This is a genomic window from Streptomyces sp. NPDC043996 (assembly GCF_056435225.1).
Window position 1 is genome coordinate 173,015 of sequence record NZ_JBWKEY010000006.1, and the last position, 230,686, is coordinate 403,700.

A 230,686-nucleotide genomic window follows, 5' to 3' on the forward strand; every position below is an offset into this window, starting at 1 on the left:
CCCATGGAGGCCATCCGGCGGCAGTTCACGGAGCTGAGCACCCACCGCCTCGACCAGCGCGTCCCCGTACCGCGGCGGAACAACGAGATCAGCCGACTGGCCGTGACCATGAACAACACGCTGGAGCGGCTGCAGAGTTCAGTGGAACAGCAGCGACGCTTCACCGCGAACGCCTCCCACGAACTGCGCACCCCCCTCGCGGCCCTGCGGGCAGAACTGGAGATCTCCCTGGCCCAGCCCCAGAGCGCCGACTGGCCGCGGGTCGTCGAACGAGCGCTGGGAGACGCGCACCGCCTGCAGCAGCTCATGGACGACCTGCTGATGCTCGCGCGCCTTGATCCGCGCGCGACGCTGTACGACTCCGGGCAGCCGCTGGACCTGGCACTTCTGGTACGGCAGGAATGCGCCCGCCGCAGCCTTCCCCGCCACCTCACCCTGACGGCCACCGGAGGCCAGGGCCCCGTGCCGGTCCGGGGGCACGCCTCTCTGCTGGCGCGGGTCCTTGGCAACCTGCTCGACAACGCCGAGCGCTATGCCGCCGCGCACATCATCGTGTCCCTCACCCACGACGCGGGTGCGGGAACGGTCCTGCTGGACGTCGGTGACGACGGGCCCGGCATCCCGGCCGAGGACCGGGCCCGCGTCCTTGGCTACTTCACGCGCCTCGACGAAGCACGCAGCCACCACACCGGCGGCGCCGGCCTCGGCCTGGCCATCGCCCAACACGTCGCCACCCTCCACCACGGCACACTCACCATCGGCGACAGCGACCACGGCACCCGCGTCCTCCTCACCCTCCCCACATCCGGCATGAGAGAGGGCTGAGCCGGGCTCAGGCACTGCCGGGGGCTTGGTCAGTGATCGGCACTGGTCACCCACCCGCACAGGGACCACACCGACGCGCCCGCGCCCGCGGACGTCCTGGCTCCGGGGCGCCGGTGCCGCGACCGGCGCCCGGTCACGGTGACGACGTGGACAAGGTGACGACGCTCCTGGCCGAGCGCGAGTTGGCCCAGCACCAGCTGGCCGCCGAGACCGTGGAGGCCTGGTCCACCCGCGACGTCGGGCCGTTCCGCGTCACCGCGGTTCCCGCCGTCGACGGTCTCGGCGATCCGCAGGTGAACTGGGTGGTGCAGGCCGACGGGCAGAGCGTCTTCCACGGCGGCGACACGATGTTCCACGGCTACTGGTGGCTCGTCGCGCGCCGGTTCAGCCCCTTCGACGCGGTGTTCCCGCCCGCCAACGGCGCGGTGGTCGACGCGCCGCACCTGCGGCCGCCGAGCCCGCTGCCCGCCGCGATGGACCCGAGGCAGGCCGCCCCCCCCGGTACGCGGTGCCCATGCACTACGAGACGGAGCAGCCGGACAAGATCGCGGGCTACGTCGAGGTCACTGACCCGGAGAGCGAGTTCCGCGCGCACGCGTGCTGGCCGTCGGGGAATGGCTCGACCTGGCCACATGAGCGGGAAGCCCGCCGCGCCAACGGACCCGGATGCGGCCGCGAGGGCGCGACCTTAGCATCGCCGTGTACGCCCCGAGGCCAGGGAGCCCACGCCCATGGAACCGTCGACGCCATCCGCCGGACCCGCGGCACGAGGAACCGGGCACGCCGGGTCCGGCCTGGGCGCCGCCGAGCGGGCCGAGGCGGAGACCGCCCCCGAGCGGAGGCCCACCGAGGCCGAGATGCTGGCGTCGGCACTCGTAGCGGGCCCGTGAACCAGGAACCGCCGACGGCACCCCACGCGCCGTCACCCGGGGCCGCCTGGTGGCGAACGGCGTGGCACGCCACCCTGCCCGGAGCCTGGGGCGCACTGCTCCTGGGGTGTCTCTCCTTCACCCCCTCGCTCCTCCCGCGCGGCGGAGTCCTGCAAGGGGTGATCACCGGGATCCTCGCGTCGATCGGGTACGGGCTCGGGGTGACCGCCGCGTGGATCTGGCGGGCCTTCGCCGATCGCCAGGACCCGCTCCCCGCGCGGCGCGGGTCCTGGCGGGCGTTCCTCGTCGCGGGGCCCGTCCTGCTCGGCGGCGCGTTCGCGCTCGGCCAGTACTGGCAGCACCGGATCCGCCGGTTGCTGGACGTGACGGACTACAGCCCGCTCCAGACGATCCTCTTGCCCTTGGTCGCGTTCGTGTTCTTCTGGATCATCCTGATGGCCGCCAGGGGAGTGCGTCGGGCCTACCGCTGGGTGGCTCGCCTCCTTCGGCGGTGGATCGGGGAGCGGGCGGCGAAGGCGGTCGGTGTGATCCTCGTGGCCGTCGCGTCCGTCCTCGTCCTCAGCGGTCTGCTCATCGACGGTGTGGTCGCCGCGGCGAACCAGGCCTTCTCGCTGCGCGACACGCAGACCGAGGAAGGGGTACGCCGACCGGTGTCCGGCCTGCGCTCGGGCGGCCCCGGTTCGGTCGTGCCGTGGGACTCGCTGGGCAGGAACGGGCGCACGTTCACGGCCGGAGGCCCTTCGGCCGTCGAGATCGAGCGGTTCACCCGCCGGCCCGCACGAGAGCCCGTCCGCTCCTACGCCGGGCTCGAGACCGCGGACGACACCGAGTCCCGGGCCGCCCGGGCGGTCGCCGACCTGCGCCGCGCCGGGGGATTCCAGCGCCACAGCCTCCTCGTCATGACGACGACCGGCAGCGGCTGGGTCGATCCCGCCGCGGTGGACAGCTTCGAGTACCTCACCGGCGGCGACTGCGCGAGCGTGGCGCTCCAGTACTCCTACCTGCCGTCGTGGATGTCGTACCTCGTCGACCAGTCCAAGGCCCGCGAGGCGGGCCGCGAGCTCTTCGACGCCGTCTACGACGCCTGGTCGAAACTGCCCCCCGACGCCCGCCCACGGCTGTACGTGGCGGGCGAGAGCCTCGGGTCCTTCGGCGCCGAGACCGCGTTCAGCGGGGAGTACGACCTGCGCAACCGCACCGCGGGCGCGCTCTTCGCGGGCCCGCCCCACTTCAACACGCTCTTCCGGCGGTTCAGCGACGAGCGGGAGGCGGGCAGCCCCGAGATCCGCCCCGTCTACGAGCGGGGGCGCACCGTCCGCTTCGCCACCGACCCGGAAGCCGACATCCCGCCGCCGGACGCGCCGTGGGCGGGTCCGCGCGTGCTGTACCTCCTGCACGCCTCCGACCCGATCGTCTGGTGGGGCCCGCACCTGATGTACGACGAGCCGGACTGGATCGGCGAAGCGCCCGGCGACGATGTCCTCGAAACCATGTTCTGGGTCCCGTTCGTGACGTTCTGGCAGGTCACGGCCGACCTCCCGTTCGCCACCGGGGTGCCCGACGGGCACGGCCACACCTACCGGGCCGGGTACGTGGACGGCTGGCACGCCGTCCTGCGGCCCTCCGGCGTCACCGACCGGGACCTGGCCCGCCTCCGGGACATCGTGACGCGAGGGTGAACGGGCTGGCGGGCACCGCGACCGGGCGTCCCGCCACAGCCAACCGCGCCCGCCTGCCCCTGCCGATCCCCGGGCGCTACGAAGTGGTGCAACTGGCAGGGCGCGGGTTCAGCCGACGGTGCTGGCCGAGAAGGATGACGTCCGAGTAGAGGTTCGAGTAGCCCATGCCGAGGGCGACGATGTCAGGGGACATCAGCGCCCGGTAGAAGGAGTTGGTCGGCGCGTTGTCGGTGGCCATGTCCGCGAAGTAGCCGTTGTGCTTGTAGCCGTTGAACATGAACTCCGCGATGTTCGAGGAGTAGAGGGCGGCGTCGTTGAGGCGGTCGCGCAGGGTGCGACCGTCACTCCCCACACTGGTGAGCCTCTTCATCCTGAACATGTCCTCGGCATGGCGGTTGGCCACACCCGAAGCCCGGTCGGAGATGGCGAGGGGGGCCAGGCCGTTCACCGCGCGTTCCTTGTTCACCTCACACACGATGAAATCCACGTCCGGGAAGTCCCCGGCCTTCTCCACCGCGGCCGTGTCGGCCGCCGCGGCCGACACGGTGGTCGCGGGTGCGGCGGTAGCGAGCGGAGCGATGGAGGCGAGCACGGTCGTCAGGGCACACGCGGCGAGGGCGACGCGCGCGGCGTGTCGCCCGTGGAGCGAAGGTGTCATATCCCGCCAACGGCAGGGATGTCACAAGGTTGCTCCGAGTCACCCGTCGAGCCGAACCGAGCCCGCGCCGACTGCCGCGCAGGCCGGTGTCCACCCGTAGCGGCGCGAGCACGTCGCGCACGTATGCCTCCCGATTGGTGACGGAAGCGGCAATCCGCCGCCCGCCGAGCCCAGCCAGGTGCCGCCGCGCTCTTTCCACTTCCACCTTCTTCTCCGGATGTCCGGCAGCATGGTGACGGGGACTTGATCGCCTGCGGGTAGGTTCGGGTCATGACTGACGGCTGGCGGACGGACCGGATCGGGGCTGCTCTGCGGGGTGAGAACCCCACGGTGCTGCGGCGGCTGGAGTCCGGCTTCGCGGTGATCGGCGACGTTCAGTTCCTGCCTGGGTACCGGTTCGAGTGGGAACCGGCCGACTTGGTGGGCGAGCCGGTGTGGGGCTATCCGCGGGATCGGTGGAGTGAGGAGCGGTTCAGGCTCGGCCCGCAGCACGATGTGCTGCGAGATGCCATCGGCGGCGAACTGGACCGGTTGCGTGCGAGGATCTCAGGGCAGTGAGGCCGGTGCGGCGGGATGATGCGTGACGGGTAGTGGGCCATGCGGAGCCCGGCGCGGTGGGGCGAGGCAGGGGGCGGGTTCCCGGGGCCGCCGGAAGCACGCCGTAGAGGTGGCGCAAGTCCGGCCCCGAAGACACCTGGTGCCGCCGCCACGGCATCACGCAAGCTGGCCCGCATGGTTTGGTTACCCCTGCTCTCTACCCTGGCCGGTGCCGCGATCGGCATCGTCGCCCCGCTCATCGCGGACCGAAACCGGTGGAAGCGCGAAGCCGCCCAAGAAGCCCTTCGGCTGCGGCTCGACATCTACACGCAGTACACCACCACCGTGAAGACCCTCGGTGAGACCCTGCGGGCCTTGGCCGGGCGCGAGCACCCTTCCCGCGACGAGCGCGCGCTCGCCCTGCGCGAAGCCTTCCGGGAATCGGGCATCGCCAGCGCTTCCGAGAGGATGTGGCTCATCGCGCCGGAGCCCGTCGTCGCGGCCTCCGACGGTGTGTTCCACTGCCTGCGACGCATCCGCGACAGCTACATCGACGGCACTGCTGTCAGCAGCCCGGAGGACCACGCGCTCTGGGAGGCGCGCGCCCGAGCAGCCGCCGAGATGCGCGAGCTGATGCGCGCGGACCTCGGCGTTGCCCCACTCGCCGAACGCCCGAGCACCTAGGCCTGTTCGGGCGGCTCACGGACGGTGCGTCAGCTGGCTGGTACGGGGCACGCCGTGACGAGCGGGCCCGCCGCCGGCGCCGGGTGCGGCGGGCGGCGGGCCCGGCCTTCTTCATGCGGCCGATGAGCACCTTCCGGGTTCCCAGGTCGAGCTTCTCGGCGAGGCCGTCGCCGTTGTCGGGGACGTTGCGGGGGCTCACGCCGTGCCAGGCGCCCTTGCTGTAGATGCTGACGCCGAGTTTGGACGGGACACACCACAGGGCGTGCGGTGTGATGTCCCGGCCGGGCTGCCGCCCGGCGCGGGGTCAGGCCCGGTCTTGCTGGAAGGCCCAGAAGGCGTCGTCGGAGCCGCGGTGCGCGACCAGGACGCGGTTGTCGTGGAACCTGGCCGGGACGGGCAGTCCGGGGAGGTTGCCGCCGATGCGGTCGACCTGGGTGAAGGTGTCCTCGTTGGGCCGCTGCTGCTCGGTGACGTAGAGAGCGCGGTCGTTGGCGATGACGAAGACCTCCAGGCGGCCGTCCATCGCGAGGATCGCGGTCGGCGTCTCGACGATCTTCCCCGACAGCGGCTGCGGCGACTGCCAGGTGCTGTATCCGGCCTGCTGGGCCGCGTGATAGCCGGTGGTGCCCGCGCGCCAGAACACCCGGACGCGCTGGTCCGCGTCGGTGACGGCGAACGGACTCCCGGTGATCCCGGCGTTGCGCGCCGAGACGATGAAGTACGAGGTCCAGCTGGTGGTGGCGTCGGCGGCCTTCTGCGCGATGCCCCACACCTCGTCGGCGTGCCCGTGGACGAAGACCTCCAGGCGTCCCTCGCCGTTGCGGGCCACGGTGGGGGCCAGCTTGTTGTGGGCGCCAGTGCCCCCGCCGAGACTGTCGGGCTGGTTGAAGCCCGCGTAGTCCACCTGGAGTTGGTCGACGTGCCACAGGGTGGCGTCGGTGCCGTTGTAGAAGACGGAGATCCGCCCGTCCGCGTTCAGCGCGGCCGCCGGGTCGCTGGCCGCTCCTGAGGCGATCCTCTCGGGGGCGGCCCAGCCGCCGTTGATGACCTGCTGGCGCAGGTGCCAGATGCTGTTGTCCGGGCCGCGCCAGAAGACGTGCACGCGCCCGCTGGGGCCGCGCAGAGCGACGGGGCTGCCGTCGACCGTGCCCGCCGTGTTGGGGTACGGATACCAGTCCTTCGACCAAGTCCAGTCCGCGACCTGCCACTTGGTGTAGAGGTCGCTGCCGCCGCCCCGGACGAAGACCTGAAGGCGGTCGTCGGCGTTGGGCGCCACGGCGGGGTCGTCGACGATGCCTCCGCCGAGGCCGAAGCCGTCCTTCCAGGCATAGCCAGGCGTTGTCGAAGGTGCCACGGGAACCTCCCTGCTCGATGCGGGATGGAACGTGCCGCCCAGGACAGTAGCCACCGCGCCTCGCCTATGGATCCCCGTGCGCCCGAGAATGTCTGAGAAGTGCTTTCAGTCCGGAAAGGGACTCTTGCGCCCCGTGTGCGGGCGCGGCCCGCGAGGATCGCGTCCGGCCACGGGAGGCGAGCCTGCGGTGAGCGCCATGGCGACGACCGGGGCGCGGACGTGCCGCGTCCTCGGCCTGTCACATTCTCGGGCGCTGGCGCGTCAGACCCATGACGGCGACGCCAGCGACGCTGGCGGGCCGTCACCGCAAGCACCTGATCCTCCGGACCCGTACCGGTCCGGCTGTCCCTGAGGAGTCCCCATGTCCGCCACCGCTGTCGTCGTCACCGTGCTCACCGCCGCCTGGGTCGGCTTCTCCGGCTTCTCGCTGCTGCGCAAGGCCGCGTTCGTCACGGAGCCGCTGGCCCAGTACGGCGTTCCGCGGTCGTGGTGGACCCTGCTCGGCCTGGCCAAGGCCGCCGGAGCGGTCGGTCTCCTCGTCGGCCTGGCGGTGCCCGCGATCGGCGTGGCGGCCGGGATCGGCCTGGTGCTGTACTTCGGCGGCGCGGTCATCACGGTGCTGCGGGCCCGCTCGTACAAGACCGTCGCCTTCCCGGTGCTGTACCTGGCGCCGGTCGTGGCCACCCTCGCGCTCGGCTACGCCGCCTGAGCACGGGTCAAGCCTCGCCGCGCTCGGCTGTGTGGCTGCCGAGCGCGACGAGGCCGGACAAGGTTCAGCGGGATACACCCCCGTGCCACCCCGCTGAGCGCTGCCGCTTCAGGCTCGGATCAGTTCGGTGGGGCGTAGGTCCCCACCTTCATGTGGGCGCCCCGTGTCAGCGTGCCGGAGCCGTGGTCGACGTTGCGTAGTCCCACCCCGAGCAGGTCACCGCCGGGGAGGCCGCTTGGGTCGGCGTTGCCGCCAGGGCGCTCAGGCCGGAGGCCAGACTGCCCACGGCGGCCGGGGCCGCGGCGTTCCGCTTGAGTCGTGTCATGGAGGGGATCCTTCCGGGTCGCGTCCGCCGAGTGGATCCCGGCAGACTCTGGAGGGGAGCCGAAGGAGGAGGTTCATCCGGCTACGCGGTCGTACACGTAGCGGAACCACTTCATCCGGCGGTCGGCGCCCCGCGGTCGGCGCGATGTTCCGTTCAGCAGGCCGTGGTCGGCGGCACGGCATCGAGTTCAGCGGCCGTCGCGTTGTTGCACAGCCCCCTTCCGTGGTGTGAATCAAGCCGGGCTGTGGCCGAAAGGGCCCAGCGTCTGGCCGGGCCGCTGATTGTTGCCGCGCGAGGGGCGTTCATAGGCTGTCGCTGATCAGCGTGTGGGTGTCGGGGGGCGGTATGGGGCGCAAGGAGAAGCCGGTTGATCCCTCAGTGGGGCCGGTCGAGCGCTTCGCGTTCGCGTTGCGCGCGTTGCGCCAGGAGGCGGGCGGGATCCCGTACCGGGACATGGCGCTCAAGGCCGGGTTCTCCGCGGCGATGCTGTCGCGGGCCGCGTCGGGGCAGAAGCTGCCGTCCTTGCCGCTGGCCCTGGCGTACGTCCGCGCGTTGGGCGGCGACGAGCGGGAGTGGGAGCAGCGCTGGCAGACCGCCGCCGGGGAGCAGGCCGCGCAGGCGCCCGACCCGCGCGGCGACGACTCGCGGGCGCCCTATCGCGGGCTGTCCCGGTACGACGTGGACGACGCGGAATTGTTCTTCGGACGCGAAGCGCTGACCGGGCATCTGATGGCCAAGGCGGCGAAGCATCGCCTCATGGTGGTGGTGGGCCCCTCCGGCAGCGGCAAGTCGTCGCTGTTGCGGGCCGGGCTCATCCCACGGCTGCGCGATGGCGAAGGCGGGACGCGCCCGGCGGCCATCCGGATCCTCACGCCGGGCGCGTCCCCGGCCCGCACCCATGCGAAGGCTTGCGTTCCGGCCTCCGGCGAGGGCGACACCTGGCTGGTCGTCGACCAGCTCGAGGAGGTCTTCACGCTCTGCCAGGACGCGCGGGAGCGAGCCGCCTTCTTGGATCTGCTGCTGACGGCGACCGAGCCCGACAGCCGGTTGCGCGTCGTCCTCGGCGTACGTGCCGACTTCTACGCGCACTGCCTGGCACACCCCGACCTTGCCACGGCCATACGGGAGTCGAGCCTTCCGGTCGGGCCCATGGGCCCTGGCGAACTGCGCGCGGCGATCGTCAAGCCCGCCCAGGGGGAGGGCTTGATCGTGGAACGCGTTCTGACCGCCCGCCTCATCGCGGAGGTCGAGGGCGAGCCCGGGAGCCTGCCGCTGCTCTCGCACGCCCTGCTGGAAACCTGGCGCCGCCGCCACGGCCGTACCCTGACGGTGGAGGCGTACGAACAATCGGGCGGCATCCGGGGCGCCATCGCCCAGACGGCCGAGGACCTGTACACGCGGATGACCTCCGACCAGGCCGCGCACGCGCGCCGCGTCCTCTTGCGGCTGATCGCCCCCGGCGATGGCACCCAGGACACCCGACGCCCCGTCGACCGCGCGGAGCTTGACCTCACCGGCCCCGATGGTGCCGCCCTCGTGCTGGCCGACCTCGCGGCCGCGCGGCTGATCACCCTCGACGGCGACACCGTCGACCTGGCGCACGAGGCGCTCATCACCGCATGGCCCAGGCTGCGGGGCTGGATCGAGGAGGAACGCGAGCGGCTGCGGACCCAACGGCGCCTGACCGAAGCGGCGCGCGCCTGGGACGAGTCGGCGCGGGACCCGGGCGCCCTGTACCGCGGCACGCGCCTGGCCGCGGCGGCGGAACTCCTGGCCGACCCGGACCAACTCACCGGACTAGAGCGATCGTTCGTGACCGTCAGCCGTAGCGCCCACACCCGCGAACACCGTCGGCGCCGTCGGCTGCTCAGCGCCCTGGCCACCCTGCTGGTCCTGGCCCTGGCGGCCGGTGCCATCGCCTGGCAGCAGAACCGCGTCAGCGGCCGTCAGCACCGGGAAGCGGAGGCCCGCCGCATCGCCGCCGTCGCCACCAGCATGCGTGCCTCCGACCCCGTCAAGGCCATGCGGCTGAGCGTGGCCGCCTGGAAACTCGCGGACACCAGGGAGACTCGGGCCGCGCTCTTGGGGGCCATGGCGCAGAAGGAGCAGGATGTGTTCCGCATCCCGCCGCCCGGCCCCGTGCGGCCGGACCACCATCTGACCGCGGCCGGTCGTCGGCTCGTGTCCGTCGCGAGCGGGCGGATCCGGGTGTGGGATGTCGCTACTGGCCGCCTGGCCCACACCTATCGCGGCATGGGGAAACAGGGCACGCTCGACGAAGGACGTCTCAGCGCTGACGGCCGCACCCTGGCCATGAGCGTCGGGGACGGTGTGCGGCTGTGGGATGTCCGAGCCGGACGCGTCAGGGGCACTCTGCCCGGCGTCGAGCCGTCGACGTGGGACTTCAGCCCGTCCGGACACCTACTGGTGACTGCCGACGGCGCCACCGCGGGCGCGGTGGCCGCCGATGCGAGCGGGACAGAGCCCGAAGGGACGGCTGGCGACGCCGTCACGCGGGTGTGGGACGTCCGCAGCCGCCGTACGCTCCTGCGCCTGACCGACCGTGACGGCCAAGCGCCTCTGCTGAACATGGCCCTCAGCCCGGACGACAGCCGACTGGCCATCTGCCGGGAGCAACGCCAACCAGAGATGTGGGACATCCGCACGCAGCGCAGGCTCCGTATGAGAATCAAGGCCACGTGCGGTGACGGACACGTCGCGTTCACCCCCGACGGCCGCAAGATGATCTTGTCCACACGCGCCGGCGTTCGGCTGTGGGACCTGGCCTCCGGCAGACCGCTCGCCCGGATCAAGACCCCTCTCACCAAGGCCCTGCGCATCAGCGTGGACGGCGAGTTCGTCGCTACCGTGGCCGACGACGAGATCCGCTTGTGGCGCTTCTCGGCACCCGGCACCCCGGTCTTCCGCTATCCACTGGTCAACGAACAGCCCAGGCAACTGACGCTCGACATCGCGAGCCGCTCCATCCGGTACGTCGACGGTGGGGGGACCCTCGTCCGTACGCTCAGCCTGGGGCAGGCGGTCAGTGGTGATTGGCGGCAACGGCCGCTCATGAAAGCCCGGTTGAGCCCGGATGGACGCACCCTGGCCGCCGTCCGGAAACACGGCGGCACTCTGGTCCTCGACTTGGCCGACGTGCGCTCTGGTCGCAGCCGCGGCCCAGGCATCGGCAACCCTTGCCCGAAACGGTCCTCAGACTGCCACGACCATGTCGTGTTCAGCCAGGACAGCCGCTATGCCGCCCACCTCCAGCTCCCGGAGGAGCCGCTGGGTTCTGACGTTCCGCCCGCACGGATCACCGTCGGGGACGCCCGGACGGGCCGCGCGCAGGCCCGTCTGAACGTACCCGCTGAGGATCTGAGCTGGATGACGTTCTCCGCCGACAGCCGCACCTTGATCGTATTTCGCACTCGCGCGGAGCCCTCCCTGGAGTTCTGGGACATCGGGACGGGGAAGCGGCTGAAGACGCTCACGCTGTCAGGCGACTACTCCGACAGTCGGCTCACGGCGCGAGGCGACGGGAAGAAGCTGATATCCGAGGGAGGCGACATCGTTGAACTGCCCTCGGGGCGAGTGACACGACAGGACCTGGCCGCCAACGAGTCGGCCGCGCTCGCCTTCAGCCCCGACGGAACCTTCCTGGCCGTGGGTGATGTGAGGGGCGGCGTCACCTTGTGGGACAGCGACGCACGCAAGCAGCTCGGCGTACTGCCCGGCCTCTCCTCCACGCCCAGGAACGGCAGCCACGAAACGCTGACCGCCCTGGCCTTCTCCGCCGACAGCCAGCTGCTCGCGGTCGCCGGTGACGCCGGCACCCTCCACCTCTGGGACGTACCGTCACGGCAGCTGCTCGGCACCTCCCTTCCCACCCCCGGTGACGGCATCACCTCCTTGGCCTTCACCCCTGACGGCCACACGCTGTACGCCACCGGACGGCATGTGCGCCTCCAACGGCACGACATCAACCCCGAGACCGTGGCCAAGACGGTGTGCCGACGTGCCGGATCCGGCCTGTCTCGGGCTGACTGGGCCACCTATCTGCAAGACGTCCGTTACCGCGACACCTGCTGAACCGCCGCTAGCGCCCCGGCAACCGTCCGCTGATCACTCGCCGCGAACACCGGGCCCGCGCGGGGCTGCGGTGGAGGGGCTCAGTCCGGTTCACTCGTACCGCAGGCGCAGCGACTCCCGCTCGATCTCCTCGATCTGCTCGACCGTCAGGCCCGGCAGGTTCAGCTGGGCCAGCGTCACCTCGGCGCTGGCGGGCTGCGCGTCGGCGGGCACCCACTCCTCCGGCTGCCACGCATGGGCGCGCATCAGGGATTTGGGGCAGTGGGGGTAGACCTGGTCGACGCTCACGACCAGCGCGGATACCGGCGGCTTGCCGACGGGCGTGAGCTGCGCAAGGAGCTCCGGGCGGGCTGAGACGCAGGCGCGGCCGTTGACACGCAGTGTGGTCGGGCGGCCGGGTATGAGGAAGAGCAGGCCGACCTGTCCGGTCCGCAGCACGTTGTGCAGGGTGTCGAGTCGCTTGTTGCCGGTCGCGTCCGGTATCACCAGGGTCCGCTCGTCCAGCACGGACACGAAGCCGGGCGGGCCGCCGCGCGGCGTCACGTCCGCCCTGCCCTCGGCGTCGGCGCTGCCGATGAACACCAGGGAGGAGCAGCCGATCAGCGCGCGCGTCTGTTCTGTCAGGTGGTCGATCTCCTTGCGGAGCGCGTTCGCGTTCGGCTGCGCATAGAGCTCGCGCAGCTGATCCGGGCTGGTGAGGGCGTCTGCCCGGAGGGCGTCGAAGAGTGGGCTGGTGGTCTCCGTATCGATCATCATGAGGACGACCCTAGAAGACGGCCCTAGAAGACGACCCCCGGACCTGCATGACAGCGGTGAACCAGCGACGCGGGAGGTCTCGCCGCATGCGCGACGACGTCCTCCGTCGGCCCCACGGGGCCCCCTTGACCCCACAAGGCCATCGCGGTTCCATGCATGTGGTCCTCCAGCGGGGAACTGGGGGAGAGGCTGTGTCCTAACTGGGGGGAATATGCGGGGAAACACGAACCGGAGCGCCATCAGACGGGTGCGGGCCGCCCTGGGCGTGGCGGTCGCGGTCTGCGCGGTCACGGCGGTGCTGCCGGGAGTCGCCTCGGCAGAGACCATGGCCTCGGCGGGCGGGGAGGACGCCCGTGGTGCCGGTGTCGAGAGGATCAGTGTCGCGGCCGACGGCACCCAGGCCGACGACAAGTCCGCCGGTGCCTCGATCACACCTGACGGCCGCCACGTCGTCTTCTCGTCGTCGGCGAACAACCTCATACCTGACGGCACGGAGGCGGGCGACAGGGTGTACGTCCGCGACCAGCAGACGCGGCACATCAAGCGGATGGGGGCCCTGACTCCGCTCCAGCCCCCGGCGATCAGCGGTGACGGGGCGTACATCGCCTATCCGGTGCAGTGGGTGCGCAACGTGCGGATCCGCCAGTATCAGGTGAGTACGGGAGCGACGGCCTCCGTCAACTGCTCGTCTCACAGCTGCAACCAGCCGTCGCTGAGCGCGGACGGCCGCTACACCGCCCATGCCACCCTCTTCAACCCGCCGCTGACCGGCCAGCGCGTCGAGGTCCAGGACTGGAACACCGGCGCCAAGCAGATCGTCGCCGACCTCGGCCACACCCAGTCGTCCAGGCCGTCCATCAGCGGCGACGGCCGCTATGTCGCCTACCAGGACGGCAAGGCGGAGGACGTCTTCGTGTGGGACCGGACCAGCGGCACCGCCTCCGGCCCGATCGAGGGCCCTGCCAAGGCGGCCGCACTCGTCCAGCTCAGCGACGACGGCAGCAAGGCCGTCTACCTCTCGGGCTCCGACACCTACGTCCACGACGTCAGCTCCGGCGACGCCCAACTGGTGCCGGACGTAAAGGGCGTGGCCATCGACCCCACCGGCCGCTATCTGCTGTACACGCCGAACGACACGAGCGGCCCGTCGCTCGTCCTGCGCGACCTCCAGACGGGCGCCGACGAGACCGTCTCCGACCAGCCCGCCACGGCCGGGGTCGACTCGGTCAGCGCGGGCGGGCGCGACGTGGTCTTCCAGTCCACGGCCGACGACATCGTCCCCGGCGACACCAACGGCAAGCCCGATGTGTTCGCCCGCCACTTCCTCTGACCGCCCCAGCACCCGCAACGGAGCAGGCGTACTGCCCACCGATCGTGGATCGCACTTCCGGTCCGGGAAAGCCGGGTCAGTGTGGGGTGATGGGATGGCACGTTCTGTACGACCGCGGCGGGTTCCGCGGTCGCTGCTAGCCTGCCGTTCATGCTCAAGGGCAGCCTGGCGGGCCGAATACGCCGGATGGCGGGGGTCAGCGGGCCGGAGCGCGCGCTGATCGCCGCCAGCTTCGTGAACAGGGTGGGCAACGGTCTGTTCAATGCGGCGTCGGCGCTGTATTTCACCCTCATCGTGGGCCTGCCTGCGGGGCAGGTCGGCGCCGCGCTCACCATCGCCGGAGTGATCGGCCTGTGCGCGAGGGTGCCCGGAGGGCATCTCGCCGACCGGCGCGGGGCGCGGATGATCATGATGCTGGCCCTCGCGGTCCAGGCGATGTCGATGGCGGCCCTCGTCCTCGTCGAGAGCTGGGCCGCGCTCACGATCGTCGCGACGGTCGACCAGATCGCCGCGGCGGTCGGCGGGGCGGCCTGGGGCGCTCTGGTGGTCCGGGTCGGGGATGAGCACCCGGCCCTGTTCCGGGCGAAGTTGCGCACCTTCGTCAATCTGGGCGTCATCCTCGGAACGGTGGGTGCCGGGCTGGCGCTGGCCGTGAACACCCGTGGCGCCTATGTCGCGCTGATCCTCGGCAACGCGGCGAGCTTCGCCCTGTGCGCGGTCCTTCTGCTCCTGCTGCCCCGCTATCCGGTGCTGGCGGCACCGCCGCGGCAGCGTCGCTGGCTCGCCTTCGCGGACCGCCCGTTCCTGACGTTCACCGTCCTCTACGGGGCCATGGGACTGCAGTATCCGGTGGTCTCCCTGCTCCTGCCGATCTGGATCTCCGAACACGCCGATACGCCGCGCTGGACGGTGGCCGCGCTGTTCGCCGTCAACGCCGCCTTCTGCGTACTGACGCAGACCAAGATCGGCTCCCGTATCGAAACCCCGCACGACGGCGGCAGGGCCTTCCGCGCCGCGGGGCTGCTCTTCCTCGTCAGCTGCCCGATGATGGCGCTGGCGGCGCACACCCCCGTCTGGGCGGCAGCGGGACTGCTCCTGGCAGCGATCTTCGTCCACAGCCTGGCAGAGGTCTGGGAGTCCTCGGCGGCCTTCGCCCTGGGCTTCGGTCTCGCTCCCGACCACGCCCAGGGCCAGTACCAAGGTCTCCTCGGCCTCGGCTTCAGCGCGGGCCAGGCTCTCGCGCCCGCGCTCCTCACCACGGTCGTGCTCGGCCTCGGCACAGTGGGCTGGCTGCTGCTGGCGGGGTTCTTCGCGGCGCTGGGCGCCGCGGGCCCGGCTCTCGCCCGCTGGGGCGTGCGGACCCGGCCGCAGCCGGGCGTCGCCGCGGAAGTGACGGGATGACCAAGGCCGTGAGGCAACCGACACGGATGCCGGAGCGCTCTACCTCTTCGCGTCGCACGATCGATGGGAGAGCACGGAAATGAGCCCACAGGGAGAAAAGGGACATGGACGGCGGTACGCGGCCGCGGCCGCCGTCGTGACCGCGGGAATGCTGGCCGTCTCGGCGTGCGGGACCGACAGCACACCGCGGCCAGCAGACAGACGTGCCTCCAACTCGCCTGCGCCACACGGCGAGAAGGCCCCTGGCCACGAGCGGGACTACGCCGCTGGTTACGAGGCGGGCCGTAAGGTCTACGACGAGGGAGGCAAGGGCGCGGCGGTACGGGAAGTCGTACATGGTGGTTGTGCACGCCGGGCCCTGGAGACCGACGCCCGCGCTGACGGGGACCGCGGATCCTGGGTGAAGGGCTGCCAGGATGGGGTGACGGGCGCGCCGAAGGAACCTCCGGCTCACCCGATGAGCAAGCGGGAAGGAAACCCCGCCCTTCTCAAGGACTTTCGCGCGTGGGCGCGCGGCGAGGGGGACGAGGCCCTGGCCCGGCACGCTGACCAACTCTTCACCGTCAAGCTCACCGGGCCTGACTACGACGTCGAAGTGCGCACCGACTACGCCTCGGGGCATCAGGCCAAGAAGTTCGCCAGGACTTTCGTGGACTGGTGGGACGGAGACGACGGCCGCGGCGTCGCGAGGAGCGTCGTCGTTCTCGACGCGCACGACCGGCGCATCGCCACGCAGGCGCTATGAAGGAGCTCGGGTCCCAGGAACTCGGCTGACGCAGGGGCAGGGGCAGCGGTTTGTGATGTACGGCCCACGCGCGGCGGCGTTCAGTCGTTGAGCGCCGCGCGGGCCGCCGGGACGACCTCGTGGGCGAAGCGGAGCAGTTGCCGGTCGTGGTCGGCGTGCGGCCAGTACGCGAAGGCGTTCATGCCGAAGTCCCGCACCAGGCCGACGATTTGGTCGGTCCACTGGGTGGGTGAGCCCTGGAACGGCTCGGCGGACTCGGGGCCGATGATGCCGTTGAGGTTGTAGACCTTGCGGATCGTGGCCGGATCGCGCCCGGCCGACTCGGCTCCGGCGTTCACCCGGGCCACCGCCTCAGGCAGGCGGTCCAGGCCGACGAAGCCGAGCGAGGGCATCCAGCCGTCCGCCAGGGCCCCGGTCATCCGCAGCGTGCGCGGTCCCACCGCGCCCAGCCAGATGCCGAGCCCGGCCGTCGGGGCCGGGCCCGGGTGCACTCCGGCCAGGGTGTAGTGCTGACCGGTGAAGCGCACCGACCGCTGCCCGCTTCACATCAGCCGCACGACGGCGATGGCCTCCTCGAGCGCGTCCGCCGCCGCCTTGGCGCCGCGTCGCGGCCCGCCCATCGCCGCAATGACGTCCCAGAAGGCGCCCGCGCCCAGGCCGAGTTGGAGGCGGCCACCGCCGGTGAGGACGTCCAGGCTGGCGGCGGCCTTGGCGAGCATGGCCGGTGGGCGCAGCGGCAGGTTGGCCACCGTGGGCACGAGGGTGATGCGCTGGGTGCGGGCCGCTAGATGGCTGATGAGGGTCCAGGTGTCGTAGACGGCGAGCCGTTACGGTGGTGTGGGGGGACGCCCGCGGCTTCTATGCGTGCGCCGGTGGTGTGCCGCCGCTCGACCGGCACCGCCCCGGTCTCCGCCGGGAGGCGTTCCTTCCGCGGTGCTGGACACCTGGCCCGGCACCACACGCGCCGGAAGGAGTCGCGGATGAGCATCCCGTACCTGGCCCAGCCCGATCAGCAGCAGAGACTCGAATGGCTGGCCGGTAGCACCTTCACGATCCTGCTGGACTCCGCGGCCACTGACGGGCAGCTCACCGTCGGCCGGTTCGACGTCGCCAAGGGAGAGGCGCCGCCCTTCCACATGCACACCCGTGAGGACGAGGTGTTCATGCTGATCAAAGGGACCGCCCTGCTGTGGGCCGGGGATGAGGAGATGGAGATGCGGGAGGGAGGCATCGTCTACCTGCCCAGGAACATCCCGCACGGCTACCGCATCACCTCCGACACCGCCGACCTGCTGCTCATCGCCACACCCGGCGGACTGGAGGGCATGTTCCGCCAGGCCGGTCGCGATCTGTCCACCCCCAGGCCGGACGACTTCGAAATCTCCAGGGAAGCGCTCGCGGCCGCGGCCGATGCCTACGGACAGGTCGTCATCGGCCCGCCGCGGTGACCTCGTGTCTGGGACGTGCCCGCCGGTGACCGGCGACCGCACGATACGCGCGGCCGCAGACCACATCCGCTGCGGGTGAGGGGTCCGTGGACGGCCAGACGTGCGCGTAACTTCGTACGTCCGGAGGCGCGTCCGGAGGCACGTCCGGAGGTGCGGCCGTCCACGAATCGTCGCCGCTACAGGGTGCGCGCCGCCTTGGCGATGTCCTTGGCGAAGGTGGACACCTCGGTGTACACGCCCGGCTTGCCGGGGCGGGCGCAGCCATCGCCCCAGCTGACGATGCCGACCTGCAGTCGGCGACCCTTGTTGTCGTTGCGGAACATCGGGCCGCCGGAGTCGCCTTGGCAGGTGTCGACGCCGCCGGTCTCGACATAGCCCGCGCAGATCTCCTCCTGGGGGGTGAACCCCCTGGGGTAGGCGGTCTTGCAGGTGGCGTCGGAGACGAACGGCACCTTGGCCTTGCGCAGATGGCGCGGAATCTGGGTCGCGCTCTCACGGGTGGCGCCCCACCCGGCCACGGTGAACACACCCTTGTCGTACTTCTTGTCGGTGGCGATGGGCAGCAGCTCGACCTTGCCCTTCTGTAGCTTCACGGGTTTGGCGAGCTTGAGCAGCGCCCAGTCCTTGCCCTTGCCGATGCCGGCCCAGCCGGGAGCCTGGACGACCTTGGTGGCCTTGATCCTGATGGCCCGCGGGTCCTTGCGGTCGGTGGCGCCCGCGGTGACGGTGACGTTGCGCACCGGTCCGGAGGCCTCGAAACAGTGGGCGGCGGTCAGGACGATGTCCTTCGCGTACAGCGTGCCTCCGCAGCCCATGTTCAGCCACACGATGAAGGGGAACTCGCCCTTCTTGGCCAGCTCGCCACCGACGACCTGCGCCGTCGGGTCAGGCGGCGGATCCGACGCGTCCGTGGCGTGGGCCGAGTACACCGAGAGGCTCAGGGCCGTGAGGCCAGCGGCACTTACTAGGGCGAGCCTTGTGGCGGCGGCGGACGATGTCACTGTTCTGCGCATGGGTGTCCTCCCGTGAGAGCCCGGGTTTGAGAAGGAACCCGGGCAGGCGAGAATCAGATTCGCAGCATCTGTTCACAGCCATACGGGAGTTGAGTCACGCGGCCGTAACGGGGCGGGCGGGCAGCGCCACGCGAAGCGCTGCCGTGGTGCGCCCGGCGCTCTGACGTTGCGTCACCATCCTGTGGCGCAGGGGGCGGCAGCCGGTGAGCGGGGTCCAGGGGGTGCGGTGTCAGTCCTTGCGGCCGACGCCGCACAGCACCGCGACGTCGGTGGTGTGCGGCGAGGTCGGTTCGGGGCGCCATAGTGAGGTGGGAACCACGCCGGGCTCCACGAGGGCCAGGCCGTTGAAGTAGGCGGCGATCTGCTCGGGGCTGCGGTTGGTGTAGGGGTGGGGGCTGCCGCTGTTCTCGTTGTACTGGCGGACGGCCTCGTTGCGTTCCGCGTTGGTGGTCGTGCCGTCGTTGACCGCGAGATAGCTGCCGGAGGGCAGGGCGTCCAGCAGGCGTTTCAGTGCCGCCAGCGCGTCGTCGTAGTCGGGGACGTTGCCCAGGATCCCCAGCATCATCAGGGCGACGGGGCGGCTGAAGTCGAGGGTCTTGGCGGCTCCCGCCAGGATGCGGTCCGAGGCTCGCACATCGGCGTCGATGTAGTCGCAGGCTCCCTCGGGGCGGCTGGTCAGCAGGGCCTGGGCGTGCACGAGTACCAGGGGATCGTTGTCGACGTAGACGATCCGCGACTCCGGTGCCACCCGCTGGGCGACTTCGTGGGTGTTGTCGGCGGTCGGCAGGCCCGTGCCGATGTCGAGGAACTGCCGGATGCCCTCCTCCTCCGCGAGGTAGCGGACGGCCCGCGCCAGGAACGCCCGGGAGTGACGGGCGTCGTCGACGATGCCCGGGAACACCTCCCGCACCTGGTCCGCGGCCGCGCGGTCGACCTCGTAGTTGTCCTTGCCTCCCACCCAGTGGTTCCAGATCCGCGCCGAATGCGGCACCGAGGTGTCGATCTTGGCTAGTGCCCGCTGTGCCGGATCGCCGTCCCTCACGGAGAACACCCCTCTGGCCTGCGTCCAATGGTTCTCACACAACATACTGTCAACCAGCCGGATATGTACGTGAGTTCATGTGCGGATGCGTGTCGGGTCGCGTGGGCCTCGGGGTGGGCCGCCGGTGGCGGAGGAGCGCGGTCACAGCCACCGGACCGTCCGCGTCACCCGCGTCACGACGGCCGCGTAGCCGACGCCGACCACGAGCGAGGTGAACAGGGCGGTGAGGGGGAAGTCCTCCTGGAGGTAGGGGTAGACCTGGTAGTGCGTCAGATAGATGTACAGGGAACTGCTCGCCAGGACGCCCGCGAGCGTGTTGAGCGGGCCGAGGCTGGGCAGGGCCGGTACCCAGATCAGCAGCCCGAACCCGACGATCACGAGGGTCGTGCGCAGGGGCTGGTCCTCGAAGAGGCCGGGCACGGTGAGCAGTAGCACCGCCGTCAGCAGCGCACGGTGCCGCACGGTGCCGGCCCGCGCGGCCGCCCACCCGAGTGTGAACAGCCAGAAGACCACCGCGGGGTCCAGGTGCGGATGGACGGACGCCGGGCCCAGCAGGTCGTAGCGGCCGACCAGGGCGACGGCCGTGAGCGCCAGCGGCACGCCGAACGCGTACCGCCGCTCAAGGCGGTCCAGGAGCGGCACGGCCATGAGGGCGGCGAGGGCGACGAGGAAGTAGACCAGGGCCTCCACGAACCAGTAGGCCCACTCGAACCGTTCGGTGCCCTGGTCGAGCAGGCTGTTGAGCAGCACGGCGTTGGCCGGGTCGTAGAAGTCGGTCAGGAGCACCGCGCCGGTGATCCACACCATGCTCGGGACCGCGATGCGGGCGATGCTGCGCCACAGGTGGCGTACGCGCTCGTGGCGTGCGGCGTCGGTGAGCTGGAAGCGGGCGAAGTTGTAGCCCGCGACACCAATGAGGATGTGGGCGAAGCCCCTGATGCTGAAGACCTGGACGTGCGTGCCGACGATCAGGACGATCCCGACGGCGCGCAGGGCGATGCCGGTCTCCAGCGTGCGGCGCGTCCGCCAGGACGCCGGAGCCGTCCAGGAGCGCGGCGCCTTCGGGAGCCCTCGGGCCGCGGACCTGGGCCCTCGCGGCTCCGGACGGCCATGTCCTTGGGGCCCGCGCGCCCCCGTGGAGCGCAGTTCGCGGATCGTCCTCGTGTGCCAGTCGGCGGGCAGCTGGCCGAGGGTCTCCTCAAGGCGCAGGGAGATCTCGACGTAGCACAGTGAGTCCCCGCCCAGGCTGACGAAGCTGCTGTCCTCGGTGACGTCGGCGCGGTCGAGGACCTCCGCGTAGAGGCGGCGGAGGCTCTCGCCGGGATCGGGGGCCCGTGGCGCGGGGCGCGTCAGTCGCCGTACGGCCTCGTAGTCGGGCTTGCCGGTGGCCAGGCGGGGGAGTCGGTCGAGGACCTGGACCCGTACGGCGCGTGGCGGCAGCCCGCACCCCGCCACTATCAGTTGGCGGATCCGCCTCCGCTCGCCGGTGCTCGCGAGCGCGGCCACCGCGAGGGCCTCGCCGTCCCCTACGCAGTACGCGGTGACGTCGTGCTCCGCCAGCAGGGACTCGACGCGCTGAGGGTCGATCCGCAGTCCGAGGATCTTCACGAAGCGGCCGCGGCGGCCCACGATCTCGTACAGGCCGTCGGCCGCGCGCCGGGCGAGGTCACCGGTGTGCAGTTCCTGCACGGTCCGGCCGAGGGCGAGGTCGGCCGGGCTCCGGGCGTATCCGAGCATCACGTTCGGCCCCGTGTAGACCAGTTCCCCGACGTCCGGGCCGTGGCCGTCGACCGGCCTGAGGCGGAAGGAGCCGCCGGGTATCGGCACCCCGACGGCCTCCGGGCGCTCGGCGGCGAGCCGCGGCGGGAGGTAGGCCATGCGGGCCGTGGCCTCGGTCTGGCCGTACATCACGAACAGCTGCCAGCCCGAGCGGCGCCCCAACGCGGCGTAACGGGCGACGCGTTCCGGCGCGAGGCGGCCCCCGGCCTGGGTGACGCGGCGCAGGTGCGGCAGGGCCATGTCCGCGAAGCCGACCTGGTCGAGCAGGTCGAAGGTGTACGGCACTCCCGCCAGCGAGGTGCCGCGGGCGGCGCGGAACTCCTCCCAGAAGGCCGCCTCGGACACCGACCGCTCAGTGAGCAAAAGACCGGCTCCGCACAGCAGATGGCTGTGGAGGACGGACAGGCCGTAGCAGTAGTGCATGGGCAGTGTGGTGGCCGCCCGGTCGGAGTCGCAGATGCCGAGGTAGGCGGCGATGGACTCGGCGTTGGCCTGGAGGTTCTCGTGGGAGAGCCGCACCAGCTTGGGCGAGCCGGTGGAGCCGGAGGTGCTCAGGAGCAGGGCGAGGTCCGGGTGGAGGGTGTGGGCGCTGGTGCGGTGCCGCTCGTCGAAGGTCCACGCCCCGCGGGCATCCGGGCGGGCCACGACGTCGGGGGAGTAGGCCTGGGTCAGCGAACGGATCGTGCTCTCGCTGTCGCCGGGGACGAGCAGTACGGGGTGACCGGCGGACAGGGCGGCCAAGTGCGTGACGATCGCGTCGGCCCGGTTGGCTCCGGCGAGGAGCACCAACCGGCGTACGGGGCCGAGGAGTTCGACGGTAGCGGCGACCCGCTCGGCCAGCTCGCGGTACGGGAGTTGCCCTTGCGGCGTGATGAGAGCGACGCGGTCGCCGTATGCCGCGATTCGGCGCGCGAACGGCACGCCGTTGGGCGGCAGCGGGGGCACTGGGGGCGGTAGGGGCGGGGCGGGGAGCGACTGGGAGGCGTGACGCATGGGGCGCGCCCTTTCTGCGGCAACGTCCGCATTAGCACAGACCCTTGACGGTTAGGTAAGTGTTACCTAATTTATGGCATGGTCGCAATTGAGCCACAGCGCAGCCACAGGATCGCTTCCCCCTCGCTTCCTCGTCGCGGTTCACCGACATCACCGGCGGCGTGAAGGCGAGCCTCGCAGGAAGGCACACGCCATGCGACGCTCCCCGGTTCGACGGATGACTGTGCTGGTCGCAGCCGGTCTGCTGCTCACCCCTCTCGCGGCGTGCGGCGCTGACGGCGAGGACGGTGGTGGCGGTGACGGCTCATCTCTCGTCATCTACTCCGGTCGCAACGAGAAGCTGATCCAGCCACTTCTGGACAAGTTGGAGCAGGCCATCGGCGCCGATGTGGAGGTGCGGTACGGCGACAGCGCCGAACTCGCCGCCCAGATCCTGGAGGAGGGCGGCCGCACCAAGGCCGGCCTCTTCTTCTCCCAGGACGCCGGAGCGCTGGGCGCCCTGTCCAAGGAGGGCAGGCTGCGGAAGCTGACACCGGCCACCCTCGACAAGGTCGACGAGGCCTACCGGGGCTCCGGCGGCGACTGGGTCGGCCTGTCGGGACGCGTCCGCGTCCTCGCGTACAACCCGGACCAGGTCAGCGAGGACGACGTCCCCACCAGCGTCTTCGACGTCGTCGAGCCCCAGTGGAAGGGCAAGGTCGGCTTCGCGCCCACCAACGCCTCCTTCCAGGCCTTCGTCACCGGGATGCGGGTGCTGAAGGGCGACGAGGTCACGCGCGAATGGCTGCGGGACCTGAAGGGGAACGGCGCCAAGGCGTACGCGCACAACCTCGCCACCCTGGACGCCGTCGAGTCCGGTGAGGTCTCCCTCGGCCTGGTCAACCACTACTACTGGTACGAGCGTGTCGCCGAGCGGGGTCAGGGCAAGGTCGGCTCCAAGCTGCGCTTCCTGCCCGGCAAGGACCCCGGCGCGCTGATCAACGTCGCTGGCGCGGGCATCCTCAAGGACAGCGGGCAGGGCGAGACCGCGCGGAAGGCCGTGGACTACCTCCTCTCGAAGGAGGCGCAGACCTATTTCGCGGACGAGACCAAGGAGTACCCGCTCGCTGCGGGCGTCACCAGCACCGTGAAGGGCCTGCCCCCGTTCGCGTCGCTGCAGTCTCCCGACATCGACCTCGGCGAACTGGACTCCCTCCAGGAGACGTTGGCCATGCTTCAGGACGTCGGACTGGTCTGACCGCCGTGCGCACCTCGCCCTCCACTGCGCGCGCGCCGGGCAGGACGCGTGCATCGCGCAGGACGCGTACGCCGCGCGGGCCGTGTATGTCGCGCGGGCCTCGTACGCCCCGAAGGCCGCGTACGGAACGAAGGCCGCGTACGTCCCACCCGAGGCCACCCCTGATCCTGCTCGTCCCCGCCTGCGCGGCCGTCCTCATCGCGCTGCTGCCCCTCGGCTACCTCGCCGTCCGCGCCCTGGAACGCGGCCCGGCCTTCGCCTGGGACGTCGTGGCCGACGAACGCACCCTGGACCTCCTCGGCCGCAGCCTCTGCCTGAGCGCCGTGGTCGTGGCGGGCTGCCTGGTCCTCGGCGTGTCCCTGGCCTGGCTGACCGTGCGCACCGCCTTGCCCGGAGCCCGCGCCTGGTCGGTCATCGCCGCGCTGCCGCTGGCCGTGCCCAGCTACGTCGCCGCGTTCGCCTGGCTGTCGGCCGAGCCGGGCCTCGCCGGGTTCGGCGGCGCCGCGCTCGCCCTGACGCTGGTCAGTTACCCGTACGTCTACCTGCCGGTCGCCGCCGCGCTGCGGGGCGTCGACCCGGCGCAGGAGGAGGCCGCGCGCTCCCTCGGGCACGGGCCGCTGCGGACGTTCGTCAGGGTCACGCTCCCGCAGCTACGGCCCGCGGCCGCGGGCGGGGCACTGCTCGTCGCGCTGTACGTGCTCTCCGACTTCGGCGCCGTGTCCCTGATGCGGTACGACACCTTCACCCGGGCCATCCACACCTCCTACCGCGCCTCCTTTGACCGGACACCGGCCGCCGCCCTCAGTGTGGTGCTCGTCGTGATGACGATCGCGCTGGTGGCCGCCGAGGCCCGCACGCGCGGACGCGCCGGACACGCCAGGACCGGCACGGGCGCCGCCCGCCCGGCGGTCCCGGTCGCCCTCGGCCGCTGGCGGCCGCTCGCCCTGCTGTGGTGCTCGGCGGTCGCGGCCGCCGCCACCGCCTTCCCGCTGTGCACGCTCGGGTACTGGCTGGCCGTCGGCACCTCGGCCACCTGGGACCTCGACGGGCTCATGGCGACAGCCTGGACGGCGCTCGGAGTCGCGGCGGCGGGCGCGGGCCTCACCACGGCCCTCGCCCTGCCGATCGGCGTCATCGCCGCCCGCCACCGGGGACGCGGCGCCCGGCTGCTTGAGCAGGCGGCGTACGCGGGGCACGCCCTGCCCGGCATCACCGTCGCGCTCTCCCTGGTGTTCTTCGCCGTCCGCTACGCCTACCCGCTCTACCAGGAACTCCCGCTGCTGGTCTGTGCCTACGCCGTGCTGTTCCTGCCCGTCGCGGTGGCCGCCACGCGCGCGGCCGCGCTCCAGGCACCGCCCGTCCTGGAAGACGTGGCCCGCTCGCTGGGGCGACGACCCTGGCAGGTCCTGCGCGAGATCACCGTGCCCCTGGCCGCGCCCGGCGTGGCCGCGGGGGCCGCGCTCACCTTCGTGGTCTGCATGAAGGAGCTGCCCGCCACCCTGCTCCTGCGCCCCACCGGCATGGACACCCTCGCCACCCGGCTGTGGACCGAGACCGGTGCCGGATCCTTCGCGGCCGCCGCCCCCTACGCCGCCGCACTGATCCTGCTGGCCGCCGTCCCCTCGTACCTCCTAGGCAGGCACCGGACATGAACGGACTGCGCGTCGACGGCCTCACCAAGTCCTACGGAACGGGGGAGCCGGTCCTGCGCGGGCTCGACCTCGCCGTCCCCGCGGGCGCGCTGGCGGCCGTGCTCGGCCCCTCCGGCTGCGGCAAGACCACCGCGCTGCGGGTCGTCGCCGGATTCCTGCGCGCCGACGCGGGCACCGTCGGGCTCGGCGACCGGATCCTGGCGAGGCCCGGTGTCCACCTCCCGCCGGAGCGGCGCCACATCGGCATCGTCCCCCAAGAGGGCGCGCTCTTCCCGCACCTGCGCGTGGCCCGCAACGTCGCCTTCGGGCTGACGGGAGTCGACAGAGCCGAACGCCGCCGCCGCACCGAGGAGATGCTGGATCTTGTCGGCCTCGCCGGATACGGCAGCCGCATGCCGCACGAGCTGTCCGGCGGCCAGCAGCAGCGCGTCGCCCTGGCCCGCGCGCTCGCCCCACGCCCCCAACTCGTCCTGCTCGACGAGCCGTTCAACGCCCTGGACAGCGCACTGCGGGCGGGAGTGCGCTCCGACGTGCGGGCGGCGCTGCGGGCCACCGGCGCCACGGCCGTCCTCGTCACCCACGACCAGCAAGAGGCCCTGTCCACGGCCGACCTCGTCGCCGTCGTACGCGACGGCCGGGTCGCCCAGTGCGACACCCCGCAGGACCTCTACCAACACCCCGCCGACCCCTGGACCGCGGCGTTCGTCGGCGACGCCGTCCTGCTCCCCGCCACGGTCCTCGACGGCACGGCCCTCACCGCCCTGGGCACCGTACCCCTCACCGCCACCCCGCCCGACGTCCGCGGCACCGGCACGCTGGTGCTCCGCCCGGAACAACTCCTCTTGACCGCCCCGGACTCCGAGGGCTCGGTCAGAGGCACGGTGACCGACGTCGCGTACTACGGCCATGACGCGATGGTCACGGTCGCCGTCCGGGGCCATGACACGCCGGTCGACATCCGGATCGCGGGTTCCGTGCCTCTGCGCCCTGGGGAGGAGACGGGCGTGCGCGTGATGGGCACAGCCAGCCTCCACCCGTGATCATGGCGATCGCCTGGCCCGGGTTCGAACCCCAAAGGGGCCGTGGTGGCCGCAGGCGAGGAGCGGTCCGCGAGGAATCCGTCCAAGCCCGTCGGCCACTGGCTGACTCCATCGCGGCAGTCGTCGAACAAGGGCCCATGCCCGGCTTCGCTATGCCACAGCGTTCACCCGGCACCGGCCGCGAAGAGCCCGAGCGCCTCCGCGAGGCCGTAGTCGTCGGCGAAGAACCAGGCCTCGGTGACCTTCCCGTTCGCCAGGCGCCAGATGCCCAGTTCCAGTACGGCGACGCGGCGGGCCGTGGCCTCGATGCCGAACAGGGGGCCGGTGTGGGTGCCTTGGAGCGTCCAGATCGCCCAGACGCGGTCACCCTTGGCGATGATGTCCTCGATCCGGTCCACGCGGTCGGCGAAGGAGGCCGCGGTGTAGCCGGTGCCGGGGGCGAAGCCGCCACGGGAGGCCAAGTGGGCCATGCCATGGCGGTGGACGCGGCAATCCGGCGCGAGGAACGCGCCGCGGCCTTCGACGCCCGCGTGCCGCAGGGCGAGGATCGTCTCCAGGTTGCGTCGCTCCTCGGGGGTGTGGGGCAGCGGGGGTCTGGGGCCGACGAGGGATGGGAGGGATGGGATGGTGGCGGCCGGGTCAGAGGAGGACCTGTCGGACGGGTTGGATGGTGGCTGGGGCATGGGTCGGCTACCTTCCCGTCGCGTAGAAGCCGGACACGTCGATGGGCTTGTCGGCAAGGCCGTACTCGCGCATGGCCGCGGCCACGCGTGATACCAACGGCCGTACTGTGGCGGGGTCTTGTTTCTCTAGGTAGCGGTTGATGACGACCTCCGCCGCCACGTCCGCGTCCGTGCCGGTGAAGCCCGGCAGGAGCGCGCGTACCTCTTCGGGGTGGTCGTTGGCGTACCGCGTGGCTCGTTCCATCGCCTTGCGGAATCCGGTGATCTCCTTGGGGTGGGCCTTGGCGAAGGCGGACGTGACGAGGTAGCCGCCCACCGGCGAGCCCTTCAGCGTGCCGCTCTCGGTGTCGAAGACGGAGCGGGCGCCGAGTTCGCGCACCATCTGGGTGCGGAACGGGTCGCTGGTGCACGTCGCCGCGACCTCACCGGAGGACAGGACGTTGGCGTGCTCGGGCGGTGACACCGGTGTGAACGCGATGGCGTCGGTGGGCAGGCCCCGCGCCTTGAGCGCCGAGCGGATGTTGAGGATGCAGATCGTCGTCGGCGCGAGGACCGCGACCTTGCGGCCCTTGAGGTCGGCGAGGCCCCGGGCGCGCGAGCCCTTCTCGACCAGGACCTGCAGGCTGCCCCGGCGCGCGAGGTCGGTGATCGCGACCAGCTTGATGTCGATGCCTTTGCCGTACGCGGTGAGCTGGCCGACCGTGTTCGCCCAGGCCATGTCCACCTGACCGCCGACGACCGCCTCGACCGTGCTGCCGGAGCCGAGGTCCGCCTCGGGCTTGACGGTCAGGCCCTCGCGCTTGAAGTAGCCCTTGTCGCGGGCGATGTGGAGCGGGACGTTGCTGACGTTCGTGGGGTAGGTGACACGGATGACGGTCCGCCCTTCGGCGTCCTTGGCGGCCTTCGCCGGGGCGCCGGACCCGCCGCACGCGGCGAGCAGCGCGAGCGCCGACGCGGCGGCGGCGCCGGAGAGGAGAGGTGCGGTACGGAGGGTGCGCGGGGGCATGACGATCCCTTCGGAGGAGGGGGCGGCTGTGGGCGCGCGGTCAGTTGGGGACGGCTGTCCGACGCGGGGGCCCGGCGGGATCGCCCTCGCCGGGTGCCGCGTCGCTCTCGGCGGCCGTGTCCTGGGCACCGGAGGCCGTCCGGATGTGCCGCGCCACCAGGCTCCGCTGCCGTACGAACTCCGGCAGCGACTTCGTCGTGATCTGGTCGCGTACGTCCGGCAGGTCGACGTCCATCTCGGTGAGGACGCCGCCGGGGGAGCGGCGAAGGACCAGGACGCGGTCCGCGAGGTACACCGACTCGTCGATGTCATGGGTGACGAAGAGGATCGTCATCCCCGCCTCGCGGTGCACGCGCCGGGTCAGGTCCTCCAGGCCCGCCCGGGTCTGCGCGTCGACGGACGCGAACGGCTCGTCCATCAGCAGGACCCGGGGCCGGTAGGCGAGCGCCCGGGCGATCGCCACGCGCTGCTGCATGCCGCCCGAAAGCTGCCACGGATAGCGGTCGGCCTTGTCCGCGAGCCCCACCGAGGCCAGGGCGCGCGCCACCCGCTCGCGCCGCTCGGCGCGGCCGAGGCCCAGCGAGCGCAGCGGGAAGCCGACGTTGCGCCCGACCCGCATCCAGGGGAACAGCGACCGGCTGTAGTCCTGGAAGACGACGGCGAGTCCGTCCGGTACGCCGTCGGCGCGCTGGCCGAGCACCCACGCACCGCCGGAGGTGGCGGGCAGCAGCCCGGCGACACACTTCAGGAGCGTGGTCTTGCCGCAGCCGGACGGGCCGACCACGGAGAGCAGTTCGCCCTCGGCCACGGCGAAGGACACGTCGCGCAGCGCGGTGTGCGCCGCGGCCCCCTTGCCGTACGTCTTGGTGAGGTCCCTGACCTCCACTGCGCTCACGATCGTCCTTTCGTGGTGGGCGTGGTGGGCGTGGTGAACCGGCACGGGTGGGGCTCAGCCGCGCGCCGACAGCTGCCGGTGCCAGCGCAGCACCCGCTTCTCGACCGCCATGAACAGCAGGTTGAGCAGATAGCCGAGGAGGCCGAGCAGCACGATCGCGGCCCACATGTCGAGGATCTCGAAGGTGCGCTGGGCGGTGATGAGGAAGTGTCCGAGCCCGCTGTCGGCGAGCAGCCACTCGGACAGGACCATCAGGATCAAGGAGAGGGACAGGGTGATGCGCAGTCCCGCCGTGGTCTTCGGCAGCGCGGCGGGGATCACGATGCGGAGCAGGCGGGTGCGCACCGGGATGTGGAAGGCGCGGGCCGTGTCCACCTGTACGGGGTCGACGGCGCGTACCCCTTGCATGGTGTTGAGCAGCACCGGCCAGGTGCAGCCGAACGCGATGAGTCCCACGCGCATCACGTCACCGGCGCCGAAGACCAGCAGGAACACCGGGACGATGGCAGGTTTGGGCAGCGAGCGCAGAAAGGTGACGGGCGGGTCGATGTACCCGGCGGCCCGCCGCCACTGCCCGGCCACCAGGCCGAGGACGATGCCCGCCGCGCCGCCGAGCGCCCAGCCGCCGAGGGCGCGCAGCACGCTGGGCCCGGCGTCCCGCCAGAACCGGTCGGTGAGCACGCCGTCGGCGAGCGGCGCGGAGAACCACAGGTCGCGCACGCGCGCGGCGATGTCGGCCGGGGTGGGGTAGTACGGGGAGTGCTCGGTGGCGGCCGCCCACTGCCACAGCAGGACGGCGACGAGGGCGGGCACGACCCGGATCAGGGTGCCGCCCACGAGGGCGCGCAGACGGCGGCCGGGGGTCCGGCGACGCGCGGGTGTCCCTCCGGTGGCGGGGGCGGGCGAGGGGGCGAGGGTCGTCGTCATGACGCCTCACCGGTGCTCCAGGCCGTCACCCGGCGGGAGACCGCGTCGGTGAGGGAGTTGAGCAGGAAGCCCAGGATCCCGGCGACGGTGACGGCGGCGAACACCACGTCCGCGTGGAAGCCCGCGTGGCTGGAGGCGAGGATGACGTGCCCGATGCCGTGCTGGGTGCCTACGGCGATCTCGGCGGCGACCGCGACGGTCAGGCCGGTGGACAGGGCCACGCGCAGGCCGGTGAGGATGAGCGGCAGCGCGCCGGGCAGCACGACGCGCCACCAGGTGGTGAGCGTGCCGACGCGGAAGCTGCGCGCGGTCTCCACGGCCACGCGGTCCGCGCCGCGCACCCCGTACATGGTGTTGAAGAGCAGCGGCCAGGTGGTCACGAACGCCACGAGGGTCGCCTCCATGCGTGCGCCCTGGCCAAGGACGAGCACGAGGAGCGGGATGATCGCGATGCCGGGCACGGACCGCAGTGACTCGATGAGGGGTGTCAGTGCCTTGGTGAGCAGCGCGTACGAGCCGAGCAGCACGCCGACCGGCACGGCCACCGCGCAGGCGATGCCGATGCCGGTGAGCATGGCCCGCAGCGTGTGGCCGACCTCGCCGAGGAACTCCGCGTCGAGAAGCAGGCGCGCCGTCTCCGGCAGGATCACGCTGGACGGCGGCAGGAGCCGACGGTCCATCAGGCCAAGGCGGGCGAAGACCTCGAAGGCGAGCGCGAGCGCGGCGGCCCCCACGAACCCGCGCCACAGCGGCGCGAGCCGCCGCCGCACCGCGATGACGCGCTCGGCCGCCGTGCTCGGGGGCGCGGGCGCGGTGCCCGCCGCGGGCTTCCCGCGTCCGGCGGCGCCCCCACCGCCGCCGGACGCACGGCTCGCCGAGACGCACACCCCGGCGAGCACCCCGGCCGCCACCGACACCCATCCCCACGGCCCGAACTCACCGCGCACACCAGCGAGTTCGTCGAGCGACCAGGCGCCGGGCCCCGCCAGGGCGACACAGCAGGTGCCCGCGAGGAGCACCAGCTCGTACTCGAAGCCGCCCCGCCCGCGTGAAAGACCGTTGCGGACGTGCAGCAGCAGGATGTTCACGAACGTCCCGACGAGGACCGCCGTGGCGAGCGGAGTGAGGGCGCCGAGCGCGAGGAGGACGCCGCCCGACGTCTCCGACACTCCCGCCACCGCCGCCATGACGCGCGGCGGCCGGTAGCCGACGCGCGCGAAGAACGCGGCCGTGCCGTCCAGACCCTCCGCTCCCCACCAGCCGAACAGCTTCTCCGTGCCGTGATACGTGATGATCACGGCCACGGCGAGGCGCAGCGCGAACAGTCCCGCGTCGACGGCGGCCGGGACGTCGATGGCGTATGAGGCTTCCATGGCGGCTCCACGGGGGTGAGGGCGAGCGGACGCGGGCGGCTCAGTGCGGGGCGGTGAACGCGGGCAGCACCTCGTCGAGGAACAGGCGCAGGGAGCGGTCGGAGGCCGCGGCGTCCATGAACCCGTAGTGGAACACCAGCGCCATGTGCCGGATGCCCGCGTCCTGATAGGCGCGCAGCTCCTCGCGCACCGTCGACGGATCCCCGACGACCATGGCGTGGCCGAGGAAGGAGTCCGGGTCCTGCGGGGAGACGCCGACCACGCTCTTGAGGTGTTCGGCGTCGCGCAGGTCCCGGACCGCGCCGAAGCTGCGGCGCTGGCTCTCACCGAGCAGGACCAGGCGGGCACGGGTCTCGCGCTCGGCCTGCTCGCGCGAGTCGGCGACGTACACCTGCTTCTGCACCATGCTCCAGTCCAGACGCTCCTGGACCTCGTCCTCGGACAGCCTGGCCGCGCCCGTACGCAGTGCCTGCTCGTACGTGCGCCAGCGGGCGGCCAGGCGGTCCGGCTTCTCGCGGGCGGTGAACAGGTACCAGCCCTTGGCGCCGGTCCAGCGCGCGCCGTCGTCGCTCTGGGTGGCGCGGGCGAAGGGCGGCGCGGGGCGGTGGAAGGCCGACGGCATGATCCGCGTGTGCAGGGTGCCGTGCTCGAAGGCGGTCTTCCACTCCAGGGGCGGGTCGTCGGGCCGCTTGGCCAGGGCCGCCTCCATGACGTCCAGGTTGTGCGCCAGCTGCGCGTGCCGCTGGGCCGGGTCGCGCCCCAGGCCCGCGTACTCCAGCGGCGAGCCGCCCGCGGCGAAGCCGACGATCAGCTCGCCGCGGGTGAGGACGTCGAGCAGGTTGCACCGCTGGGCCAGGCGCATCGGGTTGTGCAGCGGCGGCACGGCCACCGCGAGGCAGAACTTGACACCCGCGCGCACCTGGGGCGCCAGGTGCGCGGCGAACATGAAGTTGTCGCCGTAGGTGTTGTAGCCGGAGAAGTGGTGCTCGGTGAGGGCGACCCCGGCGAAGCCCGCGTCGGTGGCCTCCACCGCCTGGCGGGCCAGGGTCTCGATGATGCCCACGTCCTCGTGCGGGCCGCGGGTCTGGGCGTTGAGGTAGATCGAGAAGCGCATGCGGGGCTCCCTCGGAGCGGTCGGGCCGCCTGCCCGGCTCGCGCGGCGGTCCTGGCGGGACCTGCCGGTGGTCGAGGAGTGTGCTGAGGCCGGTGGGCGGCGGTCAACGCGGTTGTGGAGTTCGTCACGTGCGGGCCCGCGGGCTGGTGGCGGGGCGGGACGGTGGCCGGGGTGACGACGAGAGCGGGGCGCGATGACGGACGCGCGCGTCTGCGAACAGGCGGCTTGAGCAGGGGAGTTGGAGGTGTGTACGCTGCCGGGCTGCCGGGCTGCCGGGCTGCCGGGCTGCCGGGCTGCCGTCGGCCGTCTCGCGGTGGCTGGCGGCCGCGCGCCCGCGGTCCGCGCGGCGCCCACACCGCCACCGGGCCCTTGCTGGCCCCGGACGCAACTACGGCGAGAACCCCGCGTACCGCCTGCGGTGATACAGCAGCGGTACCGACTCCGGCCGGTGCTCGCCCTCCACGGCCAGGCCGATGACGACGGTGTGGTCGCCGCCGTCCACGGTCCGCAGCACCTCGCAGGACACATACGCGACCGTGCCTTCGGTGAGGACGGGCGTGCCGTTGTGGGCGGGCCGCCAGCCGACCCCGGCGAACTTGTCCGCCTGCTGCGGCGGCTGCCCGGCGAAGCGCCGGGACAGCGCGGCGGCGTCGGCCGCGAGGACGTTCACGCAGAACGCGCCGTGACCGAGGACGGCGGCCAGCGTGCGGGACTCGTGCCCCATGCACACCAGCATCAGCGGGGGTTCACGCGACAGCGAGCACACCGCCCCCGACGTCATGCCCGCCGGAGCCCCCGACACAGCAAGGCTCGTGACGACGCACACGCCCGTGGGCAGCGAGGCCGCGAGCGGCAGGAACAGATCGGGGGCGAGGCCCTGATGAGGGTGGACGGGCTGAGCGGGCACGTACGCCACGAAGGCCTCCAGCCGGGGGAGCGCGGGTGGTGAGCGGATGGCTCACCCTCAGCGTGGCGGGTGCGTTCGCGGGTGACGGCGGCTTGTGGAATACCGCACAAGGGGCCAGCTGGTCCGCACGGCGACCCGGCTGCGCCCCTGCCCCCCCGGGGCTCCGTCGCCGCGCAGGGCGGCGACGTGACCCCGAGGGCAGGGATCTGTTCCGTCGGTGCTATCAGGTGCTATCGGCGGATGACCGAGCGGATCCAGGAGAGCTGCTGGGAGACCTCCCCGGCCTCGGCGCTCTTCTCCCGGTCGGAGCCGTTGAAGACGCCGATGAGCGTCTCGGTGCCGCGCGGGCCGACGGTCATCACCGGGCCTCCGGAGTCGCCCCCGGCGGGAATCCCGGACACCTTCTTCATGCAGAAGTCGGGGCCGCCCGGTGTGGTGGACCTCGCGCACAGGGGGTCGTTGGGCCGGACGACCTTCAGCTTGGACTGCTTGAGGACGGGGGACTGGCAGGAGCTCTCGTCGGTGGTGCAGGTGGCGCCCCACCCGTACTGGCGCACGAGCTGGCCGCGCTTGACGCCGACCGTGGACAGGCGCGCCGTGCGGACCTTCGTCGGCATCGGCGTGACCTTGATGAGCATCATGTCGGCGTGCGCGCTGCCCACACGCTTGCGGGGTATGGGGCGGACCGTCGTGCCCTTGCGCATGTCGAGATGGCCCACCCGGAAGGAGATCCGCTTGTCGGCGACCGGCTGCGCCTGCTCGTAGAAGCAGTGCGAGGCGGTGAGGATCCACTGGCGGGAGACGGCCGTGCCGGTGCACGCCGGTTTGCCGTCCACGAGCATGCGCACCGCCCAGGGACCGTACGTGCTCTTCGACCCGCCGATGACGGCGGAGGCCGGAGCGGACGACATCACCGTACTCGCGACCAGCGCCAGGGCGGTCAGCAGCAGGACACGAACGCGACGAACCATGCGGAACAACTCCTTTCAGAGGGGGTACAGCTGTACGGGTAGTGAGAGACCCCGCTGAGCAAAAGCGTTCCGTATGAGCCTGACAACCTGTCGAGGCCGGTCAGGGCGTGTCGCGCACCCGGCTGAAGAGCCGGCCGCCGATGTCGATGCCCGTGACGGTGCCGTCGGAGTCGCGCGAGAAAAAGCCGCGTTCCCCCTTGAGGCCGCCGTCCAGGACGAGGTACTCGTCGCCGTCGCCGGGGAGGAAGCCGATGGTCGCGGGCGGGTAGCCGGGCGGCATCTCCTCGTCCGAGGCCTCCCGGATCTCCGGCTTGATCTCCACGGCCACGGTGAGGCGGGTGCCGTCGGTGGTGACGTCGACGGTCATGGCGTCGATGTCGTAGCGGCCGGTGACCTGCCGGGCCAGCGACTCGTCGTACGGGACCGGTTCGAGGTCCCTCTCGACGACGCCGAGGTAGTGCTCCAGCGCCCACTTCACCACGGACTGGTTGCAGGTGTAGCCGTCGGGGCCGACGTTCGACAGGGCGACCACCGCGAAGTTCCGCTCCGGCACGATGAGCAGTTCGGCGAACTGCCCGGTGCCCGAGCCGCCGTGCCCGATCCCCTGGACGCCGTCGAAGTCGTGCAGGAACCAGCAGATGCCGAAGCCGTCACCGAGCGAGCTGGAGCGCAGCTCGACCGTCCGCTCCCGCATGCGGTGCAGAGCCCGCGCGGGCAGCACGCCCTCGCCGTCGCCGAGCTGGAACCGCGCCCAGCGCAGCAGGTCGCTCGCCGACGAGGCGAGGCCGCCGCCGGGATTGTCGGCACGGCCGCCCTCCCGGAAGGCCCCCCACGGGCGGGCGGGCCGCAACGCGCCGTCGTCGTCGCGGTTGTAGCCCACCGCGAACTTGCGGACCATCACCTCGGCCAGGCCGTACACGGTGTCCGTGAGGCCCACGGGCTCCAGGACCAGCGAGGCCACGGCCTGCTCGAAGGGCAGGTCCGTGACCTTCTCGATGATCCGCCCGACCAGGTTGTACCCGGCCTGGCTGTACGAGGCGCGGGCGCCGGGCGGCGCGATCAGCGGCAGCGCGTGCAGCTTGGCCACGAGCCCGGCCAGGGAGCGGTCGCCGTGGCCGTCGTCGATGAGGTTCCAGTCAAGCCCCGCGGTGTGGTTGAGCAGGTTCAGGACGGTGATCCGCGCCGCGGCGTCCTCCTCGGCGAGCCTCAGCTCGGGGACGTAGCGGCTCACCGGCGCGTCCAGGTCGACCTTGCCCTCGGCGACCAGGCGCATCAGCGCGGTCGCGGTGAACGTCTTGGACACCGACGCCAGATGGAACAGCGTCTTCTCGTCGACCGGCGTCGGGTCGCTGAGGCTCGTCACGCCGTGCGACGCGAAGACCTCCTGGCCGTCCATCAGGATCCCGACGGACATGCCGGGAACCCCGAACTCCGTGGCCCGCGCCTGGACCGCTTCCGCCAGCTTCTCCTGCGACTGCGACTGCGACTGCGACTGCGGCATCGCTTCCCCTTCACGTTCTTGAACTAAGTGCGAGTGAGCGTAGACCCCGACTCGAACTAAGTGCAAGACCCCGCGTGAACTAAGTTCAAGTAGGGTGGTGACCATGCCGCGAGACACGCTTACCGCAGACCGGATCGTCCGTGCGGCCATCGAGCTGCTGGACGAAGAGGGCCTGGACGGCCTGAACATGCGCAGCCTTGCCAAACGGCTCGGCTCGGCCGCCACCGCCGTCTACTGGCACATCAAGACCAAGGACGAACTCGTCCGGCTCGCCAGCGACATGATCTGGCTCGAGGTCGAGCAGCCCGACCTCGACGCCATGGACTGGCGCGCGGCCGCCACCGCCCAGGCCACCGGCATGCACGCGATGCTCACCCGGCACCCCTGGCTCGGCCAGGCGTTCGGCAGCCATCTCATGTACGGCCCGGGCAAGGCGCGCTGCGACGACCTCAGCCTCGGCGTCTACGAGAAGGCGGGCTTCGCCCCCGCCGACGCGGACCGGGCCGCCGCCACGGTGTTCATCTTCGTCCTCGGCAGCGCGCTCGGGCCCGCCGCGGAGGTCTCCCTGAAGCGCCGCCTCGGCAAGAACGGTGCGGACGCCGAGCAGTTGATGACCGACGCCGTGACCCGGGCCGCCGAGGCCGCCACCCCCTACCCACGGCTGCGCGCACGCCTCGGCACGCTCTCCGCCGAGCAGTACGCCGCCGCGCCCGACGACAGCTTCGCGTTCGGCCTGCGGGCCATCCTCGACGGCTTCGAGTCCCGGCTAGCCTGTGCGGCTGACCGGTGAGCGGCCCTGGGCACGCGCTGCGCGGGGGTGGCGGAGCGGGGCAAGGAGTCCCGCAAAGCGGCCAGTCTGGGTCGGCCGGTGGCTCTGACGTCTGCTTCCGCCTGTAGGTAGGCGTGCCTGGTGGTGTCGTGGACGTGGACTGGCTGGTGTGCGCGGCGAACATACCGAAGCCGGATGCCTGGTACTGGGCGAGCTTGCGGGGGTTCGCAGCGAGACGGTCCTTGCTCGTACACGCTGGACTCGGCACGGCCCCCGTCAACTCGACGGCCCGCCACGGGAGAAGGCGCGAACGCGGCGTCGTCGACGCGCGGCCCCACGCACCCAGCCGCTCGCCGCCAGGCACCGCGTCGTTGCGGTGTCCGGCGACGAGCGGCGCGAGCTGGAACCGCTCAGCGTTCCTTCGCTAGCTGCTCAGTGGTGTTCCGGCGTCCCGCCGGTCGGCTTCGCGGTCGGGGTCCACTTCTTGGCCGCCTTGCCGTTGAGGTCCCAGACCACCTCGCCGCCGCGGACGGTGAGCTCCGTGTTCAGCTTCTGGGTGCCGTCGAGGCGGAAGCCGAAGCTGTCCACGTACCCGAACGTGCCGGTCTGCTTGGCGAAGACCGCGATGTCGGCGGGCGCGCCCACCGAGAGGTTCCCCAGGTCGGGTCGCTTGATCGACTGTGCGGGCTTCCAGGTCGAGGCGTTGATGACGTCCTTCAGCGGCATGCCGAGGGCGAGGAACTTCGACATCAGGTTGGACATGTCCTTCATGCCCGAGTTCATGCTGGTGATGTGCAGGTCGGTGGAGATGGCGTCGGGGGTGAAGCCCTCCTTCAGCGCCGGTACCGCGACGCGCCAGCCGAAGCTGCCGCCGCCGTGGCCGACGTCGTAGAGGACGCCGCGGTCGCGTCCTTGCTGCATCGCCGGGTTGAGCTTGCCGTCCGCGCCCAGCTCGCCGCGGTTTCCGGAGTAGGCGTGTGAGTAGATGTCACCGGGGCGCAGCTTCTCGGTGAGCAGCGTCTTGAGGGGGCGTTCGGGGCGGGGCTCGCCGAAGTCGACCAGCACCGGGATGTTGGCGTCCTTGCCTGCCTGGATGGAGTTGTCGACCGGCGTCCATTCCGGTCCCTCGTAGTGCGCTGTCTTGATGCCGACGATCGTGTCCGGATTCTGGCGGGCCTTCTCGGCGGCCGGGCCCGGCTTCATGTCGCTGAGGTCCTGCTCCGCCGGGTTGCCCGCCATTCCCTTGCCGACGATGTTGAGGAAGGCGAGCACGCGGGTCTTGGAGCGGTCGATGGTGTTCTTCTTGAAGAGGTCGAAGTTGGCGGCTCCCGCGGATCCGGCGTCCACCGCGGTGGTGACGCCGGAGCGGAAGGTGAACCCGTCGGGCGCGACGCCGTTCTTGCCGTTCGCGTAGGCGTTCTCCGGACCGGAGAACAGGTGCGCGTGCAGGTCGATCAGGCCTGGCGTGACGTACTCGCCCTCCGCGTCGACGGTCTGCTTCGTGGCCGAAGTGTCAATGTTCGCCGCGACCTTGGCTATTTTTCCGTCCTTCACGGCGACGTCGCGCACGTCATCGATGCCGTTCTTGGGATCGATGACGTGGCCGCGCCGGATGACGAGGTCGTACGCCTCCGCGGCGCCGGTGTTCGTTCCAGCGGGTGCCCCGGTGGAGGGGGTGGCGCCCAGTGTGGCGCCGAGGACCAGGGCGAGCCCTGTGGGCAGGAGGAATCGGTGGAGCCGGTCTCTTGTGGGCATGCGGGTTCCCATTTCAGACGACGGCAGTGCGGTCTAGACAACTTGTGTCCGGTGGGGCGCTTTTCAATCATTGGGGCGGCCACGTATTTCTTGGATCACGCTGAAGAGCGATCAGATCAGGCCATGTTGCAACGGATCCGTGCGAGTTCGACCCGCCGGGGCGTAAGGGGCGGCTGCGTCGGCATCCGGCCATGAGCATGACGGATTCCGTGGTGTCGCTGGGGTGGAAGTTTCCGCAGGCTTGCCTGATCGGCGAGGCCTTCGTGGCCGTAGCCATCGACAGCAGGAGGGGCCATGCGATTCAGACAGGTGCATCCCGTACTCAGCCGCCTTACCACCGGCACCGCCGCGCTCGCGCTCGTCGCGACCTCGGCGCTGGTCAGCGTGACGACCCTCGCGAGCCCCGCGGCCGCGGCGGCGGACCCGAAGGCGGGTGAGGCGTGTACGTCCGCTGACCTGGGCAAGCGGTACCCGTTCATCAAGAGCGTCAAGGCCGAGCCGACCATCACGCACTTCAAGGGCTACTTCGTCACGGCGGGCTCCACGGGCAGCCAGTCGGTCAAGCTCAGCACGCAGACGCAGGTCACGGTCGAGGTCGGCACGTCCACCACCATCACCACCGGGTTCGCCTTCAAGGTGCTGGTGAAAGCCGAGACCGCGGTGAACCGGACCGTCAAGAAGACGACCGCCACCACCAGCTCCGAGGAACAGACCATCACCTGGAACTTCACGCAGCCCGGCTACTACGGCCTGTACCAGGGCACGCGCAAGGTCACCGGCGAGTACGCCAGCCTGAACTGTGACCGGGTCGACCGCGGTGACGGCACGTACGCCACTCAGTGGACGGAGCGCCCCGGCGGGCAGTACACGACCTTCTCCACGATCGAGGAGGGCGCGATCCGCTGCGAGGACCAGGTGCCCGCCGGGACCATCATGAAGAAGGCTCAGGAGATCCTCGGCTGCGACGGCGCGGCGGCGAAGAAGCGCGCCACCGAGGCTCCCGCACCGGGCAAGGCGCACAAGGGCCAGGGCAAGGGTCCGGAGGCGTCCGTGAACAGCGAGCGCGGGGCCCAAGGGGCGCCCCCCGGATTCACCTGCCTGCCGGGCAAGTACCGCATCGGAACCCCGGACAGCAAGCTGTTCTGGGTGACGTACGGCGCTGGTGACTACTTCCGGCTGCGGCCCGGGCCGCGCCTGCCCGAAGGCGGCACGTGGAGCATGTGCGAAGGACCGCAGAGCAACGGCAAGACCGAGTACGCCCTGGTCAACAGCTACAAGGGCCGATGCGCCACGATGACGGACCACAGCGAAGCCGAAGGCGCGATGTTCCGCATGGACCCCTGCCGCACCGTCGATGACTACCAGCGCTTCTACCTCTACCGCGACGTCCCCGGCAGCGACCTGATCGGCCTCCAGCTCAAGGCCAACGGATACATGGTCGGGCAGGAACGCGTGGTGGACGACACGGCCATGCGCCAGTACAGCGAAGGCAAGACCGACGGCACGGGAACGTACGTGCTGCAAAAGATCTGACCCGCCGCCAGGTACGGGCCACAGGCGACACCCCTCGTTCACACGCTGCCCCGCCGCGCTCAGGGCGGGGCAGCGTGCCGCGACGAGCGCGCCGTCACGGCCCGCGCGGCGCCGAAGCGCTGCCGCGCGGGTGCGGTGCGGTCAGCCAGTCAAGCACCGCCCGCGAGATGGCGCCGTCGGCGCGGACGTCGTACCCCTCGTAACAAGGCAGGGAGTTGGCCTCCAGGAAGTACCAGTCGCCGGTGCTTTCCTCGACCTTGAAGTCCACGCCGAGGAACGGGACGCCCGTGTCGGCGACCAGGCGCCCGCAGCCCTCCCGGATGGCGGGCGGCAGGGTGAGGGGGCTGTAGTGGTTGGCGCCGTGGACGGTGCGGTAGTCGACCGCTGGTGAGCGGATCGACTCGGCGAAGGCCTGGTCGGCGACGACATGGATGCGTACGTCGGGCCCGGTGACGCGCTCCTGGAAGAGGGCGGGGGAGTGGCGGAGCCGGGAAAGGAGCCGCTCGTGCTCGCCTCCGACGAGCGTGGCCCAGGTCTTCACCGCACCGGCGCCCTTGACGATCGCACCCCGGGGGCAGGACCGGACGAACGCGCGGGCGGTGGCGGGATCGTTGGTGACACAGGACCGGGGGACCCGCCAGCCCGCGACGGGCGCGAGGGTCACGGCGTGCAGCAGCTTCGCGGAGTTGGTCGCCTCCCGCCAGGGCGGGTTGAGGACCGGCAGCTCGACGGCCTCCAGCACGCGGCACAGCGCCTGGTACTGACCGTCCGCCCGTTGCGCCGCACCGGGACCGGGGGCGGCGGCCGAGACGTTGAGGGGCCTGCACCACACGGCGGAGACCTCGCCGAGGACCACGTCCGCCCCGCCGTCGCCGGTGCGGACGACGGTGGCGCGCAGGTCGTCCAGGGGGACGGTGAGGTCGCCGTACAGGGCGAGGGTGGGCAGGTCGACCACGGTGAAGGGGAGGGCCGCGGCGGCGAGGGCGCGCAGCCCGTGCACGAAGGTGGGATCGGCGGCCAGGCCGACGCACAGAATCATGCCGCGATGCCCAGCCACTGTTCCAGGCTCATGTCGCCACGCCCAGCAGCCGGTCCAGGAGCGCCTGGAACACCTGTCGGCGGACGGGCGTGAACTGGTGGTGCGTCGGCAGGCCGGAGACATCCAGGAGACGGAACGGCCCGTGCGGATCCTTCGCCCGCTCGAGCACCAGCAGGCAGAACTCCGCACCGCATGAGCGCAGCCGTCGCAGCAGCGGAGCGAGGGCAGCGCGGGTCGCGGCGGCGGGCACTCCGTCGGCCTCGGTCGGGTCGAACACCTCGTTCCCGGCGAGCAGGACGCAGCGGACGCGGTCGGGGTCGAACCGGGTGAAGCGCAGGACCTCGTCCGGGACGACGGCCTGAGGGCCCAGGCCGAGGAACACACCGTCCCGCTCGCGGTGCACGTTGACGCGCTCGGCGGGCGGCGCCGCGCCGCGCGGGGGCTGGCCGAGCGAGGATCGCGGGAGCGCGATCCCGGCCACGCCGCGGGCCAGGACGAGGGGATCGAGGGGCGGCAGGAAGCCCTGGCGGGTCGCGCGGTTGACCACGGGCCCGTCCCAGAGGGCGAGCGCCGTCCACCAGACGGCCAGCGCCTCGGCGTGCGCGAACGCCGCGTCGCCGTCGTCGCCCACCGGCGCCCCGATGCCGCGGTGCAGCACGCCGCGCACCTGTTCGCCGTCCACCCGAAGATCCACGTGGTACGACGCGTCCCGCGCGGACGTCACCGTGACGCGGACCTCGTCGAAGCCCCGGGGCATCACCGCCCTGTGCCCGTGTTCCGTCGCGAACTCACAGAACATCGAGGCCGTCTCGTCATCGGGCGGGGCGAGCACCAGCAACGTCACCCTGCTCCTCCGGCTGCCTTGGGAAGCCGTGTCCGGCATCAGCCCTGAGTGCGCGCAACGCCAGCGCGAGCTGCCACGCCCGCCGCGCGAGGTCGCTCGTCACATCGGGACGCGCGGCGGCCGGCAGGAAGAGCCCGGACACCACGCAGTCGCGGACGTCCCAGCCGCGTATGCCGTCACTCACGGCCGGTCGGTGACACGACGAGTCCCCATTCGTCACGTGACACCGAAGAAGAAGGAGACGGGGCATACGCGCCGTACGGGTCACACGCGCTGTACGTGCCGTAGGCGCTCGGAGTGCTCCGCTCGCCGAATTCGCTTCCCTCGCTGAATTCGCTGCGCTCGGAACTCTCGCTGTTCTCGCTCGTTTCGCTGGTCTCGCTTCCCTCGCTGCCCTCTTTCATCCGAGTGAGCCCAGGTACCTGAGTGGGCCCTGGCGCCCGAGTGCGCCCCAGCGCCGGAGAGAGGCCTGGCGTTTCCCCTTCTCGCAGGCCACCCGTCTGCAGGTCGGCGAACCTCCGGGCGGCTTCCCGCACCTCGGCGGGAAAGGATGCGAAGGCGGGAAGGGCTGCTGTGTCGCTCATGGTTTCCCCCAGAACTACGAAACGCGGCCGATTCCACGGTATCCCGACCGTAAAATCATCACAGGGGGCGCGCGAAGCACCCGTAAAGACCCGGCAAGCGCCCTCGCACGCCGCGGCAGCGGCCGGTTCCCCACGACGGCGGATCACCCACTTCTGGAACCCGCCGCGTACCGCTCCACCACGAGCCGCCCGCACGCGCGCCCGCGTTGCCCCCACGCCCGGCGACGAAGCCCCGCGCGGCGCACCCGGGTCCCACTGTCCCGCGCCGACCCGTGGCCGTCGACGGCGCGTGGCCGCGGACGATCGGGGAAGAGGAACGAACCGCCGGGCCGACAGGTCAGCTCTTCAGGCCGAAGAAGTGGATAGGGGAGTTCGGCCTGAAGCCGATGCGGGGGTACACGGGTGCCCCCGCCACGGTCGCGTGCAGCGTGGCGCGGGTCAGGCCGGTGGCCAGGGCACCCTCGTACAGGGCCTTGCGCGTCACCGCCTCACCGTAGCCCCGGCGCTCCCACGCCGGATCCGTGGCGACGAGAAGGACGAACAGCCGCCCGTCGGCCGCCACTGCCGCGGCGCAGGTCACCGGCGCTCCGTCCCTGAGGCCGAGGTAGGCGTGCACGTCGCTCTTCCACAGGGTGGATCCGACGAGACCCGCGCGACCGGCCTCCAGCGGGAATCCGTACGCTCGGGAATTGAGGTCCGCGTACGCGCTCAGCTGTTCGTCCGTCGTCACGCGTACGAACGTCAGCTCGGGGTGGGACGGCTCGGGGATGGGGAGGAAGTCTCCGGCCATGCCGGTGCCGGGGAAGACGTCATCGAGGCCCGCCCGCTCAGCCGCTGCGGGCAGGCCCGTGCGTGCCTCGTCGCTGAGCAGGCCCTCGAAGAGCCACAGCAATCCCGGCTGCTCCTTGGCCCGCATGATGTCCGCCGCCTGGCTGAGGCGCTGCCCGATGAGCGCCGCGTCCGCGTCGACCTCGGTCAACGTGAGGCAGTTCCAGAACGCGAACTGGCTGTCGGCCCAGCGGACGGCGATGCCCGGCAGGTCCCGTACATCGGCGTCAGGCTTGTGGTCGAGCACCATGGCGCGCCAGACCGTGGCGAGCTGCTCCATCGATTCGACCGACTCCGTACGATCCGTCATCGCGACCCCTTGAGTGGTGGAGCCTCAAGCATGCCCGCCCGGCGGGCGGCACTATGCCGGGTCTGAGGGATGTGTACGGGTCTCTGGCACGGGTCACAGCCTGGAGGCTGCCGGTTGGTGGGTGTCACGCAGCGCCTGGGTGACGAGTGGATGATGCCAGTGCGCGGCGACGCGGACGAGGTGGGCCCGCTCTTCGCCGGCGGGGACGTCGATGCCGGGCAGTGCGCGCAGGCGGAGCTCTTCGGGAGGCGGTGTGTTGGCGAGCCGTCGCCGGATGGCGTCGCGGAGGGTGGCGGCCGCCTGGGCGGCTACGAGGTCGAAGTCGCCGTGCGGCGTGCCGGGGGCGGTTCTGGCCAGCTGGCCGACGGTGTGAGCGGGCGCGGCACTGGCCCACGGGGTCAGCCGACGGGTGCCGTCGCCGATTTCGGTGATGCGACGTGAAAGGCGGATGCGGGTGGCCCATCCGCCCCAGAGGCCGGGGGCCAGGACGAGGTCGGGGGTGACGACCTCGTCCCACAGGCCGCGCAGTTGGCTGAGGTCGCGTCGCTCGTCCCGCCGGGAGCTGAGCACGAGACGGACCAGACCGTAGGTGGCGGCGAGCCCGCTGGCGATGGTGGCGATCCACGCGAGGTCGGCCAGGATGTCGAGGTCGTGCTGGCCGGTGGCGGCGCGCAGGGTGGCGATGAGGTATCCGGCCAGGTTGGCCAGGTCCAGGGCCAGGGCGATGACGAACCACCGCAGGCAGGCGGTGATGGCGTAGGCGAGCTCTGGCTTCTGCGGCAGGGTGAGGCCGCGGCACTGCAGGGCGGAGGCGGTGACGGTGACCACCATGGCGGTTGTGTACACGCACTGGAAGGCGACGACCGCGGGGATGTGTGCGTAGGCCGGTGTGAAGTGGAGGGGGCGGGAGGGGCCGTCGGCGTCGGCCACGAGGTAGAGCGTCACCAGAGTGATCATGGCGCCGAGGTAGAACGGTGCCCAGCGGGCGAGCATGCGGCGCAGCGCGGGGCGGTGCCGTCGTCGCGCGTGCCAGAGCTGGGTCATCAGGTGGGCGTGCCCCACGCAGGCGAGGGTGAGGGTGTAGACCAGCAGAGCGCAGACGTTGGGGGAGCGCAGCAGCGATCCCACGGCTGCGTAGACCACCGGTGTGTTGATCAGGAAGATGACCGCCGCGTGCAGGAGGACGGAGGCGGTGAGCTTGAGCGTGAGGTCGGGGTCACGACGGGCGGCCACGGCCTTGGCGGTGCCGGCCACGGTCATGGCGGCGCAGATGGTCAGGTTGATGACGGTGAGAAGGGTGTGCCACATCAGAGGCCCCGGTTCGCGAAGCTGTATCCCAGGCCCCGTTCCGCGGCACCGCTCTGGTCGAATGCCAGCAGGTCGAGGGCTACCGTCGCGAAAACCTCCGCGGCCCATTCCTCGAACTCCTCGTAACCAGTGCGCTGTTGCGCGGGCTGGGAGAGCATCTCCTCCGCCAGGCCCGGGGGCAGGGAGGGGAGCTGCTCGCTCAGGGTGTCGGTGTCGATGAGGTCGTGCCCGGTGATGACGTATCCGCAGTCGTCGGGAGGTGCCCCGTTGAGCAGGTGGTACAGCTCGTGCAGGAGAATGTGCAGTGCCTGCCGCTCGCTCGTGTGGGCGGACACGCAGATGGTCTCGTGATCGCCGCCGCTGACGCAGAAGCCGCTCACGTCGGGCGGCAGCTCCACCCTCGCGATGTGGATGGGGTGCCCGCGGCGGAGCTCGATGGCGGCGACGAGGTCCGGCAGCCCCTGTCCGGGGCGCAGGCCGAGGTCTTCGCGTATGAGGTGCACCGCCGCACGCCGTTCGCGAGACCACGCGCGGTGCTTGAGGAGGGCCGTCCTGCCTCGCAGGAGCCAGGCCAGGGGCACGGGTCAGTCCTCCTCGGCCAGGCGGGAGGCCTGGGGGCGAGGTCTGCCGGTGCCCTTCATCGCGCCGTTCACGATCCCCCTGGGACACAGACTGTCGCTGCTGTTGTACGCGGAGACACTATAAGCCAGGGGGTTAACGGCCTCCTCATCCGTATGGCGGGCACCGGCCCGGTGTGGCGGTTCGGGTCCGCCTGTGGTGGCTCAAGTCCGTGCGCGGGCGCTGAGGTTGACGGGCAGGGCCTGGAGCGAGTGGGAGGCGTAGGAGGGCAAGGGCCGCAGGGTGTCCGGGGCGGGGCAGGTGGCGTCGAACCGGGTGAAGAAGGTCTTGAGCGCGGTGGTCGCCATCATCCGGGCCAAAGGGGCGCCGAGGCAGTGGTGCACTCCGCGGGAGAAGGCCAGATGGTGGGTGGCGGTGGCGCGGGTGAGGTCGAAGGCTTCGGCGTCGTGACCGAACTTCTCCGGATCACGCCCCGTGCCGGCCAGGCACAAGACGACCGGCTCGCCGCGCCGGACGGTGACGTCCGTGCCGGGCACGGTGATGTCGGCCTCGGCGTAGCGGAACATCACCGTGTTCACGGGACTGTCGTGGCGCAGCGTCTCCTCGACCGCCGCTCGCCAGGTGGAGGCCTTGCGGGCAAGGTCCAGTTGGCCCGGGTGTTCGATGAGTCGCCGGGCGCCGTTGGTGATCAGGTTCTGGGTGGTCTCGTGCCCGGCGAAGAGGAACAGTACGAGGGTTTCGCTCAGTTCCCGGTCGCTGAGGCGCCCCTGGTCGGTGTCGTGGGCGCTGATCAGAGCGGAGGTGAGATCTTCCGTGGTGTGTTCGCGCTTGGTCTCGATGAGGTCGCGGATCGCGGCCTCGACACCCTCGTTCGCTTCGTGGAGCCGGGCGGGAGTGGTGCGGCTGTCGTGGAGGGCGGCGTAGTCGTCGGCGAGCTGGGCCCGGCGGGCGTGACCGAGGCCGAAGAGTTCACAGATGACCGCCATCGGCAGCGGGAAGGCGTACGCGGCCCGCAGGTCGACGAGATCACCGGGAGCGGCGAGCGAGAGACGGCCGCTCAGTTCGTCGGCGATGTGCTGGATACGGGGCCGCAGGGCCTCCATCCGGCGTGGCGTGAACGCCTTGCTGACCAGCGACCGAAGACGCCGGTGGTCGTCGCCGTCGCGGTTGAGCATGCTGTCGATGGTGATCAGGCGGAGGATGGGCCAGTCGGCGGGTACCTCGCCGTTCTGGTACGCCGCCCAGTGGAGGGGGTCCTTGCGGAAGCCGGGGTGGATGAGGACCTGGTGGGCGACGGCGTGGTGGCCGGTGGCCCAGGCCTTCACCTCTCCGGCGAGGCTCACCGGCACCAGGGGCCCGTGGGCGCGGACACGGCGGCCTTCGCCCGGTACGTCGGTGGCGTACGGGTCCAGGCTGGTCACTGGACGGTTCAGGCTCAAGCTCATCGGTGCGCTCCTGTGCGGGCGGGGGTGAGGTGCGCGTACCGGCCCGTGACCAGCGTGGGCCTTCCTGTACGGGGCGTGGGGGTGCCCCGGAGCATCTCGGTGCCCGCACGTGGCCAGGCACTGCGAGGGGAGGGGAACCGGGGAGGCGGTAACGCGGTGTCGGCGAGGAGGCGGGGAGAAGCGGACATGGGCACCGATTCCGTGCGGAGGAAGGGGGGTTGGCGTGCCGGAGGCTTGCCGAGGGCGCCGGGAGCCGAGCAAGATCGCGTGAGATCCTGATGCACCCTGACCACTGGTGTCAATTATCTGAGACAGTCTGGCCGGGAGTAGCCGCTGCTGGCTACGCTCTAGGCGACCCGTTCCGTGGCGATGTGGAGATCCGCAGGTGAACCCAGTCGACGCCGTTGACGCGACACCCGAGCGCGAACTCGCGCGCCTCCTGGAGGACGTCACCGCCTACGCCGTGCGCTTCAAGAAGCCGCGCGATCGCCTCCTGGACGTGCCGCATATCTCGTATCAGACGGGCATCACTCCCGAGAGGGTGCGCGATCTGCTCGCAGGGGCACGCTTCGAGCGGGAGCCGGCCGGAGCCAAAGAGCGAGAGGCCTTCCGCAAAGGGCTGGTCGTGCAACGGCTGCAATTCCTGCGCCGGACACGCCTCAAGGAGGTAGCAGGTCGGAACGGCGAGCTCAAGAAGCGCGAGTACAGCCTGAGGGAGATCGAGAAGAGCACGCTGATCACGTATCAGCACGTGGCCAAGGTCATCAAAGGCGAGAGCGGGGCGAGCGCGGATCACCTCGGCCGCCTGGAGCTGTTCTTCGGTGTCGACCCGGGGTTCTGCTCGAAGACCGAAGGAACCGCTCTCATCGGTCTCTTGCGGCAGATGGTCCAGTCCGACCTGCCCAAGCTCGCGACCCAGGTCCTGCTGAAGGGGCAGCGGGTCGCGCTGAGGAACCCGGGTGGCAGTGGAATCGATCCGCTGCGCGACCTGTTGCCCCTCCTGGACAAAATCATGCAGAAGCGGGACGAGAACCGCCCTTAGCCAGCCCCTGCCTGAATTCAATGCGGCCGGAAACGCGTGCCCAGGCGGCGATTCGCCCCTCCCTCGGAGACAAGTGGGCCTCCTCGCCTCGTCAGTGAAGGGCGAGCCAGCCGAACGCGCAAGGTGTCTCAGATTGTTGACACCTTGGATGGCGTCGATGAAGATCTGGGACACGTCCGTTGCGGCCACGCGCCGTCGCGAGCGGTACACACGCCTGCTCGGGTCGTGGCGGCCGTCCGGTGCCGCGGTTCTCGGGGGAGTCGAGCATGCGGCCGCGTGTACGGAGGTGACCGGGAGGCAGTGGAGCGCTGGCCCGCGCGACACGGCACCGACCTCCGTACGCGCTGTGCCATGGAGCAGAGGAGGGGGAGATGGGGACCGCTGAGCACGACCCGCGGCGAACCACCGGTGACCACAGACCGCGAAAGACGACGGGGCTGGACATGCCCCACACGACCACCGTTGTCGGGGCCGCACTGTCCTGGCAACGGCTCGACCCGCAGGACGCCGCGCACATCGCATCAACGCGCGGCCCCTCAAGCCGGGGCACCGCGCAGGCAGGCACCCGCTCGGACGCACCTGAAGCAGCCGACCCTGCCGCAGGGGCGCCACCCGGCAGTCGCCGCACCTGGACGAAGGCGGCCGAGGCCAACGGGGCAGTGAAGTCGGTGCCGCGGACAGAGGGGGACGATGACGTGCTGACGCTGGGCGCCTTGGTCGGCGAGCCCGGTCTCGAGCTGGCGTTCGCCGAGGGAACCTCCCCGGCCACCTACGCCGCTGTCCCGGTCACGGCACTGATGATCCTGTCCCTGGAGCAACTCGTCGAGGGCCTCCCTCAAAGGCACCTGGAGCCCGGCTCCCTCGTCCTGGTCACGGGGATGCCCGCGCAGATCCGTGGCCGTGCCGAGATCGCCCTGGAGACGCTGTTGGAGCAGCTGTCCTTGGACGGTTGCGTCGGCCTCGCCGTCGCTCCCACGGGCGCCCACCCGGCCTTTCCGCGGGTGATCCGTGAACTTGCTCAGGTGTACGCCCTGCCCCTGCTGGTCACCACCGCGCCGCTGCCTCAGTGGGACGCCGCGCACCGGCGTCTTGAGGAGGGCCGGGTAGCGGTAGCCGAGCGCCAGGCCGTCCGGCTCGACACGCTCATCAGCACGTTGCCCGCCCAGTTCACCGACGCCCGGGCGGCACAGCGGATCGCCGACGGCCTCGCTCAGGACCTTGGCGCGCACGTCCTGGTGAGCGAGGCCGACCGCGTCCTGGTGGCCTCCCCGCCCGACGCGGTCGCGTACCTGGAACGCGCCATCATCCACGGAGCTCTGGAGACCACAGGACCCGAAGGCGCCACGGTACCCCACACGCGGTTCCTCCCCCTGCCCACGTCCAGCGGGACGGACGCGGTGCTCGCCGCCGCGCGCCCCGTGCCGTTCGGCGAGTCCGACGTCCGGTTACTGCGTCACGCGGCCAAGCTCCTAGGGCTCTTGGACCAGGGCCGTCGCGAGTACGGTGCGGCGCGCGCGGCCTGTGAGGCGGCCAAAGCGGCCGCGCTGGAACTGCTCTTGGACGCCGAGGTGGCCAAGGCGCGCCGGGTCATGGCTCCCCTGGCGCCGGGCCTCCTCGACGGGGAGACGATCCGGGTCTACGCCCTGGGATCTGCTCCTGCTCGCCGTGACGCGGTGGCACGACGCTGCGAAGCCGTCCTCGCCCATCGGGCCCTGGTGGTCGCCGACCCTGGTGACGAGAGCCGCGTGCTGGTCATCCGCCCGGCCGGGCCAGAGCGAAGGGATGACGATATCGCTGCCGAACTCGCCCGCGTGGTCGCCTCCTTGGGGCCTGGGGTATCCCTCGGCGGCAGCGGTGACTACCCGATCGCGCTGCTCGCCGACGCTCTGCGCGAGGCATGCGTCGCGCAAGGCTTCGCCCGCCATCGGTCCGACGCCGTTGTCCTGTCGGCCCGCCGCGCGGACCTCATCACGCTGCTGCCCCCGCTCGAGGCGCGACGCTGGGCCCACCACGTCCTCCAGCCTCTGCTCCAGGCCGAGGAGCCATGGGAAGAGCTGCGCGAGACGCTGCTGGGCATGGACTTCGACGGCGCCGCCAGCCGGGCAGCGGTCTGCCTGGCCCTCGACCTGATGACCCATCACGGTGTGCCCGAGGAACCGGAGGAACCGGAGGAGGCCGACGGCGCGCCGCCGACCTTGCCTTCCCTGCTCTCCGCACCCCAGGTCACCCTGTGGGCCGAAGCACTGCTGGCCCCGGCGCGCAAGGACCGCCGTGACCTTCTGGGCACCGCCACGGCCTGGCTGACCCACAACGCCTGCGTCGAGTCGACGGCGCGGGCCCTGAAGGTGACGGTCGTGACCGTGCGGTCCCACCTCCAGGCCTTGGGGTCCTCCATGGACCGGGATCTGATGACCTCCCCGAGCGGGCAGCGTGACCTTCTGTACGCGCTGAACGCCCTCACCGGCCAGCCCGACATCAGCTTCAGCGTCACCAGGCGGTGATGAGAACGAGGCGGTCATGAGAACGAGGCGGTCATGAGAACCAGGCCGTGATGAGAACCAGGCCGTGATGAGGACCAGGCGACCGTCCGCGGTCGCCTGGTTTCCCTCGGGTGCCCAGCCAGGTTCCCCGCACCCGTACGCCGCGTGGCCGTAGGGAGACGGCGGGCGGAACGGCAGCCGCCAGACCGTTGCCGATGCGAGCCCGTTCGTAGGGAACTTGATCGAACCTGTGACGCGGGCACGCTTGTGTGAGAGTCTCGTGACGGTCCGCACAGGTGCGCTGACGCACGCCGCACGCGCGAGCACACCTGGTAAGATCATCGTAACTTTGCGGCAGGCTGACGGCGTGTCATAACGCAAACGGGGGACAGTCTCCAAGGCTCCATCGCTAAGGAGTTCAACCTTGATCCACCAGTAGGTCCGCAGGCGTTGAGGCGTAAGTGCCTCCGACCGGGCCGGTGAACTCCCCCTGCTCCCCTCGCGATGCGACGTGAAGAGAGTCCTATGACGCCATTGATCCAGGATCCAGTGCTGTGGATCCTGCTGGTAGTGCTGTTCGGTGCGGTGATCGTGATCTCACGGGCACGACGGACCAACATGGCACTGCGTACCACCCGCAACGACCTGAAGGTCGAGCGGGACAACCTCCACAACCAACTCATAGCGGTACAAGGCACCCTGATGGCCCTGCGCGCCGGGCACGAACAGGAGCTGGACGAGGTGCGCGCCGACGCCAAGTCCGACACCACGGCGGTGCTGAAGTCCGCCATGGGAACCCTGCAGCTCCTCTCGGAGGAGCAACAGCTCCTGCTGGACCGCCTGTTGAAGCAGTACGGCAACGACACCGACGTACTGGCCGACCTCATGGCGATCGACCACGCGGGCAGCCAGATCGGCCGCCGGGCCAAGGGCATCTCCGTGCTCTGCGGCGGCTGGCTCGGGCGCCGCAACGCCCCGGCCACCGCCTACGACGTCGCCCGCAGCGCCCAGGGCCGGATCGAGGCCTTCGACCGCGTCAGCGTGCACTCGCAGCTCAGCGTGTCCATCGGCAGCCAGGCCGTCGAACCGGTCGCGGTCGTCCTGGCCGAACTGCTTGACAACGCGACCAACTACAGCGCGCCCAGCACGCCGGTCGAGGTCAACATCAACAGCGTGCCCACCGGCCTGTGCTTCATCGTGGACGACGCCGGTCTCGGTATGGACCAGGAGACCAAGGACCGGGCGGCCCTGCTCCTGGGGGGCGACGGCAGCGTCGACATCACCGGCCTGGGTGATCCACCGCGGTTCGGGTTCGCCGTGTGCGGCATGCTCGCCGCGCGCTACGGCTTCACCGTCTCCGTCGGCTCGGTGTCCCCCTACGGCGGAGTGCGCGCGGTCATCCGCGTGCCGGAGAACCTCCTCTCCGACGAGGGCCCCGGCACCGCGGGCGACGTGCAGGACGCGGCCGGCGCGGAGGAGTCCGCGCCCCGGCGCCCGGCCCCGGTCGCCGTCGGCTCCGCGCACGTGGTGGGCACCACGGAGGGCGGTCTGCCCAAGCGGCGGCGACGCCAGGGCCCGATCGCGGTCGTACCGCCAGCCGCGTCGGCCGACGACGGCGAACGACACGGCGAACGACACGGCGAACCGAACAGCGAACCGGACAGCGAAACGACGGCCTCGCGCCTTGGAGCCTTCGCACGCGGAACACAGGCCGGGCGGACCTCGAACACGGAAGGGACTGACCATCAGTGAAGACGGACCTGTCGTGGGTGCTGGACGACGTGCTGAAGGTACGTGGAGCGCGGCACGCGATCCTCGTCTCGGCTGACGGCCTGCTCCTGCAGCGCTCCGACAGCATCGGACGCGACGACGCGGAGCGCAACGCCGCCGCGCTGAGCACCATGCAGTCCCTGAGCCGCGCCGTCGCCAGCTACGTCGGCCAGGGGCACGGCAGATGGCGGCAGACCCTCCAGGAGTACGACGGTGGCTGGATCCTGCTCACCGCCGCGGGCGAAGACACCTACCTGGCCGTCGCGGCCGCCCCGGACGTCGACATGGAGGCCCTGTCCTTCCGGATGCAGAAGACCACGGCCGCACTCAGAGAGGCGATGGGAGTAGCGCCGCGCTCGGACAGCGGCGCCAGCGCATGACAAGGCCCGGGCAGCAGAACCCGGTCACCAGCCGCTTCGTCCGCCCGTACGTCATCACGGGCGGCCGGAGCCTGCCGGCCTCGGACGAACTGGTGCTGCACACGCTGGTCACCCTGGCGCCCGACCGCACCCTTCCCCTGGGCGCCAGCCCCGAGACCAGGGCGATCTGGGGCCTGTGCTCCGGCGGCTATCTCTCGGTCGCCGAAGTGGCCGGGCACGTGGGCCTGCCGGTCGGGGTGGCCCGGCTGCTGCTGAGCGACTTATCCGAGCAAGGACACCTCTTGCGCCGCGCCGAGCCGCCACAGGCCCAAAACGTTGACCGAGCGATCCTGGAGAAGGTGCTGCATGGACTCCAATCCCTCATCGGCTGAGACGACGGGCGGCGGCTCCATCTACGTCTCCAGCGCGGTGACCAACGCCGCCAAGATCCTCGTCGTGGGACACTTCGCCGTCGGCAAGACGACCTTCATCGGCTCGCTGTCGGAGATCACGCCGCTGCGCACCGAGGAGACGATGACGCAGGCGTCGGTGTACGTGGACGATCTGCGGGGCGTGCGGGACAAGAGCACCACCACGGTGGCCCTGGACTTCGGACGGCTGACGCTCAGCGACGACCTGGTGCTTTATCTCTTCGGGACACCGGGCCAGCAACGCTTCATGCAGCTGTGGGAGGACATGGCCCGCGGCGCCCTGGGCGCGCTCCTCCTGGTCGACCCCGGACGCCTCGAGGAGACCTTCCCCGTCATCGACCTGGTCGAAGGCTACGGCCTCGAATACGCCATCGCCGTGAACACCTTCGAGCCGGAGCGCACCTACGCCGAGGACGAGGTCCGCGAGGCGCTCGACCTGCTCCCGGACACGCCGGTGGTGTACTGCGACGCCCGCGACCGGCGCTCCTCCGGCCAGGCACTGATCGCACTCGTGCACCACCTGCTCGCCCGCGCGGCCTGAGTCCCCACCCCCTGGGCCCACGGCCCGTCCAGCAGAAGGATCCCCCCTTGACCCACCCACCCGCCTCCACCAGCGCCAGATGCCCCATGCACGACGCCGCGTTCGCCGCCGACCCCCAGCGGCTCTACGACCAGCTGCGCGCCCAGGCCCCGGCCGGGCCGGTCGAGCTCGCACCGGGCGTCGACGCCACGCTGGTCGTCGGCCACCAGCTGGCCGTGCAGGTACTGCAGAACACCACCCTCTTCGCCCGGGACGCCCGCCGCTGGCAAGCCCTGAACGACGGCCGCGTCAGCCTGGACAGCCCGGTCCTGCCGATGATGGCCTACCGGCCCAACTGCCTGTTCACCGACGGCGTGGTGCACCTGAGGCTGCGCAAGGCCGTCACCGACAGCCTCGACCGGCTCAACCTCACCCGGATCCGCCGGGACGTCGAACCGATCGCCGACTACCTGATCGACCGGTTCAGCGAGCAGGGCCGCGCCGACCTCCTCAACGACTACGCGAAGCTCCTGCCGCTGCTGCTCTTCAACAGGCTCTTCGGCTGCCCCGCGAAGATCGGTGACACCCTCACCAGCTCCATGTCGGCGATCTTCGACGGCAAGGACGCGCTGCGGGCCAACGAGGAACTCACCGCCTGCCTCATGGAACTGATCGTCCTCAAGCGCCGCCAGCCCGGCGACGACGTGACCACCTGGCTGATCCAGCACCCGGCGGGCCTCACCGACGAGGAGCTGATCAACCAGCTCGTCATGCTCATGGGCGCCGGTGTGGAGCCCGAGCGCAATCTGATCGGCAGCGGCCTGCTCCGGCTCATCTCGAAGCACGAGGACGGCCGCCAGGCCGGGGTGCTGATCGGCGAGGCGCTCGACCACGTGCTGTGGAAGCAGACCCCCATCGCCAACTACGCCACCCACTATCCCGTCCAGGACGTCGACCTGGGCGGCTACATCGCCGAGGCCAACACCCCGGTCATGATCAGCTTCGCCGCGGCCAACAGCGACCCCGAATTCGCCGCCGCGGACCAGGGCCACGGCAAGGGCGCCCACCTGGCGTGGGGGGCCGGTCCGCACTCCTGCCCCGCCAAGGACCCGGCACGCGTCATCGCGAGCACCGCGATCGAGCGGCTCCTCAACGCGCTGCCCGACATCACCCTGGCGGTACGGGAAGAGGAACTGCAGTGGCGGCCGGGCCCCTTCCACCGCGCGCTGGTCGCGCTCCCCGTGGAGTTCACCCCGTCACCCGCGACACGCATGGCCGCCGCCATGACGCACCACCGCATGACGTCCACGGAGGCACAGCCCCAGGCGCCGGCGCCCGCCGCCGCGCCTGAGCGGCGGCAGTCGGGCAAGAAGGGCTTCTGGAGCAACTTCCTGGATCTCTTCCGGGTGTGACGCGGGGCGGGTCCGGGCCCGAGCGAGGCGGAGAGCGGCCACGTCCGCCGCCTCGGGCGTCCGCTGGAACCGTGTCGCGAGTGCACCTCTGTGGCAGATGCATCCATGTGACAGGAGGAACACTCAGGCGCGCATGAGGGGAGAGGGGGAAGGGTAGGTTCCGGCGGTATCGGCGCCCAGTTCCAAGGAGTCCGCGTGACCGCCGTCGGCGACATACGTGGCATCACCGACCGCCGCACCGTCATTCGCCTTCTGCGCAGTCTGCGTTCGCCAACGGGACAGGCCGATCCCGTACCGATCTGGGAGCGGTTACGGGCGCTGGGTGACGTGGTGCCCGCGCCCTGGGGAGGCTTCTTCGTCACCGGATTCGACGCCTGCAGCGAGGTCCTGCGCCACCGGACCTGGCTGGTGCCCGACTTCGCCTGGCAGGAACGCCAAGGCGACCTGGACCGCTGGCACGATCCGGGCATCCGGGAGATGACCCGGACCCTGCCCCGCCTCAACGCGCCCGCACACACCGTCCAGCGGCGCGCCCTGGGCAACCTCTTCGACCGCGGCACCCTCGCAGCGATGCGTCCTGGCATCTCCGCCGCGGCCTCCCGGCTCCTGGACCACCTCGACGCCGAGCTGCGCACGCACGGCGTCGCCGACTTCGTCACCACGGTCGGCGACCAGCTCCCCGTCCACACCGTGGGCAGCCTCCTCGGCATACCTCCCGAGCACTACGCCCACGTCCTGGACTTCACCCATCGCCAGGTCCATGCCGTGGAGCTGGCGCCCTCCAAGAGCGAACTGGCCATCTCCGCGCAGGCCACCTCGGACATGCGGGCCTTCTTCACCACCCTGATCCAGCAGCGGCGCACCCACCTCGGCGATGACCTCCTCAGCGACTGGATCCGCCACTGGGACGCCCGCTGCCCCGACTCCCGCGTGGACGCGGACCAGGCGCTCTACGACCTGACGATGTTCCTCACCATCGCCTCCCTGGAGACCACGGCCACCCTGCTCACCAACCTCGTGTGGTTCCTGACCCGAGACCCCGAGCTGGCGGCCTGGCTACGGCGCCACCCCGAACATTTCGACGGCGCCGTCGAAGAGGCGCTGCGCTACGACCCGCCGGTGCACCTCAACTCCCGTGTCGCCGCCGCCGACACCGTCCTCGCGGACGTGCCCATCGCCAAGGACACCGTCGTCCACGTGCTGTACGGGGCCGCCAACCACGACCCCCGCCGCAACGAGAACCCCCACGTCTTCGACGTCCGCAGGAACGGCGCCCACCTCGCCTTCGGCGGTGGCGCCCACTACTGCCTGGGAGCGGCCCTGGCCCGGCTGGAGGCCAGGGAACTGCTGAGCCAGCTCCTGCCCCGCTTCCCCGCACTGCGGCCCGTCGCACCCCCCACGTACGCGCCCCGCATGGTCTTCCGCCGCTCGACCTCCCTGAAAGTGACGTCATGACCGCCCAGTCGCTCACGGCCCAGCCCGCCGACCAGATCCTCAAGACCCTGCGCGCCTACCAGCGCGGCGCCGTCCTCACCCTGGAACTCCACGTCCCCGAGCAGGGCAACACCGTCACCGACACCATGCTGGACGACCTTCTGACGTGCCTGGACGCCCAGGACCCGATGGTCAGGGTTGTGGTCCTCAGCGCGGCGGGCGACGACTTCTGCCTCGGCGGGGACCGCGGTGAGTTCGCCGAGCACCTCGCCGACGATCCGACCGGAGGCGAGATCCGTGCCTCCGCCGCCAAGGCCCGCCGGGTGTGCGACGCCCTCGTGGCCAACCCGGCCGTGACCATCGCCCGCGTCCAGGGCAGGGCCATCGGGGCCGGGCTCGCCCTCGCGCTCGCCTGCGATCTGCGGGTCGGGGCCGAGTCCGCGAGCTTCCGGCTTCCTGAGCTGGCCCTCGGCCTGCCCACCGCGTGGGGCGGGCTGCTGCCCCGCCTCATCGCCGAGGCCGGAGCCGCCCGGGTACGCGAACTCATCCTCACCGGGCGGGCCTTCACCGCGGCCGAGGCCCAGTCGCTGTCCGTCCTGCAGAAGACCGTGCCCGAACACGCCCTCGACGACGCCGTCGCCGCCTGGACCAAGCCGATCCTGCGCCGCCCGGCCGCGCCCCTGCGCGTCACGAAGACGCTCCTGAACTCGCTGTCCGCCCCCGCCCGCCTCGCGGACGTCTCGCTGCTGGACCCCGAACTGATGGCCGCGGTCGTCGCCGAGCGGCACCGGGAGCGCAGGCCGTGAGGCCGTGAGCCACGCCCCGGGGCCGCGAGCGGTGGACGCGAGCACCCAGGGCGTGGCCGTGGCCCGTCAGTCGGTGGCGAAGACTCTTCCCGGAGAACGGACGGGCAGCCGAACGCGGGACCTAGCTCCTACAGGGTGTAGCGCTCCTACAGGGTGTAGAAGTGGATGGGCGAGTTCGGCGTGAAGCCGATGCGCGGGTAGACGGGGGCCCCGGCTTCGGTCGCGTGCAGCGTGGCGCGGGTCAGCCCGGTGGCCAGGCCGCCCTCGTGCAGCGCCTTGCGCGTGACCGCCTCGCCGTAGCCCCTGCGCTGCCACTGCGGGTCGGTGGCGACGTACGCGACGAACAGGCGTCCCTGCGCTTCGACCGTGGCGGCGCACGCCACCGGAACGTCGCCGCGCATGGCCAGGTAGGCGTACATCTCGCTCTTCCAGCGCGCGCACCCGGCCAGGCCCTCGCGGGCGTCCTCCAGGGGGAACCCGTAAGCGCGTGCCTGCAGGTCCGCGTAGGCCCGCAGATGCTCGTCGGTGCGCACCCGCACGAACGTCAGGTCGGGGTGGACCGGGTCGGGGACGGGCAGCAGGTCTCCGGCCATGCCCCGACCGGGGAAGGCGTACTGCAGCCCTGCCTGTGCGGCCGCCGTCTCCAGCGCGGTGCGGGCCTCGTCGTCGAGGAGGCCCTCGAAGAGCCACAAGTAGCCCGGGTGCTTCTTCCCGCGCATGATGTCCACCGCCTGGCCCAGGCGTTGCCTGAGGAGATCCGCTCCCGCACCGGCGTCGGTGAGGGTGACGCAGTTCCAGAACGCGAAGGGGCTGTCGGCCCAGCGGACGGCGATGCCGGGGAGGTCGCTCACATCCGCGTGCGCGTCGCGGTCGAGCACCATGGCACGCCAGGCCACGGCGAGCTGCTCCGCCGATTCGATGGACTCCGTGAGGTCAGTCACCGTACTCCCATGGATCGTTGGGTTGTTACGGCCCCGGAGCCCGCAGCGGACGACGCGGGTACCCCGGGGCCGGTGGGAACCGCTGTCGCGGCTCGCGATGCCGCTGCCATCAGATGATGCCCTCGAACTGCTTGTCCTCGGTGGAGGAGTTGGAGCGAGGAACGTGGTACGAGCGGCGTCCGACGCGTCGCCACAGGGCGGCTATGAGCAGCGCCACCACGACGGCGACGGGGGTGTAGTTGAAGGTGGAGGCGGTGATCGGGCTGCTCTGCGGCAGCAGGAAGAGGACCGAGACGCCGGCCGCCCACAGCACCGCCACCCAGCCGATCGGCCCGCTCCAGCGGCCCAGGTTCCAGGGCCCTGGGGTGAACCGGTCGCGGTGGATAAGGCGCAGCAGCACCGGGATGGCGTAGGCCGAGGTGAATCCCACGGCCGAGATGGCGGTCACCGCCGTGAACGCCGTGTTGGAGTACAAGGACGGCAGCGCGAGGAGGAACGCCACGGCGACCGCGAGCCAGACGGCGTTGGCGGGGATGGCCGTACGGCGGCTGACCTTCTTCCAGTGCGCCGATCCGGGCAGGGCCCCGTCCCGGGCGAAGGCGTAGATCATGCGGCTGGTGCTTGCGGTCACGGTGTAGCCGCACAGGAACTGCGCCACGATGATCACAAGGAGCAGGGCCTTGGCCGCCGCCATGCCGAGTGCGTCGAGAAGGATCTGCGCCACTGGTACGCCGGAGGGGCTGTCCAGGGTCGTGGCGTAGTCCTGGATGGCGAACAGCAGCGTGGTCAGCAGGATGCCGCCCGCGATCCAGGACACCGCCACCGACCGGAAGACCCCGCGGGCCGCGGCGACGGAGGCGTGGTTGGTCTCCTCGCTGAGGTGGGCCGAGGTGTCGTACCCGGCCAGGGCGAAGACCGGGAGCAGCATGCCCAGCAGGATCACATACGCCGGGGCGCCCCAGCCGGTGTTGTTGGTGAACTCGGAGAAGACGAAGCCGGCCGACTTGTGGTCGGAGGGAACGAGCGCCAGGGAGCCGATGATGACGATGGCCCCGGCCAGGTGCCACCACGCGCTCAGCGACGTCAGGATGTTCATCAGCCGCGTGCCGAAGAGGTTCAGGACCGCGTGCAGCGCGAGGATGACCGCGTACAGGACCAGGAGGGAGCCAGGGGTCGGCGTGTAGTCGAACTGCAGGTTCATCCACGCGGCGGTGAACGTCGCGATGCCGTAGTCCTGGGCGGCGATTCCGCCGAGCAGGCCCAGGAGGTTGAGCCAGCCGGTGTACCAGCTCCACCGCTCACCCCCGAGCTGGCGGGCCATGTAGTACAGGCCGCCGCTGGTGGGGTAGCGGGAGGTGATCTCCGCCAGGGACGCGGCCAGGCACAGCACCAGCGGGCCTATCGCGAGCCATCCCCACGTGATCACCGCGGGGCCGCCCGAGTTCAGGCCGTAGCCGAAGAGGAGCAGGGTCCCTGACATGATGGAGATGACCGAAAGGGAGGCGGAGAAATTGCCGAACGCCCCCATGCGGCGGTGCAGTTGCTGGGTGTAGCCCAGCGACTGGAGGATGCGTGCGTCCTCCCCGTCGGCATGGACCGGGTTCGGCTGCTCGTGCCGTGCTCTTACCGAAGTCATGGGTTCTCCGCACAGGAAAGCTGAAAGAGGGGGGAAGGCGGGGGCTAGCGGGGGGTGTCGGGGCCCGCGCGTGGGGCCTGGTGGGCGCTCATGTGCGCCTTCCGTCAGGCCGCGGGCGGGACCTCAGGCAGGCGTAGCGGTCCTCCTCGAACGCCTTCCGCCACTGGTCCCTCGGGTAGCGGGCGTCGAACTGCCACGGGGCAGGGGTGGCGAAGTCGCCGATGGCGTCGAACACTTCGGAGGCCCACTGCGGGAAGCCGCCTCTCGTCAGGGCGTACGCGAGGTAGTTCAGGTCCAGCTGTGAACTGGTGGCCGGATCGCACTTCTGGAACCAGCCCTCGAAGGCCTGGGTGACGGCCCGGGTGGTGTCCTCCCTGGTCCACAGCAGGTTCAGCGTGACCTCGGGGCCCTTGTCCCGCCGCTCCCGGTGCTCCTGCACACGGGCGTAGAGGGGCAGCACCAGCAGGGGCGAGTCGGGCGGCGCGAAGGAGACCGTCCAGCGGGCGAAGTCCATCGCGACCGCCTGGCGGCCCGCTGGACCCGGGCGGGCCTGGAGCGCCTGGGACATGCGGTGCCACGCCTCGCGGTTGAACGGATCCCGCCGGTGCACTTCCCCCAGCAGTCCCCAGGGCCCGCGGGGCAGCAGGTACTCATGCGGTGGGGGAGGCGCGGAGTGCTCCGGGTAGCGGTGCGCCGTGTCCGTCTCGGCCAGGGCCAGGCAGCAGATCCAGGGCACCGCGTCATCGGGGTTCCCCGCGCCCGCCTCCTGACAGGCCTGCCAGGCCCGGTCCGCCAGCTTCTCCAGGTCACGTGCCTGCTGGAGGTCAGGCGCCGCGTGCCTGCGGTGGGCTTGCAGCACCCGTTCGGTGGCGACTCTGGCGTACATCACCCGGGCGGCGAGGCTCGCCGGTTCCTCTTCGAGCCACAACTCCACCACGTTGGTCTCGGCCGCGACCACGCCGAGGACCTGAGTACGGGATGTCCACTGCGGCCAGTTGCCCGTCTGGGCAAGGACCTGCCGCATCTGCATCCAGTAACCGGCCTGGATGTCCTGCACCGCCGCGTAGAGGTCCGTGTCACGGCCAGCCGGGTTCGAACTCGACATCAGCGCCCGCCCCGGCAGGCCGGACACACGGTGGGCCGCGGAGCCTTGAGCCGCCCGACGTGCAGCGCCAGCTGGTACTCCCGCGCGCGGTGCGACGGCGCGGGACGTACGCCGCAGTGGGCCGTCTCCTGGCCGTTGCCGTCAGCGCTGGGGGACGCCGGGGGGTGTGAAGAGCGCACCGAGCGGTGTGCGCTGGCGGCCATAGGTGGGGGGTCCTTCGGGCAGTTGGGACGAGGTGGCGCGGTCCTACGAGGGGCATCGGCGTGGGGCCGACGAGCGGGGCCGGGACGGCTGCGCGTCACCCGGCCGACAGTCGCCACCCTGGGGTGGTGGCGCGTGCCTGACAGTTACTTAAGTGCCTGGAGAGGCGCATGACCAGTGAATCCCACGATTGATCGGTAGCTCAGCTACAGGTTTCGGCCACGCCGCAGGAGAGTGTCGCCCTCCGTGACCGGGCCTGTTGGACGTGGCGATCGGACGTGTACCGCCACGCCTCGAACGTTCACAGCCACGCGCTCACGGCACGCCGAACCGGGCCACCGATCCGAGCGGAAGCGGACAAACCCCGGATGACCTCGGCATACGCCGCGCTCGGCGTACGGCGTGACCACCCGCGCCGCGCACCAGGGGCGGCGCGGGTCAGCTCGTGCCAAGCGCCGATGGTTGAGCACGTATCAGACCGGCCGTGCCGTCCGACGACGGAGCGCACGACGCTCAATACGGGCGCGTCCAGCGCGAAGCGGACCCGCCGAGAGAGGCTGGAAAGAGCTTCCTCGTGACTGATGGTGGTCGCCGTGGTGCAGCGAGTTCACGCATCGGCACTGTCATGTCGGCGGGCCGTGGTGAGGCGTTCTCCTTCGCTCTCGGCGCGACCGCGGCGTCCCGCAATACGTCATGTGACGCATTGACCTCACAAAGCCGTCACGGGTTGCATCCCTGTGGGCCTCCAGTGGAGAACTGGGGCCGAAGCCATGCCTGGGAGGAATAGGTGAAGAGAAGTCCGAACCGGCGCACTTCCAGACGCGCGAGAGCCGCTCTGAGCGCGGCGGTCGTCGTCTGCGCGGTCACGGCTGTGACGCCTACAGCCGCGACAGCCGCCACGGCCGCGACAGCGGGGCCGACGGTCGCCACGGATGGTTTCAGCGTAGGTGTCGAGAGGATCAGCGTCGCGACCGACGAAGGCTACGGCGCCGCCTCGATCACCCCCGACGGCCGCAGCATCGTCTTCAAGTCGCTGAAGAACGGCCCGTCACAAGGCGGCAACGCGGTGTACGTCCGCGACCGACAGGCGGGGCAGACCAGGACGGAGCCCATGGTCGAGGGCTGGACTCCGGCGATCAGCGGCGACGGGAGGCAGGTCGCCGCCAATGTTCCGGCCCAGGGGATGAGCGCTCCGCGGATCCAACAGCATTCCTTGGACCTGGGCGTGCTTCCCTTCACCTGCGGCCGCTGCAACCAGCCGTCGCTGAACGCGGACGGCCGCTACCTCGCCTTCGGCGTCCTGGACTACATCTCACGGATCCGTCGGGTCACGGTCGCGGACCGCGACGGCGGTTACGAGACCATCGCTTCCCTCGGCAGCGGGGCTGACGCTCGTCCGTCCATCAGCGGCGACGGCCGCTATGTCGCCTACCAAGACCTCGCGTATCAGAAGGAGGGCGTCTACCTGTGGGACCGGACCGCCGGTGCCGCTTCAGGGCCGCTTGAGGGCCCAGGCAAGTACGCGTCGCTCGTCCAGCTCAGCGACGACGGCAGCAAGGTCGTCTACCTCTCGGGCTCCGACACCTACGTCCACGACGTCGGCTCCGGCGAGGCCCAACTGGTGCCGGACGTAAAGGGCGTGGCCATCGACCCGACCGGCCGCTACCTGCTGTACACCCGAAGCAACCCGAGCGGACCCTCACTCGTCCTGCGCGACCTCCAGACGGGCGCCGACGAGACCGTCTCCGACCAGCCCGCCACAGCCGAGGCCGACTCGGTCAGCGCGGGCGGACGCGACGTGGTCTTCCAGTCCACGGCCGACGACATCGTCCCCGGCGACACCAACGGCAAGTCCGACGTGTTCGTCCGCCGTCTCTTCTGATCGTCCGGCCTGCTGTCCCTTCCAGTTCCGATCGTCGGGGCTGCCGAGCCTCCCGGCCGCTGACCCGCCCCACTGCCGCACCCACCGGTGCCGCGTCGCCCCAGCAGCGGGACCGGCGCGGCACGGGGTGGCGGGACGCCGTAGCCGCCCTCCTGCTCTGCGGGCTTGAGGTGAGCACCGGCAGGTGCGGCCTCGCAGGGTGACACGAGGGTTCTGGATGATGGGGCGGTGCAGCTCCCTTACGTCTATCGCGTGACCAAGTACGATCCCGCCGACCGTGACGAACACGGGTATTACACCGGCAGCGAGGACACTGTCAGCGATCACGGCGAGGTCGAGGCGTCCTACCTTCAGGCGGTCGCCGCCTTCGCCCAGGCCACCGGCGTCGGTCACCTGGCCGTACGCGAACCACATATCCCGTCCCTCGTGCACTTCGGTGCGGAGCCCGCGGTGGACGGCTTCGGGCTGGACGGGCTCTTCGCCGCAGGCCCGGCCGGATTTCACGACGGGGCGGAAGTACCGCTCGAGACCGGGCTGCGGCTGGTGCGCGCGATGCTGCGCGACAACGGCGCCTGGTGCCGACTGGAGGTGGAAGGCGCGTTCGCGGTCCATGTGGGATGGGACCAGTACCTTTACCTCAGCAGCAGTCGGCCGTGCGAGGCAGCGCTGGCCCGCACCCGGGAGCTCGGGCTGTTCCCGGAACGCCTGGACGCCTCCCCGTACGCCTTCGAGGCCGACGACGAAGAGCGGCAGGTCATCCAGCGCCCCGGCGATGACGCATTCTGGGCCGACCTGTACGGGGAAGTCGTCAGCGGTCGTGCGGGAATCCTGGAAGAGGCGTATCTCGAAGGCGCCTCCCGATGGCACCACCTCACCAGCGACACCATCGATCCCGTTCGCGCTGGACTGGCTCCCCGGGCCCGCATCGCCATCTGGCCGCCCCTCTCCACCGACATCGACGCCGTCCTGCGATCCCTGCCCGCTGACGGCCTCGTCGAGGGTGTGTGGCAGGACGACGACGGCACCATCCGCAGCGCCATCGCCGATGAGGACGACTTTCCCGAACTGACCGCCCGGATCTCCCGCGCTCGTGCCGCCGTGCTCCTGTCGACAAACGCGGGTGAAGATACGCCTCTGCGCACCGCTGTCATGCCCGACACCGACGGAGTCCTACGGGCTCGTTGGCGAACCGAGCCGACGCCGAGCGACCTCGACTGGGAACTTCGCCAGCCCCAAGGGTGAACGCTTCGACCGGCCTGTCTCAGGTCGGGATGCGGGCAGGCGGGTGTCGGTGTGCGCGATTAGCGTGGGTCCATGGCGTTTGACGAGGTGTTGGCGGAGCGGATCAGGGAGCGTCTTGAGCCGGAGGGGGTGACCGCGAAGAAGATGTTCGGCGGGATCACATTCCTGCTGCAGGGCAATGCGCTGGCCAATCTGTACGAGGAAGGCCTGATGGTCCGAGTCGGGCCTGACGGGATGGACGAGGCGCTTGCCCGCCCCGGCACGAAGCAGATGATGTTTCGCGGCAAGGAGCAGAACGGCTGGGTGGTCCTTGCGGAGGAGACCCTCGACGACGAGGTCTTGGACGACTGGTTGAAGTGGGCCATTGAGGTCACGGCGGAGCTTCCGCCCAAGTAGTCCGGCGCGCCACCGCCTGCGGCGCCGGGGATCAGCTCCCATCGCTCTGCGGCGCCGCAGTTGTCGTACGCGTTCCGGATGGCGACGGCCTCCTTGTCGTCCAGGAGCAGGGGCGGCGCTTCGGTGCCGACAGCCGGGCGGTAGCCGCCGACCTGGCCGGTGGTGCCCTCGACGGGATGACCCAGCGCGCGCGGCCCTTCGACGGCGCAGCGGACGGTGCGCAGAGTGACGCACGGCCGGTCGATGAGCCCGGCGCCGGACCAGGTGCGGCGGGCCTGGATCAGGGAGAGCATCCGCAGCATCCGGGCGGCCAGCCCCTCGGTCATCGCCAAGCCGCGGGCGCGGCACGGCAGCCGCCGGGAGCAGGCGCAACCCGCCACCACGTACAGTGATTCACCGATCACGGCAGTAGGGGGCGGCCGCCGCGTCGCCAGGGCGGGAGGACAGCAGTCCCATGGGCGAAACCGAAGACCGCGCGGCACCTCAGGCCAGCGACATGGACGCGGAGAAGACCGTGCTCCGGGCGGTCCTGATCTCCGCCAAGGCCCTCGCGGAGATCGCGGAAACCCTGCACGGCCACGACTTCTCCCGTGCGGCCCATGGCCTGATCTACGACGCGGCCCGGGAGATCTACGCCAGCGGCCAAGACCCGGACCCGGCTGTCGTGAGCGCCGCCCTGGCCGCCGACAACCGTCTCGATGACGTCGGCGGCGAGGACTACCTCACCTCCCTGTCCGCACACCGCACGGGAACAGGCTGGCGACGCGCGGCAGAACGGGTCCAAGCGCTCGCCGTCCTGCGGCGCACCAAGGAAGCCGCCGCCCATGTGGAGAACCTGGCGACAGAAGCCGACGTGAATGACATCGACCGCATCGTCGATGGCGCCCAGGCGGAGATCCTCGCCGCCACCGTGCGCCGCCGCGGCGGCCTACCGCCCGCCTACTCGCTGTGCGAGGTCATGCATGACGCGCTCGACGAAGTAGAAGCCGTCGACAGCGGTCACCGGCTGGCCGGTCTGTCCACCGGCTTCACCGACCTCGATGCCCTGACCGGGGGTCTGTACCCAGGACACCTGGTGGTCATCGCGGCCCGCCCGGCCATGGGCTCCTCAACACTCGCCATGAACCTGCTGCGCACCGCGGCCATCCGGCACCAGATCCCCGCCGTGCTGTTCACCCTCGAGGCCACCCGTGTGGAGGTCGCCAAGCGCATCACCGCCGCAGAGTCGCGCGTCGCCCTGCACCACATCCGCACCGGTGGTCTGCGGGACGAGGACCGGACCCGGATGGCGCGGCGGATGCCCGACATCTCGACAGCCCCGCTCTACATCCAGGACGGCTCCTGGCCCGTCTTCACCGACCTGCGTGCCCAGTGTCGACGCTTGGCCAGCCAGCGCCATATCAAGCTCATCGTGATCGACGACCTGCAGCTGCTGACCTACGGCATCCGCTCTCTGTCCTCCCGGTACGAGGAGGTCTCCGAGATCGCCCGGTGCCTCAAGCTGCTGGCCAAGGAACTACACGTCCCCATCGTCGCCGTCTCCAAGCTCAACCGCGGCCCCGAGCAACGAATGGACAAGAAGCCACAGATCATCGATCTGAGGAACTCCGATGCCCTGGAGGACAACGCCGATCTCGTGATCCTGCTCCACCGGGAAGACGTCACCGAGAAGGAGTCACCGCGCGCTGGCGAGGCCGACCTGATCGTCGCCAAGCACCGCAACGGCCCTACGGCCACCATCACCGTCGCCTTCCAGGGCCATTACGCCCGGTTCGTCGACATAGCGCAGTAGCCCGAGCGTGTCCGGTGTCGCACCGGACCGCCTTGGCACTGCCGTGGGTCTGGCGGTGTCTGTGTGGTCGACGACCGTCGCGGCATCAGAGTTCAGCCGGAGGCAGGCCGAGGTGGTCATGCCATGCCCGGCGGCCGACGGGCGTCGCGAGGAGGGCGTGGCTGGTGCCGATGCGCGTCATCCATCCGGTGGCGAGTGCGTGGGCGCACAGGGCGGCGCCCACGGCGCCGGCCAGATGGGGACGGCGCTCGGTCCAGTCAAGGCATGCGCGCACCGGCGGGCGGCGGGATCCGGCCGGTACCGTGATGCCGGTCGCGGCCAGCCAGAGGGTGCCCTTGCCGGTCAGACCCGGCTCGGGCCCCCACTCCAGCAGTCCGCGCTCGACCATCGCGTCGGTGATGGCCAGCGCGACGGCTCCAGCCAGGTGGTCGTAGCACAGCCGGGCACGGGCCAGGGCCTGCTGTCGGCCGGAGGCCGCCAGCGAACGTGGTCGGGTGCTGTGCTGCGGGGTCAGCGCGGCAAGACTCGATCAGTTCGACCACCCTGCGGTCGGCCACCCGTACGTAGCGATGGCGTCCGTGCCGCTCCTCGACGAGGAGTCCGCCGCTGACGAGCAGGTTCAGGTGTGAAGTCGCGGTGGACGGTGCGACCCTGGCGTAACGGGCGAGCTCGGTCGCCGTCCATGCCCGGCCGTCGAGCAGCGCGAGGCAGAAGGCGGCCCGGGTGCCGTCGGCCAACAGCCTGGCCACGCCCGCCAGGTCCACACCCACATCTTGACCCGCACGCCGAATGTCCACGTTGCTCATTGTCGCGGACGTCCCTTCGACGTTCATCGAAGCGTCTCCGTCATAGCGTGGGCAACGTGCGCACGATTGTGGGCCCCGCACCCGCACCCGCACCCGTACCCGCCCGTGAGGCCGTGCCGCTTCCGCCTACGCACCGGAGCAACCATGACCGCGTCCGACACGACTCTCGCCGCCTCCCCCCATCCCGACTCCCGGACGGGCCTCGTGGTCACCGACGCCCCCGTACCGGCGGACATCGCGGTGATCTCCGAGGCTCTGGACCGCTTCAACATCGAGCACACGGGAATCGCGGACCGCAGACCGCTCGCCGTCCTGGTTCGTGATCCCGAGACACGCCTGGTGATCGGCGGACTGACCGGGCGCACCTCGCTGGGGCTGTTCTTCCTCGACCTCTTCTACCTGCCGCCCCGGCTGCGCGGCAGCGGGCTGGGAACAGAGATCCTTCAGCAGGCAGAGAACGAGGCGCACGCCCGTGGCTGCCGCACCGCGGTGCTCTACACGATCACTTTCCAGGCTCCCGGCTTCTACCAGAAGCAAGGGTGGATGCGTCTGGGAGAGGTGCCTTGCGACCCGGCGGGCACCAGCCGCGTCTTCATGACCAAAGAACTCACCGCACCGACCGCCCAACCAGTTCGGTCCCGGTAAGGTCCCTGTGCTTGTTGCGCCATCGTCATCCGAGCGAGGTGTGGTTCCGGCTGGCGAGCGGTAGTGAGTGCTGCGGCGCGTGCCGGGCGCTGCTTCCCGCCGCCGAGGCGTGTGTGCGGGCTCGGGCTGAAGGTGCGCGCGGCACCCCGGTGGGGTACCGCGCGCGGATGCCGCCGTGGCTATGCCCTTGATTCCGCTATCCGAGGGAGTGGGGGGAGACGAGGCGTTGTTCGGTGCCGATGCGGCTGGGGCGGGTGCCGGTGTAGAGAGTGGTCTCACCGTCGGCCCAGCGGACGATGACATCGTCGGTGCGGCCGTTGCCGGTGTAGTCACCCGTGGTCATGGCCCGGGCGTAGGTCCAGGTGCCGTTCCTGCCCCAGAAGCGGGCCTCGCTACCGAGTCCGGCCGGGGAGGTGTGGGTGTAGCTGTCGAGCTCACCGTCCTTCCAGCGCACCATCAGGTCCCAGCCGCCGGTGTCGGCGTACTGGCCGCTGGTGATCTGACGGGGGTAGTGCCACCAGTTGGGTTCCCGCTTCTTCACCAGGGTGTGCTCGTTGCCGAAGCCCTTGGGGCCGGTGCTGGTGTACAGGCTGGTCTCGCCGTCCTTCCAGCGCACGGTGAGGTCGGTGATGTACTTCGTGGCCTTGAACCGGCCCGCGGTGAGCTGCCGGGCGTATTGCCAGGTGGACTTGGGCGGCGCCATCTGGATCTCGGTCCCGCCGCTGAGGCCGTTGGTGCGCACGTCCGGGTAGAGGGTGACCTCGCCATCGGTCCAAAGCACCATCAGGTCCGGCTCGGCTCGGTCGGCGAAGTCCCCGGAAGTGATGCTGCGGGCGTGGGTCCAGGTGCCGTTCTTGGCCTTCAGCCGACTTTCCTCGAAGCGACCCTTGTTGTTCTTGTAGAGGGTGACTTCACCGTCGGTCCACACCACGGTCAGGTCGTCGCCGCTGCCGCGGCCGGTGTGGTGGCCGGAGGCCAGCAGCTTGGCGTGGGTCCAGGTGCCGGCGTTGCCAGGCAGGCCGGGGCTGTCGTTGGCCGGACTGTATTTTCCGGGCCTGCTGGGCTTGCGACCGGCCATGGCATCGTCGTACAGGGCCCGCAGCTCACGGCCGTGGACCGGTGAGTAGATGAGCCAGTCGACGTTCTGGTCGTTGCCGCCGCCGTTGTAGCCGCCCGTGTTCCCGATGATGGTGCCGGTGCCGGTCTCGGGGTTGAAGTCGGTGATCCATGGCCCGCCCGAGACGCCTCCGTAGTAGCCGCCGCAGACGAACTCCATCTGCCGGAAGCGTGGCAGGCGGGTCGTGTTCGCGGTGCACCTCAACGGCTTCTGGTCGTCGTTGCCCGCTGCCTGGCTGGCGGGGTAGCCGATGACCGTGACGTTCTTGTGCTCGTAGCCGCCGGTCGGGGTGAGCTTGAGGGCGGCGCCGGTGGCGTCCTCGAGCTTCTGCCCCTTGCTGTTGGGGCCGACGCGGGCGAAGCCGAAGTCCAGATCTGACACGCTCCCCTTGGTGTTCCTCACGTACCGCGGGTCCTTGAACGCCTTCTTGACCGGGAAGATGCCGAATTCCTGCCGGGCACCGCCCTGGCCGCGCTGGTACTTCGGCACGAAGACCTGGTGTGTCTTGCCCAGGCTGAAGGAGCAGTGTCCGGCCGTGAGGATGAGGTCACGTGTCTTGCTGTGCACCACGCTCGCGGTGCAGTAGGTGTCCCCGCCCTTGCTTCCGACGGCGTCCTGGCTGCTGAAGAACGTTCCGACGGTCGGTGTCCCGCCAAAGTATGTGCCCTGACGCCTTGCCGGGGCGGCCAACGAGTACTTTCCGGCCGGGGCCTTGGCCCTGGTCTCGGCGGACTCGCCGACAGGAGCGGTGCCGCGATCCGCATCCGCGGCGACGGCGGAGGCCATGCGCTCCGCCGTCCAGTACGCCTCCTCGCGCTTGGCCTCGTGCCCGCTGTCGTCTTCGTTGCCGTCCTTCCGCTCGACCTCAACGGCAGGACCAGCGGAGTGCTCCGGCGTGGTGCCGGAAGAAGCCGAGGGTGACGGGGACATCGAAGGGGACGGGGGAGGGGATGTGGTCGGAGTAGGTGAAGAGGAGCCGGATATAGGGCCGTTCGGGCTGCGTGAAGGGGCGGCGGTCGCCGCGGTGCCAGCAGTGGTCAGGACGCCGAGACAGACGCCGACTGCCAAGGCCTGAGGCCATCGGAAACGAAGCACGATATCTTTCTGATCTAGTGTACTTAGTTACAAAACACCCTCTGTCGCGCGCCCCAGGACGCACGTAAAGGTGGATGTACCAAACGTAAGGCCCGCACAGACAACCACATGTGGGCATACCGCATCTGACGGTCTGGCAGGACATCCGATGAAGAAGTGGAAGAACGAAGAACGATGGGTCGCCCGATATCGCTCGCCCGAGCCGCAGCAGGGCTCGCCGCCCTTGGCTGCGCCCTGACCGCCGCCCCGGTGGCCGCGGCTGACGACATCTCGGACGCCCCTTGGCCGCAGTCCGCCAAGGACATTCGCTCCGTCCACCGCGGGGGCCACGTCACGCCCTCCGCCTCGGACGGCGAGGCCGTGGACGGGAAGACAAAGGCCTCTTCCCCGGCGTTCACTCACCCCGTCACGCTTCGGGGAGACAAAGCCGTCCTGGAGGCGACGGCGACCATCCGCTGTGACATCAAACCCGGGGTCTACCCCGTGTACCTGCACAGCCCGATGCTGGAACCGGGTGAGGTGTGGGGGCGCCTGAGGGTCGAACCCGACGGGGACATGTCCCCCAAGGCCTGTCGCGACCGGCAGCAGGCTGCCGCCACATCCCCTTCAGGGAACGACGAGGGGAGCAGGCAGGCCCTGATCATCGGTGGCGGGGCCGCCGGTGTGGCGGCAGCGGGGGCAGGCGGCTTCCTTCTCGTCAAACGGCGCCGACTGCGGAGTGCTGAGGCAGCCTGACTCAACGGTGGTTATCGCCACGATCTGCACAAGGGCCAAGACCCCGTGCGGGCGCACGCGTTCGGTGGCCGCCAGTATCAGGTCGTCCTCTTATGGGTCGCCGCGCTCAGCTGGGACGTGGGTCGAAGGTACCGGCAGGCGGGGCTGGCGGTGGGGCTGCGAGGATGCGGTCATGGAGCGGATAGTGAGTCGGCAGGAAGCGTCGGAGGCGGTTCAGGATCACGGGTGGCGCTACGTGCTGGGCGCCTTGCAGACGTCGGTTCTGGTGGGGACCTTGGCTCAAGCGATCAGCGTGGCAGCGGACGCTGTCGCCATGTGTGGCGACGATGCCGACCTCCATCTCCAGGTGGATGTCCGCCCCGGTCTGGCGGTCTTCACTCTGCAGTCGCTGGATCACGCGGCGGTTACTACCCGGGACATCGAACTCGCGCGTCGGATCTCTGCCTCCGTTGGTGAGTCCGGTTTCCTCCCGGAGCCCGGGCTCGGAGCGGAGGCGCCGCGGGCGGTCCAGGTGGTGGAGATCGCCATCGACGCCCTGGACATCTCCGCGATTCGGCCGTTCTGGAAGGCGGTGCTGGGCTACGCCGATGAGGCGGGCGCCGACGGGCCGGAGGATCCGCTCGTCGACCCGGTCAGGCAGGGTCCGGCCATCTGGTTCCAGCACATGGACCGCGCACGTCCGCAGCGCAATCGCCTCCACATCGACGTCAGTGTTCCGCATGACGAGGCGCCTCGGCGGATCGAAGCCGCGCTGGCGGCCGGGGGCCGACTCGTGTCCGCGAGCCGCGCCCCCGCCTTCTGGGTGCTCGCCGACCAGGAGGGGAACGAAGCCTGCGTCACCACCTGGCAAGGCCGAGACAGCTGAGACAACGTGCTGGTCACAGTCGCCTGCTGCCCGGAGGGGCGGGCCGGACCGAACACGGCCCGCCCCGCCCCTTCGGGGCGTGCGTGCGCTACGGAAGGCCGTGCACCTTCGGGCCGACGGCGTTCGACCACGCGTGGCCCGCCGTCGCGTCCCAGTTCGTCGACCACGTCATGGCGCCACGCAGCGACGGGTACGTCTTCGACGGCTTGAAGGAACCGCAGCCGGTGCCGCGGGTCAGGCAGTCGAGGGCGTTGTTCACGATGGACGGGGCCACGTAACCGCTGCCCGCGCCGCGCGTCGACGCCGGGACGCCGATCCCGACCTGCGACGGGTCGAGGCCGCCCTCCAGCTGGATGCAGGCGAGCGCGGTCAGGAAGTCTACGCTGCCCTGGCTGTAGACCTTGCCGTCACAGCCGAGCATCGAACCGCTGTTGTAGTACTGCATGTTGACGACCGTGAGGATGTCCTTGACGTTCAGCGCCGTCTGGAAGTACCCGCCGGACGTGGACTGCATGTCGATGGTCTGCGGTGCCATCGTGAGGACCATCTTGGGGCCCGCCTTCGCCGAGAGCTGGCGCAGCGCCTTCGACATGTAGGTGGGGTTGATGCCGTTCTCCAGGTCGATGTCGACGCCGTTGAACCCGTACTCCTGCATCAGCGCGTAGGCGCTGTTGGCGAACGCCGTCGCGGAGGCGTCGCTGTTGACGGAGATGGTGCCCTTCTCGCCGCCGACCGAGAGGATCACGGACTTGCCCGCGGCCTTCTTCGCGGCGATGTCCGCCTTGAAGTCGGCGGTGGAGGCGTAGCCGACGGCCGGGTCCAGGTTGAAGGTGATCTGCCCCGGGGTGGTGGTGGCGTCGGCGAACGACACGGCGATGATGTCGTACTGCGAGGACACGTCCCGCAGCTTCTGCACGGTCGCGCCGTTGTTGAAGTTCTGCCAGTAGCCGGTCACCGCGTGCCGGGGCACGGTGCCGTCGCCGCCGCCGTCGCCCTTGGGGGTCGTCACGGACACCGCCGTCGACTTCGCCGACTCGCCCGCCGCGTTCGAGGCGCTCACCTGGAAGCTGTACGTGGTCTCCGGCGTGAGGCCGGTGACGGTCGTGGAGGCGCCGCTGGCCGAGGCGACCTTCGTGCCGTCGCGGTAGACGGTGTAGCCCGTCGCCGTGGACGAGGGCGTCCAGGACAGGTCCACTGACGTGGGCGTCGCCGTGCCCGCCGCGAGGCCGGCCGGGACGGGCGGTATCTCGACCGGGTCGGGGCCGCCGCCCCCGTCGGGTCCGAAGACGCTCACGTCGTCCACGTAGTACGCGCTCTGCCCGTACCAGCCGTGTGTGTACACGGTGACCGAGGTGGTGTTCGCGCCGGTGGTGAAGCTGGTGGAGAGCTGCTGCCAGGAGGAGGCGGACGGCGTCCACGTCGACACGTCGGTGGTGCCGGTGCCGCGGGCGCCGAGGTAGGCGTAGCTGCCCTGCACCCAACTGCTCAGCTTGTACGTCGAGTTCGGCTTGACCGCGACGATCTGGGAGCACTCGGCGGTGCCCTGGCCGGACGGGGTGGCCTTGAGCGCCTTCGCGCCGCCGTGCACGGGGGACGTGACGGCCACGCCGCTGTTCGCGGCGCAGGTCCAGTTGCTCAGGTCCGCCTCGAACCCGGCGTTCTTGGCGACGTTGACGTCCGCCGCCTTGATGCTCGCGGCCTTGGTACCGGCCGCTTCGGTGTCCGCCGACTGCGCGGGCGCGGCGAGCGCGGTCACGGCGAGCGCGGCGGCCGCACCGACGGCCAGTGCCGCGCTGATTCTCCGGCGAACTCCGGGTCTGTCCTGGCGTACACGGTCCACGGGTGCCTCCTGGGAGAGGTGAAGCACGTAAGCGACGACGGTGGTCACCACTGTTGCGCGCAAAGTTGGTCCAGACCAATAGAGTTGTCAAGACCTCGGGAGCGGAGAACCTGCGGCGAGGCACTGGACGGCCGTGGTCAAGGGGCGGAGGGGAACACATCCCCTCCGCCCCTCGATGTTCAGGCTCGGATCAGAACGGTCAGCGCAGCGGCGTGCCGAACTTCGCCGCGGTGTACGGGGCGCCGAGGTCCTTCGGGCCGAACGCGACGGACTTCTTCGCGGTGACGCCCGTGGACGTGCCGGGCAGGGACCACAGGGCGCCCGCGGCGGCGTTCTCGCCGGTGGCGGAGGCCGCGAGGTCGGGGCGGCCGTCGCCGTTCACGTCGGCGAGGGCCACGTCGGCACCGAACAGGTCGCCCTTCTCGGCGGCCCCGGGGACCCCGGCCGTGTTCTGGTGGAACACCTGGGAGCCGGTGCCGGTCACGCCGGAGGCGCTGCCGCGGACGACGACGACCGAGCCCGCGGACTTGAGGCTGCCGACGTTCTCGCCGGGGGCGCCGACCGCGATCTCGGCGTAGCCGTCGCCGTCGATGTCGGCGACGGCCAGGGCGGCGCCGAATCCGTCGCCGAACTCCTGGGCACCGGGGATGCCGGGAAAGTCCTGGTCGAAGCGCTGGGTGTGGTCCGTCAGGCCGTCCTTAGAGCCGTACGACACCACGACACGCTCGTTCTCCTCGCTGCCTTGGCCGATGACGAGGTCGTCGTAGCGGTCGCCGTTGATGTCGCCGACGGCGAGCTGCCCGCCCGATCCCGAGGTTCGGTCCCCCCGCTTGAAGCCGGTGGGGCTGCCGTACATGACGGTGTTGCCGGCCTCGCCGTCACCGGCGTAGTAGCTGGTGGCCATGTCGTCGCGGCCGTCACCGTTGATGTCGCCGACAGCCTGGGGCCAGGTCGGTCCCGACACGGACCGGGGGCCGTCGACGCAGCTCTGCGGCAGGCCGGGCTCCGGCGAGCAGTCCGAGCCCTCGCCGTATCCCCACCACTGCGACTTGTCCATGAAGTCAAGGACGGCGGTCGGCTTGCCGGCGCGGGAGATCGGGCCCTTCCAGAGGTTGGCGGGCTGGTCGACGGGGTCGTCGCCGTGGGTGGCGACAGCGCCGAGCAGGGCCAGATCGGCGGTGCCGTCGCCGTCGAAGTCACCGATCCGCGGGGCGCTCCCCAGCTTGTCGATCTTCGTCGCGCCCGTCAGGCCCTGCTTGGAGCCCCACAGGATCACCGCGCCGTCACCGGCCTTGCCCGAGCCGATGACGAGGTCGCTGTAGCCGTCCTTGTCCAGGTCGCCCTTGGAGAAGTCGTTGCCGAAGCGCTGCTTGGTGGTGGCCGAGCCGGGGACGCCGCTGGTCGAGCGGCTGATGAGCTTCTTGTTCGCGGGGGACAGGCCGTTCTTGGAGCCGTAGGTGACCGCCACGTACCCGGCCTGCTTCTTGCCGGAGACGGTGGCCTCCGGGGCGCCGACGGCGAGGTCGGCGTAGCCGTCGCCGTTGAAGTCGTCGCCCGCCTTGACGGCGGCCTTCGCGGCGGCGGGGGCGGCGGCCTCGGCCTGGCCCTGCCCGAGGGACCAGATCGTGAGTCCGCCCGTCAGGAGGGACATGGCGATCAGGGGCGTGGTGAGCCTGGCTCGGCGGCGTGCTCGTGTCATAGGGCTTCCCATAGTTCCTTCGCTAAGAGGTCGGCCGGGTGGACGCTCGGCGTCCGGCAGGAATTCACGGCCGGTTCACGCGGATTGACCCACGACGAAGATCAAAGGTTGTACGACATCTCGCGGGACGTCCTGGTCACTCGCCCGCGCGAGCGGGCAGGCGGCCCGCTCTGCGCAGCCCGGCATCCGGTCAGGTGGCGAGGGTGAGGACCAGAAGGGCGGTGGCGGCGAGGGCGGTGATGGCGGCGGGGGCGACGGCCTGTACGGAGTCACGGGCCTTGAGGTGAGAGCCCGCGGCGCCGAGCATGAGCAGGCAGATGGCGGCCGCGGTCACGGTGGCGAGGGGCGTGATCAGGATGCCGGCGAGCAGGCCGATGACGGCGGCGAGTTCGGCGATGCCGATGAGTCGGCTCAGCGGCGTGCTGATGCCCAGGTGCGTGGCGTTCTTGCGGGCCGTGGCGGTGTTCAGCGCCTTGGTGGTTCCGGTGAGCGTGAACAGGACGGCCAGCAGGACGGTCAGGGTGATGAGGGTGGCGTGCATGAGGTGTTCCTAGGTGGTGGGTCGTGGGGTTCGTGGGGTTCGTGGGGTTCGCCGAGCATGGAGATCCAGGGGACCGACCGCGGCGAAGTCGGCGAGGTCGGCCGGGACAGGGCGGTCAGTCGTCGGCTGGGACGGGAGGGGTGGTGTCGCTGAGCATCGCGCGGACTTGTACGTCGGAGGCGGTGGCGAGTACCTGGTAGACCTCGTCGGGGAAGTTGAGATGCGGTTTGCCGCGGTCGAGGGCGGGCTGGGCCACCGGTTCGCCGGGCCGCTGGTAGGGCGCTGGGGCGCGGTAGCGGGCGAGTTCGTGCGGTGTGATGCCGGCCAGGGCTACGACTTCCGGGTCGATCCAGGCCTGGTCGTCGATGGCCTCGCCGGTGGTGAGTTCCAGGGCGAGTCCTTCGGGTCCGCCGAAGTAGAGGGACTGGCAGAAGCCGTGGTCGACGGGGCCGAGGACCATGATGCCGCGGCTGCGGATCCGGTCCCGCAGGAGCAGGAGGTCCTCGACGCTGTCCAGGTCGAGGGCGACATGCTGGATGGCGCCCGCGGCGACCGGTCCGGTGGGGGTGCCGGAGTGGGTCAGCCCCCACGTCAGCGTGTCCGGGTTGTCGGGGTGCTGGACGAAGGCGATGTAGGAGTGCGGGTTGAGTTCCAAGAACGCGTGCCAGGCGCCTTCGGCACCGTGCATCCAGTACAGGGCCTTGAGCTCGCAGCCGAGGACGTCGGTGAAGAAGTCGATCTGCGTTTTGATGTCGCGGGTGGCGATGGCCAGATGGTTGACGCCGCGCGGGTGGACGGTCATGTCGTGGCCTCCTTGGGCGGGGCGGAGAGGGTCGTGCGGCACCACGCGCTGACCACGCTGGCGTAGTCGGCGGTGTGGAAGAGCATCAGCTGGTGGACGCCGCCGGGGTGGACGTACAGCTCCACCGGCCCGGCCGTGGCGGCGACGGTGGAGCGGGCGATCTCGGGGGTGAAGACCGGGTCCTTCTCGCCGACGGTGAACAGCAGGGGCTTGGTGTTGGCCGCGAGCGGGACGGCGGGGTCGTAGCGCATCAGCGATCCCACGGAGGCCAGGTCATAGGACCAGGTGTTCAGCGGGTCCTGGCGCTTTTGCCGGTCGGCGCCGGCGTAGCCGTAGTCGGTGTCGAAGTCGTAGAAGCGGCCGATGTCGAACTGCAGAGCATCCCCGAACTGCTCGGTCATGCGCTCGAAGGCGCGCGTGCGGAACGGGTTGTCGGCGGGGATCAGCGGCGCGGACGGGATCATGTAGCCCATCAGCACCGCCCCGGTGAAGACATCGCTGGCGGCGTGGGCGCAGTAGGCGGCCGCCGCCCCGAGTGAGGATCCCTTGACGAACACCGGCAGACCGGTCCGGGCCGATATGTGCTCACCGGCCTCGATGGCCGCGGCCACCCACTCGTGCAGGGTGAACCGGCCCGCCGGACGCTTCATGCGGGACTGCCCGTGGCCGGGCGCGTCCATGCACCACACCTCGGCGCCGAGGTCGGCGTAGGCGGCGGCGAAGGTGTCGTAGATCCCGCCGTGGCCGCCGATGCCGTGCTGGACGAGGAGTACGTGGTCGGCTCGTGGATGAGCGAACCGGTAGGCGGAGGTCTCGCCGATCACATGGTTCTCGCGTCTCATGACGTCCTCCGACTGGCTGCCTCCGACGGTGGGTCGGCTGCCTCCGACGGTGGGCTGGCTACCTCCGACGGGGAGCCGACTACCTCCGGCGGTGGGCCGGTGCACCACCAATGATGTTGATGACTATCAATTAAAAATGGATGACTGTCAACATCATGCTAAGGTGGGCCCATGAGCACGGAGACGACCCGCCCCGCCAGACGCGGGCGCCCCGCCGCGCAGCTCGCCCCCGCCACGCTGGAGCAGATCCTCGGCGCCGCGCTGCGGATGTTCGCCGACAAGGGCTACGACGGGGCCTCGATCGCGGCGCTCAACCGGGAGCTGGGAGTCAGCCACAACCTCCTCCACCAGCGCTTCGGCTCCAAGGAGAAGCTCTGGTACGCAACCGTCGACTGGGCCTTCTCCGGCATCGGCGCGCAGCTGGCACCGGAGCTGAAGGACACCGCCGGGGGGCCGCTGGAGCAGACCCGGCGCATCATCCGCCGTTTCGTCCTCGTGCACGCCGACCATCCCGAAGTGCTCCGCCTGGTCAACATCGAAGGAGTCGCGGACACCCCCAGGCTGGCTTACCTGTACGAGCATCACGTCGAGCCGATGCTCTCCGCGCTCACCGCGCCCTTGCGTCAGCTGATCGACCAAGGGCAGATCGCCCCGGTGCCCCTGCGCACGCTGCACTTCCTCCTAGCGCACGGCGCGAGTGCCCCCTTCAGCCTGCTCGGCCTGGCCCGCCGCATCGGCCCCGGCGATCCGCTCGACCCGCAGGCCGTCATCGAGCACGCCGACGCGGTCGCCGACCTGTTCCTGGCCGGGCTCACCCACCGCACACCCCCCGCCGAGGGCACGGTGTGAAAGTCACGCTGTCCCTCGACGGCGGCCCGACCGCCCCCGCCACCAGGTGGGGTTATCCCCAGCTCGGGCGGGGTGGAGACCGCAGTGACCGGGCCGCTGCCGCTGGTGGAGGGTGTGAGCAGGCCCGCGTGGCCGTTCACCTGTCCGGGCGGGACCGGTCGTGACACGACGAGGGCCGCCACCGTGCACTGCCCCTCACTCGGAGCGTCCGTGAAGAACAGCACCGTCCGGCTCGGCACGTTACGCCACTGGCACCGCCCGCTGACCGTGAACGCCGCGCTCATGCTGGCTGTGGCCGTGTTCTCGGCAGTGGGCATGGTGGTCGACGACCGGCAGATCCTGGATGAGTCCATCTGGACGAAACCGGCGAAGTTCGGCTTCAGCTTCGCCGTCTACGGGCTCACTCTCGCCTGGCTGTTAAGCAGGCTGACCAGAGCGAGACGCGTCGGCTGGTGGACGGGGACCGCCTTCGCCGTCGCGGGCCTCATCGATGTCGGCGCCGTGGCCTACGCCGCCGCCCACGGCACGTTCAGCCACTTCAACGACAGCACCAGCGACGTCGCCGACACCGTGCACATGGCCTTCGGGATCGGCGTCATGCCGCTCCTGGCCACCACGCTCATCGTCGCGATACTGATCCTGACCCAGCCCACCGACGACCGGGCCCTCAAGGTCGCCCTGACGACCGGGCTCGCCCTGGCGGTTGCCAGCATGGCCGTCGCGGCCTGGCTCAGCGGCATCGGGGAGCCGCGCACCGTCGCCGACGCCGACGGCGCCCCCGTCCCGCTCAGCGGCGGCCACGGGATCGGCGACCCGGACGGGCGGGGCATGCCGCTCACCCACTGGAGCCTGACCGGCGGAGACCTGAGGGTCCCTCACTTCGTGGGCCTGCACGCCGTACACGTACTGCTGCTCGTCTTCGCCGTCATCCGGCTCTCCGAGATCCGCCGGGGCCGCCCCTTCGACAGCGGCACCAGGACCCGGGTCATCGCTCTGAGCGCGTTCTGGTACGCGGGAGTGTTCGCGGTACTCACCTGGCAGGCACGGCGCGGACAATCCGTTGCCCACCCCGACCTCTCCACCCTCGGTGCCCTGGCCGGCGTATCGCTGCTCGCACTCGCCGCGGCCGGCTACCTGCGGCGCACCTCTGGCACCGCCCGGCCGGACTCACCTGGTCCACGCCCCAAGTCCCCGGATCACACCGCGGCCCCTGCGACGGAGGACGGATGCGAGTCCACAGCACTGCTCACGGGGAGGCCGGAATGAAGCGCGTACATCGGGTGCTGGCGACGGTGACGACCGCGCTGGCGGTACTCGCGGCGCCCACCGGCGCCGCTGCCACGCCGAAGGCAGCGGATCGCGCCGGGCTGCAAAGAGGGCTGGACGGGATCACCGCCAAGAGCGCCGTGGGCGCGCTCATGGAGGTACGTGACGAAGACGGCGCGTGGCGCGGCACCAGCGGGGTCACCGAGCTGGGCACGACACGGCCGGTACCGGCGCACGGCCGCTTCCGGATGGGCAGCATCACGAAGACGTTCCTGGCGACCGTCGTCCTGCAACTCGTGGCCAAGGACCGCTTACGGTTGGACGACAAGGTCGAAGCGTGGCTGCCCGGCGTGGTGCCCAACGGGCACGAAATCACCGTACGGCAGCTGCTCAACCACACGAGTGGCGTGCCGGACTACCGACGCACGCTGCCGATGCCGCCCGCCCCGGAGTTCCTGGACAACCGGCTGCGGACCTGGTCCACCACCGAGCTGGTGCGGCGCGCGGTGACCAACCCGCCGACGTTCGACCCCCCGGGCTCCGACTACGCGTACTCCAACACCGGCTACCTCGTGCTCGGCCAGATCATCGAGAAGGTGACCGGCCGCCCGTACGGCGCGGAGATCGAACGCCGGATCATCCGGCCGCTGCGGTTGCGCGGCACCTCGGTGCCGGGGACGGACCCGCGCATCCGAGGACCGCACCCACACGGCTATGTGCCGATACGGCAGGCCACCGGAGAGTCCCTCGTCGACCTCACCGTGATGAATCCGTCGCTCTTTGGCGCGGGAGGCGAGATGATCTCCACGACGAGTGACCTCAACCGTTTCCTGGCCGCGCTGCTCGGCGGCCGCCTCCTGCCGGGTCATCTGCTCGACGAGATGAAGACACCAGGTGTCAAGAACAGGAAGTACGGTCTCGGGCTGCGATGGCAGGAGACCGCGTGCGGGGTTCGTGTGTACGGCAACGACGGTGATGCCCTGGCGTACCAGGCCTGGTCGTTCTCCACGCAGGACGGGCGCCGTCAGGCCACGGTCGCGCTCACGCCCGACTTCCGCGGCGACCCGGACGACGCCGTCGAGGCACTCCTGGACAAGGCGTTCTGCGACTGACCTCACCTCGGCGGCTCGCGGAGAGGACCGGTGTGTGCGCCGCGGCCGTGGCGGCGCATCCGTCCCAGCTGGGCGGGCCCCAGGCCCGCGAGGTAGCTGATGAAGGGCTCCCGGTTGAGCAGGGGCGAGTGGACGAGCCCCTGCCCCAGCAGATACTCCGGTACTGGGGTCATCGCCACGGCGCGGTGCGGGCCGCGTACCCAGGCGTCGTCGAACCGCGCGCCGGTCGCGCGCTCGACAGCCGCCAGCCCCGGAGACCAGGATCAGGCCCTCGGCGTCGTGTTCGCGCAGGTCCTCCAGGGACATGGCGCGGGCCTGTGCGGGGTCGCCGCCGAAGAGCCGGATCACGGCGTCCTCGTCGGCTCCGCGCACGGCCGTGAACGTGGCCGCTTCCTCAAGTCCCAAGTCGGACAGCAGGTCGTTGAGGCGCTGGGGTGAGGTCATACGGGGATTGTCGCCGCCGCCACTGACAACCGGGCCCTGGCCCGCCCACCACGCCGTTGAAGCGGTCCTCCAGGCCCTGGAACCGGCAGCCGCGCTGGACCGAGCCGTCCGGTGGCGGCGCACCGGGGAGGCCTGTACGGAGGCCAGCTGAACCCGGAGGGCTACTTCTCCCAGCCCACCGTCTCCGGCAGCGGGCTGTGGAAGATGGTCGCGCCCACGTTGGCCAGGCCCTTCTTGACGCTGTACGTGGACGGGCCGCTGTACAGCGGGAGCAGGGCGTAGTTCTGGAGGGCCTTCCGCTCGACCTTGTTCGCCGCCGTGGCCTGTTCGTCGAGGTCGGAGATGTCGGCCGTGGCGCGGATCTCCTTGTCCAGGGCCGGGGACCCGGCGCCGGTGAGGTTGGAGTCACGGTCCGAGCAGTAGAACTCGCACAGGGCGCGGGCGCCGAAGGGGTCCATGGAGCGGTTGCCCGAGATGAGCAGGTCGAACTTCCGCTCGTTGAGGACGCTGGCGAAGTCCGCGTCGGCGGCCTTCTTGATGGTGAGGCGCACACCGACCGGCTTCAGCATCGCGGCGAGGGCACCGGCGGTGGCCTTGCCCAGCGGATCGTCGCCCACCAGCGTGTAGCCGATCTCGAGGCGCTTGCCGCCCTTCTCCCGGATGCCGTCGCTCCCGGGCTTCCAGCCCGCCGCGTCGAGGTCCTTCTTCGCCTGGTCGGGGCTGTACTTCAGGACGGCCGCGACGTTGTCCTCGTAGCCCTTCTGGAAGCTGTAGAACAAGGCCGAGCCGGGCAGCGGTTCCTTGTAGTCCAGGCCCTGGAACTGGATCTTCGCGATCTGGCCGCGGTCGATGCTCTCCTGGATGGCCTTGCGCACGGCCTTGTCCCCGAGGACGGACGACTTGGTGTTGAAGCGGAGCGAGTACTCGAACGGGCTGCCGCCGCTGCGGATCTCGGTGCCCTTCAGCCCCTTCACCTGCTTCAGGCTCTCAGCGTCGACCGCCGACACGTAGTCGAGCTGGCCGTTCTTGAAGGCGTTGATCGCCGCGGTCGACTCCAGGTTCACATAGACGCGCTTGTCGAGCCTGCCCTTCTTGCCCCACCACTTCGCGTTGCGGACGAAGGTGATGTTGCCCGAGTGCGTGTCCCATTTGCCGACCGTGTAGGGGCCCGCTCCCCACTCGGGGTGCGCCTTCTTCACGTACGCCTTGTTGAAGTTGTCGGCCTTCGCCGCCTTCGGGTGCAGGAACGTGGAGAACAGGGTCGGCCAGGAGGCGTAGACGCCCTTGAAGGTGATGACGGCCTGCTTGTCGTCCTTGCCCCGTGTGACGCTGGTGATCTGGTCGTAGCCCTCCGTGGTCGAGGCCGCGTACGCCTTGTCGGAACCGTTGTTGGCCTTCCACGTGGCCTTGATCGCCGTCCAGTCGATCGGTGTGCCGTCGTTGAACGCGGCCTTCTTGTTGATCGTCAGGATGACCTTCTGGTCGCCGCCCTTGGCGGACACCTTCACCTCGCTGAAGTAGTCCGGGTTGTACCGGACCTCACCGGTCGGCGAGAACGTGATCGCGTTCGCGTTGTACCAGCTCCACACCCGGGACGCCGTCAGCGTGGAATTGACGTTGAACGGGTTGCCCTGGTCGTCGAACGTCCCCGCCGTCGTGTAGGTGCCGCCGTCCTTGAGCTTGTCGTACGACGTCGGGTTGTAGTCCGCGGCTCCCGACGCGGAGGACGGGGCGTTCCCTGAGGCTGAGTCGGCGGCGCTGTCACCGGATGAGGACTGGCACGCGGTGGCGGTGACGGAGAGGGCAGCCAGCAGGGCGAAAGGGAGAACCAGTTTGGTGCGCATGGGAGACGGATCCTTGGGTTGGTGAAAGGTGTGGCTGGGAGGGGAGAGGGAGGGGGTGGTCGGGCGGCAGGGGGACCGGACCGTGGGCGCCTTACGCGGCGTGGCAGGCGTACGTGTGGCCTGACTGCCCCGGCACCGGCCTGGGCGCGGGGCGCTCCGTGCGGCAGCGCTCCCGGATGCTGTCCTCGGCCAGGCGGTACAGCGGGCAGCGGTCGATGAACACGCAGCCGCGCGGCAGGTCCGTGGCGGCCGGCTGCTCGCCCTTGAGGACGATCCGTTCGCGGGAGCGTTCGCGCTCGGGGTCGGGGATGGGGATCGCCGAGAGGAGCGCCTGGGTGTAGGGGTGCTTCGGGTGGGAGAAGAGCGTCTCCGTATCGCCGGTCTCGACGATGTGGCCCAGGTACATGACGGCGACGCGGTCGCAGACGTAGCGGACCACGGCGAGGTCGTGGGCGACCATGAGGTAGGCGAGTCCCAGCTCGCGCTTGAGCCGGGCGAGCAGGTTGATGACACCGGCCTGTACCGATACGTCCAGGGCGGAGAGCGGCTCGTCAAGGGCGAGCAGTTTCGGGTCCGTGGCCAGGGCGCGGGCGATGCCGACGCGTTGGCGCTGGCCTCCCGAGAGCGCGGCCGGGAAACGGTCGCTCACCGAGGCGTCGAGGCCGACGAGCGTGAGGAGTTCCAGGACGCGCGAGCGGATCGCGTCGCGGTCGCGGCCGACGGCCCGCAGGGGTTCGGCGAGCAGTTGGTGGACGGGCAGGCGCGGGTCCAGGGCGCCCATCGGGTCCTGCATGACGATCTGCACGTCGTGCCGGAGGGTGCGTCCGCGCCCGCCAGTACCGGAGGGCGTGTCGTGGGCGGTGGTGGGGCGGGTGCTCGCCGTCGCCCCGACCGGCCTGCCCGCGATCTCGATGCGGCCGCCCTCCGGTCGTCTGAGCCGCAGGATCTCCATCAGCGTCGTCGTCTTGCCGCTGCCCGACTCGCCGACCAGGCCAAGTGTCTCTCCGGACCGCAGCTCGAAGCTGACCTGGTTGACCGCGTGCAGGGTGCCGACCCGGCGTTTGATGAACGAGCCCTTGGTGACGGGGAAGGTCTTGACGAGGTCCTCGACGCGCAGCACCACATCGCCGTTCTCGGCGCGAGGCGTGTCCGCCTTCCGGTCGACGGGCGCGATGCCCGCCGACCCTGCCGCGGGGTTCAGCGTCCCCGCGGCTATCTCGGCCGCGCGCAGGCAGGCCACGTCCCCGTGCCCCGTGACGTGGCGCAGTTCCGGTTCCTCGGCGCGGCACGCGTCGAGCGCGACGGCGCACCGGCTCGCGAAGGGGCAGCCGTCCGGCAGGGCCGACAGGGCGGGCGGCTCTCCGTCGATCGGGACGAGAGGGCGGCGTACCCCGCTGTCCAGGGTCGGTACGGCGGCCAGGAGCCGCGCGGTGTAGGGCATGGTCGGCCGTCGGAACAGCGCGTGCACGTCCGTCTTCTCCACGAAGCGGCCCGCGTACATGACCGCTACGTCGTCCGCGTGCCCGGCCACGACGCCGAGGTCATGGGTGATCAGGACGAGCCCGGCGCCGGTCTCCCGCTGCGCGAGGCGCAGGACGTCGAGGATCTGGGCCTGCACGGTGACGTCGAGCGCGGTGGTGGGTTCGTCTGCCACGAGGACGCTCGGCCGGTTGGCGATCGCCAGGGCGATGACCACGCGCTGGCGCATGCCGCCGGAGAACTCATAGGGGAAGGCCGAGGCCCGGTTGCGGGGGTCGGGGATGCCGACGAGGTCGAGCAGGGCGACGGCCTGCTCCCACGCCGCCTTCTTGGACAGGTCCTGGTGGACGCGCAGCGCGTCGGAGAGCAGGCGGCCCACGGAGAAGATGGGGGTGAGGGCGGAGAGGGGGTCCTGGAAGACCATGCCGATGGTGTCGCCCCGTACCCGGGACAGCGCACGGTCGTCCAGGCCGACCAGGTCCTGACCGCCGAGCAGGACCTGCCCGTGCAGGGTGGCGGTGGGCGGCAGCAGGCCCATGACACCCATCGCGGTGGCCGACTTGCCCGAGCCGGACTCGCCGACGATGGCGAGGGTCCTGCCCGGCAGCAAGTCGAAGCTGACGCCGCGCACCGCTTCGACGGGACCGGCCTCGGAGGGGAAGGAGATCCGCAGGTCCCGTACGGAGAGCGCGGGGGTGGTGCCGGTGGGGGAGAGCCCGTCGCGCAGGGGGGTGGTGAGTGTCATCGTCGGCCTCCCGCCGCGCCGGTCACAGAGGTGGGGTCGAGGGCGTCGCGCAGCCCGTCGCCGATGAAGGTCATCGACACGGTCAGCAGGACGACGAGGCCCGCGGGGTAGGCGAAGAGCCACGGGGCGCTGGTGACGGTCGCCGCCCCGTCGGCGAGCATCGTGCCGAGGGAGACGTCCGGGGTCTGGACGCCGAAGCCGAGGAACGAAAGGGCGGTCTCGCTGAGTACGGTCGTCACGACGCCGAGCGTCAGGTTGACGATGAGCAGGGAGCCGAGGTTGGGGATGATGTGGCGCAGGATGATGCGCAGCGGGCGGACGCCCATGAACTCTGCCGCCGTCACGTAGTCCCGTTCGCGCAGCGAGGTGGAGACGGACCAGACGACCCGGGCGGTGGACATCCAGCCGAACACGGTGAGCACGACGACGAGGACGCGCCAGTCACCGGCCAGGCGGTTGGAGACCAGGGCGAGGATGAGGAACGAGGGGACGATCAGCAGGAAGTGGATGGCGGCGAGCGTCAGCCTTTCCAGCCGGCCGCCGAAGTACGCGGCGCTCGATCCGATGACCGCGGCGACCACGATCGTCAGGACGGACACGCTCACGGCGATCACCAGTGAGCGCCGCAGCCCGTGCACCGTACTGGCGTAGATGTCGTTGCCGCCCTGGTTGGTGCCGAACCAGTGCGCGTCGCTCGGTGGCTGGGTGAGGGCGGTGAAGTCGGCGTCGGTGTGCGTGTAGGACGTGAACAGGCCGCCGAAGGCGCTGAACAGCACGAGCAGCGCGAAGATCACGACTCCGGCCACGGCGAGGCGGTTGCGCAGGAAGCGGCGCAGGTAGAGACGGCCGCGGCCGAGTCCGAGGCCTGTGGGCGACTTGACGTCGTCGATTGCTATCGCCATGTCAGTTGACCCGCACTCTCGGGTCGAGGAAGACCGTGGCGATGTCGGCGAGGATCGCGCCGATCGCGGTGAGCACCGCGGCGAACGCGGCTATCGCGACCGTGCCGTGTACGTCGTTCTTGCTGATGGTCTGGATGAAGTAGCGGCCCATGCCGTTCCAGCCGAAGATCGTCTCGGTGATGATGGCTCCGGTGAAGATGGCGGGCACGCTGAACGCCACGGAGGTCGCCGTCGGGATCAGGGCCGTGCGCAGGGCGTGCCTGCGGACGGCCTGGGCGCGGGTGAGGCCGGTGGCCTGGGCCGTGCGCACGTAGTCGGCGTGGATCGTGTCGAGCAGCAGCGAACGCTGCGTGAGGTGGTAGCCCACGTAGCCCATCAGCGTCAGGGTGAGCGTCGGCAGGATCAGATGGAGGAGGCGGTCGCCGATCGTCGGGAGCAGCCCCTCGACGTTGGGGGAGCTCTCCCCTGCGACGTAGAGGAAGCCGAGCCCGGCGTGCTGGTTGAGCCAGATGGCCACGAAGACCACGGCGAGCGCGGCCACGGACGCCGGGACGTTGAGGACGGCGATGGATATGGCCTGCGAGACCCGGTCGGCCACGCCGTACTGGCGTGAAGCGGTGTAGACGGCGAGCGCGACGCCGATCACGACGGACAGGATGGTGGCGGTGACGACCAGCTCGGCGCTGACGAGGGCGCGGTAGCCCACCTCGCCGTTGACGGAGACACCGGTGGGGGACTTGCCCCAGTCGAAGTCGAGGGCCACCGAGGTGAGCCAGTTCCACCACCGCTGTACCAGCGGCGTTCCGGGGTCGAGGTTGTACGGGGCGAGGGCCCGGGCCATCTGTCCCTCGCTGGGCGCGGGCCGCAGCTCCCTGAAGTTCGACCGCGGGTCCATGAACCAACTGGCCAGGAAATACGTGGCGTTGGTCGCGACCACGATCATCAGGAGCCATCCGCCCGCCTTGCGCGTCACATAGCGCATGGTGTGGACCGCCCCCTCCCCACCCGCGTGGGGCGCGCCGGGACGGCGCCTGACAGACAGAACGAGTACATGTGCGGTGGAGCTTTCTCACGGGCGTACAGGTGACGGTGCCACGAAGGGGCGAAGATCAGCTTGGTCCGCGTCAGGTGGCCGCGCCAGGTTTTGGCTGATTGCGCCATGAGGCCGCAATGTTGCCGCAAAGACTGCAATGTCGCCGTAGCGGAATACTCACTCGCGGGGCGCGCATCGGGCTTATGGCTTCTTCGGGGGGTGTTGGTGTGGTGCTGGGAGGGCTCTGCGCTGAGCGGGTGAGCGGGTGAGCGGGTGAGCGGGTGAGCGGGGGTGCGGGGGTGCCTTGAAGGACGTCTTGTGCGACAGCTCATCGGCCGAAATCTTCGCGGCGCTGCGCGGTAGCCCGGCTTTTGATGATCTCGCTGATGCTCAGGAGCTCTGGCTCATCTCGACAGAGGTGACCAACGTCCGTGCCCTCTATTGGGGTCGGCTCCGCCACGCAGCGGCGGGGATCCTGGCCAAGATACTCGCGCGCGAAGGCCAGGACTGCACCGTGGAAGATCTTGTGAGGCAGGAGCGCTTCTGATCGCCGGTGGGTCTTCACACCGGGCGGCAGTGGGGGTTGGTGTGTGGTTACTGGTTACGTCGGACGGGCCTCGGCGGGCAGGCCCTCGTGGGCGCCCTGGACGGTGCGTTCGCGGAGCGAATCCTCCGCGGTAGCGACCAACTCCCGCGACGTATACAGCCCTGGGTTCGCATCCTCGCGGGGATCGGCCTCGTCAACCTGCGCATCCTCGGCTGCCAGGCCGGCGAGCTGATCGCCTCACTCTTCGGATATCCCAACCCAGCGACACCGAGCTGGTACCAGCGCCCCACGCTCTGAACACGGCGACCCGCTGCCGCCGCGGAACCGCGCGGGGAGGAGTTGTGAAGCTCCCACCGTCCGCCGCTAGGGCCGTACGGCATGGTGGTGGCATGGCCCCATGACGGACACGGCTGCGACCGCTCGGGTCGCCACGTACCGCGCTCCCGGCCTGCTGCGGGCGATGCTGCTGCTCTTCGCCCTGGGCGGGGTACAGCTCCTGATCGGCATCTACTCGATTGACGGCATTCCGACGCTGGCCTACCTCAGCTTGACGGCCCTGCTGCTCCCGCTCTTCCTCCTCCTTGCCTGGGTAAGCCGTATCGGGACGGTGGTGTACGAGGACCGGCTGGTGGTACGAGGAATGTTGCGTACGGCGCGAGTACGGTGGCCGGATGTGGCGGCCATCGGCCCCGAGCCCACACCCTCGCCCTCCCGCATGGCAGCCCTGACCCGGGACGCCCAGATGCTCCCGCTGCCGTACGCGGGCGTCGAGCCAGCCGTGTCGCGGCTGCTGACCAGAGTCTGGGAGCGGAACCGCGGTGACGGCTGGATGCCGCCCGCCGACGAGCTGATGTGGCTCGCGGCCAGGCGGCACCAGGTCCGTACGAACGCGACGGTCGCGGCCATCGGCGGGTGCGGTCTGTCACTCCTGCTTTTCATGGGAGCGATCACCTTCGCCGATGCCTTTCTCACGATCGGCGATGACGTGCCGCTGGTGTTCCAGGCATACGGGTTCGTTCCCCTACTGGCGGCCTGGGCGGGGCATCGCCTCACCCACCACCGCGGCCTGCGGGCTGTGGACGCCGAGGCACGAACCCGAGGCATCACGCCACCGGACACGAGAAGCTGACCGCCGATCTCTCATCGGGCCTGCCAAGGCGGCCCCGCGCAGCGGCCCCTCGCGGTCGGTGTGGCGGGCGGCCCAACTGGCTTATGTCCTGGTGGATTTCATGGTCCATCCGCGCTGGTGGCCGACCGGGCGGGGGGCAGTGCCCGAATGTTATGACGAGGTGTTAGTAGGCACGGGGTGTCCGGGTCAGTAGCTTCGATGAGTGACGGGCGGTGCGGGCGCCCGTCCGCGCGATCCCCCCACAACCGCTTCGAGACGAGGTCCTCGTGAGCCGTAGCCCATTCCCCCGTCTGCTGACCGCATCCGTCGTCCTGGCCCTCGGCGCCGGGGCCTTGGCCACTTCCGGCCCCGCCGCGGCCGCCGACCCCTCCGCCAACGGCACCGCACACGGTCGCGCCGCCGAACCGTACTGCTATGACGAACCGTCGCAGCCGAACGCCGACGTGAGCGATCTCAAGGCGTCCTTCAACTCCTCGAACTGGATGCGCACCCTCCAGGCCATGTACAAGCGGCGCTGGCCCAGCGGTGAGGCGCTGGCGATCGCCCAGGCCAAAGACAAGTACTGGGACCAGTTCGTGAACAAGCAGAGCTTCGAGGGATTCACCGAGTCGATGATGGTGGCGATCCACGAGGAGACCCACATGTGGGACCTCGACCCGTCCCGGACCAGGTGGGACGTCCACATCGCGGCCTGGATCAACGCCGGTCAGCAGGCTCTGACCGTACCCGTGCACGGCGGCTTCCCCCGCAAGGAGATCCTGCCCCTGATCAAGGACAGCCTCAGCTCCTCCATGGACAACATCTACCTGCGGGACAGGACCCAGGGCGAGTACCGCCTCCAGGGCGTGCTCGCGGAGCAGAACGCCGGTCTCACCGGACTGCCCGCGGTGACGGTCGTCCAGGAGTACATCAAGGGCGTCGGCGCCAGCAACGCCCGGGACATCGCCGCCACCAACCTGCGCTACCTGCTGCTCTATCTGCGCGTCGCCAAGGACAAGCACCCCGACTACTGGGCCAAGATCAAGGCTGAGCCGAAGCTGCGCGACCTGGTCCTGACGCAGTTCCTGCGCACGGCGTACTGGCTGGAGAAGTCCGCGCCGTACACCGGCAAGCTCGGCAGCCGCGACGCCGACAAGATCACCGCGACGAACTACGCCCCGGAGAACATCGCCGTCCTGGAGGAGTTCACCGGCCGGAAGGTACGTGTCGACGCGCAGAAGCACTGCACCGCCTGAGCCCGGGCGCGCGGGTTCCTCACACCGGGCGGCAGCGCGGCCGCCCTCCTGCTGCCACCGCCACCAGCGAGGAGGGCGGCATCGCGGGGCGCCTGCTACCCGGCGCTGACGGAGGCGAGGAGCTGGGCGGTGGCTTCGGGCGACTCGACGGGGAAGTGATGGGTTCCGAGGTCGACGAGGACGATGTCGAGACGGCCTCGGTAGCGGTCGATGGCCTGCTGGCTGGTGAGGTCGCGAACGGCGAACACGGTGATCGGCTGCCTGGTCTCGCGCAGTGCCGCATCCATGTCCCAGCGGACCAGGCCCTCCATGGAACGCAGCCCCGCTGGCTGGCGCACACTCGACATCTTCGCCGTGTAGCGCTCGGTCAGCGCCGGGTCGGTGCCCTGCGGTGTCCCGCCCTCGACCAGGCTCCGTACCGCCCGGGGGAAGTCCTCACGGAACGCCCGCAGCACCCGCTGCGCCCGGGCCTCTTCCTGGGCGGGGAACAGCGCGAGATAGTGCAGCGCTTCGAGCGCGACCACACGCGAGACCCGCTCCGGCAGGATGCGCCCGACCTCGACGGCGACCGCCGCGCCCATCGAGTGCCCGGCCACCACGGCCGAGCCGACCGACTCGGCCTCCAGCACCGCCACCACGTCGCGGGCGAACTCCTCCATGGTCCACACCGCCCGCGTGGACCGCGACTCGCCGTGCTCGGCCAGGTCCACCGCCAGGACCCGGTAGTCCTGGGGCAGATGGCGGGTCACGGCGTCGAAGTCGCCGCGGTCGCAGGCCCAGCCGTGGATGAGGACCAGGGCCGGCCCGTGGGCCGGGCCGCTGGCCGTGTACCGGATCGTCGTGTCGCCCCCACGCTGCACCTCGCGGTGCGCGGTGGCCCTGGACACAGCCGTCATCTCGGAACGTCCTTTCGCTCGTGTCACTGTCATCGTCAACTCTGCGGGCGGCGGCTGCGGAGTCACAGCGCGCGCCCGATCATTACCGCGTCGGCCCGGACGCTCGCCACGAGGTCACCGGCCAGTGACAGGCCCCGATCTGTCCGACGGGGGCTACCGCGAGCCCTGAAGTCGTCATGAGGGCGTGTGCGAACTCGACGTGGACCGCTTCCCGTACCGGCGTGCGGGCCCTGGTGTCGCGCACCACGAGACCGGCGGAGACGTCGAGGAGGTCGATGCCCACGGCCGCCAGTTCCTTGGCGAACGTGGCCTGGGCGGATCGACGACCGCCACAACCGCCGCGGACTCGTCGAGGGTGAGGCCGCCGTCGATCCAGTCCGTGGCGGTGATGCGGAAGAAGAAGGGCTTGTCCGCGGGGAGCGCCTCCCTGACGGCCCGGGCCACCCGCAGGGGCATGCGCATGCGGTTGCCCGGGCTCCCGCCGTACTGGTCCGTCCGCTGGTTGGCCAGTGGGGAGAGGAACTCGTGGACCAGATAGCCGTGCGCGCCTTGGATCTCGACGGCGGGGTCGGTGCCGTGCGCGGCGAGGAAGGAGGTCAAACGCCGGTGCGCGGCGGCCTGTTCCTCGTTCCACGGCCTGAGGTCCGCCGATGTGGTGCGGTGCGACGGTCCCACGGCGGTGGCCTCGACCATGATCATCCCTACCCCGCCGACGGCCCGGGATCCGTAGCGCACCAGGTGTCAGTCAGTCGGCTTTCCGTCCGCTCCCGCGGCGTACTGGGCCATCGGGGACATCCACACGCGGCTGGGCCGACGAGGGCGGCGACCAGCTGACGCTCCCCGTGATCGCCGCCCGTGCCGGGGTGCACGCCACCACGGTCTACCGCCGGTGGGGTTCCGTCGCGGACCTGCTCGCCGACGTCGCCTCGAGCCGCTTCTCCGGCGACTTCGTGGTGCCGGACACCGGAAGCCTCCGCGGCGACCTGGAACGCTACGCCTGCGACCTCGCCAAGGACCTCGGCGACCCGGACACCCTCGCCCTGGTGCGCGCCACCATCGGCACGTCCGGACCGTGCCCTTCGCCCCTCCGTCCAAGCTGGCCGCGGCGGCTCACCATTACCGGGGGCCGTCGGGCCGTCGGGCCGTCGGGCCGTCAGCGTCCGAGTCCGCAGCAAGCTGCCATCGGGGCATGCGAGGTATGTCTGTGCGAGCTCTCATGCTGAAGTAGCCGTTGCCTACCTGGGATTGATCGCGTTCTCTATCGTGGACGGGTCACGAGAGATGCTTCGGGGGTGTCATGCGGGTTCAGGTCAGTATCGACGCGGATGACGGTGCTACGGCGCTGACCGATCTGTACCGCTGGTTTCGGCAGGACGACGTGCTGCGACGCCATGCTCAGGTCCACCTGCGACCAGTGCGGCACGTCGGCGGTTTCATGGGAGCCGCCGAGGTGGTCGAACTGGTCGTCGGCCAGGGCATCGCGGTGGCCAACCTGGCCGTCGCGTACGCCACGTGGCGCCAGGCCCGCGCGTCTCGGGCTCCGGTGACGATCACGGTCGGCGGCATGTCCGTCACGGTTCAGGACGGCTCGGAGGAATCGGTGCGGCGGATCATCGAGCTGCTGAGGTCCGGCCCCGATTCTGGAGCCGGTGACGCGGGGGACGGCGCGAGCGGTCCCGGGAGCAGTTGATGGAGCTGCCCGATCCCGCGAGATCCCGTGCGGTCCTCATAGGAGTAGACCGCTACCGCCACCTGGCAGACCTGCCCGCGGTACGCAATAACGTGCGCCGTCTCGCCGAGCTGCTGACGGATCGCGACCTGTGGGGCCTGCCCCAGGAGAACTGTGTGGTGCTGCACAACCCCTCGTCCGCCGAAGCGGTATTGGATGCCGTCCACGAGGCGGCGAGCGCCGCGACAGGCGCTTTCGTGCTGTACTTCGCAGGCCACGGCCTGCTGTCGCCGACCGCGAAGGCCGACTTACTCCTAGCCCTGCCCGACTCGGATCGCATGCGGCACTACCGAGCCATCCCCTATGACGCACTCCGACATGAACTGATCGACACATGCACGGCGCCTGCCAGGGTGGCCCTCCTGGACTGCTGCTACAGCGGTATGCCACTGGGATACATGAGCTCGTCCGAGCTGGCGGAACTGGCCGCGGTCGACGGCACGTATGTGATGACCGCGACATCGAAGACCCAGCTGGCCCTAGCCCCAGAGGGCGAGGAATTCACCTCATTCTCGGGTGAGTTGCTGAAAGCGCTCGCCGAGGGTATCCCCGACGCCGCCGACCCGCTGGAGATGGGCGACCTCTACCGCCACGTGCGTCGGCGACTCCTCGCCAAGGGGCACCCCGAACCCCAGCAGCAGGCCCATAACGCCGGCCACGTCATCGCCCTGACTCGTAACCGCTGGCGGGAGGGCGGTCCCGCTGAAGTCGCACCACTGGTCAGGCCCCCTCGCCCGGAGCGGGCCCGCGCTCCGGAGCCTCCTCCGAGTCCGGAGCGTGCCCCCGACCAGCGGGCCGATGCCTTCGAACAGGCCTGGTCCGGCGAGAACCGGATTGCCGACTGCCCGACCAGGGGCCCAGTCCGCGCATGGACAGTGGCCGCTGTCCTCCTATTCGTCCTGGTGGTGATCGTCGTGCTGCCGCGCGTGAGTGCAGACGGCAGCCAGCCCGGAATCGGCGGAGGCGGAGAAGCCATCGTCATCGTCAGCGCAGGCATCGGCGTTGTGGTCGCAGGGCGCTCCACGGCTCGCCACCGTCGCCTCTCTGCCGAACGCCAAGAGGTCTCACGCGCTGGCTGGACTCTGCGCATCGACCAGGACGGCATCACCGCCACCGACACCAGGACGGCATCCAGCGGGAGCCGCACACTCGCCTGGAAGCACCTCCGCATGGTGACGTTGGAGAACGTGCGGCACACTCGTGGCTGCCAACACAGCGCACTGCACGTCCGCTTCGCCAGTGACGTCCGGCACGTCGATCACCCCGCGGGCTGGGCGCACTCCACGGCCCTGCCGCTGCGCATGGACGGCAGCATCCCCGTATGCGTTGTCGGCCCGCTGACCACCCCTCAGAAACGACACCTCACTGAGGCTTTGCGTCGCCATGCGGGCTCCCGTTGGCACCCAGAGATCGGCCGCCTCGGCTAGGGCTGGGTGACAGAGGGTTCCCGGAAGGCTCTTCACCAGGCCGCTGGCGGCTATGGCCAGACTCATCAGCGCCCATATGGATGACGCGTCGGCCCCCTCCCTGAAGGTGTCTCCGCCGACGCCCCGCCATCCGGAGATGTCCGGCCCCGTCGACGGGCGCGTCGTACGGGCGATTCGGCGTACGGCGAACGTCTGATTGCCCCGGCCTGGCTCGTGCTGTTGTCTCCGGGCGAGGCCCCGGCACAGGGCCGGGGCAGGTGTTGTCTGGGGGGGAACATGCACGTACGCAGACGCAGGGGAGTCCGGGGCACAGCAGTGGCCGCGGTGGCGGTAACGGCGGCGGCGACGCTGGTCGGTGCGCCCCTCGCGGTGGCGGCCGAGCCCGGCCCCAAGTCGCGGATCGAGCGGGTGAGCGTCACAGCCGATGGCCAGCAGGGGCAGGGCGCTTCCACCGGCGGTGACCTCAGCGCCGATGGCAGCGTGGTCAGCTTCTACTCCAAGGCGGAGAACTTCGGCCCTCTCGCGCGTAAGGACAAGTACGAGCTGTACGTCAAGGACGTGGGGAACGGAAAGCTGGTCCAAGTGCACGCCCGAGGGGCGGGCGCGCCGAAGGACTCGTGGACGGGAGAGTCGTCACTCAGCGCGGACGGCACCCGGCTGGCCTTCGCCGCCGTCAGTGAGGTCGACGGGGGGCACGGCGTCAAGAGGGAGGTCGGCGAGAAGGAGGGGGTCACACAACGGGTGAGTATTGCCCCGCCGGACTACCGGCAGGCCAAGTCGCCCATCATCAGCGCGGACGGCGGCGTGGTGGCCTATGAGATGCACGTCGGAGGCCACAGCGGGCCGCCGTACCGCGACCTGTACGTCATCGACCGTACGACCGGGCGGACCGAGAAGGTCAACGTCCCGCATCACGGGCTTCCGGTGAGCGTTTCCTATCTCACCGACATCAGCCCCGACGGTGACAGCGTCGTCTTCCACACCTCGGCGGACAACGTCGTCCCTGACGACACGAACCGCAAGGCGGATGTGTTCGTGCGTGAGTGGCGTGAGCAGCGGACCTGGCGGCAGGTGGCGACGGCCGCCGGGCAGACGGCGACCGGCGGCAGGTTCAGCGCTGATGGCCAGCACCTGCTCTTCTACGACGGCTTGGACGTCAGCGTGCGCGATGTGCGCACGGGAGAGGTGCGCACGGTGCTGACGGAGGCCAGGAGTTTCAGTCCCGACGCGGACGCCCGCCGCATCTCGTTCACCTCCTCCAGGAGCGATCTGGTGCCGGGCGATACGAACGAGGCGTGGGACGTGTTCCTGCTGCGGCGATAGGGCCCTGGCGCGACCGCACCGGGGCAGGCCCCTCGCTTGCCGCCCCGGTGTGTGTGCCGCACACCGCGTCCAAGCCGATGCCGCTCCTGGGCGCCCGTCGCCTGGCCGGACGAGGCGCCTGCGGGGCACGCCGTCGTCGGGCGGGGGCGAGGGCGAGCGGCTCGAGGAAAGGGACGCTCGCCCGCGGGGGCGTGCTGGGGTCAGTGGCTGAGGAGCCAGGTGATCCGGTCGTAGGCGAGTATCTGGTAGACGACCATCACCACCAGGAGCCAGCGGGCGGCACGGCGCAGGTCCGCGTAGTGCAGCGCGGCCACCGCGCCGAGGAACACGGTGAGTTCGAGCAGCAGGCGAACCGGCCCTGCTGTGTCGACGGAGCCGGTATCGCCGCGGGACGGGTCATCCGGCACGGTGAAGGTGCCCCAGGCCCAGCCCACGGCGACCGGTAGCGCGACGACGAGCGGCCAGCGCCAGGGGGCCGGGGTCCGGCGCCATGCCCAGATCCCGGCGCAGGCCAGAGAGGTCAGTTCCAGGAGGAAGCGGACGGTGAGCAGGGCGTCGTGGTGGGCGAGTGCCAGCGTGGAGTTCACCGGGCGGCCTCCGTGTGGGCTGCTTCGGCCGTCGTCTTGAGCGCGCCGAGCCGCTGGCGCAGCACCGTACACGGTTCGTCGCTCGGGAAGTACGGGGGCGATGAACGGGCCGTCGATGGTCTTCTCGGACATCATGTGCCGAGAACGGAGCCGTGCTCGCCTTGGCGCACGGACGCCACGCCCGGCGCCCGTGACTCCATGCCCGGCAGGTCGTGGAGTCACTGGCGCGGGGTGGTGACGAGCGCCGTCCGGCTCGAGATCCGTCCTGACGTCGGCGTCGCACGCTTCTGACTCTTCGGCTCCTTGGCGGCGGAGGGGCAGAAGCCGCTACGGGAGCGTTTCGCCTCGTCGGGGTCACGGCGATGACCCGAGCCCGCGCTTCGCCCTGGTACGTGTCCTCGACGGCGATCGTTCCGCCGCTATGCGGAGCGCACGACGACGTCCCGCACCGCCCCAACGGGGTTGTGCGGGAGGCTGGTTCACGCGCGTCCCCGACGCGTCGACCGGGGACGGTGTCAGTGGGCTGGCCTCACACCGCCTGGAGGAGGTAGCTGTAGCCGGATCCGATGGTGGAACAGTCCCGGGTGCTCCTCGCTTGGGTGTAGGTGAAACCCGGCGGGACGGTGCAGGCCCACAGGCCCGTTCTGGGCCTCGTCACGTCGTAGTAGGGGCGAGTGCCGATGTCGGAGCAGGAGTTGGTTTGTATCACCTTGGTGTAGGTGTAGCCCGGCGGGACCGAGCAGGCCCAGTAGGTGGGGGCCTCGCTCCCCGTGGCCGGAGCCGGGGCTTCGGTCGTCGTGGCCGATGCCTGGGTGGTGCCCAGCACGGCGGCCGCGGTGACCAAGCCGAGGAGTAGAGGCCGGAGTGTCGATCGGAACATGGGATTGCTCTCCTGGTTGGTCGTCCTTGTGACAGAACCGATCAGTGGGGCACGGCCGGGCTCCGGTCCGTGCCTTGCAGAGCGCACGTTCGGAGTTTCACAGCGCGCTCGCGGACCGGCAAGCGATCCGTGTGCCGCACCGCGCGGAACCGGCCGTGCCGCTCGCGGTCGCCGACCGCCCGGAGCGTGCTGGTGCCCGCCCGGTCGCCCCACCTCGGACAGAACGGCCCGGTCGCGAAGGCTGCTTCCTCGTTCGCCACGTGGCTCGCCATCTACGCCACCAGTGACGCCCCCTCCTCCGCTGTCCCGTACCGGGACTGGACCGAGGCCGGAGTCTGTCTCCACCGAGGGCAGCAGCCGCCCAGCAGTTGCACCGGGACGTGATGGCCAGAGCGTGGGTGAAGGCGCGGGAGTGGCGGGGGCAGTACTGGGCGAGGCAGGCGGCCGCAGCTCAGGCTGGTGCCAAAATCACGCTGATCGAGGACGGCTCCCAGCCGCCTTGGTGGCCCCGGTCGTGCTCTCCACGCTCCCCCCGGTCGTAGTCGCGGCGGGCCCCGCACGTAGTCCATGTGTGGGCCGCTTCCTCCAGCATGATCTGGGAGAGCGATCACCTCGAGCACGGGCAGATCTCCCAGGCGTGCGCGCCGAGCGACCGCCCGCCTCAGTACGTGCGGAGTGGCCACACGCGAAGCCCTCGTTTACCGGGCTGCAGAAGGAGCATGGAAGGGCGTGCGCCCGGCTGTGGAAGACGTTGCGGGGACATGGGACATGTACTCCTGATGGTGTACACGTCGCGCGCCTCGGCTCCATATCGTTCGGAACGTGCCCTCTTCCTCCTCCGTTCTCCCTCGTCCGCGCCGTGTCTCCCGGCCCCTGCCCCCGCCGCTGGCGGACCTGGCGGTGGCGGCGCTGGTGGCCGTGCTCACCGGTGCGGACGCGGCGGTGAACGACCCTTCCCACCGGCAGGCCGACTGGCGGACCTGGCTGCTGTACGGCGCCTGCGTGGCGGCGCTGCTCGTGCGCGGCCGGTGGCCGGTGGCCGTCACGCTCGTCACGGGCGCGGCCTGCGCGGGCCGGGCGCTGCACGGCCACGTCGGGGAACTGCTGAACCTGCCGGTCATGGTGGCGCTGTACACGCTCGCGGTGCGGGGTGATCGGCAGCGGACCCTGCACACCGCCGTGCTCGCCGCCCTGGCCTCGGGTGCGGTCTCTGCGATGGTGGGCATCGATGTCACGCAGCCGCAGGGTGCGCCGCTGCTGGAGATACTCTGGCCGCTGGTGCCGCTCCTCCTGGGAGAAGTGGTGCGCGGGCGACGGGAGTTGATGAAGGAGTACGCGGACCGGGCGGTGCGCGCGGAGGGCGAGCGGGAGCGGGAGGGGCGGCGCAGGGTGCAGGAGGAGCGGGTGCGGATCGCTCGGGAGCTGCACGACGTGGTGGCGCACACCGTGTCGGCGATGACCGTGCAGGCGGGGGTGGCGCTCGACGCGCTGGACAAGCGGCCGGATCTGGCACGGGAGGCGATGCGGCAGGTGCGGGCCTCGGGAAAGGAAGCGGTGCGGGAGCTGCGGGCGACCGTCGGTGTGCTGCGGCAGGGACAGGAGGGCGAGCGGGAACCCGCACCTGGCCTGGAGCGCCTTGGCGAGCTGGCCGAGCGGGTGCGCGGGACGGGGCTGCGGGTGTCCCTGCACGTGGACACCGGTGGGCGTCCGCTGTCGCCAGTGGTGGAGCTGGCGGCGTACCGCATCGTCCAGGAGGCGCTGACCAACGTGATGAAGCACGCGCGGGCGCGGCACGTGGCCGTCTCCGTCGCGCCGACCGGGGATGCGCTTGTGGCGGAAATAAGCGATGACGGCCCGCCCAGGGCGCCTGGGGCCACTCCCGGGGGGTACGGCCTGATCGGCATGCGGGAGCGGGCCGCGTCCGTGGCCGGGTGTCTGGAGGCGGGGCCGGTGCCGGGCGGCGGCTGGCGGGTCCGGGCCTGGCTGCCCCTGGAGGCGGCGTGATCCGGGTCCTGCTCGCCGACGACCAGACCGTCGTCCGGGCGGGGTTCCGTGCCCTCCTCGACCTCACCGACGACCTGGCGGTGGTCGCCGAGGCCGCCGACGGCGCGCACGCTGTCGAACTGGCGCGCACCACGCGGCCCGACGTGGTGCTCATGGACATCCGCATGCCCGGTGTCGACGGCCTGGAGGCCACCCGGCGGATCGTCGCCGACCCGGGCCTGGACGCCGTCCGCGTCCTGGTCCTGACGACCTACGAGGCGGACGAGTACGTCTTCGAGGCCTTGCGCTCCGGAGCGGCGGGCTTCCTGCTCAAGGACGTGGAGCCGGACGGCCTGCGTGAGGCCATCCGCACGGTGGCCGCCGGGCGGTCCCTGCTCGCCCCGGCGGTGACCCGGCGCGTGATCGAGGAGTTCGCCCGGCTCAAGGCGCCCCAGGAGCAGGCGCGGCGGCGACTGGCGCCGTTGACCGGACGGGAGCGCGAGGTGCTCGCCCTGGTCGGCCGCGGCCTGTCCAACGAGGAGGTCGGCACCCGTCTGACCATGTCGCCGCTCACCGCGAAGACCCACGTCAGCCGGGTGCTGGCCAAGCTGGGCGCACGGGACCGCGCCCAGCTCGTGGTCATCGCCTACGAGACCGGTCTGGTGCGGCCCGGCGAGGCATGAGGCCCGTTGCGTACTCCTGTGGGCGTAGTCGTCGACTCCCTGCGGCCGATGCCCGGGCGCGGCGCCGTCCGTAGCGTCGGCGACATGATCGAAGCAAAGGAACTGACCAAGCGGTACGGCGAGCGGACCGCGGTCAACCAACTGACCTTCACGGTACGGCCGGGCCTGGTGACCGGCTTCCTCGGCCCCAACGGCGCCGGCAAGACCACCACCATGCGCATGATCCTCGGCCTGGACACACCCAGCGCGGGCGCCGTCACCGTCGGCGGCCGCCGCTACGACCGCCTCGCCGCGCCCCTGCGCGAGGTCGGCTCGCTCCTGGACGCCCGAGCGGTGCACGGTGGCCGCAGTGTGCGCCACCACCTGCTCGGCCTGGCCCGCTCCAACGCCATCGCCTCCCGCAGGGTGGACGAGGTCCTTGACCTGGCCGGACTCAGCGATGTCGCCGGTCAGCGAGCCAAAGGCCTCTCCCTCGGCATGAGCCAACGGCTCGGCATCGCCGCCGCCCTGCTCGGTGACCCGGAGGTACTGCTCCTGGACGAGCCGGTCAACGGGCTCGACACCGACGGCATCCGCTGGATCCGCTCCCTGCTCAACTGCCAGGCGGTGCAAGGCCGTACGGTCTTCCTCTCCAGTCATCTGATGAGCGAGATGGAGCTGATCGCCGACCGGCTGATCGTCATCGGCAGGGGGCAACTGCTCGCCGATACCGGGATGCGGGAGTTCATCGAGGCGAACTCGCAGGGCGTCACCCGCGTGCGGACACCGGATGCCGAGGCGCACCGCATGCGGGCGGCCCTTGAGGAGCGAGGAGCGTCGGTACGCCTGGACGCGGAGGGCGGCTGGCGGGTCGCCGGTCTCACGCCCGCCGAGATCGGCGAGCTGGCCCGCGCCCACCGCCTGGCCGTCCACGAGCTGACACCGGTCTTCTCTTCCCTGGAGGAGGTCTACACGGCCATGACCCGTTCCACGGTGGAGTACCGGGGCAGCGGCGCACACGACGTGATGGAGGGAGCGACCGGATGAACCCGCTGCTCACGGACGGCACTTCCGCCGCCCCCGGCTTCCGGCACCACCTGGCCTTCGAGTGGACCAAGTTCGCCAGCCTCCGCTCGACTCGCTTCACGGCCTTCGCGACGGGCCTGGTGACGGTGGTCGGCGCGGTCTTCGTCGGAGTCAGCGGCAGCCTGCAGGACGACGACACGGTCCTCGGCGGCAGCCTGACCCTCAGCGTGGTCTCACTGATGATCGCCGGGGTGGTGGGAGCCCTGACGGTGTGCGGGGAGTACGCCAGCGGCACCATCGCCGCCACGCTCGCCGCCGTGCCCCGCCGTGGCCACGTCCTCGCCGCGAAGGCCGTCCTGCTCGCCGTGCTGCTGTACATGGTCGCGCTGTTCTCCTGCACGGTGGCCTACCTGCTGGGGGACGCGGTTCTGGAGGAGGGCCGATACGCTCGCGGCGAGCCGCTGCCCGCACTGTTCGGGATCGCCGCGCTCTTCGCCGCCGTGGGCGTCCTGGGCCTGGCGATCGGCGTCCTGCTGCGGCACTCCGCCGGGGCCGTGACCGCCGTGGTCGCCGTGATGCTGCTGCCCTCCCTGTTCGGTCCGCTCTTCGGCGACCTCCAGCGGTGGATCGCGGGCGCGTCCCCGACGGCCGCCCTGGAGAAGCTGACACAGACCTCCGACGCGGGCCCGGAAGCGGTCGGCTCCCTCGGCCCGTGGCCCTCCCTGGCGCTGGTGGCTGCCTATAGCGCGCTGGCGCTCTGCCTCGCGGGGTGGTGGCTGCGGCGCCGCGACGCCTGAGATCGGGGCCGGATCCGCGTAACTGCTCGTGCGCACCCGGCACTTGAGCCGCTCGCCGACCGGTGACCGACCGGTGACTGGTCGGTGCGGACCCGGTCTACCGGTTCGCGGCTTCGCGAGAGGCGATCCGGTTCGTGCGACTGACCGCGCGACCGACCGCGCGGCCCACCGCGTTGCGCACCGCGAGGCCCGGCCCGGTCCGGGGCACCATGAGCCTGGAGAGCGGACCGACGCGTCGCTGTCGCGGACCCAGCTCACGGCGGAGCCGCGACTCGTAGGCGGCGAAGGCGCGGGCGTGACCAGCGGGATGGGCGGCGAGCTCTTCCGCGAGGGCGTACGCGCCCGCCATCGCCATGCTGGACCCGTCACCCAGCAGGGCTGTCGCCGTCGCCGCGTCCCCGAGCAGGACGACCCGTCCGCGGGACCACGAGGGCACCCGGACAGTGGTCAGGGGGTCGAAGAACGGAGCCGGGTGGTCGAGGTACGCCGCCACGAGCTCCGGTGCCCGCCACCGCACGTCGGCGTAGGCGTCGGCCACGGTCTGCTTGTGCAGGGCGGTGTTCCTGCGGTCGTGGGGCGCCGACTGGGCGGCCCGGAAAGTGAAGATGGCGAGCGGAGTGGCCCGCGAGGGGTGGACGACCAACATCCGGTTCGGCACGGTCAGCATCGTCAGCTCGCTCGGGTCCTCGATGGCGTCGGGTTCCAGCGGGACGGTCGCGCCGTACAGACCCAGGTCGCTCGCGAACTGCCGCTCGGGTCCGAAGACCAGGCGCCGTACGGTGGAGTGCGTCCCGTCGGCACCGACGACCAAGTCGAAGCGCCGTGGCGCGGACCGCCGGAAGGTGACGTCGACCCCGCCTGTGTCCTGGTCGAGAGCGGTGACCGTGTCGTCGAACAAGAACTCGGCCTCGGTCCGCGCCGACCGGTGGAGCACCTCGGACAGGTCGGCCCGGGTCACCTCGACCGTCGGCGCCTTGTCCGAGGTGAGCGGGAGCCGCAGGATTCGCCTGCCGCCGGGGTCGAGCAGGGTCAGTGTCCGATTGCGGGTGGCGAGCCCGCGGAGCCGCGGGAGGACGCCCATGCGGTCAGCGACCGGGATCGCGGGCCCCTTCACGACGATGGCGCTGCCACCGGAGCGTAACCGCCGGGCGTGTTCGACGACCGTCGGCCGGTAGCCATTCCGGGAGAGCCAGTACGCGAGTGCGGGCCCTGCGATTCCGGCACCGACTATCAGCACCTCGGGCTTCTTCATGACGATGGCCTCTCGGAGTGTCGATGACCAGGCCCCCGGTGAGCGCCGGGGCCGGGTCTCAGGGCGCGGCGGCACGGGGCAGCGCGACCCGGAAGCAAGGTACGAAGGATCTCGTACCTCAGTGGAGCACATCCTTCAGGTACGATTCAAGTCGTACCTGAAGGGGGTGTCGCGTGACCGGGAAGAACCTGGTCGGCCCGGAGGCCGACGCGCTCGATCTGGGTGTGGTGTTTCGTGCCCTCGCCGACGAGCACCGTCGTTCGGTGGTGACGCAGTTGGCCGCCGACCGCAGCGACAACGAGCGGGGCTGCAACTCGTTCGACCTTCCGATCTCGAAGCAGACCCAGACCCATCACTTCCGCGTCCTGCGCGAGGCAGGGCTCATTGACGAGATCGACTACGGCAACCGCAAGGGCGTCCGTCTGCGACGCGCGGACATCGAGAAGAGATTCCCCGGGCTGCTCGCCCTCCTGGGAACAGAGCCTCCGGGCGATACCGGTCCTCGCTAAGCACCGCTGACGTGACCGGGCCGGATGCGAACCGCTCGCGCTGGGGCCGCCCTGAGGCCCCGCGGGCTCGCTGGCCCAGGGAGAGGCCGCACACCGTCGTCAGGCGACGAACTCGACCTCTGGGTAGCGCGGCGACGGCCAGTCGAGCAGATCGGTCCGCCGATGGCGCAGGTATCGGTCGAAGTAGGCGTTGACGTAGACGCGTCCCTTCCACGGTCCTGCTCGTTCCTGCCGAACAGCAGCAGCGGACGGTCGGAACCCGCGACGGCGGCGGGCGTCCACAGGGTTCCGTCGAGGTCGATCCCGGCGGCGAGGCGGCAGTCGTCGTGCAGGGCCGCCGCGGTGGTGGTGCCCCCGTCCGAGTGCCCGAACATCCCGGTGTGCGCGAGGTCGAACGCGCCACGCAGACCACGCGGCAGCGGCAGCGGCAGCGGCCGCTGTCCGGCGTCCCGGTCGTGTCCGCAGTTGATCGCGGCGAGCTGGTCGAGGACGAACCGGGCGTCAGCCACCCGGGCGTCGACCGCCTTGGTGGTCAGTTCGACCTCGTTGTCGTCGGTGAGTTCGGGGATGGCAGAGGTCTCCAGGTGCCCGTCGGGGAACTCGACGGCAAGTGCGTCGTGGGTGTGGTCGATGGAGACGACGACGTAGCCGTGGCTGGCGAGGTCCTCGACAAGGGCGGCGGCCTCGGTTCGCCATCCCCGCAGGCCGTGGGAGTAGAGCAGCACGGGCCTGCCGCCCCGGCGGCGCAGCACCGGGGCACCCCGGTGCGCGTGGGTCGTCGGCCAGGGCAGGGCGGGCAGACGGTTCGCTTGTTCGTACGCGCGCGCGATGGCGGGCGTCATCCACGGTGTGCTCGGAGAGCCGTGGACGGTGGCGGCCGGGTACCAGAGCTGGATCATGAGCTGTCGGACCGGCTGATTGGGCACCCATGGGTCGGGGCGGGACCGGTCGACGAGGCGCAGCGACACCGTGCCGACGCGCTGCTGCCCGGTTGGGGCGGGCAGCGTGAACTGCGCCTTTGATGAGAGCGCGGGCGAGGAATGGGGCGGTGGGGCCACAGGCACGGGTGAGGCCGCAGGCAGGGGCGAGGCCGCAGGCAGGGGCGAGGCCGCTGGCACGGGTGTGGCCACGGCCCTCCGCAACGCCGGGACCAGCGCGGCACCGGCCAGCAGCACCGCCCTGCGCGGCGGCCGAAAAAGCCGCCGGTACGGTGACCGGGACACAGCACTGCCTGCCATGAAGATCTCCTTCGGGAACAGTACGGTTGCCAACGGGCGCCAGCCGCTCACGGGAGGCACCCTCATCCATGCAACCCTCGGCACGCGGCGGAGACGCTGGGGCAGACCCGCCTCTTGCCGGTAGGGGCAGCCCCACTGAGCAGACCTTGTGCGACCGGTCGCGCCACTCGGCGCAATTGGTCATCGTTGTTGGCGACCCCTTTGAGCTGCTCGCAAAAGCCTCGCAGGCCGGGACGCTGGTCAGCTGACCTTCTGACCAGTCGCGGGGGTAGCGATGAGTTTGCCCGGCCCGGGGAGTCTCACCACTGTCATCGCCCCAAACACAGCCACGGTCATCGCCCCAAAACACAGGAGGAACGCATGGCTCAGCTATTGAGAGTCCAGAACTTCAACGTCTCAAGCGACGGCATCGGTGCCGGTGAGGATCAGACCCTCGAGAGGCCGTTCGGGCATGTCGAGCCCGAGCGGCTGTTCGCCTGGGCGGGCGCCACGGCGAGCTGGCCCATGCGCACCGCCCCCGGAGGGAGCCGGGGCCTGGACGACTACCTCACGCGGGACTACGCGCGCAATATCGGCGCCGAGATCATGGGCCGCAATAAGTTCGGGCCCCAGCGCGGGCCCTGGCAGGACCATGAGTGGCAGGGCTGGTGGGGCGACGAGCCCCCTTTCCGTACCCCGGTGTTCGTCATGACCCACCACAAGCGTCCTTCGTTCACGCTGTCCGACACCACGTTCCACTTCGTCGACGGCGACCCCGCCGCGGTCCTCGAGCAGGCCCGCGAGGCGGCGCAGGGCAAGGACGTCCGGCTCGGCGGCGGGGCCACCACCATCCGGCAGTTCCTCGACGCGGACCTCGTCGACACCCTGCACGTGGCGGTCTCGCCGATGAAGCTCGGGTCGGGCGTACGGCTCTGGGAGTCACCCGATGAGCTGCTCGACCGCTTCCACCTGGACGTCGTACCCAGCCCGAGCGGAGTGACGCACCACCTGTTCTGGCGAAAGTGACCGGTCCTCAGGGGGCGGATCCTCTGGAGTGATGGTCGAGATCAGGAGCGGAGTCGGTCACTCCGCAGGTCGGGCTTGACCTGAACCTTGGTTGATGTACGAGAGTCGTGTCATCGAACAGCGAGACGAGGAGACTCCGATGACACAGCCCAGGATCCTGGTGACCGGCGCGACGGGAAAGGTCGGCGGCGCGGTGGTGGCCCAACTCCACGCGGCGGGCGTGCCTGTGCGGGCGCTGGTGCGAGGCGAGGCGGCCTTCCCGGAGGGGGTGCAGGCGGTACGCGGTGATCTCGGTGACCCCGCGTCGCTGGAGGCGGCGCTGGAGGGCGTCGACGCGGTCTTCCTGGTGTGGCCGTTCCTGAGCGCCGAGGGCGCGTCGGACGTGATCGACACGATCGGTAAGCACGCCCGGCGGGTGGTGTACCTGTCATCCGCCGGGGTCGGCGGCGAGGAGGAGAAGCCGGGCGAGGCGATCACCATGTTCCACACGGAGCTGGAGCGGCTGATCGAGGCGTCGGGCCTGGAGTGGACGGCGTTGCGGCCCACCGGCTTCGCGAGCAACACGCTGGGCTGGGCGCGGGAGGTCCGCACGACCGGTGCGGTACGAGCGCCGTTGGCGAAGCTGGCCCGCCCGCTGATCCACGAGGCGGACATGGCGGCGGTCGCCGTCCAGGCCCTGACGACCGACGCTCTGCTCGGCGCCCGCCCCCTGATCACCGGCCCCGAACTGATCACCCAGGAACGGCAGGTAGCGCTGATCGGCGAGGCGATCGGACGGCCGCTGCGGTTCGAGGAGGTCACGCTGGACGAGGCCATCGAGCAGATGAAGGCCGCGGGCTACCCGCCGGAGTTGGTGGAGGCCGTGTTGCCGGCCCAGGCGCAGATGCTCGAGAACCCGGAGCCGGTCAACGACGAGGTGGAGCGCATCACGGGCACCCCTGCCCGGTCCTTCCGGCAGTGGGCGGTGGACCACGCTGCGGACTTCCGCTGACAGGGACGTCCGTACACGTTGACACGGACCAGGCATCAACAGCAGCAGCCAGACGGTCGGCTGTGCAACCTCTGTGCCGTGTGACGAGTCACCTTGGATGACGGGACTGGTGTGCCATCGGCGGGGGGATCATGGGGAACGCACAGGGCGCGGGCCGGGTGGTGCTTCGGCAGCTGGGGTGGGGGGCAGAGGAAGACGTTTCGCGGACGCGGTGGCTGGTAGAGGCCGGCTTGCTGAGTCAGGCCTGGCTGACCTACACGATGGAGATCATAGCCAGCTGGTACGCGCTTACCGTGGCCTGCCTGTTGTCGGTGATCTACGGCGTCTCATGGGCGTCGAGGTTCCAGTACAAGGTCCGGCGCTTGCAGGGCAGAGGCGTACATCGAGCGACTGCCGACTGACTGTGACCTTCTCCGGCGACTGACTGTGACCTTCTCCGGGCGGCGACTGCCCCTCAACTACGCCGCACCTGCGTGGAGTGAGCATCCTGATTCATCCGGAGGCGGGATGGGTTCGTTGAGAAGCTGGAGCCGAGCCTCGAACGCCTTCCGGGCATCCGGAATGAGGGTGGCCAGTGCCACCAGGGTCGTCACGCGCGTCTGATGACAAGGTCAGCGGGTCAGCTGCAGTGTGGCGATCAGGTCCTCGTGCAGTTCGAACCAGACCCGGTGGCACGAGTCCCGGTCCGTGCCCGTGATCCACTTCGGTTCGGTGCTCGCTCGGTGCAACGCGGCGGTGAAGCGGTGGTGGTATCCGGCGAACCGGGGCAGGTGGGCAGTCAGGCGGGTCTCCAGTTGGGCCAGTGCGCGGGCGGGCCGCGTGAGCGCGTCGACCGTGGCGGTGAGGGTGACCGGCTGCGGGCCGATGGACATCTCGGTGAGCTGCCAGGCCGTGCAGGCCGCGGCCACCAGGTCGTTGGTGGGCAGGAAGTCCTGGTAGACCTCCTCCACCGCGGTACGGGCGCCCGCGGCGTCGAGTTCGGCGGCCAGGAGTTGCTCTCCGTGCCGTGTGCCGGCCTCGGTCAGGGACCAGCCGCCCTCGTCGGCGAAGCTGGAGTGGGTTGCCCATCCGCGGGACTGCGCGTCCAGCAGGTGCTCCACGGTTTCGGCCTGGGGGAGCCCGGCCCGTTCGGCCAGGCGCGCGGCGGTGGCGTAGCCGAGGGTGCGCGTGGCCTGCAGGACCAACAGGTCCCCTGGAGTGGTCCGGTTCATGGTTGTGTCCGTTCGTCTGCGGCGGTGACGGTGCCCCGGGTGCCGTCCACGGTCACGGGCTGCCCGTGGGTGAGTACGGTCATGGCGCTCTCGGCGGCGAGGACGGCGGGGACGGCGAACTCGCGGGCCACGATCGCGGCGTGAGCGAGCAGGCCCCCGGTCTCGGTGACCACTGCGGCCGCCTGGGCCAGCAGCGGTGTCCAGACCGGCGAGGTGGTGCGGCAGACCAGCACGCCGCCGGGCGTGAACCGGTCGAAGTGGTCGGGGCCGGTGATCACCCGCACTGGACCGGACGCGGTGCCGGGGCTGGCCGCGGTTCCGGCCACCAGCAGCTGCCCGGCCGGTGCGGCCGTTCGTGCCGCGGTTCGGGGGGCGGCGGTGATGGGGCGGGCCTGCAGCACCCAGACCCGGCCTCCAGCGACGGCCCACTCGATGTCCTGCGGGCAGCCGAACAGGTCCTCGATCCGCCGGGCTACCCGGGCCAGATCGTGTGCCCGCCTGGCCGTGAGGGCACCACCGCCGTGAGGACCGGTGCTCGTCTCGCCATCGAGGATCCAGCGCTGCGGGGTGACGGCGCCGGACACGAGCCTGTCGCCAAGGCCCGCGGTCGCCTCGATCACCACCTCATCGGCCCCGGTGACCGGATGCCGGGTGAACACCACCCCGGCGGCCTCGGCAGCGACCATCACCTGCACGATCACGCTCGGCTCCGACGCCAGGTGACCGGTCCTGGCGGCGTAGGCGGCCGCCTGCCCGCTACCGGCCGAGCGCGAGGACCGGCGCACCGCCTCGGCGACCTCGGCCGGGCCGGTCGCGTTGAGGGTGGTGTGCAGCTGGCCCGCGAACGACGCCGCTGCCCCGTCCTCACCCAGTGCGGAGGACCGCACGGCGAACGGCCCACGGCCCAACGCCCGCAGGGCAGGAGCAAGTTCGCGCTCCCAGCCGCGGACACTAGGGTCGGTGATCACGAAACCGTCCGGCACCGCGAAGCCCGCGCGCAGCAGACGAGCGAGGTGGGCGGCCTTGGTCCCGCATCGCGCGGAGGCGCCGGACAGGGCGACGAACACGGGTCAGGCCTTCTCGGCCTGGCCGGTGACGCGGGCCTGGAGCCGGTTCAGGCGCTGCTGGGCCGCCTGCGGTGAGTCCAGGCCGAACGCGCCCGCGATCTGCGGCCACGTCATCCCCGCTCCCCGGGCCGCGAACAGCAGCCCGGCCTCGATCTGTTCGAGCTCGGAGCGTGCCGACGCCAGCAGCCGCAGCCCTGCCGCAAGCACCTGGGGCTCGACGTCGGGTGCGCGCGCGACCCAGGCGGCGAAGCGTACGAGCTCGGCGTCGGCGGCCGGACATCCCGGGGGCTGCCACGGCCTGCGCTCCAACTCTGCCGCTCCGGCGGCGTTCAGGACCTCACGGGCCCGGTCGAGTTCGGCGGCGCTGTCCCGCTCAGTGCTGGCCATGTGCCCATTCCAGGGCATCAACATCACGTTGTCAACGTGATGTTGATGCCCTGGATGAGACTTCAGGTGCCAGGGCGGGAGGAGCGACGGCCCCGGCCCGGGCGCCTGGCACATTCACAGGACCCGCGCGTGCTCGTCAGCGTCCCTTGCGGCGTCGCGGTCGTCGTCCCTGAGAAGGCCGTCTGCCTCGCCCTCGGTGAGCTCGCGCGTCTCGTCCATGCGTATCGGCGTGCATGAAGGTCGGCTTGACGCCTGCGATGATGTGGATGGCCTCCCATATGTGCGGATCTGTTCCAGGTGCCCGACGTCGCCGCGGATGGTGCCGTCCGCCAGGCCCGCCAAGCCCGCGCGAGGGCGAAGCCGGACCGTATGCCGGTCTCGAACCGCTCCAGTTCCTCCGGCGACGGAGGGAAGGCTGAGCCTTACTCACTTGCCCGCGGCGAGGCCCTTCTTCAGGTCGTCGTAGTTCATGACGGGCAGCAGCTCCACATCGGCTTCCATCTGAAGGAGGAGCGGCTCCAGCGTGGCGGGTATCTGCGACGGGTCCTCCAGGTCGAAGACGAGCGTGCAGGTGCGGCCGCCGTCCATGGGGCCGAAATAGGCGGTTTCGGGCTGGATGCGGTCCATCAGGTCCTGCACGAACTTCGGCAGCTCGCCGCGCTTGTAGGCCTCGTTCGAGGCGTGGGTGTCCAGCCGGGCTCTGAGCATCATGCGCATGGCTCATCGTCCCCTCAGGGCGGTCCGCCGCGCCCGGCGCTCTGGCTCCGCGCTCACTGAGGCGCGGATGCGCCCACCTTCAGCGTCTCTCCGGCCCTGGCCGGTCGCAACCGCAGGCGCGGCGGGGTCAGCCGCACCGCAGCACGGCCGCCGAGGCGGGCGGCTGCTCGACGACGGGCCGCTGGCCACCTTGGCCGCTCCGTCACGGTGCTACCCGCGACGTGCTGGCCCGCTGGTTCGGGGTCGCACGTCAACGAGCCCGCGACGTCCGGTCATTCGGTGGGCTCCGCGGCGAAGCCGGCGTAGACGCGCGGTCGTCTGCGGTGCAGCCACCAGGCGAGGGGGAAACCGGCGGCGAAGGCGGCCGGTGCGGTCAGGACGAGAACTATGTTCACGCCCGTCGAGGCGCCGGTGAACAGCTCGATGTGGTCCACGACCAGGACGATCGCCGTGGCCAGCAGGGCGGTCGCGGTGAGCGGGGCGAGGACCGTACGCAGGATTCCTTCCCGGTGGTTCATGTGCCGGAAGTAGCAGGGCACGGCGAGCGAAGCGAGCAGTTGGAGGAGTAACAGGGCGATCATTCCTGGGGTGTTGACCCAGAGCAGCAACTGCCGGTACGGGTCGGCGCCCGCTCCCCAGAAGGCGAGGACCACGATGGCGCTGAGCGCGGTCTGAGCGATACCCGCGAGGTACGGGGAGCGATGGCGGGGATGGACGCTGCCCAGGCGGCCGGGCAGCACGCCCTCCTGGGCGAGGGCGAGGACGTAGCGGTTGATGGCGTTGTGGAAGGCCAGGAGGGTGGCGAGGCCGCTGGTGACGATGAGTACGTGCATCAGGTCGGCCGCCCAGTCGCCCACGTACACGGTGGTCGCGGCGAAGAACAGGCCATCGGGGTCCTTGGCGGCGGCCCGCACGACCTCCCCGTCACCGAATGCCTGGATGGCGATCCAGACGGTGAACGCGTAGAAGAGGCCGAGGAAACCGACGGCGATGTAGGTGGCGCGCGGGACGGTGCGCTCGGGATCGCGGGCCTCGCGGCGGTAGATGACGGTCGACTCGAAGCCGGTGAACGCGGCGAAGGCGAAGGCGAGGACGGCTGCCGTGCCGGGGACGAAGACGTGGTCGGGGTGGAGGAAGGCGGCGGACAGGCCGTGGGCGCCGCCGTCGGCGAGGACGCCGCCTGCGAGGAGCAGGAGGATCCCGGTCTCGGCGACGAGCAGGACGCCGAGGACCTTGGCGCCGAACTCGATCGAGCGGTAGCCGCCGTAGCCGACGAGCAGCAGACCGGCCAGCGAGATCGGCAGCCAAGGGAGGTCGGTGCCGAGGAGGGCGCGGACCGTGTCCTGGGTGGTGGTGGCGAGGACGCCGTAGACGCCGATCTGAAGGCCGTTGTAACCCACCAGCGCGAGCAGAGCGGCACCGATGCCGACCGGTCGTCCCAGACCGCGGGCGACGAACGCGTAGAAGGCGCCACGGCTGCGGACGTGTCGGCTCATCGTGGTGAAGCCGACAGCGAAGACGGCCAGGGTGATCCCGGCCAGGAGATAGCCGACCGGGGCACCGATACCGCCGAGCAGGATCGCCAGCGGGGCGACGCCGGCCATCACGGTCAGGGGCGCGGCGGCGGCGATGACGAAGACGGAGATATCGGCGGTGCGCAGGGAGCCGGAGCGCAGGGCCGCCGTAGCGGATGGCGCTCCCTTCTCCGAGGGCTCGTTGGCGGCCACGGACATGCGACGTCCTTTGAGCGGGGGAGGACAGGGGAGGGGAGCGGGCCCCGGGAATCCGGGACGACAGCGGCAGCGTCAGCGCGCCACAGGGGGGCGTACTCCGGGGCGCGCGTATCCAAAGGCTTGCGGTTCCGCGGCGAACCCTTCCATTGGGCATCGGAGAAGACCTCAGCGCGAGCACGGGCGGCGGGCAGGTGGCGCCCCCTGCCGTGCCTCGATCGCGAACACATCACCACCGGGGGCGTGTAACTGGCCAGGGAATGAGGGGACTTCAGCGTCTCATGGATCGCCCGGCCGGGTGGGGGCTCCCGTAGGGTGCGGCGCCGGAGGCTTGGCCGCGCTTGCACCGGACCGGGTTCGCTGGGCGGTCGGCGTGGTGGCCTCGGAGGCGAGGGCAAGAGGTCCCAACGGAGGCGTCGGACGTGTCTGTAGGTGATGGGGCAGGTCGCGTCGATGAGGACCTGGCCGGAGACGCCCATGCCGCTGTAGGGGGAGGTGCAGTGCGGGGCGTCCCCGGCCAGGACTATGTAGCCAGTGCCGGGTGGGGCACGCGTCGTTGACGTCGATGGGCGCGCCGCCGGGCTTGTCGCCGCCGTCGGGGAGGTAGGCGGTGTGCCCCGCGCACCCTCATCACCGAGCTGCCGCGCAGCGGGCTGCGGGCCTGCGGGCCTACGTGCCTAAGAAGCCCTCCCACTCGCCATCAGCACCTGCGCGGCTTCATGCCCAACGCAGCGCCGACAACCCACCGTAACCACGCACGGCAGTGCTCACCGAGGGAATTGCTCATGATCAAACGACGGGCCACGCAGCCACGAGTGCTCACCTCGGTAACACGTGCGTTCCGTGGCCCCACCCGCGGCAGTGCACCGCGAGTGGACGGACCTCGTCGGGACCGGTTCTGGGAACAGGCTCAGCCGGGCTGGCAGTCGGTGGGCCGAACGCTCTGTACCGCGTCCAACCTGTTCCGCCACTCCCAGTTGGTGCTCCGGTCGCCCGTCCAGATGGTTCGGTAGAGGCACTCACCCGGCCTGACCCAGTCAATGGCGTAGACAGTGACGTCGGCGTTCGACTCGAAGGAGGCGGCGTTGTCGTGCAGCGGTGCCGGTACGTCCGCGTAGCCGGGCGGTCGGTAGCACCAACTCGCCCCGGCGTAGCCGGGTTGGGTGTAGAAGCAGACGTCTCCCGGAGACCGCTCCGCGGCGGGCATGGCCGAGGCTGGGACAGCAGGTAGGAAAGCGGCGGCGATCACGAAGGCGAGAGCAGTGGTTCGGCGAGACATGTCCGTGGATCCTCCAGGTGCGGTGGCTGACGGTGCACGCAACGTCTCCCCACAGGTCATCTCGGCTATGCGACGTGTCCCTCGCACGGGTGGCAAGTCATACCGCGGCCGTCGCGGTGCTCGCCCAGGAGGGGCTGGACTTGGTGAACGGCCGAGGGTGCTGCAGGTGCCTCCCAGGGGCGAAGCAGCTTGGCGAGAGGTGGCGAGAACGAAGACCTGGGGTAGCCCGGACGCGGTTCGGTGGTGATGGTGGTGGGGGCGGCCGCTCGGAACTAGTCATCGCTGAGAGGGCGGTTCTGCGGACAATGAGTAGTGCACGCCGGTCAGTTGTTCCGAGAGCGTCCACAACTGGTGGGCCGTAGAGGTGTCCTGGATGGCGCGTTCCCGGCTGCGGAGGACGGGTTCGCCACGGAGCTGGAACGGCCCGTCGGGCACGATGTAGCTTCCCCCGGGCAGGTCGGGGGCGGTCGCGGCGTACAGGGAGGTCTTGGCGCCGTCTGGTGTGGGGCGGAACGCGATGCGCAAGAGCAGGCGCGTGAGGATTCGGTACGCGCGCCCCCGGGCGCTGTTGGCGCCTCCGGTGAGCACGTTGGAGCGGGTGAGCCCGGGAGCGACGGCCATGCTGCGCAGCCTCAGCCCGGCGATGTCGGCCCTGCGCTGCAGTTCCACGGCGAAGTACAGATTGGCCCGCTTGGACTGCACGTAGGCGAACGCGGCTCGGTAGCGGTGCTCGGCATTGAGGTTGGCCATGTCGAATCGGGCGAAGCGCTGACCCTCGCTGCTGACCGTGACCACGCGCGGGTGGGCGGCGGCCAGCAGATGAGGCATGAGCAGGCCGGTGAGGGCGAACGCGCCGAGGTGGTTGATGCCGAACTGGGACTCGAAGCCGTCGGTGGTCCGGGAGAACGGCACCATGGCGACGCCGGCGTTGTTGACCAGGAGATCGAGCCGGTCATGGCTCAATGCCGCGGCGAAACCGCGGACGGACATCATGTCAGCGAGGTCGAGCAGGCGCAGTTCGGCGCGGGCGCCGGGGACTTCGGCGCGCAGCCGCTCCACTGCCTCCCGCCCGCGCTCGTAGCTGCGGCAGGCCAGGACGACATGGGCACCACGGCGGGCGAGTTCACGAGCGGTGACGTACCCGATGCCGCTGTTGGCGCCGGTGACTACGGCCAGTCGCCCTGACTGGTCAGGGATGGAATCCGGCGTCCAGCTCTCGCGCGGAACCGTTTGCGACACCGCGTTCGCGGAGTGATGGCCGAGCGGGCGAGGGTCGTACTGAACGCGGCACGCGGCTGTGTCGCCTGGGTCGGGCACTGAGCTGCGGGTGGCTGCCTGGGAGTCACGGGGCATGAAGGCCTCAATCCGTGGGTCAGTAGTGTCTGCGGCCCGAAAAGGGCGGCCGCATTGCAACTCTAAGTTGCGTTACTCTGATCCTGTCGCATGTTCCGTCATCAACGCAACCAGGAGTTGCAATGGAGTCTGCTGAGTCGCCCTCAGGGCGTGCTCCCGCTGTCGGGCGAGGCAACAAGATGCGTGCCGCCGTGCTGGAGGCAGCCATCACCGAGCTCACGGAGACCGGGTATGCGGCACTGACCGTCGAGGGCGTCGCCCAACGGGCCGGCGTACACAAGACGACGATCTACCGGAACTGGAAAGACTCTGACGGCCTTGTCGCCGACGCGCTGGCCAGCCATTTCGCCGTGGACGTCCCGATCCCCGACACCGGGGCGGTGGAGAGTGACCTGCGCGCGCTGGCTTGCTCCCTCGTAGCCACCATGACCACGCGAGCAGGCCGGGCCTTGCTCACTGCCGTCCTCTCGGACGCCGTACGCCTCCCTCGGCTCGCCGAAGTCAAGCACGCGCTTTTCGACGACCGGTTCCGGCGGGCGGAACCGGTCGTCACGCGGGCCATTGAGCGCGGCGAACTACCCGCGGAGACCGACCCCGTGGAACTCCTCAAGGCCCTTGCCGCGCCGATCTACTTCCGGCTTGTGTTCACTGGCGAGCCGGTCGACGAGGCGACCGCGGACCGGGCGGTGCGCGTTGCACTGGCCGCCGCGCACGCCCGGGTGCTGCCAGCGGTCTGAGCGTGGACCTGGTCTCGCGACGCTGACCCGTCATCGCTGCACCGACCCGGCCGGGGGGGGCGCCTGGATGGCTGGGCGTGCGCGAGTGCGTCCCGCACCCGCCCGTACACGCTCGTGGCGGTGAACTCGGGCTACTCGGCCGTGCCGGAGGCTGTGCGGGCACCGCGGGCCGGTCGTTGGTCACCGCCCTCTTCTCCGTGGGCCGTTCGCCCGTCGGTGCGTCTGCAACGCCCTCGACAAGTGAGAGCCTGATGAGTTTCTGATCAACATGCTCTTGAAGCCCGCTACGTGACGCACTTTCTCTCTAGCGTGACTGTTCACAGGAATCCGAGTTCCTTACCGGCACTGTCGGCAGGTGCCGCCCCTTTGCCCACTGAGCAGGAGATCGCTGTGCTTTCACGGAGACGTTTCACCCAACTAGGTCTTGTCTCGACTCCACTGCTGTCCCTTCCGGCTCCCAACGCGTCCGCGGATGAATCGAGTGTGCTGCCGAGCCCTGGTCTTACCGTCGAGCACTACGACATTGATCTCGCCTACCAGCCCGATTCCGGCGTCCTGACCGGCTTGACCCGTATACGGGGTGTCGCGGTCGGAAAGTTACCGACGTTGCGCCTGCGGTTCCGGCTGCGGGTGTCCTCGGTCCGTGTGAATGGCGAGCCCGCGGCGTTCACCTCCGGCAACGGCATCCTCGCCATCACTCCGAGAACCCTCGCGAGCGCCGGTGACGAACTGCTCGTGGTGGTTCGCTACCGCGACACTCCCGCCAAGTATCCGGCGGGCGACGGTGGGTGGGGCTGGATACGCACGCCGTGCGGCGCGGTGGCGGTGGCCAGTGCCGCCTGGTGGCATCCCGCGGCCCATTCCCCGGCCGCCAGGGCGTCCAAGTCCGTGTCCGTGCTCGTCCCCACAGGCCTGACAGCCATGTCCAACGGCATTCTGCGTCACGGCAGCCCTGCTGCCACGTCCCAAGGCGACCGGTGGTCCTGGTACAGCAAGACCCCGCTGCCGACTGAAACGGCGCTGCTCGCCATCGGCGACTACAGCCTCACGACGTCCCGCGGATCGGATGGGACACCCATGTTCAACGCGTACGGCAAGGACCTCGGCGCGCTGGACGCCCCGGCCCGTGCCTCGCTTGAACGTACGGCCGAAGCCACTCAGACGCTGTCACGATGGTTCGGCCCCTATCCGTACGAAGCTGTGGGCGGTGTGGTCGACAAGGCCTTCCACAACGTGGTCGCGACCGCGACCCGACCGATCTACGGCGGCAGCTACTTCGCGGACGGTGCGAATCTCTCCATGGTCGCGCACGAGACCGCGCACCACTGGTACGGAAACGCGGTCCTGCCCGCTGAGGACGCCCCGTGGCTGTCCGAAGGATTCGCGACGTACGCGGAATTCCTGTGGTCGGAGCACGTAGGGCTGGGCACCGCGGCGGAATTGGCGCAGCACGCATATGACCAACATCCCGAAGACGACCCCGCATGGAAAGAGGCGCCTGCCACCCCGAACCCGGACAGCTTCCTCGCGTTCCCTCTGTACACCCGCGGCGCACTCACCCTGCAGGCACTGCGTACCGAAGTCGGCGACGGCACCTTCTTCCGCATCCTGCGCGGGTGGGTCACGGCACAGAATCCGGATACGGAAGCGACCACGGCCGCTTTCACCGCGTACGCCGAACACCTCGCCGCACGCCCCCTGGACGACGTCTTCCGGCCGTGGCTCTACGGCACTGCTCGCCCACCGGTCGGCCCAGGCGGCCAAAGCCGCCGCAAGCCCGGCCCTGAACCCGCCTCCTACCGCACCATCGCCCGCGACAGCGAACGTCTCGCCGCCGCACGCCACCGCGATCGACGCTCGTGTGCGTGACCGTCCACTGTGGCCGCTCAGCCAGAGCGGGCGTCGGCCCTCAGATGCGGCCGACGGAACGGCAGCGGCTTGCGGCGGGGGCTGTCCTGGGGAGCGGCGGCGTTGTCGTCGGGCGAGTGGTCGGGGGAGGGCGAGGTGTCGTCGGCGGGTGAGGCGGAAGGGGTCGCCGTGGCGGCCTCTTCGTTGACGAGCTTCGTCAGCCGCTGGGGGGTGAGGGGATGCTTGTCATCCTGGATGAGGTCTTCGCCCTTGAAGAAGACGGCGGGGGTGGACCGCACTTCGCTCTGCTTGTCGAAGTCGAGCTGGGCTTCGGAGACCCAGGTGTCGTGGGTGCCCTCCTCGACGGCCGTGAGGAACCGCGTCGTGGTCAGGCCCCGGACTCCTTTCGCCAAGTCGATCAGGACGTGCTTGTCGCCGAAGGCATCGCTGCCCTCGTCGGGTGCGTGGGCGTACAGCGCGTCGTGGAACTCGCGGAACCTCCCCTCGTTTTGGGCGGCGGCCAGTGCGCTGGCCGCGTAGCGCGATCCGTGGCCGGGGACGATGCGGTCGACGAACGACAGAAGGTGGTACTCCACGCGCAGTTTGCCCTCGTCCTGAAGCTTGTTGACGGTCTTGTGGAGCACCTTCTCGATCTCCGCGCACCCCGGGCAGCGGAGGTCTTCGTAGACCTCCAGGGTGGCGGGGGCGTCGTCTCGGCCCACGGGGATGACGAAGCCGTCCTTGCCGATGGCCCCCGTCGGCGCGATGACCGGTCGGCTGTCGTCCGTCCGGTGTGACTGAACGGCGATGGACTCCGCGACGACGGCGACGAGGGAGGCCAGGACGGCTGCGGTCAGGGCGCCACGGCGTACGCGCCGTGCCCGCACCGCGTCGCTGTCGTCACGGCTGCGGGGCTGACGGGGCCGGCCGGTGGATCGGTGGTAACGCATGCTGCCTCTCGGAGTAGGGGCGCTGGGCAGAGGGCGTGGGGGTGGAGTGGGGGGGAGCGTCAGTGCAGACGGTTGTCGAGCGCGTACCGGCTGGACGGGCGGTGGACCAGCCACAGGCTCAGGGGCAGAAGGGCGAGTCGCGTGCTGAGCCCGAGGAGCAGCAAGGCGGCGAGGGCCAGTTCGAGGGCGGGCAGGCCGTATCCGACGGTGGTGAGCAGGTGCTCGGGCAGGATCCGGTAGGCGCGTACCGCGTGTACGGACGCTTCGTGCTCCTGCACCTTCGTCCACCCCGCCCAGCCCCACACCGCCGCCAGGACCACGCGCGGGACGACAGGGAGCCAGGGTCGTGGAGGGCGTTCCGCGCCGGGGGCGCGGACCTGGCGTGTGCCGGTTGACGAGGGACGCGGACACCTGGAGGGCGCGGCTCGGGGCCTGGCTCGGGGCGTGCGCGCCCGGTCGCGCTCACGGGCGCGGCGTGGAGCGGCAGGCGATCGCGTACAGCTCCCGGGCGGCGCCCACTAGGCGCTGGCCGGTGGGCCACACCGCCCGCAGCGACCTGGGTGGCTCGAAGCCCTGGACCGTCACCGCTGTCAGTGACCCGGCGGCCAGTTCCCGGCGGACCGCCAGGGAGCTCAGCACCGCCGTGCGCGGGCCCGCGCACAGGTACGCGCAAGGGCTACTGACCGGTCATGCTGACACAGGATCACCGCCGTGAACAGGGAACTCTCGTGGCGTGCAAACGCAAAGCGACGATGGGGAACCCATGCTCCATACGGCCTTGTAACGTTCGGCGCTTGCGTCTTAACGTGACGACTCGTTCTGGGAACGCTATGGACATCGGGTGTCCTGTCGACAGGACGACGATGATCGGTGAACCTGACGCCGGTGCCGTTCTGGCACTCGGCCTGGCGATTTGCCCTTTCGAGTCACTTCGTGACGGCTAAGGACGGTGGCAGTTGAGTACGAACCCCTTCGACGACGAAGACGGCCGTTTCTACGTTGTGGTCAACGACGAGGAACAGCACTCCCTGTGGCCGGTGTTCGCTGAGGTACCCGCGGGTTGGCGGGTGGTCTTCGGTGAGGCGGCCAGGTCCGAGTGCCTGGAGTACGTCGAGCGGAACTGGACCGACCTGCGTCCCAAGAGCCTGCGGGAGGCCATGGCGGCGGGCTGAGCACCGGCCGTTCTCCGGGGGAGGGCGGCGGCACCGGCGCGGCACAGGACACCGGACACAACACGGGGGCGAACACTCTGATGAGGAGAAGAGGATGGTGACGGGGCGTCTTGTGAAGACCGCGAGCAGGCACGAATCGGGGCCGCCGGGAACTGGCGGTGAGCTCGCGCAGCGCGATGCGGTGCTGTCCTTCGTGGGCAAGCAGGCGACGGTGCGGAAGTCCGGGATGATCCTGCCACGGGACCTGCCGGAGCGGGCTTGGGAGCGGATCGGGTCCAGCCTGCGTGAGCTCACCGACTCCTCGGCGTGGTGGCTGGGCGACTGGCTGATCTTCGGCGAGACCACCTACGGGTGGCGGCGGTACCGGGAAGCCATCGACAGGACGGGGCTCGACTACCAGACGCTGCGCAACTACGCGTGGGTGGCGCGGCGGTTCGAGCGCGACCGCAGACGGGGCAGCCTCAGCTTCGCCCACCACGCCGAGGTGGCCCGTTTGTCGCCGCCGGAGCAGGACTACTGGCTGCGCGAAGCCGAACAGCAGAAGTGGTCGCGCAACGAACTCCGCAGGGTGGTGCGCGCCAGCCTCGCCGAGCAGAGCGACAAGGCCGACATCACCCCGATCGGCCGCGACGGCGAGCGGCAAGGGGTGCCCCAGCTGGCCGCGGCTGCCGCCGACAAGCGCCAGCGGCAGGCCGCCACGCTCACCATCGAGCTGTCCGTCGGCCAGCTGGACCACTACGCGAAGGTGGCGGCCGGGCACGGCCTGTCCGTCGACAAGTGGGTGACGCAGGTGCTCGACGCGGCTGATGACCGTCACGCCACCGAGCGGCGCACGGCCTAGAGACGCCGGACCAGCTTCCGCTCCCCGTCGGTGGTGGCGGATCACGCACGCGGGGCTGAACGCGGAGGCGAATCGTTTCGCGCGCTTCCTCGCCGCGCGCGGACACAGCCGGGGCACGACCGGATCGGCGAGAACGGCGAGAACGGCGAGAACGGCGAGAACGGCGAGAACGATGAGAACGACGAGAGCGACGAGAGCGACGTGCGCACCCGCCTCCTGAAGACACTGCCGCGGAACATGGTTCCGGCCGGATGCGTCAGCAGCCCCCGGATTCCGTTGAGCCCCGCACGGAGAAGTGGACCGCGTGGCGCTCGTCGACGCGTGCCGGAACGAGCGTGCCGAGAGCGGCACGACGGCATGGTCGAAAGACCTTCGCCGGTCGCGGGCCGCACCCATGACCCCGTTGTCCTTCGCTCGGCGTCGGCTGTGGTTCCGCCCCCGTCTGGCAGGCCCGTCCGCGACGTACCACACCGCGTAGTTGCACCCGTTCTTGTAAGTAACCGTTGGGGGAGGCCCTGATGCAGGATGTCGACAAGCTTCGGACCGATGTGCGTGCCGTCGGCGATGCGCAGGAGCCGAGCCGGCCGGTGCGCGAGCCGGAAGGGTCCGCTCACGAGCGCCGGGAGGGCCTCGCTCGCGAGCGCATCGCCGTCGTAGGCGTGTCCTGCCGCCTGCCCGAGGCCGGTAACCCCCTCGCGTTCTGGGAACTGCTGCGCGACGGCAGAAGCGGCATCACCGACGTGCCGGCCGACCGCTGGGACGCGCAGCGGCTGCTCGACTCCGACGTCACGGCCCCCGGCAAGGTCGCCACCACGCGCGGCGGCTTCCTGGGCGACATCGGCGGTTTCGACGCCGACTTCTTCGGAGTCGCCCCGAACGAAGCCGCGATGATGGATCCCCAGCAGCGTCTGATGCTGGAACTCGGCTGGGAGGCGCTGGAGGACGCCGGCATCGTCCCCACGGACCTCGCGGGTACACGTACGGGCGTCTTCGTGGGCGCCATCTGGGACGACTACGCGACCCGGCTCTACAAGCACGGCGCCCAGCACATCAACCGCCACTCCGTGACCGGGCTCCACCGCAGCATCATCGCCAACCGCCTCTCCTACACGCTCGGCCTCAACGGGCCCAGCCTCGCCGTCGACGCGGCCCAGTCCTCGGGTCTCGTGTCGGTGCACCTGGCGGCCGAGAGCCTCCGCGCCGGTGAGTGCACGCTCGCGCTCGCGGGCGGCGTCAACCTCGCCCTCATCCCGGAAAGCACCATCGGCTCGACCAAGTTCGGCGGCCTGTCACCGGACGGCCTCTGCAAGACCTTCGACGCCCGCGCCAACGGCTACGTCCGCGGTGAAGGCGGCGTCTACCTGGCCCTCAAGACCCTGTCCCAGGCGGTGGCCGACGGCGACCGGATCTACTGCGTCATCGAGGGCAGCGCCGTCAACAACGACGGAGCCACCCCCGGCCTCACGGTGCCCAGCGCACACGCCCAGGAAGACGTCATCCGCCGTGCGCACGACCACGCGGGCACGCGTCCCCAGGACGTCCAGTACGTCGAGCTGCACGGCACCGGCACGCGTGTGGGCGACCCCATCGAGGCGGCCGCGCTCGGCGCCGCGCTCGGCACCGGACGCCCCGCGGACTCCCCGCTGCGCGTGGGGTCCGCGAAGACCAACGTCGGCCATCTGGAGGGCGCGGCGGGCGTCGTCGGCCTGCTCAAGACGGTCCTCAGCATCTGGCACCGCCAGCTGCCGCCCAGCCTCAACTTCGAGACGCCCAACCCCGACATCGACTTCGACGGCCTGCGGCTGCGCGTCCAGCAGGACCTCGCCCCCTGGCCCCACCCCGACCGCCCCCTGATCGCGGGCACCAGCTCCTTCGGCATGGGCGGCACCAACTGCCACGTCGTGCTGGGCGAATGGACGGAAACCGAGAGCGCCGCCGGTGACGTGCCGGAGCCGGTGGTGGTGACGGACGGGACGTTGCCGTGGCTGGTGTCGGCGAAGTCGGACGCGGCGCTGGCGGAGCAGGCCGGGCGGTTGCTGGAGTTCTTGGAGCGTCACCCGGGGGTGACGGCGGCGGAGGTCGGTCACGCGCTGGTGGCGGGGCGGTCGGTGTTCGACCATCGTGCCGTGGTGGTCGGGCGTGAACTGGTGGAATTCCAGGGCGCGTTGGCGGCGCTTGCCGCTGGTGAGCCGTCTTCTCATGTAGTGACGGGGACGGCGGCGGTGCGGCCGGGCAGGACGGTGTTCGTCTTTCCTGGGCAGGGTTCGCAGTGGGCGGGTATGGGTGTGGAGCTGATGCGCACCTCGCCGGTCTTCGCCGAGCACCTGACCGCCTGCGCGGCAGCCCTTGAGCCGTACACCGGCTGGAACCTCATCGACGTCCTCACCCAGGCGGAAGGCGCCCCCGCCCTCGAAGGCGACGACGTCATTCAGCCCGCGTTGTGGGCGGTGATGATCTCCCTGGCACGGCTGTGGGAGCACCTGGGGATCGTTCCGGACGCGGTGGTGGGTCACTCCCAGGGTGAGATCGCCGCCGCGCATGTGGCCGGTGTGCTGTCCCTGGAGGACTCCGCGCGCATCGTCGCGCTGCGCTCTCAGGCCCTCGCCGGACTCGCGGGCCACGGCGCCATGGTCTCCCTGCCGCTGCCCCTGGCCGACGCCTCCGAGCTGATCGAACGGTGGGAGGGGCGGCTGACCGTCGCCACCGTCAACGGCCCCACCGCCACCGTCGTGGCCGGTGACACCGACGCGGTCGAGGAACTCCTGTCGCACTGCCAGGGCGCGGACATCCGCGCCCGCCGCGTCCCCATCGACTACGCCTCCCACACGTCCCACGTCCACACCCTCCACGACGAGTTGCTCGAACTCCTGGCGCCCGTCGAGGCGCGGCCCGCCACCGTCGCGTTCTACTCCACCGTCGCCGGTCACCTCGGCGGGCCGATGGCCGACACCACGGTGATGAACGCCCAGTACTGGTACGACAACCTGGCCACCGCCGTTCACTTCCAGGCCGCCACCAGCGCCCTGCTGGACGACGGATACACCCTGTTCGTCGAGGCCAGCCCCCACCCGGTGCTCACCCACCCCCTCCAGGAAACCGTCGCGGACCACCCGGAGGGCGGGCAGGCCCAGGTCACCGGCACCCTGCGCCGCGACGACGGCACCTGGCAGCGCGTACTGACCTCCCTGGCCGCCGCGCACACCCACGCCGACGCCGACTGGGCGGGCTTCTTCCCCGCCACCCGGCCCGCCCCCCTCGACCTGCCCACCTACCCCTTCCAGCGGCAGCGGCACTGGATCGACCTGCCGACGGACGGTCGCATCGACGTCGACTCCGGCCCGGCCACCGCCGTGGCCACCGAGCGGCCCGAGGGCACCGCACCCGCCGAGACCCGCTCGTCGTCGCCGCTCCTCGACCGCCTCACGAAGGCGTCCCGGACCCAGCAGGAACAGATCCTCACCGACCGGATCCGCGCCGAGGTCGCGGCGATCACCGGACGCGTCACCTCGGAGACAGTGGACGTCGACCGCACGTTCAAGGACTTCGGCTTCGACTCCTTCGCGTCCGTCGAGCTGCGCAACCGGCTGAGCACCCTCACGGGCCTGAAGCTGCCGTCGACCCTGCTCTTCAACCACCCGACCCCCACCGCGGTCGCCCGCTACCTGAGGACCGAACTGCTGGGTGCCGAGGACTCCGGCAGCACGAGCCAGGGATCCCCGCTCTCCGTCAGCGCGGACGAACCGATCGCGATCGTGGGCATGGCCTGCCGCTATCCCGGAGACGTCCGCGCCCCCGAGGACCTGTGGCGCCTCGTCAGCGACGGCGTCGATGCCATCAGCGACTTCCCCACCGACCGCGGCTGGGACACCGACAAGCTTCTCGACCCCGACCCGGATCACCCCGGCACCTCCTATGTCGCCAAGGGGGGATTCCTCTTCGACGCGGCGGAGTTCGACCCCGCGTTCTTCGGGATCAGCCCGCGCGAGGCGACGGCGATGGACCCGCAGCAGCGACTGCTCCTGGAGACCTCCTGGGAGGCCATCGAGCGGGCGGGCGTCGACCCGACCGCGCTGCGCGGCAGCCAGACCGGCGTCTTCGTCGGCGCCATGACCCAGGAGTACGGCCCTCAACTGCATGACGGCGCAGCCGGGTTCGACGGATACCTGCTGACCGGCAACACCGCGAGCGTCGCCTCGGGCCGCATCTCGTACACCCTCGGTCTGCAGGGCCCGGCCGTGACGGTGGACACCGCGTGCTCGTCCTCGCTGGTCTCGATGCACATGGCGGCCCAGGCGCTGCGCAACGGCGAGTGCGATCTCGCCCTGGCCGGAGGCGCCGCCGTCATGGCGTCGCCCGGCATGTTCGTGGAGTTCAGCAGGCAGCGCGGCCTGTCACCTGACGGCCGCTGCAAGGCGTTCTCCGAGGCGGCGGACGGTACGGGCTGGGCGGAGGGTGTGGGTCTGCTGCTGCTTGAGCGGCTTTCCGACGCGCGGAGGCACGGTCATGAGGTGTTGGCGGTCGTCCGTGGTTCGGCGGTGAACCAGGACGGTGCTTCCAACGGTCTGACCGCGCCCAACGGCCCCTCCCAGGAACGCGTCATCCGTCAGGCTCTTGCTAGTGCGGGGCTGTCGGCGCAGGAGGTCGACGCGGTCGAGGCGCACGGTACGGGCACGACGCTGGGCGACCCCATCGAGGCACAGGCACTCCTCGCCACCTACGGCAAGGAGCGGCCGGGGGAGCGGCCGTTGTGGCTGGGTTCGTTGAAGTCGAACATCGGCCACTCCCAGGCCGCTGCGGGTGTCGGTGGTGTCATCAAGATGGTCATGGCGATGCGCCACGGCACCCTGCCCAAGACCCTCCACGTCGACCAGCCGTCCTCGCACGTGGACTGGTCCGAAGGCGCGGTGGAACTCCTCACCGAGAACCGTGCCTGGCCGGAGACCGGTCGTGCGTGGCGCGCAGGCATCTCGTCGTTCGGTGTCAGCGGTACGAACGCCCATGTCATCGTCGAGCAGGCCCCGGAGCCCGAGAGTGTCGCGGGTGATGTGCCGGAGCCGGTGGTGGTGACGGATGGAACGCTGCCGTGGCTGGTGTCGGCGAAGTCGGACGCGGCGCTGGCGGAGCAGGCGCGGCTGCTCCTTGAGCACCTGGACCGCTCTTCGGGTGTGACGGCGGCGGAGGTCGGTCACGCGTTGGTGGCGGGTCGGTCGGTGTTCGATCACCGTGCGGTGGTGGTCGGGCGTGAACTGGCGGAGTTCCGGGGTGCGTTGGCGGCGCTGGCCGCTGGAGAGCCCTCGTCGCATGTGGTGACGGGGATGGCGTCTGCTCAGCAGGGCAGGACGGTGTTTGTCTTCCCTGGGCAGGGTTCGCAGTGGGCGGGTATGGGTGTGGAGTTGATGCGCACCTCGCCGGTCTTCGCCGAGCATCTGACCGCCTGCGCGGCAGCTCTTGAGCCGTTCACGGGCTGGAACCTGATCGATGTCCTCACTGAGGTGGAAGGTGCTCCTGGTCTGGAGCGGGTGGATGTCGTCCAGCCCGCGTTGTGGGCGGTGATGATTTCCCTGGCGCGGCTGTGGGAGCACCTGGGGATCGTTCCGGATGCGGTGGTGGGTCACTCTCAGGGTGAGATCGCGGCTGCGCATGTGGCCGGTGTGCTGTCTCTGGAGGACTCGGCACGCATTGTGGCGTTGCGGTCTCAGGCGATCAGGCACATCGCGGGCCGTGGCGGCATGGTCTCGCTGCCTCTCCCCGTGGCGGATGCTGCAGAGCTGATTGCCCGGTGGGAGCGGCGGGTGTTCGTGGCCACGGTCAACGGCCCGTCGGCCACCGTGATCGCCGGTGACGCCGACGCGCTGGCCGAAGTCCTCGCGTACTGCGAGAGCGCGGACATCCGCGCCCGGAAGATCCCGGTCGACTACGCCTCCCACACCCCGCACGTCCACACCCTCCACGACGAACTCCTCGAACTCCTGGCGCCTGTCCAGGCGCGGCCCGCCACTGTCGCGTTCTACTCCACCGTCGCCGGTCACCTCGGCGGGCCGATGGCCGACACCACGGTGATGAACGCCCAGTACTGGTACGACAACCTGGCCACCACCGTCGACTTCCAGGCCGCCACCCGGTCGCTGCTGGACGACGGGCACAGCCTGTTCGTCGAGGCGAGCCCCCACCCGGTGCTCATCCACCCCCTCCAGGAGACCGTCGAGACCTACGAGGGCGGTGGCGAGGTCGCCGTCACCGGCACCCTGCGCCGCGACGAAGGCGACTGGCCGCGCGTGCTGACCTCCCTGGCCGCCGCGCACACCCACGCCGACGCCGACTGGGCGGGCTTCTTCCCCGCCACCCGGCCCGCCCCCCTCGACCTGCCCACCTACCCCTTCCAACGACAGCACTACTGGATCCAGCGCGCCACCACCGCCACCGATCCCCACTCCCTCGGCCTGCACGCCGCCGACCACGGCCTGCTCGGTGCCGCCGTCGCTCTCGCGGACGGCGACGGCCACCTGTTCTCCGGGCGCCTGTCGTTGCGCAGCCACCCGTGGCTGGCCGACCACGCCGTCCACGACACCCCCCTGCTGCCCGGCACCGCGTTCATCGAACTCGCCCTCCACGCCGGTGAGGCCACCGAAACCCCCCACCTGGAGGACCTCACCCTCGAAGCCCCCCTCACCCTCCCGGCCACCGGCGGCGTCCAGCTGCAGATGCACGTGGAAGCGGCCGACCGCGACGGCCGCCGGGCCCTGACCATCCACTCCCGGCCCGACGACGCCACCCCCGACCGGCCCTGGACCCGCCATGCCACCGGCACCCTCGCCCCCCAGGCGCCCACCGCGCCGGACCCGGCCGAGTGGGCGCGGGCCTGGCCGCCGGCCGGCGCCGCCCCCTTGCCCGCCGACACCTTCTACGGCCACCTCGCCGACCGCGGCTACCGCTACGGCCCCACCTTCCAGGGCCTGACCGCCGCCTGGCGCGACGGCGACACCCTCTACGCCGAGGTCACCCTCCCCGCCGACGACACCGCGGGCGCCGACCGCTTCGGCATCCACCCCGCGCTCCTCGACGCCGCGCTCCACCCGATCGTCGCCTCCGCTCCCGAGCGGGACGCGGACCAAGTGCTGCTGCCGTTCGGCTGGTCGGACGTCCAGCTGCACGCCACGGGCGCCCGCGCGCTGCGCGTCCAGATCACCCCCGCTGACGCCGGGGCACTGCGCCTGAGGCTCGCCGACCCCGCCGGGCAGCCGGTCGCCGAGGTGGCGTCGCTCGCCCTGCGGCCGATCACCACCGAGCAGCTGGCGAAGGCCGTCGCGACGGGAGGAGACGAGCACCTGTTCCGCCTGGCGTGGACCCCCATGCCCGTCACGGAGACCCTCAAGGCCGACCGGGTGGCGTTCCTCGGCTCCGTCGTGCCCGAGGCGCTGGTCACATCGCTGCCCGAGAACGTCGCCGTCGTGCGTCACCCGGAGCTGGCGCCCCTCCTCGCGGACGCCGGTGCTCCGCTCCCGGACCTGGTCATCGCCACCGGCCTGCTGGGGCGTTCCGGCCCGGCCGAGGACGTCCCCGGCTCCGTACGCGAGGCCGTTCGGTACACCCTGGACCTGCTCCAGTCGTGGCTGGCCGAGGAGCGCCTCGCCGACAGCCGCCTCGCGATCGTCACCCGGCGGGCCGTCGCGGTCGACGCCGACACCGAGTCGGCGAACCCCGTGGACGCCGCCGTCTGGGGTCTGATCCGTACGGCCGAGACCGAGAACCCGGGCCGCTTCACCGTGATCGACCTGGCGGACGAGAACGCCGTCCCCGCCGAGGCGTTCCGCGCGGCGCTGGGCGGCGGCGAGCCGCAGGCGGCCGTCCGCGACGACGACAAGCAGCTGTACGTCCCGCGGCTCGTACGGGAGATCCCGCCCGCCGACGCCGCCGCGCCGGAGCCCGCCGCGGGCGGCACGGTCCTGATCACCGGCGGCACGGGCACCCTCGGGACGCTGTTCGCCCGCCGTTACGCGGCGGCCGGGCAGGCCGGGCATCTGCTGCTGACCAGCCGCCGCGGCCAGGACGCGCCCGGCGCCTCCGAACTCGCCGCCGAACTGACCGACCTGGGCGTGCGGGTCACCATCGCCGCCTGCGACACCGCCGACCGCGACGCCCTGGCCGCGCTCCTCGCGGACATTCCCGAGGAGCACCCCCTCACCGCCGTCGTGCACACCGCCGGTGTCCTCGACGACGGCACCATCACCTCCCTGACGGCCGACAGCGTCGAGCGGGTGTTCCGCCCCAAGGTCGACACCGCCTGGCACCTGCACGAGCTCACCCGCGAGACGGATCTCGCCGAGTTCGTCCTCTTCTCCTCCGTGGCGGGCGTCCTGGGCACCCCGGGCCAGGGCAACTACGCCGCCGCGAACGTCTTCCTCGACGCGCTGGCCCAGCACCGTCGCGCCGCAGGCCTGCCCGCCACCTCCCTGGCCTGGGGACTGTGGTCCGACAGCAGCGGCATGACAGGACACCTGGACGAGGTGGATCTGACCCGCATGGCCCGCCTCGGGATCAAACCCCTCACGGCGGCGGAGGGCGAGGCGCTGTACGAGACCGCCCGCGCCACCGGCACCGCCTGCCCGGTCCCGGCCAAGATCGCCCCCGCCCTGCTCCGTCCGCACCTGGAGACCGGCACTCTTCCCGCCGTCCTCCAGGGCCTGGTGCGCGTTCCCGTCCGCAGGGCCACCGCGGCCACGGCCACCGGCGCCGCCAGCCTCGGCGACCGGCTTGCCCGCCTGTCCCCCGAGGAGGCGAAGGACGCCGTCGCCGCCCTCGTCCGCACCCACGTCGCCCTCGTCCTCGGCCACGCCACACCCGACACCATCAACCTCGGCCAGGCGTTCAAGGACCTCGGCTTCGACTCGTTGACCGCGGTGGATCTCCGTAACCGCCTCAACGCCGCCACCGGCCTTCGCCTGCCCGCCAGCCTCATCTTCGACTACCCCACCCCGAACCGCCTGGTCGGCCACCTCTACGACAACCTGGCCCCGGCCGCCCACGCACCCGCCGCGGCCCCGGCCGCGACGGCCGCCGCCGCCACCGACGAGCCCATCGCCATCGTGGCCATCGGCTGCCGCTACCCGGGCGGCGTGCGCTCCGCGGACGACCTGTGGAGCCTGGTGGCGAGCGGGACCGACGCCATCGCCGAGTTCCCGACCACTCGTGGCTGGGACATCGAGACGCTGTACGACCCCGAGCCGGGAAAGCCGGGCAAGACCTACGCGCGCCACGGCGCGTTCCTCTACGACGCCGACGCCTTCGACCCCGCCTTCTTCGGCATCAGCCCCCGTGAGGCCCTCGCCACGGACCCCCAGCAGCGCCTGCTGCTTGAGGTCGCCTGGGAGACCATCGAACGCGCTGGCATCGACCCCGCCACCCTGGAGGCCACCTCCACCGGCGTCTTCGCCGGTGTCATGTACGGCGACTACGGCAGCCGCCTCGGCTCCGTCCCCGAGGACCTGGAGGGCTACCTGCTCAACGGCAGCGCGGGCAGCGTCGCCTCCGGCCGCGTCGCCTACACCTTCGGGTTCGAGGGCCCTGCGGTGACGGTCGACACCGCCTGCTCCTCCTCTCTGGTGGCCATCCACCTGGCCGCACAGGCGCTGCGCACCGGCGAGTGCTCCCTGGCCCTGGCCGGTGGCGTCACCGTCATGGCGACGCCCGAGGTCTTCACCGAGTTCAGCAAGCAGCGCGGCCTGTCCGCCGACGGCCGCTGCAAGTCCTTCGCCGCCGCCGCGGATGGTACGGGCTGGGCGGAGGGTGTGGGTCTGCTGCTGCTTGAGCGGCTTTCCGACGCGCGGAGGAACGGTCATGAGGTGTTGGCGGTCGTCCGTGGTTCGGCGGTGAACCAGGATGGTGCTTCCAATGGTCTGACCGCCCCCAACGGCCCCTCCCAGCAGCGCGTGATCCGTCAGGCTCTGGCTAGTGCGGGGCTGTCGGCGCAGGAGGTCGACGCGGTCGAGGCGCACGGTACGGGCACGACGTTGGGTGACCCGATCGAGGCGCAGGCGCTGCTTGCCACGTATGGGCAGGACCGGCCGGGGGAGCGGCCGTTGTGGCTGGGTTCGTTGAAGTCGAACATCGGCCACTCCCAGGCCGCTGCGGGTGTCGGTGGTGTCATCAAGATGGTCATGGCGATGCGCCACGGCACCCTGCCCAAGACCCTCCACGTCGACGCCCCCTCCCCGCACATCGACTGGGAGTCCGGCGCCGTCGAGCTCCTGACGGAAGCACGGACCTGGCCGGAGACCGGCCGCCCGCGACGCGGTGGAGTATCAGCGTTCGGTGTCAGTGGCACGAACGCCCATGTCATCGTCGAGCAGGCCCCGGAGCCCGAGAGTGTCGCGGGTGATGTGCCGGAGCCGGTGGTGGTGACGGACGGGACGCTGCCGTGGCTGGTGTCGGCGAAGTCGGATGCCGCTTTGGCGGAGCAGGCCGGGCGGTTGCTGGAGTTCTTGGACCGCTCTTCGGGCGTGACGGCTGCGGAAGTTGGTCACGCGTTGGTGGCGGGTCGGTCGGTGTTCGATCACCGTGCGGTGGTGGTTGGGCGTGAACTGCCTGAGTTCCGAGGTGCGTTGGCCTCCCTGGCTGCCGGTGAACCGTCTCCTCATGTGGTGTCGGGTGTGGCGGCGGCGCAGCCGGGCAGGACGGTGTTCGTCTTCCCGGGGCAGGGTTCGCAGTGGGCGGGTATGGGTGTGGAGCTGATGCGCACCTCGCCGGTCTTCGCCGGGCACTTGGAGGCCTGTGCGGCGGCGTTGGAGCCGTTCACGGGCTGGAACCTGATCGATGTCCTCACTGAGGTGGAAGGTGCTCCTGGTCTGGAGCGGGTGGATGTCGTCCAGCCTGCTCTGTGGGCGGTGATGATTTCCCTGGCGCGGCTGTGGGAGCACCTGGGGATCACCCCGGACGCGGTGGTGGGTCACTCGCAGGGTGAGATCGCTGCCGCGCATGTGGCCGGTGTGCTGTCCCTGGAGGACTCGGCGCGCATCGTCGCGCTGCGGTCTCAGGCGATCAGGCACATCGCGGGCCGTGGCGGCATGGTCTCGCTGCCGCTCGCGGTGGCGGATGCTGCAGAGCTGATTGCCCGGTGGGCGGGGCGGGTGTTCGTGGCCACGGTCAACGGTCCGTCGTCCACTGTGGTCGCTGGTGATGCCGACGCGCTGGCGGAGGTCCTTGAGTACTGCGAGGGCCGGGAGATCCGCGCCCGGAAGATCCCGGTCGACTACGCCTCCCACACCCCGCACGTCGAGGCACTCCACGACGAACTCCTCCAACTCCTGGCTCCGGTACGCCCGCAGGAGGCAGAGGTCGCGTTCTACTCCACCGTGGGCGACCACGCCAAGGGCGCGATGAGCGATACGACGGCGATGGGCGTGGCGTACTGGTACGAGAACCTGCGCACCACCGTGGCCTTCGAGGCGACCACCCGGTCGCTGCTGGACGACGGGCACACCTTGTTCGTCGAGGTGAGCCCCCACCCGGTGCTCATCCACCCCCTTCAGGAGACCGCTGAGACCCACGAGGGCAGTGGCGAGGTCGCCGTCACCGGCACTCTGCGCCGTGACGAGGGCGACTGGCCGCGCGTGCTGACCTCCCTGGCCGCCGCGCACACCCACGCCGACGCCGACTGGGCGGGCTTCTTCCCCGCCACCCGGCCCGCGCCCCTCGACCTGCCCACCTACCCCTTCCAGCACGAGCACTTCTGGCTCCTCGACGACGGCCAGGACAACGCCGACCGCGCGGTCGGCACGGCGGCGGACCCGGCCGAGGCCGAGTTCTGGGACGCGGTCGAACGCGAGGACCTGGACGGGCTGATCAGCACGCTGGGACTCGGCGACACGGACGGCGAGCGCGACGCCGTGCACTCCGCCCTGCCAGCCGTACTGTCCGCCATGTCGTCGTGGCGGCGCCGCCGCCTCGACCGGTCACTCCTGGAGAGCTGGCGCTACCGCGCGACGTGGAAGCCGCTGCCCGGCATCGGGACCGGGGCGACACAGGGCCTCGCGGAGAGCGCCTGGCTGGTGGCCGTCCCCGAGGCGGCCGCCGCCGACCCCGCGGTGGAGACCGTGCTCGACGCGCTGCGGCAACGCCGCGCCCAGGTCATCCGCTGGGACATCGCACCGGCCGACCTGCGAGACCGCGCCGCACTCGGCCAACGCCTCACCGCCACCCTCGCCGAGAACTCGGCCCCGGACCGCCTCACCGGCGTCCTGTCCCTCGCCGCGCTCGTCGACGACGGCCTGGACACCGCGCACGAACCGGCCTCCGACGGCCTCGCTGGCACGGTCGCCCTGGCCCAGGCGCTCCAGGACACGGGCGTCAAGGCCCGCCTGTGGTGCCTGACGCGCGCGGCGATGACCACGGGCAACGCCGACGCCGTCACCAACCCGCTGCAGGCCCAGATCTGGGGCCTGGGCCGGGTCCTCGCCCTGGAAACGCCGGAGCGGTGGGGCGGGCTCGTGGACCTGCCCGCCCAGCTGGACGGGCGCGCCACGGACCTGCTGTGCGCGGTCCTCGCGGGCGCCGCCCAAGCGGACGGCGAGGACCAGGTGGCGGTGCGCGCCTCCGGAGCGTTCGGCCAGCGCCTGACGCGGGCACCACTGGGTGACGCGCCGACGCGGGACTGGATCCCGCGCGGCACCGTGCTCGTCACGGGCGGCGCGGGCGCCGTCGGCACACACGTCTGCCGCTGGCTGGCCCGGGCCGGAGCACCGCACCTGCTGCTGGTCGGCAGGCGCGGCAAGGACACCCCCGGCATCACGGACCTTCAGGCGGAGCTGACGGAACTCGGCGCGCGCGTGACCGTGGCCGCGGTCGACGTCGCCGACCGGGACGCGCTGCGAAAGCTGCTGGCGTCGATTCCCGAGGAGCACCCGCTGACCGCGGTGATCCACGGCGCCGGAGTGCTCGCGGACGGCCTGGTGGAATCCCTCACGGCACCGCAGCTGGAGCGGGTGCTCCGGCCCAAGGTGGCCGCCGCCACGGCGCTGCACGAGCTCACCGCCGACCTGGACCTCGACGCGTTCGTGCTGTTCTCCTCGGCCGCCGGAGTCTGGGGCAACGGCGGGCAAGGCGCGTACGCCGCGGCGAACGCCTACCTCGACGCGCTGGCCCAGGCACGGCGGTCGGCCGGGCTGCCCGCGACCGCCGTGGCCTGGGGGTCATGGGGCGGCGGCGGCATGGTGACCGGCGAGGTGGAAGAGCGCCTGCGCCGACAGGGAGTGCCGCCGATGGCGCCCGAGACGGCGGTGGCGGCGCTCGCCGCCTCGCTGGCCCGGGACGAGACACAGGTGACGGTGGCCCAGGTGGAGTGGGCGGACTTCGCGCCCGCCCTCACCGCGACCCGCCCCAGCAGACTCATCGCCGACCTTCCCGACGTCACCGCACTCACGGCGGCGCGCTCCGCGGGCACGCACGCCGCAGGGGAGCAGGAGGGCGACCTGGTGACCCGGCTGCGGAAGCTGCCGGACGACGAGCTGGACGACGCCCTGCTGGAGACCGTCCGTGCGCACGCCGCGGCGGTCCTCGGCATGAAGGGGCCCGACGCGATCGACGACGAGAAGGCGTTCAACGCGGCCGGATTCGACTCGCTGACCGCTGTGGAACTGCGGAACCGGCTGCGGGGCGTGACCGGGTTGCAGCTGCCCAGCACGCTGCTGTTCGACTATCCGACGCCGGTCGCCGCGGCACGGTACCTGCGCGAGGAGCTGTTCCCCGACCGGACGTCCGGTGGCGGTGCCCCCGGCGGGGCGGAAGCCGACGCGGACGACGCCGGGGTGCACCAGCTGCTCCTTTCGATTCCGCCAGCGCGGCTGCGCGAGACGGGGCTGCTGGATTCGCTGCGGAGCCTGGCGGGCCAGCCGGCGGACGGCGGCACCGAGGCGAACGAGGGCAACGGCGCGGAGCACGCGCCGGACAACGGCGACGGCCTGTCGCTGGACGACATGAGCGCGGCTGATTTGGTGCGCATGGCGATGAAGAACGACGTTCCAGACGAGATGCGGAGGTCATGATGACCGATTCGAATGATGCCGTGGTTGAGGCGTTGCGGTCATCCCTCAAGGAGACGGAACGCCTGCGCCGACTGAACGCCGAGCTGTCCGACGCGGCGCACGAGCCGATCGCCATCGTCGGCATGAGCTGCCGCTTCCCGGGCGGTGTGCGCTCGCCGGAGGACCTGTGGGACCTGGTCGTCACCGAGCGGGACGCCATCTCCGGCTTCCCGGAGAACCGCGGCTGGGACCTCGACGGTCTTTACGATCCGCAGCCGGGCACCTACGGCAAGTCGTATGTGCGCGAGGGCGGTTTCCTGCACGACGCGGATGAATTCGACCCCGGCTTCTTCGAGATCAGCCCGCGCGAGGCGACGGCGATCGACCCGCAGCAGCGGCTGTTGCTGCAGACCTCGTGGGAGGCGTTCGAGCGGGCGGGCATCGACCCGACGACGCTGCGCGGCAGCCGCACGGGCGTCTTCGTGGGCATGGCCCACCAGGACTACGGCCCGCCGCTGCACAAGTCGCCGGAAGGGCTCGACGGCTACCTGCTGACGGGCAAGTCCCCCGCCGTCGCCTCCGGTCGCCTCTCCTACGTGTGGGGTCTCGAAGGGCCAGCCGTCACCATCGACACGGCGTGCTCGTCGTCCCTGGTCACACTGCACATGGCAAGCCAGGCGCTGCGCCGCGGCGAGTGCTCCCTCGCCTTGGCGGGCGGCGTGTCGGTCATGGTGATGCCCGGCGTGTTCATCGAGTTCAGCCGCCAGCGCGGGCTCGCCCCCGACGGCCGGTGCAAGCCGTTCGCGTCCGCCGCGGACGGCACGTCCTGGGGCGAGGGCGTGGGCATGCTGCTCCTGGAACGCCTCAGCGACGCGCGGAAGAACGGCCACCAGGTCCTCGCGGTCGTACGCGGCTCGGCCGTGAACCAGGACGGCGCCTCCAACGGCCTGACCGCCCCCAACGGCCCGTCCCAGCAGCGCGTCATCCACCAGGCCCTGGCGGACGCGCGGCTGAGCGCCGACCAGGTGGACGCCGTCGAGGCGCACGGCACCGGCACGACCCTGGGCGACCCGATCGAGGCACAGGCCCTCCTCGCCACCTACGGCAAGGACCGGCCCGCGGACCGGCCGCTGTGGCTGGGCTCGGTGAAGTCCAACATCGGCCACCCGCAGTGCGCGGCGGGCGCGGCGGGCGTCATCAAGATGGTCATGGCCATGCGCCACGGCATCCTGCCGAGGACCCTGCACGTGGACGAGCCGACGCCGCACGTGAACTGGTCGGCGGGCGCGGTGGAACTCCTCGCGAAGACGCGGGTGTGGCCGGAGACCGACGGGCGGCCGCGGCGGGCCGGAGTGTCGGGGTTCGGCGTGAGCGGCACCAACGGACACCTGATCCTCGAGCAGGCGCCCGAGGACGAGCCGACGCCCGACACCGCCGACGCGGACGCGGGCGGCGTTGGCGGGCTCGTGCCGTGGGTCGTGTCGGCGCGCTCGGAGCAGGCGCTGCGGGCGCAGGCGGAGAAGCTGCGCGACTTCGCCGCCGCCGACGCGGGCCTGGACCTGGCCGCCACGGGCTGGTCCCTGCTGTCGAGCCGGGCCCGGCTCGAACACCGCGCGGTGATCGTCGGACGCGACCGGGACGAAATCCTGAACTCTCTGACGTCGCTCCACGACGGCACGGAGTCCGCCGCACTGGTGCGGGGCGTCGCCGGAAAGCTCGGCGGCTCCGCCTTCATGTTCCCGGGGCAGGGGTCGCGGTGGGCCGGTGTGGCACGGCAGCTGTACGACGCCTTCCCCGCCTTCGCGCGGAGCCTCGATGAGATCTGCGCGCGCTTCGACGCGCACCTTCCCTTCGCCCTGAAGCCCCTGCTGCTCGCCGACGAGCCCACGGGGGCCACAGGGGCCACGGAGGGCGAGCGGACGGACATCGCGCAGCCAGCGCTGTTCGCCCTGCAGGTCGCGCTGTACCGGCTCCTGACGCGCTACTGCCCGCAGCCGAAGTACCTGATCGGTCACTCCGTCGGCGAGATCGCCGCCGCCCATGTGTCCGGAGTGCTCGACCTGGACGGTGCGACCCGGCTCGTGGCCGCTCGCGGACGGGTCATGCAGACGGTGAGCGAGCGCGGCGCCATGCTGGCGGTCCGCGCCCCGGAAGCCGAAGTGAGGGCACTGCTCGAGACGTACGACCGCGTCGGCGTCGCCGCTGTCAACGGCCCGGAGTCGGTCGTGGTCTCGGGCCTGCGCGAGGAGGTCCACGCACTGCGTGAACAGCTCGTCGCCAGCGGCACGTCGGCGAAGCTGCTCAAGGTCGACCACGCCTTCCACTCCCCGCTCATGGAGCCGATCCTGGACGAGTTCGCGGGCTCGGTCGGTGAGCTGCCCGCGGGCGAGACGGCGATCCCGGTCATCTCGACCCGGCTCGGCCGCGAGGCCACGCTCCAGGAGCTGACGTCCGTCGAGCACTGGGTGCGCCACGTCCGCGAACCCGTTCTCTTCTTCGACGCGGTGGAGCGGGCCCGTGCCGCCGGTGCGCGCGTCTTCCTCGAAGTGGGCCCGGGATCGACGCTCGCGAGCCTCACCAAGGAGGCCTTCGACGCCCAGAACGTGCCCGACGCGGTGGTCCTGTCGTCCTCGCGGCGGGACCGCGACGCGGTGGAGGCACTGGTCGGCGCCCTTGCCGAGCTGCACGTGCGGGGCGGGGCCGTGGCCTGGGACGCCCTGTTCGCCACGCGCCGACGGGTGGACCTGCCGACGTACGCGTTCCAGCAGCAGCGGTACTGGCTGGACGCCACGTCCGGGGCGGGCGCGGCGGACGTGACCTCCGCGGGCCTCGCCGCGGCGGAGCACCCGCTGCTGGGCGCCGCGGTGGAGCACCCCGGCACCGACGAGGTGGTCTTCACCGACCTGTGGTCCCTGCGCACCCACGGCTGGCTGGCCGACCACGCCGTGTTCGGCACGGTCGTCGTCCCGGCGACGGCCTATCTGGACCTGGCGCTGTGGGTGGGCGACCACGTCGGGTGCCCGGCGATCGGGGAACTCTCCCTGGAAGCCCCGCTGACCCTTCCCGACGCGGGCGGCATGCGGGTGCGGGTCGTCGTCGGCGCGGTGGACGAGACGGGACACCGCTCCCTGGACGTGTACTCGCGCGCCGATGACGACGGCCGTACGGCGGGCGGCTGGACCCGGCACGCGACGGGCAGCCTGGCACCGGACGCGCCGCGGACGGCCGAGCGGACCGAGGCCGGGCGCTCGCTCGGCGTGTGGCCGCCGGACGGGGCGCGGCGACTGGACATCGACGGTCTCTACGACTCCCTCGCCGACATGGGCTTCGACTACGGTCCGGCCTTCCGCGGACTGCGCGAAGTGTGGAAGCACGGCGACGACGTCTTCGTTCTCGCCACGCTGCCGGAGACCGCGGAGGTCCTGGCCGGCGGCGGGTTCGGACTGCATCCGGCGCTGATCGACGCGACGCTGCACGCGGTGGGCGTCGGCGGCGTCCTGGAAGTGACGCACGACCAGGGCTGGATGCCCTTCTCCTGGTCCGGCGTCGAGCTGACCGGGGAGTGCGGCCCGAGCGTGAGGGTCCGCATCACTCCGACCGGCGACGGCGTCGTGTCCCTGACGATCGCCGACGAGCACGGCCACGCCGTCGCGTCCGTCGCGGCGCTGACGTTCCGGCGTGCCAGCGCCGAGCAACTGCGCGCGGCGCGCGGCGGGCAGGAGCAGTCGCTGTACGCACTGCGCTGGCAGCCGCTCAAGGAGGGCGAGCGGGAGTCCCACCGCGGGCGGTGGGGCGTCGTCGGCGCCGAGAACGGCCTGGCCTCCCGGCTCACCGCGGCGGGCGGCGACAGCGTCGGGCACTACGCGTCCCTGGACGACGCCTTGACGGGCGAGGCGCCCCGGCACCTCGTCCTGTGCCTGGACGACTTCCTCACCGGCGACCCCGACCAGCTCGCCGCGGTCACCGACGCCGACACCCGTGTCCTCGACTGGGTCCAGCGGTTCCTCGCCGAGGATCGGCTGGCCGGATCGACCCTGGTGGTGCTCACCCGGCTCGCCCTGGACACCGGCGGCGGGGAGCGTGTCGACAGCCTCCCCGGCGCGTCCGTGTGGGGCCTGATCCGCTCCGCCCAGACCGAGCACCCCGGCCGGTTCCGGCTCCTTGACACCGACGGCGAGGACGCGTCCTTGGCACGCGTGGTGGACGCGCTGGCCGTCGACGAGGACCAGCTGGCCCTGCGCGGCGGCGTCTGTCATGTACCCCGCATGGCTCCGGCCGAGCCCGCCAACCAGCAGCTGGGCGAGGTCCCGGCGGCTGGCGCGCACCGGCTCGGCATCCTGAACAGGGGAACGCTGGAGAACCTGACCTGGGTGCCCTGCCCCGAGGTGGAGGAGCCCCTGACGAGCGGGCAGGTGCGCGTCGCCGTGCACGCCGCGGGGCTCAACTTCCGGGACGTCACCATCGCCCTGGGCCTGGTGGACAGGACGGCCTTCGACACCGGGCTCGGCAGCGAGGGCGCCGGTGTCGTCCTCGACGTCGCGGACGACGTCACCTCCCTCGCGCCGGGCGACCGGGTCCTGGGTGTCTTCACCGGCGCCTTCGGCCGCGTCACCACGGCGGACCACCGGCTGCTCATGCCCGTACCCGACGGGTGGAGCTACGCCGAGGCGGCGTCCATGCCGACCACCTTCCTCACCGCCTACTTCGCGCTGTTCCGCGCGACGCGGCTGAAGAAGGGACAGCGGGTCCTCATCCACGCCGCCGCCGGTGGCGTGGGCATGGCCGCCGTCCAGCTGGCCAAGCACGTCGGCGCGGAGGTCTACGCGACCGCGAGCCCGGCCAAGTGGCCCGCCCTGCGCGCCCTCGGCATCGACGACGCGCACCTGGCGTCGTCGCGCGACCTGGAGTTCGCGCAGAAGTTCCTGGACGCCACGGACGGCCGTGGCGTGGACGTCGTCCTGAACTCCCTCGCGCACAAGTTCGTCGACGCCTCGCTGACCCTGCTGCCCCAGGGCGGGAGCTTCATCGAGATGGGCAAGACGGACATCCGCGAGCCCGAGCGGGTGGCGGCCGACCACCCCGGGGTCGCCTACCGGGCCTTCGACCTCTACGAGGAGGGACCGGACGCGATCCGCGAGATGTTCCGGTCCGTCATGGAGCTGTTCGCCGACGGCCGCGTGCGCCTCAACCCGATCTCCGTACGCCACATCCGCGACGCCCGCGGGACGTTCCGCGAGATGAGCCAGGGCAGCCACATCGGCAAGCTGGTCCTGGAGCTGGGCGACGACTTCGGCGGCGGCACCGTCCTGGTCACCGGCGGCACCGGCGGCGTGGGATCGCTGGTGGCGCGCCACCTCGTCACCGAACACGGCGTGCGGAGCCTGATCCTTGCCAGCCGCCGGGGAGCGGCGGCCGACGGCGTGCCCGAACTCGTCGCGGAGCTGGAGCGGGCGGGCGCCTCCGTCAGCGTCGTGGCCTGCGACGTCGCGGACCGGGCCGCCGTGACGGACCTGCTCGCCGACATGCCCCCCGCGTACCCGCTGACGGCGGTCGTGCACGCGGCGGGCACGCTGGCGGACGGCACGGTCGAGTCGCTGACCGCGCGGAGCCTCGACCAGGTGCTGCGCGCCAAGGTCGGCGGTGCGGTCAACCTGCACGAGCTGACCCGCGACCACACCCTGTCGGCGTTCATCCAGTTCTCCGCCCTCGCGGGCACGCTCGGCAACGCGGGACAGGCCAACTACGCCGCGGCCAACGGGTTCCTGGACGGTCTCGCGGCCCAGCGCAGGGCGTCGGGCCTGGTCGGCACCTCGCTGTGCTGGGGCTGGTGGGAGCAGAGCAGCGGCATGACCGGGGACCTGGACGAGGCCAACGTCTCCCGGATCCGGCGGATGGGCATCGCCGCGATGCCGACGCCCCAGGCCCTCGGCCTGTTCGACGCGGCGTGCGCGAGCGACAAGCCCGTACTCATCCCCGCCCGGATGGACCTGTCCGCGCTGCGGAACAAGACCCAGGAGGAACTGCCGCCCCTGCTGCGCGACCTGGTCGAGGGCAGCCGTCCCCGCCGGGCCCGGCCGGGCCAGGGCGGGGCCAGCGGCCCGGCCGGCCTGCCCACGGGCCTCGCCGACCTGCCGGAGGGCGAGGCGGAAGCGGCCGTCCTCGCCTGGGTCCGTGAGCACACCGCCATCGTGCTCGGACACCCCTCCAGCGCGGCCATCGACGCCGACCAGGCGTTCACCCACCTCGGATTCGACTCGCTGACCGCGGTCGAACTGTGCAACCGCCTGGGTTCGGCGACCGGACTGCGTCTCGCGTCCACCCTCGTGTTCAGCTATCCGACACCGCGCGAACTGGCCCAGCACATCTGCGGCCTGCTGCGTCCGGTTCCGGACGCGCAGGCGGCCGAGGACGCGCGCATCCGCGAAGTACTGCGGACCGTCTCGATCGAAGGCCTGCGCAGCGCGGGCCTCTTGGACCTGGTCCTCGCCTGCGCCGACGAGCCGCAGTCCGACGGGCAGGAGCAGGAACCGGAGGCGGGCGCACTGGCCGCCCTGGACTTGGACGCACTCATGGACCTGGCCATGGACGAGAGGGGCAACTGACATGAACGACTCCGCAGGCCGCACGGCGGAGGGCACGGACCGGGTCCAACGGGTGCTCCGCACCCTGCTGGAGGAGCGCGACCGCCTCCGGCAGGAGATCGACACCCTGAAGGCCGGACGCGGCGAGCCGATCGCCGTGGTGGCCATGGCGTGCCGCTACCCCGGAGGCGTGTCGACGCCCGACGAGCTGTGGGACGTGCTCCGCGAGGGCAGGGACGTCATCGGCGACTTCCCGCAGGACCGCGGGTGGCGGGACGTCTACGACCCCGATCCCGACCGCGTCGGCAGCTCGTACGTGCGCCAGGGCGGGTTCCTCGACGACGTGGGCGCCTTCGACGCGGGCTTCTTCGGCATCAGCCCGCGCGAGGCGCTGGCGATCGACCCGCAGCAGCGCCTGCTCCTCGAGACGTCGTGGGAGGCCTTCGAACGGGCCGGCATCGTCCCCGCCGACATCCGCGGGGAGGAGGTCGGCGTCTTCTCCGGGGTGAGCTCCACCGAATACGGCTGGCGCTTCCTGGAGGGCGGCCGGAGCGATCTCGAGGGCCACCTGCTGTACGGCAGCTCGCTGAGCGTCGCGTCAGGGCGGGTGGCGTACGAGCTGGGCCTGACCGGCCCCGCGGTGTCCGTGGACACGGCGTGCTCGTCGTCCCTTGTGGCCCTGCACCTGGCGGCGCAGTCGCTGCGCATGGGGGAGTGCTCGCTCGCCCTCGCGGGCGGCGCCCTCGTCCTGTCGTCGCCCGCGGCCTTCGTGGAGTTCGCCCGGCAGGGCGCCCTGTCGCCCGACGGCCGGTGCAAGGCCTTCTCGGACACCGCCGACGGGACCGGCTGGGCGGAGGGCGTGGGCGTGCTGCTCCTGGAGCGGCTCTCCGACGCCCGCCGCAACGGCCACCCGGTCCTCGCCGTCGTGCGCGGCTCCGCGACGAACCAGGACGGGGCAAGCAACGGACTGACCGCCCCCAACGGCCGCGCCCAGGAGAAGGTGATCCGGCAGGCCCTGGCGAACGCGGGGGTCGCGCCCGGCGAGGTGGACATGGTCGAGGCCCACGGCACCGGCACCACCCTCGGAGACCCCATCGAGGCGAGCGCCCTGCTTGCGACCTACGGCCAGGGCCGGGCACAGGACCAGCCGCTCTGGCTGGGCTCCCTGAAGTCGAACATGGGGCACGCCCAGGCCGCCGCCGGGGTCGGCGGGATCATCAAGACCATCCTCGCCATGCGCCACGGCTACCTGCCGAAGACCCTGCACGTGGAGAAGCCCTCACGCCACGTCGACTGGTCGTCCGGCGGGATCGAGCTCCTGGCGGAGGGCCGTGAGTGGCCCCGCGGGGACGGCCCGCGACGGGCTGGTGTGTCGTCGTTCGGTGTCAGCGGCACCAACGCGCACGTGATCCTGGAGGAGGCTCCGCCGCGGGAAGTGGCCGACGAGCAGGGCGACGAGCGGGACCCTGGACCGGGCGTCGTCGGCGGCCTCGTGCCGTGGGCGGTGTCGGCCAAGAGCGCGGCCGCCCTGCGGGGGCAGGCGGGCAAGCTGCGGGACTTCCTCGCCGCCGATCCGCGGGCGGACGTCGCCGCCATCGGCGCGTCGCTGCTTTCGAGCCGGTCGCGGTTCGAGCACCGCGCGGTGGTCGTCGGCCGCTCCCGGGACGAACTGCTCGGCGCTCTGGCCGAGTTGAGCGCTGGTGAGGAGTCCGCCGCGGTGGTGCGCGGTACGGCCGGGAACCTCGGCGGCGTCGCGTTCGTGTTCCCCGGGCAGGGCTCGCAGTGGGTCGGCATGGGACGGCAGCTGTACGACGCCTTCCCGGTCTTCGCCCGCAGCCTCGACGCGTGCGCGGCCGCGCTGTCGGAGTGGGTCGACTGGTCGCTGCTCGACGTGGTGCGCGGCGTGGAGGGGGCACCGACGCTCGACCGGGTGGACGTGGTGCAGCCCGCGCTGTTCTCGATGATGGTGTCCATGGCCGCCCTGTGGCGGTCCTGGGGTGTGGAACCGGCCGCGGTGGTGGGCCACAGCCAGGGTGAGATCGCCGCCGCCCACGTCTGCGGCGCCCTTTCGCTGCGCGACGCCGCCAAGGTCGTGGCGCTGCGCAGCAAGGCCCTGGTGGACCTCATCGGTCACGGCGGGATGGCGTCGGTCGCCCAGTCCGCGGAGGTCGTTGAGGCCCGTCTCGCGGAGTGGCAGGGCCGGATCAGCATCGCCGTGGTCAACGGGCCGAGCTCGGTGGTGGTGTCCGGGGAACCGGAGGCACTCGACGAGTTCGTCGCGAAGACGAAGGCCGAAGGCGCTCAGGCCAGGCGCATAGACGTCGACTACGCGTCCCATTCGCCTCACGTGACCCGGGTCCGCGACCAGGTGCTCGGCCCGCTGTCCGATGTGCGCCCGACGACGTCGGCGCTGCCCTTCTACTCGACCCTGTACGGCGAGGTCATCGACACCGCGGAGCTGAACGGGGAGTACTGGTACAACAACCTGCGCGAGAAGGTCCTCTTCGAGACGTCCGTCCGGCGCCTCGCCGGGGACGGCTTCCGGGTGTTCGTCGAGATGAGCCCGCACCCTGTCCTGACCGTCCCGGTGCAGGAGATCGTCGAGGACGTGGACGACGCGGTGGTCCTGTCGTCCTCGCGGCGGGACCGCGGGGAAGTGGACGCCGTGATCGGCTCGCTGGCCGACCTGCACGTCCGGGGCGGGTCCGTGGACTGGGACGCCCTGTTCAGCACGCGTCGGCGGGTCGACGTGCCGACGTACGCGTTCCAGCGGCAGCGCTACTGGCTCGCCTCCTCGCACCCGGCGGTGACCGCGCAGGAGGAGCCTGCGACGGAGCCGCCCGCGCCTGCGGACGAGCCCGTCGCCCTGCCGGACCTGCTCGCCACGCTCTCCGGCGACGAGGCGACGGCCGCTGTCCTCGACCATGTCCTCAAGAAGGTTGCCGTCGTGCTCGGACACTCCTCCAGTGAATCCGTCGACCCCGACGCGGAGTTCAAGGACATCGGCTTCGACTCGCTGCTCTCGGTGCAGCTGAGCAAGGGCCTGTCCACGACGACCGGACTCAAGCTGAGGCCGAACCTGGTGCTGAAACACCCCACACCGAGGCGGGTCGCCGGGCACATCCTGACGTCGATGGGCCGGTCGTGACCGGCGGTGAACGTACAGTGCGCGGGGCCCGCGAGTCCGCCCCTGACCAGGCCCGTTCCGGCCCCAGCGGCCTTGAACAGCCGATCCACGTCGGTGCGGGTGGGGGTCTTCACCGACTTCCTCAGTCTGAATTCCTACCAGTTTCTGAATTCCTACCGGTTCCGGCTTCCTGCCGGTTCCCGGACGTTTTGCTGAAAGGGTGATCTCTGTGCGTTCGTTCGGTGCGTCGTCCGCGCATGAAGGGTTGTGGCGGGCGCAGGAGATGTTCCCCGACACCCTGAACCATGCGCTGACCATGTGGAATGTGGACGGTGAGCTGGACGCGGCGGTGATGGAAGCCGCGTTCCTGCACGTGATGGGCGAGGCGGAGGTGCTGCGCGTCACCTTCGTCGACGGCGACGGCGGGCTGCGCCTCGTCCCCCGCGAACTGGGGGACTGGCGGCCGTTCTTCCTGGATGTCAGCGCCGAGGGCGATCCGGAGCGAGCCGCGCGGACCGCGCTGGCCGACATGGTGCGCCAGCCGTTCGACCTGGCGCGGGACCTGCTGTTCCGCCTCGGCGTGGTCAGGCTCGGGGCGGACCGCTCCCTCCTGGTGATCATCTACCACCACCTCATCTCGGATGGGTACGGCGCCGGTGGCCTGCTGTCGCAGCGCCTGGCCGAGGTGTACACGGCGTTGTCGCGGGGCTCGGAGGTACCGGAGCTCGAGCACCCGTGGGACGTCGAGCCGTTCGCGGCCGAGGCGGCGGAGTACCGCGCGTCCGAGCAGTTCACCGAGGACACGCGGTTCTGGCGCGACTACCTGGCGGACGCGCCCGCGCCCGCGCAGATCCCGCGTGTCGCGCTGTCCGACGCGGCGCGATCCGCGCTGGACGAGCCGATGGGCAGCGCCGACCGCTGGGGCGAGCTGACCGAACCCATCGGCATGGTGAGCCGCACGCTGACCGTTCCGCGCGCCGAGGCCGACACCTGGACCGAGACCGCGAAGTCCATGGGCGTGTGGCGGTCGTCGCTGCTGACCGCGGCCTCGGCGGTGTTCCTGCGGCACCGCTGCGACCGCCCGGAGTTCCTGCTCTCGCTGGCCGTGGGCAACCGGGGCGGGGTGGCGAGCAGGACGCCCGGCCTCGCGGTGAACGTGGTGCCGGTGCGGGTGCGGGTTCCGCTCGGCGCGACCTTCAGCGAGATCGCCGACGCGATCAGCGACGAGACGTACGACATCTTCGACCACGCCGCCTGCCACTACTCGGAGATCCAGCGCGCGAGCGCGACCGCCCTGAACGACCGCGGCAGCTTCGGCGCCGTCATCAACGTCGCCGAGTTCACGGAGCAGATCCACTTCGCCGACAGCCCGGCGCACTACCTCGGCGGGACGACCGGCACCTTCGAGGAACTGTCGGTCGGCATCTACACCGACGGCACCGCCGACAGCGACCTGTTCATCCGGCTCGACGCCCCCGTGGGCCTGTACTCCCGCGCGGAGCTGCGCTTCATCGGCGAGGACCTGATCGCGTACATCCACGCCGTCGTGGCCGCCGACGAGCGGCCGGTCGGCGCCCTTGACGTGGTGAGCGGCGCCGAGCGGGACCGGGTGCTCACCGCGCCGGACACCACGGACGCGCCGCTGCCGGGCCTGACGGTTCCGCAACTGTTCGCCCGCCAGGTGGAGAAGGCCCCCGACGCCGTCGCGGTGGTGTCCGGGGACACGACGGTGTCGTACCGGGAGCTGGACGAGCGCTCCCGCCGCCTGGCCGGGACGCTGCGTCAGCGGGGCGTCGGCTCCGAGACGGTCGTGGCGGTGGCGCTGCCCCGCTCGGTGGACCTGGTCGTCGCCCTGCTGGGCGTGGTGCAGGCGGGCGGAGCCTATCTGCCGGTCGACCCGGAGTCCCCGGCGGAGCGGATCAGGTCGGTGGCCAGGGACTCGTCGGCGCGCTTCCTGCTCACCGACGCGGCGACGGCCACGGCGCTCTCCGCCGGTCTGGACGTGCCGACGATCCTGTTCGACGACGTCCGGCCGGACGCCGCCGACGGCGACGACGGGGCGCCGGAGGTCCCGGTGCCATCGCACCAGGACGGCCTGCTGGCCGTGATGTACGGGTCCGAGCCGGGCGGCGCGCCCGCGGGAGCCGCCCTGACGCACCGGAACATGGAGCGGCTCGTCCTGGACCGCCACTGGCGGCAGGCGGGCGAAAGCACCGTGCTGTGGCACGCGCCGCACACCTCCGACGCGCTGCCCCTGGAGGTGTGGGCGCCTCTGCTGAACGGCGGCCGCGTGGTCGTGGCTCCTCCGCGGCTGGACATCGACGGGCTGACGAAGGTGCGCGCCGAGTACGACATTTCCACGGTGTGGCTGCCCGCGGACCTGTTCTCGGCGATCGCGGCGGACTGCCCCGAGCGCCTGGCCGGGCTGCGCGAGGTGTGGACCGGCGGCGACCGGGTGTCCGCGGCCGCGGTGCGCCGGTTCCGCGAGGCCTGCCCCGGCCTCGCGGTCGTCACCGGTCACGGCCCGACGGAGACCACGGTGTTCGCCGCGAGCCACCGCCTGGCCGGGGACGACCCGGTGCGCCACGCGGGCACGGTCGGCCGCCCGGTGGACCACACGGCCCTGTACGTCCTTGGGCCGGGCCTCGCACCGGTCGCCACGGGGGTGGCCGGGGAGCTGTACGTGGCCGGGCCCGGCGTGACCCGCGGATACCTCGGGCGGCCCGGCCGGACCGCGGAGCGGTTCGTGCCCTGCCCGTTCGGTCCGGCGGGCGCACTCATGTACCGGACCGGTGACCGGGTGCGGTGGGGTACCGACGGCCTCCTGGAGTACGTGGGCCGGGCCGACGCCCAGGCGGACATGCGCGGGGTGAGGGTCGAACTGGCCGAGGTCGAGGAGGCGCTGTCCGAGTACCCCGGCCTCGCCCAGTCGGCCGTGGTCGCCGGGCAGGACGATGCCGGGCAGCCGCGCCTGGTGGCCTATGTGGTCCCGCCGGCCGGCCGGACGGACCTGTCGGCCGAGGAGCTGCGCCGGTTCGCCACGGGACGGCTGCCGGAGTTCATGGTGCCGTCGGTGTTCATGGTCCTCGACCGGCTGCCGGTGACGGCGGGCGGAAGGGCGGACCGGGCGTCCCTGCCGGAGCCCACGGTCGACAACGGCTCGTACCGGGCCCCGCGCAACCACACCGAGCGGGTCCTGGCCGAGGCGTTCGCCGAGGTCCTTGAAGTGGACCGGGTGGGCATCGACGACGACTTCTTCGACCGAGGCGGCAACTCGCTGCGGGCGATCAGGCTGACCGGCCTGATCCGGGCGGGACTGAACCAGGAGGTGTCCATCCGCAAGCTGTTCGCCGCGCGCACCATCGCCGCTCTGTCGGAGACGTGGAAGGACGTCGCCCAGTCCAGCAGGCCGTCCCTGAGCCGCCGGACGAAGGGCGGGAAGGCCCTGTAGACAGGAACACGCCCCAAGGCCCCCTCATCGCTGAGGGGGCCTTCGTGTGGGGCGCCTGCGGATGATCCCCGGCAGTCACGAACTGCCCCCGCACAAGCCGTCGGTGCGCACGGACATGGACAACATGCTGTGCTCCGCCTCCGGCGAGAACCTGGTGCGGGAGTGGGAGGAAAAGCGCGGCATCGTGGACATCTAGCCCGAGCCGGGCAGGAGGAGACGACCGAGCTGCCCGACCGGGCCGCGCGGGCGGCCCTCCGGGGCACTTCCTGCTGTCCTGTCAGCGGGACAACCGGTGCCCGGGGAGTGCCCGCACTGTTTTCCCTTGCACGACGTTTCCAGGCCACCTACGGTGGCGTCGCGGTGGCCATGCCGACGGCAACGGTCAGCGACGGGGATGGCAAGGATCGGGGGCGTACGTGAATGATTTCTCGGCTGTTTCGATGGGTGGAGACCGGCTGGAACCGGAATTCGATCCTTCCCGCTCAACGATCACCGCTTGCCAGTGATTATGCAGTGATTGTGTAGCGATTGTGCAGAACCCGGTGAAGTCGAGAATCAAGCGTTCGGCCGGGACTTCGGCGATTCTGCCGCGTTTGCGTCATTGTGCGCCCGAGCCATACGGTCCCCCGCAGAGCGTCAATTTTCCACATTACCCATGGATGTCCTTCGGTCCCGTCGACAGGACAACACCGGTCGGCGAACCCACCCGCTGTCGGCGATTTCCGATCTCGATTCAGCCCGTTTTCCTCCCATACCGAGTCACCCTCGTGACGGCTAAGGACGGTGGCAGATGAGTACGAACCCCTTCGATGACGAGAACGGCCGCTTCTTCGTCGTGGTCAACGATGAGGAGCAGCACTCCTTGTGGCCGGTTTTCGCCGAGGTGCCCGCGGGCTGGCGAGTGGTCTTCGGGGAGGCGGCCAGAGCCGAGTGCCTGGAGTACGTCGAGCGAAACTGGACCGACCTGCGCCCGAAGAGCCTGCAGAAGGCCATGGCCGCGTGACGTGGCGCCGCCCTTCGTCGGGAACCTGGTGAGGGCGACGGCGAGCGCGAGCAACCCCAGCGGAGGCGACTTCCTGCGCCGTTGCCGGTTTCCGCGTCGGCCAGCGGGTGACGTACGCGAAGCCGAACGCTGAGGGGAACCGATTCGCGCGCTCACCGCTCGCGCCCATCGCCCCGGTGGGCGGCGAGTTCAACGCTGGCGACGCGCGTACCCGCCTCCCCGCGACGCTGCCGCGGAACATGGTTTCCCGCCAGGTTCGCCAACATCCCGCGGATTCCGGTGAGTCCGTACGGAATAGCGGAGCGTGCGGTGCTGATCGCAGACAGACCTTGATCGATGGCGTGCGGCCTGAAAAGATCGTCGAAGAGTGTGTGCCGTTCGGCGCCGGGAACTCCAACGCGATGACATAACGATCGACGGCGGCTTCTTCGCTCTGGTAAGGCTCAATTGGTTCCGTGTTCCTTCTCCGTCGGTGAGAATCGGTACGGAATCAGATGCCCATCAACATGTGCGCGGCAGCGGCTATTCCGGCCGCTGCCTCAGCAGCGCGTATCCGCAATGAGTCTTCCGGCCGCGGCCGTTGGGATCTACGAAGCCACTAGGGAAGAGAGGCGCCATGTATGACGTGATTGTCATCGGTGCCCGTTGTGCGGGTTCGCCAACGGCCATGCTGCTCGCGCGACAGGGATATCGCGTACTGCTCCTGGAGAAGGCGAAGTTCCCGCAGGACACGCTGTCCTCGCACTACCTCCACCAGCCGGGCGTGGCGTTGCTCGATCGATGGGGGCTGCTCGACGAACTCCGCGAGGCGGGCTGCCGCCCGATCGACCACCAGAGCTACGAGGCGCTCGGCGTCCGCCTCGAAGGGTTCTCCCTGCCGGTCGACGGCCACCGGACCACGTACGCGCCGCGGCGGTTCGTGCTCGACCCGATCCTCGCGCGCGGGGCCGTGGCCGCCGGTGTGGACTTCCAGGAGTCCTGCACGGTCAACGACCTGGTGTGGGAGGGCGACCGGGTCGTAGGCGTGCGGTACACGACACCCGGCGGCGCCGAGGCGACGGAGCGGGCGCGGCTCGTCGTCGGCGCGGACGGCATGCGCTCACTGGTGGCCCGCAAGGTCGGCGCGCAGAAGGTCGTCGAGCACCCGCGGGTGACCTGCGCCTACTACAGCTACTGGGCGGGGGTTCCCGCGCACTTCGAGCTGTACGAGCGGACGGGGCGCTGGATCGCCCTCGCCCCCACCAACGACGACCTCACGCTGATCATGACCTACTTCCCGCAGAGCGAGTTCTCGCACGTGCGCACCGCGGTGGAGCCCTCCTACCTCGAAGCCGTCCGCACGACGGCCCCCGAGCTGTACGAGCGGATGCAGGCGGGCGAGCGCGTGGAGCAGATGTACGGCACGGGAGCCCAGGAGAACTACTTCCGCAAGGCCTTCGGACCCGGATGGGCCCTGCTCGGCGACGCGGTTCACCACAAGGACTCCATCACCGCCCGCGGCATCACCGACGCCTTCATCCAGGCCCAGACGCTCACCGACCACATCGGGGAGCAGCTGCACGACGACGCGGCACTCGAGGCGGCGCTGAAGGGCTACGAGAGCGACCTGCACGGCAAGTTGTACAGCTTCTACCAGGGCGCGATCAACGTGGCTGAGCTCAAGCCCGAGCGGAACGCGGAGATGGTGCGGAAGCTGGTCGGTCACCAGGACCTGATCGACCGCTACTTCTCCACGGTGTCGGGTGCCTATTCCTTCGACGACTTCTACAGCAACGAACTCCTGACAGTACTTGATCAGAACTGACTGGCGGATTGCTCCCCGATAGCCCTGCCGATTTTGGAGACTCAATGATCCCGTTGTCGTTCGCGCAGCGCCGACTGTGGTTCGTGGACCGGTTCGAAGGTCCGTCGCCGACCTACAACGGCGCTTCCGCCCTGCGGCTGACCGGTGACCTGAGCGTGGGCGCGCTGCAGGCGGCTTTCCATGATGTCATCGACCGGCACGAGGCCCTGCGGACGGTGATCGTCGAGGACAGCGACGGCGTTCCGCTCCAGCGGGTCCTGGAGACCGAGGAAGTGCCGTTCGACCTGCCCGTCGTCGAGGTCGCGGAGGATGACCTCGCGGCGGCGGTCGACGAGATGGCCACCGGGACCTTCGACCTGGCCGTCGACATCCCGCTCCGCGCCCGGCTGCTGCGCAGCGGGGAGCGCGAGCACACGCTGGTCGTCGTGGCGCACCACATCGCGATGGACGGGGAGTCCTTCGGGCCGCTGTTCCGTGATCTGAACACGGCCTACGCGACCCGCAGGGAGGGCGGGGCCCCGGCGTGGGAGCCGCTGCCGGTGCAGTACGCGGACTACGCGCTGTGGCAGCGGGACGTACTCGGGGACGAGTCCGACCCGGACAGTGTGGCGGCCAGGCAACTGGCCTACTGGCGCGGGGCGTTGGCGGATCTGCCGCAGCCCCTGGCCATGCCGACGGACCGCCCGCGTCCGAAGGCGATGAGCCAGCACGGCGACATGGCCGTGTTCTCCATCGACCCCGAGCTGCTCGGTGCGGTGGAGAAGCTGGCCGCGGAGCAGGACACCACGGTGTCGATGGTCATGCACGCGGCCCTCGGAGTCCTCCTGCACCACCTCGGCTGCGGCGACGACGTGCCCATCGGCGCGCCGATCGCGGGCCGCACCGACGAGGAGCTGCGCGACCTCGTCGGGTTCTTCGTCAACACCTGGGTGCTGCGGGTCGACCTGTCGGGGAACCCGACCTTCGCCCAGCTCCTTCAGCGGGTGCGGGACCGGTCGCTGGCCGCGTACGACAACCAGGACCTGCCGTTCGAGCGTCTCGTGGAACTGCTCAACCCGGACCGGTCCACCGCCTACAACCCGTTCTTCCAGGTGATGCTCTCCTGGCAGCCGCCCGTGCCGGACCTGGAGATCCCCGGCCTCGACGTCGGGTTCCAGAGGCTGGAGACCAGGACGGCCAAGTTCGACCTGTTCTTCGACCTGGTCCCGAACCTCTCGGGCGGGGCGCGCTGCCGCCTTGAGTACCGCACGGAGCTGTTCGACCGGGCCACCATCGAGGCCCTCGCGGACCGGTTCGTCCGCGTGCTGAGCCAGCTCGTGGCCGACTCGGGGCGCGGGATCAGCGGTGTCGACGTGCTCGACGCGGCCGAGCGTGACCTGCTGCTCACCCAGTTCAACGACACCGCGACCGAGGTGCCCGCGCTGACGGTCCCGGAGCTGTTCGAGGGCCAGGTGGCCCGGACGCCGGACGCCACGGCGCTCGTGTGCGACGACCGGACGCTGACCTACCGCGAGCTCGACGACCGGGCCAACGCCGTGGCCTGGGAGCTGGTCCGGCGTGGCGCCGGGCCCGAGGACCTGGTGGTCCTCGCGCTGCCGCGCACCGAGGACCTGGTGGCCGGGCTGCTCGGCATCCTCAAGTCCGGTGCCGGATACGTGCCGATGGACCCGCAGTACCTCGCCGGCCGTGCGGAGACCGTGCTGTCCGAGGCCCGCCCGCGCTTCGTGGTCACCGACACCGCGACGGCGCAGGACCTGCCGCGGCACGACATGGTCACCGTCAACCTCGACGAGCGCGCCCAGTGGGAGGCGCCCACGAGCACGCCTGACAACGCGGGGCGCACCGCGCCGCTCTCCCCGGACAACCTGGCGTACGTGATGTACACCTCCGGCTCCACGGGCAAGCCCAAGGGCGCCGCGATCACCCACCGCAACCTCGTCAACGGCGTCCGCGAGCTGGTGCGCGTCCTCGACGCGCCGACCGGATGGAAGATGCTGGCCGGTACCTCGGTCAACTTCGACGTCTCCGTCTTCGAGCTGCTGACCACCCTGTCCACCGGCGGCACCGCCGAGGTCGTGCCGAACGCCCTCGCGCTCGGCGAGCGGGACGGCTGGGACGGCCACGTCGTCAGCGCGGTCCCCTCGGTCCTCGGCGAACTGGTGGGCCACCTGGAGAAGACGCCCGACGTGCGCTCGGTCGTGCTCGCGGGCGAGGTGCTCCCCGCCCGCCTCGTGCAGCAGCTGCGCGAGGCCCTGCCGGGAGCGCAGATCGTCAACTCGTACGGGCAGAGCGAGAGCTTCTACGTCACCACGTACTCCCTCGCCGCGTCCGAGGAGTGGGCGGAGGGCGAGGTCGCGCCGATCGGCACCCCGCTGGGCAACATGCGCACCTATGTGCTCGGCCCGGGGCTCGCCCCGGTGCCGCAGGGTGTGGTCGGGGAGCTGTACGTGGTGGGGGACTGCCTGGGCCGCGGCTATCTCGGCCGCCCGGGTATGACCGCCGAGCGCTATGTCGCCAACCCCTTCGGCCCGGCGGGCGAACGGATGTACCGCACGGGCGACCTGGCCCGCTGGAACGCGCGCGGCCAGCTCGAAGTGCTCGGCCGGGCCGACGGCCAGGTGAAGGTGCGCGGCTTCCGCATCGAGCCGGGCGAGGTCGAAGCGGTGTGCGAGCTCTACCCCGGCATCAGCCAGGCCGTGGTGATCAGCCGCGAGGTGCCCTCGGGCGCACGTCAGCTCGTCGCGTACGTCGTGCACGACGGCGACGGCGACGCCGTCGGCCTCGACGACGGCGCGGGCGGCGTCGGCGACGTGAGCACGATGGCCGGTGCTTCGTCCGCCGAACTGCGCCGGTTCGTGGCGGCGCGGCTGCCCGACTACATGGTGCCGTCGGCCTTCGTGACCGTGGGCCGGATGCCGCTGGGGCCGACGGGCAAGCTGGACCGCTCGGCGCTGCCCGAGCCGGAGTTCGTGGGCGAGGCCTACCGGGAGCCGCGCACCGAGGCCGAGGCGATCATCGTCGCGGCGTACGTGGATGTGCTCGGCGTGGAACGGGTCGGCATCGACGACGACTTCTTCGCCGTCGGCGGCGACAGCCTGCGCTCCATCCAGGTGGTCGCGCGGACCCGCGCCCGGGGCCTGCAGGTCACCACGCGGGAGATCTTCGAGTGCCGCACGGCGGCCCGCCTCGCCGAGGTGGCCTCCGTCCGCCAGGACCAGGCGCCCGCGCTCGCCGAGCTGGAGGGCGGCGGCGTCGGCCCGATGCCGTCGCAGCCGGTGGCGCGCCACGTGTTCGAGCACGGCGGCGGCATCAACCGCTTCGCCATGTCGATGGCGCTCGAGCTGCCCGCGGGCATCGACGAGCAGGGCCTGGCCGCGACGCTCGACGCCGTGCTCGACCGGCACGACCTGCTGCGCGCCCGCCTGATGCGCGACGGTGAACTCTCCCTGGACGTAGCCCCGGTGGGAGCCGTGCGCGCGGGGAACCTGCTCCACCGGGTCGCCTGCGACGGCGACGGCCGCTGGGACGATCCTTCCGCCCTCGCGGCGGCGAAGGCGGAGCTGGACGCCGCGGTGGGGCGCCTCGACCCGGAGGCCGGGACCATGGCGCAGTTCGTCTGGTTCGCCCCGGAGTCGGGTGCGGGCAGGCTCCTCGTGGTGCTGCACCACTTGGTGGTGGACGGCGTCTCCTGGCGCATCCTCATGTCGGACTTCGCCGAGGCCTGGCAGCAGGTCCGCACCGGCAAGGCGCCCGAGCTGCCCGCGGTGGGCACCTCGGCCCGCCGCTGGGCGCGGGCGCTGCAGGACGAGGCGTTCTCCGAGCAGCGGGAAGCGGAACTGGGGTACTGGCAGGACCTGCTCGAAGGGCCCAACCCCCCGCTGGGCACCCGGGCGTTCGACCCCGCGGTGGACGTGTGGTCCACGGTCGAGACCGTGCAGGTGGAGCTGCCCGCCGACGTCACCGAGGCGGTCCTGACCAAGCTCCCCGCCGCGTTCAAGGGCACCGGCACCGACGTGCTGCTCGCCGCCCTCGCCCTGGCCGTCAACCGGTGGAGCGGCGCCGACCGCTCGACCCTGGTCCGGCTCGAAGGACACGGCCGCGAGGAGGACGTCGTCCCCGGCGCCGACCTGTCCCGGACCGTCGGCTGGTTCACCAGCATGTACCCGGCCCGCGTCGACGTGCGCGACGTGGACCTCGCCGACGTCCTCACCGGCGGCTCCGCGGCCGGCAAGGTGATCAAGCTGGTCAAGGAGCAGCTGCGGCAGATCCCGGACAAGGGCGTCGGCTACGGACTGCTGCGGTATCTGAACACCGAGACCGCCGAGCTGCTGGCCGAGTGCCCGGTGCCGCAGATCGGCTTCAACTACCTCGGCCGGATCTCCGACACCGACGTGCCCGAGCACCTGCGCGCGCACGGATGGGGACCGTCCTCCTGGTCCGCCGCACTGCTCCCGGCGCCCGACCCGGACCTGCCCGCCCTGTCCGCGCTCGAGGTCAACTCCGTCGCCGTGGACACCGCCGAGGGCACCCGCCTGCAGGCCGCCTTCATGTTCCCCACCGGGGTGCTGTCCCGCGAGCGGACCGCCGAACTGGCCGAGCTGTGGGTCGAGGTCCTGAACGGCATGGCCACGCACGCCGCGCGGCCCGGCATCGGCGGGCTCACGCCCTCGGACGCCCCGCTGGTCAAGGTGAAGCAGGACGAGATCGAGGAGTGGGAGGCCCGCTACGGCCGCCTCGTGGAGGTGTGGCCGCAGTCGCCCGGGCAGTCCGGCATCCAGTTCCAGGCCGCGCTCGCCGAGGGCTCCTACGACGTCTACCACATGCAGCTGGTGCTGCATCTGACCGGGCAGGTGGACCCGGAGCGCATGCGGGCCGCCGGGCAGGCGATGCTGAGGCGGTACCCGAACCTGCGCGCCGCGTTCGGCACCTCCGCCGACGGCGACCCGATGCAGGCGGTGCCGGAGCACGTGGCCCTGCCCTGGCGGCACGTCGACCTGCCCGGCCGCGGCGAGGCCGAGCTGAACGCGGCGCTCGACGAGTTCCTCGCCGCCGACCGGGCCGACCGGCTCGACCCCGCCCGGCCGCCGCTGTTCCGCCTGGGGCTGCTCACCGGTGGACAGCAGCAGGCCAAGCTCATCATCACGGCACACCACACCGTCTTCGACGGCTGGTCATCGCCGCTGGTGATCAGGGATCTGATCCGGCTGTACGCCGGGACCGAGGAACTTCCCCCGGTCCGCGGCTACGGCGACTACCTGACCTGGCTCTCCACGCACGACAGCGAGGCGTCAGCCACCTGCTGGAAGGCCGAGCTCGACGGATTCGAGCAGCCGACGCTCGTCGCCCCGAACGCCTCCCTCCAGGAGGGGGCGTCCGCGATCGGGAAGGTCGAGGTGCCGCTGTCGATCGACAAGGGGCGCGAACTCGCCCGGCGCGCCGCGGAGATCGGGGTCACGCTGAACACGCTCCTGCAGGGCGCGTGGGCGGTGCTGCTCTCGAAGCTGACCGGGCAGCGGGACGTGGCGTTCGGCGCTGCCGTCAACGGCCGCCCGGCGGATCTGGTCGGCTCCGACGACATGGTCGGCCTGTTCATCAACACCCTGCCGATCCGGGTGTTCTGGCGGCCGGACCAGAGCGTGGCCGACCTCGTCACCGAGCTGCAGGACCGGCAGATGGCGCTGCTCGACCACCACTACTACGGGCTCGCCGACATCCAGCGCGACAGCGGCCTTCCCGCCCTGTTCGACACGTTCATCGGGTTCGAGAACTATCCGCTGGACCGCGAGGGCATCGTCGAAGCGAACGCCTCGGCGGGGCTCACGATCGACGCCATCCGGCCGATCGCGGGCGCGCACTACGCGCTCGCCCTCTCCGCCTCCGACCCCTATCTGAGGCTCTCCCTCGACTACCAGAAGGACCTCTACACCCTCGCCGACGCCGAGGCCATCGGCGCCCGTCTTATCCGGGTGCTCGAGCAGGTGCTCGCCGACCCGCAGACGCCCGTCCACGCGATCGAGGTGTTGTCGGAGGACGAGCGGGAGCGACTGCTGCGCGAGGTCAACGACACCGCGCACCAGGTGACCGGCGGCACCCTGCCGGACGCGTTCGAGGCCCAGGCGGAGCGCACCCCGGACCGTGTCGCGGTGGTCGGCGAGCAGGAGACGCTGACGTACGGCGAGTTCAACCGGCGTGCCAATCAGCTGGCGCACTGGCTGGTCGAGCAGGGCGCGGGCCCCGAGCGTCCCGTCGGCGTGCGCATCCCGCGCTCGGTCGAGCTGATGGTCGCCGCCTGCGCGGTGGCCAAGGCGGGCGCGGTCTACGTGCCCATCGACCCCGAGCTGCCCGAGGACCGGGTGCGGCACATGCTCGACAGCGCCAAGCCGCTCCTTGTGCTCGAAGAAGCCCTTCCGGACGTCTCCTCCTACCCGGAGACCAATCCGGAACACGGGCTGCTGCCCGACAACATCGCGTACGTCATCTTCACCTCCGGTTCCACCGGCGGCCCCAAGGGCGTGCAGGTGTCGCACCGGTCGATCACGAACCGGATCGAGTGGGGCCTGGAGCACTTCGACGTCACGGCCGAGGACCGGGTCCTTTTCAGCACGGCGCCGAGCTTCGACGCGTCGGTGCCGGAGATGTTCGCGCCCTTGCAGGTGGGAGCCGCCGTCGTGATCGCGCGCCCGGACGGGCGCCGGGACCCGGCCTACCTGGCCGAGCTGATCCAGCGGGAGCGGGTGACCGGCGCGGTCTTCGTGTCCTCCCTCCTCGCGGCCTTCGTGGACGAGCCCACGGCGAAGCAGTGCACCAGCCTGCGCTGGGTCGAGGTCGGAGCCGAGCCGTTCCCCGCCACGCTGGCCAACCGGTTCGTCGAGCTCCTTCCGGGCTGCGTCGCGCACAACCTCTACGGCCCCACCGAGGCGTCCGTGGAGGTCACGACGCGGCGGCACGAGCCGGGCTCCGACCGCCTTCCGATCGGCACGCCGGTCTGGAACACCCAGGTGTACGTCCTGGACGCGGCGCTGCGTCCGGTCGCGCCCGGCGTCGCCGGTGAGCTGTACCTCGCCGGCACCGCGCTGGCGCGGGGCTATCTGGGACAGACCGCGCTGACCGCGAGCCGGTTCGTCGCCTGCCCCCATGGCGAGTCCGGCGCGCGGATGTACCGCACCGGCGACGTGGTGCAGTGGACCAAGGACGGCCAGCTCGAGTTCGTCGACCGGACCGACTTCCAGGTCAAGATCCGCGGCCGCCGCATCGAGCTCGGCGAGATCGAGGCGGTGCTGCGCACGCACCAGGACGTCACCAGCGCGGTGGCCGTCGTGCGGGAAGACCGCGCCGACGACCAGAGGCTGGTCGCGTACGTGGTGGCGAACGGCACGGCGGACCCGGCCGGCCTCGACATCGAAGCCTTGCGGGGACTGCTCCAGGAGAAGCTGCCGGAGTACATGGTCCCCTCGGCGATCGTGCCGCTCGCCGAGTTCCCCAAGACACTCAGCGGGAAGCTCGACCGCTCCTCACTCCCCGCGCCCGACCTCGCCGAGGCCGCGTCCGGACGGGCACCGCGCAACCACAAAGAAGAAGTCCTCTGCCGACTGTTCGCCGAGCTGCTCGGGGTGGAGGAGGTCGGCATCGACGCCAACTTCTTCGATCTCGGGGGGCATTCGCTGCTGGCCACCCGTCTGATCGGCCGCATACGCAACGAACTCAACATCGACGTGAAAGTCACGATGATCTTCACCAATCCAACTGTCGCCCAGTTGGTGGAGCAGCTCGGTGAACCGGCCAAGACGAACCGGCCCCAGCTGCGTCAGATGACCGTTTAGGAGAAGCGTCGATGATCCCGTTGTCCTTTGCTCAGAGCCGAATGTGGTTCCTGCACCGTCTGGAAGGCCCGTCCGCCACATACAACGGTCCGTTCGCGTTGCGTGTGGAGGGGCCGTTGGACACGGCGGCCCTGACCGCGGCGGTGAGGGATGTCGTCACCCGGCACGAGAGTCTGCGCACCCTGATCGTGGAGAACGCGGACGGCACGCCGGAGCAGCGGATCCTGCCGCCGGAGGAGGCGGCCATCCCGGTCCGGCTGGTCGATGTGGCCGCTGAGGCGGTGGACGCCGCGCTGCAGGAGGTGGCGTGTGAGCCGTTCGACCTGGACACCGAGCTCCCTTTGCGGGCCGTGGTGTTGCGGGTCTCTCCGCAGGAGCACGTGCTGGTGTGCGTGTTCCACCACATCGCCGGGGACGGGGCGTCGATGGCGCCGTTCGTACGGGATGTGCTGACCGCTTACGCGGCCCGCCAGCAGGGCGGCGCCCCCCAGTGGGAGCCGCTGCCGGTGCAGTACAAGGACTACACCCTGTGGCAGCGGCAGCTGCTGGGCGACGAGAACGACCCCAGCAGCGTCACCGCGGCGCAGCTGGAGCACTGGCGCAAGCAGTTGGAGGGCGTGCCGCAGCCGGTGCAGCTGCCCCTGGACCGGCCGCGGCCGACGGTGACCGACCACCGGGGCGGCTATGTCGACTTCGAGCTGGAAGCGGAGCTGTTCGCCGGGATCGGGAAGCTGGCCGCGGGCAGCGGTGCCACGGCGCCTATGGTCTCTCAGGCTGTGCTCGCGGTGCTCTTGCACCACTTCGGCGCGGGGAACGACCTGACGATCGGCAGCCCGATCGAGGGGCGCGCGGACGAGCAGCTCGACGATCTGATCGGGTTCTTCGTCAACACCTGGGTGCTGCGGGTGGACCTGTCGGGCAATCCGACGTTCAGTGATCTCCTGGAGCAGGTGCGGGTCAGGGCCCTTGCCGCGTACGACAACCAGGACTTGCCGTTCGAGCGCCTGGTGGAGCTCCTGGCGCCGGAGCGTGCCACCTCCTACCAGCCGCTGTTCCAGGTGATGCTGGCCTGGCAGTTCCCGTGGTCGGAGATCGAGCTGCCGGATCTGCGGATCACGCCCGTTCCGGTGGGCACCGGTGCCGCCAAGTTCGACCTGTTCTTCAACTTCATCCCGGCTCCGTCCGGGGCCGCGTACGGACGCCTTGAGTACGCCGCGGCGCTGTTCGACCACTCCACGGCCCAACGCCTCATCGACGGTTACATCCGCGTGCTGCGGCAAGTGATCGCCCAGCCGGAGACGCGGCTCGGCAACGTGGACGTCCTCACCGACACCGAGCGGGACCGGCTCACGCAGCTGAACGCCACGACCACACCGGTACCCGCGGCGACGGTGGCGGATCTTGTCGCCGCGCAGGCGGCGCGGACGCCGGACGCGGTGGCGGTGGTCTCGGGGAAGACGGCGTTCTCGTACGCCGAGTTGGAGGCCCGCGCGGACCGGCTCGCGGCGGTGCTGCGCGAGCGCGGGGTCGGTCCTGACGTCCTGGTGGCGGTGGCCCTGCCGCGCGACGCGGACCTGGCGGTCGCGCTGCTCGCCGTGCTCAAGGCGGGCGGTGCGTATCTGCCGATCGATCCGAACTATCCGGCCGCGCGCGTGGACCTGCTGCTCAGCACGGCCGATCCGGCCCTGGTGCTGACCGGTGGCGAGGCGGCGGCGACGGTGGCCGAGAGCCGGTCGCCGCTCCTGGACCTCGGCGACCTGGACCTGGACCTGGACCTGGACCTGGACGGTCCCGCCGTCGCGGCCCCGGCCGCTGGTGTCCGGCCGGAGAACCTCGCCTACGTGATGTACACGTCCGGCTCGACCGGGGTCCCCAAGGGCGTGGGCATCACCCACGCCAGTGTGGTCAACGGCGTGCGGGACCTGAGCCGGATCGTGCGCGTGGAGTCCGGTTCGCGGATGCTCGCCGCGACCTCGGTGAACTTCGACGTCTCGGTGTTCGAGATCTTCACCGCGCTCACCACCGGGGCGAGCGTCGAGATCGTCCGCGACGTACTCGAACTCGCCGAGCGCGACCAGTGGTCGGGCACCACCATCAGCGCCGTGCCCACGGTGTTCTCCGCCCTGCTCGACCAGCTCGGCACCGACGGCGCGGGCGGCCTCAAGCTCGAGGTGGACACCGTCATCCTCGCCGGTGAGGCGCTCTCGGCCGACCTGGTCGGCAAGGTGCACAGCGCCCTGCCCGGGGTGCGTGTCGTCAACGCCTACGGGCAGACCGAGAGCTTCTACGCCTCCACCTTCACGCTTCCGCGGCAGTGGAGCGAGACCAGCGCGGTGCCGGTCGGGCAGCCGCTCGCCAACATGCGCGCCTACGTCCTTGGGCCGGAGCTGGCGCCGGTCGCGCCGGGTGTGATCGGTGAGCTGTATGTCGCCGGGCTTGTCGCCCGCGGCTACCACCAGAAGGGTGGCGCGACCGCGGAGCGGTTCGTGGCCTGCCCCTTCGGCGAGCCGGGGGAGCGGATGTACCGCACCGGTGACCTGGCCCAGTGGGACGACAACGGCCAGCTGAGGTACGCGGGCCGGGCCGACGCCCAGGTCAAGGTGAACGGCATCCGGGTCGAGCCGACCGAGATCGAGACGGTCCTCGCCCAGCACCCCGCGGTCAACCAGGCGGCGGTCACGGTGTGTGAGGACCGCGTCGGCAACATGCGCCTCATCGGCTACGTGGCGCCGGTGGGCGCCGCGGACGGCGAAGCGGACCGGAGCGCCGACGTTTCGGTGGCGGAGCTGCGGCGGTTCGTGGCCAAGCGCCTTCCGGACTACATGGTGCCCACCCAACTCCTTGTCCTGGACCGGCTGCCGCTGACCGCGAGCGGAAAGCTGGACCGGGCCGCGCTGCCCGAGCCGGAGTTCGCGGGCGGCGCGTACCGGGCGCCGCGCAGCCAGGTCGAGCGGGTCCTCGCCGAGGTGTTCGCCGACGTGCTCAGCACCGAACACGTGGGCATCGACGACGACTTCTTCACCAGCGGCGGCGACAGCATCCGCTCCATCCAGGTCGTCGCCCGCGCCAAGCCGCGCGGCGTCGTGGTCACCACCCGCGAGATCTTCGAGCACCGCACCGTCGCCCTGCTCGCGGAGCTGGTCGAGGGCCGCGCGGACGAGGAGCGCGTGACCCTTGCCGAGCTGCCCGGCGGCGGCGTGGGCTGGGCTCCGCTGCCGCCCACGGCGGCGCACATGCTCGCCCTGGGCGGCGGCATCAACCGGCTGTGCATGTCGGCGATGCTCACCCTGCCCGAGGGCATCGACCGGGCGGGCCTCACCGCCACCCTGCAGGCCGTCCTCGACGGGCATGACGTGCTGCGCTCCCGCCTCGACGAGGCGAACCCCGGCCTGCGGATGGAGCCGGTCGGCAGCGCCGACGCCGGCGTGCTGCTGCGGGAGATCGCCTACGAGGGCGCCGATGTGCAGGCCGAGCTGGACGCGGCCGCCGACCGCCTCGACCCCCACGCAGGCGTGATGGCGCAGTTCGTGTGGTTCACCCCCGCCACCGCGGCGGAGCCGGGCCGACTCCTGATCGTGCTGCACCACCTGGTCGTGGACGGCGTGTCGTGGCGGATCCTGCTCCCGGACCTGGCCGCCGCCTGGCAGCGGGTCCGCGACGGCGGCCTGCCGCAACTGGCCCAGCCGGGCACGTCGTTGCGGCGGTGGACGCACGCCCTGGCCGAGCAGGCCACCAGCCCCCAGCGGGTGGCGGAGCTGCCCGTGTGGCAGGAGATCCTGGCCGGGGACGACCCGCTGATCGGGGCGCGGGAGCTGGACCCCGCGCGCGATGTCACGGACACCGTGGACACCGTCCGCGTGCAGATCCCCGCCCACGTCACCGAAACCCTCCTGAACACCGTGCCCGCCGTGTTCCACGGCGGCGTCGACGACGGCCTGCTGACCGGCCTCGCCCTCGCCCTCGCGCGCTGGCGCCAGACGCGCGGCACCGCCGCGACGTCCGCCCTGGTCCGCCTGGAGGGTCACGGCCGCGAGGAGCACCTGGTGCCCGGCGCGGACCTGTCGGGCACCATCGGCTGGTTCACCGCCATGTACCCGGTGCGCCTGGACGTGACCGGCATCGACATCGCCGACGCCTTCTCCGGCGGCAAGGCCGCGGGCAAGGCGCTCAAGGCGGTCAAGGAGCAGCTGCGGGCGGTGCCGGACAACGGCATGGGCTACGGCCTGCTGCGCCACCTCAACCCCGAGACCGCAGAGGCGCTGGCGACGGCGCGGCAGCCGCGGATCGGCTTCAACTACCTGGGCAAGTCCTCCAGCGCGGACCTGCCCGCGGAGCTGCGCGGCCTGGGCTGGGGCGGGGACACCACGCACCAGGACCTGATCCCCGCACCGGACGCGGACATGCCGGTGCTCTCGGCCCTGGAGATCAGCGCGGTGGCCGCCGACACGGCGGCCGGTGAGGAACTGACCGCCTACTTCGGCTTCCCCACCGGTGTGCTCTCCCGCGAGGAGGTCACCGAGCTCGCCGGGCTGTGGGCCGAGGCCCTGACCGCCCTGGCCCAGCACGCCACCGCCCCCGACGCCGGCGGGCTGACCCCGAGCGACGCGCCCCTGGTGAAGGTGGGCCAGGATGAGATCGAGGCCTGGGAGGACCGCTTCGGCAAGCTGGACAAGGTGTGGCCGGCGACGTCGGCGCAGTCCGGCATCCTCTTCCAGTCGACCCTGGCCGGGGCGTCGTTCGACCCGTACCACATCCAGCTGGTGTTCCACCTGACCGGCGAGGTCGACCCGGAGCGGATGCGCCGGGCCGGGCAGGCGCTCCTGGACCGCTATCCGATCCTCCGCGCGGCGTTCGTGGGCCGGGCGGACGGCGACGTGGTGCAGGTGGTGCCGGAGCACGTGGCCCTGCCGTGGCAGCACCTCGACCTCACGGCCGCCGACGAGGCGGAGCGGACCGAGGCGTTCGAGCGGTTCCTCGAGCAGGACCGGACCACGTACTTCGACGCGGCCACCCCGCCGCTGATCCGGATCGGGCTCGCCGTCCTCGAACGCGAGCGCCCCGAACTCGTCATCACCGCCCACCACGTGCTCTACGACGGCTGGTCCACGCCCCTGCTCCTGCAGGACCTGCTGATGCTGTACGCCGCCGACGGCGACCCGTCCGGGCTGCCCGCGACCCGCGACTACGGCGACTTCCTCGCCTGGCTCGCCCGCCAGGACCAGGACGTGTCCGCCCGGGTGTGGGCCGAGGAACTCGAAGGGATCGACGAGCCGACCGTGCTCGCTCCCGGCTTCGAGGGCGCGGACGACGAGGGCCGCGGCCAGGTCGACATCACGATTCCGCGCGACGTGACGCTGAAGCTCGACCGGGTGGCCGCCGATCTGGGCATCACCATGAACACGCTGGTCCAGGGAGCCTGGGCCTTGGTGCTCGGCGAACTCACCGGCCGTCAGGACGTGGTGTTCGGCACCACCGTCTCCGGGCGCCCGCCCGCGGTGGCGGGCGTGGAGTCGATGGTCGGGATGCTCATCAACACCGTTCCCGTGCGCGTCTCGTACGCGCCCGGCGACACGTTCGCCGAGTTCCTCACCCGGCTGCAGAGCCGGCAGGGCAGCCTCGTGGATCACCACTACTACGGGCTCGCGGAGATCCAGCGCGCGACCGGTCAGCAGACCCTCTTCGACACACTGGTCGTCTTCGAGTCGTTCCCCGTCGACGACGACGGCCTCAGCGCCGCCTCCGACGCCCCCGACGGGGTCGGCTACGACGGCTTCCGCCCGTCCGCGGGCAACCACTATCCGCTGTGCCTGATGGCGGCGGCCGCTCCGCACCTCGAGGGCATCATCCAGTACGCCCTCGGCGCCTTCGACCAGGAAACGGTGGAGAAGCACGCGGCCCGCCTGGTCGGCTTCCTGCGGCAGCTGGCCGCCAACCCCGAGCTGAGGATCGCGCAGCTCCAGTCCCTGGAGCCGGCCGAACGCGACCAGATGCTGGCCGTGCTGAACGACACCTCGGGCCCGGCCCGGGAGGTCACGCTCACCGAGCTCTTCGAGGCGCAGGTGACGCGGACCCCGGACGCGGTGGCCGTGGTCTGCGAGGGCGACTCGCTCACCTACGCGGAACTGGACGCCCGCGCCGAGCGCCTCGCGTCCGATCTCGCCGGACGCGGGGTGGGCCCGGACACGGTGGTGAGCGTGGTCCTGCCGCGTACGGCGACCATGGCCGTGGCGCTCCTGGGCGTGCTCAAGGCGGGCGGAGCCTATCTGCCCGTCGACCCCGCCTACGCCGCCGCCAGGCTCCCGCACATCCTGCCCGGCGCCCAGCCCCACCTGCTCCTCACCGACGCCGACACCCGGGCGGTCGTACCGGCCACGGACGTCCCCCTCGTCCTCATCGAGGACATCGACCTCCTGGCGACCGCTCCGGACGCCGAAAAGGCGCAGGCACGGCGGAAGGCCAGCCCCGGAAACCTCGTCTACGTCGTCTACACCTCCGGCTCCACCGGCGTGCCCAAGGGCGTCAGCGTCAGCCACACCACCATCGTCAACGCCGTGGACACCATGGTCGCGCAGGGTGCGATGGAGTCCGGCCGACGGGTGCTGCTCGCCGCCTCCTTCGGCTTCGACGTCGCCACCTTCGAGCTGTTCGCCGCGCTCACCAGGGGCGGCAGCGTCGAGATCGTCCGGGACGTGCTCGCGCTGACCGAACGCGAGAGCTGGGACGTCGACGTCATCTGCTCGGTGCCGTCGGCCTTCGCGGAACTCGTCGACCAGCTCGGCGACCGCATCCGGCCCACGGCCCTGAACATCTCCGGGGAGGTGCTGACCCCGGCCCTGGCGGAGCGGGTGCGCGGACTCTGGCCGCAGGCGCGGGTCCTCAACAGCTACGGCCCGAGCGAGACCTTCTACGCCACCTCCCACCTCCTGGAATCCGACAAGCCCTATGCCGACGGCGTGCCCATCGGCCGCCCCTTCCCCGGCGTGCGCGCCTACATCCTCAGTCCGCGCCTGACCCTGCTGCCCCCGGGTACTCCGGGCGAGCTGTATCTGGCCGGGGCCGGGCGCGGTTATCACCGCCAGCCCGTCATGACCGCCGAACGCTTCGTTCCCGACCCCTATGGGCCGCCCGGCGCCCGGATGTACCGCACCGGCGACGTCGCCCGACTCACCCCGGACGGAGAGCTGCAGCACCTGGGCCGCGTCGACACCCAGGTCAAGATCCGCGGCTATCGCGTCGAACCCGGCGAGATCGAGGCCGCCCTGACGGCCCACGCCCACATCGCCCAGGCCGCCGTCGTGGTCCAGGAGAACGGCGACCGCACCCCCGACCTGATCGCCTATCTCGTCCCCGACCAGGGCGAGGACGTCCCGGACCTGGACGAACTGCGCGGCCACCTGTCCGGGCGGCTGCCCGAGTACATGGTCCCCGCCGCCTACGTCGCGCTCGAGCGGCTGCCGCTGTCGCCCAACGGCAAGCTCGACCTCAAGGCCCTGCCCGCCGCCGACCTCACTCCCACCACGCCCTTCCGGGCACCGCGCACCACCCGCGAGGAGGTGCTGGCCAAGCTCTTCGGCGAGGTGCTCGGCCTGGAGCGGGTCGGCATCGACGACGGCTTCTTCGAGCTCGGCGGGCACTCCCTGCTCGCCACCAGGCTGATCAACCGTGTCCGAGCCGAGTTGGGGATCGAGATTCCCATTCGCAAGATCTTCGACCTGTCGACGGTTTCCGCGCTCGCCGCGTGGACGGAGGAATCGGCTGTTCCCCTTCGCCCCAATCTCCGCAGGATGATCACAGAGGAGCAAGACCAGTGATTCCGCTTTCGTTCGCACAGCGCCGCATTTGGCTGACGCACCAGCTCGAGGGCGGGGCCGAGACCTACAACATCTCCCCGGCGTTCCGGCTGACCGGGACACTGGACCAGGACGCCCTCGGCGCGGCGATCCGCGACTTGGTCAAACGGCACGAGCCGCTGCGCACCACGATCGTGACGGACGAGCAGGGTGAGCCCTACCAGCGGATCATTCGGGCGGCTGAGGCGTCGGTGCCCCTGCCGGTGGTTGAGGTGGCGCCCGACGATGTGTCCGGAGTGGTCAAGGAGTTCATCGCCCACCGGTTCGACCTGGCGGCCGAGATCCCCTTCCGGGCGATCCTGTTCCGCTGCGGCCCCGAGGACCACCTCCTGGTCCTGCTCGTGCACCACATAGCCTCGGACGGCGTCTCGGGCGGGCTGATAGCACGGGACGTGTCCCTCGCCTATGCCGCCCGCCTGGAGGGCCGCGAGCCGGGGTGGGAGCCGTTGCCCGTGCAGTACAAGGACTACGCGCTGTGGCAGCGTGAGCTGCTCGGTGACGTGGCGGTCCCGGGCAGCCTGGCTGCGGCGCAGGCCGAGTACTGGCGCAAGGAACTCGCCGGGGTGCCGCAGCCGCTGAACCTGCCGCTCGACCGCCCGCGGCCCGCACAACGGAATCTGGAGGGCGACAAGGTCACCTTCGCGTTGGAGGCGGAGGTGGGGGCCGGGCTGCAGAAGCTGGCCGACGAGCGCGGCATGACCATTCCGATGGTCCTGCAGGCCGCCCTTGGCGTGCTCCTGGGCAAGCTGGCCGGCGGGGACGACGTGACCATCGGCGGTCCGATCGCCGGGCGGACCGATGACGCGCTGGCCGACCTGGTCGGGTTCTTCGTCAACACCCAGGTGCTGCGGGTGACTCTCTCCGGTGACCCGTCGTTCTCCGACCTGCTCACGCAGGTGCGGGAGAAGACGCTGGCGGCCTACGAGCACCAGGACGTGCCGTTCGAGACCCTGGTCGAGTTGATCAACCCCGAGCGCTCCACGTCCTACCAGCCGCTGTTCCAGGTCATGCTCGCCTGGCACAACTGGGAGCGGGGGAAGTTCGAACTCCCCGGGCTCGAGGTGGAGTTCGAGCAGCACGTCACGTCGACGTCGATGTTCGACCTGTTCTTCAACATGGCCGTAGACGAGTCGGGGGCGCTGCACTGCGACCTCCAGTACTCGACCGAGCTGTTCGACCGGGACACGGTCGAGGCCGTCGCCGCCCGGTTCGTGAGCGTCCTTGAGCAGGTGACCGCCGACCCGATGGCCCCCGTCAGCGCCGTCGAGGTGCTGTCGGAGGGGGAGCGGGACTGGCTGGTGCGGGGCGTCAACGACACCGCGCACCCGGTGGCCGCCGACACCCTGCCGGGCGCCTTCGAAGCCCAGGTGGAGCGTGACCCCGACCTGATCGCGCTGGTCGGCGAGCAGGAGACGCTGACGTACGGCGAGTTCAACCGGCGTGCCAATCAGCTGGCGCACTGGCTGGTGGAACAGGGCGCGGGCCCCGAGCACCTGGTGGCGGTACGCATTCCGCGTTCCGTGGACCTGATGGTGGCGCTGTACGCGGTGGTGAAGGCGGGGGCGGCCTATGTGCCCATCGACCCCGAGCTGCCCGAGGACCGGGTGCGGCACATGCTCGACGGCGCCAAGCCGCTCCTTGTGCTCGAAGAAGCGCTTCCGGACGTGTCCGGATATCCCGAGACGAACCCCGAGCGCGCGCTGCTGCCGGACCACGTCGCGTACGTCATCTTCACCTCCGGCTCCACCGGCGGCCCCAAGGGCGTGCCGGTCTCCCACCGGTCGATCATGAACCGGTTGGCGTGGGGCCTCGCGTACTTCGAGGTGGGCCCCGAGGACCGGGTGCTGCTGAGCACATCGGCGAGTTTCGATGTGTCGGTGCCGGAGCTGTTCGCGCCCTTGCAGGTGGGTGCGGCTGTAGTGATCGCGCGCCCGGACGGGCGCCGCGATCCGGCCTACCTGGCCGAGCTGATCCAGCGGGAGCGGGTGACCGGCGCGGACTTCGTGCCTTCCCTGCTGGAGGTGTTCCTCGCCGAACCCGCGGCCAAGCAGTGCACCAGCCTGCGGTGGATCGAGGTCGCGGGCGAGGCGTTCCCGCCGGCACTGGCCAACCGGGCCGCCTACACGCTGCCCGACTGCGGTGTGTACAACCTCTACGGGCCCACTGAGGCGTCGGTGGAGGTCACGGCGTCGCGGCACGAGCCGGGCGCGGACCGCCTTCCGATCGGCGCGCCGGTGTGGAACACCCAGGTGTACGTGCTGGATGAGGCGCTGCGCCCGGTGGCGCCCGGCGTGACCGGCGAGCTGTACCTGGCCGGTGCCGGGCTCGCCAGGGGTTATCTGGGGCAGACCGGCCTGACCGCGCACCGGTTCGTCGCCTGCCCCTACGGGGCGCCCGGGACGCGGATGTACCGCACCGGGGATGTCGTGCGGTGGACCAAGGACGGCCAGGTCGAGTACATCGGCCGCAGCGACTTCCAGGTGAAGGTCCGGGGTTTCCGCATCGAGCTGGCCGAGATCGAGAGTGTGCTGGCCGCGCATCCCGGGGTGGCGCAGGCGGCGGTCGTGGTGCGCGAGGACCACAAGGGCGACCAGCGGCTCGTGGGCTATGTGGCGCCCGCTCCGGATGCCGCGGTGATGGCCGACGCCGACGCCCAGGTGGATGAGTGGCGCCAGGTCTACGAAGAGACGTACGCCGATTCCAGCGACACGGAGCTGGGCGAGGACTTCCAGGTGTGGACGTCGGCGTACGACGGTCAGCCGATTCCGCTGGAGCAGCTGCGGGAGTGGCGCGAGGCCGCGGTGGCGCAGGTGCGGCGGTTCGCGCCGCGGCGGGTCCTTGAGATCGGCGTGGGCTCCGGTCTGCTCCTCGCGGAGATCGTCGGCGAGGTGGACGAGTACTGGGGCACCGACATCTCGTCCACGGTCGTGGAGCGCGTCCGGGAGCAGGCCGCACAGGCTGGGCACGGTGACCGGGTCCGCCTGAGCGTCCAGGGGGCCGATGACGTCTCCGGGCTGCCCCAGGGCGGGTTCGACACCGTGGTGCTCAACTCGGTGGTGCAGTACTTCCCGAGCGTCGAGTACCTGGACCAGGTGCTGCGCCAGGCCATGGAACTCCTCGCCCCGGGCGGCCGCCTGATCGTCGGTGACGTCCGCAACGCCGCGACGCTCCGGCTGCTGCTGACCGCGGTGCAGCGCGGGTCGCACCCGCACGCCTCGCACGGCGAGGTGCGGACGCTGGTGGAGCAGGCGCTGCTCGCCGAGGGGGAGCTGGTGGTCGCCCCGGAGTGGTTCACCGAGTGGGCGCGTGAGCACGCCGGCGGGGTCGACATCCGGCTGAAGGCGGGCCAGGCGCACAACGAGCTGACCCGGCACCGCTACGAGGTCGTCCTGCACAAGCAGCCGGCCGACGTCCTCGACCTGGCCGCAGTGCCCGCGGTGCCGTGGGGCCGGGAGGTGTCCGACCTGGACGGCCTGGACGGCTGTGTGGAACGGGCGGGTGGCCCGGTGCGGGTGACCGGGATACCCAACGCGCGCCTGACCGAAGAGGCCGCCGACGCGACCTTTGCCGGTGTCCTGAAGACGGACGCTCCCTCCGGCAGTCCGGTCAATCCGCAGGACCTCCTCGCCTGGGCGCGGCGGCAGGGCAAGGATGTGGTCCTGACCTGGTCGGGCCAGGCCGTCCACAGCTTCGACGCGGTCCTGCTGCCCGAACAGCGAACCGGGCAGACCGTCACCGGAGGGTTCGTTCCCAGCGCGGCGGCCGGGCAGATCCGGGCGAACACCCCCGCTCTGGCCAAGGCGATCGGCCCGCTGCTCGCCGAGCTGCCCAAGTACCTGCGTGGACGCCTTCCGGACTACATGGTCCCGGCCGCGATGGTGCCGCTCTCGGAGCTGCCGCTGAATGCGGCGGGCAAGTTGGACCGGCGCGCGCTGCCCCCGGAGTACACGGCCGTCGTCAGCGGCGGAGGGCCGCGCAACTCCCATGAAGAGAAGCTGTGTGGCTTCTTCAGCGAGTTGCTCGGCGTGGAGAAGGTCGGTATCGATGACGACTTCTTCGCGCTCGGCGGGCACTCGTTCCTCGCCACCCGGCTCAGTGCCAGCATCCGCAAGGAATTCGGCATCGAAATGCCCCTGCGGACGATCATCCAGTACCCCACGGTGGTCGAGCTGGCCGCGCTGCTGCTGTCCGGCAGCATCCCCGGCGAACACGCCGACTCGCTCGATGTCGTGCTCCCGTTGAACAGGGATCCCGGGACGGGGAAGTCGCCGGTGTGGTTCTTCCACGGAGGCGGCGGCCTCGGCTGGGCGCACTTCACCTTCGCGCCGTATCTGGACCGGCCGGCCTACTGCTTGCAGTCCCGCGGCTCCAACGGCGAGGACCCGGTGGCGGGGTCGGTCGAGGAGATGATCGACGACTACCTCACCCAGATACTCAAGATCCAGCCGGAGGGGCCCTACAACCTGGTCGGCTGGTCCTTCGGCGGCCCGGTCGCGCAGGCCATCGCGGACGTCCTTGACCGGCGTGGGCACGAGATCGCTCTCCTGGCCGTCCTGGACTCCCAGCCAGCATGCGAAGGCAGCGGGTTCAGGCTGCCGGAGGTGGCCGGCCGGACGAAGGAGCTCTACCGAGGGGACATCGAGGAGCTCTTCGGCCAGTTCATGAACACCAAGAACATGGACACCTTCATGGACAACATGTCGAGGGTGGGTTCCAACAACCTGCAGCGGATGGCCGAGTTCCAGACTCCGGTCTACCGCGGTGACCTGCTGTTCTTCAACGCGACGAAGGACAAGGACACGTCGTACGCGCCTGACTGGGAGCCGTTCATCCAGGGGTCGATCGAGTCGCACGACGTGGACGCCACGCACCACGACCTGCACATGCCGAAGTCCGCGGCACACATCATGGAGGTCATCACCCGCAAGCTGGCGGAGTGACGGGGGAGGGCCACCGAATGGACGACGGGGATGGCCGGGCTGACAGAACCCGGCGTCTCCGTGGAATCCCAGGACCGGAGCGCGTGGTCGCGCGTGCCGTTCGTAGGGAGCGGGACGTTCGTTGTTCCACCCGCATGCGCTGATGTCCTGCGCCGGAGCGTTCCGGCGCAGGACCCCGCGCCTGGCACCAGGTCACTCGACGAGTTCCCCGTGTGCCTGTGCAGGCCTGACCGGCGATACACCCAGCCCCGAGCAACATCGCGTTCCGGGGTCTGAACGAGACTCCACACTTCGGAAGGCGATGATGATGAGCGAGACGTACAGCGCGGCGAAAGACATCGGCGGTGACGCTGTCCGGGCACCCCGGACGGGTGCCGGAGCGGTCCTGCGCAAGGAGGACCTGCACCCCGGCATCGCGGATCCCGTGATGGACACGATGAACTTCCTCAACGAGATCACCCTGAACTACCCCGAGGCCATCTCCTTCGCCCCGGGCAGGCCGTACGAGGAATTCTTCGACACCGAGCAGATCTTCACCCATCTGCGCCGCTATCTGGACCACTTGGCCGCCCAGGGGCGCTCACCGGCCGACGTGCGCAGGGCGATGTTCCAGTACGGGCCGTCCGCCGGGTTCATCCGCGAGATCATCGCCGACTCGCTCCGCCTGGACGAGGGCATCGACGTTCCGCCGGAGTCGATCGTGGTCACGGTGGGCTGCCAGGAGGCGATGTTCCTGGCGCTGCGCGCGCTCATGTCCGGTCCCGACGACGTGCTGCTGGTCTCCAGCCCTTGCTACGTGGGGATCACCGGGGCGGCGCGGCTCCTCGACGCCGAGGTGGTCGCCGTCGAGGAACGGGAGGGCGGTCTTTCGTGTGCCGACCTGGAGGCCGCGGTCCTGGCCGAACGCGCGCGGGGCCGCAAGCCCCGCGCGGTGTACGTGATCCCCGATCACTCCAACCCGTCCGGCGTCACCATGCCGCTGGAGACCCGGCACGAACTGCTGGCCCTGGCCGACCGGTTCGACCTCCTAATCCTTGAGGACAGCCCGTACCGGTTGGTCAGCCCCGGCGCACAGGTGCCCACGCTGAAGTCGCTCGACCAGGGCCGACGAGTGATTCACCTGGGCTCGTACGCCAAGTCCCTGTTCCCCGGCGCGCGGGTGGGCTACGCCGTCGCCGACCAGCAGGTGGTGAGCGCGGACGGGACCACCGGTCTCTTGGCCGACGAGCTGGCCAAGATCAAAAGCATGATCACCGTGAACACCTCCGCACTGAGTCAGGCGGCGGTGGCGGGCGCCCTGCTGGCGTCCGGCGGCAGTGCCGCCGAGCTGAACACGGGCATGGCCGCCCACTACGGCGACACCATGCAGGCCGCCCTGCGGGTCCTGGAGCGCGAGTTCCCCGCCGAGCGCCGGTCCCGGCTCAAGGTGAGCTGGAACGCGCCCAGCGGGGGCTTCTTCCTGACCCTGCAGGTGGCCTTCCGCGCCGACAACGACGCGCTGGGCCGATCCGCGCAGGACTTCGGTGTCATCTGGACGCCGATGTCCTACTTCCATCCGGACGGTGGGGGTGAACACACCATCCGGCTGTCGACCAGCTACTTGACCCACGCTGATGTGGACGAGGGCATCCGACGGCTGGCCGATTTCATCGAGTCCGAGGTTGCCGCGGCGCAGCGCCGCGGCTGAGTTCCGTTGAGTGTGCACCCTGGAGGTGGGCTGTGGAGATCCAGTCGATTGACCACATCGAGCTGTTCGTCGAAGACGCCGAGGACGCGGCCGTCGGTCTGTGCGACCAATTCGGTTTCGCCGTCGCCGGTCGCGGTGGAGCCCGTACGGGTCTGCGCGGATGCGAGTCGGTGCTGCTGCGCCAGAACGACATCACCCTGCTGGTGACCTCGGCCACCAGCCCCGATCACCGTGCCGCCGAGTACGTCGAGCGGCATGGCCAGGGCGTCGGTGTCATCGGTGTGCGCGTGGACGACGCTCAGGCCGCGTTCGCCGAGGCGGTCGAGCGGGGAGCCGACCCCGTCGCCCCGCCCCACACCGTCGGCTCCGAAGGAGCCCAGGTCGTCTTCGCCTCGGTGAGCGGGTTCGGCGACGTGGAGCACCGGTTCGTCTCCCGCGGCCGGGCCGACGGCCCGTTCGCCCCGCTGATCGACGAGAGCGGCTACGACCGCTCCGGTACGGGCCTTTTCACGGAGATCGACCACCTCGCGGTGTGTGTGCCCGCCGGCACGCTGACGGAGACGGTGCGCCGCTACGAGGAGATATTCGGCCTCCGCCAGACCTTCGAGGAGCAGATCATCGTCGGCTCCCAGGCCATGGACTCCAAGGTCGTCCAGAGTGAGTCCGGACGGCTGACGCTCACCATCATCGAGCCGGACATCACCCGTGCCCCGGGCCAGATCGACCGGTTCATCGCGACCCACGACGGCGCCGGGGTCCAGCACATCGCGTTCCTGACCGAGGACATCCTGACCGCCGTGCCCAAGAGCGCCGAGCGGGGCGTGCGCTTCCTCACCACGCCGCCGAGCTACTACGACATGCTGACGCCCCGGCTCGGCCCGATCGGGGTCCCGGTGGAGGCGCTGCGCGAGCTCAACGTCCTGGCCGACCGCGACTACGCGGGGGTCATGCTGCAGATCTTCACCGAGTCGCGGCACGAGAGGGGCACTCTCTTCTACGAACTGATCGACCGCCGTGGCGCCCGCACCTTCGGCAGCAACAACATCAAGGCCCTCTACGAGGCCGTGGACCGCCAGCAGACGAGCAACCCGACCGGCCAGGCCTGAGATGTGCCCTGCGGCGGTAGCGGCCCGGCGCGATCCTCGCCGGCGATGAGTGTCATGGAGGACAGGCGATGAGACTGACGCTAGGCGACTTCGCGAGCTCGGCCCGATCCCGACTCGCCCCCGCGGTCTGGGACTTCTTCGAGGGCGGCGCGGGCGAGGAGCGGACCCTGGCGGCCAATACGGAGGCCTTCGACCGGCTGTGGCTGCGGCCGCGGGTCCTGCGCGACGCCGCCCGCCCGGACACCGCGACCACGATTCTCGGCCGCCCCTGGGACGCGCCGCTGGGGGTCGCCCCGATGGGCTACCACACGCTGGCCCACCCGCTGGGCGAGCTCGCCACCGTCCGCGGGACGGCGGCGGCGGGCCGGATGCCGGTCGTGATCAGCACCTTCGCCGGGCGTGACATCGAGGAACTCGCCGCCGCCGACGGCGGTCCGCTCTGGCTGCAGGTCTACTGCCTGCGTGATCGGTCGATGACGCGGCGCCTCATCGAGCGTGCGCAGGGCGCGGGCTTCGAGGCGCTCGTCCTCACCGTCGACACCCCCCACATGGGCCGGAGGCTGCGGGACCTGCGCAACGGCTTCCGGCTCCCCGAGGGCATCGTCCCGGCCAACCTCGACGGGCAGGACTTCACGGTGCCGGCCGCGCACGCCAGGTCCGAGTTCGCCCCTCTCGACTGGTCGGTGGTGGACTGGCTGCGCTCGATCAGCCCGCTGCCGATCCTGTTCAAGGGGATCCTCACCGACGCCGACGCGGTGCGGGCCGTCGAGGCGGGGGTGGACGGCATCATCGTGTCCAACCACGGCGGGCGCCAGCTCGACGGTGTTCCCGCGACGCTCGAGGTCCTGCCGGAGATCGCGGCGGCGGTGGGTGGGCGCGTCCCCGTCCTGCTCGACGGGGGAGTGCGCCGTGGCCGGGACGTGCTCGCCGCGCTCGCGCTCGGCGCCGACGCGGTGCTCGTGGGCCGTCCGATCCTGCACGGCCTCGCCGTCGACGCGGACCAAGGGGTGACGGACGTGCTGAACGTCCTGCTCGGTGAACTCACCGACGCCATGGCACTCGCCGGGATCCGCGCGCTCGCCGACATCGGTCCCGACCTCGTCAGGCCCGCTGCTGGCGCCGATCCACGGGTCCTTCACCCCGCCGCGCTTGGGGCCCTGCAGCCGTAGACAGGCGCGTTCGAGACAGCGAAGGCGGGCGCCGCTCCGGCGCCCGCCTCGCGAGTTCTCCCACCCCGCGCTGTCTCCACCCCGCGCTGTCTCCACCCTGCACTGTCTCCACCCCGCACGGTCTCCACAGCACACCGTCACCACAGCACACCGGATGGGCGCGACAAGGCACGACGGCGCCGCACTCCGACGACGGCAGGGCGCGGCACATCCAGCGAAGCGCTGCTCAGCGGAGCCGCCACCCGCGGCTCTGCAGGGCCGCCACCAACACCTCGCGCAGGCCCCGGGTGACGCTGAGCTGAGCGAGACCGGCTGGCTGGGCGGCCGAGTGCTCCAGGTGGACGTCTTCGACGTTGACGCCCGCTCGGGAGGCGTCGGTGAAGAGCCGGGCCAACTCGCCCGGCTGGTCGCCGATCACGACCGTCACCGTCTCGTACTGTTCCGGTACGGTGCCGTGCTTGGCGGGAATCCGGGCCTGCCCGGCCTGGCCGCGGCGCAGCAGGTCCTTGACCACGCGCGCGCCGTTGCCGCGCTTGTCCTCGTCGGTGGCCCCCATGGCCCGCAGGCCCGCGACGGCGTCGTCCAGGCCCTCCGACAGCTCTTCGAGCAGGTCGGCCACCACCAGTGCGTTGGCGTCGAGGATGTCCACCCACAGGTCCGGATCCGCGGCCGCGATGCGGGTGAGGTCGCGGACACCCGACCCCGCGAGGCTCACCATGCGTTCGTCGGCCTGTTCCAGGAGGGCGGCGACGAGGCTCGCCACAAGGTGCGGGGCGTGCGAGACGAGGCCGACCGCGCGGTCGTGGGCCGCCGCCTCCATCAGCACGGGCACGGCCCCGCACATCGCCACGAGTTCGAGCGTGGTGTTCAGCGTGTCGGTGTGGGTGTCGGCGGTCGGGGTGAGCACCCAGTTGCACCCGTCGAAGAGGTCCGCCCGAGCGGCGAGCGGCCCGCTGCGCTCACTGCCCGCCATCGGGTGGCCGCCGAGGTAGCGCGTGGTGTCGCAGGCGAGGGCGATGGCGTCCTGCTGCGGCCTGGTCTTGACGCTGGCGACGTCGGTGTAGTGCCGCGCCACACCTTCGGCCTGCAGGCGTACGACGACGTCGGACACCAGCGCCGGAGGGACGGCCACGATGGCCAGATCCACGGTCCCCGGCGGCTTCTCCACGGTGCCGGCGCCGAGCGAGGACGCGATCCTGGCCGCGGTGGGGTCCGCGTCCCGCAGGTACACGCTCACACCGTGGGCTCTGAGGGCCAGCGCGGCTGAGGTTCCTATCAAACCGGTGCCGACTACCAGGGCGTTTTCCATAGAGACCATGTCCCTTTCCTGACCGTTGCCGCTCCGCGGCCCTGGGGGACCGAGGGCGCCGGTGTTGATGTGGCCGTTGTCCGGCGGCCACTCCAGGCCGTCACCTCGGTCCCCGCCGAGTCTCGCCACCCGGCACCAGCGGGCGCCGAGTGAGAGGGTTGCCACGGTCGCGGCGGTCAAGGCCGACAGGAGGGCGGCGTACACCGGCCACAGCGAGTGCTGTCCCTCGTCGTTGGCCAAGACGATGAAGCGGCCGCTCCCGCCGTCGAAGGGACGGGTCGTCAGTCGCTCGCCGGAACCGGCTCGGACGGAATCGCCTCGATGACGTTGAAGATCGATTCCCCGACGGGCAGCACCCTGCCCCGGACCAGGCCCGCGGCGGCGAACAGCTTGTCGAACTCGGACAAAGTGCGCTCCCGGCCGCCGAGGAGCACCAGCATGCCGAGATCGCTCCAGCGCGCCGGATGGGCTTCGGAGGTCTCGGGAACGATGAGCTCGCACACCACTATTCGACCGCCAGGGGCAAGCGCCCTGACGCTGGCGCGCAGGATCTCGGCGGCCTTCTCGTCGTCCCAGTCGTGCAGCACGCTGCCCAGCAGGTGCACGTCGGCGCCCTTGGGAAGCTCGTCGAAGAAGTCGCCGGCCACCAGCGTGCACCGGTCCCGGAACGGGGCGAGCGGGGAGTCGTGGGCCGCGAGATCGACCACGGATCCGCGATCGAACAGCACGCCGCGCAGCTGCGGTTGGGCCTGCAGGATCATGGACAACACCGTGCCGATGCCGCCGCCGATGTCCATGACCGTGTGCGCCTCGTCCCACACCGGCAGGGCGCCCATGCCGGTGTACAGGCGCCTGGCGCGCTCCCGCATCCGGGAGTTGAAGGCGGCGTCGGACGTGGACTTCGTGTCCTGGTCCTCGAAGAAGGTCTGGCCGTAGGCCGCCGGGAGCGGCCGCCGTTCCGCGGCGGCATCCGCCGCCTGCAACCAGGCCCGGTGGGAATCCAGGTTGGACAGCGTGGCCCGCATCGACAGGGGTGAGTCGGCCTTGAGCACCGCACCCAATTCCGTGGGGGTGAAGCGCCCACGGTGATCCCGGGCGAAGAAGCCCGCCCCGGTGAGGGCGTTCATCAGGCTCATGAGCGGCTCCGCCGCGAAGCCGACGGCGGCCGCGAGTTCCTCAGGCGTCGACCCGTCCGGCGAACATGCGTCGGCCACACCGAGACGTGCGGCTATGGCCAGCGAGTAGGGCAGTACCGCGACGATGCTATCGTCCGCCATCAACAGGAATTCGCGTACGACCGGATCGGGCACGCCGCGCACCAGCTTTTCCAACTCAGTCAACGTCCTCGCCCCCTTCCTTAGTCAATGTCATCCGGATAGCGAAACTAGTTCCGCTATCCGGGGGCTGGGATTTGCGCTGCGGGTTCATCACGTCATTCCCGTCTTCATGCGCTGTACGAATGCGAGTCTATACAGAAGTTGCTTGCAAAATACAGAATCATATCTCGATCCGGGCAGGTGGCTTGCGTATTCAACTGCCCTGGTGCGGGAGGCCGTCAAGGAACAGGGCGGCGCGGTGACCCTGTCGTCGCGGCGGCGCCGGGGATTGTGCTGCCCGGCGAAGGGCCTGGCGAACAGCCAACAAGCACACGCGCCCGTACCGCTGTCCCGTCGACAGGACAGCGGAAGACCCCGGAACGCGGCTTTTGCGGCGAAACGGAAAGGAGTTGTCCCCCCGGCGGTGACGCAGCGCTTCGCAGTGATCGACCTCCCGGCCAATCGGGAGTAGCTTGGCCGCACATCGTGGGAACAGCCGGGGAGCGCGGCAGCGGCATTGCCGTCCTGTCGGCGGGAGAGCCGGTGCCCGGATGCCGCCCACGCTGTTCCTTGCCCTGAGATTCCCGGCCTTTCATCGTGGCATCGCGATGGCCCTTGGCGTCGCACCATGGAAAGGATTTACCTCGCTGCTGGAACGGCGGAGGCGGGACAGCCGCCGTATCCCGCGGGCGTCGAGTGCCACGCAGCGGTCCCCAGTCGCGCCGTGTACGTCGGCCCCGGTGACCACTCGGATGTTCACGGTGAACCCATGGTCGCGCTGGGATGGGGCCAACTGGCATCGGACGCTCCAGTCGGCATCCCGCTGAAGTCCGAGGCCGGGATCATCTCGAGCCGCCACGGGACGTTGCGCAGGTCAATGCCGCCGTGGTCGTACACGAAGGCGGCGTTGTCACCGTGGTCGACGAGCGACTGTTCGAGGACGTTGTCCGGCCACTGTGCCGAGGTCAGCGCGCTCCCCTGGTGGACCGGATTCGATCCATCAGGAGGACCTCCGCTACCGGAACTCTCCGCGATTCGCCGAAGACGCCGCTTTCTGGCGGACGTATCTCGCCGACGCCCCCGAGGCACTCCGGCTGCCGGGGAATCGCCGACTCGATCGGGGTGCGGATGCCGACGTTCCTGACCGCGGCGGCCACCATCTTCTTCCGTCACCTCGGCGGACGTCAGGACCTCACCCTTCTCCATGCCGGGCCTCCGGCCGCACGTGTATCGCGAGGGCGTCCTACGGCTCGCAGGCGACCATCGTGCCCGTCCGTGCGGACGCGCCGTTGTCGGCGCGATTCCCCGACTTCGCGCGCACGCTCGCCGATGAACTGGAGCGCGTCGGAAGGCACTCCGTCCACCAGGTCTCCGATATCCGCCGTGCGGCCGGGACATCCGACGCCGGGTCGGTCGCCAGTCCCTTCGGCGCCACCCTCAACATCCTTCCTTTTGTCAGGCCGATCGACTTCTCCGGCACTGCGGCCTACGCGCAGCCCGGTTCCTCCTGGGGAGCCGTCGATGACCTGCACTTCGGCATCAACTACGACGGCCGAGCCAGAAGCGACCTGTACGTGCGTGCGGACGCCAACAGCACCTCGTACAGCGCGGACGGCGTGCGTCGCCTCGCTACCACCCTGGTCGCCTTCATCGACGCTCTGGCGCGGAACCGCACGCCGCGATCGGATCGCTGGATGTGCTGGGGTCGGGGTTGGGGCGCCGGGTGGGGTGGATCCGGGTGCGGCGGCGAGGTGGGGCGAGGCCTGGCACGAGCATGCGCGCAGTGAACTTGACGCCGCTGCCGACCGGTTGAGGCCGACGGCCGGGGTGATGGCCCAGTTCGTGTGGTTCGACGCGGGCCCGCACAGCGTCGGCCGCCTGATCATCGTCGTGCAGCATCTGGTCGTCGACACGACGTCCACGGTCCGGTACGTGCACCTGGACCTGTCGGTACCCGTCACCCACGCGCTGCTCAGCACCCTGCCGACCGCCTACCGCAGCGGTGCCAACGACGGCCTGCTGACCGCCCTGGCCCTAGCCGTGACCCGGTGGCGCAGGCAGCGTGGTGACGGTGAGGCCTCGCTCCGGCTCCGCCTTGAGGGCCGGGGCCGCGAGGAGACGACCGCCCCCGGAGCCGACCTGTCCCGCATGGGGCGGCTGCCTGGTGGCCCTCACCTCATCTTCCACGAACCTGGTTCCCGACCATCGGCAAAAGGCCGCCGACGTGTACGTCCGGCACGCGTGCTGAGGTGAAGGAGCTTTCCGCATCGTGTTCTTGCTGAGTGTTTCGCCCTGTGTGATAGCGCTGGATGACGGTTTGCGAAGGCTGTTGCGCTGGGAGTTCTTGAGCGTCGAGGCGTTCGCGGACGACGCGGGCGAGAGGCATGTGTGTGAGGGTGTCTCGCTCGACGGCCCTCGCCCCGTCATGACGTGGGCCGAATCCTCGCCACCGGCGAGCGTTACCAAATATCACGCAAGCTCAGGTATTGGCCAGCCGCCAGTGCCTTGGTATAGCGGACGAAAGAGTTGGCGCATCTCGTGGAGTGGAAATGGGCAAAAACGGTCACAGGGTCAAGAGGAACGATATTGCACTTGCCGTAGTGTTCTTCCTTCTCGCGCTCGGTGCATTGTCGATCCTTCCTCTCAAGCTGGCTGGCGAGTTGGATGTCCAGATGGGTGGGGCCATCTGCACGGCCATAGTGGGGGTCTTCTTCATGATCAGCGGGATTGGCGTAAGCATGGATGGTTCCGATTTCGGCGCCCCCTCCGCGCAGAAGGGCGGTGGCTACACATGTTCCGGCGATGAACACGAGGGCAGTGGCTGCCATGGGGTGGGAGCAGATGGGTGCGGCGGGTGTGCCGACGGCGGCTGACCTTTAGAAATCTCTCAGCTAGTTTGTGGTTCGCGGGCTCTGAGTTGATTACGTTCGGGGGGCTTTGAGGGCGCCTAGTCGATTTGCCCATGTCGTAGCGGGTGGCGGGCAGCCGGTTCCGCGAGCCGAGTGGGCGCCCTGGTCCGAGAGGTGATGGCCAGGGTGCTCGGGCCGGACTGTGCAGGTGAGGGGGGTTCCTGAACCTCCGGCGGCCCCGGGCCGGGGTGAGCCGCCCGCTTCTCCCAGGGGCCGCGCATGCCGAGCCGCGCTTGTGCGGTCTCTTTCCCTTCCCGACTCACGGCACACCGCACTTCCTGCGCAGCGTGCCGCCGCGGCTGGAGCCAGGCCAGGACGACCTCCCGTGCATCCTGTACGGCGGCGGCTCGCCCTACAAGGTCTACTCATCCGGTTACGGCCTGCTTGGCGAGGTCGTGACGTCGGCGGAAGCCGTCGCTCTTGTGGTGAGGCGCTTGCCGACGAACGAGGTCAAGGGGGCCTACGCGTCGCGAGACGAGACACCCGTTCTGGGCGAACTGAGCCTGAGGCTTGCGTGGTCGCCCAAGCCCCAGCCGAGGCACCCGAATCGCCTCTAGAACCGGCTCGGACTGCGACGAGTCACCCCGCTGCCCGGCTGTGATCACGATCGACAGAGGCTTCTGTCCCTGCTCCACCGCAAGATGAATCCCGGTGGTCAGCCCGTCTCGGGAACGCCCGAGTCCGTGACCGGCCGGTTCAGCGAAGACCCCTTCGGGCGGCTCCTTCTAGTGATTTGGCCACGTAGGTTCGCCGGTTTGGGTGTCCGAGCGGTCGGACGAGCGGTGACGTCCGATCTGACTGCTGGGGGTGTGGTGGCTGAGCCTGTCCGTGTGCGCAGGTTGACTGACCAGGAGGGGCAGAAGCCGCAGCGGATCGTGCGCAAGGGCAGCTCCAGTGCGGTGCGCTACCGCCGCGCGATGATGTTGCTGGCCTCGGCTGGCGGGAACCGCGCACCCGCGCTCGCGAAGTGGGTGCAGGTCGACGAGGACACGGTCTGGAACGCGATCCACTGGTTCGACGAGATCTGGCCCACCTGCGGGGCGTGCTAGGCCGAACAGGGTCGGCCCGAGCGGTATCCCCGCGATCTGTCACCGTACTCACGGAGTGCGCTACTTTCACGGTCGCTACTCGATCGGCGACGACACGCTCTAGGGCGTCAACCAGCGCAAGAAGGGGGCCGCGAACACCCTGACCGCGCTGAGGTCGATCCGGGCGGCTCGCCCGGACGGCGCCCCGATCTACGTCACCCCGGACAATCTGTCCGCCCACAAGGGCGAGCCCATCCGGCGCTGGGCGCAGAAGAACCGGGTCGGCAGAAGAACCGGGTCGAGCTGCGCTTCACCCCGACCTACGCGTTCTGGGCCAACCCGATCGAGGCCCCCTTCGGACCGCTGCGGCAGTTCAGCATCGCTGACTCCAACCACCGCAACCACACCGTGCAGCCCCGGGCCCGTATCCGCAGCGAGAAGGGCATCCGCTGGGGCGGCTGAAGTCAGGCAGGCGCTGCCTGAAACCGCCCGCTCTCCCCGGCGGCCACGCACTACGGTGGGATACATGCCCGAACTCTCCGTGCGGGATTTCTACGACGATTTGGCCCACGACTACCACCTGATGTTCCGGGACTGGGACGCGAGCATGGCCTACCAGGCCGAGGTATTGGGTGGGCTCGTCCGCCAATCTCTCGGCGCGGGACCGCACACCGTCCTGGACTGCTCGTGCGGGATCGGCACCCAGGCCATCGGACTGGCCCTGGCAGGGCACCAAGTCGTCGGCAGTGACCTGAGCCCGGTCGCCGCCGCGCGTGCCGCCACCGAGGCCGCGGCCCGGGGACTCCGGCTTCCGGTCGCTGCGGCTGACATGCGCCAACTGCCGTTCAAGGAAACGTCATTCGAAGCCGTCCTCTGCGCGGACAATTCGCTCCCGCACCTGCTCTCCGGGCAAGATCTCCGGGCGGCACTCCTCGGCATGAGACGGGTGCTCCGAGACGACGGACTGCTGATGATCACTGTCCGGGCCTATGCCGAGGCGCGTCAGACCAGACCCACGGCGACACCTCCCCAGCTCTCGCGAACACGCGATGGTCACGTGATCACCTTCCAGCTGTGGCACTGGCATGAAGACGGCGAGCGCTACGACCTGGAGCACTTTCAGCTCATCCCCGCGGAGAACACCTGGCAGGTCCGAGTCCGCCGGAGCACCTACTGGGCACTGACGCTCCCGCAGCTGACAGAGTTCGTGACTGAAGCCGGCTTCACCAACATCGCCTGGCACAGTCCAGCCGCCAGCGGGTACTACCAGCCCGTGCTCACCGCACAGCGCGCCCCCTCAGCGCAGTAGTCCAGACATCGGTTCCGCCCTGTCCAACGTTCCGTTCATCCATGGCGAACTGGTTAACGTTGCCGGTCACAGCAGTAGCCTCGTCCGAGCCCCGCTGGCGGACCGCAACGGCGGCGGCCCAAGGGGCATCAGCCTCGCCTCGGCGCACGGGTGGCTTCGGACGCGCTCAGCCCGGCCATGTTGGTCCCGCGGAACGCGTGCACCGGCAGGCGGCAGTCGGCAGTCGGACCCGTTCTCCCGCCGCACCGGATCGGTGTCGCCGTCAACGGCTGTTCGCGGATGTCCCTTTCGAGGTGGTGACCGCGGCTGGATCGGTGGACCGCGGCGACGCCGAGGACCCTTCCGCGGGCTCGGACCTCGCCAGCCACAGGCCGGTGAACACGGCGGTGACCAAAGTGACGGTGCCAGCGGCGAGGAAGGCGCTGTTGAGGCCGCTCTCGAAGGAGGCGCCGCCGGACTGCCGGGCGCGGACAATGGCTCCGAGTAGCGCCACGCCGAGCACCGCGCCGATCTGCCGGGTGCTGCTGCTGATGCCTGATGCGAGGCCGCCTTCCTGTGGGCTGACTGCTTGGATGGCGGCGCCCGTCAGCGGGGACATGGTCAGGGCGAAGCCGGTGCCGACGACACCCAGCCGCCACCACACGTTCCCGTAGCCGGTGTCGGCGTGCACCATGCCCAGCGCGAGGAGGCCCAGGCCAGCCAGAGACAGGCCGGTGGTGACCACGATGCGGAAGCCGTACCGGGCGGCGAGCCGGCCCGCGTACGGGCTGACCATCACCATGGCGAGGGATACCGGCAGGGTCTGGAGGCCGGCGCGCAGGATCGAGCTGCCCTGGACGTACACGAAGAACTGGGAGAAGAAGAACGACGAGCCCATGAGCGCGAACCCCACCACGATCATGGCGGTGTTGGACACGGTGAACAGCCGCTGCCGGAACAGCCGCAGCGGCAGCATCGGTGCGGAGCGACGCGCCTCGACGGCGACGAAGACGGCGAGGAGGATCGCCGCGGCGGCGAAGCTTCCCAGTATCAGCGGCGACGTCCAGCCGCGGGCACCACCCTCGATGAGCCCGTAGGTCAGTACCCCCACCGCCAGAACGGACAGCACCGTCCCCGGGATGTCGATCGCGGGGGCGCCCGGGTTGCGGGACTCACCAAGGTGGCGCAGGCCGACCAGCAGCAGGACCACGCCGATGGGCAGATTGACCAGGAAGATGGCGGGCCAGCCGAAGGCATCGGTCAGCACGCCGCCGGCCACAGGGCCCGCTGCCAGACCGATGCCGCTGAATCCGGCCCACAGCCCGATCGCCTTGACCCGTTCCTGCGGCACGGGATAGGCGGCGACGAGCAGGGCCAGCGAGGCCGGGCTCAGCGCCGCGGCCCCGATGCCCTGCAGCACCCGGCCGACGACCAGCCAGCCGAGCGAGGGCGCGAGGGCGCACAGCACCGACGCGGCGGTGAACACCACCACACCGGTCAGGTACACCCGCTTGCGGCCGAACCGGTCGGCGAAGATGCCGCCGGACAGCAGCAGCATGGCGACCAGTAGTACGTATGCGTCGACGATCCATTGCAGACCGGTCAGCTGAGTGTGCAGCCGGTGCTGCATATCGGGCAGCGCCGCTCCCACGATCGTGTTGTCGAGCAGGACCATGAATTGGCCTAGGCAGGTCACCGTGAGCAGCACGGCCCGGTGTGACCGACTGCCTACGGCCGCATGCGATGCAGCCATGGGGATTCCTCTCCATCGTCAGTTGCGCCCGGCCACGGTCGACGGGGGTGGCGATACACGCGAGCGCTCTAAAGCAGTCATCGACTGCGTTAGGAGACTGTAGGGAGGGTGGCCTCGCTAACGCAAGTCACGCCTGCGTTAATGTGGGGGCATGGACGAACGACAGCGAGCCCGGAGGCCCGGCGGGCGCAGTGCCCGCGTCGGCGCGGAGGTGCACCAGGCCGTCACCGACCTGATCGGCGAGCGCGGCTACGGCAACTTCACCGTCGGCGAGGTCGCGGCCCGCGCGGGTGTGGCCGACAGCAGCATCTACCGCCGGTGGGGCAGCCTGGAATCCCTGCTCACCGACGTGGCGCTCACCCGCCTCAACACGCAGTCACCGATGCCCGACACCGGGAGCCTCGCCGGTGACCTGCGCACGTACGCGGCCCAGGTGGCCCGCGAGATCACTGGACCCGACGGTCCGGCGGTGCTGCACCTGGCCGTCGCCCTGTCGAGCAGCGGTCGGCAGGGCCTGAAGGCCGGTGCCGAGCTCCGCGCCGAACGCACGCGGCAACTGCAGTCCATGCTCGACCGCGCCCGTGCACGCGGCGAGCAGGCCCCTGACGCGTTCGACGTGCTGGACCACATCCTGGCCCCGATGTACATCCGCGTCTTGTTCGGCATGGGCCCGCTCACCCCGGAGTACGTCGACGGCCTGGTCGACCGCATGCTGTGACCTCAGCCCCGCCCGCGGGACCAGCCCGCGGACGCGGTGCCAGTGCTCCGTGCTCCCCGACACCCGCCCGGCCAGCTCAGGCTTCCGGCCCTTGGCTGGCTCACGCGGCTTGGCCGAGTCCGTCGGTCGGCGGGCCGTCGCCGCGGGTCGGGGTGACGTCGACGTTCAGCTGCGGGGCGTAGGCGTCGGGTTCGTCGGCGAGCTCGTGGGCAGGGCGGCCCGTGCCGTCCCGGTTCCCGTCATCACGGGCGACACCAAAGCGAGCGTGCTGGCAGATGCGTGTACCGGGACATCGTGGAGGTTCATCGATGGAGGGGGACGAGGACGGCTCGGTACCTGGCGCGTGCGCGAGCCGGATCTGAGTGAGGCAGAGCTGGTTGAGGCAGAGGACTGGCTGCCGCGTTTCCGGAATGAGTCGCACGACGGGATGCGGTGCGCTCTCTTCCCGCAGCGGGTGTTGGTGGAGGCCCGTAGCCCCTTCCAGCGCGGCCTTCCAGTCCGTCGGGAGCTGCGCGTACGCGGCGGACATGTCGGCGAAGAGGGTGCTGGTGCGTGCCACGGGTGCGCCGATGTGCTGGGCCAGTTGCTCCAGTTGGCGCGGGTCCAGTGGCATCCCGCACAGGACGATCACCCCGTACACGGACAGGGCCTGGCGTAACTCCTCTTGCACGGCCTGCATCTTCGCTGCCACGGCGGGGGCGCCCGCTGTGGCAGCCTCTACGGCCTCGAGGCGAGCCGTGTGAGCGGGGCGATGTTCCTTGCGCCCATGCGGGCCCGCAGCCCAGCATCGGTAACGCCCAGGCCGGGACGGGGCGCCAGGGCGAGCACGCCGACCTTGCCGCAGTGTGCGTTGTTCGGGACGAGTCTGGTCGCTTCGCCGGTGTCTTGAAGCCTGTAGGTCACCGACAACGCGGACTGGACGTGCCCCAGGCCGATCAGCCGGTTCATCTCCGTCTGCTCCTGGAGATTGGCACTGCGGCTTCCGATGACCCGCTTGAGCTGCATCCACAGATATGTGCTGTCCACCTCGTGCAGGTAGCCGGTGGTGGAGCCATAGGTGACGATGGTGCCGCCGCGCCGCACCACGAACAACGAGGTCCCGAACGTGGCCCGCCCCCCCCATGCTCGACGACGATGTGCGGGTCCTCGCCCACGGCATCGCGCATCAGCTTCCCCAGCCGCTTGCCCGCCGCGCGGGGGATCCGCCGTCTCACCGGCCGCCCCACCGTTGTCCGCCGCGTTGCCGGTGAGCCCGCGTTCCTCCCGGTTGATGACCGCGTGGCGGCCCAGGGCGCGAGCCTGCCGGGCCTTCTCCGTGTTGCCGACCACCGCGACTGCTATGCCGTCGCCATTGCGTACGAGTTGGACCGCGTAGGCGCCGACGCCACCGGTCGCTCCCCAGACCAGCACGACGTCGCCCTGCTTCATCCGCGCGTCGTGCTCACCGACCAGCATGCGGTGGGCTGTTCCCGCGCACAGCGGATTGACGGCCGCCTCCTCCCATGCCAAATGGGCTGGCTTCGGCAGCAGTTGGGTGGACTGCACGATGGCGTAGTGGGCCAGCCCGCCGAAATCGGTCTCGAACCCCCAGGCCCGCTGGCCGACACCCGCCGATGACGAGATGCGGACGGTGGTCAGACCTCCCGGTTGATGATCGGGTCAGCCTGCTGCCTGGTACATCCACCTGTCCGCCCTCGAAGCGATCTTCAACAATGCCCGGCTGTCCGTCCACCTCGCATTGCACCACGCGGCAACGGGGGCGCAGTTCAGTGTCGGGCGCTCTGCTTCCGCGTGGGTTCTCGTTCTCATTTTCTGCGGAAATCCAAGGTGACGAGGCGGCCGTTGTGCATGCCCAGCGGGGTGCTCGCTGTGATGTCGATCCATCCGGTGCCATGTCTGGGGTGGAAGAAGGGACGGCTGTCGCCGTCCGGGTGCATGTAGGGGTCGTTGATTCTCTTCCAGATGGGGCGCGCCTCGGGATCCTCGTTGATCCGTCTGGCCATGTCGAGGAGTACCGGGTTACGAGGGTAGGCTTTCACCGCGTTCTTCACTTGGTTCAGCACGGCAGGCGCCCAGACCCGGTGCCAGTCCAGAAGGATGACCGTGCGTGCCCACGGGGAGAGGCACATCCATTCCATTGGATTCCGCGGCGGTTTGTTGTTCTCGAAGACTTCGCAGAAGGCCTGGTTGTGCAGCAGCAGGTTCCAGCTGTGGTCGGTGAGGTAGGACATCAGGCGCTGACCGTCCACGACGCGCTGGTAGACGACGCGCATCTTCTTGGGGAGAGCCGCGTTCCGCAGCGGGTAGGGGTTCCGGTAGCCGAATACGGAATGGAAGACTTGAGAGTACTCCTCCTCCGTCAGGCGTAAGAGCTCAGCGAGTTCTTCGAGGAAGTCCTGGGTGGGGTTCTTCATGCGTCCGCTGAGGAAGCGGACGTATGTCCCGGGAGCCCGGTCGAGGAGGAAGTCCACGTCGGTCTGTATGAGGGTGAGCGACGGCTTGGGCCCTCTGCGTACTCCCGTCTTCTTCCTGGCCTCCGCCGCGAGTTCGGAGAAGTCGGAGCGCTGGATCCTCCCGCGGGCGTCCTCGAGTATCTTCCGTACCTGTGCGGCAGCACGCTCTTCTGCTGCCTGAGCGGTCGTCGGCAGGCCGCGTTTCTGCGAACCGGTCACCGCGCCGCCTCCTGGTCCCGCACAGCCGGAACCGGCCTTTGCCACGACATACCTTGCACAGTGATCACCCGCGTCGTCCTGGGCGTACGCTTCACGGGACGGTCGTACGCCGAGTACTGGATCAGTACGGTGAATTCAAGCGGTCAAGAACCGGCTTGTGCGCCAGCTTGGGCCCTTCGTGCTGAGGAATGGCTGGAGTTGTCCATCTGACCCTGCAGGCCGATGCCAGGTAGCCCGGAGCCAGGCCCAGGAGCAGGCCCCGGGAGCCGGCGGCGGGAGGCCGCTGGTGGAGACGAGCCAGCATCCGCAGCACGGATGTGGCGCCTAGGTCACCGTCCTCGGCGATGCTGGTGAGCGAAGGCTCGAGTGTCCTCTGCGGCAAGGTTCTTGTTCCGGACAGGGAGTGCAGTGGGGCCGGGCCGCCGGGGTGGACGAGGGCGAAGTCGGGCGCCTGCTGGCCCGGCCGCAACCAAGGCAGCGCCGTGAGCCCCGGATGCTCCTGCGCGAGGTGCCTGGGTTCCTCGGCCTGTGCGGGGGTGTACGTGTCGGGATGCGCGTACTGCCAGGTTTCCTCGATGACCAGGCTCGGTGTGGTGAGCGCCTTGCTGCTGACGATCGCGGCCGCCGCGCCGTCGCTGGCCATGAGGTGACAGATGAGAGCGGCGAGGGAAGCGGAGTCGGAGGTGACGGCGGTCAGCGGCTGGTGGATCTCGGATGTCACCACCAGGGTGGGCTTGCCCAGACGCGCCATGTCTTCCGCCACGATCAGCCCGTGCACCGCACCGGTGCTGGACAGACTGGTCAGGAGCACGCGTGCGGTGGTGGGCGGCAGGCCCAGGGCGAGCGCTATGTCGCTGTCGAGGAGCTGATCTGCCTCGGCGAGGGGCCCGTCCTGGACGACCACTAACCCTCCTACCTCCTGCGCGGATATCGCAGCGTTCCTCAGGGCGTGGCGGCAGGCCTGCTCCATCAGCGCGCGCAGGTCGCGGTGGCGGTCTTCCGCCGTATACGGCGTGGGCTCTCGGCCATCGGGATGCGGGTGCGTACGTGTGCGGCGGCGCCCGCTCACCGCGCGTGCGGCGGTGCGGAAGTCCGGGTGTTCGGTGAGGCGCGGGTGGTGCTGGCGCAGGTCGGCGGCGATGTCGTCGGTGGTGGTGTCGTACCTCCCGTGGGCGATCCCGGGCGGGCTGACATGAGTCTGCACGGTTGCTCCTGCTGGTCGCTCTGGTCGCTGAGGTGCGGCTGGCCGGTGTGGGTGCCGGGCTGGGCTACGTCGTCACAGCCGCGGGCAGGCGCTGCTCGTAGGTCCAGCGTGCCGCCTGCTCGGCGAGTTGGAGCACGCGCGGGGGCTTGCGGCCATCGAGGTGAGCGTATTCGGCGCCGGTGATGATGACGACGCGTTCGGGAGCGCCCATGTCCGGATAGAAGCCGCGCGCCAGGATGTCGGTGGCGGCCTGGTAGGCGGACCAGCCCTTGATGTGCCGTTCCTTGATGAGGTGTGTGAGCTCGCCGAGATACGTCATATAGGTGCGTAACTCGTCCGGGACGAGCACCCGGCCATGGCCCGGCACGATCAGGTCCGGGCCCAGGTCAAGGACCGTCTGGCAGGCCCTGAGTACGGCGGACAGGGGGCCGTGCCAATGCACCGGGTGGTCGTCGGCGAAGACGATGTCGCCCGCCGCGACGATGCCCTGATCCGGAAGGTGGACGACGAGGTCGGTCGCGCTGTGAGCAGGGCCGATCTCGATGAGTTCCACCGGCGTGGCCCCGACGCGGATGCTGTGGCGCCCGCTGAATGTCTGATTCGGGCCTACGGCTGAGATGCTGGTGAAGTCGAATCGGCTGAACCGGCTGCGCACGTAGCGTCCCAGGACGTGGGTGGCGGGCAGTTGGGTGAGGGCGTGCATCTGCTGGGGCGTCAGCCAGCAGTCATGGCCGTGGGCGTTGGCCTCGGTGCTGATGATGTCGGCATCCTCGAAGAGGGCGTTGCCGAAGCTGTGGTCGCCGTCAGGGTGAGAGTTGATCACGGTGCGGACGCGGGTGCCGGGAGTGAGGACCCGGTCGATGGCGGCTATCAGCGCGTTGGTCAGGCGCCGGTCGTACGGAGTGTCCACGAGCGCGGCGTCGGCACGTCCCTCGGGGTCGGTGACCAGCATGCAGTTGGCCAGGCCCCATGCGCCCCGGGCGGGGCTGTGAGGGGTGAACAGGTACACGCCCTTGGCCAGGGCGGAGAGTTCTGCGGGACCAGTCATGCGACCAGATTCTGAGGGAGGACCCGGACCGCGGGGACTGTGTGAATTCACACAGCGTAACTGGAACATTCTGCTCCAGTGCGCCGAGGGGATTTCTGGTGGGAGGAGGGCGCCTGAATGTCGCCCGACATCGCAGCTCAGACGCTCGGGGGAGTGAGGGAGCTCGCGCAGGAGAGCCCATCTCGCATGAGTAATTGACCGTTAAATAGCCTGTGCGGCAACTCCACGGAAAAACCTGCCCGTTGTTACTCCTGTCCACCCGCGGTAAGGATTACTCGTCCCGGCGCGGAGACTGCGAAACCGTAGCTCTGGGTGACGTGGCCAGGTGGGCTGGGACCCTCGCCGGGCGCACGGAACCAGCGGCCCGCCGGACTGGACCATCAACCCGTGAGTACTCCGAGCAACTGGTCCTGCTCCTTTAGCAGTTACCGTTGCAACTGGCCGACCCCTCCGGCTTGCAGCGCCTCGCGGATGGCCTGTCCCGGGCACTGAGTGCTCACGTCCTGGTCAGTGAACCCGCCCAGGTTCTGGCCGCCTCGCCTCAAGCCGCGGTCGAACGTCTGGCGCCCGCCGTCATCTGCCAGCAGTCCACTGCGGGCTCCCATCTCGGCGTCGCGCACACCCGACCGCCGGACTTGTCCGGCGCCGCAGCCGAGAGTCGGCTAGTTCTGCGGCGGCGTGCCTGCCCAGAAGGACAGGGCCTTCCGCAGAAGATCCTTGGCCTCCTCGCCGTAGGCGGCTCCCGCGTGCAGCAGGTCAAACACTTTGTGGTGAAGGGAGACCTCGCCCTTCTCCGTGATGTCCAGGCCGCAGGAGACGAGTTCCACGTGAACCCTGTCGCCGTCGCCATGGATGTTGAACGCGGGTACGGGGAACGTGGCCAGCCGCGCCGTGGCAGGGATGATCCCCAGCGTGAGGGAGGGCAGGTCGATGTCACGAAGGATGCGGTCGACCTGGCCTCGCATGACCTCAGGGCCGCCGATGTTCGTGTAGAGGGCCTGCTCACCCAGGATGACGTGATAGTGGTGGTCGCCTTCGTGCAGGACCCGCTGCCGTTCCATGCGCTTGGCGACACCAGCCGCTACATCGTCGGGAATGTCGAGGAAGTCGACCACCTGTTGCAGGATCACGGTGGCGTACGCCTCGGTCTGGACCGTGCCCCAGATCATGTCGGGCACGTACGATTTGCCTTCCTTCGTTTCCTGGTACCAGCGGATCACCTCGTCCTGGACCGCCCCTGTGCCGCTGGACAGCTGCTTCTGCCACGGTACTGACCTGGCCACTGCGTTCCTCCCCGCTCGCGGTGTCTGGGCAATGCTCGGTTCAGGGAACGGAGCCACGTGGCGCGCAGGCACGCCGGTCATCCCGCGTCACTTCCGGCGAGCGCGGCCAGGCTTCGGCTCTCGACGGACGACATGCCGCTGTGCGCCCTGTGTTGGTCGAGCATCGGACCGAGATGTGATCTCCCGCAAGGTGGCGTATCGACGCCGCGACGCGATTCGGCCTGGGGAGTGCGGAACTGGACGACGACTCCTTGAGCGGGTGGGGCGGCGCGCAGCAGCACTGCCACCCCGTTCCGAGCCTCAAGCTGGGGCCTCTCGCTCACGTTCTGAGAAGGATCGGCTCAGGTAACGGTGTCGGAGGGGAGTGTTAGGAGTCTGGGTTGTTGTGTGTGTTGTTGGGTGCCATGAGCTGGGGGAGGAGGATGCGTGCCAGGTAGTCGGTGCTGGGGGCGTTGATGACGGTCAGGGCGGCGAGTTCGCAGTTGAGGTTGCGGCGGATGGTGGTGGTGAGTTCGGTGGCGAGCAGGGAGTCGATGCCGAGGTGGGTGAGGGCCGTGGACTGGTCGACGCGTTCGGTGGGGGTGCGCAGGAGCCGGGCGAGGAGCGCGGTGAGGGTGTCGCGTACCAGGGCTTGTGCTTGTGTGGGGTCGAGTGTGGTGATCTGTTCGCGCAGGGTGTGGGAGCCGTCGGCGGTTTCGGGGATGGTTGCCAGTACGTGGGTGTGGCGGGGGATGTCACCGGTCACGGTGGAGGTGCGTATGCGGTGCCAGTCGATGTGGGCGGCGACGGTGGCGACGTCGATGGTGGAGTGGGTGAGGAGCGCGAGGGTTTCCAGGGCTGTGTCGGGAGGCAGCGCAGCGGTGATCTGTCGGCCGAGGTGTTCGTCGGTGTAGGTGCGGGCGGCGTAACCGACCTCGGTGATGGCGCCCCAGCCGACCGCGAGGGCGGGCAGGCCGTCCGCGCGTCGTGAGCGGGCCAGGGCTTCGGTGTAGAGGTTGGCCGCGTTGTAGTTGGTCTGTCCTGGCCAGCCGAGCAGGGAGCTGGCCGAGCTGTAGAGGACGAAGAGGTCCAGGTCGTGGTGGCGGGTGAGGGCGTCGAGGAGATGCGCGCCGGTGGCCTTGGCGGGCAGCGCGGCGCGGAAGGTTTCGTCGGTGGCGTCCCGAAGGAGGGTGTCGCTCAGCTCCATCGCGGCGTGGACGACACCGCGCAGCGGCCGGGCGGCGGAGTCGATGACCGTGCTGAGGGCCGCGGGGTCGGTGACGTCGGCGGCGTGGACACTGACGTCGACACCCCGGGCCCGCAGGTCGGTGAGGAGGGCCGCGGATTCGCTGGTGCTGTCGCCGCGGCGGCTCACGAGGGTGAGGTGGCGGGCGCCCAGGGTGGCCAGGTGGCGTGCGGTGGCGGCGCCCAAGCCGCTGAGGCCGCCGGTGACCAGGTACGTGCCGTGGGGGTCCAGATGGAGCGGGGCGGGGATGGAGCGGACCGGCGGGCGCTGCTCGAGGGACAGGACGACCTTGCCGATGTGGCGGGAGTGCTGGAAGAGAGTGAACGCCTCCTGTAGCTGCTCCGCGGGGTGCAGCGTGTGCGGGAGGGGCCGGTAGATGCCCCGGCGCACGAGGCCGGCGACGGCTTCGGTGATGCGCTGCGCGCGGCCTGGGGGGCCCGCGACGACCTTGAGGATGTCGACGGCCAGATAGCTGCAGTTGGCGGCGAGTGCCTTCAGCAGCAGGCGGCTTCCTGCCTGGAAGGCGCGTTTGCCGAGCTCCACGAAGCGGCCGCCGGGGCGCAGGAGGTCCAGGCTGCGGGCGGCGGCTTCGCCGGTCAGGGAGTTGACGACCACGTCGACTCCCTGGTCGTCAGTGAGTCGGCGGACCTCTTCGGCGAAGTCGAGGCTGCGCGAGTCGAGGACGTGCGTCACCCCGAGGTGGCGGAGCAGACGGCGTTTGGCTGGGGTTCCCGCCGTAGCGATGACCTGGGCGCCGACGTGCTGGGCGTGTTGCAGGACGGCCAGGCCGACGCCGCCCGCACCGCCGTGGACCAGGACCGTCTCGCCCGCCTGGAGATCCGCCCGGTCGGTGAGGCTGTAGTGGACGGTGGCGAAGGCGATGGGCAGCGTCGCGGCTTCGGCGAAGCTCATGCCAGCGGGGATGTGCCCCGCGAGGTGGGCGGGAGTGGTCACCTGGGAGGAGATCGAGGAGGTGGTGAAGGCGAACACACGGTCGCCCGGGACGAAGCGCGTCACTCCGGCTCCGACCGCGGTGACGGTTCCCGCGCACTCCAAACCCACCCGGTCATGCTCGAAGCCAGCCGAGTCGGCGTCCTCGGTGACCAGGCCTGTGACGGTCATGACGTCGTGGTAGTTGAGCCCGGCGGCCTGCACGGCGATCGCGATCTGCCCGGGGCCGGGGGCGCGCTCCTCGTCCTGGATCCACGACAGCGACGGCATCGAGCCACCGCGGTCGGTGTGGAGACGGAAGGGCGTACCGGCCGGGGGAGGAGCGGCGGGCAGACGAGGCGTCGTGCGGGGGGCGAAGCAGCCGCCGCGGGTCAGGGCGAGTTCGTCCTCTGCCGTGTCCGCGTTGATGACTTGGGCGAGCCGGGCGGCGTCCAGGGCGGTGTCGTCGCTCCGATCCAGGGAGATGAGCCGGATCCGCAGGGAAGGCTCTTCGTTCGCCAGACTGCGCGCCATGCCCCACACGGCCGCGTCCGCGGGCACCAGGGGGCGCTCGGGAGCGGGCAGAGCGCCGCTGGGCCGGGTGACGACGACGAGCGGCAGGACGTCGGCCGAGGGATCGCGGCGCCGGGCAGTAACCAGATCCCGCAGCACGGCGGCCCGTCGCAGCATGGGCTCGATGAGATCCTCATCGGGCGAGGAGCGTCCCGACGGTGGTCGAGTCACCGCCGCCGTGGTTGCCGTGGCTGTCTCGTCGAGCGTGGTCTCGGCGGCCGTCTCGTCCAGGAGCACGACGACGCCGGACGGCCGCTTCCCGTGCGGCGATGGCCACTGCGTGCAGGAGATGCCATACGCGGGAACAAGCGCCACCTCGGGGCTGCCGGACTGCCGCAGCGAGTCGACGAGCCGACCCGTGAGCTCCGCCTCGGGGCGCTCCGCGACCACGAGCCACCGCGGGGTGTCGCATCCGTCCGGCACGGCGGTTTCCGGGGCGGCAGGCGTCGTATCAGGTGCTGCGCGCGTAGCGAAGATGACGGAGTCGTCGGCGTGATCGACGTTGAGGTCCTGCGTGGCGTACGTGGCGTCAGTGAAGCCGCATTCGGCGAGCAACGGCATCCACTGGTCGGCGGTCAGCAGGCAGCTCTGGGTGCGCAGGGGCGCGTCGGTGAACTGCCAGAAGCCGTCGAAGGCGCCGAAGCACAGGTTGTCGAGGCGCGGGTCGCTCGCCTCCACGGCCAGCAGGGCCCCTCGGGCGCCGAGCAGCGAGGTCACGTGGTGGAGCGCCTGGGTGAGGCGCGGTGCCACGTGCAGGACGTTGGCGGCGATCACCAGGTCGAACTCGCCCTCGGCGAAGCCCTGCGCCACGGGGTCCACGGTGATGTCCAGCGTGCGGTACTCCACGAAGTCGTAGGCCGTGAAGCGCTCCTGGGCGCGGGTGAAGAAGCCGGCTGACACATCGGTGAAGACGTACCGGGTGCGCTCGGGCGGCAGCAGCGGGAGAAGCGACGCGGTAGTGCCTCCCGTGCCGCCGCCGACCTCCAGCACGTTGAGCGGCCGGTCGACGGGCCACTGTGCCAGGAACTCACGCAGATAGATCCCGGCCGCCTGCCGGGCCAGCCGGGAGGGCACGGTGGTGCTGTACACCTGCTCGATGAGGTCCCGGTCGGCGCCGTTGAACATCAGGTCGACCGGGTCGATGTCACCCCGGAACATGGAGGCCAGGTGGCTGCCGGACAGGGTGCACAGCGTCAGGAAGGCCGCCTCGCCCGGGAAGTCGGCCGTCATCCGCTGCAGGACGGCCGCAGGGCGCGGCGACGCGACGATCCGCCAGCGGGCGTCTACGGCATCGCCGCCCGAAACGGTCGCGGTGTCGGTGGCGCCCGCGACGGCCGAGTTGTTCGGGGCGCCCGCGGAGGCCACGATGCCCAGATCCTCGCCCACAGCGGCCATGACTCCGGCGTCGCAAGCCATCCGGGCCAGTGAGCGGACCCACAGCTGTCGGTCCGGCCGCAGTCCCGCCGCCAGCAGTCGGCTCAGGGTGAACTCCTGCTCACCGGGCAGCATCTCCCGTACGGCCTGGGCGAAGAAGTGGCCGCTGAGCTCGCCGGTCCGGGCGGCCAGGCCGTTCTCCCGGCTCTCCCGCCAGCCGCGCGGCAGCGCTGCGCGCTCGGCGCGGGTTTCCTTCGCGAGTTCGGACGCCGTGACGGCCGGGGCGGGGACGGCGGCCAGCGGCACCGCGCGCAGTTCGGTGGTGTAGTACTCCGTGGACCGACGGTGGCGCTCGTCCAGCGCCTTCAGCCGTACCTCGGTCATCTCCACGGCCACCGCGCCGTGCGCGTCGGTCACCGTGATGTCCACGATGCCTTCGTCGGAGGTGACTGCCCGCGCTCGTACGTCGATGAGGCCGTCCACGTCCGGGGTCTGCCAGCACCGTACGGCACCGACGGCAACCGGCAGGTAGATGCGGCCGTCGTCAGGCAACAGTGCCAGCGCGGCCTGCAGCGCCGCGTCCAGGACGACCGGGTGAGCGTGGAAGGCGGTGTCGTCGGACGGCGGCAGCGCGTAGCGGGCCGTGACGGTGTCCGCCGTCGTCCGCAGGTCCTGCAGGACGCGCAGAAGCGGACCGTAGGTCAGGCCGGCGTCGGCGCAGCGGGCGTAGTGAGCCTGGACCGTCTGCCCCCCGGCGCCAGCACCTGCTTCGGGCACGGGGGCCAGCGTGCGGGCGGGCCGGGGCCGCAGGAGACGTCGCACCTGGGCGTGTGCGTGGGCCCGCCAGCCAGAACCATGGCCGTCGGTGCTGCTGCTGATCTGCGTCACACCGTCGTCAGGACTGAGACTTGTACGCAGCCGCACCTCCATCGCGTCGTCCAGCCAGGGGAGAGTCAAGGCCGTGTCGATCCGCAGGCCCACGACCTCAACAGGCGCGCCGAACACCTCGACGCCCGCGGCCACGGCCATCTCCGCGAACGCCATGCCGGGCATGACCACGCTCTCACTCATCCTGTGGTCGCCCGCCCAAGGCACCCGCTCGGGCTCCACATCACACTCCCAGCCGGGCTCGGGCCCCGGCACACGCTCACCCAGGAGCGGATGGCCGACGCTGCCGAGCGCAAGGCGTTCGTCCCACCAGGCGGGGGCCCCGTGCCAGTGCCGCTCGTGCTGCCACGGGTAGGCCGGCAGATCGACCACCCGGGCCGGCCGGGGGAACCACTCCTCCCATACGACGTCGGCGCCCACCGCCAGCAGATGCGCGAACGCGGTGTCCAGCGCGAGGGACCCGTCGGCGTCGCGCAGCAGCGTGGGAACGACAGCCGTCTCCGCGGCGGCCTCAGAACACAGCCGGGTGAGGTAGCCCTTGAGGACGTGATGCGGGCCGATCTCCACGAACACGTCACAGCCCTCGGCGAGCAGCTCCCGGACAGCGGAGGCGAACCGCACCGGCTGCCGCACATTGTCCCACCAGTAACCCGCACCCAACTTGCGGGTGTCGACCAGACTCCCCGTCACGGTCGAGGCGAATGCCGTGTCCCCAGCGCGCGCCTCAACCCCTCCGAGTGCCGCAAGGAGACCGTCACCGATGCCGTCCATCGCCGAGGTATGGAACGCGTAGTCCAGGTCGAGCAGCCGGAAGAAGACGCCTTGCCGTGCCGCTTCGGCGCCCAACTCTTCCAGCGCGTCCAACGGGCCGCCCACGGTGAGATCGTGATCGCTGTTGAACGCCGTGGCCTCCAGGCGCCCTTCGTAAGGGGCCAGCAGCAGACGAGCCTGTTCACCGCCGACTCCAATGGCGGCCATCCGGCCCAGGCCCGCGGTCGGCCCCTGCGCCCGGCTACGCTCGGCGATCACACGGCACGCCGTGGGCAGATCCAGCGCACCCGCCGCCCACGCCGCCGCGACCTCCCCGACACTATGCCCGACCACTGCCTCCGGCTTGAAACCCCGCCCAGCCAGCACACACACCGTCGCCACTTGCACGGTGAACAGCAACGGTTGGGCGACCTCCGTCACGACGGAACTCTCCGGCTTCGCCGCGCGCAGCTCCTGCTCCACCGACCAGCCGAGGATCGGCGCCAGCAGCGCGTCGACCCGTGCCACGGCGGCGGCGAACACCGCGTCACTGTCCAGCAGATCGGCTCCCATACCCGCCCACTGAGCGCCGTTGCCGCTGAACGCGAACGCCACCTTGCCACGCGACACCCCCCGGGCGGTGACCGCGGCCCGGGAGTCGGGTGAGCGCTCCACCAGCGCCTTGAGCCGCTGGGCGGCCTGCCGGGCGGTGCCCGCCAGGACCACCGCACGGTACGGGTGCCGCTCGCGGCGGCGGGCCGATGTGGCGGCCAGGTGGTAGAAGTCCGGTTCCTCCAGGCCCTCCAGACGAAGCACCATCCGCTGTGAAGCCTCGGCGAGCGCATCACGCGTCCGGGCCGACACGACGACGGGCACGACCCCGACGTCCTGTACATCCTGTCCTTCCCGTCCGTCCGGGTGATCCGCCAGCTCGGCACGCGGGGACGAGACCGGGGGAGCAGGCGCGAGGATCGCGTGGGAGTTGGATCCGCCCGCGCCGAAGGAGTTGACGCCCACCAGCGACCGTGCGCTCACCTTCAGAGGGCGTCGGGCCAAGACGGGTTCGAGACCCAAACCGGCGAAGTCGATCGCCTTGCTCAAGGGACTGCCGTGCAACGAGGCCGGGATCTCCCCGTGGCGGAGCACGAGCATCGCCTTCAGCAGACCCGCGATCCCGGAAGCACCCTCCAGGTGCCCCACGTTGGTCTTGATCGAACCGATCGGCAGGGCATCGGCCGTCCCCCGCGCGCGGCCCATCCACTGGCCAAGGGCACGGCACTCGATCGGATCACCCACAGGTGTGCCCGTACCGTGCGCCTCTACGTACACCACATCGCCCGGATCCACGCCAGCCCGGCGATAGACCTGCTCCAACAGGGACAGCTGCGCACCCGCGTCCGGTACCGAAATGCCGGGCGTGTGACCGTCGTTGTTGGTGCCGGTGCCCCGGATGAGCGCGTGCACACGGTCACCGTCGCGCTGGGCGTCCGCGAGGCGCTTGAGCACCACCAGGCCGCCGCCCTCACCGCGCACATAGCCGTCCGCCGCGGCGGAGAAGGTCTGTGAACGGCCTCGTCTGGAGAGCATCGTGGCACGGGAGGAGGCAACGAAGTCGGTCGGGGCCAACAACAGGTTGGCACCACCCGCCACGGCCATGCCGACCCGTCCCCGGTGCAGCGCCTCACACGCCTCATGCAGAGCCACCAGAGACGACGAGCACGCGGACTCCACCACCAGACTCGGCCCACGCAGATCGAAGTGGAAGGAGATGCGGTTGGCCGCGAACGAGGTCATGATCCCCAGAGCGCTGTGGCTGTCCATCAGCCTGGGCCGCATCGCCTGCAGCAGGGCGTAACTGTGGCCGCCCACAGCCACGAAGACACCGGTGTCCGTGCCCGCCAGCTCGCTGGTGACGGCGCCCGCGTCGTCCAGGGCCTCCACCGCGAGCTCAAGGAGCAGCCGGTGCTGCGGATCCATCTGGGCCGCTTCCCGCGGGGAGATCTGGAAGAAGTCGGCGTCGAATCCCGCCACGTCCTCGAGGAACGCGCCTGCCACTGTGTAAGACTTGCCGCTCCGGCGTGGGTTGGCCGACAGCCACCGCTTCGAGTCGAACCGGTCGGGCGGCGCCACACCGACCAGATCACGCCCTCCCACCAGCGCGGTCCACAGCTCATCTAGACCGTTGATCCCACCCGGTAACCGGCACGACGCGCCCACCACCGCTATCGGCTCATCCAGAGTCACGACAGGTCCACCCTCCACCACCGCCTCCTTTGAGCCAGAGCTGGTGCCACCGCAGCAGAAGCTGCCCAAAGGGACGATTGGTAGCCGTGGGCCCAGAAAGATGGCGAAATTATTCGTAGCTATGCGGTCTGTACACACTCCTGTTCGCGGCCATCCTGACAAATCCATTCGGCCACGGCCAGCGGCGGACGGTCCTTGGACAGGACTACCCGACTCCCCGGGCAGGCAGACGGTGACGCGGAGGCTAGGAACCCGCCCCCACCGCCCGCCCCCGGCCGAGGGCGGGCGTGAGAAGGCCCGGTGGGCACCTGCGGCAGAGGTTCGGGCCCCCGACGCCAAAGGAGACAGGTGCGTGAAGCCGAGGCGGCCGCGCGCAGCACCCGGTAGGTCGGCTCGAGCAGGGTGTATTGATGATGCGGTGGCCGCCTGGATGTGACCTGTGATCCCGCAGCTGCGCTGAGACAGGCTTGAGGGGCGGTTCGGGGAGGGAAGGTCATCTGCCGCACCACTGGCCGCGCTACGTTCGGGGCTGGGCCGGCGCACCGCCGGTCCAGCCCCGAACTCCCGCGTACACGTCCATCAGGAGGCATCGCCATGCGTTCTGTGTATGTCCCGGAAGGCTCGTTCGGAGTGCTGGACCAAGGAGAGATCCTCGCGCACACTGCGGACTGGTCCAACGGCCTTGTCGCCGTGATGCCGACTGGCGCCCTGATCGCCACGGGCATCCACACAGGCCCCGTCCGTGTCCAGGCCACCAGCAGTTCCGCACCACCGCCCGTCACGGACGCGGAAGACCTGGAGTGGGAGGAGATCATCGAAGTCACCGTCCAGGCGCCCCGCGCCGAACTGCGGGTGGTTTCCCTGCACGACGGGTTCATCGGCGACTTGCCCCCGTTGAGTGCGCAGGGTCCCGGGCCGTACCGGCTGCGCGTCCACGCGCGCGGCCGCGGCGTCGCCCGCGACAAGGTACGCGACGAGCCAACTGAGGACTACTTGCTGCTGGTCTGGCCCGCAGGCGCCACCACTGGCACCGTCATTCTGCGTAGCAGCGCAGAGATCCAAGAGGCGCTGCGGACACGTGTCTCCCCGCCGCCGCCCGCCGACGACACGCTCTCTGAAACCGATCGGCGCGACCAGATCGAGCGTGAGCGGCTCCTGCGGGGAGGAGCGGATCCGGATGGAGTACCTCCCCGCAGGACGCCGCGCCAGATGGGCACACCGGTCAGGGAGTGAACCGAAACCCGGGCGAACACCCCGAGACAGCTGAACGCTGGGCCACGCTTGTCGGCGAGCATCGGTCCGGTTGCGTGTCATCGCTCGCGTGCCTGGGCCTGGTGGCGTTCTTCATGTGTCTGCGCGCGGGCACAGATTTCACCATCGATCACGTTGCGTGTTGGCCGCTGGTACTCAGCAGTGGTGCGCTGATGGCCAGATCTTCGTCGAGTCTGGCTGCCAGAGCCCCGGCGAGAGCCGGAACATGGTGAGTGGCCCACCGCTTGGTCAGGGTGAGGAAGCCTCGCAGTTCGTTCTGCACGGTATGCAGGATCCTCGGCAGGTCACCCACCGCGATCTCGATGGGCTGTCCAGACGGAGCCGCTTGCAAGTCCACTGCATCCGGCCACAGCTGTACGACCTCGTTGGCGCGTGCAAGCCCTGGTGAAGGGTCATGTCCCAGCCACGGGGTCTCTCCGACTCCGACGTCGAGCCACTCGCGCCAGTCCTCCAGGCCACAACAACATCCTGGCTGGACGGTGACGTTGGTTCGGGTGTCGTGGAAGCGCAGACCTCCTGGTGCGATGACCCTGTCTGTCTCCAGCAGGCGGCGAATGGCCGTGCTGGCGTCCGTCAAGGGGCGACCGTCGTCACTTGGCAGCGCGTTGCAGGCAGTCAGCATGGCCAACGCGCTGCCGACTTCGAGCGGGGACATACTGCCCGACAGAGTCATGAACTGGTACGGAGGCAGGTCAGCCACCGGCCAGAAGGAGAAGCCAACGGTTTCCGGGGTCTCCAGGACAGCATTCACGATCAACACCGCGCCATTCTCGCCTCGGCCGGTCCAGCCCGCCTAGCCATTTCCTCTGTGGCTGATCACGCCAGGAGAGCAGGGGCGATGCTGCAAGTCTCGACTACCGACATTCCACTCCCACGGCGACTGGCTGACGAACTGCTGCAGGGCCTGCATGTTCCCGTCTGGCAACCGCTCGGCCATCGGCTGGATGGACTTGCGTCGATCGTCCAGTATCAACCCCCGCAGATAACACTCACCCCAGGCCCGCTGGCCCTCGCGCGGCACCAAGGCGATCACATCCGCGACGAGCAGTCCCAACACCGCCCGCAGACGGTCCACTTGATGCGTGTCCTCCCACCCGACATGCTCCTGATCAGCCGCAACGACCAGACCTAGCGAAGCACTACTAGGCCGCCAACCGGAAGAAGAAGGGCTCCGGAGGTGGCCGAGCCGTCAGCCACGACGCCGGTCTCCACAAGGAGCGGGACACTGTCGAACGGCTGATCAACAAGCTCACAGCATGGCGAGGCATCGCCACCCGATGCGGCAAGACTCCCGGGAGCTACCTCGCCGGTCTCCGCCTGCGCGTCTCGATGATCTGGATCAAGGATCTCACCACGACCGCCCGATGAGCACGACTCGCAATGCCCCTAGGTGACGCGCTGAGGTGCCGGACGCCAAGGGCGGCCAGGAGTTGAGTCAACGGTCAACCAGCCGTGGACGCGGGGCCTCTCCCGTGGGTTCCGCGTCGGTGGCGGCCTGGCCGTGGGGAAGCATCCGGTCCAGCCACTTCGGCAGCCACCAATTGGTCCGGCCGAGGAGTGTCATGGTCGCCGGTACCAGCACCATGCGTACGACCGTGGCGTCGATGAAGATCGCGGTGGCCAGGCCGAGCCCGAACATCTTGATGGAGGGGTCATCGGCGACGGCGAAGGACAGGAAGACCGCCACCATGATGAGGGCGGCCGAGGTGATGATCCGGGCGGTGCGCGAGACGCCCTCAACGATCGCCGTGCCGTTGTCGCCGGTGCGCACGTACTCCTCGCGTACGCGGGAGAGGAGGAACACCTCGTAGTCCATCGACAGGCCGAACAGGATGGCGAAGAGGAACATCGGGATGAACGACACGATCGGAACCGTCGCCTCCAGCCCGATGAGTGCGCCTCCCCAGCCCCACTGGAAGACTGCGACCATGATGCCGTAGGCCGCGCCGATGCTCAGCAGATTCAGCAGTACCGCCTTGAGCGGTACGACGACCGAGCGGAAGACCAGCATCAGCAGCAGGAACGACATCGCAAGGACGGCGGCGACCAACACCGGCAGACGTTCGCTGGTGCGTCGGCCCACATCGGACAGGCTCGCGGCGGCCCCGCCGACGTGCGCCCTGGCCGGGCCGTGCCCGATCGCCGCGGGCAGCACCTCGGCGCGCAGCCGCGCGATGGTGCGGGCCGTGGCCTCGTCCTGAGGGCTGGTGGTCGGGAACACTACGAGGGTCGCGATGCCGGTGGCCCGATCGATGTGCGTCGGCGCGACGGATGCGATGCCCGGATCCGCCGCGATCTCCCCGACGAGTCGGTCCAGCACGCCCGGATCACCGGCGGGGTCCGCGGCGATGACGAGGGGACCGTTGGTGCCCGGGCCGAATCCCTCGGCGACGAGTTCGTAGGCCCGGCGCTCAGTACGGCTCTGCGGCAGTGAGCCGTCGTCGGGCAGGCCGACGCGCAGGCCGAACACGGGCAGCGTCGCCGTCAGGAGCAGCGCCACGGCGCCGACCGCGTACGGCACCGGGTGCCGGCCGACGTGCCCGAGCCAGCGCCGCCACCCGACGGCGGGGACGGCGCCCGCCGCCGTGTCCCGCCGTCGGCCGAGGCGGCCCGACCGCCTCGCCCGCAGTGCCCGGCCGATCCGGCCGGCCTGGCCAAGGCGCGGGCCGGCCGCGCCGAGGAAGGCCGGCAGCAGCGTCACCGACGCGAGCACCATGATCAGGACGACGATCGAGACCGCCAGGCCGCCCACCGTCATGAACGGCACGTTCGCGACCGCCATGCCGAGGATCGATACGACGACAGTGCCACCGGCGAAGACCACGGGCCGCCCCGCCGTGGCCACCGCCCGTCCGGCCGCCTCGTGTGGATCGAGCCCGCGCACGAGGTACTCCCGGTGCCTGGCGAGCACGAACAGCGCGTAGTCGATGCCCACTCCGAGCCCGACCATGCTGCCCAGGACCGGTGCGAAGGTAGGGACGTCCGTCACCCCCGCCAGTACCGTCATCGTGGCAACGCCGACGGTAAGCCCGAAGACCGCCACACCGATCGGGAGCGCGGCGGCGACGAGCGAACCGAACGCCAGGAACAGGATCGCGGCGGCGGCAACGATCCCGATCAACTCGCTCGCGCCGCCGTCGGGGTCGGAGAAGGCGTAGAAGAGGCTCCCGCCCATCTCGATCCGCAGAGGCAGCTCGGCGCGCAGCCGGTCGCCGAGACCGACGAGGGCGTCGAGGTCCTCGGCCGACAGTCGGCTCTGGTCGGGGTACTGCACCCGGACGACCGCGATCCGTCCGTCGGCCGAGACGAGGCCGCCGCGCACGGCGGTGTCCCGGCCCGCGTCGAGTGCCCGCGCCGGGTCGCTCGTGCCGAGCACGTGCGGCAGCCGCCGCACCTCGGCCCGCAGCCGCGTGAGAGCGGTGCGCGCGCCGTCGTCGAAGAACGTCGCACCGTCGCCGAGGGGGGTGACGACCACTTGGGCGGTCATCCCCTCCTGGCCGGTGCCGGCCCGCTCGATCAGTTCCGCGGCCCGCGCGGAGTCCAGTCCCGGAGCGGTCATCGAGTCCGCGGTCCGCCCGCCGAAGGCGAGGGCGGCGAGGACGGCGAGCGTGGCGGCGATCAGCCATGCAGCGATCACCCGCCAGGGATGGCGGGCGGCGCTTGTGCCCAGGCGCAACAGGGCTTTCGAGAGCATCGGGTTCTCCAACCACCTCGTCGGCCGTCCTTGTACGGCCGCCGACGCCGAGGCTCGTCGCCACGGCGCTGTGCGGCATCGGCCCGCGGGCCGCGGCTCCGTCGGCCCCGGGGCGGAGTGAGGACCCGTCCTTTCGGCCGATGCGCGCCACGCCGCGGTCTCTAGGCTGAGCAGCGTGCTCCGAGATGACCTGCGAACCCTGTGGACCGAACGCCGGCCGCCCGACGCGCCCGCCCGGGTGTGGCGGGACTGGGTGCTGCTCGCCGCGGGCCTTGCCGGTGTGGCGCTGGAGGCCACCCTGCGCGAGAACGTCGTGTGGCGGCCGGTGGCGGTGGTGTTCGCCGTCTGGCTGTGCCTGCTGCCCCTGTGGCGCCGGACCCGCCCGCTGGCGATGGTGACGCTGGCGTTCGGCTCGGTGGCCCTGCTTCCGGTGGCCTCGCTCGTCGCCCCACCGCGCGAGCCCGTCGGCCTGTACACCGGCGTGGTCGTGCTGGTGCTGGTGTACGCGCTGCCCCGGTGGGGATCGGGACGCGAGATCGTGCTGGGCGGCGCGGTGATCCTCGCGGTCGGCGCGCTGTGTGTCGTCACGGATGACAACCCGGTCGTCGAGAAGGTCGTGGGCTTCGTCTTCCTGCTGCTGCCCGGCGTGGTGGGGGCGGCCGTGCGGTTCTGGGTGACCGCTCGCGAGCGGCAGTTGGAGCAGTTGCGCTCCCGTGAGCGCGAGCAGCTCGCCCGGGAACTGCACGACACGGTGGCCCACCACGTGTCGGCCATGGTGATCATCGCCCAGGCGGGCCGGGTGCTCGCGGGCACCGACCCGTCCGCCGCCGTCGAGGCGCTGGAGGGGGTCGAGGAGGAAGGGGCGCGCACGCTGGAGGAGATGCGCGCCATGGTCGCCGCGCTGCGCGACCGCGGCCTCGGCGCCGAGCTGGCGCCGCCTGCCGGTGTCGCGGATCTGGAGCGCCTGGTGCGCGCTCCGGGTGGTCGTCTCAGGGTCGACCTGGGGCTCGACGGCGAACTGGACGCGCTGCCCCCGGCCGTGGACGCGGCCGTCTACCGGATCGTGCAGGAGTCGGTGACCAACGCGCTGCGCCATGCGGTCGACGCGACCGAGCTCGTCGTCCGGGTCGCCGCGGAACGGCACACGGTACGGGTGAGCGTGCGCGACAACGGCCGCCGCACCGGCCGGGGTCGCGACGGATACGGACTTACCGGACTGCGCGAGCGCGCGACCCTGCTCGGCGGCACACTACGAGCAGGCCCGGGTACCGACCGGGGCTGGCATGTCGACGCCGAACTGCCGGGAGCGAGGAGCGAGAGCGGTGTCCATTCGCGTCCTCGTTGCTGACGACCAGACGATCATCCGCACCGGGTTGCGGATCATGCTGAACGCCCAGCCCGGCATCGAGGTGGTCGGCGAGGCCGCCGACGGGAGAGAAGCGGTACGTCTGGCCCGCGAACTACGCCCCGATGTCTGCCTGTTCGACATCCGCATGCCCGTACTCGACGGTCTTGAGGTCACCCGCCTTGTCGCGGGACCGGGCGTCGCCGACCCGCTGGCCGTGGTCGTCATCACCACGTTCGACCTCGACGAGTACGTCTACGGCGCGCTGCGTGCCGGCGCCCGCGGATTCCTCCTCAAGGACACGGGACCGGACCTCCTGGCCCAGGCCGTACGGTCGGCGTCCGGCGGTGAGGCGCTCATCGCGCCCAGCGTCACCGTCCGGCTGCTGCAGGCATTCGCGGACCTGCCCGCCGGCCGTCCCGTGGCCCAGCCGGTCTCTCCCGTCACCGCCCGCGAGGAGCAGGTGCTCCTCGCCGTCGCCCGCGGGCTGACCAACACCGAGATCGCCGACGCACTGCACATCAGCCTCAGCACGGTGAAGACGCATCTGGCCAGCCTGATGGCCAAACTCGGCGCCCGCAACCGGGTCGAGATCGCGATGTGGGCCTATGAAACGCGCCGTATCCTCCCCGGAACCTGAGCCGGGCGCCGGGCCATGTCCCATGAGCCCCCGCCCGGACATCAGCGCGCCGGTCGGCTCACGTCGGCTCCACGTGCCTCACCCGCCCCAGAGCGTGACGTACCAGGAGGCCGGAACTGGGACGGTGAGAGACCCGAGGCTGCGATCCGCTGCGCCTACCCCGGACGCCCTTTCCGGACGCGGTACCCGGCCCGTCGCGGCGCCGAAGGCGGATCCGGCAGCCGCATCAGGCGCAGGACGTTGCCGTGGTAGATCCGCGCGCGCTCGGTGTCCGTGAGGTCGAGCGCGTCTAGAGCGCGGATCGTCTCGCGGATGAACCCGGGGCCGCCTTCCGGGTCGAAGGGGCAGTCCGTGCCGAACAGAACGTGGTCGGCGCCGAAGAAGTCCAGGCCGCAGCGGATGCCGCTGGCGGATCCCGACAGTGCCGTGTCGGCGTAGAAGCGGCGGAAGTACTCCAGTGGCCGGTGCGGCAGCGCCGAATCGCGCAGTTGGTCGAGGTCGTCGCCCGCGGTGCGGCTGCCCAGCTGGTCGCTCCAGCCGAGCCCGATCCGTCCTTCGAGGTAGGGGATCATGGCGCCCAGATGATGGGTGATGATCTTGATGGACGGGTGCTGTTCGAGCAGACCGGAGAAGACGAGCCGGGCCATGGCGGCACTCGTCTCGTACGGCCAGCCGAGCGCCCACCAGATCTCGTACCGGGAGGTGTCCTCGGTGGCGTAGTCGGCGAAGGCGGCGCCGCGGGCGGGGTGGAGCCAGATGGGCAGGTCGCGGCGGGCCATCTCGGCGAATAGGTCCCGGAACTCCGGGGCGTCCAGCGGCTTGCCGTTGACGTTGGTGAAGAGCTGGACGCCGCGCGCGCCGAGGTCGTCGATCGCGTAGGCGAGTTCGGCGAGCGCCGCGTCCGGGTTGTTGAGCGGCAAGGACGCGACGAAGGCCGGGAAGCTGTCGGCGTGGCGCTCGCACAGCTCGTGCAGCGACTCGTTGGCGAGCCGCGCGAGCGCCGGGGACTCGTGCGGGGCGGCGAGCCGTTCGACCGGCGGTGAGGACAGCGTGAGGACCTGCTGATAGCCGTCGCCGAACTCGTCCATCATCCGCAGGCGCGCGTCGACGTCGTGCAGGGCGTCGAGCTCCAGCCAGCGTTTGAGAGCGGCGGTGTCGAGGGCCAGTTCGCGCATCCGCGCGAAGTAGCGTGGCGGCAGGATGTGGCTGTAGGCGTCGAGTTTCATCGCTCGCTCCTCGCGGTCCGCGGCACCCAGTGGGTGATCCTGCGGTCGATGGCCTGGACAAGGGACAGAGCTCCCAGGGCGACGGCGACGACGACCAGGAGCACGGCGAGCACACTCGCGCTGTCGAAGCGGCCGCCCGCCTCGGTGACGAGGTGGCCGAGGCCCACGACGGCGATGAACATCTCGCCGTTGATCATGCCGGTGACGGCGCGGCCGACGCCGAGCCGCACCCCGGCCATGATCATGGGCGCGGCGGCGGGCAGCGCCACGCGCCACAGCACCTGGCGCTCGCTCGCGCCGTAGGACCGTGCCATCTCCACCAGGTGCGGGGGCACGGACCGCACGGCCGATTCCGTGGTGACGATGACGACGAAGACGGAGTACATCACCACCACCGCCACGACGGAGCCGCGCCCCGCCCCGAGCAGCGAGAAGAACACCGGCGCGAAGACCAGGGACGGGGCGGCGAGCAGCGCGTGGACGTAGCCGCCGAGCGCGGCCTCGACGCGGCGCGAGCGGCCCATGGCGGCGCCGACGACGAGTCCGACGGGCAGGGCGATGACCAGGCCAAGGGCGAGATTGAGCAGGCTGTCGGCCAGGCTGGTGAGGACCAGGCCCTCGCGGGAGAGTTCGACGAGCCGGTCGAGCACCCGGCTCAGGGGCGGGAGGGAGGCCCCGCCCGCCGTACGCCCCACCGCCTCCCAGGCCGCGGCGCCGACCGCGAGGCTGACGGGCGCCGCGGGCACGCGCCGCAGGCAGGACCGGGCGCTCATGAGGCCGTCCTCTCCGGCCGGTGCTCGGCGTGCATCGCGCGCAGCCGCTCCCACAGGTACGCCGTGAGTTCGGCGTACTCACCAGAGCGCGCCAGGCCCCCGACGTCACGCGCCCGCGGCCGGGGCAGCTTCACCGGCACGATCTCGGAGACGCGTCCCGGACGGGCGCTCATCAACGCGACGCGGTCACCGAGCAGGACGGCCTCCTCCATGCTGTGGGTGATGAACACGACGGTCAGCCGCTGCTCCTCCCACAGGGACAGCAACTCCTCTTGCAGCAGCCGCCGCGTCTGTTCGTCCACGGCCCCGAAGGGCTCGTCCATGAGGAGCACGCGGGGGCGTACGGCGAGGGCGCGGGCGATGCCGACGCGCTGCTGCATGCCGCCGGACAGCTCACCGGGCAGCTTGTCCGCGCTGTCCGAGAGTCCCACCGTGGCGAGCAGCGCGCGGGCGCGTTCGGTGCGTTCGGCCCGGCCGACGCCGCGGACGCGCAGGCCGAAGGCGACGTTGTCCAGGACGGTCGCCCACGGCAGCAGCGCGAAGTTCTGGAAGACCATGCTCCGGTCGGGTCCGGGCCCGCGCACCGGCACGCCGTCGACGAGGATGTCGCCCTCGTCCCAGGGCACGAGCCCGGCGATCGCCCTCAGCAGGGTGGTCTTGCCACAGCCGCTGGGACCGAGGACGGTCAGGAACTCGTTCTCGGCCACGTCAAGGCCCACGTCGCTCAGCGCCCGCACACGGGTGCCGTTGTGCGCGGTGAAGCTCTTGCTCAGTCCGTCGATGGTGATCATCGGGTGCTCCTCGCCGGGTGCGGAAGGGTCTTGGGGGTGCGGTTCCAGCGGATCAGCCGACGTTCGGCCCAGTGCGCGGCGGACACCAGGAGCAGCGCCTCGGCGAGGATGATCGCGATGGTGCCGTAGAGCGGCGGCGCCTTGAGCAGGCCGCGGTAGGTGAGGATCAGCCCGCCAAGGCCGTCGGAGACCATGAGCAGTTCGACGAGGACCATGCCGGTGACGGCGCGGCCCAGACCGAGGCGTACGCCCGTCATGATCGCGGGCAGGGCGCCGGGCAGCAGGACCCACCGCCAGATCCAGCGCTCGCCGGCGCCGAAGGAGCGGGCCATCTCGATCAGCGCGGGGTCCACCTGACGTACCCCCGCACGGCTGTTCACGATCACCATGACGACCGAGAAGGCCGCGACGAGCGCGACCCGCGAGGTCAGCCCGACGCCGACCGACATCACCAGGAGCGGAATGACCGCGGCCACCGGTGTCACGAGCAGGATGTTCAGGTAGACGTCCGCGTACCGCTCCAGGAGCCGGAACCGGCCGAGCGCGGCGCCGATGGGGACACCGACGACGACGGCGAGGGCGAAGCCGAGCGCCAGGGCCTGGTTGCTGACGTACAGGGCGCGCCACAGCTCCGCGTCGCCGAGCAGTTCGATGGTGGCCCGGAGCGTCTCGGTGAAGCGGGGGAGCAGCAGGCCGCCCCGCGCCCGGGCGTAGAGCTCCCAGGCCGTGGCGAAGACCGCGAACGTCAGGAGCTGGTAGGTCAGTTTCCGGTCCAGGCACCGGCGCAGCGGGCCCGGCGCTCGCGGGGTGCGGGGACCCGCCTGGGTGCCGCCGCGTCCGCGCGCCGTGCGAGGTGCCGCCTCGTGGGGCGTGGTCGCGGTGGTCATGACGCGGCCCTGAGGAAGCTGAGGTCGGCCGCGTCGCGTGCGGACATGCCGCCTCTGATCACACCGGCGCGGGCGAAGAAGTCGATGGTCGCCTGCACGTTCTGCGGGGTGAGGGCGGCCGCGTCGAACAGCCGCGCCGAGCGGTAGCGTGCGGCGACGCGGGCCACGTCGGCCTCGTCCTCCTGGGGAAGGTAGTGACGTGCCAGACGTGCGAGGTGTCCGGGCCGGGCGTTGATCCGGTCGTGCTCGCGCACCAGGGCCGTGACGAACGCCTGGGACACCTCCCGGTGTTCGGCGAGGAAGTCCGCGTTGGCGTAGACGGTCTGCGGGTGCAGGTCCGGCAGGGTCCGGGCGAAGTCGGCGAGCTTGGTGAGGCCGGTGGCGCCCGGCTCCGTGGCTGACCCCAGGGCGACGGCGTCGGCGACCTCCAGCGGCGTCGCGTCGATCTCCCCCGAGGCGAGGGCCTGGGCCCGGACGTCCGAGCCGCCCAGCGTCAGATAGCGCGGGCGCCGGTCCGCGCCGCAGTGCGTGCGCACCCAGTCCTTGGCCATGGCGGTCGCGACCGCGCCCGCGCTGAAGATCCCGAAGGGGCGCTGGTCGAGATCGTCGCAGGATGTCACGCCTGATCTGCCGTAGAGCGCCCACTGGTTGCCGACGGCATCGGCGATGATCTTGATGGGGGCGTCCTGCTCGATGGCGCTCAGTGCCGGTCCCGTCGCCTCGGCGGAGATCGCGTAGTCGCCCAGCGCGAGCCCCTCGATGGCCAGTTCGGGTGCGGCGAGCTCCACGACGTCGACGTCGTGCCCCTGGCGGCGGACGGCGTCCACGGCCGCCAGGAACGGCACGATCGTGATGTCCGGCTCGACGATCGCCACGGTGAACGACAGCGTCCCGTCCGCGCGGGTCTCGGTGCCCGCGCCGCTGCCGCAGGCGGTCGCCGCCGCGGTCGCGGCGCATAAGACCGCGGTGACGGCTAATCGTTTCGTACGCGTCCAGGCGGTCCAGGCCGCGGGCCGGGTCCAGGTGCGCATGGTCATCCCCCTTGTGCCGCCTCGGTTCCCCGAGGTCACCGGTTAGGCAAACGTATGCCTTGCTTCGGGATGCTAGACAGTCGGGGAGTCGGTTCGTCAAGGGGCAACACGCCTACAAAGAGCAGGAGTTGAGCGGTGTCGTTGCCAAATCACCCTGCCCTGTGACATGTTGAGCCGCAGAAGGCAAACGTTTCCCTGACTTCTCCCCGATTCCCTGGACGGTGGTGTGTGAGCTCACTGGCGGAAGTCGCCCGAGCGGCGGGCGTGGCCGTCTCCACGGCGTCGCGCGTGCTCAGCGGGGCCGACCATCCCATCTCGGCCAAGACCCGCGCCAAGGTCATGGAGGCCGCCGAGCGCCTGGAGTACTCGCCCAGCGCTCTCGCCCGCGCCATGGTCTCGCCGCACAGCCGCCTCGTGGGCGTCCTGGTGAGCGACATCGACAACCCGTACTTCTCCGTCATCGCCCGCGGCGTGGACGACGCGGCGACCCGCGCCGGGTACGTGACGATGCTGTCCAACGTCGACCGGCGCACCACCACGGAGATCAGCCGCCTGCGGGCCATGCGCGACTACCGCGCCGCGGGCGTCGTCTTCGCCGGCAGCGGCCACGTCGACGACCCGCAGGGGCCGAACCTGGTCAAGGCCGTGCGCCGCGCGCAGGAGGAGGGCCTCCAGGCGGTCTCCCTGGCCGTGCGCGACCTGGGCTGTCCGTCCGTCATCGTCGACAACCGGGCGGTGGCGTACGACATCACCGACCACCTCGTCTCGCTCGGGCACCGGCACATCGCGTTCATCGAGGGGCCGCCCGGCATGACGGTCAGCGAGCACCGCCGCGAGGGCTTCTTGTCCCGCATGGCCGAAGCGGGCCTCACTGAGGGCGGGCACTGCCATCCCGGCGGCTTCGACCACCAGGCCGGGCGCGCCGCCGCCCTGCGGCTCCTCGCCCGCCGCCCGCTCCCCGACGCGATTCTCGCGGCCAACGACGAGGTCGCCGTCGGCGCGATGAGCGCCCTGCGCCAGGCGGGCATCGACGTACCCCGGGAGATCTCCGTGGCGGGCATGGACGACCTGCGGCTCGCGGAGTTCGTCGGCCTGACCACGGTGAGCCTGCCGCTGTACGAGATGGGCTCCCTCGCCGCCCGGCACATCATCGACACCGCCGCGCGCGCTGGTGCGGCACGCGCCGGGGACACGAGCGCCACGGACAGCGCGGCGACGACCATCCTCAGCCACCGCGTCGTCGCCCGCGAGACCACCATCCGACGGGCCGACGTCTGATCCGGGTCACCGGCACGCGCCCAGCGAAGCCGCCCGCCGGTGTCACCTCCGACGGACGGGCTGCCGGGCGTCCTCCGCTGGGCCGACCGGTCTGCCGCTCACCGCATCATCCGCTGGCGCCCACCATGACCGGCATCGTCTGCGACGGCGCGGCCGCGAACTCGGCGTCGCGCTGGGCCTGTCGGTCGCCGTGCTTGCTGCGATGGCGAGCTTGGTCCGCGCCTCGGTGGGGATGACACCCCCGCTGGCAGTGCCCCAGCTTCCCTCGTGGTCAGTGCGACCGGGACCTACTGATCGCCGCGCAGGTATCGAGTGATCAGGGCGACTAGCTCCGTCTCCAACCTCTCGGCCGGGACGGGGTGCGGGGTTGCCAAGAGCTTGTGGGTGTTCATCTCGACCGTCCCCACGACGAGCTCCGCGGCCACGTCGAGGTCCTGTACGCGGACATCTGGATGACGGGCAAGCACGTCGCGTACCTGACTCACCCGCACCTTGCCGTGCCGCTCGATCGCTTCGACCAGTTCACTGGAGACCGGCGCTTCCTCGATCATGATGCGCAGCAGCTGCGGGTCGTCGCGATGGTGGTCGATCGCGTCGCGGACCAGGGCACGCACGGTCTCCTTCAAGCTGCCGGGGATCAGCTCCAGCTCTTGGGCGCCCGTCCAGGCGCCGCGATCGATGTGCCGGATCAGCAGCTCGGCGAGGACGGCGTCCTTGTTCGGGAAGTACTGGTACAGCGAGCCGATGGACATCCGGGCGTGCTCGGCGATGCGGTTGGTGGTACCGGCCGCGTAGCCGTACTCGGCGAAAACGTGAGCAGCGGAAGCGAGGATGCGCTCTCTGGTGAGCTCGGCGCGTACCTGGCGAGGCTTGCGACGTGGGGCGAGACGGCGTTCGGCGGAAGCCATCCGTTGATCCTTCCGGGCGGCGAAAAGCGAGTAGCAAATACCTGAGCTTTTACTCAGAATAGTGCCATGAGCTGCGCATTTAACAACTCCCAAGAGCTTGAGGTGCGGTCGTGGTCCTCCCGGCGAGGATGCCCCGGGACGGCAAGATGATCACGTTGGAGGTGCGGCGGCGTGAGCTGCTCGCGCCCGGCTTCGCCGCGGCGGATGACGGGCTCGACAGCGAGTTCGCCTTGCACGGCGAATCGTCCATGACCTCGTGGGTGCGCCGAGTACGGCCGGGTGATCCGGCAGTGCCGACCGCGTCCGATGTCCAACCCGTTCCTCTGCCGGACGGGGTGCGTGTCCACTGGCTCAGCCGCGACGACGAGACGCTGCGGCCAGGTACCCGCGCGCTCGCGGCGGTCCGCGATGGCGATCTGCCCGATGGCCCCCTCTACGCCTGGGTGGCTGGTGAGTCCCGGCTGGCCACCGGCATCCGGCGGCACCTGGTCAACGACCGCGGCGTACCCAAGCAGGACATCTCCTTATCCAGCTACTGGCGCACAGGCCGGTCCGCCCCCGGCTGAAAGGGAATCCCATGCAGCACACGTTCCGACCCGACTCCCCGCACCGGCTCACTTCCGCCGACGAGGTCGAGGCGGTCGTCGGCCGCCCAGCCTCAATGATCATGCGCAAGCAGATCAGCGTCCTTGACGCGGGCTGCCGCAGCGTCCTGGCGCACAGCCCCGTCGCGGCCTTCGGCTACCGGGGCACCGACGGCACCGCCCGGACCACCTTCGTCGGCGGCGCGCCCGGATTCGCGCGCGTCCACTCCGCCAAGCGGTTCTCCCTCGCCGTTCCCGGGCCGACCGTCTCCCACGGTCCGGTCTCGCTGTTCTTCCTGATGCCCGGTGTGGGTGAGGTGCTGCGCGTCAACGGCACCGCATCCGCCCTCAAGGGCGGGGAGACGGCCGTGGACATCACCGAGGCATACGTGCACTGCGCACAGGCGGTCATCCGCTCCGGTCTGTGGGAGCCACCCGCTCAGTCCCCGGCGGCCGATCCCGTAACGGGTGCAGGTCCGTTGACCGGGCCCGGCGTGGGCGACTTCCTGGCCGCCTCACCGTTCCTGGCCCTGTCAACCTGGGACACCGACAACGGCAGCGACACCAGCCCGCGCGGGGAGCGTCAGACGGTAGCCCGGATCCTGGACGGCCACACCCTGGTCCTGGCTGACCGCAAGGGCAACAGGCGTGCGGATACCCTGCACAACCTGCTGCAGGACGACCGGCTCTCACTCGCCGCACTCGTTCCCGGCCGCACCGGGGTGCTGCACATCCACGGGCACGCGGCGATCACCGACGACGCAATGCTGCTGGAGACGATGGCGCTGCGCGGGGTGCCACCCCATCTCGCACTCCTCATCGCCGTCGAGCACGCCGAGGTGAGCGGCAATGACGCGGTGGCTGGTGCGCGCCTGTGGACGCCGGACGGACGGACCGGGCGCGGTCAGGCACCCGACATGATGGCCCTGGGCACCGCGCACCTGGCCGCCAACTCCGCGGATTCGGGACGCGTTTCGGCATGGCTGACCCGGCTCCTCGCCTCCGTCCCCGGCATGAGTCGGCTGATGCGGAAAGCCGTGGACCGCGCTTACGTGTCCGGACTGCGCAAGGAAGGCTACGACGACGTTCGAGCCCTCGCCGCTGCGCACCACCGCCAGGCGCCCGTGCGCGAGCCGGAGAGCCCGCTGCGGCCCGTGCGTATCTGCGAGATACGACAGGAGACGCCCACCGCCCGCACTCTCGTCCTCGAAGACGCGGCCGGTGAGGCCAAGTCCTTCGACTTTCTCCCCGGACAGTTCTTCACGCTGGTCATGGACATCGAGGGCCAGCCGGTACGGCGCGCCTACTCGGCCTCCTCGGTGCCCGGCAAGCCCCGACTGGAAATCACCGTCAAGCAGGTGCAGGGCGGATGTTTCTCCACACACGTCCACCGCGAGTTGCGCGCCGGGGACCGCCTCGCGATACGCGGACCCTCCGGCACCTTCCACACCCAGGCACAGGCACCCGAACAGCTGGCACTCATCGCGGCCGGCAGCGGTATCACGCCCTTGATGAGCATGATCCGCACCCGCCTGTCCGATCCCGCGGCGGGAGGCCGGATCGACCTGCTCTACAGCAGCCGCAGCCCCGAAGAAATCATCTTCGGCGACGAGTTGAGGAGCATGGAGAAGGAGCATCCCGGCCGACTGACCGTCACCCACGTTCTCACCTGCCGCGACGGCCGGCTCGACACCGAAGGCATCCGCCAGTGGGTCACCGGCCTGCCCCTCTCCGAGAGAGCACGCCACTACGTCTGCGGTCCCCAAGCACTCATGGACACCGTGCAGGCCACCTTGCAACGACTCGGCGTGCCCGACGAGTTCATGCATCAGGAACGCTTCAACGGCGCCATCACCGCTCCCACCGGCGCTGCGGCACCCCAGGAGATGACCGTCGAGAAGAACGGGAGCCCCGTGGGAGCCACCGTGGTCGAACCCGGCCAGACCCTGCTCGATGCCGGTCTCGCCGCAGGGCTGCCGATGCCCTACTCCTGCACGGTCGGCAGCTGCGGAGAGTGCATGGTGCGCGTACACAACGGAGAGGTCACGCAACCCGACCACACCTGCCTCACACCCAAGCAGAAGGACGAGGGCTATGTGCTGGCCTGCGTCAGCTGCCCGCTGTCCAAGGTGACCCTGGACATCGCCGATCCGACGCACTGAGGGCTGGAGGGCCTGGCGAGGCGTCAGGGTCGAGCCGCGGAGGTATCGGTGCAACGGCTGGCCCCGGCGGCGAGGACCGCGGCGGCGCAGTCGGCGTCCGTGCGGTCGGTGAGCAGATGGTCTGCGTTCGGGAGGGCGACATACGACTTGGGGTGGCGGGCTGTGTCGAAGATCTGCCGTGCGTTGTCGACGCCGACGACTTGGTCCGGTGGGGAGCGCAGGATGAGCGGGGCCGCGCCGAAGGACCTGCATCCCCATCTAGTGACCTGTACCGGTCTGCGCCCGGTTATGCCGGCGACGGCGCGGCGGAGGCCGGGGCGGATGCCGAGGTGTGCTGTTCCAGGCCGCTGAGGATGAGCGCGAGGCCCGCCTCGAATGCCGCCTCGGGATCCAGTACGGGGACGTCGTCCGGCAGGTCCTCGCCGTCTGGGGCATCCGCTTCCGCTTGCTCCTCGAGCACGCAGCCGACCGTGTAGCGGCCAGCGGCCAGCATCGCCATCTGCGCCTCGCGCTCGGGCACGCCGGAGGAGACCAGGAAGGCCATCTTGCGGCGGATCCGGTCGAGGTCGCTGGTCGGTGTGCTTCCGGCGTGCAGCCGGGCGCCGTCACGGCGCATCAGCAGCGTGCGGCGAAAGCCGCGGAAGTTCGCCAGGAACCACGCGCGCCAGTCGTCCTCGGGGGACGGCAGCGGCGCGTCGGCGTGCGGGGCCATGGCTGCCTCGGCCATGGCCGCGAGGAGGGCCTTCTTGGTCTTGAAGTGGTAGTAGAGCGACGGCTGTTCGACGCCGAGTCGCTTGGCCAGCCGCCGGGTGCTGACCATGTCCAGACCCACCTCGTCCAGCAGATCCAGCGCCTCGGTGACGACGGTCTCGCGGTTCATCTTGGTCACGTTGACATTCTATCGCCGATAGAAGACCGTGGAATGGAATCAATCACCGATAGATTCTGGGGTGGTCGGACATGACAAACAAGAACGCGAAGCGTTCGTTACGGATCCTCGTCGCCGGTGGCGGCGTCGCCGGGCAGGCGCTGGCCTTCTGGCTTACCCGCGGTGGCCACCAGGTGACGGTCGTCGAGCGCTTCCCGGCGCTGCGCGCCTCAGGCGCGCAGGTCGACCTGCGCGGACAGGGCATCGAAGCGGTCAAGCGCATGGGCCTGCTCGAAACCGTGCGCAGCCAGCTGGTGGACGAGGCGGGCGTCGCCTTCATCGACTCCCGCGGCAAGCCGAAGGCGACGATCCTGGCGAACACCACCGGCAAGGGCCGCCAGACCCTGACCTCCGCGTACGAAATCATGCGCGGCGACCTCGTGCGCATCCTGCATCAGGCGGCCATGAAGGACACCGCGTACGTCTTCGGCAAGAGCGTCGACGGCTTCGACCAGGACGCCGACCGGGTCACCGCGCACTTCTCGGACGGGACCTCCGATGAGTACGACCTGCTGATCGGCGCCGACGGACAGGGTTCACGCATCCGGAGCGCACTGCTGCCGGAAGGCTTCGACCCGTACTGGCGCGTGGGCATCCACATGGCCTACTGGTTCGTGCCGCGCATCGCCTCCGACACCAACATCCGCGACACCTACATGGTCCCGCGCGGTCGGCAGATCATGCGGCGCAGCCATAACGCGACCGAGACGCAGGTGTACTTCGTGATGCGCGAGGAGTCGCCGCAAGCGTCCGCGATCCACCGCGCGCCCGTCGAGCAGCAGCAGAAGTTCTGGGCCGACCGGTTCCAGGACGCCGGATGGCAGACCGACCGCTTCATCGAGGGCATGCAGGGCAGCCCGTTCTTCTACTCCCAGGAGATCGCGCAGGTGCGCATCGACCACTGGTCCAAGGGCCGGGTGGTCCTGGCCGGGGACGCCGCGCACTGTGCCGCCCCCTACAGCGGCATGGGCGTCTCCGGCAGCCTGGTTGGCGCGTACGTCCTGGCCGGGGAGATCAACCGGCACACCGACGACCTGCCGACCGCGCTGGCGAACTATCACCGCCTCCTGCGGCCCTTCGTCGACAAGGTCCAGCGTGCGGTCAACCCCCGCATTCTGCGCGTGGGCATGCCGATGAGCCAGCACGCCATCAGCGCCTTCCAGAACGCCACCGCACTGGCCTGCTTCCTCCACATCCCCGACCTAGTCGCGCGGTTCTCCAAGCAAGACCGCGGCGGCCACTGGCAACTACCGGCCTACGCCGACACACACGCCGCCTGAGCCGCCTCCGCGATGCGCTCGTACCCCGGCGTGGGGCGCGGCGGGCGATGGGGACACGGGTTGGTCGGCAGGCAGGAGCGGCCAGACGCTCTGCCCTGGGGGTGGGCTGTGCCGCACCGGTACTGCGCCTGCAGTACGGGCGGGTGTCTGCAGGAGCGGGACGACGTTGCGGCCGGTGTTGCCAACGATGGAGCTGAGGCCGCGGGCTGTCTGCGTCGGCGACGCGCACAGCACGACCCGCGGTGCCATCTCTCCTCCTCCTCTTTTCCTCTTCGACTGGAGTGCCTCGTCATGGCTTCCTTGCTCTATCGGCTCGGCCGGATGTCCTTCCGGCGACGCCGCTACTTCGTTCTCCTGTGGGTGGCGATCCTGGCGGCCTGCTCCTTCGCTGCTCTCAGCGCCCCGGCCGCCGAGGAGGACGGGTTCTCCATACCGGGCACCGAGTCGCAGAAGGCGTTCGACCTGCTCGACGAGCGCTTCCCCGGGGACAACGCGGAGGGCGCGGACGCGCGGATCGTCTTCGCCGCGCCCAACGGGCAGAAGGTGACCGCCCGTGAGAACCGGGCGGCCGTCGAGAAGGTCGTGGACACCATCGCGCGTGGCGCGCAGGTGAAGGACGCCTCGAGCCCCTTCGCTCCGGAAGCCGTCAGCAAGGACGCCACCACCGCGTTCGCGACCGTCACCTACGCCGTCTCCAGCGACGACCTCAGCGAGGCCACGTCCGCCGAGCTCATGGACGCCGTCGAGGACGGCCGTACGGCGGGCCTGACGGTGGAGGTCGGGGGCTCGGCCGTCGACGGCGGTCCTGAACTCGGCGGCGTCACCGAACTGATCGGCATCGCTGTCGCCGCGCTGGTGCTGTTCATCACCTTCCGCGCGCTGGTCGCCGCCGGACTTCCCCTGATCACCGCGCTGATCGGCCTTGGCGCGGGAGTCTGCGCCATCATCGCCGCGGGCATGTCCACCACGACGATCACCCTGGCCCTGATGCTGGGCCTGGCCGTGGGCATCGACTACGCCCTGTTCATCGTCTCCCGCTACCGCGCGGAACGGGACGAGGGCCATACTCCGGAAGAGGCCGCGGGCCGGGCGGTGGGCACCGCCGGATCCGCCGTCGTCTTCGCCGGTGCCACCGTCGTCATCGCGCTGGCCGGGCTGTCCGTGGCCGGCGTGCCGATGCTGACCGACATGGGGCTGGCCGCCGCCGGAACCGTCGTCATCGCCGTGCTCGTCGCCCTGACACTGCTGCCCGCCCTGCTCGGGTTCTTCCCCCAGGCCGTCCTGCCCCGCACCCGGCGCCGCACCGCCATCGCACCCACGCCCGCGCCCGGGCCCGGGAAGGAGCCCGCGGGAAGGCGGTGGGCGCGCTTCGTCATCCGCCGGCCCCTGGCGACGCTGCTGCTGAGCGTGGCGGGCCTCGGCGTCGTCGCCATCCCGGCCCTGGATCTGCGGCTCAGCCTGCCCGGCGACGAGGCGCAGCCCACCTCGACCACCCAGCGCCGCGCCTACGATGCCCTCGCCGACGGCTTCGGCCCCGGCTTCAACGGGCCCCTGACCATCGTCGTCGACGCCAAGGGCGCCGACGACGCTCAGGCCGCCGCCGCGCGGGCCCGCACGGCCCTGACCGCCACCGACGGCGTCGTGGACGTCTCACCGGCCACCTTCAACAAGGCCGGCGACACCGCGACCATCGCCGCCGTGCCAAGGACCGGCCCCAGCGCCAGTGCGACCAAGGACCTCGTCAAGACGATCCGCTCCGAGGCCACCGACCTGAAGTCCACCTCCGGCGCCTCCATGTGGGTGACCGGGCAGACCGCGATGAACATCGACGTCTCGAACAAGGTCACCGCCGCCCTCATCCCCTACCTCGCGGTGGTGGTGGGACTCGCCGTTCTGCTCCTGATGATCGTCTTCCGTTCGGTGCTCGTCCCGCTCAAGGCAGCCCTCGGCTTCCTGCTCTCAGTCGCCGCGGCGTTCGGCGTGATCGTCGCGGTCTTCCAGTGGGGCTGGCTCGCCGACCTGCTCGGCGTCTCCCAGACCGGACCGGTGATGAGCATGATGCCGATCTTCCTGATCGGCGTGGTCTTCGGCCTGGCCATGGACTACGAGGTCTTCCTCGTGACCCGCATCCGCGAAGCCCACGTCCACGGAGAATCGCCAACGCGGGCCATCGTCACCGGATTCCGTCACAGCGCCCGTGTCGTCGTGGCCGCCGCCGTCATCATGATCGCCGTCTTCGCCGGATTCATCGGCATGACCGACCCCATGATCAAGATGCTCGGCCTTGGACTGGCCGCCGCCGTCTTCTTCGACGCGTTCATCGTCCGCATGACCATCGTCCCGGCCGCTCTCGCGCTCCTGGGACAGACAGCGTGGCGACTGCCCAGGTGGCTGGACCGACTACTGCCCGACCTGGACATCGAAGGCGAGAAGCTCACGCGCACCCTCGCGGCCGAGCACCCCGCCCCGGCGGCGCCCTCGTCACAGGAGGAATCGGTGATCGCCTGACCCACCGCCGCCACGGAGCGCCCGCCCATCCGCGGGCCTCCGGGGCGCCCCCGCACGCACTGGGGTCCGTCCGCCCCGATCGTCCACAGCCGACAGCCGACAGCCGACAGCCGACAGCCGACAACCGTCAAGCACACCCGTGAAGGAGGACCTGTGATCGCCGACATCCGGTCGTGGGCCCGCCGCCACCCCAGAGCTTTCGACGCCGCGACGGCGGCCGCCCTGTGCGCCCTCGCGGTGCTCTCCACCACCATGGCGCAGCCGCCTCGCATCGTGCGCTGGCCGCCGCCGACCGCCGCCACCGTCGCCGCCCTGGCCTGCGCGGCGCTGCTGGCGCGCCGCAGCCGCCCGCGCCTGACCGTGATCACCACCACCGCGTGCACCGCCGTCCTCGGCGCCATGGGTCCCGCCTTGGGCTACGAGTTCGGCTCCACCCTCACCGGCCCCGTCATGGCGGCGCTCGCCTCACTGGCCTGGCACACCGACAGCCGCACCGTCGCCCGCTACACCGCCACCTCCGCCCTGACCCTGCTCGCCGCCTCCGCGCTGTGGCCGCCGGGCGGCCCGCAGCTGCGACCCGAACAGGTGGGCCTTGCCGCCTTCATCCTCGTAGCCCCCGCCGTGGCCGACTCCCTGCGCAGCCGCCGCGACTACGTCACCGCGGTGGAGGCACGCGCGGAGATGGCGCTGCGCACCCGCGAGGAAGAGGCCCGCCGACGCGTGGGCGCCGAACGGATGCGTATCGCCCGCGAACTGCACGACGTCGTGGCCCACCACATCACGCTCGCCCACGCCCAGGCCGCCACCGCCGACTACCTGCTGGCCAGCCGTCCCCACAAGGCGCAGCAGGTCATGCACCACCTCACCGCCACCCTCAACTCGGCCCTTGGCGAACTGAGATCGACGGTGGGACTGCTGCGCGAACGCGACGAACCCTCCGGCCCTTCGAGAGAGCCCGTCCCCGGACTGGCGCGACTGCCGGACCTGATCGCCTCGTTCGACCACGTCGGCCTCACTGTCACCCTCACCCAGGACGGCACCGAGCAGCCGCTGTCACCCGGTGTCGACCTCACCGCCTACCGCATCACGCAAGAGGCACTCACCAACGTCTCCAAACACGCACTGACCACGACGGCCGCCGTCCACCTGCACTACACCGACGACCTGCTGACCCTGACGGTCACCGACGACGGCCCGCCCGTACAGGTCCGCGGCGCCGCCGGATACGGCCTCATCGGCATGCACGAGCGCGCCCAGGCAGCCGGAGGACACCTGCACGCCCGCCCCCGCGACGACACCGGTTTCGAGGTGAGGGCCGAGCTTCCCACCCTCGCGCCGCCAGGCCGCCTGTCCGCCCACGACGAGGACACCTTGTGACCATCCGCGTGCTGCTCACCGACGACCAGGCACTCCTCGCCGCAACCTTCCAGGTCCTCATTGACGCCACCGACGATCTAGAGGTCATCGCCACCGCGGCCGACGGCGACCAGGCTGTCCAGCTGACCCGCACCACCGCACCGGACGTTGTGGTCATGGACATCCGCATGCCAGGCCGGGACGGGCTGTCCGCGGCCGCGCAGATCACCGCCGATCCCCAGCTTTCCGGCACCCGCGTCCTGATCCTGACCACCTTCGAAACGGACGACTACATCACCCGGGCTCTGCGCGCTGGCGTCAGCGGTTTCCTCGGCAAAGGCGTCGGCCCCGCCGAGTTCCTCGCCGCCATCCGCACCGTCGCGGCCGGCGACATGGTGCTTTCCCCCTTGGCCACCCACGTCGTGGTCACTCGCTACCTCGCCGCCTGCCGCCCTGACCGCCCCCACGCCACCCCCCGCGAGATGGACAGCCTCACCCCCCGCGAACAGGAAGTCCTCCTCTGCGCGGCAGAGGGGCTCACCAACGACGAGATCGCCGAGCGCTTGTACGTCAGTCCGCTGACCGTCCGCACTTTCGTCCAGCGCATCATGCACAAACTCGGTGCCCACCACCGCGCCCAACTCGTCGCCCTCGCCTACCGAACCGGCTTCGCCCGCGTGCCACAGCCGCCCCCCGCTCGTCCCCCAGCGGACGCGGCCCCTGAAGCGCGCGCCGCCTACGACGGCCGGTGAGACCAGCAGCCGCACCGTCGTGATCCCCTCCCGGGCGACCGCTGCGAGCTCGTCGAGGAAGAACATGACGACGTGGAGGTGGATGCTCGCCAACGAACCCGCGCCGACCATTCCCGCTCGCCGCGGCGCGAAGCCGCCCGCCTCCCCCGTTGCCGCTACCGACGACCCGGCGCTGCCGGAAGCGCTGGCCGAGCTGGCGGCGGCGCGGGCGGACGAGATGGACGCCGACACCGTCAACCGGGAGCTGTCCATCGCGCACATGGCGATCGGCTGGTGGTAGCGCCAGGGCTGGATCGACGGCGACCCGACGATCGGCATCGAGCGGCGGCCTGCACCGCCCGACCGCACCAAAGCCCTGGCCGAGAAGCAGATCACCGCCCTGTGGCCCGCCGTTCCTCACCGACCACAAGATCCCGGCCGGGACTGCGACGTTGGACGTGTGCCCGGAGACCGGCCGGGGACGTTCTGGAGGGACAGGCTGGTCAAGGAATTGCCCGTGGGCGTCGACCAGCTGAGGCAGGACCGCATCCTTGCAGAAGCCCTTGCCAACGGCGCGGACCCCTCCACGTCGCGCACGTCTTCTTCCTCGGCGCCAGGGCCAGCCTCCGTTACACCAGCGCAGTGGCCGAATCGGAAGCGAAGCAGGGACCGAACACCCGCTGATCTTGAGTTTTACCCCGCAGGGAGCCTTCGCCGGCCCTCCGGTGTGAAGGTGAAGGTCTGGCGAAAGGGCCCCGTTCCGAAGCGCACCGCAAGCAGGAGGGGTTCTTCGTGCGCAGGTGGCCATGATTGCTCGGCTCCCGGAGCACTGCCGTTCCAGAGGTGAAAGGACACCATCGGTTCCTCCGGGTTCTCAGTCAGATAGCCGAGGGTCTTGCCGTAGTAGGGGTTGTCACTGCCGAACAGCATGGACGGGGTACCGAACTCGTCGACGACGTCCGACCACACGCGGTCCTCGCCCGCCCACTGGCGGACCTCACCCTCCAGGACTGCGTGTTCGGCACGGTCCAGTACGCGGTCCGGCTTGAGCCAGCCGCGGCGGTGCGCGAACTCGGCATACACCGAGGCAACGCCGTACTCGTAATAGCGGTCCGGGATCAGATCGCGGAACACGCCTGCGACGCCGGCGCTGGACCAGGCGCCGCGCTCATCCCAGACACGCTGCTGCTCGGCCAATGCCTCGCGCTGGCACTCCACGAACAGCAAGTGATCCATCAGCATGCGCAAGGCCAGCTCCGACTCCCTCCCGTACATCCCGGGACGACGCAGGGCGAAATTCAACTGATCGACGAGATACGCACGTATCTCGTCGGAGGCTGCAAGCGCTCTGGAAGTAGGCATCCCACAGTCTCGCGCAGATGCCGCCGGATCGCGTCATGGGCTGACGCCCAGCCGTTCTCCATGTGAGCCGAGCCCAGGCCCGTCGCCCACTACCGTTCACTGCGGCAACCGGCCCACTCGACGCAGCAGAACCACCTTCCAGCCCCTGAGTTCGCGCTACTGAACCTTGAGATTTCCTGAACCCAGGAAGATCGGGATTGAGAGCTTCTACTGCGGACCAAGCATCGAGGGCGCCCACGAGAAGGGCGTGGTGGAGGGGCAGATCGCCTACTTACGCCGCAACCACTTCACTCCGGTGCCCGAGGCCGACTCGCTGGCCGAGCTGAACGAAGTGGTCGACCAGTGGGATCTGCACGACGGACGGCGCCGGACCGGTTCGCGGCCGCGGACCATCGATGAGCACTTCGATGTTGAGCGGTCGCTGTTGATGCCGTTGCCGGAGGAGCCCGCAAGGTCATCCAGGCCGCGTGGCGGCGACCACCGACACCGTGGCGTGGAAGTGGACGTCTGCGCTGCACATTCGCAGAGGCGCCGACGCCCGCGCCGGAAACGCCTGCTCTCGCCCCGACGTATTGCTGATGGGCCAACGGAGCCTGGCTCCGGGATTAGCCCCTGCCGAGAGGCGGCTCTGCTGGGCGACCTTCACCACGAGGCCGCGGCCGTCGCCCAGGTCCATCCGACCCAGACCGCCGAGGCGGAACGCCTGCTGCGCCCTCTCTCGCCGGGCCATGCCGCATTGGGCTCACCCGCGCGCCCAACCTGCGGTAGGGCAGGGGCGGTAAGCCTGGCCGCCGCCCCTGCCATGGCCGGTTCCCGGGTCCCGGCGCGCACGGCTTCAGTCGTCGGCGAAGCCGCGAAACGTTCCGCCCGTGTGGTCGGCTGTGCTCGCGAAGTCAGCGAAGCTCATGTTGGAGATGTTGAGGTTGACCGCGACGTTGGGAAACCACTGGGCGGGCAGGCGGAAGTACCGTCCGGGCTCGTCTGACAGGTCTACGGCCAGGAGTGGATACTCGGGGTGGGCCAGCGCGGCTTCGTCGGCGATGAACACGTGATAGATCTGCTGGCTTTCCGGGGCGGCTGCCTCTTCCCGGACGAGTGAGGGGATGTCCGCCGCGGTGTAGCGGGGATCGCTGACACAGACGGCGTGGATGAAGCGGTCGGGGTCCGCGGCCAGGAGCGCGGCCTGGAGCTGTTCCCAGGCCTGGCCGTCGCCGAAGTGCGTGCGCAGGACGAGTGAGAGCTCATTGCCTGGATCCGGCAGGGGCATGGAGGTGATCCTCTCCAGTGGAAGGGGGCTGCGCTCAGGCCCTTGACGGCCTGGGCGGACGGGGCAGAGCCGGATGAGGCAGGGGCCGGAGACAGCCAGCATGTCGGCGAAGGCCTGCGGCCGCGGGACGCGGTGGCGCTCTGTCTGGCTGCGTGGAGCGGGCCTGTCAACTGGGCTCTGCCCGCAGGACGTGATCGCGGTAGGCGCGCCAGGTGGCGAAGGCCGACTGCGCGTCATCCGGGGTGAGGAAGCCTCCCGCAGCGGGGCAGTAGGCCCGGGCGTTCAAGGCGTCGGCGACCGCGAGGGCCGCGTGCGCTGCCGCGTCGCTGTCACCGTGCACGAACAGGGAGACTCCGTCGACCGGCGTGTCATCCGCCGCCCTGGGCGGGCTGCCGATGGAGAAACCCGGCCCTTCGTAGTCGCCCTACCCGTCCTGCGCGAACACGATGCCCGGCAGCACCTCGGTGAGGACCGCGCGTACCTGACGGCCGGTGCCGACACTCGGCGGCTCCCACCCCTGGGGGATCTCGTCGATGGTCTTGGCCTCGGGCGGAAACCGCATGATGAACACGTCCCAGCTCATCACTCCAACGTACGCGTCGGTACTGACAGTCGTCCGGAGGGGACTCATCGAACCGGTGCCGCATCACCGCGGATGCGGACGCCCGCCACGGCGTTGGACTGCGACGGCCAGAAGGCGACCACCAGCCGCTCTCCGCGCGATGCGTGGCCGCGCCGGTCGGGGCTGGTGGTGGCGTGGATCGAGGGGCGTGTCCCGGGCAGGCGCGAGCCGAGCACGGCACGGCCCGCCGGACCAGCCTGGCCCATGGGCTGTCCGCCTCGTGAGCGTGATGGTCAGGGCGCGGTCCCGGCTGCGGCCGTGCCGGTGGCCCCACCCGGGACCGCGCCGCTCCATCGTAGGACCGTGCATGTCCCGGCGGCGGCAGCGAACCGCCCAATGCGGTGGTAGGGCAGGGGAGTTGATGCCATTTCCCTACGGCCGGGGCACTGCGCCGGGGGAGAGAGGTCCGGCGGTCGCTGAGCTCGGACAGACGCCTGTGGGAGATCCCCGGCGACAGCGCGCTCTCCCTGTCTAGGTTCCGCAGATTCGCGAGCACTTCCGCGTGATCATGGGCAACGGTAACGTTCAGTAGCGGCCAGTTGTCAACTGTTAATGATCTTCCGGTTTGGGTGGTGCGCGCCCGTCGTACCATTCCCGTACGGCCGTACAGCGCCCAAGAAAGGGCCGCAGTAAGCACGACGCTCCTACGGCGTCGATTAGGGACGCCGTCGGTTCGACTCGCGACGTCCCCTTCAAGCTGCTGTGGTTGAGGGACTTCGACGAGTCGGACCCGTGGCGCCGGGTTCGTCCGGTACGCGAATGGCGCACTACTCGGGCGGCTACGCCTCGGCTGCGACGGGCGGCAAGGTCGTCTACGAGAGCCGCCTGGAGCCGCAACTCCTCGTGTCCGGAGTGCCGATCGTGGGCTGGCCTGCCGGGGGGGCACCCGGGACCTCAGGCGCCACGCTCGGCGTGTTACCTCGGGATGACCAGCGGCACCGCCGTGCGACTGGTACCAACAAACACCACCACACTCGCCGACTCCGCACCTGCCGCTTACACGGTGACCAATGCCAATGGCGGCGACGTCATCTGCGGCCTGGCCGCCAAGGACACCATTAGTGGCGGCAACGGCACCGACACTCTCCTCGACCACAGCGGCCACCGATGTCCTGAGCGGAAATAACGGCGACGACGGCATCGACGTCCAGGACAGCGTCGCTGACGACACCATCGACGGCAGCAGTAGCGCCTACCTGCGGTGCGCGAACTCGTCCACGACCGCATGGAGCTGGTCACTGCCCGACCGACCGGCTCACCCCTCCTAGGAGCTGTTCGGAGTTCGGATCTTCTTGATGCTTGGTGATGTGCTGGTCTGGGCTGGTAGAAGTCGCGTGTGGCGCGTTTTGATGTGACGGATGCCGAGTGGGCGTTGGTCGAGGCTCGTCTGCTGGTGGCGGCGACGGGTCCGTTGCCGCGGCGGGTGCGGGACCAGTTCAACGGGGTGTTGTGGAGGTTCCGTACGGGCGGCGGCTGGCGTGATGTCCCGGAGCGCTACGGGCCTTGGTCCACGGTGTACTCACGGTTCAGCGCCTGGTCGAAGGCCGGGGTGTTCCAGGCGCTGATGGACGGCCTGATCGCCGAGGCGGCCGCACGGGGGTGGGTCGGGCTGGAACTGGTCAGTGTGGATTCCACGGTCGTGCGGGCCCATCACGAATCGGCGGGCCTGGCGGTCGCCGGGGAGACGCTGGACGCTCTCGAACAGGCCCTGACCGAGGAAAAGGGGGTTCCGCTGGCGGAGCAGGGGCCCGTTCTGCGGGTGATGCGCCGCAGGCCGCACCCGGTGCGGGCGACGCAGGGGAGGAGGACCGGAAGTGGTCTGCGGCACGGCGCCTGCGCCGGGCACGGGCGGAGGCGGCCGGGCTCGGCAGGTCAAGAGGCGGACTGAGCAGCAAGGTCCACGCTGCGGTCGATGCGGCGGGACTGCCGCTGGTGCTCGTGCTGGCGCCGGGCCAGGCGGCGGACTGCCCGCAGTTGCGGGCGGTACTCGACCGGGTCGCAGGTCCCAGGGGCCGCCCGCGCACCCGGCCAGGGGCGGTGGCCGCCGACAAGGCCTACTCGTCCAAGGCCAACCGCGCCTACCTGCGCAGACGCGGGATCACCGCCGTCATCCCGGAAAAGAACGACCAGGGCGCCAACCGTCGGAGGAAAGGCTCGGCCGGCGGTCGGCCCGTCGGCTTCGACGCGCACCGCTACAGGCAGCGCAACACCGTGGAGCGCTGCTTGCAGAAGATCAAGACCTGGCGCGGACTCGCCACCCGCTACGACAAGTCCCCCGAGAGCTACGAGGCAAGACTGCACCTCAGAGCATCGCTCATGTGGGTGAAGCACATCACCTTAACCACATGATCCAAACCCCGAACAGCCCCTAGTGTGGCTCGCCGGACTCGTCCAGCAGGACGATCAGGCGCTGCCCTTCCCTGGTGAGCGATTGGCCGCCGGGGGGGGGACCTTGACGGCCACTTGCGGTAAGCACAGCCACTGAGAGTGCCAGGGCCGGCATGGCGATGTCGCGGACGGCGGTCGCGGTGTACAGGGAGTGCACACGTCCTCACGCGCACACTGGGGCGATGTCCTGGCCTCGTAGGTATGTAGAGCGTTCTTCCTTTGTGAAGTTCCGCGAGAGAGCTGAGCAGATCTTTTCCTCAGCCTCTTTCGGGCTCAAAACGCGCAGCGCCCACAGCGATACCGGGCTGTCGATGCCCCCCCCAGTCGCAAGAGTTCTGCCGTCGGGGCTGAACACCACCACATCTGCGTCTGGGTAAGGGAGAGCCTCACGGGGGTCCCCGGTAGCCGCGTTCCGCAGTCGCACCGTCTCACCACGGTCGGCAACTGCGAAGGTTTTGCCGTCGGGACTGAACGCCACCGCTTCCACACGTTCGTTGTGGCCGACAAGTACGCGAAAGGCCGAGCCGGAGGCAACGTTCCATAACCGCACCGACTTGTCAACGCTGCCGGTGGCAAGGGTCTTGCCGTCGGGGCTAAACGCCACCGCATTCACCGAGCCGGTGTGGCCGATGAGAGTCTTGAGCCGTTTGCCGGTGACGGCGTCCCACAACTGCACCTTCCCCTCGTCGCCGACAGCGAGGATCCTACCGTCGGGACTGTACGCCACCGCAAGTGTGACTGAGTAGGCTTCGCCGCGGCTAGGGAGGGTTTTGCGGAGCTTGCCGGTGACGGCGTCCCGCAGCTGCACCGTCTCATCCCCGCCTCCGATGGCCAGGGTCTTGCCGTCGGGGCTGAACGCCACCGATACAACCCCGTCGTCGTGGCCAGTGAAGAAGGTCTTGCGGGGCTTGCCGGTGGCGGCATCCCACAGCCGCACCGTGCCGTCCCGGCTGCCGGTGGCCAGGGTTTTGCCGTCGGGGCTGAACGACACCCCACACACAGTGTCGGTGTGGCCGGTGAGGGTTTTGCGTAGCTCGCCGGTGGCGGCGTCCCATAGCCGCGCAGCCCTCCCCCCGGCGACGGCGAGGGTCTTGCCGTCGGGGCTGAACTCCACCGCACACGTAGATTTGATGTGGCCAGTGAGCAGGTTTTCGCGGGGCTTGCCGGTGGCGGCGTCCCACAGCCGCACCGTCCCATCCCAACTGGAACTGGCGATGGCCTTGCCGTCTGGGCTGAAGGCCGCCGCATCCACAGCGTCGGTGTGGCCAGTGAGGGTTTTGCGGGGCTTGCCGGTGACGGCGTCCCACAGCCGCACTGTCTGATCCTCACGTTGGGTGGTGGCGAGGGTCTCGCTGTCGGGGCTAAACGCCACCACATCCACGTTTGAAGGATGGTCCAGGCGCTTGCGGACTGTGCCAGTGTCGGCATCCCGCAGCTGCACCGTCTCATCGTCGCTCGTGGCGAGGGTCTTGCCGTCGGGGCTGAACACCACCGCATCCACTGAGCCGCTGGGGCCGGTGAATTCTTGGATCTGGTCCCAGGTACCAGCGTCCCTCAGCCGCAGCGTCCTTTCATCGTCGATGGCGAGGGTCTTGCCGTCGGGGCTGAACACCACCGATATCACCCCGCCGCGGCGGCCGGTGAGGAGGGTTTTGCGGGGCTTGCCGCTGGCAGCGTCCCACAGCCGCACCGAACCGTCCTGGCTACCAGTAGCCAGGGTCTTGCCGTCGGGGCTGAACACCATTGCAACTACAGATTCGGTATGGCCTGTGAGGGTTTTGCGGAGCTTGCCAGTGGCAGCGTCCCACAGCCGCACCGCATCGCCGTAGTCGACGGCGAGGATCTTCCCGTCAGGGCTGAACACCACCGCCTCATCCAAAGAGCCGGTGATCGTCTTGCGGGGCTTGCCGGTGGCGGCATCCCACAGCCGCACCGTGTAGTCGTAGCCACCTCCGACGGTGGCGACGATCTTGCCGTCGGGGCTGAACACCACCGCATCCACAGGGTAGGTATGGCCTGTGAGGGTTTTGCGAAGCTTGCCAGTGGCAGCGTCCCACAGCCGCACCGTAGCGCCGTAGCCGACGGCGAGGATCTTCCCGTCAGGGCTGAACACAGCCGTGTGCCCGACGAATCGGTGCAGGAGGGGAAGTGCTGCTGCCGCCTCCAAACTGGCGGCGGCTTCAGCGGTGGGGCTGGTCCGGTAAGCCTGGACGGCAAGGAGAGATGCCAGGTCTGGATCGGTATCGATCAAACTGTTGGACTGCGTGGCCAGCTGCTTCGACAACTGCGTCAGTGCTCTGTCCTGCGCGTCGACTGCGGTCTGGCGCTGCCACAACGCCACGCCCGCGATACACAGGGCGAGAATGAGCAGCCCTGCCAGGGCGGTGTTGATGCGCCGGGTGCGGCGAGCCGCGGCCTGCTGCCGTTTACGGCTGACTGTCAGGAGCGTGGTGATGTCGTTTGGCAGGGAGCGCTGTCGGGCCCAGTCCAGTGCCTCTGCGAGGGCGCTGCCGACGAGTAGGTCTTCTTGCAGTTTGCTTGTGGCGTGGCGCGCTGCCTGCTCTGTGGTGCGGTTCAGCCAGAGGTGGAAGCGTTGGTCTTGGGCGACCCAGTCGCGCAGGTCGCCCCAGTCGCGGATGAGGGCTTCGTGGACGAGTTCCGCCATTGGCTGGCTCTTGGCGGCATCAGGCCGGACCGGGGTACTGGTGATGATGACGCGGTGGCGGGCCAGGGTGGCCACGACCTCGTCGAAGGGCGTCTCATCCGCTGCATCCGGCCCGGCTTCAGCGCTGAGTGCGCGCAGACGCGTAAGGGCGATCTGCTGGCGAGTGGCCGGGATAGCGTGGGTTTCGTCGGCAGGGCGCACCAGTGCGGTGAGGAGCCGCTGCGCGATCGGACGGTGGGAGCTGGGCAGTTGACGCAGAGCGGTATTGCACCAGGCAGTCAGGCTGCCTGTGATCTTGCCAATGGCCTGGTATGCGTGATGGGTGAGCCGACCATCGTCGAGGCGTTCCCAGAGCTGGCTCAGGGCTAGTTCCAGGGGCGGCAGAAGGGTGACTGGGGCCTGCTGTGCGGGGTAGGTGGTGAGGACGTCGTTGATGATGCGTTCGGGCAGTCCGTCCTCGAGGCAGGCGCCAGCTTCTTGGGCGGGGCGGGTGATGATGTCCCGGAGGTCGGTGGTGTTCAACGTGGAGGGGATGTTGAGAAGGCCGGGGGTTGCCGCGCTCAGCAATTGTGGGGCCACGACGGCCAGGCGGGAGTAGAAGTCGTCGCGCATCACCAAGACAACAGTCAGAGGGGTGTGCGCGTCGACGACTGCTGTCAGTTCGTTGGTGGCGGTCAGTAACTGAGCAGCCGTGGGGTCGTCCACAGAGGTGGTTTGGGTGAGAAGTTCCTCGAACGGGTCGAGG

Annotated in this window: 165 protein-coding genes and 7 pseudogenes (2 of these 172 cut by a window edge); 87 read left to right on the plus strand and 85 right to left on the minus strand. The window is 70.6% G+C overall.

Annotation, left to right across the window (positions count from 1 at the left end):
- Nucleotides 1-825, plus strand: partial view of a sensor histidine kinase gene (locus AC07A4_RS17780; RefSeq protein ID WP_478599232.1) — the 3' portion only. 567 nt of this gene lie to the left of the window's left edge; the window shows 825 of its 1,392 coding nt (coding positions 568-1,392); its start codon lies beyond the left edge, outside the window; it ends in the stop codon at nucleotides 823-825.
- Between the two features lie 29 nt (nucleotides 826-854).
- Here the strand turns inward: AC07A4_RS17780 and AC07A4_RS17785 are convergent, their stop codons facing one another.
- On the minus strand, nucleotides 855-1,160 hold the full coding sequence (locus AC07A4_RS17785) for a hypothetical protein (protein WP_478599235.1): 306 nt from the start codon (nucleotides 1,158-1,160) through the stop codon (nucleotides 855-857).
- A gap of 396 nt (nucleotides 1,161-1,556) precedes the next feature.
- On the opposite strand from AC07A4_RS17785, the gene AC07A4_RS17790 reads away from it, so the two are divergent.
- Together AC07A4_RS17790 and AC07A4_RS17795 are read left to right on the plus strand one after the other, a co-directional pair.
- Nucleotides 1,557-1,715 carry a hypothetical protein gene (locus AC07A4_RS17790; RefSeq protein ID WP_478599238.1) on the plus strand — a complete coding sequence of 53 codons (159 nt, stop codon included), beginning with the start codon at nucleotides 1,557-1,559 and terminating at the stop codon, nucleotides 1,713-1,715.
- A gap of 158 nt (nucleotides 1,716-1,873) precedes the next feature.
- On the plus strand, nucleotides 1,874-3,394 hold the full coding sequence (locus AC07A4_RS17795) for an alpha/beta hydrolase (protein WP_478599241.1): 1,521 nt from the start codon (nucleotides 1,874-1,876) through the stop codon (nucleotides 3,392-3,394).
- Nucleotides 3,395-3,470: 76 nt separating this feature from the next.
- Here the strand turns inward: AC07A4_RS17795 and AC07A4_RS17800 are convergent, their stop codons facing one another.
- Nucleotides 3,471-4,052: a CAP domain-containing protein gene (locus tag AC07A4_RS17800; RefSeq protein ID WP_478599244.1), complete on the minus strand. Its 582-nt coding sequence runs from the start codon at nucleotides 4,050-4,052 to the stop codon at nucleotides 3,471-3,473.
- Nucleotides 4,053-4,322: 270 nt separating this feature from the next.
- On the opposite strand from AC07A4_RS17800, the gene AC07A4_RS17805 reads away from it, so the two are divergent.
- The gene (locus AC07A4_RS17805) at nucleotides 4,323-4,610 is read left to right on the plus strand and encodes a hypothetical protein (protein ID WP_478599246.1); all 288 of its coding nucleotides are present in this window, start codon (nucleotides 4,323-4,325) and stop codon (nucleotides 4,608-4,610) included.
- Between the two features lie 174 nt (nucleotides 4,611-4,784).
- Complete coding sequence (locus AC07A4_RS17810) at nucleotides 4,785-5,273, plus strand: hypothetical protein (protein ID WP_478599249.1); 489 nt, start codon at nucleotides 4,785-4,787, stop codon at nucleotides 5,271-5,273.
- A 304-nt stretch (nucleotides 5,274-5,577) separates the two neighbouring features.
- On the opposite strand, the gene AC07A4_RS17815 is transcribed toward AC07A4_RS17810, so the two are convergent.
- Entirely contained in the window at nucleotides 5,578-6,627 is a 1,050-nt protein-coding gene (locus AC07A4_RS17815) for a PLL family lectin (protein WP_478599252.1), read from the minus strand.
- Between the two features lie 361 nt (nucleotides 6,628-6,988).
- Here AC07A4_RS17815 and AC07A4_RS17820 point away from each other — a divergent pair, with 361 nt between their 5' ends.
- Nucleotides 6,989-7,336 (plus strand): DoxX family protein, encoded by a 348-nt coding sequence (locus AC07A4_RS17820; RefSeq protein WP_478599255.1) that lies wholly within the window; start codon nucleotides 6,989-6,991, stop codon nucleotides 7,334-7,336.
- A 166-nt stretch (nucleotides 7,337-7,502) separates the two neighbouring features.
- Here the strand turns inward: AC07A4_RS17820 and AC07A4_RS17825 are convergent, their stop codons facing one another.
- On the minus strand, nucleotides 7,503-7,661 hold the full coding sequence (locus AC07A4_RS17825) for a hypothetical protein (RefSeq protein ID WP_478599258.1): 159 nt from the start codon (nucleotides 7,659-7,661) through the stop codon (nucleotides 7,503-7,505).
- A 345-nt stretch (nucleotides 7,662-8,006) separates the two neighbouring features.
- On the opposite strand from AC07A4_RS17825, the gene AC07A4_RS17830 reads away from it, so the two are divergent.
- Entirely contained in the window at nucleotides 8,007-11,753 is a 3,747-nt protein-coding gene (locus AC07A4_RS17830) for an nSTAND1 domain-containing NTPase (protein ID WP_478599261.1), read from the plus strand.
- A gap of 90 nt (nucleotides 11,754-11,843) precedes the next feature.
- Here AC07A4_RS17830 and AC07A4_RS17835 read toward each other — a convergent pair whose 3' ends face one another.
- Nucleotides 11,844-12,509, minus strand: a complete 666-nt coding sequence (locus AC07A4_RS17835; RefSeq protein WP_478599264.1) for a pyridoxamine 5'-phosphate oxidase family protein — start codon at nucleotides 12,507-12,509, stop codon at nucleotides 11,844-11,846.
- A 211-nt stretch (nucleotides 12,510-12,720) separates the two neighbouring features.
- Between AC07A4_RS17835 and AC07A4_RS17840 the strand changes: the two genes are divergently transcribed.
- The 3 genes from AC07A4_RS17840 to AC07A4_RS17850 all read left to right on the plus strand — a co-directional run bounded on the left by AC07A4_RS17840 (nucleotide 12,721) and on the right by AC07A4_RS17850 (nucleotide 15,985).
- Nucleotides 12,721-13,839: a hypothetical protein gene (locus AC07A4_RS17840; RefSeq protein WP_478599267.1), complete on the plus strand. Its 1,119-nt coding sequence runs from the start codon at nucleotides 12,721-12,723 to the stop codon at nucleotides 13,837-13,839.
- 150 nt (nucleotides 13,840-13,989) lie between these two features.
- Nucleotides 13,990-15,240 carry an MFS transporter gene (locus tag AC07A4_RS17845; RefSeq protein WP_478599270.1) on the plus strand — a complete coding sequence of 417 codons (1,251 nt, stop codon included), beginning with the start codon at nucleotides 13,990-13,992 and terminating at the stop codon, nucleotides 15,238-15,240.
- Nucleotides 15,241-15,697: 457 nt separating this feature from the next.
- A complete protein-coding gene (locus AC07A4_RS17850) occupies nucleotides 15,698-15,985 on the plus strand; it encodes a hypothetical protein (RefSeq protein ID WP_478599273.1) in 288 nt (95 codons plus the stop codon).
- Nucleotides 15,986-16,065: 80 nt separating this feature from the next.
- On the opposite strand, the pseudogene AC07A4_RS17855 reads toward AC07A4_RS17850, so the two are convergent.
- Nucleotides 16,066-16,788, minus strand: a pseudogene (locus AC07A4_RS17855) (LLM class flavin-dependent oxidoreductase); the annotation flags it as partial.
- Nucleotides 16,789-16,965: 177 nt separating this feature from the next.
- On the opposite strand from AC07A4_RS17855, the gene AC07A4_RS17860 reads away from it, so the two are divergent.
- Entirely contained in the window at nucleotides 16,966-17,433 is a 468-nt protein-coding gene (locus AC07A4_RS17860; RefSeq protein ID WP_478599275.1) for a cupin domain-containing protein, read from the plus strand.
- Between the two features lie 176 nt (nucleotides 17,434-17,609).
- Here the strand turns inward: AC07A4_RS17860 and AC07A4_RS17865 are convergent, their stop codons facing one another.
- The 3 genes from AC07A4_RS17865 to AC07A4_RS17875 all read right to left on the minus strand — a co-directional run bounded on the left by AC07A4_RS17865 (nucleotide 17,610) and on the right by AC07A4_RS17875 (nucleotide 22,260).
- Nucleotides 17,610-18,446, minus strand: coding sequence for a S1 family peptidase (locus tag AC07A4_RS17865; protein WP_478599278.1), 837 nt, complete (start codon nucleotides 18,444-18,446; stop codon nucleotides 17,610-17,612).
- 229 nt (nucleotides 18,447-18,675) lie between these two features.
- Nucleotides 18,676-19,488, minus strand: coding sequence for an SAM-dependent methyltransferase (locus AC07A4_RS17870; RefSeq protein WP_478599281.1), 813 nt, complete (start codon nucleotides 19,486-19,488; stop codon nucleotides 18,676-18,678).
- A 141-nt stretch (nucleotides 19,489-19,629) separates the two neighbouring features.
- Complete coding sequence (locus AC07A4_RS17875) at nucleotides 19,630-22,260, minus strand: AMP-binding protein (RefSeq protein ID WP_478599284.1); 2,631 nt, start codon at nucleotides 22,258-22,260, stop codon at nucleotides 19,630-19,632.
- 217 nt (nucleotides 22,261-22,477) lie between these two features.
- Between AC07A4_RS17875 and AC07A4_RS17880 the strand changes: the two genes are divergently transcribed.
- From AC07A4_RS17880 to AC07A4_RS17890, 3 genes are all read left to right on the plus strand, one after another.
- Nucleotides 22,478-23,497: an iron ABC transporter substrate-binding protein gene (locus AC07A4_RS17880; protein WP_478599286.1), complete on the plus strand. Its 1,020-nt coding sequence runs from the start codon at nucleotides 22,478-22,480 to the stop codon at nucleotides 23,495-23,497.
- A gap of 86 nt (nucleotides 23,498-23,583) precedes the next feature.
- Nucleotides 23,584-25,149 carry an ABC transporter permease gene (locus tag AC07A4_RS17885; protein WP_478599289.1) on the plus strand — a complete coding sequence of 522 codons (1,566 nt, stop codon included), beginning with the start codon at nucleotides 23,584-23,586 and terminating at the stop codon, nucleotides 25,147-25,149.
- Nucleotides 25,146-26,189 carry an ABC transporter ATP-binding protein gene (locus AC07A4_RS17890; RefSeq protein WP_478599292.1) on the plus strand — a complete coding sequence of 348 codons (1,044 nt, stop codon included), beginning with the start codon at nucleotides 25,146-25,148 and terminating at the stop codon, nucleotides 26,187-26,189. The genes AC07A4_RS17885 and AC07A4_RS17890 overlap by 4 nt, the downstream gene beginning before the upstream one ends.
- A gap of 164 nt (nucleotides 26,190-26,353) precedes the next feature.
- Here the strand turns inward: AC07A4_RS17890 and AC07A4_RS17895 are convergent, their stop codons facing one another.
- From AC07A4_RS17895 to AC07A4_RS17935, 9 genes are all read right to left on the minus strand, one after another.
- Nucleotides 26,354-26,872 (minus strand): ester cyclase, encoded by a 519-nt coding sequence (locus AC07A4_RS17895; RefSeq protein ID WP_478599294.1) that lies wholly within the window; start codon nucleotides 26,870-26,872, stop codon nucleotides 26,354-26,356.
- A 7-nt stretch (nucleotides 26,873-26,879) separates the two neighbouring features.
- Nucleotides 26,880-27,878 (minus strand): ABC transporter substrate-binding protein, encoded by a 999-nt coding sequence (locus AC07A4_RS17900; RefSeq protein WP_478599298.1) that lies wholly within the window; start codon nucleotides 27,876-27,878, stop codon nucleotides 26,880-26,882.
- A gap of 40 nt (nucleotides 27,879-27,918) precedes the next feature.
- Nucleotides 27,919-28,776: an ABC transporter ATP-binding protein gene (locus AC07A4_RS17905; RefSeq protein ID WP_478599927.1), complete on the minus strand. Its 858-nt coding sequence runs from the start codon at nucleotides 28,774-28,776 to the stop codon at nucleotides 27,919-27,921.
- Nucleotides 28,777-28,827: 51 nt separating this feature from the next.
- Nucleotides 28,828-29,700, minus strand: a complete 873-nt coding sequence (locus AC07A4_RS17910; RefSeq protein WP_478599300.1) for an ABC transporter permease — start codon at nucleotides 29,698-29,700, stop codon at nucleotides 28,828-28,830.
- On the minus strand, nucleotides 29,697-31,073 hold the full coding sequence (locus tag AC07A4_RS17915) for an ABC transporter permease subunit (RefSeq protein WP_478599302.1): 1,377 nt from the start codon (nucleotides 31,071-31,073) through the stop codon (nucleotides 29,697-29,699). Before AC07A4_RS17915 ends, AC07A4_RS17910 begins: the two co-directional genes overlap by 4 nt.
- A gap of 40 nt (nucleotides 31,074-31,113) precedes the next feature.
- Nucleotides 31,114-32,187: an LLM class flavin-dependent oxidoreductase gene (locus AC07A4_RS17920; protein WP_478599304.1), complete on the minus strand. Its 1,074-nt coding sequence runs from the start codon at nucleotides 32,185-32,187 to the stop codon at nucleotides 31,114-31,116.
- Nucleotides 32,188-32,575: 388 nt separating this feature from the next.
- Entirely contained in the window at nucleotides 32,576-33,103 is a 528-nt protein-coding gene (locus AC07A4_RS17925) for a flavin reductase family protein (protein ID WP_478599307.1), read from the minus strand.
- A gap of 221 nt (nucleotides 33,104-33,324) precedes the next feature.
- On the minus strand, nucleotides 33,325-34,065 hold the full coding sequence (locus tag AC07A4_RS17930) for a S1 family peptidase (RefSeq protein ID WP_478599310.1): 741 nt from the start codon (nucleotides 34,063-34,065) through the stop codon (nucleotides 33,325-33,327).
- Nucleotides 34,066-34,165: 100 nt separating this feature from the next.
- Nucleotides 34,166-35,566: a serine hydrolase domain-containing protein gene (locus tag AC07A4_RS17935; RefSeq protein WP_478599313.1), complete on the minus strand. Its 1,401-nt coding sequence runs from the start codon at nucleotides 35,564-35,566 to the stop codon at nucleotides 34,166-34,168.
- 103 nt (nucleotides 35,567-35,669) lie between these two features.
- Here AC07A4_RS17935 and AC07A4_RS17940 point away from each other — a divergent pair, with 103 nt between their 5' ends.
- Nucleotides 35,670-36,356 (plus strand): TetR/AcrR family transcriptional regulator, encoded by a 687-nt coding sequence (locus AC07A4_RS17940; RefSeq protein ID WP_478599315.1) that lies wholly within the window; start codon nucleotides 35,670-35,672, stop codon nucleotides 36,354-36,356.
- A 411-nt stretch (nucleotides 36,357-36,767) separates the two neighbouring features.
- On the opposite strand, the gene AC07A4_RS17945 is transcribed toward AC07A4_RS17940, so the two are convergent.
- Complete coding sequence (locus AC07A4_RS17945; RefSeq protein WP_478599317.1) at nucleotides 36,768-38,090, minus strand: amidohydrolase/deacetylase family metallohydrolase; 1,323 nt, start codon at nucleotides 38,088-38,090, stop codon at nucleotides 36,768-36,770.
- 294 nt (nucleotides 38,091-38,384) lie between these two features.
- Between AC07A4_RS17945 and AC07A4_RS17950 the strand changes: the two genes are divergently transcribed.
- Entirely contained in the window at nucleotides 38,385-39,623 is a 1,239-nt protein-coding gene (locus tag AC07A4_RS17950; RefSeq protein ID WP_478599319.1) for a hypothetical protein, read from the plus strand.
- Between the two features lie 94 nt (nucleotides 39,624-39,717).
- Here the strand turns inward: AC07A4_RS17950 and AC07A4_RS17955 are convergent, their stop codons facing one another.
- The 6 genes from AC07A4_RS17955 to AC07A4_RS17980 all read right to left on the minus strand — a co-directional run bounded on the left by AC07A4_RS17955 (nucleotide 39,718) and on the right by AC07A4_RS17980 (nucleotide 46,560).
- A complete protein-coding gene (locus AC07A4_RS17955) occupies nucleotides 39,718-40,680 on the minus strand; it encodes an ATP-grasp domain-containing protein (protein WP_478599321.1) in 963 nt (320 codons plus the stop codon).
- Between the two features lie 10 nt (nucleotides 40,681-40,690).
- Nucleotides 40,691-41,506 (minus strand): hypothetical protein, encoded by an 816-nt coding sequence (locus tag AC07A4_RS17960; protein ID WP_478599324.1) that lies wholly within the window; start codon nucleotides 41,504-41,506, stop codon nucleotides 40,691-40,693.
- Nucleotides 41,507-42,427: 921 nt separating this feature from the next.
- Complete coding sequence (locus tag AC07A4_RS17965; protein WP_478599327.1) at nucleotides 42,428-43,228, minus strand: GNAT family N-acetyltransferase; 801 nt, start codon at nucleotides 43,226-43,228, stop codon at nucleotides 42,428-42,430.
- A gap of 93 nt (nucleotides 43,229-43,321) precedes the next feature.
- Nucleotides 43,322-44,536 (minus strand): DUF6545 domain-containing protein, encoded by a 1,215-nt coding sequence (locus AC07A4_RS17970; RefSeq protein ID WP_478599330.1) that lies wholly within the window; start codon nucleotides 44,534-44,536, stop codon nucleotides 43,322-43,324.
- Nucleotides 44,536-45,039 (minus strand): hypothetical protein, encoded by a 504-nt coding sequence (locus tag AC07A4_RS17975; RefSeq protein ID WP_478599333.1) that lies wholly within the window; start codon nucleotides 45,037-45,039, stop codon nucleotides 44,536-44,538. The genes AC07A4_RS17970 and AC07A4_RS17975 overlap by 1 nt, the downstream gene beginning before the upstream one ends.
- A gap of 279 nt (nucleotides 45,040-45,318) precedes the next feature.
- A complete protein-coding gene (locus AC07A4_RS17980; protein WP_478599336.1) occupies nucleotides 45,319-46,560 on the minus strand; it encodes a cytochrome P450 family protein in 1,242 nt (413 codons plus the stop codon).
- A 385-nt stretch (nucleotides 46,561-46,945) separates the two neighbouring features.
- On the opposite strand from AC07A4_RS17980, the gene AC07A4_RS17985 reads away from it, so the two are divergent.
- From AC07A4_RS17985 to AC07A4_RS18025, 9 genes are all read left to right on the plus strand, one after another.
- Nucleotides 46,946-47,602, plus strand: coding sequence for a hypothetical protein (locus AC07A4_RS17985; RefSeq protein ID WP_478599338.1), 657 nt, complete (start codon nucleotides 46,946-46,948; stop codon nucleotides 47,600-47,602).
- Nucleotides 47,603-48,297: 695 nt separating this feature from the next.
- The gene (locus tag AC07A4_RS17990) at nucleotides 48,298-50,103 is read left to right on the plus strand and encodes a helix-turn-helix domain-containing protein (protein WP_478599341.1); all 1,806 of its coding nucleotides are present in this window, start codon (nucleotides 48,298-48,300) and stop codon (nucleotides 50,101-50,103) included.
- A 504-nt stretch (nucleotides 50,104-50,607) separates the two neighbouring features.
- Nucleotides 50,608-51,834, plus strand: a complete 1,227-nt coding sequence (locus AC07A4_RS17995; RefSeq protein WP_478599344.1) for an ATP-binding protein — start codon at nucleotides 50,608-50,610, stop codon at nucleotides 51,832-51,834.
- Nucleotides 51,831-52,232 (plus strand): roadblock/LC7 domain-containing protein, encoded by a 402-nt coding sequence (locus AC07A4_RS18000; RefSeq protein WP_478599347.1) that lies wholly within the window; start codon nucleotides 51,831-51,833, stop codon nucleotides 52,230-52,232. The genes AC07A4_RS17995 and AC07A4_RS18000 overlap by 4 nt, the downstream gene beginning before the upstream one ends.
- Complete coding sequence (locus tag AC07A4_RS18005) at nucleotides 52,229-52,603, plus strand: DUF742 domain-containing protein (RefSeq protein WP_478599350.1); 375 nt, start codon at nucleotides 52,229-52,231, stop codon at nucleotides 52,601-52,603. Before AC07A4_RS18000 ends, AC07A4_RS18005 begins: the two co-directional genes overlap by 4 nt.
- A complete protein-coding gene (locus AC07A4_RS18010; RefSeq protein WP_478599353.1) occupies nucleotides 52,578-53,183 on the plus strand; it encodes a GTP-binding protein in 606 nt (201 codons plus the stop codon). The genes AC07A4_RS18005 and AC07A4_RS18010 overlap by 26 nt, the downstream gene beginning before the upstream one ends.
- Before the next feature lie 86 nt (nucleotides 53,184-53,269).
- Entirely contained in the window at nucleotides 53,270-54,574 is a 1,305-nt protein-coding gene (locus AC07A4_RS18015; RefSeq protein WP_478599930.1) for a cytochrome P450 family protein, read from the plus strand.
- A gap of 195 nt (nucleotides 54,575-54,769) precedes the next feature.
- A complete protein-coding gene (locus AC07A4_RS18020) occupies nucleotides 54,770-56,029 on the plus strand; it encodes a cytochrome P450 (RefSeq protein WP_478599356.1) in 1,260 nt (419 codons plus the stop codon).
- A complete protein-coding gene (locus AC07A4_RS18025) occupies nucleotides 56,026-56,814 on the plus strand; it encodes an enoyl-CoA hydratase/isomerase family protein (RefSeq protein ID WP_478599359.1) in 789 nt (262 codons plus the stop codon). Before AC07A4_RS18020 ends, AC07A4_RS18025 begins: the two co-directional genes overlap by 4 nt.
- A 146-nt stretch (nucleotides 56,815-56,960) precedes the next feature.
- Here AC07A4_RS18025 and AC07A4_RS18030 read toward each other — a convergent pair whose 3' ends face one another.
- From AC07A4_RS18030 to AC07A4_RS18040, 3 genes are all read right to left on the minus strand, one after another.
- Nucleotides 56,961-57,755, minus strand: a complete 795-nt coding sequence (locus AC07A4_RS18030) for a GNAT family N-acetyltransferase (protein WP_478599362.1) — start codon at nucleotides 57,753-57,755, stop codon at nucleotides 56,961-56,963.
- Nucleotides 57,756-57,864: 109 nt separating this feature from the next.
- Nucleotides 57,865-59,391, minus strand: coding sequence for an amino acid permease (locus AC07A4_RS18035; RefSeq protein ID WP_478599364.1), 1,527 nt, complete (start codon nucleotides 59,389-59,391; stop codon nucleotides 57,865-57,867).
- An 88-nt stretch (nucleotides 59,392-59,479) separates the two neighbouring features.
- Nucleotides 59,480-60,496, minus strand: a complete 1,017-nt coding sequence (locus tag AC07A4_RS18040) for a hypothetical protein (RefSeq protein WP_478599367.1) — start codon at nucleotides 60,494-60,496, stop codon at nucleotides 59,480-59,482.
- A gap of 1,072 nt (nucleotides 60,497-61,568) precedes the next feature.
- Between AC07A4_RS18040 and AC07A4_RS18045 the strand changes: the two genes are divergently transcribed.
- The 4 genes from AC07A4_RS18045 (at nucleotide 61,569) to AC07A4_RS18060 (ending at nucleotide 66,009) form a co-directional block, all read left to right on the plus strand.
- Nucleotides 61,569-62,579, plus strand: coding sequence for a TolB family protein (locus AC07A4_RS18045; protein WP_478599370.1), 1,011 nt, complete (start codon nucleotides 61,569-61,571; stop codon nucleotides 62,577-62,579).
- A gap of 252 nt (nucleotides 62,580-62,831) precedes the next feature.
- Nucleotides 62,832-63,821, plus strand: coding sequence for an RNA-binding protein (locus AC07A4_RS18050; protein WP_478599373.1), 990 nt, complete (start codon nucleotides 62,832-62,834; stop codon nucleotides 63,819-63,821).
- A 72-nt stretch (nucleotides 63,822-63,893) separates the two neighbouring features.
- Nucleotides 63,894-64,217, plus strand: a complete 324-nt coding sequence (locus AC07A4_RS18055; RefSeq protein WP_478599376.1) for a TfoX/Sxy family protein — start codon at nucleotides 63,894-63,896, stop codon at nucleotides 64,215-64,217.
- Between the two features lie 454 nt (nucleotides 64,218-64,671).
- Nucleotides 64,672-66,009 (plus strand): replicative DNA helicase, encoded by a 1,338-nt coding sequence (locus AC07A4_RS18060; RefSeq protein ID WP_478599379.1) that lies wholly within the window; start codon nucleotides 64,672-64,674, stop codon nucleotides 66,007-66,009.
- Between the two features lie 85 nt (nucleotides 66,010-66,094).
- Here the strand turns inward: AC07A4_RS18060 and AC07A4_RS18065 are convergent.
- Nucleotides 66,095-66,815: pseudogene (locus tag AC07A4_RS18065) on the minus strand (ArsR/SmtB family transcription factor).
- A 144-nt stretch (nucleotides 66,816-66,959) separates the two neighbouring features.
- On the opposite strand from AC07A4_RS18065, the gene AC07A4_RS18070 reads away from it, so the two are divergent.
- Complete coding sequence (locus AC07A4_RS18070; RefSeq protein WP_478599382.1) at nucleotides 66,960-67,460, plus strand: GNAT family N-acetyltransferase; 501 nt, start codon at nucleotides 66,960-66,962, stop codon at nucleotides 67,458-67,460.
- A gap of 196 nt (nucleotides 67,461-67,656) precedes the next feature.
- Here AC07A4_RS18070 and AC07A4_RS18075 read toward each other — a convergent pair whose 3' ends face one another.
- Nucleotides 67,657-69,507: a trypsin-like serine peptidase gene (locus AC07A4_RS18075; protein WP_478599385.1), complete on the minus strand. Its 1,851-nt coding sequence runs from the start codon at nucleotides 69,505-69,507 to the stop codon at nucleotides 67,657-67,659.
- Nucleotides 69,508-70,579: 1,072 nt separating this feature from the next.
- Between AC07A4_RS18075 and AC07A4_RS18080 the strand changes: the two genes are divergently transcribed.
- On the plus strand, nucleotides 70,580-71,272 hold the full coding sequence (locus AC07A4_RS18080) for a VOC family protein (RefSeq protein WP_478599388.1): 693 nt from the start codon (nucleotides 70,580-70,582) through the stop codon (nucleotides 71,270-71,272).
- 88 nt (nucleotides 71,273-71,360) lie between these two features.
- Here AC07A4_RS18080 and AC07A4_RS18085 read toward each other — a convergent pair whose 3' ends face one another.
- The 5 genes from AC07A4_RS18085 to AC07A4_RS18105 all read right to left on the minus strand — a co-directional run bounded on the left by AC07A4_RS18085 (nucleotide 71,361) and on the right by AC07A4_RS18105 (nucleotide 76,996).
- Nucleotides 71,361-73,112 carry a chitinase gene (locus AC07A4_RS18085; RefSeq protein ID WP_478599391.1) on the minus strand — a complete coding sequence of 584 codons (1,752 nt, stop codon included), beginning with the start codon at nucleotides 73,110-73,112 and terminating at the stop codon, nucleotides 71,361-71,363.
- Nucleotides 73,113-73,311: 199 nt separating this feature from the next.
- The gene (locus AC07A4_RS18090; RefSeq protein ID WP_478599394.1) at nucleotides 73,312-74,811 is read right to left on the minus strand and encodes a hypothetical protein; all 1,500 of its coding nucleotides are present in this window, start codon (nucleotides 74,809-74,811) and stop codon (nucleotides 73,312-73,314) included.
- A gap of 190 nt (nucleotides 74,812-75,001) precedes the next feature.
- Nucleotides 75,002-75,352 carry a DoxX family protein gene (locus AC07A4_RS18095; RefSeq protein WP_478599397.1) on the minus strand — a complete coding sequence of 117 codons (351 nt, stop codon included), beginning with the start codon at nucleotides 75,350-75,352 and terminating at the stop codon, nucleotides 75,002-75,004.
- 115 nt (nucleotides 75,353-75,467) lie between these two features.
- Nucleotides 75,468-76,154 carry a VOC family protein gene (locus AC07A4_RS18100; protein ID WP_478599400.1) on the minus strand — a complete coding sequence of 229 codons (687 nt, stop codon included), beginning with the start codon at nucleotides 76,152-76,154 and terminating at the stop codon, nucleotides 75,468-75,470.
- On the minus strand, nucleotides 76,151-76,996 hold the full coding sequence (locus AC07A4_RS18105; protein WP_478599403.1) for an alpha/beta hydrolase: 846 nt from the start codon (nucleotides 76,994-76,996) through the stop codon (nucleotides 76,151-76,153). The genes AC07A4_RS18100 and AC07A4_RS18105 overlap by 4 nt, the downstream gene beginning before the upstream one ends.
- 171 nt (nucleotides 76,997-77,167) lie before the next feature.
- Between AC07A4_RS18105 and AC07A4_RS18110 the strand changes: the two genes are divergently transcribed.
- The 3 genes from AC07A4_RS18110 to AC07A4_RS18120 all read left to right on the plus strand — a co-directional run bounded on the left by AC07A4_RS18110 (nucleotide 77,168) and on the right by AC07A4_RS18120 (nucleotide 80,223).
- Complete coding sequence (locus AC07A4_RS18110; protein ID WP_478599406.1) at nucleotides 77,168-77,845, plus strand: TetR/AcrR family transcriptional regulator; 678 nt, start codon at nucleotides 77,168-77,170, stop codon at nucleotides 77,843-77,845.
- Between the two features lie 210 nt (nucleotides 77,846-78,055).
- Nucleotides 78,056-79,111, plus strand: coding sequence for a hypothetical protein (locus AC07A4_RS18115; protein WP_478599409.1), 1,056 nt, complete (start codon nucleotides 78,056-78,058; stop codon nucleotides 79,109-79,111).
- Nucleotides 79,108-80,223, plus strand: a complete 1,116-nt coding sequence (locus tag AC07A4_RS18120) for a serine hydrolase domain-containing protein (protein WP_478599412.1) — start codon at nucleotides 79,108-79,110, stop codon at nucleotides 80,221-80,223. Before AC07A4_RS18115 ends, AC07A4_RS18120 begins: the two co-directional genes overlap by 4 nt.
- Before the next feature lie 2 nt (nucleotides 80,224-80,225).
- On the opposite strand, the gene AC07A4_RS18125 is transcribed toward AC07A4_RS18120, so the two are convergent.
- Nucleotides 80,226-80,396 (minus strand): hypothetical protein, encoded by a 171-nt coding sequence (locus tag AC07A4_RS18125; protein WP_478599414.1) that lies wholly within the window; start codon nucleotides 80,394-80,396, stop codon nucleotides 80,226-80,228.
- A gap of 106 nt (nucleotides 80,397-80,502) precedes the next feature.
- On the opposite strand from AC07A4_RS18125, the gene AC07A4_RS18130 reads away from it, so the two are divergent.
- Complete coding sequence (locus AC07A4_RS18130) at nucleotides 80,503-80,661, plus strand: hypothetical protein (RefSeq protein WP_478599417.1); 159 nt, start codon at nucleotides 80,503-80,505, stop codon at nucleotides 80,659-80,661.
- Between the two features lie 167 nt (nucleotides 80,662-80,828).
- Here the strand turns inward: AC07A4_RS18130 and AC07A4_RS18135 are convergent, their stop codons facing one another.
- The 4 genes from AC07A4_RS18135 to AC07A4_RS18150 all read right to left on the minus strand — a co-directional run bounded on the left by AC07A4_RS18135 (nucleotide 80,829) and on the right by AC07A4_RS18150 (nucleotide 86,619).
- On the minus strand, nucleotides 80,829-82,511 hold the full coding sequence (locus AC07A4_RS18135) for an ABC transporter family substrate-binding protein (protein WP_478599420.1): 1,683 nt from the start codon (nucleotides 82,509-82,511) through the stop codon (nucleotides 80,829-80,831).
- A gap of 91 nt (nucleotides 82,512-82,602) precedes the next feature.
- Nucleotides 82,603-84,735 carry a dipeptide ABC transporter ATP-binding protein gene (locus AC07A4_RS18140; protein ID WP_478599423.1) on the minus strand — a complete coding sequence of 711 codons (2,133 nt, stop codon included), beginning with the start codon at nucleotides 84,733-84,735 and terminating at the stop codon, nucleotides 82,603-82,605.
- On the minus strand, nucleotides 84,732-85,637 hold the full coding sequence (locus tag AC07A4_RS18145; protein ID WP_478599426.1) for an ABC transporter permease: 906 nt from the start codon (nucleotides 85,635-85,637) through the stop codon (nucleotides 84,732-84,734). Before AC07A4_RS18145 ends, AC07A4_RS18140 begins: the two co-directional genes overlap by 4 nt.
- Nucleotide 85,638: 1 nt before the next feature.
- The gene (locus tag AC07A4_RS18150) at nucleotides 85,639-86,619 is read right to left on the minus strand and encodes an ABC transporter permease (protein ID WP_478599429.1); all 981 of its coding nucleotides are present in this window, start codon (nucleotides 86,617-86,619) and stop codon (nucleotides 85,639-85,641) included.
- A gap of 355 nt (nucleotides 86,620-86,974) precedes the next feature.
- Here AC07A4_RS18150 and AC07A4_RS18155 point away from each other — a divergent pair, with 355 nt between their 5' ends.
- The 3 genes from AC07A4_RS18155 to AC07A4_RS18165 all read left to right on the plus strand — a co-directional run bounded on the left by AC07A4_RS18155 (nucleotide 86,975) and on the right by AC07A4_RS18165 (nucleotide 89,581).
- A complete protein-coding gene (locus AC07A4_RS18155) occupies nucleotides 86,975-87,217 on the plus strand; it encodes a hypothetical protein (protein ID WP_478599432.1) in 243 nt (80 codons plus the stop codon).
- A 397-nt stretch (nucleotides 87,218-87,614) separates the two neighbouring features.
- On the plus strand, nucleotides 87,615-88,346 hold the full coding sequence (locus AC07A4_RS18160) for a hypothetical protein (RefSeq protein ID WP_478599435.1): 732 nt from the start codon (nucleotides 87,615-87,617) through the stop codon (nucleotides 88,344-88,346).
- 266 nt (nucleotides 88,347-88,612) lie between these two features.
- A complete protein-coding gene (locus tag AC07A4_RS18165; protein WP_478599438.1) occupies nucleotides 88,613-89,581 on the plus strand; it encodes a hypothetical protein in 969 nt (322 codons plus the stop codon).
- Nucleotides 89,582-89,676: 95 nt separating this feature from the next.
- Here AC07A4_RS18165 and AC07A4_RS18170 read toward each other — a convergent pair whose 3' ends face one another.
- Both AC07A4_RS18170 and AC07A4_RS18175 read right to left on the minus strand, forming a co-directional pair.
- Nucleotides 89,677-90,477: an alpha/beta fold hydrolase gene (locus AC07A4_RS18170; protein ID WP_478599441.1), complete on the minus strand. Its 801-nt coding sequence runs from the start codon at nucleotides 90,475-90,477 to the stop codon at nucleotides 89,677-89,679.
- 174 nt (nucleotides 90,478-90,651) lie between these two features.
- Nucleotides 90,652-91,170, minus strand: a complete 519-nt coding sequence (locus AC07A4_RS18175) for an oxidoreductase (protein WP_478599444.1) — start codon at nucleotides 91,168-91,170, stop codon at nucleotides 90,652-90,654.
- Between the two features lie 29 nt (nucleotides 91,171-91,199).
- On the opposite strand from AC07A4_RS18175, the gene AC07A4_RS18180 reads away from it, so the two are divergent.
- From AC07A4_RS18180 to AC07A4_RS18195, 4 genes are all read left to right on the plus strand, one after another.
- Nucleotides 91,200-91,700 (plus strand): TetR/AcrR family transcriptional regulator, encoded by a 501-nt coding sequence (locus AC07A4_RS18180; RefSeq protein ID WP_478599932.1) that lies wholly within the window; start codon nucleotides 91,200-91,202, stop codon nucleotides 91,698-91,700.
- 74 nt (nucleotides 91,701-91,774) lie between these two features.
- Nucleotides 91,775-92,167, plus strand: coding sequence for an effector-associated constant component EACC1 (locus AC07A4_RS18185; RefSeq protein ID WP_478599447.1), 393 nt, complete (start codon nucleotides 91,775-91,777; stop codon nucleotides 92,165-92,167).
- Entirely contained in the window at nucleotides 92,167-93,633 is a 1,467-nt protein-coding gene (locus AC07A4_RS18190) for a caspase family protein (RefSeq protein ID WP_478599450.1), read from the plus strand. The genes AC07A4_RS18185 and AC07A4_RS18190 overlap by 1 nt, the downstream gene beginning before the upstream one ends.
- A 276-nt stretch (nucleotides 93,634-93,909) precedes the next feature.
- Nucleotides 93,910-94,956 carry a TolB family protein gene (locus AC07A4_RS18195; protein WP_478599453.1) on the plus strand — a complete coding sequence of 349 codons (1,047 nt, stop codon included), beginning with the start codon at nucleotides 93,910-93,912 and terminating at the stop codon, nucleotides 94,954-94,956.
- 200 nt (nucleotides 94,957-95,156) lie between these two features.
- Here the strand turns inward: AC07A4_RS18195 and AC07A4_RS18200 are convergent, their stop codons facing one another.
- Together AC07A4_RS18200 and AC07A4_RS18205 are read right to left on the minus strand one after the other, a co-directional pair.
- Complete coding sequence (locus tag AC07A4_RS18200; RefSeq protein WP_478599456.1) at nucleotides 95,157-95,543, minus strand: YrdB family protein; 387 nt, start codon at nucleotides 95,541-95,543, stop codon at nucleotides 95,157-95,159.
- A gap of 529 nt (nucleotides 95,544-96,072) precedes the next feature.
- Nucleotides 96,073-96,423, minus strand: a complete 351-nt coding sequence (locus AC07A4_RS18205; protein WP_478599459.1) for a hypothetical protein — start codon at nucleotides 96,421-96,423, stop codon at nucleotides 96,073-96,075.
- Between the two features lie 822 nt (nucleotides 96,424-97,245).
- Here AC07A4_RS18205 and AC07A4_RS18210 point away from each other — a divergent pair.
- From AC07A4_RS18210 to AC07A4_RS18225, 4 genes are all read left to right on the plus strand, one after another.
- Nucleotides 97,246-98,427, plus strand: coding sequence for a sensor histidine kinase (locus AC07A4_RS18210; protein WP_478599462.1), 1,182 nt, complete (start codon nucleotides 97,246-97,248; stop codon nucleotides 98,425-98,427).
- On the plus strand, nucleotides 98,427-99,089 hold the full coding sequence (locus AC07A4_RS18215) for a response regulator (protein WP_478599935.1): 663 nt from the start codon (nucleotides 98,427-98,429) through the stop codon (nucleotides 99,087-99,089). The genes AC07A4_RS18210 and AC07A4_RS18215 overlap by 1 nt, the downstream gene beginning before the upstream one ends.
- 84 nt (nucleotides 99,090-99,173) lie before the next feature.
- Nucleotides 99,174-100,115, plus strand: coding sequence for an ATP-binding cassette domain-containing protein (locus tag AC07A4_RS18220; RefSeq protein ID WP_478599465.1), 942 nt, complete (start codon nucleotides 99,174-99,176; stop codon nucleotides 100,113-100,115).
- A complete protein-coding gene (locus tag AC07A4_RS18225) occupies nucleotides 100,112-100,891 on the plus strand; it encodes an ABC-2 transporter permease (RefSeq protein WP_478599468.1) in 780 nt (259 codons plus the stop codon). The genes AC07A4_RS18220 and AC07A4_RS18225 overlap by 4 nt, the downstream gene beginning before the upstream one ends.
- A gap of 97 nt (nucleotides 100,892-100,988) precedes the next feature.
- On the opposite strand, the gene AC07A4_RS18230 is transcribed toward AC07A4_RS18225, so the two are convergent.
- A complete protein-coding gene (locus tag AC07A4_RS18230) occupies nucleotides 100,989-102,143 on the minus strand; it encodes an FAD-dependent monooxygenase (protein ID WP_478599471.1) in 1,155 nt (384 codons plus the stop codon).
- 173 nt (nucleotides 102,144-102,316) lie between these two features.
- Here AC07A4_RS18230 and AC07A4_RS18235 point away from each other — a divergent pair, with 173 nt between their 5' ends.
- Nucleotides 102,317-102,652, plus strand: a complete 336-nt coding sequence (locus AC07A4_RS18235) for an ArsR/SmtB family transcription factor (RefSeq protein ID WP_478599473.1) — start codon at nucleotides 102,317-102,319, stop codon at nucleotides 102,650-102,652.
- Here AC07A4_RS18235 and AC07A4_RS18240 read toward each other — a convergent pair.
- Nucleotides 102,649-103,710, minus strand: a complete 1,062-nt coding sequence (locus tag AC07A4_RS18240; RefSeq protein ID WP_478599476.1) for an alpha/beta hydrolase family protein — start codon at nucleotides 103,708-103,710, stop codon at nucleotides 102,649-102,651. The genes AC07A4_RS18235 and AC07A4_RS18240 overlap by 4 nt on opposite strands.
- Before the next feature lie 540 nt (nucleotides 103,711-104,250).
- On the opposite strand from AC07A4_RS18240, the gene AC07A4_RS18245 reads away from it, so the two are divergent.
- From AC07A4_RS18245 to AC07A4_RS18255, 3 genes are all read left to right on the plus strand, one after another.
- On the plus strand, nucleotides 104,251-104,895 hold the full coding sequence (locus AC07A4_RS18245) for a dihydrofolate reductase family protein (protein ID WP_478599478.1): 645 nt from the start codon (nucleotides 104,251-104,253) through the stop codon (nucleotides 104,893-104,895).
- Between the two features lie 139 nt (nucleotides 104,896-105,034).
- A complete protein-coding gene (locus AC07A4_RS18250; protein WP_478599480.1) occupies nucleotides 105,035-105,886 on the plus strand; it encodes an NAD(P)H-binding protein in 852 nt (283 codons plus the stop codon).
- Nucleotides 105,887-106,017: 131 nt separating this feature from the next.
- Nucleotides 106,018-106,287, plus strand: a complete 270-nt coding sequence (locus AC07A4_RS18255; RefSeq protein WP_478599483.1) for a hypothetical protein — start codon at nucleotides 106,018-106,020, stop codon at nucleotides 106,285-106,287.
- A gap of 210 nt (nucleotides 106,288-106,497) precedes the next feature.
- Here AC07A4_RS18255 and AC07A4_RS18260 read toward each other — a convergent pair whose 3' ends face one another.
- The 7 genes from AC07A4_RS18260 to AC07A4_RS18290 form a co-directional block, all read right to left on the minus strand.
- Entirely contained in the window at nucleotides 106,498-107,097 is a 600-nt protein-coding gene (locus AC07A4_RS18260; protein ID WP_478599486.1) for a transcriptional regulator, read from the minus strand.
- Nucleotides 107,094-108,164: a PEP/pyruvate-binding domain-containing protein gene (locus tag AC07A4_RS18265; protein WP_478599488.1), complete on the minus strand. Its 1,071-nt coding sequence runs from the start codon at nucleotides 108,162-108,164 to the stop codon at nucleotides 107,094-107,096. Before AC07A4_RS18265 ends, AC07A4_RS18260 begins: the two co-directional genes overlap by 4 nt.
- A gap of 3 nt (nucleotides 108,165-108,167) precedes the next feature.
- Nucleotides 108,168-108,551 (minus strand): DNA-binding protein, encoded by a 384-nt coding sequence (locus AC07A4_RS18270; protein WP_478599491.1) that lies wholly within the window; start codon nucleotides 108,549-108,551, stop codon nucleotides 108,168-108,170.
- Between the two features lie 426 nt (nucleotides 108,552-108,977).
- Nucleotides 108,978-109,262 carry a hypothetical protein gene (locus AC07A4_RS18275; RefSeq protein ID WP_478599494.1) on the minus strand — a complete coding sequence of 95 codons (285 nt, stop codon included), beginning with the start codon at nucleotides 109,260-109,262 and terminating at the stop codon, nucleotides 108,978-108,980.
- A gap of 278 nt (nucleotides 109,263-109,540) precedes the next feature.
- Complete coding sequence (locus tag AC07A4_RS18280) at nucleotides 109,541-111,001, minus strand: APC family permease (RefSeq protein ID WP_478599497.1); 1,461 nt, start codon at nucleotides 110,999-111,001, stop codon at nucleotides 109,541-109,543.
- A gap of 907 nt (nucleotides 111,002-111,908) precedes the next feature.
- Nucleotides 111,909-112,277, minus strand: coding sequence for a hypothetical protein (locus AC07A4_RS18285; protein WP_478599500.1), 369 nt, complete (start codon nucleotides 112,275-112,277; stop codon nucleotides 111,909-111,911).
- Nucleotides 112,278-112,553: 276 nt separating this feature from the next.
- The gene (locus AC07A4_RS18290) at nucleotides 112,554-113,516 is read right to left on the minus strand and encodes an oxidoreductase (RefSeq protein ID WP_478599502.1); all 963 of its coding nucleotides are present in this window, start codon (nucleotides 113,514-113,516) and stop codon (nucleotides 112,554-112,556) included.
- A 305-nt stretch (nucleotides 113,517-113,821) separates the two neighbouring features.
- Here AC07A4_RS18290 and AC07A4_RS18295 point away from each other — a divergent pair, with 305 nt between their 5' ends.
- Both AC07A4_RS18295 and AC07A4_RS18300 read left to right on the plus strand, forming a co-directional pair.
- Nucleotides 113,822-114,367 (plus strand): TetR/AcrR family transcriptional regulator, encoded by a 546-nt coding sequence (locus AC07A4_RS18295; RefSeq protein WP_478599505.1) that lies wholly within the window; start codon nucleotides 113,822-113,824, stop codon nucleotides 114,365-114,367.
- A 483-nt stretch (nucleotides 114,368-114,850) separates the two neighbouring features.
- Entirely contained in the window at nucleotides 114,851-116,236 is a 1,386-nt protein-coding gene (locus tag AC07A4_RS18300) for a M1 family aminopeptidase (RefSeq protein WP_478599508.1), read from the plus strand.
- A 17-nt stretch (nucleotides 116,237-116,253) separates the two neighbouring features.
- Here AC07A4_RS18300 and AC07A4_RS18305 read toward each other — a convergent pair whose 3' ends face one another.
- The 3 genes and pseudogenes from AC07A4_RS18305 to AC07A4_RS18315 form a co-directional block, all read right to left on the minus strand.
- Nucleotides 116,254-117,165 carry a DsbA family protein gene (locus tag AC07A4_RS18305; protein ID WP_478599511.1) on the minus strand — a complete coding sequence of 304 codons (912 nt, stop codon included), beginning with the start codon at nucleotides 117,163-117,165 and terminating at the stop codon, nucleotides 116,254-116,256.
- Nucleotides 117,166-117,224: 59 nt separating this feature from the next.
- A pseudogene (locus tag AC07A4_RS18310) lies at nucleotides 117,225-117,497 on the minus strand (MauE/DoxX family redox-associated membrane protein); the annotation flags it as partial.
- A 130-nt stretch (nucleotides 117,498-117,627) separates the two neighbouring features.
- Complete coding sequence (locus AC07A4_RS18315; RefSeq protein ID WP_478599514.1) at nucleotides 117,628-117,804, minus strand: hypothetical protein; 177 nt, start codon at nucleotides 117,802-117,804, stop codon at nucleotides 117,628-117,630.
- A 317-nt stretch (nucleotides 117,805-118,121) separates the two neighbouring features.
- Here AC07A4_RS18315 and AC07A4_RS18320 point away from each other — a divergent pair, with 317 nt between their 5' ends.
- From AC07A4_RS18320 to AC07A4_RS18390, 15 genes are all read left to right on the plus strand, one after another.
- Nucleotides 118,122-118,337 (plus strand): MbtH family protein, encoded by a 216-nt coding sequence (locus AC07A4_RS18320; protein WP_478599517.1) that lies wholly within the window; start codon nucleotides 118,122-118,124, stop codon nucleotides 118,335-118,337.
- A 94-nt stretch (nucleotides 118,338-118,431) separates the two neighbouring features.
- On the plus strand, nucleotides 118,432-119,178 hold the full coding sequence (locus AC07A4_RS18325; RefSeq protein WP_478599520.1) for an LmbU family transcriptional regulator: 747 nt from the start codon (nucleotides 118,432-118,434) through the stop codon (nucleotides 119,176-119,178).
- 518 nt (nucleotides 119,179-119,696) lie between these two features.
- A complete protein-coding gene (locus tag AC07A4_RS18330; protein ID WP_478599523.1) occupies nucleotides 119,697-133,214 on the plus strand; it encodes a type I polyketide synthase in 13,518 nt (4,505 codons plus the stop codon).
- Between the two features lie 20 nt (nucleotides 133,215-133,234).
- A complete protein-coding gene (locus AC07A4_RS18335; protein WP_478599937.1) occupies nucleotides 133,235-139,795 on the plus strand; it encodes an SDR family NAD(P)-dependent oxidoreductase in 6,561 nt (2,186 codons plus the stop codon).
- A gap of 1 nt (nucleotide 139,796) precedes the next feature.
- A complete protein-coding gene (locus tag AC07A4_RS18340; protein ID WP_478599526.1) occupies nucleotides 139,797-142,922 on the plus strand; it encodes a type I polyketide synthase in 3,126 nt (1,041 codons plus the stop codon).
- 208 nt (nucleotides 142,923-143,130) lie between these two features.
- Nucleotides 143,131-146,352 carry a non-ribosomal peptide synthetase gene (locus tag AC07A4_RS18345; RefSeq protein WP_478599529.1) on the plus strand — a complete coding sequence of 1,074 codons (3,222 nt, stop codon included), beginning with the start codon at nucleotides 143,131-143,133 and terminating at the stop codon, nucleotides 146,350-146,352.
- Nucleotides 146,353-146,413: 61 nt separating this feature from the next.
- Nucleotides 146,414-146,548, plus strand: a complete 135-nt coding sequence (locus AC07A4_RS18350) for a hypothetical protein (RefSeq protein ID WP_478599532.1) — start codon at nucleotides 146,414-146,416, stop codon at nucleotides 146,546-146,548.
- A 594-nt stretch (nucleotides 146,549-147,142) separates the two neighbouring features.
- Complete coding sequence (locus tag AC07A4_RS18355; RefSeq protein WP_478599535.1) at nucleotides 147,143-147,355, plus strand: MbtH family protein; 213 nt, start codon at nucleotides 147,143-147,145, stop codon at nucleotides 147,353-147,355.
- Nucleotides 147,356-147,971: 616 nt separating this feature from the next.
- Nucleotides 147,972-149,159 carry an NAD(P)/FAD-dependent oxidoreductase gene (locus AC07A4_RS18360; RefSeq protein ID WP_478599537.1) on the plus strand — a complete coding sequence of 396 codons (1,188 nt, stop codon included), beginning with the start codon at nucleotides 147,972-147,974 and terminating at the stop codon, nucleotides 149,157-149,159.
- A gap of 44 nt (nucleotides 149,160-149,203) precedes the next feature.
- Entirely contained in the window at nucleotides 149,204-156,979 is a 7,776-nt protein-coding gene (locus tag AC07A4_RS18365) for an amino acid adenylation domain-containing protein (protein ID WP_478599540.1), read from the plus strand.
- An 11-nt stretch (nucleotides 156,980-156,990) separates the two neighbouring features.
- Nucleotides 156,991-164,790, plus strand: coding sequence for an amino acid adenylation domain-containing protein (locus AC07A4_RS18370; RefSeq protein ID WP_478599543.1), 7,800 nt, complete (start codon nucleotides 156,991-156,993; stop codon nucleotides 164,788-164,790).
- Nucleotides 164,787-169,769: a non-ribosomal peptide synthetase gene (locus tag AC07A4_RS18375; RefSeq protein WP_478599545.1), complete on the plus strand. Its 4,983-nt coding sequence runs from the start codon at nucleotides 164,787-164,789 to the stop codon at nucleotides 169,767-169,769. The genes AC07A4_RS18370 and AC07A4_RS18375 overlap by 4 nt, the downstream gene beginning before the upstream one ends.
- Nucleotides 169,770-170,076: 307 nt before the next feature.
- Nucleotides 170,077-171,456, plus strand: coding sequence for an aminotransferase-like domain-containing protein (locus tag AC07A4_RS18380; RefSeq protein ID WP_478599548.1), 1,380 nt, complete (start codon nucleotides 170,077-170,079; stop codon nucleotides 171,454-171,456).
- Nucleotides 171,457-171,488: 32 nt separating this feature from the next.
- Nucleotides 171,489-172,562 (plus strand): 4-hydroxyphenylpyruvate dioxygenase, encoded by a 1,074-nt coding sequence (gene hppD, locus AC07A4_RS18385; protein WP_478599551.1) that lies wholly within the window; start codon nucleotides 171,489-171,491, stop codon nucleotides 172,560-172,562.
- Nucleotides 172,563-172,630: 68 nt separating this feature from the next.
- Nucleotides 172,631-173,731, plus strand: a complete 1,101-nt coding sequence (locus AC07A4_RS18390) for an alpha-hydroxy acid oxidase (RefSeq protein ID WP_478599554.1) — start codon at nucleotides 172,631-172,633, stop codon at nucleotides 173,729-173,731.
- A 226-nt stretch (nucleotides 173,732-173,957) separates the two neighbouring features.
- On the opposite strand, the gene AC07A4_RS18395 is transcribed toward AC07A4_RS18390, so the two are convergent.
- From AC07A4_RS18395 to AC07A4_RS18405, 3 genes are all read right to left on the minus strand, one after another.
- Nucleotides 173,958-175,379 (minus strand): prephenate dehydrogenase, encoded by a 1,422-nt coding sequence (locus tag AC07A4_RS18395; RefSeq protein WP_478599940.1) that lies wholly within the window; start codon nucleotides 175,377-175,379, stop codon nucleotides 173,958-173,960.
- Nucleotides 175,322-176,371, minus strand: coding sequence for a methyltransferase (locus AC07A4_RS18400; RefSeq protein WP_478599556.1), 1,050 nt, complete (start codon nucleotides 176,369-176,371; stop codon nucleotides 175,322-175,324). The genes AC07A4_RS18395 and AC07A4_RS18400 overlap by 58 nt, the downstream gene beginning before the upstream one ends.
- A gap of 741 nt (nucleotides 176,372-177,112) precedes the next feature.
- Nucleotides 177,113-177,562: a hypothetical protein gene (locus AC07A4_RS18405; RefSeq protein ID WP_478599559.1), complete on the minus strand. Its 450-nt coding sequence runs from the start codon at nucleotides 177,560-177,562 to the stop codon at nucleotides 177,113-177,115.
- Between the two features lie 59 nt (nucleotides 177,563-177,621).
- Here AC07A4_RS18405 and AC07A4_RS18410 point away from each other — a divergent pair, with 59 nt between their 5' ends.
- Complete coding sequence (locus AC07A4_RS18410) at nucleotides 177,622-178,143, plus strand: hypothetical protein (RefSeq protein ID WP_478599562.1); 522 nt, start codon at nucleotides 177,622-177,624, stop codon at nucleotides 178,141-178,143.
- Nucleotides 178,144-178,186: 43 nt separating this feature from the next.
- Nucleotides 178,187-178,609: a hypothetical protein gene (locus tag AC07A4_RS18415; RefSeq protein WP_478599564.1), complete on the plus strand. Its 423-nt coding sequence runs from the start codon at nucleotides 178,187-178,189 to the stop codon at nucleotides 178,607-178,609.
- 206 nt (nucleotides 178,610-178,815) lie between these two features.
- Here the strand turns inward: AC07A4_RS18415 and AC07A4_RS18420 are convergent, their stop codons facing one another.
- Nucleotides 178,816-179,184 carry a hypothetical protein gene (locus AC07A4_RS18420; protein ID WP_478599568.1) on the minus strand — a complete coding sequence of 123 codons (369 nt, stop codon included), beginning with the start codon at nucleotides 179,182-179,184 and terminating at the stop codon, nucleotides 178,816-178,818.
- Nucleotides 179,185-179,243: 59 nt separating this feature from the next.
- Nucleotides 179,244-179,476 (minus strand): annotated as a pseudogene (locus AC07A4_RS18425) (NF041680 family putative transposase); the annotation flags it as partial.
- Here AC07A4_RS18425 and AC07A4_RS18430 point away from each other — a divergent pair.
- The 3 genes from AC07A4_RS18430 (at nucleotide 179,454) to AC07A4_RS18440 (ending at nucleotide 181,602) form a co-directional block, all read left to right on the plus strand.
- Nucleotides 179,454-179,822 carry a DUF6193 family natural product biosynthesis protein gene (locus tag AC07A4_RS18430; RefSeq protein ID WP_478599570.1) on the plus strand — a complete coding sequence of 123 codons (369 nt, stop codon included), beginning with the start codon at nucleotides 179,454-179,456 and terminating at the stop codon, nucleotides 179,820-179,822. The pseudogene AC07A4_RS18425 and the gene AC07A4_RS18430 sit on opposite strands and share 23 nt — an antisense overlap.
- Before the next feature lie 273 nt (nucleotides 179,823-180,095).
- The gene (locus AC07A4_RS18435; protein ID WP_478599572.1) at nucleotides 180,096-180,314 is read left to right on the plus strand and encodes a hypothetical protein; all 219 of its coding nucleotides are present in this window, start codon (nucleotides 180,096-180,098) and stop codon (nucleotides 180,312-180,314) included.
- A gap of 505 nt (nucleotides 180,315-180,819) precedes the next feature.
- The gene (locus AC07A4_RS18440) at nucleotides 180,820-181,602 is read left to right on the plus strand and encodes a class I SAM-dependent methyltransferase (protein WP_478599575.1); all 783 of its coding nucleotides are present in this window, start codon (nucleotides 180,820-180,822) and stop codon (nucleotides 181,600-181,602) included.
- Between the two features lie 262 nt (nucleotides 181,603-181,864).
- Here AC07A4_RS18440 and AC07A4_RS18445 read toward each other — a convergent pair whose 3' ends face one another.
- Nucleotides 181,865-183,334, minus strand: coding sequence for an MFS transporter (locus tag AC07A4_RS18445; RefSeq protein WP_478599578.1), 1,470 nt, complete (start codon nucleotides 183,332-183,334; stop codon nucleotides 181,865-181,867).
- A 151-nt stretch (nucleotides 183,335-183,485) separates the two neighbouring features.
- Between AC07A4_RS18445 and AC07A4_RS18450 the strand changes: the two genes are divergently transcribed.
- Nucleotides 183,486-184,052, plus strand: coding sequence for a TetR/AcrR family transcriptional regulator (locus AC07A4_RS18450; protein ID WP_478599580.1), 567 nt, complete (start codon nucleotides 183,486-183,488; stop codon nucleotides 184,050-184,052).
- Nucleotides 184,053-184,152: 100 nt separating this feature from the next.
- On the opposite strand, the gene AC07A4_RS18455 is transcribed toward AC07A4_RS18450, so the two are convergent.
- The 7 genes from AC07A4_RS18455 to AC07A4_RS18485 form a co-directional block, all read right to left on the minus strand.
- Complete coding sequence (locus AC07A4_RS18455; protein WP_478599582.1) at nucleotides 184,153-184,743, minus strand: TauD/TfdA dioxygenase family protein; 591 nt, start codon at nucleotides 184,741-184,743, stop codon at nucleotides 184,153-184,155.
- Between the two features lie 26 nt (nucleotides 184,744-184,769).
- Nucleotides 184,770-185,597, minus strand: coding sequence for a zinc-binding dehydrogenase (locus AC07A4_RS18460; RefSeq protein WP_478599584.1), 828 nt, complete (start codon nucleotides 185,595-185,597; stop codon nucleotides 184,770-184,772).
- Nucleotides 185,598-185,857: 260 nt separating this feature from the next.
- On the minus strand, nucleotides 185,858-186,724 hold the full coding sequence (locus AC07A4_RS18465) for an MmyB family transcriptional regulator (RefSeq protein WP_478599586.1): 867 nt from the start codon (nucleotides 186,722-186,724) through the stop codon (nucleotides 185,858-185,860).
- Nucleotides 186,725-186,845: 121 nt separating this feature from the next.
- The gene (locus AC07A4_RS18470) at nucleotides 186,846-187,928 is read right to left on the minus strand and encodes a hypothetical protein (protein WP_478599588.1); all 1,083 of its coding nucleotides are present in this window, start codon (nucleotides 187,926-187,928) and stop codon (nucleotides 186,846-186,848) included.
- A 64-nt stretch (nucleotides 187,929-187,992) separates the two neighbouring features.
- The gene (locus AC07A4_RS18475) at nucleotides 187,993-188,976 is read right to left on the minus strand and encodes an MBL fold metallo-hydrolase (RefSeq protein ID WP_478599589.1); all 984 of its coding nucleotides are present in this window, start codon (nucleotides 188,974-188,976) and stop codon (nucleotides 187,993-187,995) included.
- 662 nt (nucleotides 188,977-189,638) lie between these two features.
- Nucleotides 189,639-190,259, minus strand: a complete 621-nt coding sequence (locus AC07A4_RS18480) for a DUF5753 domain-containing protein (RefSeq protein WP_478599591.1) — start codon at nucleotides 190,257-190,259, stop codon at nucleotides 189,639-189,641.
- A 367-nt stretch (nucleotides 190,260-190,626) separates the two neighbouring features.
- A complete protein-coding gene (locus AC07A4_RS18485; RefSeq protein ID WP_478599592.1) occupies nucleotides 190,627-198,411 on the minus strand; it encodes an SDR family NAD(P)-dependent oxidoreductase in 7,785 nt (2,594 codons plus the stop codon).
- A gap of 426 nt (nucleotides 198,412-198,837) precedes the next feature.
- Between AC07A4_RS18485 and AC07A4_RS18490 the strand changes: the two genes are divergently transcribed.
- Entirely contained in the window at nucleotides 198,838-199,476 is a 639-nt protein-coding gene (locus AC07A4_RS18490; protein WP_478599593.1) for a hypothetical protein, read from the plus strand.
- A 148-nt stretch (nucleotides 199,477-199,624) separates the two neighbouring features.
- On the opposite strand, the gene AC07A4_RS18495 is transcribed toward AC07A4_RS18490, so the two are convergent.
- Nucleotides 199,625-200,275, minus strand: a complete 651-nt coding sequence (locus tag AC07A4_RS18495; protein WP_478599595.1) for a hypothetical protein — start codon at nucleotides 200,273-200,275, stop codon at nucleotides 199,625-199,627.
- A gap of 108 nt (nucleotides 200,276-200,383) precedes the next feature.
- Nucleotides 200,384-200,641: pseudogene (locus AC07A4_RS18500) on the minus strand (transposase); the annotation flags it as partial.
- Between the two features lie 20 nt (nucleotides 200,642-200,661).
- Between AC07A4_RS18500 and AC07A4_RS18505 the strand changes: the two are divergent.
- A pseudogene (locus AC07A4_RS18505) lies at nucleotides 200,662-200,883 on the plus strand (hypothetical protein); the annotation flags it as partial.
- Between the two features lie 67 nt (nucleotides 200,884-200,950).
- Here the strand turns inward: AC07A4_RS18505 and AC07A4_RS18510 are convergent.
- Nucleotides 200,951-203,209: an MMPL family transporter gene (locus tag AC07A4_RS18510; protein ID WP_478599597.1), complete on the minus strand. Its 2,259-nt coding sequence runs from the start codon at nucleotides 203,207-203,209 to the stop codon at nucleotides 200,951-200,953.
- A 175-nt stretch (nucleotides 203,210-203,384) separates the two neighbouring features.
- Here AC07A4_RS18510 and AC07A4_RS18515 point away from each other — a divergent pair, with 175 nt between their 5' ends.
- Together AC07A4_RS18515 and AC07A4_RS18520 are read left to right on the plus strand one after the other, a co-directional pair.
- Nucleotides 203,385-204,557: a sensor histidine kinase gene (locus AC07A4_RS18515; protein ID WP_478599600.1), complete on the plus strand. Its 1,173-nt coding sequence runs from the start codon at nucleotides 203,385-203,387 to the stop codon at nucleotides 204,555-204,557.
- Nucleotides 204,532-205,194: a response regulator gene (locus AC07A4_RS18520; RefSeq protein WP_478599602.1), complete on the plus strand. Its 663-nt coding sequence runs from the start codon at nucleotides 204,532-204,534 to the stop codon at nucleotides 205,192-205,194. Before AC07A4_RS18515 ends, AC07A4_RS18520 begins: the two co-directional genes overlap by 26 nt.
- A 155-nt stretch (nucleotides 205,195-205,349) precedes the next feature.
- On the opposite strand, the gene AC07A4_RS18525 is transcribed toward AC07A4_RS18520, so the two are convergent.
- The 5 genes from AC07A4_RS18525 to AC07A4_RS18545 are packed head-to-tail and all read right to left on the minus strand — an operon-like array spanning nucleotide 205,350 to nucleotide 209,902.
- On the minus strand, nucleotides 205,350-206,420 hold the full coding sequence (locus AC07A4_RS18525) for an amidohydrolase family protein (protein WP_478599605.1): 1,071 nt from the start codon (nucleotides 206,418-206,420) through the stop codon (nucleotides 205,350-205,352).
- Entirely contained in the window at nucleotides 206,417-207,193 is a 777-nt protein-coding gene (locus AC07A4_RS18530) for an ABC transporter permease (RefSeq protein ID WP_478599607.1), read from the minus strand. The genes AC07A4_RS18525 and AC07A4_RS18530 overlap by 4 nt, the downstream gene beginning before the upstream one ends.
- Nucleotides 207,190-207,984, minus strand: a complete 795-nt coding sequence (locus AC07A4_RS18535) for an ABC transporter ATP-binding protein (RefSeq protein ID WP_478599609.1) — start codon at nucleotides 207,982-207,984, stop codon at nucleotides 207,190-207,192. Before AC07A4_RS18535 ends, AC07A4_RS18530 begins: the two co-directional genes overlap by 4 nt.
- Nucleotides 207,981-208,871 (minus strand): ABC transporter permease, encoded by an 891-nt coding sequence (locus AC07A4_RS18540; RefSeq protein WP_478599611.1) that lies wholly within the window; start codon nucleotides 208,869-208,871, stop codon nucleotides 207,981-207,983. Before AC07A4_RS18540 ends, AC07A4_RS18535 begins: the two co-directional genes overlap by 4 nt.
- On the minus strand, nucleotides 208,868-209,902 hold the full coding sequence (locus AC07A4_RS18545) for an ABC transporter substrate-binding protein (protein WP_478599614.1): 1,035 nt from the start codon (nucleotides 209,900-209,902) through the stop codon (nucleotides 208,868-208,870). Before AC07A4_RS18545 ends, AC07A4_RS18540 begins: the two co-directional genes overlap by 4 nt.
- A gap of 228 nt (nucleotides 209,903-210,130) precedes the next feature.
- Here AC07A4_RS18545 and AC07A4_RS18550 point away from each other — a divergent pair, with 228 nt between their 5' ends.
- Nucleotides 210,131-211,180: a LacI family DNA-binding transcriptional regulator gene (locus AC07A4_RS18550; RefSeq protein ID WP_478599616.1), complete on the plus strand. Its 1,050-nt coding sequence runs from the start codon at nucleotides 210,131-210,133 to the stop codon at nucleotides 211,178-211,180.
- A gap of 287 nt (nucleotides 211,181-211,467) precedes the next feature.
- Here AC07A4_RS18550 and AC07A4_RS18555 read toward each other — a convergent pair whose 3' ends face one another.
- Entirely contained in the window at nucleotides 211,468-212,088 is a 621-nt protein-coding gene (locus tag AC07A4_RS18555; RefSeq protein ID WP_478599619.1) for a TetR/AcrR family transcriptional regulator, read from the minus strand.
- 146 nt (nucleotides 212,089-212,234) lie between these two features.
- On the opposite strand from AC07A4_RS18555, the gene AC07A4_RS18560 reads away from it, so the two are divergent.
- Together AC07A4_RS18560 and AC07A4_RS18565 are read left to right on the plus strand one after the other, a co-directional pair.
- Complete coding sequence (locus tag AC07A4_RS18560; protein ID WP_478599622.1) at nucleotides 212,235-212,654, plus strand: siderophore-interacting protein; 420 nt, start codon at nucleotides 212,235-212,237, stop codon at nucleotides 212,652-212,654.
- A gap of 11 nt (nucleotides 212,655-212,665) precedes the next feature.
- A complete protein-coding gene (locus tag AC07A4_RS18565; RefSeq protein WP_478599624.1) occupies nucleotides 212,666-214,834 on the plus strand; it encodes a 2Fe-2S iron-sulfur cluster-binding protein in 2,169 nt (722 codons plus the stop codon).
- Between the two features lie 286 nt (nucleotides 214,835-215,120).
- Here the strand turns inward: AC07A4_RS18565 and AC07A4_RS18570 are convergent, their stop codons facing one another.
- On the minus strand, nucleotides 215,121-215,714 hold the full coding sequence (locus tag AC07A4_RS18570; RefSeq protein WP_478599942.1) for a TetR/AcrR family transcriptional regulator C-terminal domain-containing protein: 594 nt from the start codon (nucleotides 215,712-215,714) through the stop codon (nucleotides 215,121-215,123).
- 80 nt (nucleotides 215,715-215,794) lie between these two features.
- On the opposite strand from AC07A4_RS18570, the gene AC07A4_RS18575 reads away from it, so the two are divergent.
- From AC07A4_RS18575 to AC07A4_RS18595, 5 genes are all read left to right on the plus strand, one after another.
- The gene (locus AC07A4_RS18575) at nucleotides 215,795-217,042 is read left to right on the plus strand and encodes an FAD-dependent monooxygenase (protein ID WP_478599626.1); all 1,248 of its coding nucleotides are present in this window, start codon (nucleotides 215,795-215,797) and stop codon (nucleotides 217,040-217,042) included.
- 291 nt (nucleotides 217,043-217,333) lie between these two features.
- Nucleotides 217,334-219,550 (plus strand): MMPL family transporter, encoded by a 2,217-nt coding sequence (locus tag AC07A4_RS18580; RefSeq protein ID WP_478599629.1) that lies wholly within the window; start codon nucleotides 217,334-217,336, stop codon nucleotides 219,548-219,550.
- A 153-nt stretch (nucleotides 219,551-219,703) separates the two neighbouring features.
- A complete protein-coding gene (locus tag AC07A4_RS18585; RefSeq protein ID WP_478599632.1) occupies nucleotides 219,704-220,927 on the plus strand; it encodes a sensor histidine kinase in 1,224 nt (407 codons plus the stop codon).
- Nucleotides 220,924-221,658, plus strand: coding sequence for a response regulator transcription factor (locus AC07A4_RS18590; protein ID WP_478599635.1), 735 nt, complete (start codon nucleotides 220,924-220,926; stop codon nucleotides 221,656-221,658). Before AC07A4_RS18585 ends, AC07A4_RS18590 begins: the two co-directional genes overlap by 4 nt.
- A gap of 64 nt (nucleotides 221,659-221,722) precedes the next feature.
- Nucleotides 221,723-221,938 (plus strand): hypothetical protein, encoded by a 216-nt coding sequence (locus tag AC07A4_RS18595; RefSeq protein WP_478599637.1) that lies wholly within the window; start codon nucleotides 221,723-221,725, stop codon nucleotides 221,936-221,938.
- Nucleotides 221,939-222,330: 392 nt separating this feature from the next.
- Here AC07A4_RS18595 and AC07A4_RS18600 read toward each other — a convergent pair whose 3' ends face one another.
- The 5 genes from AC07A4_RS18600 to AC07A4_RS18620 form a co-directional block, all read right to left on the minus strand.
- Nucleotides 222,331-222,999, minus strand: coding sequence for a hypothetical protein (locus AC07A4_RS18600; RefSeq protein WP_478599640.1), 669 nt, complete (start codon nucleotides 222,997-222,999; stop codon nucleotides 222,331-222,333).
- An 835-nt stretch (nucleotides 223,000-223,834) separates the two neighbouring features.
- Nucleotides 223,835-224,266 carry a DUF6924 domain-containing protein gene (locus AC07A4_RS18605; RefSeq protein ID WP_478599643.1) on the minus strand — a complete coding sequence of 144 codons (432 nt, stop codon included), beginning with the start codon at nucleotides 224,264-224,266 and terminating at the stop codon, nucleotides 223,835-223,837.
- Between the two features lie 166 nt (nucleotides 224,267-224,432).
- Nucleotides 224,433-224,606 (minus strand): hypothetical protein, encoded by a 174-nt coding sequence (locus tag AC07A4_RS18610; RefSeq protein ID WP_478599645.1) that lies wholly within the window; start codon nucleotides 224,604-224,606, stop codon nucleotides 224,433-224,435.
- Nucleotides 224,607-224,690: 84 nt separating this feature from the next.
- A complete protein-coding gene (locus AC07A4_RS18615; RefSeq protein ID WP_478599648.1) occupies nucleotides 224,691-224,849 on the minus strand; it encodes a hypothetical protein in 159 nt (52 codons plus the stop codon).
- A 44-nt stretch (nucleotides 224,850-224,893) separates the two neighbouring features.
- Nucleotides 224,894-225,094, minus strand: a complete 201-nt coding sequence (locus tag AC07A4_RS18620; protein ID WP_478599650.1) for a hypothetical protein — start codon at nucleotides 225,092-225,094, stop codon at nucleotides 224,894-224,896.
- Nucleotides 225,095-225,891: 797 nt separating this feature from the next.
- Between AC07A4_RS18620 and AC07A4_RS18625 the strand changes: the two genes are divergently transcribed.
- Both AC07A4_RS18625 and AC07A4_RS18630 read left to right on the plus strand, forming a co-directional pair.
- Nucleotides 225,892-226,014: a hypothetical protein gene (locus tag AC07A4_RS18625; protein ID WP_478599653.1), complete on the plus strand. Its 123-nt coding sequence runs from the start codon at nucleotides 225,892-225,894 to the stop codon at nucleotides 226,012-226,014.
- Nucleotides 226,015-226,224: 210 nt separating this feature from the next.
- Nucleotides 226,225-227,237 (plus strand): annotated as a pseudogene (locus AC07A4_RS18630) (IS5 family transposase).
- A gap of 202 nt (nucleotides 227,238-227,439) precedes the next feature.
- Here the strand turns inward: AC07A4_RS18630 and AC07A4_RS18635 are convergent.
- A protein-coding gene (locus AC07A4_RS18635) for an nSTAND1 domain-containing NTPase (RefSeq protein WP_478599655.1) crosses the window boundary here: on the minus strand, nucleotides 227,440-230,686 show its 3' portion. 977 nt of this gene lie beyond the right edge of the window; 3,247 of the gene's 4,224 nt are visible here — the last part of the coding sequence; its start codon lies off the right edge, out of view; its stop codon occupies nucleotides 227,440-227,442.

What these genes read in the sequence shown, in the direction of transcription:
- AC07A4_RS17790 (WP_478599238.1), top strand. Translation starts at nt 1,557, where the DNA reads ATGGAACCGTCGACGCCATCCGCCGGACCCGCGGCACGAGGAACCGGG.
- AC07A4_RS17800 (WP_478599244.1), bottom strand. Translation starts at nt 4,052, where the DNA reads ATGACACCTTCGCTCCACGGGCGACACGCCGCGCGCGTCGCCCTCGCC.
- AC07A4_RS17805 (WP_478599246.1), top strand. Translation starts at nt 4,323, where the DNA reads ATGACTGACGGCTGGCGGACGGACCGGATCGGGGCTGCTCTGCGGGGT.
- AC07A4_RS17810 (WP_478599249.1), top strand. Translation starts at nt 4,785, where the DNA reads ATGGTTTGGTTACCCCTGCTCTCTACCCTGGCCGGTGCCGCGATCGGC.
- AC07A4_RS17820 (WP_478599255.1), top strand. Translation starts at nt 6,989, where the DNA reads ATGTCCGCCACCGCTGTCGTCGTCACCGTGCTCACCGCCGCCTGGGTC.
- AC07A4_RS17825 (WP_478599258.1), bottom strand. Translation starts at nt 7,661, where the DNA reads ATGACACGACTCAAGCGGAACGCCGCGGCCCCGGCCGCCGTGGGCAGT.
- AC07A4_RS17830 (WP_478599261.1), top strand. Translation starts at nt 8,007, where the DNA reads ATGGGGCGCAAGGAGAAGCCGGTTGATCCCTCAGTGGGGCCGGTCGAG.
- AC07A4_RS17835 (WP_478599264.1), bottom strand. Translation starts at nt 12,509, where the DNA reads ATGATGATCGATACGGAGACCACCAGCCCACTCTTCGACGCCCTCCGG.
- AC07A4_RS17840 (WP_478599267.1), top strand. Translation starts at nt 12,721, where the DNA reads ATGCGGGGAAACACGAACCGGAGCGCCATCAGACGGGTGCGGGCCGCC.
- AC07A4_RS17845 (WP_478599270.1), top strand. Translation starts at nt 13,990, where the DNA reads ATGCTCAAGGGCAGCCTGGCGGGCCGAATACGCCGGATGGCGGGGGTC.
- AC07A4_RS17850 (WP_478599273.1), top strand. Translation starts at nt 15,698, where the DNA reads ATGAGCAAGCGGGAAGGAAACCCCGCCCTTCTCAAGGACTTTCGCGCG.
- AC07A4_RS17860 (WP_478599275.1), top strand. Translation starts at nt 16,966, where the DNA reads ATGAGCATCCCGTACCTGGCCCAGCCCGATCAGCAGCAGAGACTCGAA.
- AC07A4_RS17865 (WP_478599278.1), bottom strand. Translation starts at nt 18,446, where the DNA reads ATGCGCAGAACAGTGACATCGTCCGCCGCCGCCACAAGGCTCGCCCTA.
- AC07A4_RS17875 (WP_478599284.1), bottom strand. Translation starts at nt 22,260, where the DNA reads ATGCGTCACGCCTCCCAGTCGCTCCCCGCCCCGCCCCTACCGCCCCCA.
- AC07A4_RS17880 (WP_478599286.1), top strand. Translation starts at nt 22,478, where the DNA reads ATGACTGTGCTGGTCGCAGCCGGTCTGCTGCTCACCCCTCTCGCGGCG.
- AC07A4_RS17885 (WP_478599289.1), top strand. Translation starts at nt 23,584, where the DNA reads ATGTCGCGCGGGCCTCGTACGCCCCGAAGGCCGCGTACGGAACGAAGG.
- AC07A4_RS17890 (WP_478599292.1), top strand. Translation starts at nt 25,146, where the DNA reads ATGAACGGACTGCGCGTCGACGGCCTCACCAAGTCCTACGGAACGGGG.
- AC07A4_RS17895 (WP_478599294.1), bottom strand. Translation starts at nt 26,872, where the DNA reads ATGCCCCAGCCACCATCCAACCCGTCCGACAGGTCCTCCTCTGACCCG.
- AC07A4_RS17900 (WP_478599298.1), bottom strand. Translation starts at nt 27,878, where the DNA reads ATGCCCCCGCGCACCCTCCGTACCGCACCTCTCCTCTCCGGCGCCGCC.
- AC07A4_RS17910 (WP_478599300.1), bottom strand. Translation starts at nt 29,700, where the DNA reads ATGACGACGACCCTCGCCCCCTCGCCCGCCCCCGCCACCGGAGGGACA.
- AC07A4_RS17915 (WP_478599302.1), bottom strand. Translation starts at nt 31,073, where the DNA reads ATGGAAGCCTCATACGCCATCGACGTCCCGGCCGCCGTCGACGCGGGA.
- AC07A4_RS17920 (WP_478599304.1), bottom strand. Translation starts at nt 32,187, where the DNA reads ATGCGCTTCTCGATCTACCTCAACGCCCAGACCCGCGGCCCGCACGAG.
- AC07A4_RS17930 (WP_478599310.1), bottom strand. Translation starts at nt 34,065, where the DNA reads ATGGTTCGTCGCGTTCGTGTCCTGCTGCTGACCGCCCTGGCGCTGGTC.
- AC07A4_RS17935 (WP_478599313.1), bottom strand. Translation starts at nt 35,566, where the DNA reads ATGCCGCAGTCGCAGTCGCAGTCGCAGTCGCAGGAGAAGCTGGCGGAA.
- AC07A4_RS17940 (WP_478599315.1), top strand. Translation starts at nt 35,670, where the DNA reads ATGCCGCGAGACACGCTTACCGCAGACCGGATCGTCCGTGCGGCCATC.
- AC07A4_RS17945 (WP_478599317.1), bottom strand. Translation starts at nt 38,090, where the DNA reads ATGCCCACAAGAGACCGGCTCCACCGATTCCTCCTGCCCACAGGGCTC.
- AC07A4_RS17950 (WP_478599319.1), top strand. Translation starts at nt 38,385, where the DNA reads ATGCGATTCAGACAGGTGCATCCCGTACTCAGCCGCCTTACCACCGGC.
- AC07A4_RS17965 (WP_478599327.1), bottom strand. Translation starts at nt 43,228, where the DNA reads ATGACGGATCGTACGGAGTCGGTCGAATCGATGGAGCAGCTCGCCACG.
- AC07A4_RS17970 (WP_478599330.1), bottom strand. Translation starts at nt 44,536, where the DNA reads ATGTGGCACACCCTTCTCACCGTCATCAACCTGACCATCTGCGCCGCC.
- AC07A4_RS17980 (WP_478599336.1), bottom strand. Translation starts at nt 46,560, where the DNA reads ATGAGCTTGAGCCTGAACCGTCCAGTGACCAGCCTGGACCCGTACGCC.
- AC07A4_RS17995 (WP_478599344.1), top strand. Translation starts at nt 50,608, where the DNA reads ATGACGCCATTGATCCAGGATCCAGTGCTGTGGATCCTGCTGGTAGTG.
- AC07A4_RS18005 (WP_478599350.1), top strand. Translation starts at nt 52,229, where the DNA reads ATGACAAGGCCCGGGCAGCAGAACCCGGTCACCAGCCGCTTCGTCCGC.
- AC07A4_RS18010 (WP_478599353.1), top strand. Translation starts at nt 52,578, where the DNA reads ATGGACTCCAATCCCTCATCGGCTGAGACGACGGGCGGCGGCTCCATC.
- AC07A4_RS18015 (WP_478599930.1), top strand. Translation starts at nt 53,270, where the DNA reads ATGCACGACGCCGCGTTCGCCGCCGACCCCCAGCGGCTCTACGACCAG.
- AC07A4_RS18025 (WP_478599359.1), top strand. Translation starts at nt 56,026, where the DNA reads ATGACCGCCCAGTCGCTCACGGCCCAGCCCGCCGACCAGATCCTCAAG.
- AC07A4_RS18035 (WP_478599364.1), bottom strand. Translation starts at nt 59,391, where the DNA reads ATGACTTCGGTAAGAGCACGGCACGAGCAGCCGAACCCGGTCCATGCC.
- AC07A4_RS18040 (WP_478599367.1), bottom strand. Translation starts at nt 60,496, where the DNA reads ATGTCGAGTTCGAACCCGGCTGGCCGTGACACGGACCTCTACGCGGCG.
- AC07A4_RS18055 (WP_478599376.1), top strand. Translation starts at nt 63,894, where the DNA reads ATGGCGTTTGACGAGGTGTTGGCGGAGCGGATCAGGGAGCGTCTTGAG.
- AC07A4_RS18060 (WP_478599379.1), top strand. Translation starts at nt 64,672, where the DNA reads ATGGGCGAAACCGAAGACCGCGCGGCACCTCAGGCCAGCGACATGGAC.
- AC07A4_RS18070 (WP_478599382.1), top strand. Translation starts at nt 66,960, where the DNA reads ATGACCGCGTCCGACACGACTCTCGCCGCCTCCCCCCATCCCGACTCC.
- AC07A4_RS18075 (WP_478599385.1), bottom strand. Translation starts at nt 69,507, where the DNA reads ATGTCCCCGTCACCCTCGGCTTCTTCCGGCACCACGCCGGAGCACTCC.
- AC07A4_RS18080 (WP_478599388.1), top strand. Translation starts at nt 70,580, where the DNA reads ATGGAGCGGATAGTGAGTCGGCAGGAAGCGTCGGAGGCGGTTCAGGAT.
- AC07A4_RS18090 (WP_478599394.1), bottom strand. Translation starts at nt 74,811, where the DNA reads ATGACACGAGCACGCCGCCGAGCCAGGCTCACCACGCCCCTGATCGCC.
- AC07A4_RS18095 (WP_478599397.1), bottom strand. Translation starts at nt 75,352, where the DNA reads ATGCACGCCACCCTCATCACCCTGACCGTCCTGCTGGCCGTCCTGTTC.
- AC07A4_RS18100 (WP_478599400.1), bottom strand. Translation starts at nt 76,154, where the DNA reads ATGACCGTCCACCCGCGCGGCGTCAACCATCTGGCCATCGCCACCCGC.
- AC07A4_RS18105 (WP_478599403.1), bottom strand. Translation starts at nt 76,996, where the DNA reads ATGAGACGCGAGAACCATGTGATCGGCGAGACCTCCGCCTACCGGTTC.
- AC07A4_RS18110 (WP_478599406.1), top strand. Translation starts at nt 77,168, where the DNA reads ATGAGCACGGAGACGACCCGCCCCGCCAGACGCGGGCGCCCCGCCGCG.
- AC07A4_RS18120 (WP_478599412.1), top strand. Translation starts at nt 79,108, where the DNA reads ATGAAGCGCGTACATCGGGTGCTGGCGACGGTGACGACCGCGCTGGCG.
- AC07A4_RS18125 (WP_478599414.1), bottom strand. Translation starts at nt 80,396, where the DNA reads ATGACCCCAGTACCGGAGTATCTGCTGGGGCAGGGGCTCGTCCACTCG.
- AC07A4_RS18135 (WP_478599420.1), bottom strand. Translation starts at nt 82,511, where the DNA reads ATGCGCACCAAACTGGTTCTCCCTTTCGCCCTGCTGGCTGCCCTCTCC.
- AC07A4_RS18140 (WP_478599423.1), bottom strand. Translation starts at nt 84,735, where the DNA reads ATGACACTCACCACCCCCCTGCGCGACGGGCTCTCCCCCACCGGCACC.
- AC07A4_RS18145 (WP_478599426.1), bottom strand. Translation starts at nt 85,637, where the DNA reads ATGGCGATAGCAATCGACGACGTCAAGTCGCCCACAGGCCTCGGACTC.
- AC07A4_RS18150 (WP_478599429.1), bottom strand. Translation starts at nt 86,619, where the DNA reads ATGCGCTATGTGACGCGCAAGGCGGGCGGATGGCTCCTGATGATCGTG.
- AC07A4_RS18160 (WP_478599435.1), top strand. Translation starts at nt 87,615, where the DNA reads ATGACGGACACGGCTGCGACCGCTCGGGTCGCCACGTACCGCGCTCCC.
- AC07A4_RS18170 (WP_478599441.1), bottom strand. Translation starts at nt 90,477, where the DNA reads ATGACGGCTGTGTCCAGGGCCACCGCGCACCGCGAGGTGCAGCGTGGG.
- AC07A4_RS18175 (WP_478599444.1), bottom strand. Translation starts at nt 91,170, where the DNA reads ATGGTCGAGGCCACCGCCGTGGGACCGTCGCACCGCACCACATCGGCG.
- AC07A4_RS18185 (WP_478599447.1), top strand. Translation starts at nt 91,775, where the DNA reads ATGCGGGTTCAGGTCAGTATCGACGCGGATGACGGTGCTACGGCGCTG.
- AC07A4_RS18190 (WP_478599450.1), top strand. Translation starts at nt 92,167, where the DNA reads ATGGAGCTGCCCGATCCCGCGAGATCCCGTGCGGTCCTCATAGGAGTA.
- AC07A4_RS18195 (WP_478599453.1), top strand. Translation starts at nt 93,910, where the DNA reads ATGCACGTACGCAGACGCAGGGGAGTCCGGGGCACAGCAGTGGCCGCG.
- AC07A4_RS18205 (WP_478599459.1), bottom strand. Translation starts at nt 96,423, where the DNA reads ATGTTCCGATCGACACTCCGGCCTCTACTCCTCGGCTTGGTCACCGCG.
- AC07A4_RS18220 (WP_478599465.1), top strand. Translation starts at nt 99,174, where the DNA reads ATGATCGAAGCAAAGGAACTGACCAAGCGGTACGGCGAGCGGACCGCG.
- AC07A4_RS18225 (WP_478599468.1), top strand. Translation starts at nt 100,112, where the DNA reads ATGAACCCGCTGCTCACGGACGGCACTTCCGCCGCCCCCGGCTTCCGG.
- AC07A4_RS18230 (WP_478599471.1), bottom strand. Translation starts at nt 102,143, where the DNA reads ATGAAGAAGCCCGAGGTGCTGATAGTCGGTGCCGGAATCGCAGGGCCC.
- AC07A4_RS18245 (WP_478599478.1), top strand. Translation starts at nt 104,251, where the DNA reads ATGGCTCAGCTATTGAGAGTCCAGAACTTCAACGTCTCAAGCGACGGC.
- AC07A4_RS18250 (WP_478599480.1), top strand. Translation starts at nt 105,035, where the DNA reads ATGACACAGCCCAGGATCCTGGTGACCGGCGCGACGGGAAAGGTCGGC.
- AC07A4_RS18255 (WP_478599483.1), top strand. Translation starts at nt 106,018, where the DNA reads ATGGGGAACGCACAGGGCGCGGGCCGGGTGGTGCTTCGGCAGCTGGGG.
- AC07A4_RS18260 (WP_478599486.1), bottom strand. Translation starts at nt 107,097, where the DNA reads ATGAACCGGACCACTCCAGGGGACCTGTTGGTCCTGCAGGCCACGCGC.
- AC07A4_RS18270 (WP_478599491.1), bottom strand. Translation starts at nt 108,551, where the DNA reads ATGGCCAGCACTGAGCGGGACAGCGCCGCCGAACTCGACCGGGCCCGT.
- AC07A4_RS18275 (WP_478599494.1), bottom strand. Translation starts at nt 109,262, where the DNA reads ATGATGCTCAGAGCCCGGCTGGACACCCACGCCTCGAACGAGGCCTAC.
- AC07A4_RS18280 (WP_478599497.1), bottom strand. Translation starts at nt 111,001, where the DNA reads ATGTCCGTGGCCGCCAACGAGCCCTCGGAGAAGGGAGCGCCATCCGCT.
- AC07A4_RS18285 (WP_478599500.1), bottom strand. Translation starts at nt 112,277, where the DNA reads ATGTCTCGCCGAACCACTGCTCTCGCCTTCGTGATCGCCGCCGCTTTC.
- AC07A4_RS18305 (WP_478599511.1), bottom strand. Translation starts at nt 117,165, where the DNA reads ATGCGTTACCACCGATCCACCGGCCGGCCCCGTCAGCCCCGCAGCCGT.
- AC07A4_RS18325 (WP_478599520.1), top strand. Translation starts at nt 118,432, where the DNA reads ATGGTGACGGGGCGTCTTGTGAAGACCGCGAGCAGGCACGAATCGGGG.
- AC07A4_RS18330 (WP_478599523.1), top strand. Translation starts at nt 119,697, where the DNA reads ATGCAGGATGTCGACAAGCTTCGGACCGATGTGCGTGCCGTCGGCGAT.
- AC07A4_RS18340 (WP_478599526.1), top strand. Translation starts at nt 139,797, where the DNA reads ATGAACGACTCCGCAGGCCGCACGGCGGAGGGCACGGACCGGGTCCAA.
- AC07A4_RS18350 (WP_478599532.1), top strand. Translation starts at nt 146,414, where the DNA reads ATGATCCCCGGCAGTCACGAACTGCCCCCGCACAAGCCGTCGGTGCGC.
- AC07A4_RS18355 (WP_478599535.1), top strand. Translation starts at nt 147,143, where the DNA reads ATGAGTACGAACCCCTTCGATGACGAGAACGGCCGCTTCTTCGTCGTG.
- AC07A4_RS18360 (WP_478599537.1), top strand. Translation starts at nt 147,972, where the DNA reads ATGTATGACGTGATTGTCATCGGTGCCCGTTGTGCGGGTTCGCCAACG.
- AC07A4_RS18365 (WP_478599540.1), top strand. Translation starts at nt 149,204, where the DNA reads ATGATCCCGTTGTCGTTCGCGCAGCGCCGACTGTGGTTCGTGGACCGG.
- AC07A4_RS18370 (WP_478599543.1), top strand. Translation starts at nt 156,991, where the DNA reads ATGATCCCGTTGTCCTTTGCTCAGAGCCGAATGTGGTTCCTGCACCGT.
- AC07A4_RS18380 (WP_478599548.1), top strand. Translation starts at nt 170,077, where the DNA reads ATGAGCGAGACGTACAGCGCGGCGAAAGACATCGGCGGTGACGCTGTC.
- AC07A4_RS18390 (WP_478599554.1), top strand. Translation starts at nt 172,631, where the DNA reads ATGAGACTGACGCTAGGCGACTTCGCGAGCTCGGCCCGATCCCGACTC.
- AC07A4_RS18405 (WP_478599559.1), bottom strand. Translation starts at nt 177,562, where the DNA reads ATGGAGAAGGGTGAGGTCCTGACGTCCGCCGAGGTGACGGAAGAAGAT.
- AC07A4_RS18415 (WP_478599564.1), top strand. Translation starts at nt 178,187, where the DNA reads ATGGCCCAGTTCGTGTGGTTCGACGCGGGCCCGCACAGCGTCGGCCGC.
- AC07A4_RS18420 (WP_478599568.1), bottom strand. Translation starts at nt 179,184, where the DNA reads ATGGCAGCCACTGCCCTCGTGTTCATCGCCGGAACATGTGTAGCCACC.
- AC07A4_RS18440 (WP_478599575.1), top strand. Translation starts at nt 180,820, where the DNA reads ATGCCCGAACTCTCCGTGCGGGATTTCTACGACGATTTGGCCCACGAC.
- AC07A4_RS18445 (WP_478599578.1), bottom strand. Translation starts at nt 183,334, where the DNA reads ATGGCTGCATCGCATGCGGCCGTAGGCAGTCGGTCACACCGGGCCGTG.
- AC07A4_RS18450 (WP_478599580.1), top strand. Translation starts at nt 183,486, where the DNA reads ATGGACGAACGACAGCGAGCCCGGAGGCCCGGCGGGCGCAGTGCCCGC.
- AC07A4_RS18475 (WP_478599589.1), bottom strand. Translation starts at nt 188,976, where the DNA reads ATGACTGGTCCCGCAGAACTCTCCGCCCTGGCCAAGGGCGTGTACCTG.
- AC07A4_RS18485 (WP_478599592.1), bottom strand. Translation starts at nt 198,411, where the DNA reads ATGGATTTGTCAGGATGGCCGCGAACAGGAGTGTGTACAGACCGCATA.
- AC07A4_RS18490 (WP_478599593.1), top strand. Translation starts at nt 198,838, where the DNA reads ATGCGTTCTGTGTATGTCCCGGAAGGCTCGTTCGGAGTGCTGGACCAA.
- AC07A4_RS18510 (WP_478599597.1), bottom strand. Translation starts at nt 203,209, where the DNA reads ATGCTCTCGAAAGCCCTGTTGCGCCTGGGCACAAGCGCCGCCCGCCAT.
- AC07A4_RS18525 (WP_478599605.1), bottom strand. Translation starts at nt 206,420, where the DNA reads ATGAAACTCGACGCCTACAGCCACATCCTGCCGCCACGCTACTTCGCG.
- AC07A4_RS18530 (WP_478599607.1), bottom strand. Translation starts at nt 207,193, where the DNA reads ATGAGCGCCCGGTCCTGCCTGCGGCGCGTGCCCGCGGCGCCCGTCAGC.
- AC07A4_RS18535 (WP_478599609.1), bottom strand. Translation starts at nt 207,984, where the DNA reads ATGATCACCATCGACGGACTGAGCAAGAGCTTCACCGCGCACAACGGC.
- AC07A4_RS18540 (WP_478599611.1), bottom strand. Translation starts at nt 208,871, where the DNA reads ATGACCACCGCGACCACGCCCCACGAGGCGGCACCTCGCACGGCGCGC.
- AC07A4_RS18545 (WP_478599614.1), bottom strand. Translation starts at nt 209,902, where the DNA reads ATGCGCACCTGGACCCGGCCCGCGGCCTGGACCGCCTGGACGCGTACG.
- AC07A4_RS18555 (WP_478599619.1), bottom strand. Translation starts at nt 212,088, where the DNA reads ATGGCTTCCGCCGAACGCCGTCTCGCCCCACGTCGCAAGCCTCGCCAG.
- AC07A4_RS18560 (WP_478599622.1), top strand. Translation starts at nt 212,235, where the DNA reads ATGATCACGTTGGAGGTGCGGCGGCGTGAGCTGCTCGCGCCCGGCTTC.
- AC07A4_RS18565 (WP_478599624.1), top strand. Translation starts at nt 212,666, where the DNA reads ATGCAGCACACGTTCCGACCCGACTCCCCGCACCGGCTCACTTCCGCC.
- AC07A4_RS18570 (WP_478599942.1), bottom strand. Translation starts at nt 215,714, where the DNA reads ATGAACCGCGAGACCGTCGTCACCGAGGCGCTGGATCTGCTGGACGAG.
- AC07A4_RS18575 (WP_478599626.1), top strand. Translation starts at nt 215,795, where the DNA reads ATGACAAACAAGAACGCGAAGCGTTCGTTACGGATCCTCGTCGCCGGT.
- AC07A4_RS18580 (WP_478599629.1), top strand. Translation starts at nt 217,334, where the DNA reads ATGGCTTCCTTGCTCTATCGGCTCGGCCGGATGTCCTTCCGGCGACGC.
- AC07A4_RS18595 (WP_478599637.1), top strand. Translation starts at nt 221,723, where the DNA reads ATGACGACGTGGAGGTGGATGCTCGCCAACGAACCCGCGCCGACCATT.
- AC07A4_RS18600 (WP_478599640.1), bottom strand. Translation starts at nt 222,999, where the DNA reads ATGCCTACTTCCAGAGCGCTTGCAGCCTCCGACGAGATACGTGCGTAT.
- AC07A4_RS18605 (WP_478599643.1), bottom strand. Translation starts at nt 224,266, where the DNA reads ATGCCCCTGCCGGATCCAGGCAATGAGCTCTCACTCGTCCTGCGCACG.
- AC07A4_RS18615 (WP_478599648.1), bottom strand. Translation starts at nt 224,849, where the DNA reads ATGAGCTGGGACGTGTTCATCATGCGGTTTCCGCCCGAGGCCAAGACC.
- AC07A4_RS18620 (WP_478599650.1), bottom strand. Translation starts at nt 225,094, where the DNA reads ATGGGCCAGGCTGGTCCGGCGGGCCGTGCCGTGCTCGGCTCGCGCCTG.